Source organism: Pseudomonas oryziphila, from assembly GCF_003940825.1.
GTDB classification, from domain to species: Bacteria; Pseudomonadota; Gammaproteobacteria; order Pseudomonadales; family Pseudomonadaceae; genus Aquipseudomonas; species Aquipseudomonas sichuanensis.
Window position 1 is genome coordinate 2,659,247 of sequence record NZ_CP034338.1, and the last position, 227,823, is coordinate 2,887,069.

General features: G+C 64.6%; 197 protein-coding genes and 5 pseudogenes (1 of these 202 running past the window's edge). 102 read left to right on the forward strand and 100 right to left on the reverse strand.

The annotated features are described in order from the left end of the window. Positions 1-1,111: the 3' portion of a cyanate transporter gene (locus EJA05_RS12425; protein WP_125858447.1), read on the forward strand. The gene continues 83 nt to the left of window position 1, outside the view; the window shows 1,111 of its 1,194 coding nt (coding positions 84-1,194); the start codon falls outside the window, past its left edge; its stop codon occupies positions 1,109-1,111. On the opposite strand, the gene pdxR is transcribed toward EJA05_RS12425, so the two are convergent. Then, entirely contained in the window at positions 1,104-2,537 is a 1,434-nt protein-coding gene (gene pdxR, locus EJA05_RS12430; RefSeq protein WP_125858448.1) for a MocR-like pyridoxine biosynthesis transcription factor PdxR, read from the reverse strand. The genes EJA05_RS12425 and pdxR overlap by 8 nt on opposite strands. A 93-nt stretch (positions 2,538-2,630) precedes the next feature. Continuing rightward, positions 2,631-2,969, reverse strand: coding sequence for a hypothetical protein (locus tag EJA05_RS12435; RefSeq protein ID WP_125466192.1), 339 nt, complete (start codon positions 2,967-2,969; stop codon positions 2,631-2,633). 235 nt (positions 2,970-3,204) lie between these two features. On the opposite strand from EJA05_RS12435, the gene EJA05_RS12440 reads away from it, so the two are divergent. Then, positions 3,205-3,786, forward strand: coding sequence for a flavin reductase family protein (locus EJA05_RS12440; protein ID WP_125858449.1), 582 nt, complete (start codon positions 3,205-3,207; stop codon positions 3,784-3,786). Between the two features lie 10 nt (positions 3,787-3,796). Here the strand turns inward: EJA05_RS12440 and EJA05_RS12445 are convergent, their stop codons facing one another. Together EJA05_RS12445 and EJA05_RS12450 are read right to left on the reverse strand one after the other, a co-directional pair. After that, positions 3,797-4,525: a DUF899 domain-containing protein gene (locus EJA05_RS12445; RefSeq protein ID WP_125858450.1), complete on the reverse strand. Its 729-nt coding sequence runs from the start codon at positions 4,523-4,525 to the stop codon at positions 3,797-3,799. A 526-nt stretch (positions 4,526-5,051) separates the two neighbouring features. Continuing rightward, positions 5,052-5,711: an HAD family hydrolase gene (locus tag EJA05_RS12450; RefSeq protein ID WP_125858451.1), complete on the reverse strand. Its 660-nt coding sequence runs from the start codon at positions 5,709-5,711 to the stop codon at positions 5,052-5,054. A gap of 102 nt (positions 5,712-5,813) precedes the next feature. Here EJA05_RS12450 and lexA point away from each other — a divergent pair, with 102 nt between their 5' ends. The 4 genes from lexA to EJA05_RS12470 are packed head-to-tail and all read left to right on the forward strand — an operon-like array spanning position 5,814 to position 11,535. Next, positions 5,814-6,422: a transcriptional repressor LexA gene (gene lexA, locus EJA05_RS12455; RefSeq protein ID WP_125858452.1), complete on the forward strand. Its 609-nt coding sequence runs from the start codon at positions 5,814-5,816 to the stop codon at positions 6,420-6,422. Continuing rightward, on the forward strand, positions 6,422-7,033 hold the full coding sequence (imuA, locus tag EJA05_RS12460) for a translesion DNA synthesis-associated protein ImuA (protein WP_125858453.1): 612 nt from the start codon (positions 6,422-6,424) through the stop codon (positions 7,031-7,033). Before lexA ends, imuA begins: the two co-directional genes overlap by 1 nt. A 6-nt stretch (positions 7,034-7,039) precedes the next feature. Continuing rightward, positions 7,040-8,458, forward strand: a complete 1,419-nt coding sequence (locus EJA05_RS12465) for a Y-family DNA polymerase (RefSeq protein WP_125858454.1) — start codon at positions 7,040-7,042, stop codon at positions 8,456-8,458. Continuing rightward, positions 8,434-11,535 carry an error-prone DNA polymerase gene (locus EJA05_RS12470; protein ID WP_223811916.1) on the forward strand — a complete coding sequence of 1,034 codons (3,102 nt, stop codon included), beginning with the start codon at positions 8,434-8,436 and terminating at the stop codon, positions 11,533-11,535. The genes EJA05_RS12465 and EJA05_RS12470 overlap by 25 nt, the downstream gene beginning before the upstream one ends. A gap of 77 nt (positions 11,536-11,612) precedes the next feature. On the opposite strand, the gene EJA05_RS12475 is transcribed toward EJA05_RS12470, so the two are convergent. Beyond that, positions 11,613-12,434 carry an aldo/keto reductase gene (locus tag EJA05_RS12475; protein ID WP_125858456.1) on the reverse strand — a complete coding sequence of 274 codons (822 nt, stop codon included), beginning with the start codon at positions 12,432-12,434 and terminating at the stop codon, positions 11,613-11,615. Next, positions 12,422-13,327 carry a LysR family transcriptional regulator gene (locus EJA05_RS12480; RefSeq protein ID WP_125858457.1) on the reverse strand — a complete coding sequence of 302 codons (906 nt, stop codon included), beginning with the start codon at positions 13,325-13,327 and terminating at the stop codon, positions 12,422-12,424. The genes EJA05_RS12475 and EJA05_RS12480 overlap by 13 nt, the downstream gene beginning before the upstream one ends. A gap of 120 nt (positions 13,328-13,447) precedes the next feature. On the opposite strand from EJA05_RS12480, the gene EJA05_RS12485 reads away from it, so the two are divergent. From EJA05_RS12485 to EJA05_RS12505, 5 genes are all read left to right on the forward strand, one after another. Continuing rightward, positions 13,448-14,146: a CoA transferase subunit A gene (locus EJA05_RS12485; RefSeq protein WP_125463892.1), complete on the forward strand. Its 699-nt coding sequence runs from the start codon at positions 13,448-13,450 to the stop codon at positions 14,144-14,146. Between the two features lie 35 nt (positions 14,147-14,181). Further along, complete coding sequence (locus tag EJA05_RS12490) at positions 14,182-14,838, forward strand: CoA transferase subunit B (RefSeq protein WP_110995784.1); 657 nt, start codon at positions 14,182-14,184, stop codon at positions 14,836-14,838. Between the two features lie 191 nt (positions 14,839-15,029). After that, complete coding sequence (locus EJA05_RS12495) at positions 15,030-16,448, forward strand: short-chain fatty acid transporter (protein ID WP_125858458.1); 1,419 nt, start codon at positions 15,030-15,032, stop codon at positions 16,446-16,448. Positions 16,449-16,606: 158 nt separating this feature from the next. Beyond that, positions 16,607-18,829: a TonB-dependent siderophore receptor gene (locus EJA05_RS12500; RefSeq protein ID WP_125858459.1), complete on the forward strand. Its 2,223-nt coding sequence runs from the start codon at positions 16,607-16,609 to the stop codon at positions 18,827-18,829. Positions 18,830-18,977: 148 nt separating this feature from the next. Continuing rightward, positions 18,978-19,619 carry a hypothetical protein gene (locus tag EJA05_RS12505; protein WP_125858460.1) on the forward strand — a complete coding sequence of 214 codons (642 nt, stop codon included), beginning with the start codon at positions 18,978-18,980 and terminating at the stop codon, positions 19,617-19,619. Positions 19,620-19,691: 72 nt separating this feature from the next. On the opposite strand, the gene EJA05_RS12510 is transcribed toward EJA05_RS12505, so the two are convergent. Together EJA05_RS12510 and EJA05_RS12515 are read right to left on the reverse strand one after the other, a co-directional pair. Next, positions 19,692-20,585 (reverse strand): dihydrodipicolinate synthase family protein, encoded by an 894-nt coding sequence (locus EJA05_RS12510; RefSeq protein WP_125858461.1) that lies wholly within the window; start codon positions 20,583-20,585, stop codon positions 19,692-19,694. 33 nt (positions 20,586-20,618) lie between these two features. Continuing rightward, positions 20,619-21,401 (reverse strand): aldolase, encoded by a 783-nt coding sequence (locus EJA05_RS12515; RefSeq protein WP_125858462.1) that lies wholly within the window; start codon positions 21,399-21,401, stop codon positions 20,619-20,621. 154 nt (positions 21,402-21,555) lie between these two features. On the opposite strand from EJA05_RS12515, the gene EJA05_RS12520 reads away from it, so the two are divergent. Then, positions 21,556-22,098: a helix-turn-helix domain-containing protein gene (locus EJA05_RS12520; RefSeq protein WP_125858463.1), complete on the forward strand. Its 543-nt coding sequence runs from the start codon at positions 21,556-21,558 to the stop codon at positions 22,096-22,098. A gap of 10 nt (positions 22,099-22,108) precedes the next feature. Next, positions 22,109-22,888, forward strand: a complete 780-nt coding sequence (locus EJA05_RS12525) for an AraC family transcriptional regulator (protein ID WP_125858464.1) — start codon at positions 22,109-22,111, stop codon at positions 22,886-22,888. Positions 22,889-22,931: 43 nt separating this feature from the next. Here EJA05_RS12525 and EJA05_RS12530 read toward each other — a convergent pair whose 3' ends face one another. After that, complete coding sequence (locus EJA05_RS12530; protein WP_125463900.1) at positions 22,932-23,516, reverse strand: LysE family translocator; 585 nt, start codon at positions 23,514-23,516, stop codon at positions 22,932-22,934. Positions 23,517-23,776: 260 nt separating this feature from the next. On the opposite strand from EJA05_RS12530, the gene EJA05_RS12535 reads away from it, so the two are divergent. Then, positions 23,777-25,348, forward strand: a complete 1,572-nt coding sequence (locus EJA05_RS12535; protein ID WP_125858465.1) for a TerC family protein — start codon at positions 23,777-23,779, stop codon at positions 25,346-25,348. On the opposite strand, the gene rarD is transcribed toward EJA05_RS12535, so the two are convergent. Next, positions 25,311-26,198, reverse strand: a complete 888-nt coding sequence (gene rarD / locus EJA05_RS12540; RefSeq protein ID WP_125463902.1) for an EamA family transporter RarD — start codon at positions 26,196-26,198, stop codon at positions 25,311-25,313. The two genes, EJA05_RS12535 and rarD, sit on opposite strands and share 38 nt — an antisense overlap. A gap of 36 nt (positions 26,199-26,234) precedes the next feature. Further along, positions 26,235-27,821, reverse strand: a complete 1,587-nt coding sequence (locus EJA05_RS12545; RefSeq protein WP_125463903.1) for an EAL domain-containing protein — start codon at positions 27,819-27,821, stop codon at positions 26,235-26,237. Positions 27,822-28,136: 315 nt separating this feature from the next. Here EJA05_RS12545 and hppD point away from each other — a divergent pair, with 315 nt between their 5' ends. Then, positions 28,137-29,213 (forward strand): 4-hydroxyphenylpyruvate dioxygenase, encoded by a 1,077-nt coding sequence (hppD, locus tag EJA05_RS12550; protein ID WP_125463904.1) that lies wholly within the window; start codon positions 28,137-28,139, stop codon positions 29,211-29,213. A 69-nt stretch (positions 29,214-29,282) separates the two neighbouring features. Here hppD and EJA05_RS12555 read toward each other — a convergent pair whose 3' ends face one another. After that, a complete protein-coding gene (locus EJA05_RS12555) occupies positions 29,283-29,978 on the reverse strand; it encodes a type 1 glutamine amidotransferase domain-containing protein (RefSeq protein WP_125463905.1) in 696 nt (231 codons plus the stop codon). Positions 29,979-30,121: 143 nt separating this feature from the next. On the opposite strand from EJA05_RS12555, the gene EJA05_RS12560 reads away from it, so the two are divergent. Both EJA05_RS12560 and EJA05_RS12565 read left to right on the forward strand, forming a co-directional pair. Beyond that, the gene (locus tag EJA05_RS12560) at positions 30,122-30,565 is read left to right on the forward strand and encodes a nucleoside deaminase (RefSeq protein ID WP_125858466.1); all 444 of its coding nucleotides are present in this window, start codon (positions 30,122-30,124) and stop codon (positions 30,563-30,565) included. 25 nt (positions 30,566-30,590) lie between these two features. Beyond that, the gene (locus EJA05_RS12565) at positions 30,591-32,606 is read left to right on the forward strand and encodes an ATP-binding protein (protein WP_125858467.1); all 2,016 of its coding nucleotides are present in this window, start codon (positions 30,591-30,593) and stop codon (positions 32,604-32,606) included. Between the two features lie 6 nt (positions 32,607-32,612). Here the strand turns inward: EJA05_RS12565 and EJA05_RS12570 are convergent, their stop codons facing one another. Both EJA05_RS12570 and EJA05_RS12575 read right to left on the reverse strand, forming a co-directional pair. Further along, entirely contained in the window at positions 32,613-34,193 is a 1,581-nt protein-coding gene (locus EJA05_RS12570; protein ID WP_125858468.1) for a response regulator, read from the reverse strand. 108 nt (positions 34,194-34,301) lie between these two features. Further along, on the reverse strand, positions 34,302-35,357 hold the full coding sequence (locus EJA05_RS12575; protein WP_125463909.1) for a HEAT repeat domain-containing protein: 1,056 nt from the start codon (positions 35,355-35,357) through the stop codon (positions 34,302-34,304). Positions 35,358-35,469: 112 nt separating this feature from the next. Here EJA05_RS12575 and hisN point away from each other — a divergent pair, with 112 nt between their 5' ends. From hisN to EJA05_RS12590, 3 genes are all read left to right on the forward strand, one after another. Further along, the gene (hisN, locus tag EJA05_RS12580; protein WP_125858469.1) at positions 35,470-36,261 is read left to right on the forward strand and encodes a histidinol-phosphatase; all 792 of its coding nucleotides are present in this window, start codon (positions 35,470-35,472) and stop codon (positions 36,259-36,261) included. 96 nt (positions 36,262-36,357) lie between these two features. Further along, positions 36,358-37,092 carry a hypothetical protein gene (locus EJA05_RS12585; protein ID WP_125463911.1) on the forward strand — a complete coding sequence of 245 codons (735 nt, stop codon included), beginning with the start codon at positions 36,358-36,360 and terminating at the stop codon, positions 37,090-37,092. 238 nt (positions 37,093-37,330) lie between these two features. Next, positions 37,331-38,287, forward strand: a complete 957-nt coding sequence (locus EJA05_RS12590) for an AraC family transcriptional regulator (protein ID WP_125463912.1) — start codon at positions 37,331-37,333, stop codon at positions 38,285-38,287. A 46-nt stretch (positions 38,288-38,333) separates the two neighbouring features. On the opposite strand, the gene EJA05_RS12595 is transcribed toward EJA05_RS12590, so the two are convergent. Continuing rightward, positions 38,334-39,032: a pirin family protein gene (locus EJA05_RS12595; RefSeq protein ID WP_125463913.1), complete on the reverse strand. Its 699-nt coding sequence runs from the start codon at positions 39,030-39,032 to the stop codon at positions 38,334-38,336. 187 nt (positions 39,033-39,219) lie between these two features. On the opposite strand from EJA05_RS12595, the gene EJA05_RS12600 reads away from it, so the two are divergent. Beyond that, on the forward strand, positions 39,220-41,724 hold the full coding sequence (locus EJA05_RS12600) for a UvrD-helicase domain-containing protein (RefSeq protein ID WP_125858470.1): 2,505 nt from the start codon (positions 39,220-39,222) through the stop codon (positions 41,722-41,724). A 4-nt stretch (positions 41,725-41,728) separates the two neighbouring features. Here the strand turns inward: EJA05_RS12600 and EJA05_RS12605 are convergent, their stop codons facing one another. Then, complete coding sequence (locus tag EJA05_RS12605) at positions 41,729-46,666, reverse strand: dermonecrotic toxin domain-containing protein (protein WP_190306060.1); 4,938 nt, start codon at positions 46,664-46,666, stop codon at positions 41,729-41,731. Between the two features lie 241 nt (positions 46,667-46,907). On the opposite strand from EJA05_RS12605, the gene EJA05_RS12610 reads away from it, so the two are divergent. The 4 genes from EJA05_RS12610 (at position 46,908) to EJA05_RS12625 (ending at position 51,084) form a co-directional block, all read left to right on the forward strand. Then, positions 46,908-47,834: an alpha/beta fold hydrolase gene (locus tag EJA05_RS12610; RefSeq protein WP_125858472.1), complete on the forward strand. Its 927-nt coding sequence runs from the start codon at positions 46,908-46,910 to the stop codon at positions 47,832-47,834. A 48-nt stretch (positions 47,835-47,882) separates the two neighbouring features. Continuing rightward, positions 47,883-48,305, forward strand: coding sequence for a VOC family protein (locus EJA05_RS12615; RefSeq protein ID WP_125858473.1), 423 nt, complete (start codon positions 47,883-47,885; stop codon positions 48,303-48,305). Positions 48,306-48,396: 91 nt separating this feature from the next. Continuing rightward, the gene (locus tag EJA05_RS12620; protein ID WP_125463918.1) at positions 48,397-49,176 is read left to right on the forward strand and encodes an alpha/beta fold hydrolase; all 780 of its coding nucleotides are present in this window, start codon (positions 48,397-48,399) and stop codon (positions 49,174-49,176) included. 228 nt (positions 49,177-49,404) lie between these two features. Further along, a complete protein-coding gene (locus EJA05_RS12625) occupies positions 49,405-51,084 on the forward strand; it encodes an MFS transporter (protein ID WP_125858474.1) in 1,680 nt (559 codons plus the stop codon). Positions 51,085-51,214: 130 nt separating this feature from the next. Here EJA05_RS12625 and EJA05_RS12630 read toward each other — a convergent pair whose 3' ends face one another. From EJA05_RS12630 to EJA05_RS12675, 10 genes are all read right to left on the reverse strand, one after another. Continuing rightward, on the reverse strand, positions 51,215-51,784 hold the full coding sequence (locus EJA05_RS12630) for a hypothetical protein (RefSeq protein WP_125858475.1): 570 nt from the start codon (positions 51,782-51,784) through the stop codon (positions 51,215-51,217). Positions 51,785-51,880: 96 nt separating this feature from the next. Further along, positions 51,881-52,267 (reverse strand): VOC family protein, encoded by a 387-nt coding sequence (locus tag EJA05_RS12635; protein ID WP_125858476.1) that lies wholly within the window; start codon positions 52,265-52,267, stop codon positions 51,881-51,883. A gap of 79 nt (positions 52,268-52,346) precedes the next feature. Continuing rightward, positions 52,347-52,991, reverse strand: coding sequence for a DNA oxidative demethylase AlkB (gene alkB, locus EJA05_RS12640; RefSeq protein ID WP_125861306.1), 645 nt, complete (start codon positions 52,989-52,991; stop codon positions 52,347-52,349). Positions 52,992-53,106: 115 nt separating this feature from the next. Beyond that, positions 53,107-54,552: a curlin gene (locus EJA05_RS12645; RefSeq protein ID WP_125858477.1), complete on the reverse strand. Its 1,446-nt coding sequence runs from the start codon at positions 54,550-54,552 to the stop codon at positions 53,107-53,109. Between the two features lie 28 nt (positions 54,553-54,580). Next, positions 54,581-55,051: a curlin gene (locus tag EJA05_RS12650; protein WP_125858478.1), complete on the reverse strand. Its 471-nt coding sequence runs from the start codon at positions 55,049-55,051 to the stop codon at positions 54,581-54,583. 16 nt (positions 55,052-55,067) lie between these two features. Continuing rightward, on the reverse strand, positions 55,068-57,308 hold the full coding sequence (locus EJA05_RS12655; RefSeq protein ID WP_125858479.1) for an Ig-like domain-containing protein: 2,241 nt from the start codon (positions 57,306-57,308) through the stop codon (positions 55,068-55,070). Between the two features lie 20 nt (positions 57,309-57,328). Beyond that, complete coding sequence (locus tag EJA05_RS12660) at positions 57,329-58,660, reverse strand: hypothetical protein (protein WP_125858480.1); 1,332 nt, start codon at positions 58,658-58,660, stop codon at positions 57,329-57,331. Between the two features lie 631 nt (positions 58,661-59,291). Then, a complete protein-coding gene (locus EJA05_RS12665) occupies positions 59,292-60,488 on the reverse strand; it encodes a hypothetical protein (protein WP_125858481.1) in 1,197 nt (398 codons plus the stop codon). Positions 60,489-60,575: 87 nt separating this feature from the next. Continuing rightward, positions 60,576-61,043 (reverse strand): VOC family protein, encoded by a 468-nt coding sequence (locus tag EJA05_RS12670; RefSeq protein ID WP_125463928.1) that lies wholly within the window; start codon positions 61,041-61,043, stop codon positions 60,576-60,578. A gap of 161 nt (positions 61,044-61,204) precedes the next feature. Continuing rightward, entirely contained in the window at positions 61,205-62,824 is a 1,620-nt protein-coding gene (locus tag EJA05_RS12675) for an NADP-dependent glyceraldehyde-3-phosphate dehydrogenase (RefSeq protein ID WP_125858482.1), read from the reverse strand. Positions 62,825-62,963: 139 nt separating this feature from the next. Here EJA05_RS12675 and EJA05_RS12680 point away from each other — a divergent pair, with 139 nt between their 5' ends. Further along, positions 62,964-65,207 (forward strand): putative bifunctional diguanylate cyclase/phosphodiesterase, encoded by a 2,244-nt coding sequence (locus EJA05_RS12680; protein ID WP_125858483.1) that lies wholly within the window; start codon positions 62,964-62,966, stop codon positions 65,205-65,207. Between the two features lie 21 nt (positions 65,208-65,228). Here the strand turns inward: EJA05_RS12680 and EJA05_RS12685 are convergent, their stop codons facing one another. Continuing rightward, entirely contained in the window at positions 65,229-69,074 is a 3,846-nt protein-coding gene (locus EJA05_RS12685; protein ID WP_125858484.1) for a dermonecrotic toxin domain-containing protein, read from the reverse strand. 324 nt (positions 69,075-69,398) lie between these two features. On the opposite strand from EJA05_RS12685, the gene EJA05_RS12690 reads away from it, so the two are divergent. The 7 genes from EJA05_RS12690 to EJA05_RS12715 all read left to right on the forward strand — a co-directional run bounded on the left by EJA05_RS12690 (position 69,399) and on the right by EJA05_RS12715 (position 76,726). Then, a complete protein-coding gene (locus EJA05_RS12690) occupies positions 69,399-70,553 on the forward strand; it encodes a GNAT family protein (RefSeq protein WP_125858485.1) in 1,155 nt (384 codons plus the stop codon). 65 nt (positions 70,554-70,618) lie between these two features. After that, complete coding sequence (locus EJA05_RS12695) at positions 70,619-71,734, forward strand: glycosyltransferase 61 family protein (RefSeq protein ID WP_125858486.1); 1,116 nt, start codon at positions 70,619-70,621, stop codon at positions 71,732-71,734. A 396-nt stretch (positions 71,735-72,130) separates the two neighbouring features. Continuing rightward, a complete protein-coding gene (eppA, locus tag EJA05_RS28225) occupies positions 72,131-72,307 on the forward strand; it encodes an EPS-associated small membrane protein EppA (RefSeq protein ID WP_178125794.1) in 177 nt (58 codons plus the stop codon). A gap of 322 nt (positions 72,308-72,629) precedes the next feature. After that, positions 72,630-73,187, forward strand: coding sequence for a polysaccharide biosynthesis/export family protein (locus EJA05_RS12700; RefSeq protein ID WP_125858487.1), 558 nt, complete (start codon positions 72,630-72,632; stop codon positions 73,185-73,187). A gap of 74 nt (positions 73,188-73,261) precedes the next feature. Beyond that, positions 73,262-74,332, forward strand: a complete 1,071-nt coding sequence (locus tag EJA05_RS12705) for a hypothetical protein (protein ID WP_390969337.1) — start codon at positions 73,262-73,264, stop codon at positions 74,330-74,332. Between the two features lie 19 nt (positions 74,333-74,351). Further along, positions 74,352-75,917, forward strand: a complete 1,566-nt coding sequence (locus EJA05_RS12710) for a GumC family protein (protein WP_125463936.1) — start codon at positions 74,352-74,354, stop codon at positions 75,915-75,917. An 11-nt stretch (positions 75,918-75,928) separates the two neighbouring features. Continuing rightward, the gene (locus EJA05_RS12715) at positions 75,929-76,726 is read left to right on the forward strand and encodes a CpsD/CapB family tyrosine-protein kinase (RefSeq protein WP_110992631.1); all 798 of its coding nucleotides are present in this window, start codon (positions 75,929-75,931) and stop codon (positions 76,724-76,726) included. Between the two features lie 27 nt (positions 76,727-76,753). On the opposite strand, the gene galE is transcribed toward EJA05_RS12715, so the two are convergent. From galE to EJA05_RS12730, 3 genes are all read right to left on the reverse strand, one after another. Next, the gene (galE, locus tag EJA05_RS12720) at positions 76,754-77,716 is read right to left on the reverse strand and encodes a UDP-glucose 4-epimerase GalE (protein ID WP_125858489.1); all 963 of its coding nucleotides are present in this window, start codon (positions 77,714-77,716) and stop codon (positions 76,754-76,756) included. A 94-nt stretch (positions 77,717-77,810) separates the two neighbouring features. Then, entirely contained in the window at positions 77,811-80,411 is a 2,601-nt protein-coding gene (locus tag EJA05_RS12725) for a glycoside hydrolase 5 family protein (protein ID WP_125858490.1), read from the reverse strand. Positions 80,412-80,416: 5 nt separating this feature from the next. Further along, positions 80,417-81,943: an O-antigen ligase family protein gene (locus EJA05_RS12730; protein WP_125858491.1), complete on the reverse strand. Its 1,527-nt coding sequence runs from the start codon at positions 81,941-81,943 to the stop codon at positions 80,417-80,419. Positions 81,944-82,038: 95 nt separating this feature from the next. Between EJA05_RS12730 and EJA05_RS12735 the strand changes: the two genes are divergently transcribed. The 14 genes and pseudogenes from EJA05_RS12735 (at position 82,039) to EJA05_RS12795 (ending at position 97,411) form a co-directional block, all read left to right on the forward strand. After that, positions 82,039-83,415, forward strand: a complete 1,377-nt coding sequence (locus tag EJA05_RS12735) for an oligosaccharide flippase family protein (protein ID WP_125463940.1) — start codon at positions 82,039-82,041, stop codon at positions 83,413-83,415. Continuing rightward, positions 83,381-83,719, forward strand: a complete 339-nt coding sequence (locus tag EJA05_RS28385; protein WP_223277204.1) for a hypothetical protein — start codon at positions 83,381-83,383, stop codon at positions 83,717-83,719. Before EJA05_RS12735 ends, EJA05_RS28385 begins: the two co-directional genes overlap by 35 nt. Next, a complete protein-coding gene (locus tag EJA05_RS12745) occupies positions 83,716-85,182 on the forward strand; it encodes an FAD-dependent oxidoreductase (RefSeq protein ID WP_125858492.1) in 1,467 nt (488 codons plus the stop codon). The genes EJA05_RS28385 and EJA05_RS12745 overlap by 4 nt, the downstream gene beginning before the upstream one ends. 132 nt (positions 85,183-85,314) lie before the next feature. Next, entirely contained in the window at positions 85,315-85,932 is a 618-nt protein-coding gene (locus EJA05_RS12750; protein WP_125858493.1) for an acyltransferase, read from the forward strand. Then, positions 85,925-86,881 carry a glycosyltransferase family 2 protein gene (locus EJA05_RS12755; protein WP_125858494.1) on the forward strand — a complete coding sequence of 319 codons (957 nt, stop codon included), beginning with the start codon at positions 85,925-85,927 and terminating at the stop codon, positions 86,879-86,881. The genes EJA05_RS12750 and EJA05_RS12755 overlap by 8 nt, the downstream gene beginning before the upstream one ends. 8 nt (positions 86,882-86,889) lie before the next feature. Continuing rightward, positions 86,890-87,414 carry a serine O-acetyltransferase gene (locus tag EJA05_RS12760; protein WP_125858495.1) on the forward strand — a complete coding sequence of 175 codons (525 nt, stop codon included), beginning with the start codon at positions 86,890-86,892 and terminating at the stop codon, positions 87,412-87,414. Between the two features lie 37 nt (positions 87,415-87,451). Further along, positions 87,452-88,429: a glycosyltransferase family 2 protein gene (locus EJA05_RS12765; RefSeq protein WP_125858496.1), complete on the forward strand. Its 978-nt coding sequence runs from the start codon at positions 87,452-87,454 to the stop codon at positions 88,427-88,429. Between the two features lie 7 nt (positions 88,430-88,436). Then, a pseudogene (locus tag EJA05_RS28655) lies at positions 88,437-89,336 on the forward strand (DUF535 family protein); the annotation flags it as partial. Between the two features lie 729 nt (positions 89,337-90,065). Then, entirely contained in the window at positions 90,066-91,409 is a 1,344-nt protein-coding gene (locus EJA05_RS28660) for a glycosyltransferase family 4 protein (RefSeq protein ID WP_309475595.1), read from the forward strand. Between the two features lie 63 nt (positions 91,410-91,472). Next, complete coding sequence (locus tag EJA05_RS12775; RefSeq protein WP_125858498.1) at positions 91,473-92,675, forward strand: glycosyltransferase; 1,203 nt, start codon at positions 91,473-91,475, stop codon at positions 92,673-92,675. Continuing rightward, positions 92,672-93,859, forward strand: a complete 1,188-nt coding sequence (locus EJA05_RS12780; RefSeq protein ID WP_125858499.1) for a glycosyltransferase family 2 protein — start codon at positions 92,672-92,674, stop codon at positions 93,857-93,859. Before EJA05_RS12775 ends, EJA05_RS12780 begins: the two co-directional genes overlap by 4 nt. Further along, positions 93,859-94,632, forward strand: coding sequence for a WecB/TagA/CpsF family glycosyltransferase (locus EJA05_RS12785; protein ID WP_125858500.1), 774 nt, complete (start codon positions 93,859-93,861; stop codon positions 94,630-94,632). The genes EJA05_RS12780 and EJA05_RS12785 overlap by 1 nt, the downstream gene beginning before the upstream one ends. A 398-nt stretch (positions 94,633-95,030) precedes the next feature. Next, positions 95,031-96,449 (forward strand): undecaprenyl-phosphate glucose phosphotransferase, encoded by a 1,419-nt coding sequence (locus EJA05_RS12790; protein ID WP_125858501.1) that lies wholly within the window; start codon positions 95,031-95,033, stop codon positions 96,447-96,449. Between the two features lie 179 nt (positions 96,450-96,628). Continuing rightward, the gene (locus tag EJA05_RS12795) at positions 96,629-97,411 is read left to right on the forward strand and encodes a hypothetical protein (RefSeq protein ID WP_223277205.1); all 783 of its coding nucleotides are present in this window, start codon (positions 96,629-96,631) and stop codon (positions 97,409-97,411) included. Positions 97,412-97,442: 31 nt separating this feature from the next. On the opposite strand, the gene EJA05_RS12800 is transcribed toward EJA05_RS12795, so the two are convergent. The 3 genes from EJA05_RS12800 to EJA05_RS12810 all read right to left on the reverse strand — a co-directional run bounded on the left by EJA05_RS12800 (position 97,443) and on the right by EJA05_RS12810 (position 99,912). Further along, entirely contained in the window at positions 97,443-98,198 is a 756-nt protein-coding gene (locus tag EJA05_RS12800) for a hypothetical protein (protein ID WP_110992647.1), read from the reverse strand. A gap of 370 nt (positions 98,199-98,568) precedes the next feature. Then, entirely contained in the window at positions 98,569-98,814 is a 246-nt protein-coding gene (locus EJA05_RS12805; protein ID WP_125858502.1) for a hypothetical protein, read from the reverse strand. Positions 98,815-98,964: 150 nt separating this feature from the next. Beyond that, positions 98,965-99,912 (reverse strand): LysR substrate-binding domain-containing protein, encoded by a 948-nt coding sequence (locus EJA05_RS12810; protein WP_125463953.1) that lies wholly within the window; start codon positions 99,910-99,912, stop codon positions 98,965-98,967. 146 nt (positions 99,913-100,058) lie between these two features. Here EJA05_RS12810 and EJA05_RS12815 point away from each other — a divergent pair, with 146 nt between their 5' ends. After that, the gene (locus EJA05_RS12815) at positions 100,059-101,435 is read left to right on the forward strand and encodes an L-serine ammonia-lyase (RefSeq protein ID WP_125463954.1); all 1,377 of its coding nucleotides are present in this window, start codon (positions 100,059-100,061) and stop codon (positions 101,433-101,435) included. Between the two features lie 235 nt (positions 101,436-101,670). Further along, on the forward strand, positions 101,671-102,978 hold the full coding sequence (locus tag EJA05_RS12820) for a serine/threonine transporter (protein ID WP_125858503.1): 1,308 nt from the start codon (positions 101,671-101,673) through the stop codon (positions 102,976-102,978). Positions 102,979-103,054: 76 nt separating this feature from the next. Here the strand turns inward: EJA05_RS12820 and EJA05_RS12825 are convergent, their stop codons facing one another. Continuing rightward, entirely contained in the window at positions 103,055-103,732 is a 678-nt protein-coding gene (locus EJA05_RS12825) for a DUF3313 domain-containing protein (RefSeq protein ID WP_125858504.1), read from the reverse strand. Positions 103,733-103,912: 180 nt separating this feature from the next. On the opposite strand from EJA05_RS12825, the gene EJA05_RS12830 reads away from it, so the two are divergent. Both EJA05_RS12830 and EJA05_RS12835 read left to right on the forward strand, forming a co-directional pair. Further along, entirely contained in the window at positions 103,913-104,296 is a 384-nt protein-coding gene (locus EJA05_RS12830) for a type II toxin-antitoxin system RelE/ParE family toxin (protein WP_125858505.1), read from the forward strand. Further along, the gene (locus EJA05_RS12835) at positions 104,277-104,582 is read left to right on the forward strand and encodes a helix-turn-helix domain-containing protein (protein WP_125858506.1); all 306 of its coding nucleotides are present in this window, start codon (positions 104,277-104,279) and stop codon (positions 104,580-104,582) included. Before EJA05_RS12830 ends, EJA05_RS12835 begins: the two co-directional genes overlap by 20 nt. A 10-nt stretch (positions 104,583-104,592) precedes the next feature. Here the strand turns inward: EJA05_RS12835 and EJA05_RS12840 are convergent, their stop codons facing one another. The 3 genes from EJA05_RS12840 to EJA05_RS12850 all read right to left on the reverse strand — a co-directional run bounded on the left by EJA05_RS12840 (position 104,593) and on the right by EJA05_RS12850 (position 108,504). Then, positions 104,593-105,888: an NAD(P)/FAD-dependent oxidoreductase gene (locus tag EJA05_RS12840; protein WP_125858507.1), complete on the reverse strand. Its 1,296-nt coding sequence runs from the start codon at positions 105,886-105,888 to the stop codon at positions 104,593-104,595. Between the two features lie 13 nt (positions 105,889-105,901). After that, entirely contained in the window at positions 105,902-106,990 is a 1,089-nt protein-coding gene (locus EJA05_RS12845) for a polyamine ABC transporter substrate-binding protein (protein WP_125858508.1), read from the reverse strand. Positions 106,991-107,145: 155 nt separating this feature from the next. Continuing rightward, entirely contained in the window at positions 107,146-108,504 is a 1,359-nt protein-coding gene (locus EJA05_RS12850; RefSeq protein ID WP_125463961.1) for a glutamine synthetase family protein, read from the reverse strand. A gap of 163 nt (positions 108,505-108,667) precedes the next feature. Here EJA05_RS12850 and EJA05_RS12855 point away from each other — a divergent pair, with 163 nt between their 5' ends. Together EJA05_RS12855 and EJA05_RS12865 are read left to right on the forward strand one after the other, a co-directional pair. Next, positions 108,668-109,567, forward strand: coding sequence for a helix-turn-helix domain-containing protein (locus EJA05_RS12855; protein WP_125858509.1), 900 nt, complete (start codon positions 108,668-108,670; stop codon positions 109,565-109,567). A gap of 304 nt (positions 109,568-109,871) precedes the next feature. Continuing rightward, positions 109,872-111,269, forward strand: a complete 1,398-nt coding sequence (locus EJA05_RS12865; RefSeq protein WP_125858511.1) for an aminotransferase class I/II-fold pyridoxal phosphate-dependent enzyme — start codon at positions 109,872-109,874, stop codon at positions 111,267-111,269. Here EJA05_RS12865 and panB read toward each other — a convergent pair. Together panB and EJA05_RS12875 are read right to left on the reverse strand one after the other, a co-directional pair. Beyond that, positions 111,257-112,072 (reverse strand): 3-methyl-2-oxobutanoate hydroxymethyltransferase, encoded by an 816-nt coding sequence (panB, locus tag EJA05_RS12870; RefSeq protein WP_125858512.1) that lies wholly within the window; start codon positions 112,070-112,072, stop codon positions 111,257-111,259. The genes EJA05_RS12865 and panB overlap by 13 nt on opposite strands. Positions 112,073-112,227: 155 nt before the next feature. Next, complete coding sequence (locus tag EJA05_RS12875; RefSeq protein WP_125858513.1) at positions 112,228-113,613, reverse strand: aldehyde dehydrogenase family protein; 1,386 nt, start codon at positions 113,611-113,613, stop codon at positions 112,228-112,230. Between the two features lie 106 nt (positions 113,614-113,719). On the opposite strand from EJA05_RS12875, the gene ptrR reads away from it, so the two are divergent. The 4 genes from ptrR (at position 113,720) to EJA05_RS12895 (ending at position 116,749) form a co-directional block, all read left to right on the forward strand. After that, a complete protein-coding gene (gene ptrR, locus EJA05_RS12880; RefSeq protein WP_125463967.1) occupies positions 113,720-114,598 on the forward strand; it encodes a putrescine utilization regulator PtrR in 879 nt (292 codons plus the stop codon). A gap of 208 nt (positions 114,599-114,806) precedes the next feature. Beyond that, entirely contained in the window at positions 114,807-115,250 is a 444-nt protein-coding gene (locus tag EJA05_RS12885; protein WP_125858514.1) for a carboxypeptidase regulatory-like domain-containing protein, read from the forward strand. Positions 115,251-115,295: 45 nt separating this feature from the next. Continuing rightward, the gene (locus EJA05_RS12890) at positions 115,296-116,027 is read left to right on the forward strand and encodes a phytanoyl-CoA dioxygenase family protein (RefSeq protein ID WP_125858515.1); all 732 of its coding nucleotides are present in this window, start codon (positions 115,296-115,298) and stop codon (positions 116,025-116,027) included. A gap of 200 nt (positions 116,028-116,227) precedes the next feature. Continuing rightward, positions 116,228-116,749: an acyloxyacyl hydrolase gene (locus tag EJA05_RS12895; RefSeq protein WP_125463970.1), complete on the forward strand. Its 522-nt coding sequence runs from the start codon at positions 116,228-116,230 to the stop codon at positions 116,747-116,749. Between the two features lie 31 nt (positions 116,750-116,780). Here EJA05_RS12895 and EJA05_RS12900 read toward each other — a convergent pair whose 3' ends face one another. From EJA05_RS12900 to EJA05_RS12915, 4 genes are all read right to left on the reverse strand, one after another. Continuing rightward, a complete protein-coding gene (locus EJA05_RS12900) occupies positions 116,781-117,671 on the reverse strand; it encodes a universal stress protein (protein ID WP_125858516.1) in 891 nt (296 codons plus the stop codon). 274 nt (positions 117,672-117,945) lie between these two features. Beyond that, on the reverse strand, positions 117,946-119,097 hold the full coding sequence (locus EJA05_RS12905) for an acyl-CoA dehydrogenase family protein (protein WP_125858517.1): 1,152 nt from the start codon (positions 119,095-119,097) through the stop codon (positions 117,946-117,948). A gap of 16 nt (positions 119,098-119,113) precedes the next feature. Next, entirely contained in the window at positions 119,114-120,184 is a 1,071-nt protein-coding gene (locus EJA05_RS12910) for an enoyl-CoA hydratase/isomerase family protein (RefSeq protein ID WP_125858518.1), read from the reverse strand. A 179-nt stretch (positions 120,185-120,363) separates the two neighbouring features. Continuing rightward, positions 120,364-121,155 carry a helix-turn-helix transcriptional regulator gene (locus tag EJA05_RS12915; RefSeq protein WP_125858519.1) on the reverse strand — a complete coding sequence of 264 codons (792 nt, stop codon included), beginning with the start codon at positions 121,153-121,155 and terminating at the stop codon, positions 120,364-120,366. Positions 121,156-121,353: 198 nt separating this feature from the next. On the opposite strand from EJA05_RS12915, the gene EJA05_RS12920 reads away from it, so the two are divergent. Both EJA05_RS12920 and EJA05_RS12925 read left to right on the forward strand, forming a co-directional pair. Then, on the forward strand, positions 121,354-122,718 hold the full coding sequence (locus EJA05_RS12920; RefSeq protein WP_125858520.1) for an APC family permease: 1,365 nt from the start codon (positions 121,354-121,356) through the stop codon (positions 122,716-122,718). Between the two features lie 17 nt (positions 122,719-122,735). Further along, positions 122,736-123,851 (forward strand): DmpA family aminopeptidase, encoded by a 1,116-nt coding sequence (locus EJA05_RS12925; protein ID WP_125858521.1) that lies wholly within the window; start codon positions 122,736-122,738, stop codon positions 123,849-123,851. 156 nt (positions 123,852-124,007) lie between these two features. Here the strand turns inward: EJA05_RS12925 and EJA05_RS12930 are convergent, their stop codons facing one another. Next, on the reverse strand, positions 124,008-125,336 hold the full coding sequence (locus tag EJA05_RS12930) for an MFS transporter (RefSeq protein ID WP_125858522.1): 1,329 nt from the start codon (positions 125,334-125,336) through the stop codon (positions 124,008-124,010). A gap of 163 nt (positions 125,337-125,499) precedes the next feature. Between EJA05_RS12930 and EJA05_RS12935 the strand changes: the two genes are divergently transcribed. The 6 genes from EJA05_RS12935 to EJA05_RS12960 all read left to right on the forward strand — a co-directional run bounded on the left by EJA05_RS12935 (position 125,500) and on the right by EJA05_RS12960 (position 130,510). Continuing rightward, entirely contained in the window at positions 125,500-126,597 is a 1,098-nt protein-coding gene (locus EJA05_RS12935) for a sugar diacid recognition domain-containing protein (protein WP_125858523.1), read from the forward strand. Between the two features lie 32 nt (positions 126,598-126,629). Further along, positions 126,630-127,715 carry a metal-dependent hydrolase gene (locus EJA05_RS12940; RefSeq protein ID WP_125858524.1) on the forward strand — a complete coding sequence of 362 codons (1,086 nt, stop codon included), beginning with the start codon at positions 126,630-126,632 and terminating at the stop codon, positions 127,713-127,715. A gap of 67 nt (positions 127,716-127,782) precedes the next feature. Then, positions 127,783-128,694: a LysR family transcriptional regulator gene (locus EJA05_RS12945; RefSeq protein WP_125858525.1), complete on the forward strand. Its 912-nt coding sequence runs from the start codon at positions 127,783-127,785 to the stop codon at positions 128,692-128,694. A 211-nt stretch (positions 128,695-128,905) separates the two neighbouring features. Continuing rightward, the gene (locus tag EJA05_RS12950) at positions 128,906-129,886 is read left to right on the forward strand and encodes an LLM class flavin-dependent oxidoreductase (protein ID WP_125858526.1); all 981 of its coding nucleotides are present in this window, start codon (positions 128,906-128,908) and stop codon (positions 129,884-129,886) included. 136 nt (positions 129,887-130,022) lie between these two features. Next, complete coding sequence (locus EJA05_RS12955; protein WP_125858527.1) at positions 130,023-130,235, forward strand: cold-shock protein; 213 nt, start codon at positions 130,023-130,025, stop codon at positions 130,233-130,235. Between the two features lie 50 nt (positions 130,236-130,285). Then, a complete protein-coding gene (locus EJA05_RS12960; protein ID WP_125858528.1) occupies positions 130,286-130,510 on the forward strand; it encodes a cold shock domain-containing protein in 225 nt (74 codons plus the stop codon). A gap of 129 nt (positions 130,511-130,639) precedes the next feature. Here EJA05_RS12960 and nemA read toward each other — a convergent pair whose 3' ends face one another. The 3 genes from nemA to EJA05_RS12975 all read right to left on the reverse strand — a co-directional run bounded on the left by nemA (position 130,640) and on the right by EJA05_RS12975 (position 135,031). Continuing rightward, entirely contained in the window at positions 130,640-131,737 is a 1,098-nt protein-coding gene (gene nemA, locus EJA05_RS12965) for an alkene reductase (RefSeq protein ID WP_125858529.1), read from the reverse strand. A 109-nt stretch (positions 131,738-131,846) separates the two neighbouring features. After that, positions 131,847-132,719: a phosphate/phosphite/phosphonate ABC transporter substrate-binding protein gene (locus EJA05_RS12970; RefSeq protein ID WP_125858530.1), complete on the reverse strand. Its 873-nt coding sequence runs from the start codon at positions 132,717-132,719 to the stop codon at positions 131,847-131,849. Further along, complete coding sequence (locus EJA05_RS12975; RefSeq protein WP_125858531.1) at positions 132,707-135,031, reverse strand: putative bifunctional diguanylate cyclase/phosphodiesterase; 2,325 nt, start codon at positions 135,029-135,031, stop codon at positions 132,707-132,709. The genes EJA05_RS12970 and EJA05_RS12975 overlap by 13 nt, the downstream gene beginning before the upstream one ends. A 393-nt stretch (positions 135,032-135,424) precedes the next feature. Between EJA05_RS12975 and EJA05_RS12980 the strand changes: the two genes are divergently transcribed. The 6 genes from EJA05_RS12980 (at position 135,425) to hchA (ending at position 142,541) form a co-directional block, all read left to right on the forward strand. Next, positions 135,425-138,256: a xanthine dehydrogenase family protein molybdopterin-binding subunit gene (locus EJA05_RS12980; RefSeq protein ID WP_125858532.1), complete on the forward strand. Its 2,832-nt coding sequence runs from the start codon at positions 135,425-135,427 to the stop codon at positions 138,254-138,256. After that, entirely contained in the window at positions 138,249-138,788 is a 540-nt protein-coding gene (locus EJA05_RS12985; protein WP_110992682.1) for a (2Fe-2S)-binding protein, read from the forward strand. Before EJA05_RS12980 ends, EJA05_RS12985 begins: the two co-directional genes overlap by 8 nt. Before the next feature lie 2 nt (positions 138,789-138,790). Further along, positions 138,791-140,002, forward strand: a complete 1,212-nt coding sequence (locus tag EJA05_RS12990; protein WP_125858533.1) for a cytochrome c — start codon at positions 138,791-138,793, stop codon at positions 140,000-140,002. 1 nt (position 140,003) lies between these two features. Further along, complete coding sequence (locus tag EJA05_RS12995) at positions 140,004-140,975, forward strand: XdhC family protein (protein ID WP_125858534.1); 972 nt, start codon at positions 140,004-140,006, stop codon at positions 140,973-140,975. Beyond that, positions 140,972-141,535 carry a nucleotidyltransferase family protein gene (locus EJA05_RS13000; protein ID WP_125858535.1) on the forward strand — a complete coding sequence of 188 codons (564 nt, stop codon included), beginning with the start codon at positions 140,972-140,974 and terminating at the stop codon, positions 141,533-141,535. Before EJA05_RS12995 ends, EJA05_RS13000 begins: the two co-directional genes overlap by 4 nt. Before the next feature lie 160 nt (positions 141,536-141,695). Next, entirely contained in the window at positions 141,696-142,541 is an 846-nt protein-coding gene (gene hchA / locus EJA05_RS13005; RefSeq protein WP_125858536.1) for a glyoxalase III HchA, read from the forward strand. A gap of 37 nt (positions 142,542-142,578) precedes the next feature. On the opposite strand, the gene EJA05_RS13010 is transcribed toward hchA, so the two are convergent. Continuing rightward, positions 142,579-143,571, reverse strand: coding sequence for an NAD(P)H-quinone oxidoreductase (locus tag EJA05_RS13010; protein WP_125861308.1), 993 nt, complete (start codon positions 143,569-143,571; stop codon positions 142,579-142,581). A gap of 22 nt (positions 143,572-143,593) precedes the next feature. Between EJA05_RS13010 and EJA05_RS28560 the strand changes: the two genes are divergently transcribed. Then, positions 143,594-143,722, forward strand: a complete 129-nt coding sequence (locus EJA05_RS28560) for a hypothetical protein (protein WP_258646458.1) — start codon at positions 143,594-143,596, stop codon at positions 143,720-143,722. Further along, positions 143,709-144,587 carry a LysR family transcriptional regulator gene (locus EJA05_RS13015; protein ID WP_125858537.1) on the forward strand — a complete coding sequence of 293 codons (879 nt, stop codon included), beginning with the start codon at positions 143,709-143,711 and terminating at the stop codon, positions 144,585-144,587. The genes EJA05_RS28560 and EJA05_RS13015 overlap by 14 nt, the downstream gene beginning before the upstream one ends. 13 nt (positions 144,588-144,600) lie before the next feature. Here EJA05_RS13015 and EJA05_RS13020 read toward each other — a convergent pair whose 3' ends face one another. After that, a complete protein-coding gene (locus EJA05_RS13020) occupies positions 144,601-145,431 on the reverse strand; it encodes an alpha/beta fold hydrolase (RefSeq protein WP_125858538.1) in 831 nt (276 codons plus the stop codon). 177 nt (positions 145,432-145,608) lie between these two features. Here EJA05_RS13020 and EJA05_RS13025 point away from each other — a divergent pair, with 177 nt between their 5' ends. After that, positions 145,609-146,445 carry a DNA-binding protein gene (locus EJA05_RS13025; protein ID WP_125858539.1) on the forward strand — a complete coding sequence of 279 codons (837 nt, stop codon included), beginning with the start codon at positions 145,609-145,611 and terminating at the stop codon, positions 146,443-146,445. A gap of 58 nt (positions 146,446-146,503) precedes the next feature. After that, a complete protein-coding gene (locus EJA05_RS13030) occupies positions 146,504-148,072 on the forward strand; it encodes a sensor domain-containing diguanylate cyclase (RefSeq protein ID WP_125858540.1) in 1,569 nt (522 codons plus the stop codon). A gap of 4 nt (positions 148,073-148,076) precedes the next feature. On the opposite strand, the gene EJA05_RS13035 is transcribed toward EJA05_RS13030, so the two are convergent. Next, on the reverse strand, positions 148,077-148,580 hold the full coding sequence (locus tag EJA05_RS13035) for a GNAT family N-acetyltransferase (protein WP_125858541.1): 504 nt from the start codon (positions 148,578-148,580) through the stop codon (positions 148,077-148,079). A gap of 265 nt (positions 148,581-148,845) precedes the next feature. Here EJA05_RS13035 and EJA05_RS13040 point away from each other — a divergent pair, with 265 nt between their 5' ends. From EJA05_RS13040 to dksA, 3 genes are all read left to right on the forward strand, one after another. Beyond that, on the forward strand, positions 148,846-149,406 hold the full coding sequence (locus EJA05_RS13040; protein WP_125858542.1) for a gamma carbonic anhydrase family protein: 561 nt from the start codon (positions 148,846-148,848) through the stop codon (positions 149,404-149,406). Between the two features lie 2 nt (positions 149,407-149,408). Continuing rightward, the gene (locus EJA05_RS13045) at positions 149,409-150,746 is read left to right on the forward strand and encodes a dihydroorotase (protein WP_125858543.1); all 1,338 of its coding nucleotides are present in this window, start codon (positions 149,409-149,411) and stop codon (positions 150,744-150,746) included. 89 nt (positions 150,747-150,835) lie between these two features. After that, positions 150,836-151,243 (forward strand): RNA polymerase-binding protein DksA, encoded by a 408-nt coding sequence (dksA, locus tag EJA05_RS13050; protein ID WP_125858544.1) that lies wholly within the window; start codon positions 150,836-150,838, stop codon positions 151,241-151,243. Here dksA and EJA05_RS13055 read toward each other — a convergent pair. Continuing rightward, complete coding sequence (locus EJA05_RS13055; RefSeq protein ID WP_125464000.1) at positions 151,240-151,953, reverse strand: MgtC/SapB family protein; 714 nt, start codon at positions 151,951-151,953, stop codon at positions 151,240-151,242. The two genes, dksA and EJA05_RS13055, sit on opposite strands and share 4 nt — an antisense overlap. Positions 151,954-152,393: 440 nt before the next feature. Between EJA05_RS13055 and EJA05_RS13060 the strand changes: the two genes are divergently transcribed. Continuing rightward, on the forward strand, positions 152,394-152,855 hold the full coding sequence (locus EJA05_RS13060; protein ID WP_125858545.1) for a sterol desaturase family protein: 462 nt from the start codon (positions 152,394-152,396) through the stop codon (positions 152,853-152,855). Positions 152,856-152,932: 77 nt separating this feature from the next. Here the strand turns inward: EJA05_RS13060 and EJA05_RS13065 are convergent, their stop codons facing one another. After that, positions 152,933-153,826 (reverse strand): bile acid:sodium symporter family protein, encoded by an 894-nt coding sequence (locus EJA05_RS13065; protein ID WP_125858546.1) that lies wholly within the window; start codon positions 153,824-153,826, stop codon positions 152,933-152,935. 182 nt (positions 153,827-154,008) lie between these two features. On the opposite strand from EJA05_RS13065, the gene EJA05_RS13070 reads away from it, so the two are divergent. Beyond that, entirely contained in the window at positions 154,009-154,887 is an 879-nt protein-coding gene (locus EJA05_RS13070) for a Dyp-type peroxidase (RefSeq protein ID WP_125858547.1), read from the forward strand. Between the two features lie 976 nt (positions 154,888-155,863). On the opposite strand, the gene EJA05_RS13075 is transcribed toward EJA05_RS13070, so the two are convergent. From EJA05_RS13075 to EJA05_RS13100, 6 genes are all read right to left on the reverse strand, one after another. Continuing rightward, a complete protein-coding gene (locus EJA05_RS13075; protein ID WP_125858548.1) occupies positions 155,864-157,177 on the reverse strand; it encodes an alginate export family protein in 1,314 nt (437 codons plus the stop codon). A gap of 150 nt (positions 157,178-157,327) precedes the next feature. Further along, a complete protein-coding gene (locus tag EJA05_RS13080) occupies positions 157,328-158,095 on the reverse strand; it encodes an SDR family oxidoreductase (protein WP_125858549.1) in 768 nt (255 codons plus the stop codon). Then, positions 158,092-158,883 (reverse strand): SDR family NAD(P)-dependent oxidoreductase, encoded by a 792-nt coding sequence (locus tag EJA05_RS13085; RefSeq protein ID WP_125858550.1) that lies wholly within the window; start codon positions 158,881-158,883, stop codon positions 158,092-158,094. The genes EJA05_RS13080 and EJA05_RS13085 overlap by 4 nt, the downstream gene beginning before the upstream one ends. Then, positions 158,880-159,698 (reverse strand): molybdenum cofactor biosynthesis F family protein, encoded by an 819-nt coding sequence (locus EJA05_RS13090; protein ID WP_125858551.1) that lies wholly within the window; start codon positions 159,696-159,698, stop codon positions 158,880-158,882. Before EJA05_RS13090 ends, EJA05_RS13085 begins: the two co-directional genes overlap by 4 nt. Before the next feature lie 76 nt (positions 159,699-159,774). Further along, the gene (locus EJA05_RS13095) at positions 159,775-160,431 is read right to left on the reverse strand and encodes a helix-turn-helix transcriptional regulator (RefSeq protein ID WP_125858552.1); all 657 of its coding nucleotides are present in this window, start codon (positions 160,429-160,431) and stop codon (positions 159,775-159,777) included. Continuing rightward, the gene (locus EJA05_RS13100; RefSeq protein WP_125858553.1) at positions 160,428-161,915 is read right to left on the reverse strand and encodes an aldehyde dehydrogenase family protein; all 1,488 of its coding nucleotides are present in this window, start codon (positions 161,913-161,915) and stop codon (positions 160,428-160,430) included. The genes EJA05_RS13095 and EJA05_RS13100 overlap by 4 nt, the downstream gene beginning before the upstream one ends. 339 nt (positions 161,916-162,254) lie before the next feature. Here EJA05_RS13100 and EJA05_RS13105 point away from each other — a divergent pair, with 339 nt between their 5' ends. The 7 genes and pseudogenes from EJA05_RS13105 (at position 162,255) to feaR (ending at position 168,985) form a co-directional block, all read left to right on the forward strand. Beyond that, positions 162,255-163,424, forward strand: coding sequence for a p-hydroxyphenylacetate 3-hydroxylase oxygenase component (locus EJA05_RS13105; RefSeq protein ID WP_125858554.1), 1,170 nt, complete (start codon positions 162,255-162,257; stop codon positions 163,422-163,424). A 118-nt stretch (positions 163,425-163,542) separates the two neighbouring features. Next, a complete protein-coding gene (locus EJA05_RS13110) occupies positions 163,543-164,469 on the forward strand; it encodes a p-hydroxyphenylacetate 3-hydroxylase reductase component (RefSeq protein ID WP_125858555.1) in 927 nt (308 codons plus the stop codon). A gap of 555 nt (positions 164,470-165,024) precedes the next feature. Next, positions 165,025-165,240 (forward strand): annotated as a pseudogene (locus EJA05_RS28565) (PAS domain-containing protein); the annotation flags it as partial. A gap of 54 nt (positions 165,241-165,294) precedes the next feature. After that, positions 165,295-165,528, forward strand: a pseudogene (locus tag EJA05_RS28570) (methyl-accepting chemotaxis protein); the annotation flags it as partial. A gap of 267 nt (positions 165,529-165,795) precedes the next feature. Next, positions 165,796-167,295, forward strand: a complete 1,500-nt coding sequence (locus EJA05_RS13120; RefSeq protein WP_110993868.1) for an APC family permease — start codon at positions 165,796-165,798, stop codon at positions 167,293-167,295. Next, positions 167,276-167,857, forward strand: a complete 582-nt coding sequence (locus EJA05_RS13125) for a DUF3156 family protein (RefSeq protein WP_125858557.1) — start codon at positions 167,276-167,278, stop codon at positions 167,855-167,857. The genes EJA05_RS13120 and EJA05_RS13125 overlap by 20 nt, the downstream gene beginning before the upstream one ends. A gap of 162 nt (positions 167,858-168,019) precedes the next feature. Further along, positions 168,020-168,985 carry a transcriptional regulator FeaR gene (gene feaR, locus EJA05_RS13130; protein WP_125858558.1) on the forward strand — a complete coding sequence of 322 codons (966 nt, stop codon included), beginning with the start codon at positions 168,020-168,022 and terminating at the stop codon, positions 168,983-168,985. A 95-nt stretch (positions 168,986-169,080) separates the two neighbouring features. Here the strand turns inward: feaR and EJA05_RS13135 are convergent, their stop codons facing one another. The 9 genes from EJA05_RS13135 to EJA05_RS13175 all read right to left on the reverse strand — a co-directional run bounded on the left by EJA05_RS13135 (position 169,081) and on the right by EJA05_RS13175 (position 177,088). Beyond that, positions 169,081-169,446, reverse strand: coding sequence for a cupin domain-containing protein (locus tag EJA05_RS13135; protein WP_011534256.1), 366 nt, complete (start codon positions 169,444-169,446; stop codon positions 169,081-169,083). Between the two features lie 29 nt (positions 169,447-169,475). Further along, the gene (locus tag EJA05_RS13140) at positions 169,476-170,774 is read right to left on the reverse strand and encodes an NAD(P)/FAD-dependent oxidoreductase (protein ID WP_110993864.1); all 1,299 of its coding nucleotides are present in this window, start codon (positions 170,772-170,774) and stop codon (positions 169,476-169,478) included. A 285-nt stretch (positions 170,775-171,059) separates the two neighbouring features. Further along, positions 171,060-171,863: a 4-hydroxy-2-oxoheptanedioate aldolase gene (hpaI, locus tag EJA05_RS13145; RefSeq protein WP_125858559.1), complete on the reverse strand. Its 804-nt coding sequence runs from the start codon at positions 171,861-171,863 to the stop codon at positions 171,060-171,062. Positions 171,864-171,872: 9 nt separating this feature from the next. Next, positions 171,873-172,676: a 2-oxo-hept-4-ene-1,7-dioate hydratase gene (gene hpaH, locus EJA05_RS13150; protein WP_125858560.1), complete on the reverse strand. Its 804-nt coding sequence runs from the start codon at positions 172,674-172,676 to the stop codon at positions 171,873-171,875. Between the two features lie 8 nt (positions 172,677-172,684). After that, positions 172,685-173,095: a 5-carboxymethyl-2-hydroxymuconate Delta-isomerase gene (locus EJA05_RS13155; protein WP_125858561.1), complete on the reverse strand. Its 411-nt coding sequence runs from the start codon at positions 173,093-173,095 to the stop codon at positions 172,685-172,687. 10 nt (positions 173,096-173,105) lie between these two features. Next, on the reverse strand, positions 173,106-174,029 hold the full coding sequence (gene hpaD, locus EJA05_RS13160) for a 3,4-dihydroxyphenylacetate 2,3-dioxygenase (protein ID WP_125858562.1): 924 nt from the start codon (positions 174,027-174,029) through the stop codon (positions 173,106-173,108). A 154-nt stretch (positions 174,030-174,183) separates the two neighbouring features. Next, on the reverse strand, positions 174,184-175,644 hold the full coding sequence (gene hpaE, locus EJA05_RS13165) for a 5-carboxymethyl-2-hydroxymuconate semialdehyde dehydrogenase (RefSeq protein ID WP_125464020.1): 1,461 nt from the start codon (positions 175,642-175,644) through the stop codon (positions 174,184-174,186). Between the two features lie 2 nt (positions 175,645-175,646). Continuing rightward, on the reverse strand, positions 175,647-176,417 hold the full coding sequence (locus tag EJA05_RS13170) for a fumarylacetoacetate hydrolase family protein (RefSeq protein ID WP_125858563.1): 771 nt from the start codon (positions 176,415-176,417) through the stop codon (positions 175,647-175,649). Continuing rightward, complete coding sequence (locus EJA05_RS13175; protein WP_125858564.1) at positions 176,414-177,088, reverse strand: fumarylacetoacetate hydrolase family protein; 675 nt, start codon at positions 177,086-177,088, stop codon at positions 176,414-176,416. Before EJA05_RS13175 ends, EJA05_RS13170 begins: the two co-directional genes overlap by 4 nt. A gap of 163 nt (positions 177,089-177,251) precedes the next feature. Between EJA05_RS13175 and hpaA the strand changes: the two genes are divergently transcribed. Together hpaA and hpaR are read left to right on the forward strand one after the other, a co-directional pair. Beyond that, positions 177,252-178,154, forward strand: coding sequence for a 4-hydroxyphenylacetate catabolism regulatory protein HpaA (hpaA, locus tag EJA05_RS13180; RefSeq protein ID WP_125858565.1), 903 nt, complete (start codon positions 177,252-177,254; stop codon positions 178,152-178,154). Between the two features lie 175 nt (positions 178,155-178,329). After that, positions 178,330-178,752 carry a homoprotocatechuate degradation operon regulator HpaR gene (hpaR, locus tag EJA05_RS13185; RefSeq protein WP_125858566.1) on the forward strand — a complete coding sequence of 141 codons (423 nt, stop codon included), beginning with the start codon at positions 178,330-178,332 and terminating at the stop codon, positions 178,750-178,752. A gap of 383 nt (positions 178,753-179,135) precedes the next feature. On the opposite strand, the gene EJA05_RS13190 is transcribed toward hpaR, so the two are convergent. Together EJA05_RS13190 and EJA05_RS13195 are read right to left on the reverse strand one after the other, a co-directional pair. Then, entirely contained in the window at positions 179,136-179,729 is a 594-nt protein-coding gene (locus tag EJA05_RS13190; RefSeq protein WP_190306061.1) for a TetR/AcrR family transcriptional regulator, read from the reverse strand. A 5-nt stretch (positions 179,730-179,734) separates the two neighbouring features. Beyond that, complete coding sequence (locus tag EJA05_RS13195) at positions 179,735-180,934, reverse strand: multidrug effflux MFS transporter (protein ID WP_125858568.1); 1,200 nt, start codon at positions 180,932-180,934, stop codon at positions 179,735-179,737. Between the two features lie 319 nt (positions 180,935-181,253). On the opposite strand from EJA05_RS13195, the gene EJA05_RS13200 reads away from it, so the two are divergent. Then, positions 181,254-181,445: a con-10 family general stress protein gene (locus EJA05_RS13200; RefSeq protein ID WP_125858569.1), complete on the forward strand. Its 192-nt coding sequence runs from the start codon at positions 181,254-181,256 to the stop codon at positions 181,443-181,445. Positions 181,446-181,528: 83 nt separating this feature from the next. Here EJA05_RS13200 and EJA05_RS13205 read toward each other — a convergent pair whose 3' ends face one another. The 5 genes and pseudogenes from EJA05_RS13205 to EJA05_RS13225 all read right to left on the reverse strand — a co-directional run. After that, complete coding sequence (locus EJA05_RS13205) at positions 181,529-183,901, reverse strand: RHS repeat-associated core domain-containing protein (protein ID WP_190306062.1); 2,373 nt, start codon at positions 183,899-183,901, stop codon at positions 181,529-181,531. Next, on the reverse strand, positions 183,898-184,470 hold the full coding sequence (locus tag EJA05_RS13210) for a hypothetical protein (RefSeq protein ID WP_125858571.1): 573 nt from the start codon (positions 184,468-184,470) through the stop codon (positions 183,898-183,900). The genes EJA05_RS13205 and EJA05_RS13210 overlap by 4 nt, the downstream gene beginning before the upstream one ends. A 20-nt stretch (positions 184,471-184,490) precedes the next feature. Beyond that, complete coding sequence (locus tag EJA05_RS13215; protein WP_125858572.1) at positions 184,491-186,602, reverse strand: hypothetical protein; 2,112 nt, start codon at positions 186,600-186,602, stop codon at positions 184,491-184,493. 466 nt (positions 186,603-187,068) lie between these two features. Beyond that, positions 187,069-188,994 (reverse strand): hypothetical protein, encoded by a 1,926-nt coding sequence (locus EJA05_RS13220; RefSeq protein WP_125858573.1) that lies wholly within the window; start codon positions 188,992-188,994, stop codon positions 187,069-187,071. 418 nt (positions 188,995-189,412) lie between these two features. Continuing rightward, positions 189,413-190,144, reverse strand: a pseudogene (locus EJA05_RS13225) (UPF0104 family protein); the annotation flags it as partial. A gap of 221 nt (positions 190,145-190,365) precedes the next feature. On the opposite strand from EJA05_RS13225, the gene EJA05_RS13230 reads away from it, so the two are divergent. Further along, the gene (locus EJA05_RS13230) at positions 190,366-190,917 is read left to right on the forward strand and encodes an ATP-dependent Clp protease proteolytic subunit (protein ID WP_125858574.1); all 552 of its coding nucleotides are present in this window, start codon (positions 190,366-190,368) and stop codon (positions 190,915-190,917) included. 142 nt (positions 190,918-191,059) lie between these two features. Here the strand turns inward: EJA05_RS13230 and paaZ are convergent, their stop codons facing one another. The 15 genes and pseudogenes from paaZ to paaF all read right to left on the reverse strand — a co-directional run bounded on the left by paaZ (position 191,060) and on the right by paaF (position 206,613). Continuing rightward, complete coding sequence (gene paaZ / locus EJA05_RS13235) at positions 191,060-193,114, reverse strand: phenylacetic acid degradation bifunctional protein PaaZ (RefSeq protein WP_125858575.1); 2,055 nt, start codon at positions 193,112-193,114, stop codon at positions 191,060-191,062. Positions 193,115-193,151: 37 nt separating this feature from the next. Continuing rightward, positions 193,152-194,384, reverse strand: a complete 1,233-nt coding sequence (locus tag EJA05_RS13240; RefSeq protein WP_125858576.1) for an OprD family porin — start codon at positions 194,382-194,384, stop codon at positions 193,152-193,154. A 36-nt stretch (positions 194,385-194,420) separates the two neighbouring features. Then, positions 194,421-195,989: pseudogene (locus tag EJA05_RS13245) on the reverse strand (cation acetate symporter); the annotation flags it as partial. Beyond that, the gene (locus EJA05_RS13250; protein WP_125858577.1) at positions 195,980-196,288 is read right to left on the reverse strand and encodes a DUF485 domain-containing protein; all 309 of its coding nucleotides are present in this window, start codon (positions 196,286-196,288) and stop codon (positions 195,980-195,982) included. The gene EJA05_RS13250 and the pseudogene EJA05_RS13245, both read right to left, overlap by 10 nt. A 200-nt stretch (positions 196,289-196,488) precedes the next feature. After that, complete coding sequence (gene paaE / locus EJA05_RS13255; RefSeq protein WP_125858578.1) at positions 196,489-197,565, reverse strand: 1,2-phenylacetyl-CoA epoxidase subunit PaaE; 1,077 nt, start codon at positions 197,563-197,565, stop codon at positions 196,489-196,491. A gap of 15 nt (positions 197,566-197,580) precedes the next feature. After that, complete coding sequence (paaD, locus tag EJA05_RS13260) at positions 197,581-198,105, reverse strand: 1,2-phenylacetyl-CoA epoxidase subunit PaaD (protein WP_125858579.1); 525 nt, start codon at positions 198,103-198,105, stop codon at positions 197,581-197,583. Then, positions 198,092-198,850: a 1,2-phenylacetyl-CoA epoxidase subunit PaaC gene (gene paaC / locus EJA05_RS13265; RefSeq protein WP_125858580.1), complete on the reverse strand. Its 759-nt coding sequence runs from the start codon at positions 198,848-198,850 to the stop codon at positions 198,092-198,094. Before paaC ends, paaD begins: the two co-directional genes overlap by 14 nt. 8 nt (positions 198,851-198,858) lie before the next feature. Then, complete coding sequence (gene paaB, locus EJA05_RS13270) at positions 198,859-199,140, reverse strand: 1,2-phenylacetyl-CoA epoxidase subunit PaaB (protein ID WP_023631078.1); 282 nt, start codon at positions 199,138-199,140, stop codon at positions 198,859-198,861. A 26-nt stretch (positions 199,141-199,166) separates the two neighbouring features. Further along, on the reverse strand, positions 199,167-200,156 hold the full coding sequence (gene paaA, locus EJA05_RS13275) for a 1,2-phenylacetyl-CoA epoxidase subunit PaaA (RefSeq protein WP_125858581.1): 990 nt from the start codon (positions 200,154-200,156) through the stop codon (positions 199,167-199,169). A 267-nt stretch (positions 200,157-200,423) separates the two neighbouring features. Then, positions 200,424-201,743: a phenylacetate--CoA ligase PaaK gene (gene paaK / locus EJA05_RS13280; protein WP_110993880.1), complete on the reverse strand. Its 1,320-nt coding sequence runs from the start codon at positions 201,741-201,743 to the stop codon at positions 200,424-200,426. A 94-nt stretch (positions 201,744-201,837) separates the two neighbouring features. Next, positions 201,838-203,058: a 3-oxoadipyl-CoA thiolase gene (gene pcaF, locus EJA05_RS13285; protein ID WP_125858582.1), complete on the reverse strand. Its 1,221-nt coding sequence runs from the start codon at positions 203,056-203,058 to the stop codon at positions 201,838-201,840. Then, positions 203,051-203,500, reverse strand: coding sequence for a hydroxyphenylacetyl-CoA thioesterase PaaI (gene paaI, locus EJA05_RS13290; RefSeq protein WP_394366655.1), 450 nt, complete (start codon positions 203,498-203,500; stop codon positions 203,051-203,053). Before paaI ends, pcaF begins: the two co-directional genes overlap by 8 nt. Then, a complete protein-coding gene (gene paaH, locus EJA05_RS13295) occupies positions 203,493-205,010 on the reverse strand; it encodes a 3-hydroxyacyl-CoA dehydrogenase PaaH (protein WP_125858583.1) in 1,518 nt (505 codons plus the stop codon). The genes paaI and paaH overlap by 8 nt, the downstream gene beginning before the upstream one ends. A 2-nt stretch (positions 205,011-205,012) precedes the next feature. After that, complete coding sequence (paaG, locus tag EJA05_RS13300) at positions 205,013-205,807, reverse strand: 2-(1,2-epoxy-1,2-dihydrophenyl)acetyl-CoA isomerase PaaG (RefSeq protein WP_110993838.1); 795 nt, start codon at positions 205,805-205,807, stop codon at positions 205,013-205,015. A gap of 32 nt (positions 205,808-205,839) precedes the next feature. Continuing rightward, complete coding sequence (gene paaF, locus EJA05_RS13305; RefSeq protein WP_125858584.1) at positions 205,840-206,613, reverse strand: 2,3-dehydroadipyl-CoA hydratase PaaF; 774 nt, start codon at positions 206,611-206,613, stop codon at positions 205,840-205,842. Between the two features lie 344 nt (positions 206,614-206,957). Here paaF and paaY point away from each other — a divergent pair, with 344 nt between their 5' ends. Then, positions 206,958-207,557, forward strand: coding sequence for a phenylacetic acid degradation protein PaaY (paaY, locus tag EJA05_RS13310; protein WP_125858585.1), 600 nt, complete (start codon positions 206,958-206,960; stop codon positions 207,555-207,557). A gap of 59 nt (positions 207,558-207,616) precedes the next feature. After that, positions 207,617-208,540, forward strand: coding sequence for a phenylacetic acid degradation operon negative regulatory protein PaaX (paaX, locus tag EJA05_RS13315; protein WP_110993835.1), 924 nt, complete (start codon positions 207,617-207,619; stop codon positions 208,538-208,540). On the opposite strand, the gene EJA05_RS13320 is transcribed toward paaX, so the two are convergent. Beyond that, on the reverse strand, positions 208,541-209,038 hold the full coding sequence (locus EJA05_RS13320; RefSeq protein ID WP_125858586.1) for a DUF4019 domain-containing protein: 498 nt from the start codon (positions 209,036-209,038) through the stop codon (positions 208,541-208,543). It lies immediately after the preceding gene. A 201-nt stretch (positions 209,039-209,239) separates the two neighbouring features. On the opposite strand from EJA05_RS13320, the gene EJA05_RS13325 reads away from it, so the two are divergent. The 4 genes from EJA05_RS13325 (at position 209,240) to EJA05_RS13340 (ending at position 212,648) form a co-directional block, all read left to right on the forward strand. Further along, positions 209,240-210,250 carry an aldo/keto reductase gene (locus tag EJA05_RS13325; RefSeq protein WP_125858587.1) on the forward strand — a complete coding sequence of 337 codons (1,011 nt, stop codon included), beginning with the start codon at positions 209,240-209,242 and terminating at the stop codon, positions 210,248-210,250. 72 nt (positions 210,251-210,322) lie between these two features. Then, positions 210,323-210,733: an SRPBCC family protein gene (locus EJA05_RS13330; RefSeq protein ID WP_125858588.1), complete on the forward strand. Its 411-nt coding sequence runs from the start codon at positions 210,323-210,325 to the stop codon at positions 210,731-210,733. 90 nt (positions 210,734-210,823) lie between these two features. Beyond that, the gene (locus tag EJA05_RS13335; RefSeq protein WP_125858589.1) at positions 210,824-211,720 is read left to right on the forward strand and encodes a LysR family transcriptional regulator; all 897 of its coding nucleotides are present in this window, start codon (positions 210,824-210,826) and stop codon (positions 211,718-211,720) included. A 7-nt stretch (positions 211,721-211,727) separates the two neighbouring features. Beyond that, a complete protein-coding gene (locus tag EJA05_RS13340; RefSeq protein WP_125858590.1) occupies positions 211,728-212,648 on the forward strand; it encodes a LysR family transcriptional regulator in 921 nt (306 codons plus the stop codon). Between the two features lie 34 nt (positions 212,649-212,682). Here EJA05_RS13340 and EJA05_RS13345 read toward each other — a convergent pair whose 3' ends face one another. Continuing rightward, positions 212,683-213,984 (reverse strand): MFS transporter, encoded by a 1,302-nt coding sequence (locus EJA05_RS13345; RefSeq protein ID WP_125858591.1) that lies wholly within the window; start codon positions 213,982-213,984, stop codon positions 212,683-212,685. Between the two features lie 280 nt (positions 213,985-214,264). On the opposite strand from EJA05_RS13345, the gene EJA05_RS13350 reads away from it, so the two are divergent. The 4 genes from EJA05_RS13350 to EJA05_RS13365 all read left to right on the forward strand — a co-directional run bounded on the left by EJA05_RS13350 (position 214,265) and on the right by EJA05_RS13365 (position 218,251). After that, positions 214,265-215,428, forward strand: coding sequence for an iron-containing alcohol dehydrogenase (locus EJA05_RS13350; RefSeq protein WP_125858592.1), 1,164 nt, complete (start codon positions 214,265-214,267; stop codon positions 215,426-215,428). Between the two features lie 37 nt (positions 215,429-215,465). After that, positions 215,466-215,780, forward strand: coding sequence for an NIPSNAP family protein (locus tag EJA05_RS13355; protein ID WP_125858593.1), 315 nt, complete (start codon positions 215,466-215,468; stop codon positions 215,778-215,780). A gap of 28 nt (positions 215,781-215,808) precedes the next feature. Further along, complete coding sequence (locus tag EJA05_RS13360; protein ID WP_125858594.1) at positions 215,809-217,383, forward strand: aldehyde dehydrogenase (NADP(+)); 1,575 nt, start codon at positions 215,809-215,811, stop codon at positions 217,381-217,383. Positions 217,384-217,465: 82 nt separating this feature from the next. After that, entirely contained in the window at positions 217,466-218,251 is a 786-nt protein-coding gene (locus EJA05_RS13365) for an SDR family oxidoreductase (RefSeq protein ID WP_125858595.1), read from the forward strand. 29 nt (positions 218,252-218,280) lie between these two features. On the opposite strand, the gene EJA05_RS13370 is transcribed toward EJA05_RS13365, so the two are convergent. The 7 genes from EJA05_RS13370 to EJA05_RS13395 all read right to left on the reverse strand — a co-directional run bounded on the left by EJA05_RS13370 (position 218,281) and on the right by EJA05_RS13395 (position 224,990). Beyond that, positions 218,281-219,267, reverse strand: coding sequence for a zinc-binding dehydrogenase (locus EJA05_RS13370; RefSeq protein WP_125858596.1), 987 nt, complete (start codon positions 219,265-219,267; stop codon positions 218,281-218,283). Positions 219,268-219,354: 87 nt separating this feature from the next. After that, positions 219,355-220,152, reverse strand: coding sequence for an SDR family NAD(P)-dependent oxidoreductase (locus EJA05_RS13375; RefSeq protein WP_125858597.1), 798 nt, complete (start codon positions 220,150-220,152; stop codon positions 219,355-219,357). 85 nt (positions 220,153-220,237) lie between these two features. Continuing rightward, positions 220,238-221,149 carry a LysR substrate-binding domain-containing protein gene (locus EJA05_RS13380; RefSeq protein WP_125858598.1) on the reverse strand — a complete coding sequence of 304 codons (912 nt, stop codon included), beginning with the start codon at positions 221,147-221,149 and terminating at the stop codon, positions 220,238-220,240. Between the two features lie 76 nt (positions 221,150-221,225). Next, positions 221,226-222,398: an MFS transporter gene (locus tag EJA05_RS13385; RefSeq protein ID WP_125858599.1), complete on the reverse strand. Its 1,173-nt coding sequence runs from the start codon at positions 222,396-222,398 to the stop codon at positions 221,226-221,228. Next, entirely contained in the window at positions 222,395-222,520 is a 126-nt protein-coding gene (locus tag EJA05_RS28575; RefSeq protein WP_258646519.1) for a hypothetical protein, read from the reverse strand. Before EJA05_RS28575 ends, EJA05_RS13385 begins: the two co-directional genes overlap by 4 nt. 177 nt (positions 222,521-222,697) lie before the next feature. Further along, positions 222,698-223,636 carry a cyclase family protein gene (locus EJA05_RS13390; protein WP_125861309.1) on the reverse strand — a complete coding sequence of 313 codons (939 nt, stop codon included), beginning with the start codon at positions 223,634-223,636 and terminating at the stop codon, positions 222,698-222,700. A gap of 448 nt (positions 223,637-224,084) precedes the next feature. Then, on the reverse strand, positions 224,085-224,990 hold the full coding sequence (locus EJA05_RS13395) for a LysR substrate-binding domain-containing protein (protein WP_125858600.1): 906 nt from the start codon (positions 224,988-224,990) through the stop codon (positions 224,085-224,087). A 117-nt stretch (positions 224,991-225,107) separates the two neighbouring features. On the opposite strand from EJA05_RS13395, the gene EJA05_RS13400 reads away from it, so the two are divergent. After that, positions 225,108-226,433 (forward strand): serine hydrolase domain-containing protein, encoded by a 1,326-nt coding sequence (locus EJA05_RS13400; protein ID WP_125858601.1) that lies wholly within the window; start codon positions 225,108-225,110, stop codon positions 226,431-226,433. A 530-nt stretch (positions 226,434-226,963) separates the two neighbouring features. Here EJA05_RS13400 and EJA05_RS13405 read toward each other — a convergent pair. Together EJA05_RS13405 and EJA05_RS13410 are read right to left on the reverse strand one after the other, a co-directional pair. After that, a complete protein-coding gene (locus EJA05_RS13405; protein ID WP_125861310.1) occupies positions 226,964-227,326 on the reverse strand; it encodes a DDE-type integrase/transposase/recombinase in 363 nt (120 codons plus the stop codon). A gap of 172 nt (positions 227,327-227,498) precedes the next feature. Then, complete coding sequence (locus tag EJA05_RS13410; RefSeq protein ID WP_125858602.1) at positions 227,499-227,723, reverse strand: hypothetical protein; 225 nt, start codon at positions 227,721-227,723, stop codon at positions 227,499-227,501. Positions 227,724-227,823 lie beyond the last annotated feature (100 nt).

The window sequence follows — 227,823 nt, forward strand, 5'->3', positions numbered from 1 at the left end:
CGAGCCCATGCGCCAGAGCACCGGCCTGGGTTACCAGCAGGCGGCATTGCTGACGGCGCTGCCGGTGCTGTGCATGGGGCTGGTGCCGCTGTTGCAGCCGTGGCTGCGGCGTTGGCTGAGCGAGCATGGCGGCATGCTCGCCGGGTTGGCGGCGATTGCCCTGGCCTGCCTGTGGCGACTGCAACTGGACAGCGCCTGGGCACTGATCGCCAGTGCGGTGGTCGCCGGGCTGGGGGTGGCGCTGGTGCAGGGCATGATGCCGGGGCTGGTCAACCGCTGGTTCCCCACGCGGCTGGCGGCGACCATGGGCTTGTATTCGGCAGCCCTGATGACCGGTGGCGGCCTTGCAGCGGTGCTGGGCCCCTCGATCACCGCGCACTTTGGCCATTGGCAGGCGGGGCTGGGCGTCTGGGCCTTGCCCGCGTTGCTGGCCGTGGTCGCCTGGATTGCCCTGCGGCCACGCCAGGCCACCCCCGCTTTGGCAGGCACGGCTGGCGGGCACTGGTTCGGCAATCGCCGCGCCTGGTTGCTGGCGCTGTACTTCGGCCTGATCAATGGCGGCTACACCAGCATGGTCGCCTGGCTACCGGCCTATCACCTGGAGCATGGCGGCACGGCCCAGGGCGGTGGTGAGCTGGTGGGGTTGATGACCATCTTCCAGGTGACCGGCGCCCTCGGCTTGCCGCTGTTGCTGCGCCGCCTGGTAGATCGTCGGCCTGGCTTGTGGTTGGCGCTGCTGATCCAGCTGGGCGGCTTCCTTGGCCTGCTGCTGGCGCCGGCCAGCGCCATGGGCCTGTGGGTGGCGATGATCGGCCTGGGCCTGGGCGCGTGCTTCAGCCTCAGCCTGACACTGACCCTCGAACACCTGCGCACACCGGCTGAAGCCGGCAGCCTGGCGGCCTTCGTCCAGGGCGTGGGGTTCATCGTCACCGGTATCGTGCCGTACATTACCGGCTGGCTGCGCGATGTCAGCGGCGACTTCCAGGCGTCCTGGACGCTGCTGACCTGCACCGTACTGGCCATGCTGCTGGTCACCGCGTGCTTCGCCCCGGGTGGCTATGCCCGGGCCATCGCCCGGCCAGGGCAGGCAGGCGCTGCTGCGCTCAGCTGAGACGCTGCAGGGTATCGCGGACCCGGTCCAGCGCCGGGTCGATATCCAGCAGTTCGATGGCGCCGAAGCCCAGCAGCAACCCCGGGCGTACCGGGGCCTCGCTGAAGAACGGCGCCAACGAATAGAGCCCCACCTCGACTTTGCGCGCCAGGTTGATCAGCAGCTCTACATCGACCCTCGGCTTGGCCAGGGCGCTCAGGTGGAAGCCGGCACTGGCCGGCACCGCCTCGAACCAGGGCGCCAGGTCGCCGCCCAGGCGCGCCAGGATCCGTTCGCGGCGGGCGCTGTATACCTCGTGGCAGCGACGGATGTGCTTGCTCAGATGGCCTTCGCCAATGAAGCGCGCCAGGGCCCATTGCTGCAGGCTCGGGCTGTGCCAGTCGGTCAGGTGCTTGGCCACGCAGGCGGCCTGCAGCACCGCCGGTGGCAGCACCGCATAGCCCAGGCGCAACTCGGGCAGCAAGGTCTTGGAGAACGTGCCGACATAGGCCACCAGCCCGTGGCGGTCCAGGCGCTGCAAGGCCTCGGCGGCCGGCCCCTGGTAGCGGAATTCGCAGTCGTAGTCGTCCTCGATGATCAGCGCACCCAGCGCGGCGGCCCGGGCCAGCAACGCCTGGCGCCGCCGTGTGCCCATGGGCATGCCCAGCGGGAACTGGTGCGAGGGGGTTACGTAGATCAGCCGGGTGCCGGCCTCGATCTGTTCCACGCACAGCCCCTCATCGTCCACGGGCACCGACTGCACCTGTGCGCCGAGGGCCAGGAACAGCTGCCGCGCCGGTGGGTAGCCGGGGTCCTCCATGGCCACCTTGCAGCCCGGCTCGACCAGCACCCGGGCGATCAGGTCCAGGGCCTGCTGGGCACCATTGCACACCAGCACATCGGCGGCGCTGCAGTGCACGCCCCGGGCGAACGCGATGTGGTGGGCGATGGCTTCGCGCAACTCAGGCAAGCCCTGCGGCGAGAACTGCCGATCGGTGTGCCGCTGGCTGCGCCGCAGGGCGTATTGCAGGCAGCTGCGCCACTGGTCGTAGGGGAACTGCGCCTTACTTGAGGCGCCGCCGATGAAGTCATAGCGCGAGGGGGCATCCAGCGCGCGGCGCCCCAGCACCGTGGCGCGCAGGCGCCAGCGCTCGAGGGCGTCGGCAGCGGCCAGCGGGATGGCCTCGGCGGCGTCGGCTTGTATGGGTTGGCGAGTAGTGATGAAGGTGCCGCGGCCGACCACGCCGCTGAGCAGGTTGTCGTAGGTCAGGCGCGAGTAGGCTTCGGCCACGGTCTTGCGCGATACGCCCAGTTGCTCGGCCAGCAGGCGCGTTGGCGGCAGCTGGGTGCCGGCAGCCAGGTGGCCGCTGTCGATGCCGGCGCGCAATTGCTGGTAGAGCTGGTCGGCAAGGCCTTTGCGGCCTTCGAGGCGGATGTGCAGTTCCATCGAGGGCTGTGTCCGAAGTGCAAGGGTGTCAAAGCTTCGGGGTTCGCGCGGCAAGCTGCAAGAGGGCCGAACGGGCGGCCCTTGCTCAACGCATCAAAGGCGGGCGGTGCTGATGGTTATGTAACCTTTGTCGGGCAGGGCGATGCGGATCACTGTTTCGTCCTGCGGTGCCTTGCGTTTCTGCCGGATGCTGATGCCATCGACGGCCGCAGCCTGCATGTGCGCCGGGATGGCGCGCCCCTGTTTGTCGAAGAAGGCTTCGCTGGCCAGCAGCTCGACGCGCTCGATCAGTTGGCGGGTGTGCTCGTCGGTGGCGCAGAAAAAGCGCACGCCGGACAGGTGCGGGTTGTCATCGGGGTTGCTGACCTCATGGGCCAGCAGCTGGCGCAGGGTGTGTTGCAGGGCTTCGGTGTGGCGGGTGTGCTCGGGCATGGTGGGGCCTCGTCGGGTGGGCTGGCCGCGCAGGGCGGGCATGACGACATCCAGGTCCGATCATGTTTTTGCAGGCGTAAGACGGAAAGCGGGCTGCTTCCGACTGAATTGTAGGAAGAGTCATAAATTATGCGAGTACCCCGCGCCTTGCCTTGATCAGGATCATCGCTGTCGCCGGTATGCCCGCTGCGGCACAATGGCCGACCTGTCCCCCTGCGTAGCACCGAGGTTTGCCATGCACAGCCACTTCCAGCCCGTCGACCTGACCAAGGCCTATCGCCTGCTTAACCACGGCCCCACCGTGCTGGTCTCGGCCAGCCATGCCGGGGTCGACAATGTGATGGCTGCCGCTTGGGCCTGTGCCCTGGACTTCGACCCGCCCAAGGTGACCGTGGTCCTCGACAAGAGCGCCCGTACCCGCCAGTTGGTGGAGGGCAGTGGCTGGTTCGTGCTGCAGGTGCCCAACGCCGCCCAGGCACGGCTTACCCACCAGGTGGGCAACCAGAGCCTGTTCGACCAGCCCGACAAGCTGGCGCGTATCGGTGTCGAGCTGGCCCGCGTCGCCGGGTTCGAGGCGCCGCTGGTCAACGGCTGTTCGGCCTGGCTGATGTGCCGGGTGATCGACGAGCCGCACAACCAGCAAACCTACGACCTGTTCATCGGCGAAGTGGTCGCGGCCTGGGCCGATGACCGGGTGTTCCGCGACGGGCACTGGGCCTATGAGCATGCCGACCCCGACTGGCGCAGCCTGCATTACGTGGCGGGCGGGCACTTCTATGCCATTGGCGAGCCGCTGGTGATCGACCAGGGCGAATGAACCGAGCCCGTCATTCCCCGCAGCAGTGCGGCTTGCCAGGGGCGCTTTCATAGCGGTCGTGGTGGCGCACCCAGTCCATCGTCCCGCCCTCGTTGCGCCCCAGCGGGGCCAGGTCGAGGAAGTTGTAGGTATTGACCAGGATGTCCAGCCCGCGAGCGTAGGTGGAGTAGGTGTGATAGATGCTGCCGTCGCGGTCGCGAATGAACGCGCTCAAGCCCGGAAGCTCCGCCTCGTTGCCGGAGTAGGGCGCGTAGTTGTACTCGGCGCTGCCATCGGTGGCCACGCTCACGCCAAAGTCCTGGTTGAAACGGCTGCCGTGGGAGGAATACCAGGGAAAGCGCCAGCCCATGCGCTGGCGGAACGCCTGGAATTCGCCATAGGCTGCCCGTGACACCGCCACCAGCGACACGTCGTGGTGAGCCAGGTGCAGGTTGGCGCCGTCGAAATGGTCGGCGAGGAAGGAGCAGCCTGGGCAGCCTTCGTTCCAGCCCTCGGCGAACATGAAGTGGTAGACCAGCAGCTGGCTGCGCCCGGCGAACAGGTCGGCCAGGGCCAGCTCGCCGTCGGGGCCGTGGAAGCGGTAGTTTTCCTCGACCCGTACCCAGGGCAGGGCACGGCGGGCGGCGGCGAGTTCGTCGCGCTGGTGGGTGAGGGCTTTTTCATGCAGCCAGAGTTGCCGGCGGGCGGCGAGCCATTGGCTGCGGGTTACCACGGGGTGATTGTTGTCGGGCGTGTTCATGAGGCGCGCTCCGCGCTGGGGGGATTCATTGAGTGGTCGAATGGGCGTTCGGGGAATCGACGGGGAGCGGGTGGGGGCGACGAGTGGTGGGGTGGGGGGGTTATGGCTTGGGAAAGTGTGTGGGCTGGTAGGTGCCTGCCGGAGGATTTGCAGCGCTTATGAGGCCACCAGGAGTTCGCCGATGATTTTGCAGCGCCTATGAGATCGAGCGCCGCCCGCGCGGCGCTTCGCGGGTAAATCGCAGCGGCGAACCGCCGCTCCCACAGTTTGTTTCGGGCCAGTCTCTCCTGCGCCATCACCTGGTCCGCCTTGTTGGTACGACGCGGTTTCAGTGTGGGCGTTGCCGCCGCCCCACATGACTCAAGGCATGCACCAAGGCAGGCGCCGGTACTTTCACAGAAATAATTGGCCCGAAACAAACTGTGGGAGCGGGTTTACCCGCGAAGCGCCGCGCGGGCGGCGCTCGATCTCATAGGCGCTGGAGATATTAAGGCGAACACCTGCAAGCCCACATACAATCTCAACCCTATCCCTGCATCCGCTCAATCAAAGCCCACAGCCGCGGGTCATTGAAATCGTCGATCACCAGCCGCGCCCCAGCCTCATGCAGGCGCTCGGCCGTCTGCGTGGTAGCCAGACCCACCGTATAGATACCGGCATCGCTGGCCGCCTTGACCCCCGGCAACGAATCCTCAAAAGCCAGCGCCTGCCCGGCTTCAGCCTGCAAGCGCTGCAGCCCGGTCAGGTAGGGCAGCGGGTCCGGCTTGGGCCTGGCCAGCTCATCGGCCACCAGCACATGTTCGAAACGCCCATTCAGCCCCATGGCCGCGAGCATGTGCTCGGCGTTCAGGCGTGGCGCATTGGTCACTACACACACGCCCACCGCATGTTGCTGGGCATGGTCGAGCAGGCGCAGCAGACCGGGCAGGGGTTCGAGGCTCGGTGACAGTTCGCGGAACAGCGCCTCCTTGCGCTCGGCCAGGGCCTGGCGCTGGGCCGCATCGGCCTGAGGGAACAGGTCGGCGAACAGCAAACCGTTGGAGCGGCCGCTCACCTGCAGGTCGAATTGCTCCTGGGTCAGTTCGCGGCCATCGTAATCGTGCAGGAGCTGGCGGAAGGCCTGCAGGTGCAGGGTGTCGGTGTCGGTGAGCGTCCCATCGAGGTCGAACAGCAAGGCGGTGAGCATCGGGCATCCTGGCGTTGAAGAATCAATTCAGCAGCATCATAGCCAAAGCCGACGACGAAGGGGGCTGTTCAGTGTTTCACAAAAAGAGTACAAATGTGCTCCATGGACAATCTGACCCCCAAACGCCGCGCCATTCTCGACTTCATTCGTGAGCGCATCACCGAACATGGCCAGCCGCCCTCGCTGGCCGATATCGCCGAGCGCTTCGGGTTTGCCTCGCGCAGCGTTGCGCGCAAGCACATCACCGCCCTTTGCCAGGGCGGCTTCATCGACGTCACCCCCAACCAGGCGCGTGGTATCCGCCTGGCCGAGCCGCTGCGCCGGCCGGAGATTCTCGAACTGCCGGTGCTCGGCCAGGTCGCCGCAGGCGCGCCTATCGGCCCCGATCTCGACATTCATGAGCAACTGCTGCTCGACCCCAGCCTGTTCCGCCGTACCCCCGACTACCTGCTCAAGGTGCGTGGCGACTCGATGGTCGACGACGGCATCTTCGATGGCGACCTGGTCGGCATCCGCCAGCAGGGCGAGGCGCGCGACGGCCAGATCGTGGTCGCCCGGCTCGACGGCGAGGTCACCATCAAACGCCTGCAACACACCCGCGACGGCTACCGCCTGTTGCCACGCAACCCGCACTACCAACCCATCGACGTAGGCCCCGAACACCAGTTCTTCATCGAAGGCGTGTTCTGCGGCTTGCTGAGGCGTGACTGATGGGCGCGGTGGTCGACCTCGACCGGCTGCTCGACCAGCGCCAGGTGTGGCGCGGCCGGCAGGCCCAGGCCCGGCCGATTGGCTTGCAGCCCAGCGGGCATGCCGCGCTCGATGCACGCCTGCCAGAGGGCGGCTGGCCGGCGGCGGCATTGAGCGAATTGTTACTGGCCAGCCCGGGCGTGGGTGAGCTGCAGTTGCTCTGGCCGACGCTGGCACGGCTGACCGCCGCCAGTGAGCGGGTCGTGCTGGTGGCCCCACCCTTTATTCCCTATGCCCCGGCCTGGCAGGCAGCGGGTGTCGACCTGCGCTGGCTGGTGCAGGTCGACAGCGAACGTGACGATGCCCTGTGGGCCGCCGAGCAATGCCTGCGCTCGGGCAGTTGCGCGGCGGTGCTGTGCTGGCCGGAGCGCGCCGATGACAAGGCCTTGCGTCGCCTGCAGGTGGCGGCGGAAACCGGTAACGCACTGGCGTTCGCCTGCCGCCCGCAGCAGGCCGCGCTTAACCCGTCGCCCGCCGCGCTGCGGATCGCCATCGACACCCGCCCACCCCAGTGGCGGGTGCTCAAGTGCCGGGGCGGCCTGCCCCCCGCCAGCCCTATTGCTCGGGGCTGAAGCATCATGCTCTGGGCCTGCATCCTGTTCCCGCAGTTGGCGCTGGACAGCGTCCTGCGCCAACGCGACGACCCTGACACTCCTCTGGTGCTGCTGGGTGGGCCTGGCCAGCGCCGTGTGCTGCAAGCGGTCAGCCCGGCCGCCGCCAGGCTGGGGTTGCGCGCCGGGCAGCCGCTGACCGCTGCCCGCGCCCTGGCCGATGGTTTCACCTGCGTTGAAGTCGAGCCCGCGTGCATCGAGCAGTTGCAACAGCTGCTGGCCACCTGGGCCTACCGCTTCAGCGCCCAGGTCAGCCTGCATTATCCGCGTGCGCTGCTGCTGGAGGTGGGGTCGAGCCTGCAACTGTTCGGGCCCTGGCCCCTGTTCGAGGCGCGCCTGCGTGAAGAGCTGGCCGGGCTGGGCCTGCGCCAGCGCATTGTGCTGGCCAGCAACCCGGTGGCGGCGCGGATGCTCGCCAATGCTCACGATGGGCTGGCGGTGACCAGCCCCGACCAGACCCGGGCAGCCTTGCTCGACCTGCCCATCGAACGGGCCGGCCTGCCACCTGAGGCCAGCTTGGCCTTCGCACGCATGGGCCTGCACCGGCTGGGCCAGGTCGTGGCGCTGCCCCGTGATGCCCTGGCCCGGCGCTTCAGCAGCCAGGTGCAATTGCACCTGGATCAACTGTTCGGCCAGCGCTCGCTGGGGCTGGCGTTCTACCAACCGCCCGAGCGCTTCGAAGCACGGCTGGAGCTGAACTTCGATGTCGAGTCGCACCAGGCCCTGTTGTTTCCCTTGCGCCGGCTGCTCAACGACCTGGCGGCGTTCCTCGCCGGGCGCGATTGCGGCGTGCAGCGGTTCGAGCTGTTCCTGGAGCACGCCGAGGGCCCGGATACCGTGCTCAAGGTTGGCCTGCTGGCTGCCGAGCGTGATGGTGCAATGCTCTTCGAGCTGGCGCGAGGGCGCCTGGAGCCGCTGCGCATTCCGGCTCCGGTGCGCAACCTGCGCCTGGTGGCGGCCGATCTGCCGCCGTTCGTGCCCCAGCACCAGGCATTGTTCGACCCACGCGCCCAGCAGGCACAACCCTGGGAGCAACTGCGCGAACGCCTGCGGGCACGCCTTGGCGATGAAGCCGTCAAGGGCCTGCGCGCCGAAGCCGATCATCGTCCCGAATGTGCCTGGCAGGGCGCGGAGCAGGGCGCGCCGGGGCAGTTGGTCATGGCGCCGGGCAGCCGCCCCGGCTGGCTGCTGCCTGAACCCCAAGCGCTGTCCGAGGCTGGCGTGCAACTGCTGGGGCACGCCGAACGCATCGAGTCCGGTTGGTGGGACGGCGGTGATGTGCGGCGTGATTACTACCGTATCGAAACCCGCGATGGCCTGCGCGGTTGGGCCTTCCGTGACCTCGCGGCCCCCGGACCGCTTTGGTTGCAGGGCTGGTTCGCGTGAACTGCCAGGGCTACGCAGAGCTGCATTGCCTGTCGAACTTCAGCTTCCAGCGCGGCGCCTCCAGTGCCGACGAACTGTTTCGCCGTGCCCGTGAGCAGGGCTACCAGGCCCTGGCGATCACTGACGAGTGCACCCTGGCGGGCATCGTCCGGGCCTGGCAGGCCGCCCGTGAGCATGGCCTCAAGCTGATCGTTGGCAGTGAAGTGCGGGTGGAGCAGGGGCCCAAACTGGTGCTGCTGGTGCAGGACCTTGGCTGTTACCAGAACCTGTGTGCGCTGATCACACTGGCACGGCGCCGGGCGCCAAAGGGCAGCTATCGGCTGCTGGCCGAGGACCTTGCGGCCCATCATCAGGGGTTGCTGGCGTTGTGGGTGCCCGAGGCCGATGCGCCTGTCAGTGTCGGGCAGCAACTGCATGCACTGTTCGGTGAGCGCCTGTGGCTCGCCGTGCATCAGCATCGCGCAGCCGACGATGGTGCGCGGCTGGCACAGTTGCACGCCTTGGGCGCACAACTGGCCGTGCCGCTGGTGGCCTGCGGCGATGTGCACATGCACGTGCGCGGGCGTCGCGCACTGCAGGACTGCATCACCGCGATCCGCGCCCATTGCCCGGTGGCCGAGGCGGGGCGTTACCTGTTCGCCAATGGCGAGCGTCATCTGCGCCCGCTCGATCAGCTGCACGAACTCTATCCACCGCACCTGCTGGCCGAAACCCTGGTTATCGCCGAGCGCTGCAGCTTCGATCTTTCGGCGCTCAAATATCAGTACCCGCGCGAGCTGGTCCCTGAGGCTCATACGCCCGCCAGCTGGTTGCGCCAACTGTGCGAGCAGGGTCTGCCCAGGCGTTGGCCCAACGGGGTAACCGACAAGGTACGCGGCCTGCTGGACAAGGAGCTCGCGCTGATCGAGGAATTGGGCTACGACAGTTACTTCCTCACCGTGCACGACATCGTCGCCTTCGCCCGCAGCCAGCACATCCTCTGCCAGGGTCGTGGTTCGGCGGCCAACTCGGTGGTGTGCTATGTGCTGGGCATCACCGAGCTCGACCCCACGGTGCACCGCCTGTTGTTCGAGCGCTTTCTGTCACGCGAGCGCAACGAACCGCCTGATATCGACGTGGACTTCGAGCACGACCGCCGCGAAGAAGTGATCCAGTATGTGTTCCGCCGCTATGGCCGGCACCGGGCCGCGCTCACCGCAGTGGTCAGCAGTTACCACGCCGCTGGGGCGGTACGCGATGTGGCACGTGCGCTGGGGTTGCCAGCCGATCAGGTGGATGCCCTGGCCAAATGTTGCGGGCGCTGGAGCGACCGCATTCCCGATGCCGAACGCCTGGCCGAGGCCGGTTTCGATGCACAGAGCCCCTCGCTGCGGCGCATCCTGGTACTGGCCGGCGAGTTGATCGGCTTCCCCCGGCACCTGTCGCAGCATCCTGGCGGTTTCGTCATTTCCCAGCAGCCGCTGCACGAACTGGTGTCGGTGGAAAACACGGCGATGGAAGAGCGCACGGTGATCCAGTGGGACAAGGACGACCTCGACATGGTCGGTCTGCTCAAGGTCGATGTACTGGCGCTGGGCATGCTCAGCGCGCTGCGCCGCTGCTTCGACCTGATTGCCCTGCACCGTGGGCGTGAGCTGACCCTGGCCAGCATCCCCGGAGAAGACCCGGCCACCTACGCCATGATCAGCCGTGCCGAAACCATGGGCGTGTTCCAGATCGAATCGCGGGCGCAGATGGCCATGTTGCCCAGGCTCAAACCCAATACCTTCTACGACCTGGTGATCGAAGTGGCGATCGTGCGGCCGGGGCCGATCCAGGGCGATATGGTCCACCCATACCTGCGCCGCCGGCTGGGCCAGGAACCGGTCAGCTACCCCTCGGAAAAACTGCGCGAAGTGTTCCACCGTACCTTGGGCGTGCCCCTGTTCCAGGAGCAGGTGATGGAGCTGGCCATGGTCGCTGCCGACTACAGCCCCGGCGAGGCCGACCAGCTGCGCCGCAGCATGGCGGCGTGGAAGCGCCACGGCGGCCTTGAACCCCACCGGGTCAGGCTGATCGAGGGCATGCTGCGCAATGGTTACGAGCTGTCTTTTGCCGAGCGCATCTTCGAGCAGATCAAGGGATTCGGCAGCTATGGTTTTCCCGAGTCCCACGCCGCCAGTTTCGCCCTGCTGTGCTACGCCAGCAGTTGGCTCAAATGCCACGAACCGGCGATCTTCACCTGTGCCTTGATCAATAGCTGGCCCATGGGTTTCTACAGCCCCGACCAGCTGTTGCAGGAAGCGCGTCGGCAGGGCATTGCGGTTCGCCCGGTGGATGTCGAGCACAGCCAATGGGACTGCACCCTGGAGCCGGAGGGCGAGGGCGCGTTGGCCATCCGCCTGGGCTTGCGGCAGATCCGCGGCTTTGGCGAAGGCGATGCCCGGCGCCTGGAGCAGGCGCGGGCACAACGGCCCTGGCGCGATGTTGAGGACCTGTGCCTGCGCGCCGGGCTCGACAGCCGCGCCTGTGCCCGGCTCGCCGATGCCGGTGCGCTGCGGGCGCTGGCCCGCGACCGGCACCAGGCGCGCTGGCAGATGGCGGCAGTGCAGGCGCAGCTACCGCTGTTCGCCCAGGTCGAGGCAGCGCCAGAAACCCCGGTTGAGCTGCCCGTACCCAGCGTGGCCGAGGATCTGCTGGCCGATTACGACACCCTCGGCACCACGCTCGGCCCGCATCCGCTGGCCTTGCTGCGCCCGCGCCTGCGCGCCTTGGGCTGTCGCAGTTCAGCGCAGCTGGCCGAAGTCGAGCAGGGTGACAGCATTGCCGTGGCCGGCCTGGTGGTTGGGCGCCAGCGCCCGCAAACGGCCAGCGGCGTGACCTTCGTCACCCTTGAGGACGAGCATGGCATGGTCAATGTGGTGGTCTGGCGGGCGCTGGCCGAACGGCAGCGACAGGCGCTGGTGGGCGCGCGGTTGCTCAAGGTGAGCGGGAGGCTGGAACACGAGAAGGGCGTGCGCCATCTGATCGCCCGGCGGTTGGAGGACATCAGCCCCTTGCTGCTGGGGCTGGATGTGCGTAGCCGCGACTTTCATTGAGCGCCATCGCGGGGCAAGCCCGCTCCCACGCCGGACCATGCATACCTCGTGGGAGCGGGCTTGCCCCGCGATAGGGCCTACACCATCGCCAATCGCTGCTTGCGCGTCGGCGCAGCAAACGCCTGGTCAATCGCCTGCAAGTCCGCCTCGGTCAGCACCAGGTCCTGCACCGCTGCATTCAAGCGCACATGCGCCGGGCTCACGGCCTTGGGAATCGCAATCACCCCTTCGCCACGCGTGACCCATGCCAGGCTCACCTGCGCCGGCGTCGCAGCATGGCGCGCAGCAATTTCAGCCAGTACCGGGTGATGCAGCAGTCGCCCGGCCTGGGCCAGTGGGCAGTAAGCCATGATCGGAAGCTGCTGCTGGCGGCTCCAAGGCAGCAAGTCGAACTCGATGCCACGCTCGGCCGGGTTGTACAGCACCTGGTTGGTGGCGCAGGCCGGGTTGTCCAGTTCCTGCAGGTCATCCAGGTCGAAGTTGGACACACCCCAGCGGCGGATCTTGCCCTGTTCGATCAAGCGTTCGAAGGCCTCGACGGTCTCCTCGAGCGGGTACTGCCCGCGCCAATGCAGCAGGTACAGGTCGATGCACTCGGTACCCAGCCGCTTGAGGCTGCGTTCGCACGCCGTCGGCAAGCCGCGCCGGCTGGCGTTGTGCGGGTAGACCTTGCTGACCAGGAACACCTGGTCGCGACGCCCGGCGATAGCCTGGCCGACCACCTGTTCGGCGCCGCCCTCGGCGTACATTTCGGCGGTATCGATCAGGCTCAGGCCCAGGTCGATGCCTTGTTGCAGCGCCGCCACTTCGGCCGCCTTGCTCCCTGGGTCTTCGCCCATGTACCAGGTGCCCTGGCCAATAGTCGGCACGCGGGTTCCCGCCAGATTCACGTAACGCATGTCACCTCCTGTGGATGGGTATGGGTCAGCAGCACGTCGAGCAGCGCCTCGGCGGCCCGTGACAGTTTGTGGTCGGCCAGGGCGATCACGCCGATGCGGCGCTCCACGGTGGGTTCGACCAGCGGTACGCAGCGTGCGCCGAGCTCTTGCATCTGGCCGATGCACAGGGCCGGCACGGCGCTCACGCCCAGGCCGCTGGCGACCATGCGGCCGATGGTCGACAACTGGTGGCTCTCGAACGCCACTGTCAGCTTGCCGTGCCCGGCCACCAGGTGCTGTTCGAGTAACAGGCGCACTGCCGACGGCCGTTGCAGGGCGATGAAGTCTTCTGCCAACAGTTCCTGCCAGCGCACCTGGGGTTGGCGGGCGAGGGGCGAGTCGGCGGGCACCACGGCGACGAAACGGTCCATGTACAGCGGGTGGAAGCGTAGCGCCTCGCTGCCGTCGGGCTCGAAACCGATGCCCAGCTCGACGCGGCGGTGGCGCACCAGTTCCAGCACCTGTTCGTTGATCACGTCGTGCACGGTGACGTTCACTTTCGGGTAGCGCTGGCGGAACACTTTCAGCGACTGCGGCAGCAAGTTGCCGGCGAAGGACGGCATGGCCGCCACCGACACCCTGCCCAGTTGCAGGGTGAAGCGCTGGCGCAGCATCTCTTCGGTGTCGTCCCAGTCGGCCAGCAGGCGCCGGGCCAGGGGCAGCAGCACCTCGCCCTCGGGGGTGAGGCTGACGCTGCGGGTGGTGCGGGTGAGCAGGGCGCCGCCGAGGTTGTCCTCCAGCGCCTTGATGGTCAGGCTCAGGGCCGGTTGCGACACATGCAGGTGCTCGCCGGCCTGGGCGAAGCTCTGGTACTTGGCCACGGTGACGAAGGCGCGCAGTTGCTTGACGTTCATGGCTGGCTTGCCCTTTGTTTTGCAAAAGTTATCAATCGATGACGAAAACAAAATTAACAAATCAGTCGACTACAGTGAAGATGACCGCACGGTTCCAACAACTACAAAAGGCGACTGAGCATGGCCGGACTGGACAAGCGTGTAGCAACCTACGAAGAGGCCCTGGCAGGCCTGACCGACAACATGACGGTACTGGCCGGCGGCTTCGGCCTGTGCGGCATCCCGGAAAACCTGATCGCCCAGATCAAGCGCCTGGGCGTCAAGGGCCTGACGGTGGTCTCCAACAACTGCGGCGTTGATGGCTTCGGCCTGGGCGTGCTGCTGGAAGACCGGCAGATCCGCAAGATGATCGCCTCCTACGTGGGCGAGAACGCCGAATTCGAACGCCAGCTGCTCAGCGGCGAACTGGAAGTGGAACTCACCCCGCAAGGCACCCTGGCCGAGAAAATGCGCGCAGGTGGCGCCGGCATTCCCGCCTTCTATACCGCCACCGGCTACGGCACCCCGGTTGCCGACGGCAAGGAAGTCCGCGAGTTCAAAGGCCGCAAGTACATCCTCGAAGAGTCGATCACCGGCGACTTCGCCATCGTCAAGGGCTGGAAAGCCGACCACTACGGCAACGTGGTGTATCGCAACACCGCGCAGAACTTCAACCCGCTGGCCGCCACCGCCGGCAAGATCACCGTGGTCGAGGTCGAAGAGATCGTCGAGCCCGGCGTGCTGCTGCCCAGCGAGATCCACACCCCGGGCATCTACGTCGACCGGGTCATCGTCGGCACCTTCGAGAAGCGCATCGAAAAGCGCACCGTCAAGGCCTGAGCGCCATCCTCAAGAACAACAAAGAGATCCTGACCATGGCACTGACCCGCGAACAAATGGCCCAACGCGTCGCCCGTGAACTCAAAGACGGCTACTACGTCAACCTCGGTATCGGCATCCCCACCCTGGTGGCCAACTACGTGCCTGCCGACATGGACGTGATGCTGCAGTCGGAAAACGGCTTGCTGGGCATGGGCGAATTCCCCACCGAAGCCACCCTCGACGCCGACATGATCAACGCCGGCAAGCAGACCGTTACCGCCCGCCGCGGCGCGTCGATCTTCGACTCGGCGCAATCCTTCGCCATGATCCGTGGCGGCCACGTCGACCTCACCGTGCTCGGCGCCTTTGAAGTGGACGTGGAAGGCAACATCGCCTCGTGGATGATCCCCGGCAAGCTGGTCAAGGGCATGGGCGGCGCCATGGACCTGGTGGCCGGTGCCGACAACATCATCGTCACCATGACCCATGCCTCCAAGGATGGCGAGTCCAAGCTGCTGCCCAAGTGCAGCCTGCCGCTGACCGGCGCCGGTTGCATCCGCAAGGTGCTGACCGACCTGGCCTACCTGGAAATCGAAAACGGTGCCTTCATCCTGCGCGAGACTGCGCCAGGGGTGAGCGTCGAAGAGATCATCGAGAAAACCGCCGGCAAGCTGATCGTGCCGGACGATGTGAAGGAAATGACTTTCTAATCAAGCATCACCCGCCCTGTGGGTGCGGACCCGTGGGAGCGGGCTTGCCCCGCGATAGCGTCAGACCAGGTGCCACGATCGCCTGGTAGGGCGCTATCGCGGGGCAAGCCCGCTCCCACGACTTCGCTCCCACAGGGCTTTTGCGTTGTTTCAGTGTTGAAAATCAAAAAAACAAATAAAAGGAAAACCCCGTGGCCGCTGATATCCAAGACAGCCGCTCCGCCCGCTTTGCCCTGCGCTGCTCCAACTGGGCTGAACGCTGGTTCCCCGACTCCTGGGTGTTCGCCGCCCTGGCCGTGATGCTGGTGTGCCTGGGCGCGCTGGTGATGGGCGGCAAGCCCACCGACACCGCCAAGGCCTTCGGCGATGGCTTCTGGAGCCTGATCCCGTTCACCATGCAGATGGCCTTCGTGGTCATCGGCGGTTATGTGGTGGCCAGCTCGCCACCCGCCGCACGGCTGATCGACCGCCTGGCGCGCCTGCCGAAGAACGGCCGTTCGGCCGTCTGCTGGGTGGCGCTGATCTCGATGCTCGCCTCGTTGCTCAACTGGGGCCTGTCGCTGGTGTTTGGCGGCCTGCTGGTGCGCGCCCTGGCCCGTCGCACCGATTTGAAGATGGATTATCGCGCCGCCGGTGCCGCTGCCTACCTGGGGCTCGGCGCGGTATGGGCACTGGGGCTGTCGTCGTCGGCGGCGCAGTTGCAGGCCAACCCGGCCAGCCTGCCGCCGTCGATCCTGTCCATCACTGGGGTGATCCCGTTCACCGAGACCATCTTCCTCTGGCAGTCCGGGGTCATGCTGGCGGCGCTGGTGATCGTCTCGCTGGTGATCGCCTATGCCACCGCTCCGGGGCCGAACAGCGCGCGCAGTGCGCAAGACTGCGGCGTTGACCCCAGCTTCAGCGCGCCGCCCGCGCCGCAGCGCACGCGCCCGGGCGAGTGGCTGGAGTACAGCCCGATCCTGATCCTGCTGCTGGTGGCCCTGGCCGGCGGCTGGCTGTACCAGGAGTTCGCCACCAAGCCTGCGATCACCGCGATCTCCGGGCTGAACACCTACAACCTGCTGTTCATCATGCTCGGCGCCTTGCTGCACTGGCGCCCGCGCAGCTTCCTCGATGCCGTGGCCCGCGCGGTGCCGACCACCACCGGGGTGCTGATCCAGTTCCCGCTGTACGGTTCGATCGCCGCCATCCTCACCCAGGTCAAGGGTGTCGACGGTGCGACCCTGGCCCACCACATCTCGGTGTTCTTCACCCAGATCGCCACCCATGACAGCTACGCGCTGTTGATGGGGGTGTACTCGGCGGTGCTGGGCTTCTTCATCCCGTCCGGCGGTGGCAAGTGGATCATCGAGGCGCCCTACGTGATGCTGGTGGCCAACGACCTGCAGTACCACCTGGGCTGGGCGGTGCAGATCTACAACGCCGCCGAGGCGCTGCCGAACCTGATCAACCCGTTCTACATGCTGCCGCTGCTGGGCGTGCTGGGCCTGAAAGCGCGCGATCTGATCGGCTTTTCGTTCGTCCAGCTGCTGGTGCATGTGCCGCTGGTGCTGGTGCTGCTGTGGGCGCTGGGTACGACCTTGCAGTACGTGCCGCCCGTGATGCCGTAAGGCTCGGGTAGTGCCAGGGAAGGGCGGTCAGGTACCGCCCTTTTTTACGTTTCGATGACATATCGATAACGATTCGCATGTGAGATTCGTTTTCATGTGAATGCCGTCCGGTCGGCAGCCAAGGACTTTCATCGAAATGAACAAGGAGACAGGCAGCGATGTTCGCGCCCATCAGCCGTTCCATGGCCCTTACCCTGGGCCTGTGTGCCACCGCCGTCAGCCCGTTTGCGCAGGCACAAGAGACCGAACCGCGGTCCGACGACAAGGTGCTGGAACTCGGCGCCACCGAGATCCTCGCCCAGGGCCTGGGCAGCACCACCGAGCACAGCGGCTCCTACACCACCGGCAGCATGAGCGCAGCGACGCGCCTGAACCTGTCGATCAAGGAAACCCCGCAATCGGTCTCGGTGCTGACCCGTCAGCAGCTCGACGACTTCCAGCTAAATACGCTCTCCGAGGCCATGGCCCATGTCACCGGCGTCACCGTGCAGCGCAACGACTCCGAGCGGCCGACGTATTATTCGCGGGGCTATTCGATCAACAACTTCCAGATCGATGGGATGCTCAACACCTTCTCGAGCCTCAAGTCCGATTCGGACACCATCATCTACGACCGTATCGAGGTGGTGCGTGGCGCCACCGGCCTGACCACCGGAGCGGGCGACCCGTCCGGGACCATCGCCATGGTGCGCAAGCGCCCGACCTCGCAGTTGGCGATCAGCACTGGCGCCAGTGCCGGCAGCTACGACAACTACCACGGCTACCTCGACGTTGGCGGCCCATTGGGCCTGGAAGGGCGCCTGCGCGGGCGCACTGTGCTGGCCTACCGTGACAGCCAGTCGTTCATGGACAAATACGCCAGCCAGCGTGAGGTGGCCTACGGCATCCTAGAGGCCGACCTGACTGACAGCACCGTGCTTGCAGTGGGCTACGACTACCAGAACAAGCACGTACAAGGGGCCTCCTGGGGCACCGTGCCGTACTGGAGCGCCACTGGCGACAAGGCCGACCTGCCGCGCTCGACCAACCTGGCCGCGCCCTGGTCGTCCTGGCCGCTGAAAGACCAGACAGTGTTCGCCACCCTCGACCAACGCCTGGCCAACGACTGGCTGCTCAAGCTCGCCTATACCCATCGCGAGTCCGACAGCGATGGCAAGGTGTACTACGGCGGCAACGGTTTCCCCGCCGCCGACCGCAGCGGCATGAATGCCTGGTATCAGCATTTCAGCGGCGAAGAGCAGATGGACGCCATCGACTTCAACCTGGCAGGCCCTTACCAGCTGTTCGGGCGCAGCCACGACTTCATGGTCGGTTATGGTGAATCCGAGCGGCGCAACACGTCGCCCTACTTCATCAGAGGGCCACTGCCCGACGGTTACCAGAAGATCCCGGACTGGAAGTACATGAGCAACATCGCCAAGTTCCAGGACATCGATACCGGGCTCGATGAATCGCGTGACTCCACCAAACAGAAGGCCGGCTACATCGCCACCCGGCTCAACCCCACTGACCGCCTGCACTTCGTGCTCGGCAGCCGCTATGGCAGTTGGCAGACAGAAAGCCGCGAATGGGCGTACGACGAGGCGCAGAATGGCACCGAACTGACGCCCAGCAAGCAGACCCAGAACGACCAGTGGACGCCCTATGCCGGGGTGCTCTACGACCTCACCGAGCAGTACACCGTCTATGCCAGCTACACCGACATCTTCAACCCGCAGTCGGTACGCGACAAAAACCGCCAGTACCTCGAACCCATCGTCGGCAAGGTCTACGAAGTGGGCGTCAAAGGCAGCCTGATGGACGACCGACTCAACCTCAGCAGCGCGGTGTACCGCAGCAAACAGGACAACGTCGCCGAGCAGGACGATTCGGTGCCGCCCAACGGCAACGAGGTGTTTTACAAATCCGGCGGCAAGGGCAACGTCGTCGAAGGCTTCGAGGCCGAGATTGCCGGCGAAGTGCGCCCCGACTGGCAAATGAGCCTGGGCTACAGCTACACCCACGCGGCCAACGCCGACAAGCAGCGCAAGAACCCCGAGCAGCCCCTGAACCTGGTGCGCTTCTCGACCACCTACAAGCTGACGCCGGCGTTGACCGTGGGCGGCACCCTGGACTGGCAGAGCGATACCCACAAGCAGGCAAACCGGCCCGTGGGGCGGGCGGCGAACGGTTCGATCATTACAGTGCGCGACGAGATCAGCCAGAAGGCCTTCTCGGTGGTGGGGCTGATGGCGCGGTATCAGTTCGACGAACACCTGTCGGCGTCGGTGAACGTGAAGAACCTGTTCGACGAGCACTATTACAACAACCTGGGCTTCTACAACGGGGTGTATCACGGCGAGCCACGGACGATGATGGTCAGCCTGGAGTGGAAGCTCTAGTACGTGGGCTTTGCCTTGCGTGTCAGCTTTCTATTGATGCGAGGGTGATCCGGCATGTTGAATTTCCAGCATTGAGCGCTTTGACCTTCTACTATTTGCTCACCGAGCAACCGGCCCGCTGGTGGGATTCGGCCATGAAGGAGCTTCAATGAACAAGGTTTCGGCGTGCCTGAGCTCTCTGCTCGTGTTCTTGTTGGCGGGCTGCTCCGGCATCCCTTCGCAGCCCTATCAGGAACCGTCGGGTTTGGTGCCTACCGCACGCATGCGGGTGATCAGCAACTCGGATGTCTACGGTGACAGCGTCACCGACCGCTGTGCACCCAACTTGCGCCACCAGATGGTCCAGGCCGGGCGCTTCTCGGCGGGGCGAGCACTGGAAAACTATCCGCAGTTTCCTGAGGCTCCGGCCCAGTTGGGTATGCCCAAACGGCTATCGCCGCCGTTGCTCAGCCTGACGCCGACCGTGCGCATGGCCGAAGGCCGGCTTGAAGAAGTGGTGGCCGAGTACCGGGTGCCAACCTCGGCGCCGTTCCAGCTTGCGACCTTGGGGGCCGGTGCGGGTACGCCGTTGGGCAGGGGGATCTACTGTGACGAAGAAGCCAGGGTCTACAACCTGCAGGCGGGGCGCGACTACGAGGTGACCATCGGCATGGGCACCATCGGCCAGGGCGACAATGCCCGCCTGGCCTGCCGCTTCGATGTGCGCGAGCTGACCTCGATCGGCCAGGGTGAAATGATGATGCCGGTGCCGCTGACGGGCAGCGCCCCGCCGAGAAAACTGTGCGACTGAAGCCTGCGTCGAGCTGATGCTCGCAGGAGCGGGGTACGCTTCACCGCATGGGTGGAGCGCACCCGGCCACGATCATTTCAGCTGTCGCAACTCATCCAGCAACCCTTGCAGTTTCACCCGATTCGCTTCATCCAGCCCAAACACCGGCCTCCGTGGCTCGCCCACCGGCAGCCCGGTCATGCCCAGCCCGGCCTTGATGGTCGCCGGCAAGCCACCCTTGAGGATGAAATCCAGCAACGGCAACTGGCGGTAGAACAGCGCCTGCGCCTGGGCAAGGTCGCCCGCCAGCACCGCCTGGTACAGCTGCTGGTTCAGCGCGGGGATCAGGTTGGCCGCCGCCGTGCACCAGCCCTTGGCCCCGGCAACGAAGGCCTCCAGCGCCAACGGATTGCAGCCGTTGTAGAACGGCACCTGGCCCTCGCCGAGCAGCTGCAGCTTGTGCATGCGCTGGATGTCGCCGGTGCTCTCCTTGACCATGGTGACGTTGTCCACCTCGCGCACGATGCGCAGGATCAGTTCCACCGGCATGTCGGTGCCGCTGGTGGCGGGGTTGTTGTAGAGCATGATCGGGATATCGATGGCCGCGCCGATGGCGCGGTAGTGCTGGAGGATCTCGGCTTCGCTGAGCTTCCAGTACGCCGCCGGCAGCACCATCACCGCATCGGCGCCGTGTTGCTGGGCGAAGCGCGCACGGCGCACGGCACCGGCGGTGGTCAGGTCAGAGACGCTGACGATGCTCGGCACGCGCTTGCCGATGCGCTCCAGGCTGTACTGTGCAACTTGCTGCCATTCGCTGTCGCTGAGGTAGGCACCTTCACCGGTGCTGCCCAGCGGTGCGATCACTTGTACGCCGCCGTCGATCAAGCGGTCGATGGATTGGCCCAGGGCGGGCAGGTCGAGCTGCTCGCCGTCGTGACTGAAGGGGGTGATGGTGTAGCCGATGATGCCGTGGAATTGAGTGGTCATTCTGAAGGGCTCCGCATGCAAGGCAATCTAGGGTCAGGCAAGGCAATCGGCGTGCTGGCGCAGGGCCTGCCGGGCGTAGTAGTTGAACGCGGCGCCATGGCGCTTGGGCCGGTCGATCCAGTCGTGGGCGTCGCGGCCAAGCTCGGGGGCGATCGGTTTGATGGTGCTGGCGGCCATGGCCAGCAGTTGCAGGCGCGCGGCGCGTTCGATCAGCTGGGCGTAGACACAGGCCTGCTCGATGCTGGCGCCGGTGGACAACTGGCCGTGGTGCGAGAGCAGGATGGCGCGCTTGTCGCCCAGGGCGGCGCTGATGATTTCGCCTTCTTCGTTGCCCACCGGCACGCCGGGCCAGGCTTCGAGGAACGCGCAGTCTTCGTAAAGCGGGCACAGGTCCATGTGCGACACCACCAACGGCACTTCGAGCATCGACAGCGCGGCGACATGGGTGGGGTGGGTGTGGATGATGCAGTTCACATCCGGGCGGGCGCGGTACACCCAGCTGTGGAAGCGATTCGCCGGGTTGGGCATGCCCTGGCCTTCCAGCACGTCCAGGTCTTCGTTGACCAGCAGCAGGTTGCTGGCGGTGATCTCGTCGAAGCCCAGACCCAACTGCTGGGTGTAGAAGGTTCCCGGTTGCGGGCCGCGGGCGCTGATCTGCCCGGCCAGGCCCGAGTCGTGGCCATTGTCGAACAGAATTCGGCAGGTCAGGGCCAGCTTTTCGCGCACAGTCCACGTATTATCCGCGAGCGAGCCTTGCATCTGCGTCAGTGCCTTTTGCACCAGTTGGTCTTTGCTGTGTGTCAGGGTGTTGGCCATGGGGAGTGATCCTCTGTGGCGTGATGGTGGATGTCTCGGCTGGCCCGCCCCCTTGCTTTCGACGGTGGAGGGGCGGTCCATCAGATGACACAAATAATCCTATATGACACAAAGTGTCATTAGCAAGTGCGTTTGTCCGGGAAAGCCGCTTCACATGTCTATCCGACTGAAATTGCTGCGCAAGAAACTGGGGATCACCCTTGAGGTGCTGGCTGAAAAATCCGGCATGACCAAGAGCTACCTGTCCAAGGTCGAGCGTGGCCTGAATACGCCGTCGATCGCCGCCGCGCTGAAACTGGCGCGGGCGCTGAACGTCAATGTCGAGGAGTTGTTCGACGGCGAGCATGAAGGCCAGGCGCGCTATAGCCTGGTACGTCGCGGCGAACGCCAGGCGCTGGTCGGCAACGGCCAGGGGCCGGGTTACGCGGTGCTCACCTCCCAGGTTGGCCAGCGCAGCCTGTTGCCGTTCTTGATCCAGCCCCCCACCGAGTTCACTGATCCGACCTTCAAGGAGCACGAGGGCGAGGAGTTCCTGTTCGTCCATGAGGGCCAGGTGGAGGTGGACTTCATGAGCGAGCGGGTGCTGCTGGAGGCGGGCGACGCCCTGCATTTCAACGCCCAGACCCCACACCGCCTGCGCTCCGTGGGCGAACGCCAGGCCCAGTTGTTGGTGGTGGTGCAGGGCGGGGAAGGATGAGGGCAGGGCGATGATCGAGGCCTCGCGGTTTTGGCGTGACCCTGCCTTGCCGTTTGTCGAGGCCCGGCGCGTGGGGGATGGACGCCAGGTGTGCTATGCCGCGCATTCCCATGAGAGCTTTTCGATCGGTGTGATCACAGGCGGGCGCAGTAGTTATCTCACGGGGGATGCCCGGCATGAGATCAGCGCTGGCAGCACCGTGTTGATGAACCCTGGCGTGGTTCATACCTGCAACCCGATCCAGGGGGAGCCCTGGTCGTACCTGATGCTGTTCGTCGACCTGCCGTGGTTGCAGCAGCATGGCTTTGCCCTGCCGGAGGTGACGCTCAGCACCTCGTCGGGGTTATACGGTCGGTTGCTCGAGCTATTTGCGGGCCTGTTCGACGATCAACCGGCCTCTGCCAAGGAGGCGCTGCTGGTTGCATTCTTCGCAGCGCTGCCTGGCTATTGCGATGAGCGAACGGGCCAGCGCAGGGCGGAGCATCCGCGGCTGGAAATGGCTGCCGCGTTCATCCGCGCCCACCGTCTGGATCCGCTGACCCTCGAAGACATCTGCAGCGCGGCGGGGCTTTCCCGTGCCTACCTGATTCGCGCTTTCGGCAAGCGTTTCGGGCTGACACCCCACGGCTATTTGCTTGACCAGCGGGTGCAGCACGCCCGCGCCCAACTGCGCCTGGGCCGGCCGATTGCCGAGGTGGCGCTGGAGGCCGGGTTCGCCGACCAGGCGCATCTGCAACGGGCGTTCAAGCGGCACCTGGCGGCGACGCCGGGGCATTATCGGGCAGGGTGAGGCAGGGCGCTCAATGGCAACCCAATCGCGGGGTGACGGGTATTCAACCCGCCAGCAGATACCCCGCACTCGCCACCAACAACAGCGCCAACCCGCGATTGAACAAGCGCAACCGCCTTGGCTCCCCCAGATACTGCCGAATCACACTCCCGGCCCACGCCCAACTGGCCACCGAGACAAAACAGATTGGCCCATAGATCCAGGTGAACAGCCACAACAGTTGCTGCTCGCCAGCGGTATAGGCACCCACCCCGGCCACCGCTGCCAACCAGGCCTTGGGGCTCAGCCACTGCATGGCCGCGCCGTGCCAGGCAGTGGGCGCCCGTTGTTCGGCGTCGGCCTGCAATTGGCCATCGTCACTGGCCAGTTTCCAGGCCATGTACAGCAAAAACAGCACGCCACCCCACAGCAACAGGTGCTGCAGCCACGGCCAGCGCAGCAGTAGCTCATGCAGGCCCAGGCCGGTGAGCACCAGCAGCAGGCAGAAACCCAGGGTGGCGCCGGCGGCGTGCCCGAGGCTGGCGCGCAGGCCGTGACGGGCGCCGCTGCCCAGCGCCACGATATTGACCGGGCCTGGGGAGATGGAGGCCGCCAAGGCGAAGGCGGCCATCGACAGGGACAAGCTCATGCGCAGATTCCTTGCAATGATGGAGTGCCGTCATGGTCGACGACAGGTCCGGCGCAGGTATTGAACAAAAATGCTCAAGGCCGCTGTTACAGATTTTGTAATAGTTTCGCGCTGTGGGAAAAAGCTGCTTCGATTGTAGGATCGTCATCCCTTTTTCTGATCAAGGTCTATATGAGCACCTTCGCGGAGCCCCCCAGTTTCTGGCCGTCCCGGCCATCCTTCCTCCGTCCTCGTGACGCCGCCCTTGTGAGTACCCGCTAATGGAATGGCTAGCCGACCCCACGGCCTGGCTGGGCCTGCTGACGCTTATCGTCCTCGAGCTGGTGCTGGGTATCGACAACCTGGTGTTCATCGCCATCCTCGCCGACAAATTGCCGCCCCATCAGCGCGACCGTGCGCGGGTGATCGGCCTGTCGTTGGCGCTGATCATGCGCCTTGGCCTTCTGGCCAGCATCTCGTGGATGGTCACCCTGACCGCCCCGCTGATCGAGGTGTTCGGCAAGACCTTCTCCGGCCGTGACCTGATCATGCTGTTCGGTGGTGTGTTCCTGTTGTTCAAGGCCACCATGGAGCTGCACGAAAGGCTGGAGGGCCATGTCGCCCAGTCGGGTGGCGTGACGCGGCATGCGGCGTTCTGGCCGATCGTCGCGCAGATCGTGGTGCTCGATGCGGTGTTCTCGCTGGATGCGGTGATTACCGCGGTGGGCATGGTCGAGCATCTGTCGGTGATGATGATCGCGGTGATCTTCTCGATCGGCATCATGATCGTCGCCAGCAAGCCGCTGACCCGCTTCGTCAACGCCCACCCGACAGTGATCATGCTGTGCCTGGGCTTTTTGATGATGATCGGCTTCAGCCTGACCGCCGAAGGCCTGGGCTTCCATATCCCCAAAGGCTACCTGTACGCGGCCATTGGTTTCTCGCTGCTGATCGAGCTGTTCAACCAGCTGGCCCGCGCCCGCCGCAAGCGCAGCGTGCAACAGCACCGACCGCTGCGTGAGCGTACCGCCCATGCCGTGCTGCGCCTGATGGGCGGACGCCGGGTGGAAGCTGACGAGGTGGGTGAGGAGATCGCCGACCTGGTTGAGGACGGTAGCGAGCAAGTGGTCTTCGACCGTCGCGAGCGGGTGATGATCAGCGGCGTGCTGAACCTGGCCGAGCGGCCGATCCGCACGGTGATGACGGTGCGCGCCAAGGTCGATGCCATCGACCTGGCGCAACCGGCCGAGGTGATCACCCAGGCGTTGATCAACTCCTCGTACTCGCGCCTGCCGCTGATCCGCGGCGGTCGCATCGAGGAACCGCTGGGCTTCGTGCACAAGAAGGAACTGCTCAAGGAGCTGCTGGCCGGCAACCAGCCAGACCTCGAGGCCCTGGCCCGGGCGCCGCTGAACCTGCTGGAGAGCTTCAGCATCCTCAACGCCCTGGAGCAGATGCGTGGGCAGTCGACGCACATTGCCTTCGTGGTCAACGAGTTCGGTGATTTCACCGGTGTGCTGACCATGACCGACATCCTCGAATCGATCGCCGGCGAGCTGCCGGACGCCAGCGAGGTCGAAGGGCCCGGTGTGGTGGAAGAGGCGGGTGGCTTCGTCGTCAGCGGCGCCCTGAACCTGGCCCAGGTGCAGGCGCGTACCGGCTTCGTGGCCCGTGCCACCGAGGACTACCAGACCCTTGCGGGCCTGGTGATGAGCTTGCTCGACCGCCTGCCGGTGGTCGGTGACCGCCTGCAGTGGAACGGTTGGAGCATGACCGTGGTGGCGGTGGAGGAGCGGCGCGTGCGCCAGGTGCGCCTTATACCGAGCGCCGACGCTGACGCAGCAGGTGCTTGATGCCTTCGAGCACCAGCACCAGCACCGCGGCCCAGATCGGCAGGTAGGTCAGCCACTGGTCCGGGCCGATGGTTTCGCCCAGCAGCAGGGCGACGCCCACCAGCAGCACCGGCTCGACGTAGCTGAGCAGGCCGAACAGGCTGAACGGCAGCATGCGGCTGGCCAGCACGTAGGCGATCAGGGCGCTGGCGCTGATCGCCCCGAGCAGCGGGATCAGCCAGTAGAGGTTCTGGTGTTGCGCCAGGTCCTCGGCTGACAACGGGCCTTGGACCACGAAGTACAGGGCCCACGGCAGCAGCAGGCACATGTCGCACCACAGGCCGCCCAGGTGGTCGGTGCGGCAGCGACGGCGCAAGACGAAATAGATCGGGTAGCCGATCGTCACCAGCAGCGTCTCCCAGGCGAAGCTGCCGTTCTGGTACAGCTCGTGGCCCACGCCCAGGGCTGCGCAGCTGACCGCTACCTTTTGCAGGCGCGACAGGCGCTCGCCGTAGACCAGGCGGCCGGTCAGCACCATCGCCAGTGGCAGCAGGAAATAGCCCATCGACACCTCCAGGCTGCGCCCATGCAGCGGCGCCCAGAGGAACAGCCACAATTGCACCCCCATCAGCCATGAGGTGCCGACCATGCCCAGTAGCAGCAGGGGCGTGCGGCGCACCCGCGCCAACAGTTCGCCTACCCGCTTCCAGTCCTTGGAAATCAACATGAACAGCGTCAGGCAGGGCAGCGTCAGCAGGGTGCGCCAACCGAAGATTTCCTCGCCGTCGAGCGGTGCGAGGAGGGAGGTATAGAAATACATCACGGCGAACAGACAGGACGCCATGACCGATGAAACGATGCCTTTTGACACGAATGCCTCGAAGAACGGGAAGGGTGAGCGGGCGGATCAGCCGCGCATGATCTCAGGGGGCGCGCCTTGCGGCAACCGCAGCCTGCCCGGGCGCGTGGCCAATGCCATGAGCAGCTCGCTGGCGGGCATTGGCCGTGCGTACAGATAACCTTGCTGGAAGTCCACCCCGTGGCGCTCCAGATAGTCGCGCTGCACCGCGGTCTCGACCCCTTCGGCGACGATGCCCAGCCCAAGCTTGGCCGAGAGTTCGATGATGGTGTCGAGGATATGCTGCGAAAGCGCATCGCCACCGATCATGGCGACGAAGCTCTGGTCGATTTTCAGGTAGTCGATCTTGAACTGACGCAGGTAGTTGAGGCTGGACTGGCCCGTTCCGAAGTCGTCGAGGGCGATCATGACCCCCATCTCGTGCAGTTTTTCGAACAGCTCCAGGGTCACCGGGGTGGGTTCGATCAGTTTGCGTTCGGTCAGCTCGAGGGTGAGTACCACACGCCCGGGCGGGAAGTGCTGGAGGAAGGTGCGGCAATCGTCGAGCAGGCCAAGGTTGCGGCAATGATCGGCGGTGATGTTGATCCCGACGTGAAAGCCATCGTCCAACAGCGCTACATGGGGTGCCAGGGTTTGTGCGGTGTTGAGCATAAGGGCACGGGTCATGGCGACGATCTGCCCGCTGTGTTCGGCGTAGGGGATGAACAGGTCCGGGCGTACCAGGCCCTCGCGCGGATGCTGCCAGCGCATCAGCACTTCGACCCCGGCCCAGTGATAGTCGCCTCTGCGCACCACGGGCTGGAAGTACGGCAGGAACTCGCCGGCTTCGAGCGCACGGTCGAGTTCGGCGCGGGGAGAGGTAGCGCGGCGTATCTGCCACCGGCAGACGCTACCGGCCACCACGCCGAGTACCAGCAGCAGGCTGAGCAGGGCCGGGTAGCGCGAGCGCATCAACTCGCCCAGCTTGCCCGCGGCGTAGCCGCCCTGCACGCTGAACGGGTAGCGTGTCGAGGAGACGCTGGCGGGGGCGCTGGCCGCGACTGGCGGTGTGCCTTGGTGCACCAGGCCTTGCTGGCCCATCCAGTGGTTGCCCACCCGCACCAGCAGCTCATCATCCTGGGCGATCAGGCGCAGGGCCGTCAGCAGGTGGCTGCCGTCCACCGTGGCGATTGCCCCGCGATCACCCTCGCTGACCCGGTAAACCAGCAGTGGATGGCCCGGCGTGACGGAGTTGCCGTCCATCAGCCAGAGCTGCCCGTCGGTGTAGTCGCGCGCATCCACCGGCTCGTCGAAATTGCCGAACAGCGAAGTGCAATACAGGTTGTCGCGGTCGAACAGGCTGGTGGAGCGCACGAACGCATTGCGCGTGACTTCTATGCGCAGTGCCAACTGCACGTCTTCGCAGGGCTGGCCGGCCTTGGGCAGCAGGTGGTTCGCGGCGCTGGACAGGCTGTCTAGAATCATCTCGATGTGCCCGACCACTTCGCGTGCGGTGGCCTGGCTGTTGGCCTGCAGTTCGCGCTCGGTCTGCCAGCGGGTCACGGCCAGCCCGCAGACCAGCGGCAGCACCCCGACGGCCCAGGGCAGCAAGGTGCGCCAGCTCCAGCGGGCAGGGCGTTTGGTGGTCAGGGGCATGCGTAGGTGTATCCAATGGCGGACGGGTGTGTCAGCGGCAAGGATAGCCGTTTGTCGGTGAAGCCTACGAACTAAAACGCGACAAACAAATTTACGCAATGTAGAATTGCGTTACGAATACAACAATAAGGTTCTCCGCCAACCGGAGAATCAAGCCCGCCGAGAATGGGTCCCCATGAAAAACCCTGCATTCAAGCTGATCATTGGTGCCTATCTGGCCCGCAGCGTGCGCGGCATCCCCTGTTCGCCTCCTGTTCCGTTCGCCATCGCAAGCCAGTAATCCAACCGTTTTTTGCTGCAGATGAGGACACGAACATGGCAGATATCTTCGAAAACCCGATGGGCCTTGAAGGCTTTGAATTCATCGAGCTCGCCTCGCCGACCCCTGGCGTGCTGGAGCCGGTCTTCCAGATCCTCGGTTTCACCAAGGTGGCGACCCACCGCTCCAAGAATGTGCACCTGTACCGCCAGGGTGGCATCAACCTGATCCTCAACAACGAACCGAAAAGCGCCGCCTCGTACTTCGCCGCCGAGCACGGCCCGTCGGTGTGCGGCATGGCCTTCCGCGTGCGCAACGCCCATGAAGCCTATGCCCGCGCCCTGGAGCTGGGTGCCCAGCCGGTGGAAATCGAGACCGGCCCGATGGAGCTGCGTCTGCCGGCGATCAAAGGTATCGGTGGCGCGCCGCTGTACCTGATCGACCGTTACGAAGAAGGCAGCTCGATTTACGACATCGACTTCAAGTTCATCGACGGTGTCGACCGCAACCCGGTCGGCGCTGGCCTGAAGATCATCGACCACCTCACCCATAACGTCTATCGCGGGCGCATGGCCTACTGGGCCGGCTTCTACGAGAAGCTGTTCAACTTCCGCGAGATCCGCTACTTCGACATCAAGGGCGAGTACACCGGGCTGACCTCCAAGGCCATGACTGCGCCAGATGGCATGATCCGCATTCCGCTCAACGAAGAGTCGTCCAAGGGCGCGGGGCAGATCGAGGAGTTCCTGATGCAGTTCAATGGCGAGGGCATCCAGCACGTGGCCTTCCTCACCGACGACCTGCTCAAGACCTGGGATGCCCTCAAAGGCTTCGGCATGCGTTTCATGACCGCGCCACCGCAGACCTACTACGAAATGCTCGAAGAGCGTCTGCCGGGTCACGGCGAGCCGGTCGACCAGCTGCAGTCGCGTGGCATTCTGCTGGACGGTGCTTCCGAGGCGGGCGACAAGCGCCTGCTGCTGCAGATCTTCTCGGAAACCCTGCTGGGCCCGGTGTTCTTCGAGTTCATCCAGCGCAAGGGTGACGATGGCTTTGGTGAAGGCAACTTCAAGGCACTGTTCGAGTCGATCGAGCGTGACCAGGTTCGTCGTGGCGTGTTGAACGTCGAGTAATCGACTCAACGCTATCCATCGCGGGGCAAGTCGCATCGGTGCGCCGATGTGACTTGCCCCGCGATGCTTTCAGCCAATCTTTGCCTTGGCCAGGAACTTGAGCGTCGCCTGAGCCACGCCGGCAGTGGACGCCGGGTTCTGCCCGGTGATCAGGCCTTTGTCTTGAACCACGAAGGGTGCCCACGGGTCCTCCGCTTTCTGGTACTCACCACCCCGTGCGCCGAGTTCGTTCTCGGTCAGGAAAGGCACTTCCTTGTCCAGCTCTGCCAGTTTCTCTTCGATATTGGAGAAACCGGTCACCGCCCGACCTCTGAGCAACAGGGTGTTGTCGCTGAGTTTCACATTCAGCAGCCCCACGGCACCGTGGCAGACCGATGCCACAACCCCGCCACGTTCGTGAATGCGCCGCGCCAAGTCCTGCAGTGGCTGGTTGTCGGGGAAGTCCCACATCACGCCATGGCCACCTGTGTAATAAATGGCGCTGTACTGCTCGGCCTTGACCTCGCCGGGGCTGAGGGTGGCGCCCAGGCGCTTCATGAAGGCCTTGTCGTCATACCACTGCCAGTCCAAGTCCGGGGCCATCTGCAGGCTGTGCGGGTCGATCGGTACGTAGCCGCCCGCCGGGCTCACATAGTCGACCGTGAAGCCCGCCTGCTGCACGGGGTCGACGAAATGCACGGCTTCACCCAGCCACAGGCCTGTGGCGCGTTTGATGTTGGGGTACTTGGCGGTATTGGTCAGCACGACCAGGATCTTCTTGTTCATGTGCGCATGCCCATCCAACCCAAGGGGGCCGGTTGCCCGGCGGAGGGAAAAACCCTCTGAGCATAGCCGTCGCTGGGCGTGGCGCCATGACCGGCTGGCGTTGTGCTAGTCTCGAGCCAATCATGTGCAGCCAGGAAGTCACCATGACAACGGACAAGTTCATGCAAGCGGCCATCGACGAAGCCCGCAAGGGGCTGGCGGAAGGCGGCATTCCAATCGGCTCGGTGCTGGTGCACGACGGCAAGATCATTGGCCGTGGCCACAACCGCCGGGTACAGCAAGGCAGCGCCATCCTGCATGGTGAAATGGATGCCCTGGAAAACGCCGGTCGACAGCCTGCCAGTGTCTATAAGGAAGCCACGCTCTATACCACCCTGTCGCCCTGTGCCATGTGCAGCGGCGCGATTCTGCTATATGGCATAAAAAAGGTGATCATCGGCGAAAACACCACGTTCCTTGGTGAAGAACAGTTGCTGGCCAGCCGGGGCGTAGGCCTTGACGTGCGCCACGACGAGGACTGCAAGAAGATGATGCGTGATTTCATCGAGGCCAAGCCGCAACTGTGGAATGAAGACATTGGCCGCTGACCACTCAGTGCCAGGGGCCGCGCAGATGATTCACCTGGCGCCCATTTCGAGCGCCGAGACCGTGGGAAGCGCCCGGATCAGTAGCTTCAACTGGGGCGCAACGCCATTGGGGCCCCTGACACGATGGCCGCCAGCCTTGCGCATCGCCGTCGACATGTTGCTGCTTTCCGCTTACCCCTGCGCCCTGGTCTGGGGCCCGGCGCTGACGGTGATTCACAACGAGGCCTATCCCGTCCCCCTGGGCGAGCGCTCCCATGCCCAGGGCGACAGTTTCGACGCGCTCTGGGCAACGGCCTGGGACGACATGGGGGCTGCTGTTTTCCAGGCGCTGGAAGGGCAGGGCAGCCTGGCCGAGAACAGCCTGCTGACGATCAACCGCGACGGGCGCCTCGTCCAAGCCTGGTTCACCTGCAGCTATTCGCCTATCCGCGACGACCAAGGGGCGGTGGTGGGCTTCCTGCACGCGCTGATCGAAACCACCGCCAGCGTCGAGCGCACCCGCGAGTGGCGCGAGCTGGCGCAATCTTTCGAGGCACAACTCTCGCGCTACATGGCCGAGAGTGAGCATACCTGGCAGTTGTCGCCCGACGTGATGTTGATGCTCGACACCGAGTTGCATGTGCGCCTGGCCAATCCGGCCTGGCATCGATTGTCGGGTTGCACGGATGAGCAGCAAGCGTCGGTCCCGCTGCTGGAACTGATCCACCCCGCCGAGCGTACCGAGACCAGGCTGGCCCTGATGGCGCTGATGCAGGGGCATGACACCCCGGCCTTCGAGGCCCGCGTGCGCCAAGTTGAAGGGCATTATTGCTGGCTGCGCTGGCATGCTGTGGCGGGCCAGGCGTTGCCGATCCTGATCGGCCGCAACATCACCGAGGAGCGCCAGTCCGTCCAACGCATGGCCGAAGCAGCGGTGCGCGAAAGCCAGCGCATGGAGTCGGTGATCAAAGTGGCGGGCGGCCTGGCCCATGAAATGAACAACGTCCTGTCCGGGGTCGGCAGCAGCCTGGAGCTGCTTGAGCGGCGCCTGACCCAGGGGCGCCTTGAGCGCTTGGACAGCTACGTGCAGGTGGCCCGCGAATGCGCCCAGCGGGCCATCGGCCTGACCCAGAACTTGCTGGCGTTCGCCCGCAGCCAGCCGCTGTCGCCCAATCCACTGGACATCAACCAGCTGATACGCGAGGCGCAACCAATGCTCGAGCAGTGCGCCGGCGCCGAGATGCAGCTGCACTGGGAGCTGGACATCGCCCCCTGGCCCGTCCAGCTCGACCCCGACCAACTGCGCAACGCCTTGCTGCACCTGTGTGCCAACGCCCGCGACGCCTGCCTTGGCCGGGGCAGCCTGTCGATCCGTACCGGCAATGAGCGCCTGGCCGGCGCGACCGCCGGACTGCCGGCGGGCGACTATGTGATGGTCCAGGTCGAGGACGATGGCCATGGCATGTCAGCTGAAGATGTGGCGCGTGCATTCGAGCCGTTTTTCACCACCAAGCCCCTCGGGCAGGGCTCGGGCCTGGGGTTGCCCATGGTGCATGGCTTCGTGCGCCTGTCCGGCGGCCAGGTGTGGATAGAGTCGAGGTTGCAGCACGGCACTAAGATTGTGCTGATGTTTCCTCGTTATTCGGGCAGCCAGCCGATACCCGAACCCCCGACGATCACAAGGGAGGCAAGGCTGGGCGAGCGTGTGCTGCTGATCGATGACGAGCTCAACCTGCGCGGGTTGATCAAGGAGATACTGATCGACCGCGGTTTTGAAGTGTGCGATGTGACCGATGCCAACACCGCGCTGGGGCAGTACCGCCATGCCGGCCCATTCGATCTGGTGATTACCGACATCGGCTTGCCGGGCGGCTTCAGCGGGCGTCAGGTGGCCAGGGCGATGCGCATGATCAATCCCGAACAGAAAATCCTGTTCATCACCGGCTACACCGAGGATCCGGTGGAGCAGCAACTGCTCGACGAACCCGGTACTGCCTTGCTGCTCAAACCGTTCTCGCTGGAGAGCCTGGTCATCCAAGTCGACCGCATGCTGCTGGCCTGATCCTGCTCAGGGCGCCACCAGCATCCGCGCGACCTGGTTGCGTAACTGTTCCAGGGCGAAAGGCTTGCGCAACAACTGCATCCCTGTGGCCAGAAACGCATCGCGAGCCATCGCGGTTTGCGCAAAACCGGTGATGAACAGCACTGGCAGCCCGGGGCGCAGGCGACGGGCGATTTCCGCCAGTTGCCGGCCGTTCATGCCCGGTAGCCCGACGTCGCTGATCAGCAAGCCGAACGGCTGCGGCGAATGCAGCCAGCGCAGCGCCTCACTGGCATTTTGCGCCGCACGACAGGGGTAGCCCTCTTCGAGCAGGGTCCGTTCGACCAGTTCGCGCACATCCGGGTCATCTTCCACCAGCAGGATGTCCTGGCAATCACCGGCAGCTTTCACTGCAGCGGCTTTGAGCGGTGGCGGGCTGTCAATATGGCGTGGCAAATACAGGCGCACCCGGGTCCCTTTGCCGATCTGGCTGTCGAGCGCCAGGTAACCCCGTGACTGCCTGCAGAAGCCGTAGACCATCGACAGCCCGAGCCCGACACCCTGGCCAGTCGGCTTGGTGGTGAAGAACGGCTCGATGGCATGCTCCAGGGTGGCTTGCGACATCCCCTGGCCACTGTCGCGAATGCTCAGGCACAGATAGTCACCGTGGGCCAGGCCGACGTTGGCGAACTGCCCGTTGGTGACCTGGACGTTGTCCGCCTCGACGTTCAGCAATCCGCCGCTGGGCATGGCCTCACAAGCGTTGAGCAAGAGGTTGTCCAGGGCCGCCTGCAGTTGCTCGCCATCGGCGCTGGCTTGCCACAGTTGTGTGGCCAGGCGCACTTGCAGCTCGATGCCTGTACCCAGCTTGGCGGCCAGGGCATCGGGTGCCAGCAGCGGGCGCAGGTCGATTGCCTGGCACTGCAATGACTGGCGAGCGGAGAACGCCAACAGACGATGGGTCAGCAGGGCAGCGCGGGCCACGGCTTGCTGGCCCAGGCGCAAGGGTGGTTCCAGGCCCTCGCTGCGGCCTTGACGCAGGCGTTTGTCGATCAGCTCCAGGCTGCCACCGATGCTGGTCAGCAGATTGTTGAAGTCATGGGCCACTCCTCCGGCCAGTTGGCCGATGGCTTCCATCTTGCGTGTTTGCTGCAGTGCCTGGTCGTCGGCCTGTTGTTGCTGCGCCAGGGCTTCGAGCTGTTCGCACAGGTCGCGTGCCTGATATTGCCGGCGGCGAGCCCGCAGCGCCCACAGGGCCAGGCTCAGCAGTTGCTCGTCAGGGTAGGGTGGGGCAAGCGGCAGCAGGTTGCCTGGCACTGCGCTGGTGTCGGCCTCGGCGCGGCTGGTGAGCAGCACCACAGGCAGGTCGGACCAGCCAGGCTGCTGTTCGAGGTAGCGGTGCAGGGGGGATCGCTGGTTGCGCGGCAGCGCCTGCTCGATCACCACGAGCAGCCCGGCACCCTCACTGAGCCAGCGGCCAAGGCGCCGCACATCGGCGGTGCGCCGGCTATGGATACCGGCTTGCCGGAGTAATCGGCAGGTGCTTGACCCCACCTGGGCAGGCGCCAGGACCAGGGCGCGTTCTTCCACAGCCAGGCATGCGGCCAAGAGTGCTCTCCTGTGACGATGGGCACGCCGTGATGGCGTTACCGCCTTCCTTCTCCTATCACTGGACCTTCGTCGCGGGCCAGGGGTTCAACCGGATTGTGGAAGGTGTCACAGGCCTTGTTGCAGCAACGGGTCGTCCGGGTTCTGCCGCTCGAGCTCGGCCAGCAGTACCTGGACGTTTTGCAACTGCCCGGTCTCCTTCCAGTACTCGATCAGCAACACCCGCGCCCGGCGGTTGGCGGGCTGGCGGCTGAGCAGCGTCTGCAGTTGTTGCTGCGCGGCCTGAACCTGCTCCAACTGGTGCAGGGTGACGGCAAGGGTGTAGCGGTAGTCGCTGTTCTCCGGCTCCAGCTCGACCGCGCGCGACAGTGCCAGCAGGGCGTATTCGTGCTGGTCGTGGCGGGTCAGCCACAAACCCAGCTGGTACTGCAGGAAGGCCGAATCCGGGCTGAGCGCCAAGGCCTTGCGCAGCACCTCGCGAGAGGTGTCGTGGTGGCCCTGGTGTTCCAGCAGGCGCACCTGGGTCGCCAGGGCGTCGAGGTTTTCGGGGGCCAGCGCCAGGGCGCGGGCGAGCGCCGCGCCCGCGGCGTCATAGGCCTGCTCGTGCATGTACAGGCGCGCCAGGTGAACCTGTGCGTCGGCGTCCTCGGGTTGTTGTTCGAGGGTTTGTTGGTACTGCTCCAGCGCTTGCTGCAGCGGGCCGAAATACAGGCCGATGGCGTCCGGGTCGAGGCCGAGCAACGCATCCACCGCGGCAAAGCGCACGCTCTGCTCGTCATCGTCAAGCAATGGCCCCAGCACAAGGCTGCGTTGGGCGGCCGGCAACAGCCGGCGGATGCTGGCGATGGCGGCGCGACGCACCAGAGGGTCGCTCTGTTCCAGATCCTGCTTTGCCAGTTTCAGCGCCTGGGGTGACGGATAGTTGGGCAGCTCGGCGTACAGGGCGGCGCGGCGGATCGCCGGCAGGTCGTTACGCTGCAGTTGCTGGTACAGCACCCGCGCGGCGCCCGGCTGGCCTTCATGGGCCTGGCGCAGGGCCTTGGCATAACTGTGCGGCGGCAGCGTCGGCGGGGCCGATTGCGGGGCCCGCCACAGGTAAGCGAGCACGCCTGGCACCAGGATCAGCAGCAACAGGGCGATCAGGATAAGCGGGCGGCGTGGCATCGGGCAGTCCGTGGCGGCGGGAAGGCCAGAGCTTGGGACAGCCGGCCAGTAAATGCAACGGGCGAGGAGTCGGGTATGATGCGTGCCTTTCCCAAGCATTGAGGCCTGACCCATGTCCCTGAGCGCTGAACAGACCGGCGAATTTCGCGCCTTCGCCGAGCAGCTGGCCGATGCCGCGGCCGTGGCGATCCAGCCGTACTTTCGTGCCAGCCTTGACGTCGAAGACAAGGGCGGGCGCCTGTACGACCCGGTGACCGTGGCCGACAAGGCCGCCGAAGATGCCATGCGTGAGCTGATCCAGGCGCGATACCCGGCACATGGCATCCTCGGCGAGGAGCATGGCGCAGCCGTTGGCAGCAGCCCGCTGACCTGGGTACTCGACCCGATCGACGGCACCCGCGCCTTCATCACCGGCCTACCGCTGTGGGGCACGCTGATTGCGCTCAACGATGGCACTCGCCCGGTCATCGGGGTGATGAACCAGCCGTTCACCGGTGAGCGTTTCGTCGGCACCCCCGAAGGTGCATGGCGCAGCGGTACGCCCCTGAAAACCCGGGCCTGCGCCGACCTTTCGGCGGCTACGCTGATGTGTACCACACCAGACATGTTCGACAGCGCCGCGCGCAAGGCCGCCTTCGAGCACGTGGCCGGCCAGGCCAGGCTGATGCGTTATGGCGGCGACTGCTACGCCTACTGCATGCTCGCTTCGGGGTTTGTCGACGTGATCGTCGAGGCCAGCCTGCAACCCTACGATGTGCAGGCGCTGATGCCGATCATCGAAGGCGCCGGCGGGGTGATCACAGCCTGGGATGGCAGTACCGCACAGCACGGCGGCTGCGTGGTGGCCTGTGGCGACCCGGCGCTGCATGCGCAGGTGGTGGAGATGCTGCGCCACGCCATGTGACGGGCACTGGCCATCGCACTTTTTTGCTTTTGCGGGCTCTATGCTTGGCCAGGCTACGCCGACCCCCGGTGCGGCCATTGACCAACCCCGGTGCCGATGGCCGCAAAACGACTCGATATTCTCCCGCGCGGCCTGCTGCTGGCAGGCGCCCTGATCTGCCTGGGGGCCTGCACCCAGCAGCAGGGCCGCGACATGCTCAAGCAGATCGGCAACGGCAAGCCCGACGAGCTGTTCCAGACCAGTGTCGACCGCATGGCCACGCTGTCCATGCGCGACAACCTGCAAAGCCTGTACCTGCTGATGGACAAGCTGTACCTGCGCAATCCCAGCCAGTGGAAGCAGTCTGGCTATCTCGACGCCACCACCGCCGCCCGGCAGATCCGCATCGCCATCGAGCAGCGCCAGCCCTTGGCGCAACTCGGTGAGCGGCGTGACCTGGCAGCCCTCAGCCATGCCCTGAGCCCGGAGTTCAGGGGAGATCGGGTCGGTGCCTTCATCTACGCCATCGGCAGCATGCTGGTCACCGCCCACGGCGGACGCACCGAGTTCTACATGACCGACACCCTCGACCCGCTGTTCATCAACAACGCCGCGCGCAATATCGAGAAAGCCACCTGGATGCTCAGCCAGCGCCAGGATGCCAACGGCGTGCTGCTGCTGTTCTCTAACGAGATCTCCGAGCAGGGCAGCAACCTGAGCTTTGCCGTGGAGTTCGGCAAGGTGGTCGCGCGCCTCGACCTGCTGGCGCAGATGCTCGACGAGCGCTACCGGCGCATCGGGCTCAACTATGCGCAGAGCCTGCTGCTGTTGAACTTCCTCCCGGTGCAGTGAGTTGTGCGGTAATCGAACGCCGGGCCTGTGCCAGTGTCCGCTGTCCGCCCGCCGTTTGCCTTGGTCGCATTGCCCTCGATCCTGCTTTTTGCTTAGTGTGACGCTCAGCATCCGACCGTCGCCTGCCCCAGTACCCCGATGACGGTTGGTTAGAATGACCGTGAACGACCGCAGCCACATGCCCACAAGGCGGTAGGCCGCGGCGCCCATAACAATAATGATGGCGAGTGCCTTGCCCATGGAAAGCCGCCTGTTGAGCGAGCAAAGCTGCGTGTTCCACCGCGCTGACCCTTACGCGGTGTCCGACTACGTCAACCAGCATGTGGGCCAGCACCACATTGGCCTGTCCCGCACCACCCATCCCCAGGCCAGCTTGAGCCATCGCAAGTTCGCCGAACTGGACCTGTGCCGCATCAGCTATGGCGGCAGTGTGCGGGTTACCTCGCCGGCGCTGGAAACCATCTTCCACCTGCAGGTGCTGCTCAACGGCAATTGCCTGTGGCGCGGTCACCAGCGTGAGCACCATCTGGTGCCGGGCGAATTGCTGCTGATCAACCCGGATGACCCGGTCGATCTCACCTATTCCGATGACTGCGAGAAGTTCATTCTCAAGGTGCCGGTGCACCTGCTCGACTCGATCTGCGATGAGCAGCGCTGGCAGCGTCCCAGCGGCGGCGTGCGCTTTGTACGCAACCACTACCGGCTGGAGGAACTGGACGGTTTCCTGAGTCTGCTGGGGATGGTCTGCAACGAAGCCGAGGTCAGCGATTCGCTGCCCAGGGTGCAGGGTCACTACAGCCAGATCGTCGCCAGCAAGCTGCTGACGCTGATGAATACCAATGTGCGCAAGGACACCCTGGGTGGCACGCAGGCCAGCCTGGAGCGAATCCTTGAACATATCGAGGGCAACCTGAAACTTGAGTTGGCAGCTGAAACCCTGGCCGAGCAGGCCAACATGAGCCTGCGTTCGTTGTACGGCCTGTTCGACCGACAGCTGGGTACCACGCCCAAGCAGTACATCCGCCAGCGCAAGCTGGAGCGGGTCAACGCCTGCCTGAGCGATCCACGCTGCACGGTACGCAGCGTGACCGAACTGGCACTGGATTACGGTTTCCTGCACCTGGGGCGGTTTGCCGAGAGTTACCGGCAGCGGTTTGGCGAGCTGCCGTCGGAGACCTTCAGGCGCCGGGCGTGATCCGAACAGGCAAAGGGCTGCACAGCAGCCCCTTGCGATCTTCAGTTCACGCCACGTCAACCAGGACGATTTCGCTGTCCTCCAGCGCCGTCACCGTCAGCACCGTTTCCTCTTCGATGGCCACGCCATCCCGGGCCTTGGCCTGCAATCCGTTGACCTCGACCCGGCCCTTGGCCGGCACCAGGTAGCCGCGCCGACCTTGGTCGAAACGGTACTCGGCGCTTTCTCCGGCGCGCAGGGTGGCCGCCACCAGGCGGGCGTCGGTGCGGATCTGCAGGCTGTCGCCATCGCCTTCGCGGCCACTGGCCAGGGTCACGAAACCTTCGCCACGTTCACCCTTGGGGAACGGGCGGGTGCCCCAGGACGGCGCGTCACCGACTTTTTCCGGAATGATCCAGATCTGGAAGATCCGCGTATCGACCTTCTCCTGGTTGTATTCGCTGTGCACGATGCCGCTGCCGGCACTCATTACCTGCACGTCGCCCGCTTCGGTGCGGCCCTTGTTGCCCAGGCTGTCCTGGTGGGTGATCGCGCCTTCGCGGACATAGGTGATGATTTCCATGTCACGGTGCGGGTGCGAGGGGAAGCCGCTGCCGGCGGCGATCAGGTCGTCGTTCCAGACCCGCAGGTTGCCCCAGTGCATTCGCGCCGGGTCGTAGTACTCGGCGAACGAGAAGTGGTGGTGGGCGTCGAGCCAGCCGTGATTGGCGTGGCCAAGGCTTTCGAAGGGTCGCAGTTGCAGCATGATGGTGCTCCTCTGAATTCGCTGGAATGGGGCCATGATCTGCGTTTTAAATATCGAAAAAAAGCGTAAATATCGGCTAATTAAGATCAGTTAAATAGATGTTTATTTTGCGATACAACATGCGATTCATCGCCTAATCCACTGATACAAAAGCATTCGCTGGCGCTTTTTGGCGGATGAGGCGAACATGCCCGCTGTTTCGATTTTCAATGGAGTGACCGTGCCCCACGAGCAGCCCCAGGCCCCGGCCAACCTGACCCCGCCCGCCCAATTGCCCTGGCTGCGCCGCCTGGCCGCGCGCCTGCTTGGCCGTGGTCTAAGCCGTCTGCAGGCGCAGCACCGCGATTCGTGGTTCCTTGGCCATGCCATCGGCCAGCGCAACGGCCATGCCGACGGTTTGCGTGACGGGTACGAACGTGGGCGCTCGGACGGCTACGAAGCAGGGCGTCAGGTCCTGGTGATTCGTGATACGCGTCCGGACACCGCCGCAGTGCCTGGCCAGGACGACAAGCTGTTCGACGACTGGCGCCTGCCGCTGAGTGCCGAGCTGAAGAAGCGCTTCAAGGCCGACGTCGCCCAGCGTCTGCCGGCCGAGGCACAGCCCAGCGCCGCGCAGTGGAAGCTGATCCTCAGCGACACACCGTCGACCTGCGTGGTCGCCGGTGCCGGCGCCGGCAAGTCGACCTCGCTGGTGCTGCGCATCCTGTTGCTGCGCCACTACCTGGGCTTCGAGCTCGATGCCATGACCGTGGTGACCTTCACCCGCGAGTCACGCAAGGACTTCATCCAGCGCCTGCTGCAGGTGTTCGCGTTGTGGCAGGTCCCGCTGTCGCCGGCACAGGGCCGTGAGCTGGTACGCACCTTCCATTCGCGCATCCTGCCGCTGGTTCGCAGCCTGCCGGGTTTCGCTCAGGTGCGTGCCTTCGAAACCCTCGGCAACGAGATGCCTGCGGGCTTTGAAGCGAATGCCGACAGCAACCCCTTCGACCTGCGCCTGAATGACGCCCAGCGTCAGCAGTTGAACCTGGCCTACCGGGACCTGCTGGCAGAGAGCCCGCGTTTCGCCGCCTTGATCGGCCAGCTGCGGCAGGAGGCGCTGTTGCTCAAGCCACTGGACCCGGATCACCCGGATGTACAGAAGCGTGTGCAGGTCACCCAGCTGGCCGCGCAGCGCGACGAAGAACTGTGCGACGTGATCGAGGACCTGTGGTTCGCGGCGGGTGCCTGGCCGATCAAAGGCATCGAGCCGTGCCGCGACACGGTGCAGATCCGTGGCAGCCGTTTCCATGTGCACGGTCGCCTCGAGGGGCTGGATGCCTGGGTGGTACTGGGCTTTGACCCCAACGAGAGCGCCCAGTACCAGCGCCCTGGAGCAAAGCTTGCGGTGCGCGCGGAATGGGCGGTCAAGCGCACGCTGTTCCAGGCGTTCAGCGACAAACCGGTGATCTGGCTGGACAACTACGCCTCGGCCAGGCGCCTGGCGGCCTCGCTGGCAGGGGATGCCGTGGCCGGGCCCGGCTTCGAATACAAGGTCAAGGGTGAACTGGCCCCGGCGCCGCTGCTCGACGCCTTTGTCACCGCGGCCAGTTTCATCGAAAACCTGGGCCTCGACGTGAATGCCGCAGTGGCCGCCATGAGCTTCCCGCCGGGTGACAGCGATGGGCCGTTCTTCGAGGCGCTGGCCCTGTACTGGAAAGCTTTTGAAGCCCACCTGATGGCCCAGTCACCGCCGGTGATGACCTACAACCGCATGTTCGCCCTGTTCGGCGAGAACAACCCGGAAAACCTGCAACTGTTGCCCGACCCCTTGTTGCGGCCGCTGGCACACCTGATGATCGACGAGTTCCAGGACGTCTCACCGCAGATCGTCAGCTGGCTGCGCGCCTGCCTTGCGGAAATTCGCCGACGTGGGCCAGCGATGAACCATGGCCGGGTGGCGCAGCATTCGTCGTTGATGTGCGTGGGTGACGATTGGCAGTCGATCTACGGCTGGCGCGGCAGTTCGCCCAAGTACTTCATGGAGTTCACCAAGGTGTTCCCGTCACCCGCCAACACCCGGGTGATGCTGGTGGAAAACTACCGCAGCCAGCAGTCCATCATCGACGCCGCCGAGCATCTGGTAAAAGGGACGCCGACCATCAGCGGCAAGAAAGCCAAGGCCAGCGGGCAGGCGGCCGCACTGCCATTGGCACCTGTACGGGTGTTCGAGCGTGACGAGGCAGCGCTGGCGCAGACCTTGATCGAGCACTATGAACAGGGTGAAACAGTGATGATGTTGTTTCGAAAAAGTATCGATAAGCTATTGATGGAACAGCATTTATTGCCAGTACTTAAAGCTGATTCTAGCTTGCCTTCCGGGCAGCGCCGGCTCAAGCAACTGACCTACCACAGCGCCAAAGGCCTGCAAGCCGACGCGGTGTTCATGCTCGGTGACTGCCAATACTTGACCAGCTCGCCGTACAAAAACCAGGTGTACCGCCTGGCCGGGCTGGGCAAACCGGGCGACGCTCAGGCGTTCGATACGGCGCAGCAGGAAGAAGTGCAGCGCCTGGCCTACGTGGCTGTCACGCGGGCCATCAGCCACTGCTACTGGCATGTGGAAAAGCCCAACGGCGAGGCTGTGAATCAGCCTCGCGCGTCGAGCCAGGTGCAGGGGCGGCAGGCCTTCTTCGAGGACCTGCGCGGTCAGTGAGGGGTCAGTTGCCTTTGTCCAGGGGGGTGGTCAGCTCGAGGTACAGGCCGTCCTCGTCGTTCTCCAAGCCCAGGGCCATGCGCTGCATGCCCGTTACATACTGGCCTTCGTCGATCGCCAGGCGCCTGGGCTGCTCTTGCGCATCGAGCGGGCTCTCGCCCAGGGCGCTGGTCAGCGCCTCGACCACTGGTTGCTCCAGAGTGCCTTGCAGGTCGCTGTTGTCCAAGCACGATTCGAGGTAATCCAAACCTGCGTCCCAGCGCTCTCGCAACCCATCGAAACGTGCCTGATACTGTGCGCGCAGCAGCCTGCGCCAACTGGAGTGGCGCGATACTGCCTGACGGCGACCTTGTAGGTCGGCGTCGCGCTCGCGGACGGTTTCTTCCACCCTGATGGACAAGGGGCCATCGATTTTCGCTATGTCGCGGTACAGCATTTTCGGCTGCAGCTCAGGGAAGTCGAGTTCCTTTGCCAGTTCGCTGCGCAAGGTCAGCCGGATCTCGATCAGGTCCAGGCCAATCCCGAGCTCATCCAGCAGCATGGCATCGGTGATGGTGTCGGAGCGATACAGTGCGGGCAGGGTCGGCGCCTTGCCGCGCTCGGCAGCTGGCTGTGCCTCCCAGTGACGTCGCTCAAGCAGGCCGGTGCGCCTGTTCTCCCGCGCGTTGCGGATGTCCATGGCCAGTTCGTTGACCTGGTCCCGTCGGTAGAGGCTACGGAAGAAGTCGAACAGTTTTGGGGTCGCATTCGGTTGGCCGTCGGCCCGGTCGTAGGCCATGACTTCGATCTGCAAGGTACCGAAGGCATCGGCGCCGGCATCGCCACAGGTGACCGGAAAGGTCCCGGCAACCTCATTCAGGCGCTCGCGCAGTTGCGTATCTTCGGCTGCACGCGCCAGCAGTTGCCAGATCTGTTCGGCAAGCGCCGAGGTGTTCTCCTGCGCAGCACGGGACATGCCCACCAGTTCGATGGCCTGGCGCAAGTCGGGGTATTGGTCATCGCCGAACAGGTTGTCCCAAGTTTCCTGCTCCTGCGCGCTGGCGGTTTCCCGCCAATTAACCTGTTGCGCGTCGGCCTGCTCCAGATCTGCCTCTGCCGCAACGCCAACCCTGGTCAAGCGCTCTCGCAACCGAGTGTTCAGCGGGTTGTAGTTGAGCAGCAGTTGTTGACCCTCCAGGTGGAAACGCAGGTTGCGCATGAAGTGCGTGCGCAGCAGCGCATCTGGATCGGGGACAGTCGCGATCCGGTTGTTGCTCAGGTTTACCTGGCGCAACACGCCGATTTCGTTTTCCATCAAGTTGTTCAGCCCGGTCGGCCAGGCGCTCAGTTCGCAGTGTTCCAGGTTCAGAGTCTGCAAGCTGATCATTCTCGACAGGTCAGGGCTGAGCCGCAGCGGATTGCCACCCAGGTTCAGCTCGCGCAACCGCCGTATGTCAGCGAAGAGGGGCGCCCTCGCGGCATCCAGGGTGATGTCGTTGCGGTAAAGGTCCAGTTTGGAGAGCTTCGGCAGCTTGGCCAATGCCAGCAGATCTGCGACGCTCAGGGTCAGCTCGTTGCGCCTTAGCGAAAGCGCTTCGAGCTCGGTGAGCTCTGGCAACACCTCTCGCGCGGAGCCTGGCAGTTCCAATAGCAGGCAGCCTTCAACATGCAGCTCGCGAAGCTTCGGGGCATGTTGCAGGGCCTCGAATAGCGACGAGGCTTGCAGGTTTGGACTGCTTTGGATATGCAACCGCTCGAGCGAGGGGAACGACTGTAGTAAGTCTCGGGGAATATTGGCGAGGTTGACGTTGTCCAGGCTGAACGTGGTGATATGGTCAAAGCGAGCGGACATGGCGGGCAGCTCGATGATAGCGGCGTCCAGGTTGGCCAGCTCGAGCGTATTGCCATCGAGGCGATGCCAGCAACGAATCAGTTCGTGGGCTATTTGCTGGGTATTTCGCTGCCCGTTTTCAGCAGTTTGCTCCACCCATTGCGCCAGTTGCGTGCGCAGCGTGGTGATTTCCTGAGCCATGGCTTTTATCTGGCTGGGGACGTCCCCTCGGCTGCGCAGGGTGGCCAGCAGCTCGCCCATTTGCCTATCGTTCAGCGCCGGAAAAAGCCCTTTGAGTTCGCTTTTCAGCTTGGAGCCCGAGCCCCACGGGCTCAGCGGGTAACCCAGGCGTCCGTCGCTCAGGCGCATGGGCGGGCGGAAATTCGCCCGGATGGCCTGCTGGCCAAGCAATCGCGACATGCCGGAGCGGTCGGCCAGCGCAGCTTTGAGCACCTGCTTGGCGGTCCACTCGGGATGCTGGGTCAGCAGGCTTTTGCGGATTAGCCTGCTATCGGCATTCTCCAGGGTTGGCCGATGGAGGCCCAGCAGCGCACGGTCCATGCGTACGCGCGCCTGCAGGCCGCGTGCCTGTTCAGCGACTCGCAGCGGCACTCGTTCGGCGAGCAAGCGGGCGCGTTCTGTGCTGCGGGTTGCACCGACGATATCCTCGAGGGTGTTCTGCGGCAGCGTTGGGAATTGCTTGCCCAATACCTGGGCTGCCGGGCTCAGTGGCGAACGCAGGCCAAGGTAGAGGCTGTCGAACAGATGTTGACGCTGGGCAAGGAGGTGATCGGCCAACAGGTCCTGTAGCGCCTGCTGGCGTTGCCCGGCTGTCGTGCCCTCGGGCAGCAGCCTGGCAAGGCTGGCCTCGTCGAGGTGGTCGAGGACAATGCGCGCCAGGTCGCCCCTGTCCAGATCGGAGCGGGTCAACGGAATTTCCCGGTCACCCAACCGGTCACGCCCATATCGGGTGACGTTGCCCCAGGGTTCGGGGCCATCGTACACCTTGATCAGAACGTCTTCGGGCCAACCAGCCAGGCTGCTGAGGGCGGATGCGGCAAAGCTCTTGTAGGCGGCCAATGGCCGACCGTCCCGAGTGCGGGCGATGATGTCGTCGGCCTCAAAATCCTTGCTCAGGCGCAACAAGGCATCTTCAAGGAGTGTCGGTAGCGGCTCACCGTCGGCGAGCACGGACTCCAGTGTTCCACGGTCGAGGCCTGTACAGTCGAGCACGGCGAGCAGGTCGGCGTCGCTCAACAGGTCGGTGGAGGGCCCCAGGCGACGCAGCAATTTCGGCGTTGGCCAGTCCGTAACGCGCTCGTGCGCCAGGCGCCAGGCACCCTTGCCATTGCCGTGCAGGGCTGGCCGGTAGGCGGTCGGGTCTTGCGGGTGGAGCAATTCCCAATGCCCATTCGTGTTCTTTTGCACTTCGAAGGTTTCACCGTCGAGACGGACGAAGTCCTGGTCGTCGAGCTTGTACAAGCCTTGATCGTTCGGCTTCAGTTCGGCAGGTATCACCACCTGGCTACGGTAGGCGGTCAGTTGCGGGTGCCACAACTTCTCCTTGCCCTCGATAGTGATTGTTTCCAGCCAGTCGACGAAGCCGGAGGATTTGATCAGCTTGGCGGCGGTTCCGATCACCACGGCGCTGGCCGCGGTGAGGGCCAATGACTCGACCTGTGCCACTGCCTCGGCGTAGTCGCCCTCTTGCCAGGCCTCGAAGGCATGAAAGATGTTCCCCATCAGCTGTACGGCAAACACACCCAGCATGACGACATCGAGCCCCGGCACGAACAGGGCGGCGACATTGAGCACGTTCATCCCAAGTTCTTCCCACGAATCCAGGAGCGCCTGGCGGGCCTTGGCGTCGGCATCGGCGGTGGGTACCGCGATTGCCCGGGCATTGTCCTTGAGAGCGAGAACATGAGCGTCGTACAGATTGTCCCAGTACGGGGCGGTGATTTGCCGCTCGCGAATACCCAAGTCCGGTGGGTTCACGGGGCGAATGCCGGTAGGCAAGCGTCCCGGCGGCGGCGAAACCACGACGGCAGTTTTGAGCAACGCCTTGTCGAGCTCAACGCCCATTTTGGGGCGATCACCTTGCCCTATGTGTTCCAGAAACCGCTGGCGATAGTCTTTGTTGCGCAGACGATCGATCAAGTGGTTGGTCAGTTTCTCCAGGCTGGTGAACTCCTGGAGCGGGCAGTCATCGTCGAAAGGCAGGTAGGCGATCACGTTCTGATCGGTCGAGGTGGCCGGCCCGAGCAGCATTGCGTCGTTGACCTGCATCCCGAGCACCTTGAGGCTACGTACGGTGATGGGATGCCTGCCATAGCGGGGCGTCGCGCCTTCGGTACAGAAGTAGCGCAGCGCCTCGTAGCCCAACTGCGTGACGCGGTTGCGGATGAGCGCGATCAGTGCCTGTACGGTCAGCTCGGCGCGCTGTGCGTTGACCCATGCTGCTCGCACCTGCCCCTTGCGCGTGCCGTCGAACACGCTCTCCAGATGCGTCTGGTAGCGCTTGCCCAGGTCTAGCTTGCGGCAGCGCGTGACGAAACTGGTGACGCTCAGGCCGGGTACGCTGGCAGGGTCGCGGGGGCTGACTTGCAAGGTACTGAACGGGCCGACTTCGCTCATGCCTTCGAAATTGTGCATGGCTGCTTCGAGCAGGCTGCGCGTGACCGGGGTGCCGACTGGTTCGGCGATCCACTGCGGTTGGTAGGCGCCTCCTGGCAGACCCAGCTCTTCCAATCCCGGCACGTTCTCCAGGTCGCCTGTGCGAACCATCTCGAATGGCTGGTAGCAATACTGCGCCTCGGTCAGCGGCACATTGATGTGCAGCGCATTCTTGAGCAGGGGGTCGCAGAACTGCGGCAATGTCTGCAGTTCGCTCAGCGCTTGCGCCAGGCGCTTACGACTGACGGTGCGCTGGCGGATGGCCTCGCGCAGTTGCAATTGATGGTCCGCTGATGCCGTGCTGAACCATGGGGTGGGTTGCCCGTTTTCCTGGATGTGCTCGTTGTGAGCGTGGCGCATCAGGCGGTTGATGTGCTTTGGGTGCAGTTGACGGGTCCAGTCCGGTATGCCGTTCAGGATTTGTTGCTGGTGATAAGGGGTGGCTGGGGTTTCCATGTTCATTCCTGAAGTTTTTTTGGGGGTTCCATCCAACACCGCATGGCTGCAAGCCAGGCGGTACATAGTTCACACGGTCGGTATGTCGTTACCGGGCAGATACGGTCGTTGGCGCGCACGTCACGGTCGTCAGCAGGCCAATCCTGAGCTTCGGTGTGCGCGAAGGTGGGCGTGGGGCACCCTGCGGTGCCGGAGGATCTGGCCCTGGGCATGGCCCCGGGCCCTGCCAGGGAGCGAAGTGATGGGGACGTCCGCCAATGCCAAGGATCATCTGCTCGATCTCGACGGTATCGAGGTTGCGGTGCGCATCTGGGGGCCGGAGGACGGTATCCCGGTATTGGCCGTGCATGGCTGGCTGGACAATGCCGCTTCGTTCGAGCGCCTGGCGCCGTTGCTCGACGGCTGCTTCGTGGTGGCGCCCGACCTGGTTGGGCATGGTCGCAGCGACCACCGTCGCGACGACAGCGGCTACTACCTGTGGGAGCACGCCGAAGACCTGCTGGCAGTGGTCGACAGCCTGGGGCTGTCGCGTTTCCATGTGCTGGCGCATGGCATGGGCACGGGGATCGCCTCGATTCTCGCGGCGCTGACCAGCGCCATCGCCAGCATGCAGTTTCTCGACGGCATGGGCGCACCGTTCACCGTGGCCGAAGGCGAGCGAGTCGAGCACATGGCGCGCGCCATGCGGCTCAAGCGTCTGCTGTTGCGCAGTCGCCAGCAGGGTTTTGCCGCCTCGCGGCCGCAGCTTTTCGACAACCTTGAGCAGGCCCTGGGGCAATGCCGCAGCAACTGGCAGGGGGGGCTTTGCGCGTCGGCCGCTCGGCTGATGGCGCAACGCGACCTGTTGCAGGTGGGTGACGGCTATTGTTGGCGCCACGATCCGCGCCTGGACCTGCCCGAGCCCATGCCGCTGACCGAGCGCGAGGCTTGCGAGCTTCTGCAGCAGATCCGTTGCCCGTTGTATCTGCTGTTGGGGCAGCAGGGCGCTTTCGCGGGCGATGGCTTCGACCGGCGCCGGGCGGCGCTGCCTGGGCAGGCGCGGGTGACCTGGCACCCAGGGGGGCACCACTTCCATCTGCAGGCGCCGGGCCAGGCGCTGGCGCAGCAGATCCTGCGCACCCTGGCGCGGCACGAAAAAGGCGGATTGCTGCGCTTGGTCAACGAATGAGTGCTGGCCCTGCTAAGGTGCACAGACGCCCTTTCATGGAGTGCCGCCATGTTGCCTTCGCGCATCCTGCATATCGACCACATCGTGCTGCGTGTCAGCGACCTGCCGCGCAGCCTGGCCTTCTATCGTGACGTGCTTGGCTGCCCGGTCAGTCGTGAGCGCGAGTCGCTGGGGATGATCCACCTGGCCGCCGGCAGCAGCATGATCGACCTGGTGGCGGTCGATGGCCCTCTGGGGCTCAAGGGCGGCCCGGCACCTGGCCGTCAAGGGCACAATCTGGACCACCTGTGCCTGCGGGTCGAACCTTTCGATGAACAGGCGCTCAGTGATTACCTGCAGGGGGCAGGGGTGCGCGTTGAAGCGGCCGAAAAACGTTATGGCGCCGAAGGCGAAGGGTTGTCGTTGTACTGTTTCGACCCCGACGGCAACCGGGTCGAGCTCAAGGGCCCGTGCGTGGCCGCGACGGCCTGAATGGCCCGGCGTTCAGCCGATTTCGCCCTCGCGCCACGCCGAGACCTGGCTTAGCATGCTCAGCTTCGCTGAACAGCCTGGCACCTGGACGATGACGGACATCACTCACACCCAACATTCGATCGACACGCCTGCGGGCACGCTGCATGCCGAAAGCTGGTTGCCTGCGACTGCGCAGGGCGTGCCTATCGTGCTGCTGCATGACTCGTTGGGCTGCGTAGCGCTCTGGCGCGATTTCCCCGCGCAGCTGGCGCAGGCCAGCGGGCACCGGGTGATCGCCTATGACCGCCTGGGCTTCGGGCGTTCCGCCGCGCACCCCGGTCAGTTGCGCCGGGGTTTCGTCGAGGCCGAGGCGCACGAGGGTTTTGCTGCGCTGCGCAGGCAACTGGCCATCGACGACTTCATCGTCTTCGGCCACAGCGTCGGCGGTGGCATGGCGGTCGGCTGCGCTGCGGCCTTCGCCGAGCATTGCCGGGGGCTGGTGACCGAATCGGCCCAGGCCTTCGTTGAAGCCCGTACCCTCGATGGTATCCGCGCCGCCGATCGCCAGTTCGCCGAACCAGGGCAGCTCGAACGCCTGGCGCGTTACCACGGCGACAAGGCCGAATGGGTGCTGCGTGCCTGGGTCGACAACTGGTTGTCGGCCGACTTCGCCGACTGGCACCTCGACGGCTTGCTCGCGCAGCTGCGTTGCCCGCTGCTCAGCCTGCACGGCGACAACGACGAGTTCGGTAGCCTGGCCCACCCCGAACGTTTTACACGCCTGGCAGGCGGCCCGAGCCGAATGCGGGTGCTGGCTGATTGCGGGCATGTGCCCCATCGCGAGCAGGCCGACCAGGTGCTCAAGGAAGTGCTGCGTTTTCTCGGCTGAACCTCGTCACCCAAGCGCAATGCTTATCCGTCTGCGTGGCCCGTTCAGCCACGCACCCTGCAGGCGAATGGATATCCCGGCAAAGCCGATTATGCTTTTGATTACCTTGCCGCGATCCGGGGCAACGCCCCGTCGTGCTTCGCCGCAACCTGTAAGCCCTATGGCCTGGGTGCGCGCGTTGCAACCTGTTGAGCAACCTGGCCTACCTGATCTTCACGGAGGCGACCCATGGCGGTCCTCGACAGCGCATCCACGGGCAGTAGCGCGCCCCAACGTGGCATCACCCGGGAAGAGCGCAAGGTCATCTTCGCCTCTTCGCTGGGCACCGTGTTCGAATGGTACGACTTCTACCTCTATGGCTCGCTGGCGGCGATCATTGCCAAGCACTTCTTTGCCGGGGTAAACGAAACCACTGCGTTCATCTTCGCCTTGCTGGCGTTCGCTGCCGGCTTTGCCGTGCGGCCGTTCGGCGCGATCGTATTCGGCCGGCTGGGTGACATGATCGGGCGCAAGCACACGTTCCTCATCACCATCGTGATCATGGGGCTGTCCACCGCGATCGTCGGTTTGCTGCCCAACTACGCCACCATCGGCGTGGCGGCGCCGGTCATCCTGATCACCCTGCGCCTGCTGCAGGGATTGGCGCTGGGCGGTGAGTACGGCGGCGCGGCCACCTATGTGGCGGAACATGCACCGAAAGGACGGCGCGGCTTCTTCACCGCGTGGATTCAGACCACCGCCACCCTCGGGCTGTTCCTGTCGCTGCTGGTGATCCTCAGCTGCCGCACACTCATGGGCAGCGAGGTGTTCGAGGACTGGGGCTGGCGAGTGCCGTTCCTGTTGTCGATCCTGCTGCTGGCGATTTCGGTGTATATCCGCCTGCAGCTCAACGAGTCACCGGTGTTCCTCAAGATCAAGGCCGAAGGCAAGGCGAGCAAGGCGCCGCTGACCGAGTCGTTCGCCCGTTGGGACAATCTCAAGGTGGTGATCATGTCGCTGCTCGGCGGTACCGCCGGGCAGGCGGTGGTGTGGTACACCGGGCAGTTCTACGCGCTGTTCTTCTTGCTGCAGATGCTCAAGATCGACCCGCAGACCGCCAACCTGCTGATCGCAGGGTCGCTGTTGATCGGCACGCCGTTCTTCATCCTGTTCGGCAGCCTGTCCGATCGCATCGGCCGCAAGCCGATCATCATGGCGGGCTGCATCCTGGCCGCATTGACTTACTTCCCGATCTTCAAAGGCCTGACCGAGTACGGCAATCCGGACGTGTTCGTCGCCCAGGAGCAGAACCCGGTGGTGGTGGTTGCCGACCCTGCGCAGTGTTCGTTCCAGTTCGACCCAGTGGGCAAGGCCCGTTTCACCAGCTCGTGCGACATCGCCAAGAGCCTGTTGGCCAAGCGCGCCATCCCCTACGAAAACCAGGCCGCCGAGCCCGGCAGCGTGGCTCAGGTGCGCATTGGCGAGCGGGTGTTGCCCAGCTTCGATGGCCGCAGCCTGGCGACGGCGGACTTCAAGGCGCAGAACGACGCCTTCACCGGCACCTTGGGCGCGGCGTTGAAAGAGGCCGGTTACCCGGAAAAAGCCGACCCTGCGAAGATCCACTACCCGATGGTGTTGCTGCTACTGACCATCCTGGTGATCTACGTGACCATGGTCTACGGGCCGATCGCCGCCTGGCTGGTGGAGCTGTTCCCGGCGCACATCCGCTACACCTCGATGTCGCTGCCGTACCACATCGGCAATGGCTGGTTCGGCGGCTTCCTGCCGACCGTGGCCTTCGCCATGGTGGCGGCCACCGGGGATATCTACTACGGGCTTTGGTACCCGATCGTGATTGCGGTGATGACGGCGGTGCTGGGCACCTTCTTCCTGCCGGAAACCAAGGACCGGGATATCACCCACACGTGATGGGCCAACATCATCGCGGGGCAAGTCGCATCGGCGCACCGCCGCTCCCACGTTGCGGACTTCCCGCAAGTCCGGATAAAACGTGGGAGCGGCGGTGCGCCGATGCGACTTGCCCCGCGATGGCATCCACTCAGTCGAAATACCCGCGCAGGCTGTAGCGATAGCCGGTATCGACCTCGGCGTTGCCGGCGTGGCTGTAAGTCTTCTTCAATACGAACTCGAACGCCGGCTCGTACAGCCCATCGCGCACCAGCGCCCCCGCCAGCACCTCCACTTCATACAAGCCGTTGGCCAGCTCGATGATCGGTCGCCCTGGCTCCTGGTAGCGGGCCAGCAGGTCACCGAGGGTCTTGTTGGTGAAATGCTGCAGCACGCGCCAGGTGAACAGCATCAGTGCGCGGTTCTCCACCCGCAGCACATGGCCGCTACGGCGGTGCTTGAGGCGGCTGCCCGGTTCGAGCAGGGCCGGGGTGCCCTGGTCGAGGGTGAACAGGATGCGGTAAGGCAGGTTGTCGATACCGGCCAAAGGCAGGATCACGCCCTCGTGCACCGCCAGGTCGCCACTGTCTCCGGTGGTGAAGGCGCGCGCCAGGTCATCGGGCAGATCGTGTTCGTGCTTGAAGTGCTCCAGCAGTTGAATGTCGCCGAGCAGGAAATAGTCGACCAGGTCGTTGAGGACCTCGCTGAATTCATAGCGCATGGTTTTTCCTTGTTGTGGCTGCGCTGAGCGGGATCGAGCAATGTAGCGGAGCGAGCAAGGGCGACGCCACCGCGGCGTTGCCCGATAGCGTCGGGGTCAGTGACGTTGCGCGATCTGGATGAGGTTGCCGCAGGTATCGTCGAATACCGCCACAGTCACCGGCCCCACATCCGTGGGTGGCTGGGTGAACTGCACGCCGGCCTTGCACAGCCGGGTGTATTCGCTCTGGATATCGCGTACGCCGAACGAGGTGGCCGGGATTCCATCCTGCTTCAGCGCGGTCTTGTAGGCCTTGGCTGCCGGATGGGCATCGGGTTCGAGCAGCAGCTCGACACCGTTGGGGTCGTTGGGGGAGGTGAGGGTGATCCAGCGATGCTTGCCCATGGGGACATCGTGTTTGGGCTCGAAGCCGAGCACGTAGTGGTAGAACGACAAGGCCTTGGCCTGGTCGTCGACGAGGATGCTGGTGACCACGATCTTCATAGGCGCACACCGATGTGGGTGGGTGTTACAGCAAGTAAAGACGGTCGCTGCGCTTTGACCAGCGCGGGCCGTAAAGTCCTTACCCGGCCTTGCGCAAAGTCAGGTTGATGCGCCGCTCCCCCAGTCGAGGATGCACGCCGGGCTTGATCGGCAGCACGCCGTGAAAGCGCAGGCGGTCCTCGCCGCCCCAGACCAGCACGTCACCATGGTTCAGCGCGATTCGCTGCGCGCGGTCGGCGCGTTGCAGCCCGCCGAACAGGAACACCGCGGGCAACCCCAGTGAAATCGACACGATCGGCTGGCCGAAGTCGCGCTCGTCACGGTCCTGATGCAGGCTCAGCCGGGTGCCGGGCAGGTAGTGGTTGATCAGGCAGGCGTCCGGCACGAAGCCGTCGAACCCGGCCAGCGCGGCAGCGCGCCCGGCCAGTGCCAGCAATACCGCTGGCAGGGCCGGCCAGGGCTGGCCGCTTAAGGGATCGAGCGGGCTGTAGCGGTAGCCGCGCTCATCACTGACCCAGCCCAGCGCCCCGCAGTTGCTCAGCGCCACCGCCATGCGCTGGCCGCCGGGGGTGTGCATGTGGCGCCAGGGTGCGGCGCGCAGCACCGGGCGCAAGGCATCGAGCAGGGCTTCGACCTCGCCCAGGGCGAAGTCGGGCAGCAGCACGGTATGGCTGGCCAGGCGTTGTGGCTGGGAGCCGAACAGGTCGAGGTCGGACTGGATCATCAGGTGGCGGCCGAGCAGGCAGGACAGGCGGCCAGTGTAGCGCTGTTGCCAGGTGAGGGAAAAAGGAACCGCGGCGCCAGGGAGAGCGGACACCGCAGTTCAAAGGGGGAGCGGGTCAGTGCTGGGTGACGGTGGCCATGTTGGTGTTGCCGTACTGGGTGATGCTGGCGGTCTGGCTGGCACCGGCTTGGTCGACGAAGGCCTGGTTGCCGTTGCCGCCCTGGGTCACGTAGGCGACGTTGACGCCGTCGGTCTGTTTGATGGTGGCCTGGTTGCCGCTGCCGTACAGCTGGTAGGTGTAGCTCTGGTTACCGCTGCCGGACTGGTCGATGTTGACGATGCCACCGTTGCCGGCGGAAATGCCTTCGGCGTAGTTGGCGGTACCGCGCTGGTCGGCAATCAGCAGGTTGTCGCTGCCGTTCTGCTCGAAATACAGCTCGTTGTTGGTATCGGCCTGTTTGGTCTCCATGGTGTTGCGGTTGCCGTTCTGGCTCAGCTTGGCGAACTGGCCGGTGTCCTTCTGGTTGAGGTTGACGCTGTTCTGATTGCCCACCTGGCGAATCTCGGCGCGCTGGTCGTTGCCGAACTGCCCACCGGATTTCTCGCCCTTCCAGTTGCTGGCCAGGATCTTGTTGCCGTTGCCCTGGGTGGTGATGGTCAGGCTGTGGTTGTCACCGGTCTGGTAGGTGAAGTGCAGGTTGTTGTTGCCGGTCTGCGTGATGCTGGTCACCGACTGGTTGGTCTCGAACTGGTCCGACCAGCTGGCGTTGGCGCGGCCGTTCTGGCTCAGGGTGGCACTGTTGCCCTCGCCGAAACTCTGGTCGATGTAGCCTTCGTTGAGCTGGCCGGTCTGGTAGACGCTGGCCTGGCTGGCGGTCTGGTTGTCCTGCCACACCTCCACGGAATGGCCGGTGCCGTACTGGTCGATGCCGATGGTGCCGCCGAAGCCGTTGCGCTGGTCACCGTAGGCCCAGTTTTCCCGGCCCTGCTGGTAGATGGCGATGTCGCCGTCCTGGTGGGTGAGGTGCTCGGCGGCGGCCTGGTTGTCGTTGCCGCTCTGGTTGATCAGGCTGCGGTTGTTGCTGCCGCCGAACAGTTGCTCGATGGTGGCGTCGTTGCGCTGCCCCGATTGCTGGGTGGTGGCCTGGCTGCCGAGTTGGGTGTCCTGCCAGATCACCGAGCGGTTGCCGGTGCCTTCCTGCATCTGCAGAGCCTGGTTGTTCTCGCCCACTGACTGGCTGGCGAAGGCGTCGTTGAGGGTGCCGCCGGACATCTGGGTGATCTGGCTGCCGTTTTCGAACAGCTGCTCGGCGTAGCCGGCGTTGAGCGAACCGGTGGCGATCTGCTGGATATCGCTGGTGCTGTTGTCCTGCACGGCCATGTGGTTGTGGTCGCGGCCGGTCTGGCTCTGGCTGGCCGAGGCGTACGAGGCCTGGGTCTGTTTCACTTCGGCGATGTTCTTGTTGCCTTGCTGGGACTGGGTGGAAGTGCTGTCGTCGGCCATGACCTGGCCGGCCAGCGCCAGGACAATGGCGGCGCTCAGGGGGGCGAGCTTGTACATGGTGAAGCCTCCTGCGGTTTCGATGGCGTTAACGGTATTGGGTGATGTGCACTTGCTGGCCATTGCCGGCCTGGGTCACGGCGCTGGTCAGCCCCGTGCCGCTCTGCTCGATGGTGGCGGTGTTGTGGTTGCCGATCTGCTCGATGGCGGCCGTGTTGCCGCTGCCGTTCTGGCGGATCGACGCGTTGTTGCCGTAGCCCTGTTGGTTGATCGAGGCCATCAGGTCACTGCCTTGCTGCAGGATGTACGCCTCCTGCGCGCCCCCGGCCTGGACGATCTGGCCCAGCAGGGCCACACCGTTCTGGTCGAGGGCGGCACGGTTGCCGTTGCCCTGCTGCTCGATCACCGCCACCTGGCCGGCAGCGCTGGGCAGCAGCCGCAGCACCAGCGGCTCGCCCAGGTCGTTGCCGGCCGCGAGGTCGGCGTTGTCCATCAGATCGTCGGCCCAGGCCTGGCCACTCAGGGCCAGGCACAGCAGCAGCGGGGACAGGCGTTTCATGGCGCGCTCCTTTGGCTTACTGCACCACCACGTTGACGGTGCGCGTGGTGCCCTGGCTGCTGGTCACGGTTGCCGTAGGCGCCGCCGTCGGTACCGCCGTGGTGCTGTTGCTGACGGCCAGGCGCCAGCGGCCGGTGACCGGCACGGTGGTGGTACCCAGGGTCTGCACGCCGGTGGTGGTGGTCACCCGTACGGTGATGGTGTTGCCGGTGGTCACCGATGAGGTGCCGCTGATGTCCCAGTTGTAGCGGTTGTTGGAGCGGGCCGTGACCGTTGCCGCGGTGACCGCGAAGGTCTCCTGGGGTGGCCGTGGCGACACCTGCACGGTGACCGTGCCAGGGGTGGACAGGGCGCCGATCGAGTCACGCGCGATGTAGGTGAAGGTGGTGCTGAACGCTGCGGTGACCGTGGCCGGGGGCGTGTAGGTGATGGTGCTGCCGTTGGTGCTCACCGTGCCGCGCCCGGCCGGGATCGGCTGGGTGACGCTGGCGATGGTCAGCGGCAGGTTGCCCTCCGGGTCGGTGTCATTGGCCAGGGCGTCGATGGTCAGGGGAACGCCCAGGGTGGCGACACTGTCGGCCACTGCCGTGGGTGCCCGGTTGGGCGCGACGTTGACGGTTACCGTGGCCGGGTCCGACTTCAGCCCCTTGGCATCCATGGCGCGGTAGCTGAAGGTCGCCACCAGCGGGCTGGTTGCGCCGGCCGGTGGTGTGTAGGTAACGGAAGTGGTGCCGTTCATCACCACGCCGCCCAGGCCGGTGCCGGGTTGGGTGAGGTCGCTGATGGTCAATGGCAGGTTGCCGTCCGGGTCGCTGTCGTTGGCCAGCAGGTTGAGGGTGACCGGGACGCCGACACTGGTGCTGCCGCTGTCGGCCTGGGCCAGCGGCGGCTGGTTGCCGGCCGAGATCGGCGCGTTGCCGACCACCACCACCGGCTCGACGTCGCTGCCGCCATGGGCGGACTTGACGGTGATGCTGGCGGGTGGCTGGTTCAGATCGTTGACCGTCAGGCTTTGCAGCACGCCGGCCTTGGACATGCGCCCGTAGCCCTGCACCACCAGGTCTGGCACTGCCACCTCGTCGCTGGAGCGGGCCTCGACCAGCAGGCGCTTGGTGACCCAGTCGTAGCGGGCGTTGGTGACCCGTACCACGTCGCTGAGCTTGCTCGACACGGCGGTGGGTTTGGTGGTGCCGCCGCTGCTGCTGGCGGTGACCACCACCACCGGCGGTGGCGCGGCCTGGCTCAACTGCTGGCTGAAGAACAGCCCGTTGTTGTCTGGCAGCAGGTTGAACTGGCAGGGCGAGGGTGGCGAGCCGACCAGCGCCAGGCCATTGCGCATGCATACGCTGGCGGTGTTCGGGGCCTTGGCGAAGACTTCGACGCGGGTGCCGACGCCGCTACGTGAATAGGTGGCGCGCTCGAGGGTGACCGGGGTCTGGGCGCGTTGGTCGAGGACCTTGCCGGAGACCGTGAAGACGTTGGTCTGGATCGTGCCCGCCGGGCCTTGGATGCGCACGAAGTTGGTGTTGTTCGGGCTGCCGGTCACCGCTTCGGTGGTGTTGGGGTCGCCGACGAAGGTTTCGGTGGCGCCGGTGTCCGGATTGACTTCGGTGTACGGGCCGCCGACACCGCGCAGGAACGGGCCGATGTTGCCGTTTAGCGCACCACTGAAGTTGCCTGGGGCACCGATGCCGATGTCGCGGGTGATGTTGACCGCGCGGCGGCCCACCTGGTTGGCGGCGACGGTGACGGTTTCCACGCCGTAGGGGTGGGTGATGGTGTAGGTGCCTGCGGTGGGTATCGAGGCGCGGATGCGGATGCGGGCGAAGCTCTGCTGGTCGCCGTCGACCGGGTTTTCGGCGGCGAAGGCCGCCTCTACGCCGGCCACATAGACTTCCAGCTCGTAGCCACTGTTGCCTACTGCAGGGATCGAGGTCTCGGCGAGGAACCAGAACATCTCGGGCGGCCAGTTGTCGGGGAACACCAGCGGCAAGGTGTCGTCATAGACCCCAGGCTCCGGCAGCAGGGTGCACATGTAGGCCGGGGCGCCTGGCGCACCGGGGAAGCGGGTACTGGTGGCACGCGACTGGCACAGCTCCAGCGACAGGTTGGTGGCGTCCTTGTACCACATGGGGTAGCCCCCGGTGGCGAAGGTGTAGGGGCCCGGGTCGACCTCGGTCAGCACGGCCCAGGCCGCGCTGCTCACGCTGAGGCTGAAACCGGCGGCGCACAGCGCCCGGCGTGACCAAGTATTCATGCTGCCTCCTGGAAGTCTGTTCATGGCACCAGCACCACGGGTTCGCTGTCGCTGCCGCCATGGCTACTGCTGACTTGCACCGTGGCCGGTGGTATCGGCGTCAGCCCGGTGGTCAGGGATTTCACCGCGCCGCTGCCGCTGAGGTTGCCGATCAGCGCGCCGTTGCCGGTATGCGCGGTCAGGGCTGGAGGGCTGGTCTCGTCGCTGCTGCTGGCCACCAGGGTCAGCTGGCCGCTGCCCAGGCTGTATTCGGCGCGGCTGATCACCACCAGGTCGGTCAAGGGCATCGGCGTGGTGGTCGGAGTGCTGGTGGCGATAGCCAGGCTGTTGTCGGCGGTGACCTGCAGGGTCACTGGCAGGGTGGGGTTGAGCACGGACTGGGCATACCAGCTGCCGGTGCCGTTGGCTTCGCCCAAGGCCAGTGCCGGGGTCTGGCTGCTGAGGGTGACGGTGGCCGGCGCCGGCGGCGCCATGACGAACACATCCTGCTGGGCGCGCAGGTTGCCGTTTTCGGTATGCCGGGAGTAGGTGCTGCGCTGCGGGATCAGCGGGGTTGGCCGGTTGACCTCGGACAGCTTGCCGGACACGCTGAAGACCGTGGTGCGCAGGTCGATGCCGTTGGGGCCTTCGATGCGCACGAAGTTGGTGTTGAAGGGGCTGCCAGTGACCGGCTCGTCCAGGTTGGGGTCGCCGATGAAGCGTTCGTTGCCTTCGGTATACGGGCCGTTGACGCTACGCAGGAACGGCCCGACATCGCCCTTGAGTGCGCCACTGAAGTCGCCCGCACCGGCGATACCGATGTCGCGGGTCATGTTGATTGCCCGGCGCCCGCCAGCCGGCACGTCGAACACTTCGACGCCATAGGGGTGGGTGACGGTATAGGTGCCTGCCACCGGGACATCGACGCGAATGCGCACCCGGGCGAAGCTGACCTGGTCGCCGGCGATCGGCTCTTCGGCGGCGAATGCCGCTTCGATGGCCGTGCCAAAGCTCAGGTCGATACCGCGGGCGGCGTCGACGATCGCGGCATCGGCGGTGAACCAGAAGGCTTCGTCGGGGAAATTGGTGGGGAACACTATGGGTTGGGTGTCATCGAACACGCCGGGGGTGGGCAACAGCGTGCACATGTAGGCTGGCGCGCCGGGCGCACCGGCAACCCGAGAACTCACGGCCTTGGTCAGGCACAGGTCGAGGGTGCGGCCATGGCTGTCCTGATACCAGGCTGGGAAGCCGCTTGCGGGCGCGGGTGGGTAGGGACCGGGGTCGACCGCATACAACGCAGCCTGGGCCGGTAGCTGGAGCAGGCCGGCGACGATCGCGATGGCCAGCGGACGGGGTGTCGGTCGGTGCATGAGTCGATTCCTCCTGCAAACGGGCCCATGGGTTGGGGCGTCTGGGGAGGAGTCGGCAAGTGTTGTGCCAGGTTGATCGAGATGCTCTGCAAGCCTTTAACGGCAGGGCCTGCAGCCTGTATGGCCATCAACATGCTGGGAAACTCGGGTGGGCAGCTGGCCCCAGCTTTGGGGAATCGGGGCGTGCACTGGCGATGCTTCACAGGTCTTCAGACATGCACCAAGGCGGGCGCCGCCTCTTTCACAGGACTACATCGCCCGAAACAGATGTGGGAGCTGGCTTGCCAGCGATGCGCCGCGCGGGCGGCGCTCGATCTTGAGGGCGCTGCAAGAGTGTCGCCATGCACCTGGTGGCCCACATCTGATCCCAGGGGGCGCTGGGCGCCACACTGTTGGCCCTGAAAATTAGTATTCGGTGATGACCACTAAGTGCTTGTCGGGATATCGCTTGATGGCTGCCAAGTGCTCGCAGGTATTTTTGCAGCGCCTATGAAATCGAGCGCCGCCCGCGCGGCGCATCGCTGGCAAGCCAGCTCCCACATTTGTTTCGGGCCAGTTACTTCTGTGGCTTCATCGCTGTCCGCCTTGTTGGCATGGCGCTACATCGAGGTGGGCGCTGTTACTGCGCCTTTCAGCGCTCGCGCATGAAGAACCCGGCCACGTACTTGCGGAAGGTCTCCAGGCTCTTGAAGTCGGCGTAGCGCTTGAAATGCTCGGTGTCCGGCTCCGGGCCGACCGGCTGCTCCAGCAACGACACCGACAACACACGGTCATGGTCCGAGGTGAGCACCAGTTCATCCATTACCTGGCCGCCGATTACCGGGCGACGCATCAGCACCTTCACGCCTTTGCCGGCCATCCAGTCGATCAGCGACACCAGCGCCTTGAGCGGTTCGCGCTCCTCGTCGCGGTACACCGGGAACAGCTGTGCGCGCGACAGCACCGGCACGCTGGCCACGTGGATCATTTCGTAGAAGTGGCTGCCGGCAGTGGCCGGCGAATACAGCGCCAGGGCCAGCAGTGGGCCGCTGGTGCGGCTGCCACCCCAGTACTGGTGGTGGCCCTGGAAGTCGAAGCCGTCCTCGCTGCGCGCATTGATCACCTTGCGCCCCTTGATCTGGTCCACGCAGTCGAGCAGCAGGCCATGGCGGCGGTGGTTGCCGAACACCGTGGCCTCGCGCAGGCGGGCTTTGAGCATCATCATGTGCTTCATGTCCAGCCGCGTTTCCAGGTAGTTGCTGGCCGGCACCCGCTCCAGCAACGGGTAGCGAGCGGCCACGCCACGCAGCTCGGCGAACTGGGCGGTGAGGTCCTTCTTCAGGTGGGTGGCGTAGACGTTCAGGCCGCTGGCCTCGATCCAGGTCAGCAGCAGCGACAGCAGGCGCTGCTGTTCACGGCGCTCGCCGGGTGTGCGCGGGCTGGCTTGGCTCGCTTCGCGCTCATCGGCACGGCGGTAGTCGCCGATCAGCCGCAAGGGCGTATCCGGGGCCAACCAGGCGGCAGGTTGGTTGGCTTCCTCGCTACGCTCGGCGGCTTCGCGTTCATCCTTGCTGAACGGGCAGCCGGGGGCGTGCTCGGGGGTGTCGGGGTTGTTGCGCAGGAACAGCGTGCCGGTGCTGCCGTTCAACGAGATGTTGAGCACCGGCAAGGCGTCCTTGCGGCAGTCGCAGGCCAGCCACTGGTTGGCGCCGCGCACTTTCATCAGCCACTGGTTGGCCTGCAGCAGTCGGGGGCCGGCGAGGGTGCCGTTGACGAAGCCGACCAGCAGCTCTTCTTCGGCGGCGGTCAGGCTGCGCACTTGCGCGGCGGATTTTTCGATGATTCGCATTGAGGGGCAGCTCCAAGCTACGAGCTGCAAGCTTCAAGCAAAGCCGCGTGGGATTCAACTTGAAGCGTGCAGCTTGAGGCTTGCAGCTCAATTGCCGCCGAACATTTTCGCCGCGCGGGCGCGGATTTCCTCGACGCTCAGGTCTTCCTTGTGGGTAGAGACGAACCACATGTTGTTGAACGGATCCTTCAAGGTGCCGCTGCGGTCGCCGTAGAACTGGTCCTTCACCTCGCTCAGCTGCTGGGCGCCAGCGGCGATCGCCTGGGCGAAGACCTTGTCGCAGTCCTCGACGTACAGGTGCAGGCCGACGGCGGGATGTTCGATGGTCTGGCTCGGCTTGAGGGTGTTCGGCATGTCACAGGGGTCGCCGAGCATCAGCGAGGAATCGCCGATTTTCAGTTCGGCATGGCCGACGCGGCCTTGGGGGTCTTCAAGGCGGAACATCTCGACCGCGCCGAAGGCCTTCTTGTAGAACTCGATGGCCTTGGCGGCGTCCTTGATGCCGAGGTAGGGGGTGATGCTGTGCTGGCCTTCGGGGATGGGCTTGACTGCCATTTGCGTACTCTCCTTTCACCTGGGTGGGCCATGTGCGCGTTGCGCCACGGTGGTGACTTAGAGTCGTACAGGCGGGCAGGAAATCGACCTGAGGTTTAGATCGATTGCCTATAAAAAACGCGCCGCCCCCGCGTTATGCAAACGCGGGGGCGGGGCGTCGATCAGAAGATGTAGTCGGTGGTGAGGAAACTCGACTGCCGATTGCGGATGATCTCGCTGATCAGTTCCTTGTTCGCCTCCTGGAACCGGGTCGCCACCAGCGTGCGGATGGAGAACACCCGCAGCGCGTCATGCACCGACAGCGTGCCCTCGGCGCTGTTCTTGCGGCCATTGAACGGGTAGGTGTCCGGCCCGCGCTGGCACTGGGCATTGATATTGATGCGGCCAACCTGGTTGGCGAAGGTGTCGACCAGCGCGCCGATGGTGGCGGGGTCGTTGCCGAACAGGCTCAGTTGCTGGCCGTAGTCCGAATCGAGCACGTAGTCGATCACGGTCTGCAGGTCACGATAGGGCACCACCGGCACCAGCGGGCCGAACTGCTCCTCGTGGTAGACACGCATGTCCTGGCTGACCGGGTAGAGCAGGGCGGGGTAGAAGAACGAACCACGGCTGAGGCCACCGCCTTCATTGAGCACCCGCGCGCCTTTGCCGGTGGCATCGGCCACCAGGCCGTCGAGGTAGTCGAGCTTGCCCGGCTCGGGCAGTGGCGTCAGCGCCACGCCCGGCTCCCAGGGCATGCCGGGCTTGAGCGCGGCGAGCTTGCGCTGGAACTTGTCGAGGAACGGCTCGACCACGTCTTCATGAACGAACAGGATCTTCAGCGCGGTGCAGCGCTGGCCGTTGAACGACAGCGCGCCGGTGACCGCCTCTTCGACGGCATTGTCCAGATCGACCTGGGGCAGCACGATGCCGGGGTTCTTGGCATCCAGGCCCAGCGCTGCGCGCAGGCGGTGCGGGCGTGGGTGCAGCTTTTTCAGGTCGGCGGCAGCCTTGTGGGTGCCGATGAAGGCGAATACGTCGATCTTGCCGCTGGCCATCAGGGCGCTGACGGTTTCGCGGCCACGGCCATAGATAACGTTGATCACCCCGGCCGGGAAGCTGTCGCGGAAGGCTTCGAGCAGCGGGCGGATCAGCAGCACGCCGAACTTGGCTGGCTTGAACACCACGGTGTTGCCCATGATCAATGCCGGGATGAGGGTGGTGAAGGTTTCGTTGAGCGGGTAGTTGTAGGGGCCCATGCACAGCGCCACGCCCAATGGCGCGCGGCGGATCTGGCCGAGGGTGCCTTGTTCCAGCTCGAAGCGGCTGGAGCGGCGGTCGAGGTCTTTCAGGGCGTTGATGGTGTCGACGATGTAGTCGCAGGTGCGGTCGAACTCTTTCTCGGAGTCCTTGAGGTTCTTGCCGATCTCCCACATCAGCAGCTTGACCACTGCCGTGCGCTGTTCGCGCATGCGCGCCAGGAAGGTTTCGACATGCTGGATGCGCTCGGCCACGCGCATCGTCGGCCAGGCGCCGCGGCCCTTGTCATAGGCCTGGACCGCGGCGTCCAGGGCAGTGAGGGCGGTGTCGGCGTCGAGCAGCGGGGCGCTGCCAAGGATCACCTGGCGCTCGCCGTCACTGTGCTTGAGCCACACCGGGCTGTGCACCGTGGCCAGCGGGCCGTCCCAGTGCCTGAGTTCACCGGCCACCAGGTAGTCGCGTTGCACCAGAGGCTCGCCCAGGCGCCATTGCGCGGGGATGTCGTCAGGGGTGGGAAACAGCGAGTCGAGCAGACGTTCCATGGGGCTAGCACCTCTTGTATTTGGCTGGGTGAAACGCTTCAGCATCCGAGCATGCACCCCGCGCAGGAAAAAAACCAGTCTGGCTCAACATTGCCCGGGGTGCGCCGATACAGGATGAATCGACTCCGATGTCAGGCCTATGACCAGCAACAATCGCCCCGCACTCGATGACCCCTTGCCCGAACAGGGCGCCCTGCGCCGCACCCTCAATCGCATGCTACCGGTAGGTTTCGCCGTGGTCGGGATCGGCCTGTCCATGGTGCTCGGCCACCTTGATGCCCAGCGCGAGCAGGCCGAGCAGGTGGCCAACCTTGCCGCGCGCCTGTCCGGTGTGCGCGGGGCGCTGGAGGCGCAGTTGCGCGCGGCGTTCAGCGAGGCCGAGGGCATCGCCCAACTGATCAGCGCCGACGGCAGCATCAGTGTCGAACATTTTCACGGCATGGCCCGGGATGCCGTGGCTTCGGTGCCTTACATGCGCCATATCGCCCTGGCACCGGGGGATGTGGTGAGCGATGTCTACCCGCTGGAGGGCAACGAGCGGCTGCTTGGCCTCGATTACCGGCTTTTGCCGCTGCAGTTTCCGCTGCTGGTGTCGGCGCGTGACCGGCAGGCTCCGGTGCTGGCAGGCCCGCTGCAACTGCTGCAGGGTGGCCGGGGGCTGATCTACCGGCGGCCGATCTTCGTCACCGGCAAGCGCGGGGTGAAGTTGTACTGGGGCAACCTCTCGGTCGTCGCCGACATCGATCGCCTGCTGCTCACCGCCGGCCTGCGCCCGGAGGCGGGCTTCGAACTGGCAGTGCGTGGCAGTGATGGCAAGGGCGCCGATGGCGAGGTGATCTGGGGGGATGCGCAGTTGTTCGAGGCGCCCCAGGTTAAGATCAGCGTGGACGTGCCGGGCGGCCTCTGGCAACTGGTGGCCGCGCCGCGTGGCGGCTGGTCGGCGCTCAATCTGTTTGCCTCGCCGCTGTTCCTGTTTGCCTTGACCACCACCGGCCTGTTCAGCCTGTTCGTCGCCCAGCTCAACCGCAAGCAGCGCCTGCTGGCGCTGCGTAACCGCGAGCTGCGTCAATACCAGGCCCAGCTGGAGCGGCTGGCCCACTACGACACCATCACTGGGCTGCCCAACCGCGTGCTGTTCCTGCAGCAGTTGAGTGCGGCCATCGAGCAGGGCCATGGCCTGGCCGTGCTGATGCTCGATATCGACGGTTTCAAGCAGGTGAACGACAGCCTCGGCCACCCCATGGGCGACCTGTTGCTGCAGCAGGCCACCGCGCGTTTCCTGCAGGAACTGGACACGCAGGACCGGGTTTGCCGGCTGGGCGGCGACGAGTTCGTGTTCATGCTGCAGGGCACTCAGGGCCAGGTCAGCCACCAGATCCGCGCCGTGCTGCGTTGCCTGCAGCGCCCGTTCGACCTCAACGGCAATGCCAGCCTGGTCACTGGCAGTATTGGCCTGGCCTGGTCCCCGCAGCATGGCGAGGACGCCGACAGCCTGCTGCGCCACGCCGACACCGCCATGTATGCGGCCAAGGAGAGCGGCCGCAACGCCTGGCGTCCGTACCACCCGGACATGACCGAGCGCCTGCAGCAGCGCCTGGAGCTGGAGCGCAACCTGCGCCGGGCCCTGGAATACAACGAGTTCGAGCTGTGGTACCAGCCCAAGCTCGACCTGTTCAGTGGTGGCCTGGAAGGGGTCGAGGCGTTGTTGCGCTGGCGCGACCCGCAACACGGTCTGGTGTCTCCGGGTGAATTCATTCCGTTGGCCGAGCGCACCGGGTTGATCATTCCGCTGGGCGAGCGGGTACTGGAACTGGCCTGCGCGCAGTTGGCGCAGTGGCGAGCGCAGGACCTGCTGCCCGGGCCGTTGGCGATCAACGTGGCGGCACTGCAGATCGAGCGCAGCGACTATGTCAGCGCCCTGGCCTGTGCCCTGGAGCTGCACGGGCTGCCGGCCAACCTGCTGGAAGTGGAGATCACCGAGAGCCTGCTGATGGAGAGCCAGCAGCAGGCCTGCGCGGTGCTGGCGCAGTTGCAGGCGATGGGCGTGGCCACTGCGGTGGACGACTTCGGCACGGGTTATTCGTCGCTGGCCTACCTGCGCGCGCTGCCGATCGACCATTTGAAGATCGACCGCGCCTTCATCAAGGACCTGCCTGGCGACGACGACGCGGTGGCTATCGCCCGGGCGATCATCGACCTGGGGCATGCCCTGGGTTTCAGGATAACCGCCGAAGGGATCGAGACTCAGGAGCAGTACGACTTTCTGCGCAACGCCGGCTGCGACCAGGGGCAGGGCTTCTTGCTTGGCCGGCCGATGCCGGCGCCGGCCTTGCAGCACTGGCTGGCCGAGCACCGCGACCGGCGGCGCCCGGCCAGGGAGTGAGGGACGCCGCTGCAGGTTGCGCTACATGGGTAGCTCAAGAATTCGCCAGGCGGCCTGGCTCATCGCGTAGTCATGCATCACCGGCTCGGCGTCGATGCGCTGCAGGCGCCGCCAGAGTTCCTGTCGTGCAGTATCCGGGTCATTCATGTAGGTATCGTTGACAAGAACGGCGCGCAGCCCGCGTCGGTAGGCAATGGGCAGCCGCTGCCAGATCGCCTGTTGGGCGGCATTGGTGCCCTCAAGAAGTTCTTCGTACTGGTAGTCGGCCACCAGCAGATCGATGCCATGCGCCTGATAGTACGCATCGATCTGGCCCTGCACTGTCGGCGTCAGCCAATCGCTTTCCAGCTCCATCGCACGGGCGACGTGCTCCGGGAACACCACCCCCTGCGGCAGGGCCGTGAACTGGTTGTCGGAGAGGTCCAGCACTGACAGGCCGATGCCGCCGTTTTCTTCGGTAGGCGTTGACAGGTTGTCCAGCCCCTGTGGCAATTGGGTGAGGCTGGCATTGTCCAGGCTCACCACTTGCAGGCCACGCAGGTTGCCGATGTCGGGTGCGCGCAGCAGCGGGTTCTCGGAGAGGTCCAGGTGCAGCAGGTTGGGCGAGCGCTCCAGGCGCGCCTGGGCCAGGTCGTCCCAGGTGATGCGGTTGCCTTGCATGTCGAGCGAAATTAGCCGCAGTGGCACGGCCAGCTCCGGCAAGGCCGCGAATCGGTTGTCCCGCAGGTGCAGGCGCTCCAGCAGTGGGAAGCGCTCGAGGAACTCCGGGTGCAGCCAGCTCAACTGCGGGTTGCCACTGAGCTCGAGCTCCTCGACGTGCCTGAAGTCATCCGGTAGCGCGAGGCTGGCGATATCCTCGTTGGTCAGTTCGAGGCCCGCCAGGTCGAGCGCCTGGATGCCCAACTGCGGGGCGATCGGGCTGGGTGAGTCGCGGTGCCAGGCGTCGATGATCAGGCGCACGGCCCGCTGGCGCCGGGGTGAGCCGGCCGACCATTCGGCCAGGTCGTCGCGCAGCCGTTGCAGGCGCGCTTCCAGCCTGCCTAGCGCGATTTCCGGGGTAATGCCCTGGCGGTGCCAGCGCGACAGGTCGGCATGGAACTGTTGGTCATCGCTGCTGGGGTACAGACGCCGGTAGCGTCCACGGGTGGCGCCACGCAGCAACGGCGGCGAGTAGCCGCCGCCTGCATCGCCGCCGCGCAGCCCGCCCTGTCGCCACCGCGCGGGAGCGCCGCCCCAGAGCCTTCTGGCCAGGCCCTGCCGATCATCCTGGGCCAGCGCCAGCACCTGCTCGCGCAAACCTTCGGCGCCCTTGATGCGCAGCCCCAACGCCTGTAACCGGGCGCTGGAAAAAACCTCGACCAGTGCGCGGCACAGGTCTTGATCGATCGTACCGGCTACCGGGCGCTCGCCGCGGTAAGCCTCATACCCTTCGGCGGACTTGATCAGGGTGTAGCGTTCGCTTGCCTGGCTGTCGCCGATGGTGCGCAGTACTGGTCCTTGGGGGCTGCCAGCGCGCAGTTCCAGGCGCAGCGTCGAGCGGCCGGCCATCCGCTCGACGCACATGAACAACAGGCGCTCGCTGTCGGTTGAAGCCAGGCGTGGTAACCACACGCCTTCCAGGGCACGGGTGAGGGGCAAGGCGCTTGCCACCTGGCGGGCGGCATTGTCGAGCCAGGCCGGCAGTTGGCCGGTGCTGCGCTCGCTGGCCGCCAGCCTGGCGACCAGGCGTATGGCCAGCGGCCGGGTCAGGCGTGGATGGTCGATCAGCAGTCGATCGACCAGCGGGTCAGCTGGGCTGGTTGGGTTGTAGTAACCCTCGAACAGTGGCGCGTGGGTGAGGGTGGCGTCCTGCGCCATCCGGACCACGGCCTGTTGCTCGGCACGCAGGCGTGCAAGGGTATCGGCCAGCAGCGGCGGGGCGGGCCTGGAACGCAGGTGAACCTGGCTCAGGGCGTCTTCACTCAGGCCGCATACCTGGGTGGCCCGGCGCAGCTCATCATCAGTGAACCCGGTGAACTCCGGCCCCAGGCGCCGTATCAGGTAGACCAGGTCCCAGTCCTGGGGCTGTTCGTGCTCGGCATGCCAGGCGCCTTCGCCATTGTGCTCAAGCAGCGGCTGATAGGCGTCGTTGCGCTCCGGGTGGACAATGCGCCAGCGCTTGAGCTGTGGGTCGAGGCGCTGTTCATACAGATGCCCGTCGATGCGGATGAAATACCTGCCGCCATGTTCGAACTGCCCGCTGGCGTTGGCTTGCAGCGTTTCAGGCAAGGCCATCGGGCTGCGGTAGGGGGCAAGCTCCGGGCGCCACAGCCGTCGGCTGCCGTCGGCCACTCGCACCTGATCGAGGCTTTCCATCAGCGGGCTGTTGAACAGCTTCGGCAACACCTTGCCGGCCACATGCAGGCCACCGATCAAGGCCAGGTTGAGCCCGACGGCCTCAAGGTGACGCATGGCCAGCTGGCGATCGCCGATGTTCCATGCCTCATAACCCTCGTAGGCCTCGTCCAGCAGTTGGCAGGCGATGACGGCAAGCATCAGGGTGCCGACCCCGGGGACAAAAAAGCCGGCAACGGTCAGTACATCCATGCCAAGGCTCAGCCACTCGTCGAGACGGCGCTTGCGCGCCTGCGCGTCGGCATCGGCGGTCGGGACTGCCAGCAGGCGGGCTTCGGCCTTGAGCCGGGCCAGGTGCCGATCCTGAAGGAAACCGAATACTTCGGCAGACACCGCAGTGAGGGTCAGGTACAGGTGTGTCGGATTGGCAGTGACCCAGGCCTGGTCACCGAGGCCGAGGCCGCTGGCGTCGAGATTCTGGCGCAGCAGGTCGAGGAACTGGGCGTGCTGGTCAAGTGACAGGTAGGCCAGGAAGCGCCGGCGGGCTTGTGGCTCGATCAATAGTTGCGCCAGCGCGGCCTCCACTGCTTGCTGATCCTTGCATGGTTGCAATGCCGGGCTGTGCCCCGGCAGGTATAGCAGCAGGCCGGCCTTGCCAGTGTCGATCAGCAGCACCTCATGCAAGGGGATGCCAAACAGCGTGAGCGTCCAGCAGTTGCCGGGGTCACCGTTGAGCAGGCGCTCCACTTCATCGCGGGCGTTGCCGCTGAGAGCCTGGCGCAAGTAGCCGACATCAGCCGCCACCCGCAGACGGTCGCGTTGCACTGTCATGGCCAGGGAGCGCAACCGTGCCTGGTTGCTGCCATCGAAGATGTGTTGCAGGTGCTCCTGGTAACGTTGGCCCAGGTCAAGTTGCCTGCAGCTGCTGGCAAAGGCCTGGGGCGTGAGGGGCAGGGCGTTGATCTGATAGGCCTCGGATGTCATCTGAAACGCAGCACCTGGGGTATCGAAACCGATTGGCGCGAAGCCTTCGACGGTGATCGGCTGCACGCTGATGTCGGCTGGGGCAGCAATGGCACTGTGGCTGTCGAACGACTCATCGCCGGCAAAGTTGAGCAATGCCGCCTGCAGCAGGCTGTGCCGTTCACTGCTGTACAGGAAGCGGCTGCCGAGCCAGGACCACTGGCGTTGCACATGCAGCAGCTGGGTGTCACGTACGGGTGCGAACATGCCGTCTTGCGCAAGTTGTGCCTGCAGCAGCGGCTCGCAGAATTCGCTTATTTGCTGCAGCCCCTTGAGAGCGCGGGACAAGGCCTGTTGCGAGCGTGTCAGGCGGCTCTGGCTGGCCAGCAGGGTTTCGCGCAGGTCGGGGGCGGCATTGTTGAACCAGTCGGCCTCGGCCCCGGGTAGGCCTTGGGCGGGTTCCAGTGCGCCGCGCAGGGTTTGCCAATGTTCGGCTGGTAGCGGTTGGGTCCAGCCAGGAAGCTGTTGTTCGAGTAGCTGTTGATGCGGGTTGATATCCGGGTAGGGCATGCGCTGACTCCTGTTCGATCGAGCGAACAGCAGGCACCGAAAAGAATCAGCGTAAGCGGTAAATAGCTAATGACGGGGGCGATAGGCAGGCGGACCTGAAGACACTGTGCTTGGATATTAAATTGGCGCCAAGGAATACCTGGCCTTGATATCAATGTGCCGCTTGCAAAGTGATTTTCTTGCACCTTTAATTGTTTCTGAATGTGAGTGCAGTTAATGACTTTATAAGTGTTGAATATCAGATAGTTAGGTTGGCGCTTCAAGCACTTAAGCGATTCTCTTCAGGTGTGTCCATCCGACAACAGCAAAGGACGTTGACGCGCGATGAAACAGTACTTGGCGGCTGTTGCCCGTAAATTCATATCGCCCTCCATGCGCTATGAACTCAGGAATGTATCAAACAAGTTACGCGATTTTCTCGGGCGCGCCTGTTTCTGGCGCTGGGAAATAGCCAGGTTCCGCCTGCAACAGGAAAGCCCTTACGAAATTCTGTACATCGGACGCAAGCAGCGCCGGGAGATGGCCAAATTGCTCATTGGCGGCAAGGGGCAGGGCAATGCGCCCGCCGCCAACGAGCCAGTGCAGCCTGCAGCCTCGGGGCACGTGGTGGTGGTGAGCGAGATGCCGACCACAGGCGCCTTGAACGTACCGCATTACCTGAGCGCCGTGGTGCCTTTGGGGCGCCCGCTGGAGGAGATCACCGCGCGTTACGACAGTGAGCTGCGCCGCAGCATCCGCAAGAACCGGCCGCTCTATCAGATGCGCCAGACCCTGGACGATGACGAAATCGCCATGGCCGATCGCGATCTGCTGCGCCCTTACGCCTCGGCACGGCAGGGTATTCATGCCGCGCAGTTTCCCACCGACGATGTGTTTCGCCTGGCCAAGGGCGTCGGCCGGCTCGACCTGATCACGCTGGAGGGCGAGGTGGTTGCCTGCCACCTGGGGTGCGAGATCACCCGTGGCGGCAAACGTTACTGGAGCACCCTGCGCTTCGGATATTGCGAAGCAGTGTTCGCGGACGCGAAACGCCTGCGTGAGGTCAACTCGATCACCACCTACATGGCCCTCGAATGGGCCCTGGAGCAGGGCTACGACTATTACGACATCGGCCTATGCGTGGCGCGGCCGGATGACGGGCTGCTGAAATGGAAAAGACGGCGCGGTGGGGATATCGATGGCCTGAACAACCACGCGTACATGTTTGTCCGGCTGCCCAAGGCGGGGGTTGCCCAGTTTCTCTGGGACACACCTTTGTTTGCCGTTGAGGGCAAAAAGCTGACGCTGCACCTGGGTGTGCCTGACGGGCCAAGCGATGAGGAAGTTGCCAGTCGATACCATGAAATGGTGTTCGGCGGCCTGCACAAGATCTACCTGTATGGCGCAAAAGGCGCGGGTGAGCAGTTTCTGGAAAACCTGCGCAGCCGTTACGCCAGCGTGCAGACACCGCCGACCATGGAGCGGGTCGTGTCCAGTTAAGTTTCAGGGTTCCACGCGCATGTTGCGCCAAGCCAGTGACGCTGTGCTCAAGCAGGGGGGACATCATGGGAAGTGGTATTTCTAATTTCAGCGCACCGCCCACCCGACATAACACCTGGACGTTGGCTGCGTACAAGAACATGGCCAGGAAGCGCCTTGGGCGCAAGCCGGACATCGACCTTAAAAGTATTGCGGACAAAAGCTGGGATATTGCCCCCGGGGAGTCCACGGTTTCGCCAGCGGCCTTCTATCTGCCAGGCCAGCTGGAGCGGGTGACCGGCTGGGAGGGCAAGCGTTTCTATCCTTACGTCCATCCCGCACAGACCATGGAGGGCGGGGTGTGCATCGAGCAGGGCGCAACCCGTGGCTACCTGATCAAAGACGCCTGGCTGGTCGACGGTGCGCTCTACAAGGGCAATGCCAGCCATTGGTTGTCGCGAAAACCCAGCACCTTTCCACGGATCAGCGTGGACCACGAGATCGAGCGTGGCGCCGTTTATTGCACGCAGAACGGCAATTCGTGGTTTGGTACCTGGCTGATGGAAGACTGCGTGACTTATGCCCTGGCCTGTGACGAGGGGGTGCCGGTGACCACCGCGCCGTCGGCGCGATTCCCGCTGTTCACCCAGGCCCCGGCCTATGAAGACTGGCTGGATATGCGACCGCTGCGCCTGCACAGTGCGTTTTTCCGCGAACTGGTTTTGTTCGACGACCACTGCAACAACCGCAGCCGGCATGCCCGCTACCGCGCGATGGGCGAGAAACTGCTGGCACATGTGGATGCAGCGCCCCACCCAGGGGTGTTCATCCTGCGTGGCGGCGATGGCGATTTGCGCTTGTTGCGCAATGAAATCGCGGTTGCCGAGCACCTGGCCAAGACCCGAGGCTTTCGCATCATCGACCCGCTGCGTGCCGATGTGCCGAGTATTGTCGCCGCCTGCGCGGGGGCGCAGGTGGTGATCGGCGTCGAGGGCAGCCAGCTGGTGCATGGCGTCAACGTGCTGCAACCAGGTGGCTGCGTGCTGACCTTGCAGCCGCCGAACCGGTTTGTCAGTTACTACAAGTACCTGACTGACCGCGATCACCAGCATTTCGGTTTTGTGGTCGGGTTGCCAGAGGGTGATGGCTTTCGGATCGATGTGGCAGAAGTGGAGCGCACGTTGGACTTGATGCCATTGTGAGCATGGCCCTGCGCTGATGCCGGTGGCTATGCAAGCGGGGGCGTTGATGTTTTGACTGTAAGCCGAACCATTAGCATTAGGCTTCTCATCGATGAAACACCTTAGCCGCTACCTGGTCGCTTCAGGGACTTGATGGGCCCTTCAAGCACTTTTGTGGTAATCCGAAAATAGCCGAAGTTAAACACCTTTCGCAGCCATTCGCTTGGACTGTATCAATGCCAAATCTCTGCATATTTCATCTGGCGAGAAATTGACATGAACAGAGGTCTTCGATTGAGATTTATTATGGTGTCGGATCGTTGACGTAATATCAATGTGCCCATAAGCTCAAATTCAACAGCGATACAGTCTTTGTTCCCCAACAATAACGTTCATCCTCTTGTGCAGGAGGGGATTATGCGCTCGACACTCTTCATTAAATCGATTTTTCTGTTGGTCCTTTTGAGCGGCGCCGCACGGGCAGCCGATTCCTATATGAGCCATGCCAGCGTTATTCCTTTGGCGACGGCGGGTTGGCTGTTTGCTTTTGCGGTGATCGGTTTTGTTGCTGTTGCCAACAGAAGTAAAATTTGAAATGTGTCAATGAGTTGCGTGTGCCCTCTGTAGTTGTTTTAAAAGTTGCAATGCTTTTTGGTAATAAGCCAGTAAATTGACAGGTGAAATCTGTTGTTGGCGGCCCTGGCATCCTACAGAAGCTTGTCAATTTTCCTACCATTGCTATATTCCAGTAGCCGGCGAGCCGGACGCTGAGGTGTCAGCGTTCAGGCGCAAGACGGTACTGGCTTCCAGGATGATCGGGGCCATCGCGGCGGTGGTTGTCGCCGCGACCAGAGCGAGATGTAGTGCGTTGTTCTCAATCAGTGCTCTTTGCAGGCCATCAGGCCGGAGGGACCCCATGGTACGTCTAATGTCTGCTGTGCTGTGCGTGCTGATGCTGTGGTCTGGTGCCGGCCGTGCTGACCCATCCGCTACCCCCTATCTGCTGAGCCCTGGCGACCGGGTGATGATCTCGGTCTGGCAGGAAGAAACCCTGCGCCAGGAAACCACTGTCCTGCCTGATGGCAGCATCACCTTCCCGTTGGCGGGGCGGGTCAATGTGGCCGGGCTCGACCCGACCGCTGCCGCGCAAAAGATCAGCGCCGGTTTAAAGGCATACCTCGCCGAGCCTAATGTCAGCGTCGTGGTGACCGGTACTGCCGGCAATCTCGTCTATGTGCAGGGCAAGGTGATCAAGCCCGGCCCAGTGCCCATGGCAGGCCCCACCGCCGTGTTGCAGGCGCTGAGCATGTCGGGTGGCCTGGACAAATTCGCCGACGAAAGCGCCATCAAGGTCATTCGCGGTACGGGCGCGACACAAAAGGTTCTGCCGGTGCGTTACAAGGATCTGGTTTCCGGGCGTGACCTGTCCACCAACTTCCAACTCCAGGCGGGCGACACACTGGTCGTTCCCTGATCTGTCTGACTCAATATTAAGACCGCATAGTGCCAATTATTCGAACAACAAGCGTTGCAACGGCAATCATGATGATGCCGTTTTCCGGCCTGGTACAGGCCGCCAACTGGCAGTCTTCGGTCGTGGTTCCCACGACCGTCGAGTACGACAGCAACCCGCTGTTGCTGACGTCTGACGAGAAGGGTGTTATGCGCACACTCATCGAGCCCACTTACAACCTTGTCGGCACTTACGGCCGCGACCAGGTGAACCTGGGGCTCGGCGTGCATGTGCTGCGCTCGTCCGACACCAATGTGATGGGCAACCGTGAAGACCCCGATGTCAGCCTTGGCTGGCAACGCGATACCGACAAGGGGCGGTTCGGGCTCAAGGCGCAGTATGTCGAAAGCTCGACGCTGTCCGGCAGTGTCCTGGACACCGGTGTGGTGACCACCGACGGCACCCAGAAGATGACCCTGCTGACGGGCACCTGGACCCACGCTCTCACCGATCGCACCACCCTGGACAACCAGACCACCTACTCCCACGCCCGTTATGACATCACCACGCTGACGGGCTACGACGAGTATGCCAACGCCACTACCCTGACCTACGCCTGGAACGCCCGCACCGATGTGTTCACCGGCCTGCTGGTGCGCCGCTACGAACCCGAGCAGACCGACACGGCGCGGGCCACCAACAGCTATACCCCGACAGTCGGCGTGAAGTACCAGCTTACCGACCGGCTTGAAGGTACCGTGCACGCTGGCGTCAACCAGGTTTCCGGATCCGGGGGCGGGCGCCGTGGCGAGGGCGGGGTGTCGCTCAACTACAACGGTGAGCGTGCCGATGCCAGCTTCAGCGCCGAGCGCAGTACCGTCGCCAGCGCCGAGGGTGGTTTCGCCGAACTCGACATGGTGCGCGGGCTGTGGAGCTATGCCGTGAGCGAAACCAACCGTGTGGGCCTTGAAGCGTCCTGGCAGGACAGCAAGGGCCAGACGCCGAACACCCTGCAGACCTACAGCGCCTGGGCCAGCCATGAGTTCTCGCCGTTCTGGGACCTGCGTCTGTCGATGATGTACAAGGAACGTCAGCAGGACAAAGTGCCGGATGCAGTAGCTACGATCATCGGATTGACCCTGACCTACAGACTCCCTGACCTTTGACTTTCAGCGTGGGCCCGCCATGAAGACTGAATACGAGATGTCCGTCAAAGATTACCTCGCCATCATCAAGGACCGGGCCCTGCTGCTGGGGTTGAGCATGATCGTCATCCTGGCGGTGACGGTCGGGATTGCCCTGACGGTGCCGCCCACCTTTCAGTCGACCGGCACCATCCTGGTGGAGTCGCAGCAGATCTCGCCAGAGCTGGTTTCGGCGAACAACAACAGCTTTGCCGATGAGCGCATCGAGGTCATTCGCCAGCGCGTGATGACCCGCGAGAACCTGCTGCAGATCATGGACAAGTACGGCTTGTTCAACGACAAGGGCCACCAGCTCAGCGAGTCGGACAAGATCGACCAGATGCGCAACGCGATCCTCGTCACCACCCTCAGCACCTTCGTCAAGGGGCGCGGCGAGACCACGGTGGCGTTCAACGTCTCGTTCGAGCACAAGCGCCCGGAAGTGGCCAAGGAAGTTGCCACTGAACTGGTCACCTTGTTCCTCAACGAGAACATGAAGCAACGCACCGAGCGGGCCAGTGAAACCACCGAGTTCCTCACCCAGGAAGCCAACAAGCTCGGCGCCGAGCTGGCCACCCTGGAGAACCAGCTCGCCGATTTCAAACAAGCCAACGCCAATGCCTTGCCCGAGAACCAGGCATTGCGCATGAGCATGCTGTCGCGCTCGGAGCTTGAGTACCGCGAAGTCGATCGCGACTACAAGAGCGCCCAGGAAGAGCTGCGTTACATGGAGCTGGAGCTGTCGGCGGCGAATGCGGGGCTTGCGACCAAGACCGATGGCGCACGTTCGAGTGCCCCCGACCAGATGCAGGACCTGCCCAGTCTCAAGGCAGAGTACGCCCGGCTGCTGACCCGCTACACGCCAGCGCACCCGGATGTGCTGGCGATCAAGCGCAAGATCGATGCGCTGCAGGCCAGCGGCAGCAAAGCCAACGCCGCCTCGGGCGTGAGCCTCGACGTTGCCCGGGCCCGGGCCAAGCTGGTAGCGGCCCAGGACCGGATTGCCTCGCTGGCCGAGCAGAAGCGCCAGCTGGGCAGCAAGATCGAAGGTTACGAAGCGGAGATTCTCCAGGCCCCGCAAGTCGAGCGCGGCCTGGTCACCCTGATGCGTGACCATGACAACGCGCGCAAGAAATACGAAGAGATCCGCGCCAAGGAAATGGGCGCGAAGATCACCGAAAGCCTGGAGCAGGAAAACAAGGCCGAGCGCTTCGTGTTGCTTGAGCCACCGCTGATGCCGGAGAAACCGGTAAAGCCCAACCGCAAGAAAATCGTCGCACTGGGCCTGGTGCTCGCACCTGCAGGTGGCGGGGCGTTGGTGATGCTGCTTGAGTTGCTCAATCAGCGGGTGCGTGGTGTCGGCGCCCTGGAGAGCGTGCTTGGCCGGCGCGTGCTGGTGGCCGTTCCATTCATCTCTACCCAGGCTGAACAGGCGAGACGCAAGAAGTTGCGAGTGTGGGGGATCATTGGCGCGTTGGTGATGGCGTTGGTCCTGCTGCTGCTTGTGCATCTGTTCTATATGCCGCTGGATCTACTACTGTTTAAAACTATGGCGCGGTTTGGCTAGGGAGCGCAGCAATGGACAGGAATACGCCAGCAATAGGCAAAGGCCTTCATCAGGTTCCACCTACCGAAAAACTGCCGGCACCGCTGGTTCAGCGAACCGACGTGCTTGGCCCGTTCGACTATGTGCAAACCAAGGTGGTGCCGCTGCGCGCGGAGCACCTTGAGCGCCATCGGATCGTGGCCTACAACAAGAACTCGAACATGAACTGGGCGTTCGACCTGCTGCGCACCCAGGTGCTGCAGACCATGGAAGAGAACGGCTGGCGCACCCTGGCAATCACCTCGCCGACGCCCGCGGCGGGCAAGACGGTGCTGGCGATCAACCTGGCCATGAGCATCGCCCACCACACCAACAAGACTGCACTGCTGGTCGATTTCGACCTGCGCCGGCCACGGGTCGGCAGCACCCTTGGCCTGCCTATGGATCGGGCGCTCAATGACCTGCTGGCCGACAAGGCGGGGCTTGAGGAGGTGCTGGTCAACCCGACGTTGCCACGTTTCGTGGTGTTGCCGACCCGGGAACCGATCCCGATGTCCACCGAGATGTTGTCCTCGGCCAAGGTGGGTAACCTGATCAACGACCTGCGCGATCGCTACGAGTCGCGCATCTGCATCTTCGACCTGCCGCCTTTGCTCAGCTCGGATGACGCGATCACCGTGCTGCCCAAGATCGACTGTGTGCTGCTGGTGGTCGCCAATGGCGTGAACAGCAAGAAGGATATCGAAGACTGCCTGTACCACCTGGCTACCGCCAACATGATCGGTGCCGTGTTGAACAAGGCCGAGCCCGAGACCCGCGACTATTACTGAGCAAAAGGGTGAAACGTACCCCTGGGGTCAAACCCAGGGGTATTTTTTTTCCCAGTTCCAGGCGTGACGCACGATGGCCTCAAGCGAGCTGTAGACCGGTTGCCAGCCGAGCAGCTGCCTGGCCTTGCCGGCATCGGCCACCAGCCGCGGCGGGTCGCCTGGGCGGCGCGGCGCGTCCTCGACGCGGACCTCGCGCCCCGTCACATCGCGCACGGTGTCGATCACCTGCTGCACGGAGAAGCCGAGACCGTTACCCAGGTTGAGCGCGGTGCTGGCGCCACCGGCAACCAGGTAGTCCACTGCCCGCGCATGGGCCGAGGCCAGGTCGGCCACGTGGATATAGTCGCGAATGCAGGTACCGTCCGGCGTGTCGTAGTCGCGACCGAACACGGTGATGGCGGGGCGACGCCCCGAGGCCGCTTGCAGGATCAAAGGGATCAGGTGGGTTTCCGGCTCGTGGCGTTCGCCACATTCACCCTCGGGGTCCGCCCCGGCGGCATTGAAGTAACGCAGGCACACCGAGCGCAACCCGTAGGCGCGGTCGAAGTCCTGGAGCACCTGTTCCACCATCCACTTGCTGCAGCCATAGGGGTTGATCGGCGCCTTGGGGTGTTGCTCGTCGATCGGGACATACTGCGGGTTGCCATAAACGGCGGCGGTGGAAGAGAAGATCAGCCGCCTTACCCCGGCGCGAACCATGGCCTGCAACAGCACCAGGGTCGCCGCCACATTGTTCTGGTAATACCTGCCAGGCTCTGTGACCGACTCGCCCACCTGGATGAACGAGGCGAAATGGAACACCGCATCGAAGCTGTATTCGGCGAACAGGGCATCCAGTGCAGGCGCATCGGCGATGTCGAGTTCCACCCACTTGATCTGGGGCCGTGTGGGTGCAAGATCAGCCACTACCACCTCATGCCCCTCGGCCAGCAAGTGCTTGACCATGTGCGAACCGATGTAGCCTGCACCACCGACCACCAAGAACTTCATGCAAACCTCCTGGAAGCTGCTGCCCGTACGGACGTCCCTTTACGGCAACCGGGCGCGCCGGTTGCCGCAACAGGCCTTTGCAGACTCTAGATGGCTATTTGAGGAACAGCCAATTGGACATGCGCTGGCCATCGAAGCGGATGTTGTAGCGCCCATTTTCGTAGTCCGCCGGCAACTGCGTTTCTTCCCCATCGGCATTGCGCGCGAACAGTTTCAAGCCCGGCAAAGCCTTGACGCTGAGGGTGCCGGCGAGGGGTTCGACATGGAAGGGTGTCTTGTCATCCTCGCGGGGTACAGCGCGGGTGCCCAGCGAGATCAGCAACGCCCGCGACTGACTCAATGGCCTGGCATCGAGGCTTTGCACCGCAACGCTGGCATAGGGGGTCTGTAACTGGGCCTGGATGTTGCTCAGTTGGATCGACTGGCCACCCAGCCAACCGGTGGCGACCTGGGTCAGGGTGGTATCGATGGTGTATAGCCCTTTTTGCCAGTTGCGCCTGAGCTCGCCGGTGTCGCTGCTGGACTCGCTGGCGGTGGCGAGCAACAGCGACTGGTCTGGGTCATGCAGCACTTTCGCATCAGCCGGGATCACACTGGGCTGCAACCACGGCAGTTGGGGTGTGGCTGGCATGGCGATCTGCAGCCGGCCTTTCTCCCAGGCCGTGCGCAGCAGGGCCGAGTTGTTTGGGCTGATGGCACGGTTATAGAGAGTCTCGGGCGTGGGTGCGAACACGTAGCGGGTGGTGGCCTTGCGCACATCCCCGCGTCGGTAGAGCAGGGCAGCGGCGGGGAGGGTGGCAAGTAGCGCCGGGTCGTTGTAGGCGTGCCAGTTGTCGGCGGTGCGCCAACCTTCGATGAATTTCTGCTGGCTGTAGGCGTACTGCATCAGCCCGTCCCAGCCCTGGTGGCTGGCGGTGCCGGCGATGTACAGCGGCAATGAGTGGCGATCGGGGGTGGGGAAGGGTTCGGCGTTCCATTCGGTCACCGTCATGGGCTTGCCGACCACCTGGGCCGCCGCAAGCCAGTCGACCATGCCGTCGCTGGTCAACGGGTTGCGCTCCAGTTGCCCGCCGCCGCCATAGCTGTGGGCGTCGATCACATCACCCGTGGTCAGCGCCGGCAGCGCGCTCAGGCCATTGCCACCCCAGGTGCTGGTGGTGACGATCGGCACCTTTACGCCAAGCCCGCGCAGGTGCTGGATCATGTCGAGGTCGAAGCGGTGTTCCAGGTCGTTGAGGAACAGCTTCGATGGGCCTGGCAGCCAGGTCATCTGGATTTCGTCGACATTCAGGTGTTGGCGCTGAGCGAAGGCCTTGGCCTGGTCCTCGAACAACTTGTAGTGCCTGGGCACGTTCTTGTCTTTCAACAGGGCATTGCCGAAGTGCTGGGTGATGTCGTTCTCGTTGGTGATCAGCACCGCGGCGACCGCCGGGTCGTCCTTGTAGGCCAGGCCGGTATACGGGTTGACATGGGTCAGGTACTGCTCGGCGAAACCTTTCATGGCCTGCTGCAGGGTGATGTTGACATAGGCGTAGCCCTTGAGCCCTGCGGCGCCGTGGGTCTTGGGCAGCTCATCGAAGCCATAGATGTCATCCGCCGGGGTGATCGGGCGCTCCACGTGCAGGTCCAGCCACACATAAATCCCTTGGTCTTTCAGGCTCTTGATCCACAGGTCAAGCTTGCGCAGCGACTCGGCATTGAGCTGGCGCGTGTCGCGCAGGGTGGTCATGTCGCCGAAGATGTTCGGGCTGACCCAGGGCGAGTCGTGATGATGCAGGCGCACCAGGTTGAAGCCCAGGGCCGAGAGGCGCTCGGCCTGCACCTTGATCTCCTCGTCCGGGGTGCCGAACAAGGCGTAGGCCGTCAGGTTGGTGCCCCAGAAGCGTGCCGGCGTGCCATCGGCAAACTGCAACTGCTCGCCTACAGCCTTGACGAAGCCACGCTTGCCCGCCGGTATTTCCGGCGCGTTGAGAAACGACAAGTCGACCGGTGACTTGCGCCAGTCGAGTTGGTCGTCGGGCCAGCTGGCAGGGTCGACCATGCCGAAGCGCTCGGTGGGTGTCGGGCCGATGGCGATGTCGCCACTCACCTGCAGTTGCGCCTTGACCTGCTGGCGACCGGGCTCGATCGCCTCGCTGTAGAAGAACGCCCGGACTTCGCTGGGATTGCCGCGTTCGAAATACACCCTGGCCAACGCCGGCTCGAAGCGCATCTCCAGCCGACGCCCCTGCGCATCATTGCCCCATGACCAGCCGCGATTGCCGGGCAGCAATTGCGGGGCGCCCATCTCTCCGGCGACCAGTGCCGGGTCGAAATGGAAGACCATGCCACCGCCCATCACCTTGGTCTTTCGGCTATGGGCATCCAGGTCGAAGTTCCAGGCCAGGGTGCGTTCGCCGGGCCGGCTGATATCCGCCCTGAGGTCGAAGTCCAGGTCCTTGTTCTTGCCCTCCAGGGTGTAGTGGTAGGGCGCGTTGACCTTGAGCGCGGCATAGAACCCGGTCCAGTCCCAGTCAGCGCCCCAGAAATCGAACTTGGCGATCATCGCCGGCCCGCCGCCGCGGGTCACGGTCGGCAAGCCGTTCTGTTCCTCCACCTTCACAGTCCAGGCCGCAGCCTGTGCTGCAAACGGCAGAATCATCAGGCCAGCAAGGAGCGAAACCCGCAGCAACGGGCGCAGTGCAGATGACTTCATTGTCGTTACCTGGGTTGGAGGCCGCGTTGGGCAATGGTTGCGGGTTGGGCCGCACGAAGCCTGCGGACCATCTGCATGTAGGCCACGCTCAGCCCGGCAACGGACCAGTACACCACGGGGATCACCGTGATGCTGCTGACCGTGAAGATGATCACCAGGATGCCCACCAGGGTGGCCAGCAGCGCCCGCCCCAGTTGGCGTTGTTCGTCATCCTTGTCCGGGAATGCCAGCATGGCCTTGCGAACCCCCCGCAGCACGCAGACGAAGAAGGCCACGAACAGTCCCAGGCCCACCAGGCCAACCCTCAGCGCAAGGTTGAGGTAGGTGTTGACGATGTCGATGATGCCGTCGCCCTGGATCATCGACTGCATTTCCGGGGTATTGCGAAAATCGAACGAGCCGAACAGCGGGTTGCGCTGGATGACGATCCACGAGTTGTCCAGCAGGCGCTCGCGGTAGGTGATGTTCTCTTTTTCCAGGTTGCCGATGAACGGCAGCATGTCGAGCACCTTCTCGCCCCCCGGCACCACGGTCAGCAGCGGGATGGCCAGCACGCCGGCGACGGCCAGCAGGCTGAGGCGCTTGACCGCGCCCTTGCCGGTGGCGATGAACACGGCGACGATGATCGCCGCGCCGATCCACGGGCCGCGCGACAGGGGGGCGACCAGCCCGGCCGCCAGCAACAGCGCGCCCATGGCACGCTGCAAGGGGCTACGTACATAGCCTTGGACGAACAGGAACAGGCCGATCGCAACGCTGATGACATAGCCCAGGGCGATGGCCTGGCCGGTGGTGACGCTGGCGCGCAGCGAGCCGCCGCGGCTCAGGTAGCTGGCCATGCTCCACTGCACGCCCATGGCCTCGAGCAGGGCGTTGTACAGCAGCCAATGGCGGACGAACTCGGCCACGCCGATCAGCGCCAGGACGAAGCCGGCCAGCACGAAGGCCAGCATGGCGTCCTTGAAGTCGCTGAGCTGGCGCAGGGCACGGCTGGCCACGTAATACGGCAGGAATACGTCGATATACAGGTAAAGCGCCTGGCGCAAGGTGTCGGTAAGGGTGGTTTCGCGCAGGTACAGCGCGCCTATCAGGACAATGCTGGCGGCCAGCAGGCGGTCGGGCCAGAGGCGCCCGAAGCCAGGTGTGTCGGCCTGCCTGCGCAGGGCCAGGGCTGCGGGCAGCAACACGCACAGGGTCAGCAGGCGGACGTGGTTCAGGTCGAACAGGTAGTTGATCACCCCGAAACCAGGTATCGGCACCGTGGCGGGGGGCATCACGAACAGCAGCATGAAGAACAGCGCCATGATGTTGCGCTCGCGCCTTCCTGCCAGGTACATGATGACCGCCGCAGCCCCGGCGTATACCCAGAAGCTGTACGAGACGAAGGCCAGCAGCGTCAGGGCGAACCACAAGTTGCGCCGCCGCTTGAAATCGCGCTCGGGAATAAGGTCGCTGGCGGGGCCGCGTGCGAGCACGAACACCACGGTGGCGAGGAACAGAATGACGATCAGTGCACGAAAATGTTCAGGCATTGGCAACGGCACCTATCCGCTGGTAGAGGACAGCTAGCATCATGGCTAATTGAAACTATAGTGACTTCTTAGACATCCAGTCAGGGATTGAGGCCATGCCGTCTGTTGAAGTGTCTGCATCGGTGAGTCTTCGCAAGCGTGCATTAGGGGCCGGGGCCTGGAACCTGGTGTCGTTGATCGCGTCGCAGGTGATGCGCCTGGGCGGCAACCTGATCATGGCCCGTTTGCTGTTACCGGAAATGTTCGGGGTGATGGTCATCGCCACCACCGTTTCGGTACTCCTGCACTTGCTCTCCGATGTCGGCCTGCGGCAGAACATCATCCAGAGCCACCGTGGCGACGACCCGCTGTTTCTCAATACCGCCTGGAGCGTGCAGATCGTCCGTGGTTTCGTGCTCTTCGCGCTGACCCTGCTGCTGGCCCTGGCGTCCTGGTTGGCCCAGTTGGGCAACCTGTGGCCGGCAGACTCCACCTATGCTGCGCCCGAGCTGCCAGTGGTGCTGGCGGTGACCGGTATTTCGGCGGTGATCTACGGCTTCCAGTCAACCAACATAGATGTGGCGGTGCGTACTTTCCAGCAGAAGCGCGTGGTACTGGTGGAGCTGGCATCGCAGATCGTCGGGCTGGTCGTGATGCTGGTGATCGGCTACTTCACCCGCTCCATCTGGTCGCTGGTGATTGCCGGCCTGGCGGGCGCCCTGACCGGTACGTTGCTGGGCCACCTGGTGTTCCAGGGCCCGAAGAACCGCCTGCAATGGGACCGCAGCGCACTGAACGAACTGGTGGTGTTCGGCCGCTGGATCCTGTTGTCCTCGATCGTAGGCGTGCTGGCCATGTACGGCGACCGTATGTGGTTCGGCGCCAGCATGAGCGCTGCCGAGCTTGGGGTGTACTCGATCGCCGTGCTGATTCTGGGCTCGCTGCAGACCGGCCTGTTGAAACTGGTCGGCACGGTGGCGCTGCCGGCGTTCAGCGAGGCCGCCAGGGCCGGTGACCATGAGCGGCTCAAAGCGCTGTATTACCGTTTCAGGTTGCTGGTGGACCTGGCCATGCTGTTCACCTGTGGCGTGTTCATCACCGCCAGCCCACTGCTGATCGGCTGGATGTACGACGAGCGCTATGCTGGCGCAGGCACTATGCTCAGCATTCTGTCGCTGTCGTTCTTTACGCTGCGCTACACCCTGGCGCATCAGATCTGGATCGCCCAGGGGCTGACCAAGTACCAGGCCATGGACAACATCATCCGCCTCGTTGCGCTGTGGCTGGGGTTGCCGCTGTTGCTGGCCATCGGTGGCGTGCAATGGGCTATCTGGGGGGTTGCCCTGCACACGTTCCCGACCTTGGTACTGATTGTGTATGTCAATCTCAAGCTCGGTATCTTCAGTATCAGGCGCGAGCTCATGGTGTTACCGATGATCGCCGTCGGTGCGCTGTTCGGTGAGTTGGCAACGCGTTTCTTCAACTGGCTTTGAACCCCTTGCAACAACGCGCGGTGCCCAGGCGTCGGCGACAGCGGTTTACCTGGTTTTGGCACAACAATGGTGGGGGCTGGGGATCATGGGCAAGCTTGTGTTTTTCACGCAGCTGTCGGGGCGCAGGGTGTTCCTGCGCAACTGTGCCGTGCTGGGTATCGGCGCAGTGGTGTTCGGCAAGACGGTGGCCGAAGGGCCTGTCACCCCTCCCGCTGATCCTGTCGGCAACGGTGCCCCGGGCGGGTTCGTGGTCATCAACGGCTGGGTCCTGCCTTCGGGCTATTTTCGGGACGGGCAGGCATGATCCGCGACTACCAGGCGCAGAAGACCCTGCGCGAGGACTATGACGTCTGCATCATCGGTGCCGGGCCCGCCGGCATCACGCTGGCGCTGCGCCTGGCGCAGTCTGGCTGGAAAGTGGTGCTGGCCGAGGGGGGCGGGCACGACTATTCGCCGCGCTCGCAGGCCCTGTACCAGTGCACCTCGACCGGCCTTGAGCTGTACCCCCATGAAACCCGCCTGCGCTACCTTGGCGGCACGTCCAATCACTGGGCAGGCCGTTGCCGTCCGTTCACGCCCTCCGATTTCGCGGTCCCGCCCCCAGGCGATCTCCCTGGCTGGCCCATCGCCTATGCCGAGGTGGAGCCATACCTGGCAGCGGCCATGGAGATTGTCGACCTGCCGCAAGGCGCACAATTCCAGGCAGAGAACGCTGGGCTCAAGGGCGGCGACTTCGAGCCGGACAAGTTCCTGCTCAGCCCGCCGACGCGCTTTGCGCAGAAATACGCCGCGGCGCTCAACGATACCGCCGGGCTGGACGTCTTCATCAACTGCAACTGCGTCGACCTCGAGTTCGAGCAGGCCACGGGACGCCTGGCGGCAGCGGTGGTGTCCGACTATGACCTGCAGCGCCAGCGGCTGGTGGCCAAGCACTTCATCCTGGCGACGGGGGCACTGGAGAACGCCCGGCAACTGCTCAACAGCACGTCCCTGCGCAAGGCCGGCGTGGTCACCCAGGATGGCCTGGTGGGGCGCTGCCTGATGGAGCACCTCAACGTCGAGATGGGCACTTTCATCCTCGAGGACGGCCAGACCGGCGAGCCGCGCCAGTACTACACCAGCGATGCCTTCGTCAGCGAATACAAGGCCGGCAAGGGCAATGTCTCGGCCACGGTGCTCGATGAAGTGCGCACCTTCGGCCGGACCGCCGAGGTCAAGCACTTCCTGGAAAACCTGCTCTGTGAGATGAACCTTGCCCACAAGGTCAACTTCATCGCCAATTTCAGCTGCCCGGGCGAAGGGGTGCTCAGCACCATGATCGAACAGTACCCCAATGCGCAAAGCCGGCTCTCGCTGCTCGAAGAGAAGGACGAACTGGGTGTGTCCAAGGCCAACGTCAACTGGGTGCTTACCGCAAACGACCGCCACACCATCCAGTGCATCGGCAGCGAGCTGGCCAAACAGTTCGTCGACACAGGCCTTGGTTTCGTCAGGCTGAACGAGTACGTGTACGACGCCGCGATACCGCTGAAGATGGAGCCTCACGCGCACCATATGGGCACCACACGGATGGCTGCCTCGGCGCAGTACGGTGTGGTCGACCGCGACTGCAAGGTATTCGGCACCGACAATCTTTATGTCGCCGGCAGCAGCATCTTCGCCACCGGCGGCGCCTCCAACCCGACCATGCCGCTGTTGCAGTTCGCCCTGCGGTTGGCGGATCACCTCGATGAAAGGCTGAAATCGGCGCGCGGTGCGCTCACCTGAGCAGTCGGCGCGGTGTCAGGGCAACAGCAGGGTGGGTAAGGGAGTGAGCGCGGGGCGGTCAGCATCAACAAGAACGAGACCGTATTCGCCTCAGGGACAGTCCAGGATCGCTTCACTTGCGAGGCTAGCAGCATGTATGGATGGATACGCAAAGCATTGGCCAACTACGCCAACTCGACCGGGCGCGCCGGCGCGACCTACAAGAAGTTCTGCAATCCGAATGCCCGCGACTGGGGCGCTTACCTGACCCGCTGGGGCCAGTTCTATTCCGTCGGCAGCAACGTCCATATCAACCCCGGGTGCAACGTCACCGACCCACGCCTGGTGCGCCTCGGCAGCAACGTCGGGTTATCGGACTGCACGTTGATCGGCCACGACGGCGTGGTCGCGCTGATCGAGATCTGTTACGGCAAGCAACTCGATTCAGTCGGTTTCATCGACATCCGCGACAACTGTTTCATCGGCCACGGCGCAATCGTGATGCCGCGTGTGACCATCGGCCCGGACTCGGTGGTTGCCGCCGGGGCCGTGGTCACCAAGGATGTGCCGCCCGGTACCGTGGTCGGTGGCAATCCGGCGAAGTTCATCTGCACCACCGAGGCGTTGATCCGGCGCGTCGAGGAACGCTGCGCCGCCTACCCCTGGATAGACCTGGTCAAGCAGCGCCAGGGTGCCTATGACCCGGCATTGGAGCCGGCCCTCGCCGCTGCGCGGGGCCAGTACTTCTTTGGGGATGGCAGCAATGGCTAGCAAACCTGTCGATGTGATGGTGGTCAACTTCAATACCGCCGGCTTGCTCCAGCCGATGTTCGACGCCCTGCGCCAGGCCGACGGCGACAAGTTGGCGAGTTACCTGGTGGTGGACAACGCCTCGGTCGACGATTCGGTCGAGCGCCTGGCCAAGGTCTGCCCCGAGGCCGTAGTGGTCAGCAACCAGAAGAACGTCGGTTTCGGCCGGGCCAACAACCAACTGCTGGCGCACCTGAACGGCAAGTACGCGTTGCTGCTCAATACCGATGCGTTCGTCGCCAGGGACTCCCTGGACAAGACCCTCGAGTACATGGACGCGCACCCGGAATGCGGGGTGCTGGGCGTACGCCTGGTGGGGCGCGACGGTGACCTGCAACCCAGTTGTCGCTACTTCCCGACCCCCTTGAACGTGTTCGTGGCACGCACCGGGCTCGGGCGCTTCTTCCCGGGGTTGAAGATGGTCGACGAGATGAACTGGGACCACGGCTCGGTGCGCGAGTGCGACTGGTTGCCTGGCTGCTTCTACCTGGTGCGGCGCGAGGTGCTCGACCAGGTGGGCCTGTTCGACCCGCGCTACTTCCTTTACTACGAGGAAGTCGACCACTGCAAACGGGTCAAACAGGCCGGCTGGAAGGTGGTGTTCTATCCCCACACCACGGTGGTGCACATCGGCGGGGAAAGCTCCAAGTCGGTCGCTGAGCTTGAGGCGGCCAGCCGCCAGATATCGGCCTACCAGATCGAAAGCGAACTGCTGTATTTCCGCAAGCACCATGGGTTGGCAGGGTTGGCCCTGCATATGGCGCTGGTGACCCTCGGTGATCTGGTGCTGGCCCTTAAGGCTTTGTTGAAAGGGCGGGGGCGGGCAGCCATCACGGCTTGCTGGCGGCATTGTCGGGCCACCTGGGCACTGTTGTTCGATACCCGTTTCGCAAGCCAACCCACAAGGTAGGTGATGCCATGTTCGAGAATATTCGTGCCGATCTGCGGGCCCATGGGGGCGACTGGGGCGCCCAGGGCTTCTGGGTGTTGCTGGTCTATCGTTTCGGGCGCTGGCGCTACGGGGTGCGCCCGGCGTTGCTGCGCAAGCCGCTGTCGCTGGTCTACAAAGTGCTGTTCAAGTGGGTGCAGATACTGACCGGCGTCGAGCTGCCCTGTGAGGTGCAGATCGGCCGCAACTTCGTCATCGACCACTTCGGCGGCATCATCATCAGCGGCTATGCGCGTTTCGGCGACGATTGCCGGATCCGCAACGGCGTGGTGGTGGGGTTGAAGAATGTCAGCGAGCCGACCGCGCCGGTATTCGGCAACAACGTCGATATCGGCGCCGGCGCCAAGGTGCTGGGCAACATCCGCATTGGCAACAACGTAGTGATCGGCTCCAACGCCGTGGTGCTGGTGGACGTGCCGGACGACTGCCTGGCGGTCGGGGTGCCTGCGACCGTCAAGGCGCGCAAGCCCGCCGAAGCAGAGCCGTGCTCATGAGGCAGGCAACACTGCCCAGCGCCAGCAGGAGGGCGCCATGCTGACAGGGATTGGCGTTGTAGTGATCGGCCGCAACGAAGGCCAGCGCCTGCAGCGCTGCCTGGCGTCACTGGCCGGTTGCGCGCAGCAGGTGGTGTATGTCGACTCGGGCTCGACCGACGGCTCGCAGGCCTTGGCCCAAGGCCTGGGCGTCGAGGTGCTGGCGCTGGACATGACCCGGCCCTTTACCGCCGCACGGGCACGTAACGAAGGCTTCGCCTGCCTGCAATCTTTGTTGCCGACACTAGGCTACGTGCAGTTCGTCGATGGTGATTGCGAAGTCATGGACGGCTGGCTGCAGCAGGCCTGCGAATTTCTCGATGCACGGCCGGAAGTGGCGGTGGTGTGCGGTCGGCGCCGCGAGCGCTTCCCGCAGCATTCGGTCTACAACCTGCTGTGTGATCTGGAATGGGACACCCCGGTGGGCGAGGCCCGTGCCTGTGGCGGGGATGCGTTGATGCGTGCCGAGGCGTTCAGGGCCGTGGGCGGCTTTCGCGCGGGGCTGATCGCCGGGGAAGAGCCCGAACTCTGTATTCGCCTGCGCGGTCGCGGCTGGAAGATCTGGCGCCTGCCCGCCGAAATGACCTTGCACGATGCCGCCATGACCCGTTTCAGCCAGTGGTGGCGGCGCAGCCTGCGCGCAGGCTATGCGTTCGCCGAGGGCGCCTTCCTGCATGGCGCGCCTCCTGAGCGGCATTGGCAGCGTGAGTCGCGTCGTGCCTGGCTGTGGGGGCTGGGCATACCGCTGGCGATCGTGGCTGCGTGTGCACTACTGGGCGGTTGGGGGCTGCTGCTGTTGCTGCTCTACCCGCTGCAGGCCGTGCGCCTGGCGCGCCGTGGTGGCCGCTCGGTTCGCGAGAACTGGCTGCAGGCGGTGTTCCTGGTGCTGGGAAAGTTCCCGGAGATGTTCGGGCAGGTGCGGTTTCTGTTGAACCGGTTCACTGCCGGCAAGACGGTGTTGATCGAGTACAAGTGAGAGGCCCATGGCGTTCAGATCGTTACTCAAGAGTGTGCTCACTTTGCAACCCGGCTATTCATTGCGGGCGTTGAACAACAAGTTCAAATTGCTGGTGCTGATCATCACCCAGTGGACCGACCTGCGGCCGTTCCTGCGGCACATGGAAGCTGCGCTGGGCAAGGAAGGCTTCGACAAGCTCGGTGTCGATTGCATCGGCATGGTGCAGTGGCCCTATGTCAGCAAGTGCTGGTCGGTGCGGGAACGCCTCGACGCCGTGGCTTCGCACTACCAGGTGGTGACGGCGCAGTTCCCGACCCTGTTGCTGCTGGGCCGGGACGAGCGGCGGACACTGTGCGATCTGTCAGGCATTTCTGCCGACTGCACCCTGGTGCTGGACCGGCCGATCTGGTTCAAGCGCGAAGGCGAATTGGTGCTGAACCTGTTCCAGGGCGACCTGCGCGTGGCGTCACTGGCCTTCACCCTGCAGCGCACGGCGGCGGGCCTTTGCTTGTTCATCGGCGCGGTGCAGGGCATCCACAAGGGTATCGACAGCGAGCGCTCGCTGGCCATTTACCGCGACCTGACCAAGGACTTCGAAGGGCTGCGCCCGCGCAGCCTGCTGCTCGAGGCGCTCAAATGCCTGGCCAGGGCGGTCGGGGCTGACGGCCTGTATGCGGTGGGCGACGCCTATCGGCACCATCGCCATCCCTACTTTGGCGCCGAAAAGTCCCAGGACCTGGCCGCCAACTACGACGCCATCTGGCTGGAGCATGGCGCAGTACCCAGCGAGCGCGAAGACTTCTTCAGCCTCCCGCTGGCGGCGGCGCAACGTGCGGCGGAGGACATAGCGCCGAAGAAACGCGCCATGTACCGCAGGCGCCAGGCCTTGCTCGAGGCGTTGTTCGCGCAACTCGAAGCGGCGCTGGCGGCCGGCGCGGACCCGCTGCAGGTACATCGGCAACGGCTGGGCTATGCCCTGGTGTTGCAGGAGGCCAGTGCGCCGACAGCCGCGCATTCGTGGTTGGCAAAGGCTGCGGGGTTGTTCCGTCAGGCCCTGCGCGAACCCCGGGCCGACCAGCGTTTTGTGGCGTACATACGCAAGGCCGGGCTGTATCCGACCCTGAGAAAGACCTGGCGGGAGCTGTTGCACCATGGCCCGGCGCTGCTCTGGAAACCACCCGCCGAGCAGCGTCACGACCTGCCCCTGGACGCCCCTGGCGTGGCGGCCAGCACGCTGTTCCCCGGGCACGTCCTGATGATTTGCGAGAGCGACCCAGTACAAGCGCTCGATGGCCGCCCAGCGCAACTGCGGCAAATGCTGGTCGAGCTCGGCTACACCTGCACGGTGGCGGATTGGCGCAATCCGCAAGACTGCCTGAATGCCCTGCAAACCTGTGCGGCGGTCATCCTGCACCGTTTGCCTTACTGCGCGCAGTTGTCGAGGCTGCTCGAAGAAGCCCGCCGCCTCAAGGTCACCTCTTGCTGGGATACAGACGAGTTGATCTTCGACCCGCAGGCGTATCGCCAGGGTAACGACCTGAACGGCTTGCGTGACACCGACGTGGGCAAGCTGATGGCGGCCGTGGCCCTGCACCGGCAGGCACTATTGGCGTGCGAGTGCGCGATAGCGTCGAGTGCGGTGCTGGCGGCGGCGATGCAAGAGGCGGGGGCCCGGCAAGTCACGGTGGTCGAGTGCAGCCAGCAGTTGGGCCAGGTCTTCCCGGCCTTATCCGGCGTTCGCCCACGCAGGCTGCTGTCGGCGAACATCTTCTTCGCCCCCAGGAGTTTCGGTGGCGCCACGGTCGTCGCCGAGCAGATGGCGCGGTTGCTGGCGGCCACTTCGCCCTGGCAGCAATTCGTGTTCACATCGCTACCGACGACCGACACGCCCGCCTACAGCCTGTTCCGGTACCAGGCGCAGCAGGCTGCGGTGCTTGGCATCGGCCTGCCTGACCAGCGTTCGGCCCTTGAGGACTTCGAAAACCGCGCAACCCTGCCGCTGTTCGACGCCGTGCTCGAGCGCGTCGCCCCGGACCTTGTGCACCTGCACTCGATCCAGGGGCTGGGTGCGCTGCTGGCCGAAAGCTGTGCGCGGGCGGGCATACCCTTCGTGGTGACCTTGCATGATGCGTGGTGGATCTGCGGGCGCCAGTTCATGATCAACGGCCAGGGGCAATACTGCGGGCAAACGCGTATTCGCGCCGAAGTGTGTGCCGCCTGTGTCGAGGATGCGCCGCTGAACGCCTACCGTCAGCAGGCCTTGGCTACCACCCTGCGCAAGGCCAGCCTGCTGCTGGCGCCAAGCCACTTCGCCCGCGACCTGTACGTGGCCAATGGCTTCGATGCGGCGAAGATCCGCATCAACCGCAACGGCATCCTCGCCCCCGGTGCGGGCTACCACAAGCAGCCGGGGGCATTGCTGCGCTTCGGTTTCGTCGGGGGCAACACCGCGATCAAGGGCATCAATCTGATCACCCAGGCGTTTGCCGGGCTACCCCGCTCGGACTACGAACTCAAGGTGGTCGACAACCTGCTGCACCTGGGTTTCCGCTCGTTCAACCGGCACAGCGTGAAGATTCCGGGCAGCGTCAGCATCATCCCCGGCTACACCCAGGACGACATCGACGCGTTCTTTTCCGGCATCGACGTGTTGCTGTTCCCGACCCAGTGGAAAGAGACCTTCGGCCTTGCCGTGCGCGAAGCGCTGGTGCGCGACGTCTGGGTGATCAGCACCGACGCGGGGGGCACGGTCGAGGACATCGTCGATGGGGTCAACGGCACCATCATCCCGTTGAGCTCCGACCCACGGTATCTGCGCGAGGCTCTGGCCGATGCGCTTGAGCACCCGGAACGCTTTGCGCACCCACACAACGCTTTCAAAGGCAGCATCACGCTGTGCAGCGACCAGGCCCTGGAGCTCCAGGGCATCTATGCGGACGTCATCGCGGGCACTGCCACGGCAGACCCTGCGCCGTCAGCCATGAAAAGCCTGAAGTAGAGGGCCGGGTGCCGCCGGGGGCGGCCCAGCTCATTCATCACGCGGGTATGGACTCGGATTCCTATGCGCATTGCTTATTTCATCAATCAGTACCCCAAGGTCAGCCACAGTTTCATTCGCCGTGAAATCCTCGCGTTGGAGCGCCAGGGTTTCGAGATTCAGCGCATTGCCTTGCGTGGCTGGGATGCCGAACTGCAGGACGACGAGGATGTGCGCGAGCAGGGCAAGACCCAGTACGTACTGCAAGGCGGCGTGAAAGCCCTGCTCAAGCCCGCGCTGCAGGTGTTGCGCCAGCAACCCGGGCGCTTTTTCGCAAGCCTGTGGCTGGCCCTGCGCCTGGGCCGGCGAGCTGACCGGGCATGGCCCTACCACTTGATCTATCTGGCCGAGGCATGCCGTGTGCTGCAGTGGCTGCAGGCGTCGGGCGCGGTGCATGTACATGCGCATTTCGGCACCAACTCGACCGAGGTGGTGATGCTGGCCCGCGCCTTGGGGGGGCCGGCCTATAGCTTTACCGTGCATGGCCCCGAGGAGTTCGACAAGCCGCAGTTCCTGCATATGGGCGAGAAGGTGCGGCGCGCCGCATTCGTCGCTGCGGTCAGCTCTTACGGGCGCAGCCAGCTGTTCCGCTGGGTGGCGCACGAGCACTGGGGCAAGGTCAAGGTGGTGCACTGTGGCCTGGAGCGCAGCTTCCATGATGTGCCCGCCGTGGCTGTACCCAGCGCGCCGCGGCTAGTGTGTGTTGGTCGGTTGTGCGAGCAGAAAGGCCAGTTGCTGTTGCTAGAGGCCGCACGGCTGCTGGCGGCGCAGGCGGTGGAATTCGAGCTGGTGCTGGCTGGGGATGGCGAGATGCGCGAGCAGCTGGAAGCCCTGATCGCCCGGCACCGCCTGCAGTCGCAGGTGCGTATTACCGGCTGGATCAGCAGCGCACAGGTACGCGAGGAGATCCTCGCCGCCCGTGCGCTGGTCTTGCCAAGCTTCGCCGAGGGCTTGCCGGTGGTGATCATGGAAGCCATGGCCTTGCGCCGCCCGGTGCTGACCACCTATGTGGCGGGTATCCCCGAGCTGGTAACCCCAGGCGAGAACGGCTGGCTGTTCCCGGCGGGGGCCGTGGAGGAACTGGCCACGGCCATGGCCGATTGCCTGGCGCAACCTGCGCAAGTGCTGCAGCGGATGGGGGAGGCGGCGTATCAGCGCGTGCTGCAACGTCATGACATCGATACCGAAGCGGCCCGGCTGGCCAGCTACTTCAAGGCATCCGCATGATCATCCTACTGAGCTGGCTGTTGGGCGCCGTGGCGCTGCTGATCCTGTTACCGGTACTGGTACTTTTCGTCCAGGTGGTGCTGGGCTGCCTGCCCGCCCGGCCGTTGCCCATGGCCACCGGCAAGCGGGCACGGGTAGCGGTGCTGGTGCCGGCGCACGACGAGGCGTCGGTCATTGCTGCCACCCTCGCCAGCATCACTCCGCAACTGGCCGCAGGTGACCGCCTGTTGGTGGTGGCGGACAACTGCAGCGATGACACCGCCACGCTTGCCCGGCAGGCGGGCGCGCAAGTGGTCGAGCGCCAGGATGATCGATTGCGGGGCAAGGGCTACGCACTGGATTTCGGTGTGCGCTACCTGGCGGACGACCCACCGCAGGTGCTTATCGTCATCGACGCCGACTGCCTGGCGGACGCGGGCGCTATCGAGCGATTGACGCGTTGCTGCAGCGAGACTGCGCGGCCCGTGCAAGCCCTCTACCTGATGCATGCGCCAGCAGGTGCCGGGCTGAAGGTACAGATCGCCGAGTTCGCCTGGCGGGTGAAGAACCTGGTGCGCCCGCGCGGTTGGGCGTGGTTGGGCCTGCCTTGCCAACTGATGGGCTCGGGCATGGCGTTGCCATGGCGCGACCTTGTACTGATCGACCTGGCGCACGGCCACCTCGTTGAAGACCTGAAGATGGGGCTGGACCTGTGTCGCAACGGCAAACCACCGCTGTTCTGCCCGCAAGCGCAGGTCTACAGCCAGTTTCCGAGCAGTGACGAAGGCCTGGCAATACAGCGTACTCGCTGGGAACACGGCCACCTCGGCGTACTGCTCGCTGACGCCCCCCGGCTGCTGCTGAGCGCGTTGACTCGACGCAACGGGCGCCTGTTGGCCATGGCCATCGACCTGATGGTGCCGCCGCTGGCCCTGCTGGTGCTGACATTGATGGCATTGCTGGGCCTCACGTGGTTGGCGTATGCGCTGTTCGGCATGTTGTTGCCGGCATTGCTGGCCACGCTGGCCATGGTTCTGCTGGGTAGCGCGGTGCTGCTGGCCTGGCTGCGCTTCTGCCGTGAGCAGATGCCCTTTTCGGTGTTGCTGTATGCCCCTTGTTACGCGGCGAAGAAGATCCCGTTGTACCTGGGGTTTCTGGTGCGACGCCAGGTGGAATGGGTACGTTCGAAACGGGATGACAGCTGATGACGGATCGTACATGGCAACGGCGCTGGGCCACTGTCGTCGACAAACTGCAGGTGGTGGCTGACGCAGCTGATGAGCAACGGCTGCTCGACACCTTGTTGGCCCCGCAAGCACCCACTGTGCTGGGATTCGTCAATGCCCACGCCATGAACCTGATGGCGGGCAACGGTGAATTCTACAAGGCGCTGGTGGCCGCCGATGTGTTGCTGCGCGACGGTTCGGGCATGGGGCTGCTGTACCGCCGGCTGGGCCTTGCGCCAGGGGTGAACATGAACGGTACCGATTTCATCCCCCGTGTGCTGGCGGCCTGCAAAGGCCGACGGGTTGCCCTGTGGGGCACCCGGGAGCCTGCCCTGGCCCAGGCGGCGCAGCACTGCGAAGCCCGCTTCGGGGTGCGGCCGGTGTCGGTGCACGATGGCTTCGCCGACGTGGAGACCTATCTGAGCCTTGCCCGCGAACTGCAACCCGAGGTAATCGTGCTGGGCATGGGCATGCCCAGGCAGGAGCTGGTTGCAGCCCGGCTGGTGGCCGTTGCCGGGCCATGCCTGGTCGTGTGCGGCGGGGCGATCCTGGACTTTCTGGGGGGAGGGGTGGAGCGGGCCCCAGCCTGGGTGCGACGGCTGGGCATGGAGTGGCTGTACCGCTTATTGAAGGAACCCAGGCGCTTGTTTGGCCGTTATGTACTGGGTAACCCCTTGTTTGTTTTGCGCACCCTGGCCTGCAGCAAGGCGCGTGGCACAGCCGGTTCCAGTGTGCCGGGCAGTGAGCCCTGATCCGTCTTAATGGTGGCGCGCCGCAGCGATGGCGCAGTACTGCTACAGTGATATCAATCGCCGCCAGACAGCAAAAACAATAAACAGGCGAAGCATCAGCCCCTGAATGAACGCCATCCTGGTGGCCGGACGCTCAGGCGGGCTCTTGAATCAGGGGGGCTTGCCGCATGCAGGGATCGATAATGCGCGCTCATGTTTACGCCATCCGTGGCACCTCAATCACAGCAGTGAAATACAACGTCGGCAGGCTTGCCGGGGTGCGACCGCTATCGCCTGTGGCCATGCCGCTGCCCAGGGTTGCCTGGGCAAAGACGGCCGTTGATTTTGTATCGTGTTCAGCCTGATGCAAGGGTGTTCGCCACGCTCACATTGATCGCTCACATTGATGAGGCCTGACAATGGTTTTGGAACCCAGAAGCAGTCGTCCCGTACTCCAGCGCAGAAGCAACGTCAGCAACGCGGTGCAGGCGGGCCTTGACGGTATTGCGGTGACCGGTGTCGCCTGGTACCTGATCTACGAACAGTTTGGCTACATCACCTCCGACTACGTGATCATGCTGCTGTTGCTGATCGGCGCGTTGGCGGTCATCTACGACCACTACGCCATCTACCGCACCAACGTCGGTTTGACGGTCAAGGCATTCAGGCTGTTCAAGGCCTGGTCGGCGACGTTCTGCTTCCTGGTGGTGATGGCGTTCCTTACCAAACAGAGCGAATCCTATTCGCGGCTGCTGGTCGGGGAGCTGTTCGTCATCGGCTATTTCGTGCAGTTGTTCCTGCACATTGCCGTGCGCGAAGTGCAGAAGCGCTTCATGGCCCATGCGTACCGCATGGAAAACGCGCTGATCATCGGCAACGGTGAACTGGCCGATTTCCTTTATCGCAAGATCAGCAACAACCCCTGGTTCGGCGAGCGGGTGGTGGGTTGCGTGTTGTTCGACGAAGCCGACGCAGCGCAGCGGGTGGACGGGCAGCCTGGCCCGCCGGTCCTCGGGCATATTTCCAAGCTCGACGAGATCGTTGCGCAGCACGCCATACGTACGGTGTACCTGGTGACGCCGCTCGGCGGCTCCGAAGTGATCAACGATATTTATCTGAAGCTGCTGGAAAAATGCATCGCCGTGAACTGGGTGCCGGATATCTTTTCGCTGCGCCTGATCAACCACAGCGTTCGCGAAATCGCCGGGATTCCGGTATTGACCTTGTCCGAGACACCTTTGACCGGCATGAGCCTGTTCCTCAAGAATGTCGAGGACCGGGTGCTGGCGGCGCTGATCCTGCTGTGCATTTCGCCGGTACTGCTGGTTGTCGCCCTGGTCATCAAGCTCGATAGCCCTGGGCCTGTGTTCTTCCGCCAGGAGCGTATGGGCTGGACCGGCGAATCGTTCCGTATCTGGAAGTTCAGGAGCATGCATGTGCACCAGCCTGAAGCCGGTGTGCTCCAGCAGGCCCAGAAGAACGACCCGCGGTTGACCCGGGTGGGCGCCTTCATCCGCCGTACCAGCCTGGATGAGCTGCCCCAGCTGTTCAACGTGCTGACCGGGGAGATGTCGCTGGTGGGCCCGCGCCCCCATGCGCTGCAGCACGACACCCAGTACTCCCAGGACATCGTCGACTACTTTGCCCGCCACAACATCAAGCCCGGCATGACTGGCCTGGCCCAGGTACGTGGCTTCAGGGGCGAAACCAAGGACATCGCGCAGATGGTCCAGCGCGTCAATTCCGATATCGAATACATCAACAACTGGTCGCTGTGGCTCGACTTCGTGATTCTGGTGCGCACGCTCAATGCCTTCACCGGCAAACACGCCTACTGAGAAGTGTCGAGCTGACCGGCGGGCCGACGGCCGGTCACACATCCCGGCATGCAGCACTACACTTGCCCGGTGATGGCGACCTGCCTGCATCGGCCTGGTCGCCCCTTCAAGGATGAAAGACCCAGTCACTGTCGGTCCGCAGCGCGGACCGGCGGTGTCCTGCAAGGAGACGCAGGTCGATGGTCATCAAGCGAACGAGCAAGGTTCGCGTGCCAGCAATGGCCCGTGAGCCGTCGAAAAGTGGCAATGAACTCCAGGGAGCGGTCGAAGGGTTGCTGGCAAGCCCGCTGTTCGTCAAGTCGCGGCGCCTGGGCAGCCTGCTCAGTTACCTCGCCCAGCGCAGCCAGCAGGGCGGCGAGGGCATCCCCAGCGAATACGATATCGGCATCGCGGTGTTTCGCCGGGATCCTGCGGTGTACTGCACGGGCGACGACCCGGTGGTACGGGTGCAGATCGGTCGCCTGCGGCGCAAGCTTGCGGACTATTACGCCACGCATGGGGCTCATGAGCCGTTGCGCCTGAGCGTGCCTGCCGGAGGTTATCGGCTGTGCTGCGAACGGTGGGGCGCGCCGTTGGCCGATGGTCGGCCGGCGGTACTGTGCGTGCGGCCGTTCAGTTGCCTGACCAGCCTGGGTGGGGCGTTCGCGCGGGGGTTGGGCGAGGAGTTGTGCGACTTGCTGTTCCATGGTTTCGAGCGTGCCTCGGTGCGCGTGCGCTTACCACGAGGGGCTCCGACGCCAGGCGAACTCACCCATGAGCATGCCTACCTGCTTGAGGGCAGTGTGCGGGCCGAAGCCAACCGTGTGCGGGTGGCGGTGCGTCTGCTCGACGTGGGGGCGGGCAGCCTGCTCTGGTCGGCCCGCTTCGACCGAGGCGGACCATTGCTTATCGCAACCGAGCAGGAGCTGGCCGAGGCCATCTGCCACTGCGTGATCGGTCAGTTCGTCCGGCACGCAGGGTGATACCGCCGGGGCGAACCCCGGCGGCCAAGGCTCAGGAAGGGATGATCCACTTCTGGTCGGAGTACATGTAGGTGGCGCTGTTGGCGAAGGTCAGGTCGATCTCCTGGGCATTGGAGCGTGAGCTGCTGAACATGGTGCTGGTCTGCACGTCCTGTTGGAACCACACCAGGATGCTTTCCTTCGGCGTGAGGCTGGTGCTGCCCTGTACGACCGCACTGGTGGCCACGTAGATCGGTGTGCTCACCTGCTTGCCGTCGATGCCGGTGGACAGCTGGTTGACGCCCGGATGGATCGAACCGTATTTGTTGATCAAGGTGACCGCCGTTTCCGGTCCACCGGTGGACGGCGCCCCGAGTATGCCTGCATCGTCTAGGATCGATTGTTGCCCGAGGCCGATGGTGACGATATTGGTGGCCGTGGTCACCGTGACATTGTCCTGGAAGGTGTTGGTGCCAAACAGCTGGTACTGGGGCGTCCAGCTGAAAGTGTTGTTCATCAGGTACTTGTCGTAGGACTGCCAGACCACGTTGTACGCAGCGTCTCCGACCTTCTTGGCGAAGCACAGCTTGTACTTCCCGTCCTTGAGCGTACGCAGGTCATCGGCGGCAATCTGGATGTTCACCGATTTGGTAACGGCATCGGTGATGGTGCGGAACAGATTGGCGTAGTGGCTCTGCTCCAGGGGCTGGGTTCGGCCAAGCAGGGCCTTGACCGCTTGTTGCACCTGTTCCTGGCGCTGCTGGGCGACGGCGAGCTGTTGTTTGCTTGCGGCATTCGAATTGCTCATGATGTCCCTCTGTCCTTGTTGAGTGATGATTGCCGAATTCCGGCCTGTGCCGGCGTGTCGACCAGGCCACTCTAGGCGGGGCAGGAGGGCCGGCGAAGTATCACGGTGTTACAAGGCAGCGGCGGTCATGCCGCCCACTCAAATGAACAAGGGCCGCGATGCGGCCCTTGTTGCTAGGTTATGTACGAAAAGTATGGTCATCCTGCGTTGTGGGAGCGGGCTTGCCCCGCGATCTGCCGCAACGCGGCAGCCTACGGCATCTCTGACACCATTTGATATCGGGTAAAGGAGCGCTTCGCACTCCATCGCGGGTCAAGCCCGCTCCCACAAACTTTTCGCACAGAGCCAAGAGCAGATGCGCAAGCAAGGCTCAGGCAGTGCTCTTCACGTTGGCGTCGGCCCAGGTGAAGTTCCAACTGGTGCGCTTGCCCTTGGCCACTTCGATGAGCTTGTTTTCGTAGGTCGTGTGGCTGATCTCGCCGGTGAACGTCAATGTGCGTGCGCTGTTGTTGCCTGTGACTTCGCCCGGCGTGCCATTGCTCAGGATCATCGCTTTCTTGAGGTCTTCCGCGGATGGCGCGCTGGCCTGGTTTTTCTCTACGGTTACGAAATGCATGGTTACACCTCCTGTGTGGTTTGAACCTCGGCACGGCGCGGCGCGCCGGCCGAGGGGCACACTGTAGGCGCGTGGTGGGCAGGGGCTTAAGTTACAAGGCAGGCGTCGAAGTAACAGGGCGTAACTCCGTGGTGGATACCCCGGGTGGCCTTACGCACCAGGCAGTGACAACGGGTGCAACGCCCTGAATCCCTGCGCCTCTTCCACCAGCCAGTCATGCACTGCCCGGGCGCCGGGCTGGGTCAGCCCGCCGGGCGGGTAGTGCAGCACGTAGCGCTTGTGGTTGGCGATCGGTACGCCGAACGGCACGATCAGCGCACCGCGCTCAAGCTCATCGTTGAGCAGGGTGCGCCGGGCGATGGCCACGCCGACACCGGCAATCGCCGCCTCGATGGTCAGGTGGTTGCGGTTGAAGGTGTGACCACGACGCACGTCCAGCCCGCCGGCGCCGATACCGTCCAGGTAAAACTCCCATTCGGCATATTCCGAGCTGCCGCGCCAGGCGGTGATGTCGTGCAGCAGCGGATAGTGCACAAGGTCCGTCGGCCCGTGCAGCGGCGGGCGGCCGCGCAGCAGTGCAGGGGAGCAGACCGGGAAGATCTGTTCGTCCAGCAACGGGGTGGACAGCATGCCCGGGTAGCTGCCGTCGTTGAGGTCGATGGCCAGGTCGAAGTCATCCGGGTGCAGGGCCTGGTTGCTGTCCTCGGCCACCAGGCGCAGCTCGATGTCGGGGTAGCGCTGTTGGAAGCGCGGCAGGCGCGGCGTGAGCCATTTGGCCAGGAACGACGGGATCGAGCGCAGGCGCAAGGTGCCACGGATCTCGCCGGCATCCAGGCGCAGCAGCTCGGCCTCGATGCTGCCATAGGCCTCGGCCACGGTCTGCGCCAGGCGCTGCCCCTCGGCCGACAGCTCGACGCCGCGGGCGCGCCGCAGGAACAGGCGATAGCCCAGGCGCTCTTCCAGTTGGCGCATCTGCTGGCTGACGGCGCCGGGGGTGATGTGCAGCTCTTCTGCACAGCGGGTGAATGACAGGTGCCGCGCCGCGCAGGCAAACACATGCAGCCACACGTACACCTGGCCGTTGAGTGGACCTTTCATTGTTTAGTCCTGCTAAAGGCTTGTGTAGGAAGTTTCGTTGGTCATGCCGACCTGGGCGCGTCAGTATCGCCCAACTTTGTAATACCGTTCAATTTTTCCAGAGATCCGTGGTGTGCGTTGTACGGCTGCCACGGTCAGGCATTAGCATGGCTATCAGTGTTTTCGACCTTTTCAAGATTGGCATCGGCCCATCGAGCTCCCACACCGTCGGCCCCATGCGCGCCGCGGCAACCTTCGCCCTGGCCCTGCGCGAGCGCGGCCTGCTGGCCCAGGTGAGCCGGGTCGAGGTCCGTCTGTACGGCTCGCTGTCGGCCACCGGGGTTGGCCATGCCACCGACCGTGCCTGCCTGTTGGGCCTGATGGGCCAATGGCCGGATCGCATCGACCCGCACAGCATCGAGCCACGCATCGACCAGTTGATGCAGGAGCAGTGCCTGATGCTCGATGCCAGCCATCCGATCGAGTTCCAGTACAGCCGTGACATGCGCCTGCTCGACGAGAGCCTGGCCTATCACCCCAACGCCATGACCTTGGAAAGCTTCGGCGCCCAGGGCAGCCTGTTCAGCCAGACCTACTATTCGGTGGGTGGCGGCTTCATCGTCGAGCAAAGCGAAATCGACGCACCCCAGGTTGGCGGCGCCGAGGTCGAGCTGCCTTATGAGTTCTCCAGCGCAGAAGAGCTGCTGGCGCTGTGCAAGCAACATGGGCTGAGTGTCAGCCAGCTGATGCTGGCCAACGAGCGCGCTTGGCGCTCGGAAAGCGAGATACGCGAAGGCCTGCTGAACATCTGGGCCGCCATGCGCGAGTGCGTGGTCAACGGCCTGCGCAATGAAGGCATCCTGCCCGGCGGGCTCAAGGTCAAACGTCGCGCCGCGCGCCTGCACCGCAGCCTGCAGGAGCTGGGCAAGCCCAACGTGATCGGTTCGACCCTCAGCGCCATGGAGTGGGTCAACCTGTTCGCCCTGGCGGTCAACGAAGAGAACGCCGCTGGCGGACGCATGGTCACCGCGCCCACCAACGGTGCGGCGGGGATCATCCCGGCGGTTCTGCACTACTACATGAAATTCAACCCCGGCGCCTGCGACGACGACGTGGTGACTTTCCTCCTGGCGGCGGCCGCGGTGGGCATCCTGTGCAAGAAGAACGCCTCGATTTCCGGCGCCGAAGTGGGCTGCCAGGGCGAGGTCGGTTCGGCCTGCTCGATGGCTGCCGCCGGCTTGGCCGAGGTGTTGGGCGCCACGCCGCCGCAGCTGGAAAACGCCGCCGAGATTGCCCTGGAACATAACCTCGGGCTGACCTGCGACCCGGTCGGTGGGCTGGTCCAGGTACCGTGCATCGAGCGCAACGCCATTGCGGCGGTCAAGGCGATCAATGCCGTGCAGATGGCCTTGCGTGGCGATGGTGAGCATTTCATTTCCCTCGACCAGGTGATCCGCACCATGCGCGATACCGGTGCCGACATGCACGCCAACTACAAGGAAACCTCACGCGGCGGCCTGGCCGTGGCGTTCGTCGAGTGCTGACAGCACGCCAGGCATGCACTTGACCGCTGTAGGAGCAACTGTCTCGCTCAACTGCTAAAGCCAGCGCGATCCCTGTGGGAGCGGGCTTGCCCCGCGAACACGGGCGAAGCCCGTGCCACCCCGCGCGGCACAAGGCCGCTCCTACAGAAGCCATGCAACCCATGAGGCCGGCAAGCCGACCCCACCCTGCAACACCCGCTGTACCTGCGACAAAAACAACTACAAGGCGATACCCATGACTGATGTACAAAGCACCACGACCCTTCGTGCGGATTCGGCTGCCCCGGCTACGGCTTCGGGCTCGACCACCTGGAACCGCCACGACACCACCTGGGCCCTGGGCCTGTATGGCACCGCCATTGGTGCCGGCACCCTGTTCCTGCCGATCAACGCTGGCGTCGGCGGCTTCTGGCCGCTGCTGATCCTGGCGCTGCTGGCGTTCCCCATGACCTTCTTCGCCCACCGCGCGCTGACCCGCTTCGTGCTATCCGGGCGCAAGGGCGGCAGCGAAGACATCACCGAGGTGGTGGAAGAGCACTTCGGCGTTGGCGCCGGCAAGCTGATCACCCTCCTGTATTTCTTCGCCATCTTTCCGATCCTGCTGGTGTACAGCGTGGCGCTGACCAACACCCTCACCAGCTTCTTCGAACACCAGTTGCACCTGAACGCGCCGCCCCGTGCACTGCTGGCGCTGCTGCTGATCTGTGGCCTGATGATCATCGTGCGCTGCGGCCAGCAGCTCATCGTCAAGGCCATGAGCCTGCTGGTCTACCCCTTCGTCGCTTCGCTGCTGTTGCTGGCACTGAGCCTGATCCCCAACTGGAACGGTGCGTTCTTCGCCCAGGCCAATGAGGGCCTCAGCGCCTCGAACCTGATGCTCACCCTGTGGTTGGCGATCCCGGTGATGGTGTTCTCGTTCAACCACTCACCGATCATCTCGGCCTTTGCCGTCGACCAGAAACATCGCTACGGCGTTGACGCCGACCGCAAGAGCGGCCGCACCCTGGCCACTGCCCACGTGATGATGGTGCTGACGGTGATGTTCTTCTGCTTCAGTTGCGTGCTGGCCCTGAGCCCTGAGAACCTGGCTGAGGCCAAGGCGCAGAACATCTCGATCCTGTCGTACCTGGCCAACCACTTCCAGACCCCGGTGATCGCCTTCGTTGCGCCGCTGATCGCGCTGGTGGCGATCACCAAATCGTTCCTGGGCCACTACATCGGCGCCAGCGAAGGCTTCCAGGGCATGATCGTCAAGAGCCTGCGCGGGCGTGGCAAAACCTGGCCGGCCAAACGCCTGGAACGTGCCACGGCGCTGTTCATGGTGGTGACCTGCTGGGCGGTGGCCACACTCAACCCGAGCATCCTTGGCCTGATTGAAGGCCTGGGTGGCCCGGTGATCGCCTGCCTGCTGTTCCTGATGCCGATGTACGCAGTGCACAAGGTGCCGGCGCTGCGTCAGTACTCGGGCAAACTGTCGAATGTGTTCGTCGTGCTGATTGGCTTGATCACGCTGTCGGCGATCGTCTACAGCTTCGTCGCCTGATTTACCCTCGCCAGATGCAACAAGGCCGCTGTTCCTGCCGGGCAGCGGCCTTGTCGCATCTGGCGACGGCAGCGGGCTACTTGGTCTTGTGCTGCAGCGCCACGAAACTACGGCGCATGTCGCTGGCCCAGCCATCGAGTACCGGCTTGACGTCGGCCAGGGTGAGTTTCTGCGTGTCGTTTTCCAGCTCCTTGCCACTGCCTTTGCGCACCACCTGGGCCAGCACTTTCTGGCTGGCGCCATCGAGGAAGGCCGCCTCTACCGCGATGTCCACATCCTGGTCACGCCCACCGGCGGCGGTGTTGACCGCTGCTGCCACCAGGGCGATGGGGATGACTTCGTAGGGCTTGAGGCCTTCGTTGCTGGTGGCCACGGCGGTGATCGCCGGGCGCACCACGATGGTGTTAGGCCCAGGCTCCTTGACCAGCGTCAGCACACTGCCCAGCTCGCGGCGCATGGCTTCGTTGAAGTAGCGGGTGATCTCCTGCAGGGTCTGCGCCGAGATCACGTTGGTCGGTTGTGGTTTGGGGTAGAACTGGCTCGGCTCGATGAACACCTTGGTGTACTGGCTGGCTTTCAGGTTTGGGTCGACCCAGCGCATCACCGGCGCGCCAGAGACGCTTTCAGCCGGCTTCAGGCGGCTGTAGTCCTTGAGAAAGCCAGAGTAATCCTTAGGGTCGACGCGGTTGCTGGAGCAGGCAACCAGGGCAAGCAGGGCTGCGCACAACAGGGTGGTGCGAGGCAGTTGCATCATGATGGCGGTGTCCATGAGTGAATTGGCCAGAACAACGCTAGCAGGTGCTTGGCGGAAGGCCAGCATCCCGCTCGATTCTCATAGCCGTTTCGCACGTCCCCCCCCGAAGCAGCCGACTTTTCATTGAATACGGAAGCTGGAAAAGTATGCCCTTTACGGGTATGGTTTGGAGCGTTGGATATGGATGTCTATAAAAGAAGGGCGTTCGCTCGCTGGCAACTCAGCGAGAACCTCCCGGATTGTGTGCTGTGCAAGGCTGTCGAGGAAATGCAGTGCGGCCTGGTGGATGCCAGCCTCGGCGGGCTGCTGTTCAAAAAGCGCGTCGCCGGACACGGTGCCGGAAAGCGAGGTAGCTACCGCACGTTGCTGTCAGCCCGCATCGGCAGCCGCTATGTGTTTCTGCATGGCTTCAAAAAGAACGACCAGGTGAATGTAACGCCCGACGAGCAGAAAGCGTTGCAGTTCTCCGGCAAGGTATTCCTGGATTTATCACCGCAGGCGTTGGCCAAGGCCTTGGGCTGCGGTGTACTGATGGAGGTCCACTGTGACCAGCAAACTCATTGAATCATTGCGTGATGACCTGTGTGCCCTGGAGCGGGCGGGCGCGGTCGGCAAAGTCACGCTGCGGGATTTCGAAGCAATTTGCCCGGCGCCCGTGCGGGCATTCACCGCTCAAGACATCAAGCAATTGCGTGAAGCCCTCAATTTCAGCCAGCCGGTGTTCGCCCTGCACCTGCATACCAGCGCCTCCACGGTGCGCAAGTGGGAGCAGGGCGAAACACGTCCGGCGGGGCCTGCGTTGAAACTGCTCAATGTCATCGCTGACAAAGGCCTGCAAGCCATCCTTTGAGCAAAACCCGTCAGCCTAACGCCTCGCGCAGTCGGTACCACAACATCCCCAGTGCCAGCAGCGGCGAGCGCAATGCCTTGCCGCCGGGGAAGGTCAGGTGGGGCACCGAGCTGAACACGTCGAACCCGTAACTGGCCTGGGTGGCGATGGCCTCGGCCAGCAGTTTCGCCGTCCAGTGCGTAGTGTTCAGGCCGTGCCCGGAATAGCCCTGGGCATAGAACACATTGGGGTGCTGGCTGAGCCTGCCGACCTGCGGGAAGCGGTTGGCGGTGATGCCGATCATGCCGCCCCATTGGTAGTCCAGGCGCACATCGGCCAACTGCGGGAACACCTTGAGCACCTTGGGCCGCATGTAGGCGCCGATGTCCTTCGGGTCGCGTCCGGAGTAGTGGCAGGCGCCGCCGAACAGCAGCCGGTTGTCGGCAGTGAGGCGGTAATAGTCCAGGCCGACTTTCTGGTCGCACAGCGCCATGTTCTGCGGGATCAGCGCCCGGGCAACGTGCTCGGGCAGCGGTTCGCTGGCTACTACATAGCTGCCGGCAGGCAACACTTTGCCGCTCAGGCGCGGTTCCAGTTCGTCGAGGTGAGCGTTGCAGCCCAGCACCAGGCTCTGGGCGCGGACCTTGCCGCGCGCGGTGTGTAGGGTCACGGTGCTGCCATGTTCGATGCGCAGCACCGGGCTCTGCTCGAAGATCTTCACGCCCAGGCCATGGGCGGCGCGGGCTTCGCCCTGGACCAGGTCGAGCGGGTGCAGGTGGCCCGAGCCCATGTCCACCAGGCCACCGGCATACTGGTCGCTGGCGACGATCTCATGCATACGGTCGGCGCCAACCAGCCGGGTCTGGTGACGGTAGCCGAGCTCGGCAAGTTCGCGTTGCTCGTCTGCGAAGGCGGCGAACTGCGCCGGGGTGTTGGCCAGCTCGCAGAAGCCCCAGCGCAGGTCGCAGTCGATGCCGTACTGCTCGATACGCCGGGCCACCAGCGCGACTGAGTCGATGCCGGCCTGCTTGAGGTAGCGCACGCCGTCCTGGCCGACGTGCCGGGCAAAGCCCGAAACGTCATGGCCGATGCCGCGGATCAGCTGGCCGCCGTTGCGCCCGCTGGCGCCCCAGCCGATGCGCCGGGCCTCCAGCAGGATCACCGTGAGCCCGCGTTCGGCCAGCTCCAGGGCGGCGTTGACCCCGGTCAGGCCGCCGCCGATCACGCACACGTCGGCTTGCAGGTCCTGGTCGAGCACAGGGTAGGGGGCTGCCTTGCGCGCCGTGGCGGCGTAGTAGGAAGCGGTGTGTTCAGTCATGTGAGGCATGGGTGTGCTCGACTCAGCGGTTGGACTTGATCTTGCTCCAGGAGCGGGTCATCTGCCGCAGGATCGGCGGGCTGGGCATGGTTGAGACATACAGTTTGTCCAGCACCTCCTGGGGCGGGTAGATCTCGGGGTTGTTCACCAGCGCCGGGTCCATGTCGGCCTTGGCATCCGGGTTGGCGTTGGCATAGCCGACCGTGGCGCTGACCTTGGCGATCACCTTGGGGTCGAGCAGGTAGTTGATGAACGCCAGGGCTTGTTCGGGGTTCTTGGCATCCTTGGGGATGGCCAGCAGGTCGAACCACAGGTTGCTGCCTTCCTTGGGGATGCTGTAGGCGACCTTGACGCCGTTGCCGGCCTCCTCGGCACGGTGGGCGGCCTGGAACACATCGCCTGAGTAACCGAAGGCCACGCAGACATCGCCGTTGGCCAGGTCGGACACGTACTTGGAGGAGTGGAAGTAGGTGATATAGGGGCGCAGCTCCAGCAGGCGTGCCTCGGCCTTTTTATAGTCGTCGGCCTTCTCGCTGCGCGGGTTCATGCCCATGTAGTTGAGGATGGCCGGGAACAGTTCGTCGGGCGAATCCATGAACGCCACGCCGCATTGCTTGAGCTTCTTCAGGTTCTCTGGCTCGAACAGCACGGCCCAGGAGTCGATCCTGTCGATGCCCAGCACCGCCTTCACTTTATCGACGTTGTAGCCAATGCCGTTGGTGCCCCACAGGTAAGGCACGGCGTACTGGTTGCCCGGGTCGTTCTGTTCAAGCTGCTTGAGCAGTTTCGGGTCCAGGTGCTGCCAGTTCGGCAGCTTGCTGCGGTCCAGCGGCAGGAACGCGCCGGCCTGGGCCTGGCGGGCGAGGAAATGGTTGGACGGCACTACCACGTCGTAGCCGGTGCGCCCGGCCAGCAGCTTGCCTTCCAGGGTTTCGTTGGAGTCGAACACGTCATAGACCACCTTGATCCCGCTGCTGGCCTGAAAGTCCGCCAGGGTGGTATCACCGATGTAATCGGTCCAGTTGTACACGCTCACCGTCGGCTGGGCCTGGACGGCAGCGCCGAACAGCAGGGCAAAGGTTGCGGGGATCAGGGCTTGCGGATGACGCATGTCGACACCTCGTTGGTCTTGTTCTTCGAATTCGGTGGTGTAGGGGCTGCTGCGCAGCCCATCGCCGGCAAGCCGGCTCCCACAATGGAAACAAACGCAATCACTGTGGGAGCCGGCTTGCCGGCGAAAAGGGGCGCGCAGCGCCCCGGGGCGGATCACACGCTCAACAACAGGAACTCACGCTCCCACGAACTGATCACCCGCTTGAAGTTCTCGTGCTCGGCGCGCTTGACCGCCACGTAGCCCTGGACGAACTGCTGGCCCAGGTACTGCTGCACCACTTCACAATCTTCCATGTGCTGCAACGCGTCCTCGATGGTGATCGGCAGGCGCAGGTTGCGCCTTTCGTAAGCGCGGCCCTGCACCGGCGCACTCGGCTCGAGTTTTTCGACCATGCCGATATAGCCGCACAGCAGGCTCGCGGCGATGGCCAGGTACGGGTTGGCATCGGCACCCGGCAGGCGGTTTTCCACGCGCATCGCCTCAGGGCTGGAGGTTGGCACGCGCAGGCCGGCGGTACGGTTTTCTTCACCCCACTCGACATTCACCGGCGCCGAAGTGTCGGGCAGGAAGCGGCGGAACGAGTTGACGTTGGGCGCGAACATCGGCAGCAGCTTGGGGATGTATTTCTGCAGGCCGCCGATATGGTGCAGGAACAGCTCGCTCATGCTGCCGTCTTCGTTGGCGAAGATCGGCTTGCCGGTGGCGATGTCGACCACGCTCTGGTGCAGGTGCATGGCACTGCCCGGCTCGTCGGTGATCGGCTTGGCCATGAAGGTGGCGGTGACGTTGTGCTTGAGCGCCGCCTCGCGCATGGTGCGTTTGAACACGGTGATCTGGTCGGCCAGGTCCAGTGCGTCGCCATGGCGGAAGTTGATCTCCATCTGCGCCGGGCCGTCTTCGTGGATCAGTGTGTCCAGGTCCAGGCCTTGCAGTTCGCACCAGTCGTAGACGTCCTCGAACAGCGGGTCGAATTCGTTGGCGGCGTCGATGGAGAACGACTGCCGGCCACTTTCGGCGCGGCCCGAGCGGCCCAGCGGCACCTGCAGTGGCAGGTCCGGGTCTTCACAGCGCTGCGTGAGGTAGAACTCCATCTCTGGCGCGACGATTGGTTGCCAGCCCTTGTCGGCGTAAAGCTTGAGCACCTTTTTCAGCACGTTGCGCGGCGACAGCTCGATGGGGTTGCCCTGCTTGTCGAAGGTGTCGTGAATCACGATCGCGGTGGGTTCGATGGCCCACGGGATCTGGTACACCGCGGTGGGGTCGGGGCGGCAGACCATGTCGATGTCGGCTGCGTCGAGCAGGCTGTAGTAGATGTCATCGTCGACGTAGTCGCCGGTCACGGTCTGCAGCAGCACGCTCTCGGGCAGGCGCATGCCGCGCTCGTGGAGGAACTTGGCGGTGGGGGCGATCTTGCCGCGGGCGATGCCGGTCAGGTCGCTGATCACGCATTCGACTTCGGTGATCCGGTGTTCTTTCAGCCAGGTGGACAGCTGATCGAAGGGGGCGTTCATACAAACCTCTTGGTTGGGTAGTTGTGGTGGGAAGCATGGCGTTCATCGCGTAGGGCACTTCCCACAGGTGACGCTGAGGACTATCTTGGGCGCAGCCCCCTGGGCTGATCTATCCACTTTCTTCGTCAATGAATGCACCAAAAGAGTGCAACTAGGACAGCGCGTGACAACGCCAATCGCCTTGCAGGTTCAGGATTTCCGCACCACCGATGTGACCGAACAGACCCGCGTCACCCCCGGCTGGCAGCAGCAGTACCGGCAGATGTCCCCCGGGCATTTCAACGGCCAGTTGCGTTGGCTGGGGCTCGAGGGCGTGGAGGTTTACGAGGAGCGCCTGAACACCCGTGTCGAACAGTTCTTCCGTGCCCCCAGCGGCGCCCTGGCGTTCTGTTTCGACCGCAGCGAGAACAGCCTGTACCTGCTCAATGAAGACAGCCGCAACATCTGGATCACCCCAGAGAACTATCAGGAGGTGGCGGTGGTGTTCGAGCAGCCGTTCCTGGCCAGCCACGGGTTGGATGTGGAGCGCTTGCGCGGGCTGTTCATGGTGCCGCTGAGCTGTCAGCAGAATGCCTTGTTCGGCAACTGGCTGAGCGCCACCCTGACCCGCCTGGGCCAGGCCGATTGCCCGCTGGAGGGCAGGGCGCTGGCGGAGCAGTTGCTGGAGGACTGCCTGTTCATCCTCGACAACGCCGGGCAGCGTCTGCAAGGCGATGCCCTGGGTCGGCGCGACGAGGAACGGGCGATCATGCGCCGGGTCAGTGAATGGGCGGCCGATTGCCCCGACGAGACCCTCAACCTGGTGCAGTTGGCCAAGGTTGCCGGTGTTTCCGTGCGTCAGTTGCAGCAGGCGTTCAAGGGTTTTACCAACCTGCCGCCGGCGCACTGGTTGCGCCTGCGCCGCTTGAACGGGGCGCGGCGGGACCTTCTGGCGGGGGATGCGACCGTGGCCGAGGTGGCTATGCGCTGGTCGTTCTGGCACCTGGGGCGATTCTCCGAAAGCTATCGGCAGTTGTTCCGCGAATTGCCGAGCGAAACGCTAAAGCGCGCGCGCGGCGCCTAGCGCCTGGAGCTGTAGGAGCGGCTTTAGCCGCGAACACCGGCGAAGCCGGTGCCATGCACGGTGTCGTCTGCTTCGCGGCTAAAGCCGCTCCCACAGGGGCCGTGCATTGCCCAGGATTGCACAGTACCTGTGGGAGCGGCTTTAGCCGCGAAGATGACACCTCGGTGCCCGGCACGGGCTATGCCCGTGTTCGCGGGCGAACCGCCGCTCCCCCAGGGGGTACTGTCCTGTGCCGCAGCCAGATGATCTTCCACGACAGTAAAAACTGCTAGGGTGCCCACCGCAGCCCTTGTCCAGGTCAGGTATGGATACCGAACAAGCCCCACGCTTCACCTACCAGAAAGTCCACCGCTACCTCAGCCGCTGGCTCGATGCGCGAGCACCGGGGCAAGCGCACCGCTTGCCATCACTGCGCGAGGTCGCCCGGCAATTGCAGGTGTCGCTGTCCAGCTGCAAGCAAGGCTTCGCCCTGCTCGAGTCCCAGGGCCGCATCCAGGCGCGGCCCAAGGTCGGCTATTTCAGCGTCGTCCAGGCGTCCACGGTACCGCTGCCAGCCACGGCCAACCTGCTCGATCGGGTCTTCGCCAGCGCCCGGCAGCCGGGGATGCTGGCCTTGAGCAGCGATGCCCCGGCCATGCTGGGAGCCCTCGATGGCCCGCTGCTGTTGCTCGAGCGCGAGTTGCAGCGCCGCACACCAGCGGCTGAACTGCCGCCGTTCCAGCCGCTGGGCGAGCCGCAGCTGCGGGCGGCGCTGGCACGCGATTACAGCCAGGCCTCATCCGAGCCGTGGCAGGCCGACCAGGTGTTCATCGGCCCGGACCTGCGCAGCGTGTTCGATCTCGCCCTGCAAGCGTTGATCCCGGCAGGTTCTGTGGCGCTGGTGGAGTCGCCGTGCTCCTGGTTGATACTGGGCCGGCTGCGTGCGGCGGGCCTGCAGGTCATCGAGGCGCCGCTGGACGGGGAGGGCCGGATGGACCTCGATGCCGTGGCCCAGATGCTGGAGACCACGCCCGTGCGCGTGGCGGTGCTGTCATCCCGGGTCAACACCCCACAGGGCAACGCGATGCCGGCAGCCGACAAACGACGCCTGTGCGACTTGCTGGCCCGGCGTCGGGTATGGCTGTTCGAGAATGACAGCTACGGAGGCTTGTGCGCCGACCTTCCGGCGTACCGGGAACACGCCGACCCGCAGCGGCTGCTGGTGTTCGCCAGCTTCGACAAATGCATCGGCGCCGAGGCCCCATTCGCCTACCTGTTATGCCGCAGCGCGACGGCGCCCCTGGCCGAGGCGTTCTTCGCCCGTGGCTTTCGCCTGCCAACCTGTCGCCAGCGGGCCATCGCCGGGCTGTACGGCTCCGCACGCATCGACCGACAACGGACGTTACTGGGTCGACAACTTGCCGCCAGCGCGGCGCGCATGGCCGCGCTATTGAAGCAACATGCCGGTGACTGCCTGCAAGGCGCCATGCCCCAGGCCGGAGCCACATTCTGGCTGCGCGCCACGCGCCCGGTGGACATGGACGCGGTGTGCGAAAAACTGCTGGCCGAGGGCATTGTCATCGCCCCCGGCTCGCTGTTCAGCCAGGCCGGCCATTGGCGCGACCACCTGCGCCTGAGCGTTACCGTCGATTGGCGCCAGGATATCGAAGGCGCACTGGTGCGCCTGGCCCAGGCCGTTCGCCAGGCGCCTCAGCTGCCGTAGCAGTGCGCAAGCTCTGGGAATTCGCCCTGGCGCACTTCGTTGGCGTAGCGCGCGCAGGCCACCCGAATCACCGCAGCCAGGTCGGCGTACTGCTTGACGAAGCGCGGCTTGCGTGGTCCGCCCAGGCCCAGCAGGTCTTCGGTGACCAGGATCTGCCCGTCGCAGACGGGGGAGGCGCCGATGCCGATACAGGGCTGCGCGCTCTGTTCGCTAATCCGCCGTGCCAGCGGCTCGGCCACACCTTCGAGCAAAAGGCCAAAGGCGCCAGCGGCGAAGTTGGCGCGGGCGTCTTCGATGATCGTTGCTGCGCTGGTCTCGGTCAGCCCCTGGGCCTTGTAGCCGCCCATGACATTGACGAACTGCGGCATCAAGCCAACGTGGGCCATCACCGGGATCCCGCGTTCTACCAGGAACGCCACGGTCGGCGCCAGGGCAAGGTTGCTCTCCAGTTTCACCGCGTCGCACCCGGTCTCGGCCAGCACTTGGGCGCAGTTGCGAAAGGCCTGTTCAGGTGAGGCCTGATAGCTGCCAAAGGGCATGTCGGCGATCACGCAGGCGTGTTCGGTGCTGTTCATCACGGCGCGGGTGTGGCTGATGGTCTCCTCCAGGCGCATGGCCAGGGTGGAGCGGCGGCCGTAGGCGACCATGGCGGTTGAGTCGCCGACCAGGATGAAATCCACCAAGGGATCGATCAGGCGGGCGATAGGCGCGCTGTAGGCGGTCAGGGCGACGATCTTCTGTCGGCCTTTCAGGGCGGTCAGGTCGGGGATGGTCAAGCGGTGGGTGGGGATATGCGTGCTCATCGTTTACCTCCGGGGTGGTCGGGAGGTCATCGATTATTCACCCGATGCAGGCTGATTCAAGGCACAGGATCGGGCGATTTTGCAGCCCAGAAGGTATTCGCCGGCAAGGTCGGCCCCAAAAGGAGCCTGCCTTGCCGGCGAACAGCGCGGTCAGGTCAGTTGCGATCCAGCCACACGGTCTGGGCATTGGTGAACTCACGCACACCAAAGTGCGACAGCTCGCGGCCGAAACCACTCTTCTTCACGCCGCCGAAAGCCACACGGGGGTCGGAGGCGCAGTAGCCGTTGATGAACACGCCACCGGTGTCCAGCGCGCTGGTCATGCGCTCGGCCAGGGCGTAGTCGGCGGTGTAGATGGTCGCCGCCAGGCCAAAGTCGCTGTCGTTGGCCAGTTCCACCGCATGCTCGGCGTCACGGGCAGTGATGATTGCCGCTACCGGGCCGAACAGCTCCTGCTTGAACGCGGTCATGTCCGGGGTGACGTTGGCGAACACGGTCGGGGCGTAGAAGTTGGCCGCGCCTTCGACCTTGTGGCCGCCCAGCAGCAAGGTGGCGCCTTCGGCCAGCGTGGCCTGCACTTGGCCGTCGAGCTCGTCGCGCAGGTCATAGCGGGCCATCGGGCCGATGTAGGTTGCGTCGTCCAGCGGGTTGCCAACGGCCAGGGCACGGGTGGCCTCGACGAACTTGGCGGTGAATGCCTCGACGATGCTTTCTTCGACAATCAGGCGCTTGGCCGCGGCGCAGACCTGGCCGGTGTTCTGGTAGCGACCGATCACGGCAGCCTTCACGGCGGCGTCCAGGTCGGCGTCGGCCAGCACGATGAACGGGTCCGAGCCGCCCAGCTCCAGCACGCACTTCTTCAGCGCGGCACCGGCCTGTGCGCCGATGGCCATGCCGGCGCGTACGCTACCGGTGAGGGTGACGGCGGCGATGCGCGGGTCGTTGATGGCGCGGGTGACGCCCTCGGGGGTGACGTTGAGCACTTCGAACACGCCTTCCGGCAGGCCGGCGCGCTTGAACAGGTCGGCCAGCAGGTAGGCGCTGCCCATTACGTTGGGGGCGTGCTTGAGCACGTAGGTGTTGCCGGCCAGCAGGGCGGGCACGGCGCCACGCAGCACCTGCCAGATCGGGAAGTTCCACGGCATCACGGCGAGGATCGGGCCCAACGGGCGGTATTCGATACGGGCTTTCTCGATCTGCGTAGGCTCGGCGGCGAGCATGGCCGGGCCGTGTTCGGCGTACCACTGGCACAGGCCGACGCACTTGGCGACTTCGCCACGGGCCTGGCTGATCGGCTTGCCGATTTCGCGGGCGATCATCTGGGCGAAGGCTTCGGCGTTGGCCTGCAGGGCGTTGGCCAGGGCGATCAGGTATTCGCTGCGCTGACCCAGCGACACCTTGCGCCACTGGTTGTAGCCAACCTTGGCGCGTTGCAGCGCCGCTTCCAGTGCGGCGTCGGTGTCGAAGGCATAGTGGCCGATCTGCTCGCCGGTGTAGGGGTCGACGGAGATGGCGTGGGTCAGGCTGCTGATCTCGCTCATGGCAGGACTCTCATTGTTTTGAAGGGGTGAGCCCAGACTAGTGGTGGCGCGCTTTAATGAAAACTGAATAATAATGAGCGAAACATTCACGTTTGGAGAATGACCTGTGGACCTGGTGCAACTGGAGATCTTCAAGGCGGTGGCCGAGCACGGCAGCATCAGCGCTGCCGCCCAGCATATCCACCGGGTGCCGTCGAACCTGACCACCCGTATCAAGCAGCTCGAAGAAGACCTCGGCGTCGAACTGTTCATCCGCGAGAAGAGCCGCCTGCGCCTGTCGCCGGCCGGCTGGAACTTCCTCGAATACACCCGGCGCATCCTCGACCTGGTGCACGAAGCGCGGCTGACCGTGGCGGGGGAGGACCCGCAAGGCACCTTCGCCCTGGGCTCGCTGGAGAGTACCGCGGCGGTGCGCATCCCGGCGTTGCTGGCGGCCTACAACCAGCGCTATCCCAAGGTGGACCTCGACCTGTCCACCGGCCCGTCGGGGACCATGCTCGAAGGCGTGCTGTCCGGGCGCCTGGTGGCCGCCTTCGTCGATGGCCCGGTGCTGCACCCCACGCTGGAAGGCATGCCGGTGTTCGAGGAGGAGATGATGGTCATCGCACCGCTGCACCATGCGCCGGTCACCCGCGCTCGCGATGTCAACGGTGCGAGCATCTACGCGTTCCGCGCCAACTGCTCGTACCGCCATCATTTCGAGAGCTGGTTCGTTCACGACCAGGCCGTGCCGGGCAAGATCCACGAAATGGAGTCCTACCACGGCATGCTCGCCTGCGTCAGCGCAGGTGCAGGCCTGGCGATGATGCCGCGCAGCATGCTCGACAACATGCCCGGTTGCAGCACGGTCAGCGCCTGGCCGATGGCCGAGGACTTCCGTTACCTCAAGACCTGGCTGGTGTGGCGCCGGGGCACGGTGTCGCGCAGCCTGAGCATGTTCATCAAATTGCTCGAGGAGCGCCGGGCCGAGTCGCTGGCGGGTTGAGTGCATGCCTGTGCTGGCCTCATCGCCGCGGTTCGTCGCCACGACAAGCCGGCTCCCACATGTACTGCACGACATCTGTAGCAGCGGCGTTATACCTGTGGGAGCGGGCGCAGCCCATACCCAGACTAACGGTCTGAAACCTCGCGAACGCGCGCTGCAGCCAGGCATCAAAACTGTGTAGACCATCCCTCCAAGGGAGGAATGCACCATGCGTACTCATCACTACGGGCTTTGCGCGGCACTGCTGGTAACCCTGGCCATGCCCTGGACCTTGGCCGCCGCCGCCGACCTCAACGCCCCCATCGACCCACAAGCCGTGCACCTGCAGCCGCAGGAGCAGAACGGCATCCGCTACCTGCAGGGCGGCATTGGCCAGGATGAGGCCAACGCCTTGCGCCGTACTCCCGGCTACGACCTGCACATCACCCTGTCGACCGGTGCCGAAGGCAAGTTTCAGAGTGGCGCGGCGCTGGACATCCAGTCTGCCCAAGGCAAGTCGGTGCTGGCCTTGCAAGACGTCGGACCACTGATCTTCGTGCAGCTGCCACCTGGGCAATACCGTGTGACGGGCAATGCCGAAGGCCAGAGCGTGCAGCAGCAGGTCAATGTCGACGGCAAGTCGCCGGCACGGGTGGACCTGAACTGGCGCTGAGCAATCAAGAGTACCAATGTGCTCATGGCCCGTGGAGGGACACTGATGAACCCGCTTGAGTCCCTCCACGAGCAGGGCTTCGCCCTGATACCCAGCGTGCTCGACCCCGCGCGCGTCGCTTTGCTGCGCAGTGCCATCGACGCCCTGCAACCGCTGCATTGGGACTACCAGGGCCTGCTCGAACACTACAAGTGTGTGTTCAACCGCGACCCGCTGTGGCTGCCGTTTCTCGACCTGCCACCTTTGATCGAACTGGCCGAAGCGGTGCTGGGCAGCGACTGCCACATCATCGGCCAGACCGCCTGGCGCAGCCACCCGGGCTACCCGGGCATGGGCCTGCACCTGGACCATCTGCCCATGGCATTGCCGGCCGAGCTGCGCGGTCGCTTGCGCCTGCCCGCGCAGATTCTCACCGCGCAGCTGTATCTGTGCGATATCGACCTGCAAGTGGGGCCGACCCTGATCATCCCCGGTAGCCACAGCGCAGGTCGCGCCCCCCAGCCGGGCGAGGACAACTGGCAAGGGCAGGGCCTGCGCCCGGTGCTGTGCCAGGCGGGGGACGCGCTGGTGATGCGCAGTGATGTCTGGCACAGCGGCGGCGCCAATCGCAGTGCCGAGCGGGTGCGCGACATGCTGCAGGTGCATTACGGCCGCCGCATGGTGGCGCAGAAGTTCTCGCCCTATCTCACCTGGCGTTTCAACCCCGAGGTGCTCGCTGCGGCCACGCCGCGCCAGCGGCGGTTGCTGGGCGAGCATGAAGAATCGGTCTATGACTGAACGAGGCGTTGGCCAGTAGTGGCAAAGTACTTCCAACCTGTGGCGTGTTCAGACAATAATCGCGAAAACTATTACCACTTGTGACCTGGTTGGATGCGCCAGCTCACGGGTGCATAACGAGGGGCCCAAGCCCCCATTTGCCGCAGGCCTGCGCACGTCAGGCCGGGCCTGTTCGTGAAGACCCTCAGGAGTAGTCATTGATGAACACCCGTCTTGCCAGTTCCCTGGCCGCTTTCGTGCTGGCGTTCGCCGGCGCCAACCTGGCCCAGGCCGCACAGCTGTCCGGTGCAGTCGGCGCCACCAGCCAGGGCGACATGACCTACCGTCTCGGTGCGTCGTTCGACTGGGACAAGCGTTGGTTGGAAAGCAGTGCGGGCCACCTGACGGGTTATTGGGATGCGGCCTACACCTACTGGGAAGGTGGCGACTACAGCGGCGCCCATTCGCTGTCATTCAGCCCGGTGTTCGTTTATGAGTTCAGCGGCTTCACCTATACCCCGTTCATCGAGGCCGGCATCGGCCTGGCGGCGTTTTCCAAGACCGAGGTCGGTGACCAGCGTTTGGGCTCTGCGGTCAACTTCGAGGACCGCATCGGCTTTGGCCTGAAACTGCCGGCTGATCAGAAGATCGGCATCCGCGCCATGCATTACTCCAACGCCGGCATCAAACAGCCCAACGACGGCATCGAGTCGTACTCGCTGTTCTACAGCAAGGGCTTCTGAGCCACCGCGGGGCAAGCCAATTTGCCCCCGCTCAGCGCACCGCCTTGATCGCCAGCACGTTGCACAGCGGGTGCTCCAGCACGTGCGACGTCGTCCCGCCGAGGAAGGTGTGCAGCGCATCATGCCGGTGAGTGCCCATGACGATCACGTCGATGCGGCTGTGGCTGACGTACTGGGCGATCGCCTTGATCGCCGGCCCTTCGAGGAAATGCCTGCGCTCCAGGGCGATTTCATAGTGATCGCCCAGGCGGTTGAACGCCGCGCGCTGGGCGGCGCGTACGCTGCCCTCGAAGCCGGGCATGGTCACGGTGCCGGCGCCGAAGTCGGCGATATGGGTTTTTGTCGCGTCGCACACGTGCAGCAGGTGCAGTTCGGCGTTGCACTGCAGGGCCAGGGCGTGGGCGCTGCGGAACACCTGGTCGTCCAGGTGCTCGCCGGCGCCATGCAGGTTGAGGTCGACCGCTGCGGCGATCTGGCGGGGCAGGGGCAGGCGGACATCGCTGACCAGGTGCACGGCCACGGGGCTGTCCTTGAGCAGCTGCCAGTCCAGTGGCGTGACCAGCAGGCGCTTGAGCACCGGTTCGTGCTGCACGTCCTTGACCAGCAGGTCGCAGCCCAGGCGTTCGATCTGTTCGATGGCACTGCCCAGCGGGTCGCGGGTCAGCAGTAGTTCGGTCGACACATCCAGCCCGTTGTCGGCCAGTTGCTCCTTCGCATCCGCCAGCCATTGCCGGTTATCGGCGAGCAGCCGTTCGCGCTCGCGGCCATCGCTCATCAGCCCGAAGGTATCGACGTCGTCGACGAATACATTGATGTCCAGCAGGGCCCCGCTGGACTCGGCCAGTGCCGCGGCCCGTTGCAGGGCAGGGCTGTAGCGCATCTGCGGGCCGAGCATGACGAACAAACGCTTGAACTGGCTCATCGCACACCTCCACGTGTGGTAGCCCCCCGTTCAGGTTTGGCCCGGACCGTGCGCTGCGGTGCGGGTGTAGTGCGTTTAGTCTAGCCGTTGTGTTGATGAGCAGGTGGGAGCAACTGCCTGGCACTGTTTGTATCGGCCTCATCGCCGGCAAGCCGGCTCCCACAGTGACAGCGATGAACTCAAGGAATGCGCTGTACCTGTGGGAGCCGGCTTGCCGGCGATGAGGCCAGAACAAGCAACACAAGGCAGTGACTTCAACCTGGATGCAATGGCATCAAATCGGGTAGTGCTTCAACTCCCGCGCAATAAGCATGCGCTGGATCTCGCTCGACCCTTCGTAGATCTGGGTAATCCGCGCATCGCGGTAGTACTTCTCTACCGGGTAGTCTTCCAGGTAACCGTACCCGCCATGCACCTGGATCGCCATCGAGCACACCCGCTCAGCCATTTCCGAGGCGAACAACTTGGCCTGGGAGGCCTCCGACAAACACGGCTTGCCGGCCGTGCGCAGCCGCGCGGCATGCAGGATCAGCAAGCGCGCAGCGTTGATCTGCACCTGCATGTCGGCCAGCAGGTTGGCGATGCTCTGATGCTCGTTGATCGGCTTGCCGAACTGGATGCGGTCACGGGAATACAGCAGCGCCGCCTCGAACGCCGCACGGGCGATGCCCAGGGCCTGGGCGGCGATGCCGATGCGCCCACCTTCGAGGTTGGAGAGGGCGATCGCCAGCCCCTTGCCACGCTCACCCAGCAGGTTGGCGGCAGGGATACGGCAGTTGTCCAGGGTGACCGCGCAGGTGTCGGAGGCGCGGATGCCCATCTTGTGTTCGCTGCGGTCGACCTTGAACCCCGGGTTGTCGGTGGGCACCAGGAACGCCGACAGGCCTTTCTTGCCCAGCTCCGGGTCGGTCACCGCGAACACGATGGCCAGCTTGGCGCGGCGGGCGTTGCTGACGAACTGCTTGGCCCCGTTGATCACCCACTGGCCATCGACCAGCTCGGCGCGGGTGCGCAGGTTGTGGGCTTCGGAACCCGCCTGGGGTTCGGTCAGGCAGAAGCAGCCGATCACTTCACCGCTGGCCAGCTTCGGCAGCCAGGCCTGTTGTTGCTCAGGGTTGCCGTAGGCCAGCAGCGGGCCGCAGCCCACCGAGTTGTGAATGCTCATCAGCGCCCCGATGGCGCCGTCACCGGCCGAGATTTCCTCCACCGCCAGGGCGTAGGCCACGTAGTCGGTGTAGCTGCCGCCGAACTGCTCTGGTGCGACCATGCCGAGCAGGCCCAGCTCGCCCATCTTGCGCACCACCTCGTCATCGATCCAGCCGGCCTTTTCCCAGGCCTGGGCGTGGGGCGCGATCTCGCCACGGGCGAAATCCCGCGCCATGTCGCGGATCATGATCTGTTCTTCGCTCAGTTCCAGGTCTTGCATCTGCGTACTCCCGGCCTTACAGGCCTTCGAAGAATTGGTCGACCCGCTGGGCATTGAGCGCCACCAGGGTCGGCGGGTTCCAGCGCGGTTGCTTGTCCTTGTCGATGATCAGGGCGCGCACGCCCTCGATGAGGTCGCCATGGTCGAACCACTGGCGGTCGATGTGCAGCTCCATGGCGAAGCAGTCTTCCAGCGCCAGGTGGCGGCCGCGGCGCAACAGCTCCAGGGTCACGGCCATGGCCAGCGGCGAGCGGGTCTGTAGCAGGTCGGCGGTGTCCAGCGCCCATTGGTGGCTGTCACCGATGCTCACCGCGCGCAACTGCTCGATGATGCTGGGCAGGTCGGGCAGGGCGAAGAAGTGGTCGATCACCGGGCGCAGTTTGGCCAGCGGTGCATCGCCCAGGGTCTGGGTGCCGAGCCGTGCGAGCAGGCCTTGCAGGTCCTTGAGCGGGTGGTCGCCGAATGCCAGGTGGTCGAGCCCCTCATCCAGCGCGGCCAGTTTGCCGCTGTCCAGGTACCAGTCGGCGAGGCCGCAGTACAGGGCGTCGGCGGCCTTGACCTGGGTGCCGCTGACGCCCAGGTAGATACCCAGCTCGCCGGGCACGCGCGGCAGGAAGTAGCTGCCGCCGACATCGGGGAAGTAGCCGATGCCCACTTCGGGCATCCCCAGGCGGCTGCGCTCGGTGACGATACGCAGGTCGCAGCCCTGGGCCAGGCCCATGCCACCGCCCAGGGTGAAGCCGTCCATCAGCACCATGACCGGCTTGCGGTAACGGTGGATGCACAGGTCAAGGGCGTATTCCTCTTCGAAGAAGTCCAGGTGCAGGCGCTGGCCGGCCTTGTAGCTGTCATGCAGCGAGCGGATATCGCCACCGGCGCAGAAGCCCTTCGGCCCTTCGCCGCGCAGCACCACGGCCTGCACGTCGGCGTCCTGGGCCCAGCGATGCAGGTGTTTTTGCAGGCTGCGGACCATGTCGAGGGTGAGGGCATTGAGGCCGGCGGGGCGGTTGAGGGTGAGGTGGCCGATATGGTTACGGACCTCGGCCAGTACATGATCCGTTGCCGAGGTGTGAGCGTGCGCGGTCATCGCGTTCTCCCTGCTTTGTTATTGATTTTCCAAGTGAAGCCTGGAATGCGCGGGCGGGTCGCAGGATCCTGTCATGCGAATTTGCCTTGCACAATTGGCAAATCTGCAGGGTGAGGCTGCATTTTTACCTTGGGTGCGCGCTTTCTGGCCGGGCTGGTTTCACTTTAACCCGTTGGCCCTCACGGATCCTGCGGATCATGCCCCAACGACTGCAGGAACAACGAAAACAACTCCGACTGCGAGGAAATATCCAGCTTGGCGTACAGGTGCCGCCGATGCACCTTGACCGTCTCCGGCGAGATCGCCAGCCGTTCGGCCATGGCTTTTGACGAGTACCCGCGCAACACCAGCCGGGCGATCTCCAGCTCGCGCTCCGACAGCACCTTGGCGCCGAACAGGCTCATGGCATCGCGCACCTGGCTGGCCATCGCCGGCGCCGGGCGCTGGCTTTGCTGTTGCCAGTGCTGGCCGAGCAGCGCCAGCACCCACGGGCAGACCATCACCAGCAAGCCATGCTGCGCCGTCTCGAAACGCTGGCGGCTGCCCAGCGACAGCGACAGGGCGCCGCTGTCGCCCAGTTGCACGATGAACTGCATTTCGTCTTCCAGCACATGGTCATGGAAGTAGGTGAGGTAGTACTCGCTCTGGCGGAACTGGTCCGGCGCCACTTCTTCCAGGCGATGCAGGCCATCGCCGATGCCCTCCTGGCAGGCCTGGTAGAAGGGGTCGAGCTGGTACAGCCCGCTCAGATACAGGGCCATGGCCTCGGGGTTGCCCTCGCCGCGGGCATCGAAGATCTCCAGCGCCCGCGGCAGGCCGGCGCGCGGGTAGAACATCGCCAGGGCATTGTCGAACGGCACCCAGTGCTGCAACAGCAGCATCAACTGGCGCCAGAAGCGTGGCTGGCCTAGCTGCTCGACGGTACGGGCCAGGCCCGCGTGGGCGCTGGCTTCGGTGAACAGGTTGTGCATGCGAGGGCTCTTGTGGGAGCGGGTTCACCCGCGAAAAGGGCCACGCAGTCTTGGAATTTTTCTGTCATCCAGTCAAGGGGCGTACCCCCATAGGGTAATTGGCGCCCAGCGCCCACCCGCCTACAGTCCAGCCAGGTCCAGCGGCCGCACGACCCCGGTTTTGCCCTCACTACCAATAACAATCAGAGGAAAAACGCCATGAGCTCCAGCGAAGTGCCCGCGAGCGCACTCAAGCAGCGCCTGGGTATGCCCGATGTGGTCGCCATCACCGTTTCGGCGGTCACCCCTGCCAGTTCCGTGTTCGTCATCGCCCCGTTCGCCATCCAGCAAGCCGGCAGCGGCGCGTTCCTGTCCTTTCTCATGGCGGCGCTGCTGGCACTGATGTTCGCCTGGTGCTACGCCGAGCTGGGCCGTGCCCACAGCACCGCCGGCGGTGAGTACGTGTACGCCAAGCGGGTGTTCGGCGGGCTGGCAGGCTATGCCACCTTCCTCACCGTGCTGGCCTCGATGCTGTTCATCCCGCCGGTGCTGGCGGCCGGTGCCGCCACCTACCTCAATAACGCCTTGGGCACAGGCTTCGATACCCAGAGCGTGGCCCTGGTGATCGTGGTCGCCAGCTATGCCCTGGGCATTCTCAATATCCGCCTCAATGCCTGGATCACCGGGCTGTTCCTGATCTGCGAGGTGGCCGCCTTGCTGGTGATCGTCACCCTGGGCTTTGGCAATGCCAGCCAACCGGCGGCCAGCCTGCTGCAGCCGCAGGTGCTGGAGCAAGGGGCCCTGGTGGCTGCCCCCTGGGCGCTGGTGCTGGGCGCGGTAGGCATGGCGTTGTTCGCCTTCAACGGCTACGGCGGCGCGGTGCTGCTGGCCGAAGACATGAAGGACGGTGGGCGCACCGTGCACCGGGCGGTGTTGTGGTCGCTGGTCGTGGTGGTGGCCATCGAAGTCATCCCGCTGGCTGCACTGCTGATCGGTGCGCCGTCGCTTGAGGCGATGCTGGCCAGCGGCGACCCGATCGGCTACCTGCTGACCACCCATGGCAACGAAACCCTCGCACGGCTGGTCAGCGCCGGGATCTTCCTGTCGGTGTTCAATGCCATCGTCGCCATCGTCATCCAGGTTGGCCGGGTGGTGTACAGCAGCGGCCGCGATGCCATCTGGACACCGGCCCTCAACCGCGCCTTCACCGTGATCCACCCGCGCTGGGAATCGCCGTGGCTGGCCACGCTGTTCCTGGCCATCCCCTCGGCCTTGCTGAGCCTGTCCGGCAGCCTCGAAGAACTGACCTCGTTCACCGTGCTGTTGCTGCTGCTGATCTACCTGGTGGTGGCCGCTTGCGCCCTGTGCAGCCGGGTACTGCGCCGCGACCGCGAACACCCGTACCGCATGCCGCTGTGGCCCTTGCCGGCGCTGCTGGCCGTGAGCGGCGCCGGCTGGCTGCTGGTGACCCTGCTGCAACAGGCCTCGCTGCGCGACCTGCTGATCCTGTTCGGGCTGCTGGCGGTGTCGGTCATCCTCTACAGCACCCACGGCCGGCTCAGCCCGACCTTCCAGAAATTGTGAGCATCCAAGGAGTAGACATGCGTGCGCGTCAATTGGGCATTACCCTCGGCCACGGCACCCCGGGCCCGTTCAATGCCATCACCGATGTGCCGGGCGTGCGGGTTGGCCACAGCACCCTGCTGGATGAACAACGCCCGGCGCCGATCCGCACCGGGGTGACCGTGATCGAGCCGCGCCCCGGTGCCGCGCGCCTGGCGCCGTGCTTTGCCGGCTGTCATGTGCTCAACGGCAATGGCGATGCCACCGGCCTTGAGTGGATCCGCGAGGCGGGCCTTTTGACCACGCCGATCGCCATTACCAACACCCACAGCGTTGGCGTGGTGCGCGATGCACTGATCGCTGCCGAGCGTGAGCGCCTGGCGGATGACGCCGTGTACTGGTGCATGCCGGTGGTGATGGAAACCTACGACGGGCTGCTCAACGATATCTGGGGCCAGCACGTGACTCCGTTGCAGGTGCGCCAGGCGCTGGACAACGCTGCCCCCGGCGCGGTTACCGAAGGCCCGGTGGGCGGCGGCACCGGGATGATCTGCCACGAGTTCAAGGGCGGTATCGGCACTGCCTCGCGGCAGTTGCCAGCGCAGCAGGGCGGCTGGACGGTGGGGGCGTTGGTGCAGGCCAACCACGGCCAGCGCCAGGAGTTGCGCATCGATGGCTACCCGGTGGGCCGCCAGCTCGGGCACCTGCCGTCGCCCTTCGCCGAGCGTGAACAGGGCACCCCGGGCATGGGCTCGATCGTGGTGGTGATCGCCACCGACGCACCGTTGCTGCCGCACCAATGCCAGCGCCTGGCGCAACGGGCGTCGATCGGGATTGCCCGCACCGGTGGCGGTACCGAGGACTCCAGTGGCGATATCTTCCTGGCGTTCTCCACCGGTAATCAGGGCTTGCCGCCGGCCGACTACGGGCGCAAGGAGCTGGCCCAGTGCACGCAGGTGCGCATGCTCAACAACGACCATATCTCGGCGCTGTTCATGGCGGCGGCGGAGGCGGTGGAGGAGGCGATTGTCAATGCGCTGCTGGCGGGGAGGGCGATGGTCGGTAAGGGCGGGGCGGTGGTGCCGGGGCTCGATGGCGACACATTGCTGACTGCCTTGCATGAGGCAGGGTGGAGAGCCCAGTCCCAGCATTGAAAGCATCGCGGGGCAAGCCCGCTCCCACGCTGGAGTCCTAGAGTCCAGGATTCCAGGATTCCAGGATTCCAGGATTCCAGGATTCCAGGATTCCAGGACTCCAGGATTCTTGGACTCCTGGAGCGTGGGAGCGGGCTTGCCCCGCGATCGGGTCTGCTAGCGAGCGCGGGCGAAGGCGGGATTACCCGAGCGCGAAACTCTCAGCGCCACCAGGCTACCCAGTACGATCAATCCCGCCAGGGCATACAGCGCCGCATCGGTCGACCCGGTCTGGTCCTTGATGAACCCCACCAGGTACGGGCTGAGGAAGCCCGCCATCTGCCCGACCGAGTTGATCACCGCCAACCCCGCCACGGCGGTACCGGCGCTAAGCAGCGCGGTCGGCATCGGCCAGAACATCGGCAGGCCGGTCAGCGCACCCATGGTGGCGATCGACAGGCCGAGGATGGCAATGGTCGGCTGGGCGGCGAAGTTGACCGCGATCAGCAGGCCCAGGGCGCCCATCAGCATCGGCACGACCAAATGCCAGCGCCGCTCGTTACGCAGGTCTGCCGAGCGGCCCACCAGAATCATGAACACCCCGGCCAGCAGGTACGGAATGGCGCTCAGCCAGCCGATCAGCAGCGGGTTGTCGAAGCCCATGTTCTTGATGATCGACGGCAGCCAGAAGTTGATGGCATACACGCCGCTCTGGATGCAGAAGTAGACGAAGCCGAAGGTCCAGATCAACGGGTTGGTCAGCACGGCGAGCACGCCGTCACCGCTGGTGGCCGGTTTGCTCGCGGCATCGGCCGTCAGGTCTGCCTCGATCAGCTGGCGTTCTGCCGGGCTCAGCCAAGGGGCTTTCTGGTAGCCGTCGCTAAGCAGCACGATGGCCAGCGCACCCAGAGCCACGGTCGGCAGGCCCTGGATCAGGAACATCCACTGCCAACCGGCCAGGCCACCCTGGCCTGCCGCGAAGTGCTGCAGGATCCAGCCGGAGAACGGCCCGCCCAGCAGGCCGGACACCGGGATCGCCGACATGAACAGGGCCATGATCCGGCCACGGCGCGCCGCCGGGAACCAGCGCGAAAGGTACAGCACCACGCCGGGGAAGAAGCCCGCCTCGGCGGCGCCGGTGAGCAGGCGCAAGGCATAGAACTCGGTGGGGGTGGTGACGAACAGCAGGCAGGTACTCAGGCTGCCCCAGGCGATCATCATCAGCGCGATCCAGCGGCGCGGGCCGAAGCGGTTGAGCGCCAGGTTGCTGGGCAGGCCGCACAGCACGTAGCCGATGAAGAAGATACCGGCGCCAAGGCCGTACACGGTTTCGCTGAATTTGAGCGCGTCGAGCATCTGCAGCTTGGCGAAGCCGACGTTGACGCGGTCCAGGTAGTTGAACAGGTAGCAGATGAAAATGAACGGAATCAGCCGCAGGGTGATGCGCCGGTACAGCGCGTTGCGGGTGACGTCGTTGCCTTGGTCAGGGGCGGGGCTGTGTGCCATGATCGGGTTCTCTTTTGTTATGGTTGTCACCGCGTCGCCTGTCTCGGCGCTCGCCCTGACGAGTCTCGGGGAGTGTAGCGCCACTGTCTTTGTGCTTTTGCACAGCCCCAGCCAAAGCCTGCTGTGCCGCCGACCAACCCCAGGCAACCTTAAGGACCTGCTCATGTTCGAACTGGACCACGACCTGGCCCAGGACATCGTCGACCGGGCGATGGCCATCCTGCCGTGCAACGTCAACGTGATGGACAGCCAGGGGCTGATCCTCGGCAGCGGCGAGCCGGAGCGTATCAACACCCGCCACGAAGGCGCCCAGCTGGTACTGGCCAACGGGCGGATCGTCGAGCTCGACGTGGACGCCGCGAAGTGCCTGAAGGGTGTGCAGCCCGGGGTCAACCTGCCGCTGATGCTCGATGACCGGCTGATCGGCGTGCTCGGCCTGACCGGCGACCCGCAGCAACTGCGCACCTACGGCGAGCTGGTGCGCATGACCGCCGAAATGCTCCTGGCCCAGCGCCATTTGCAGGTGGAGCAGCAATGGCGCCGCCAGCGTTGCGACGACCTGCTGGCCCTGCTGCTCGGCGGCAGCGGTGAATCCCCCCGGCTGGTCGATGAGGCCCAGCAGCTCGGGCTCAAACCCAACCTGCCACGCATTCCCTGCCTGTTCGAGCTGCAGGCCGGCCCCCCGGCCGAAGCCTTGTCGGCCTGGCTGATGAGCCGCTACCCCGACAGTTGGTGTGTAAGCCCCGCGCGCCAATCGCTGCTATGGTGCCGCCCGGCCAACGTGGCGTTGGACGAACCGCGCTTGCTGGAGCGCCTGCAACGCCATGGCTGGGTGGCCGAACGCCTGGCCCTGGGCAGCCCGGCGCAAAGCCTGGAGCAACTGCGCCGCGGCTACCGGCGGGTGCGCGACCTGTTGGCCTACGGGCGCGAAGTGCTGCCAGGCGAGCGCCTGCTGTCGCTGGCCCGCTACCGCCTGCCGGCGCTGCTCTGGCGCCACCGCAACGACGATGCCCTGGACGAGCTGCTCGAACCCTTGCTGCGCGTGCGCGCCAAGGATGCCAGCGGCCAGCTGCTGGCCACGCTGCGCGCCTGGTGCTCCCATGACGGGCAGAGCCAGGCCTGCGCCGATGCCTTGGGGATTCACCGCAACAGCCTGCGCTATCGGCTTGAACGCATCGCCGAGCTGGGCGAAGTCGATCCGCTGCGTCTGGAAGGCATGCTCAGCCTGTACCTGGGCTTGCAATTGTTACCCGCAGACTGAATGCTGCGCCGCGTTTTTCATGGAGATGTGCATTGGATTCACTGACGCAAGCTGTACTCGGCGCCGCCCTGCAAGGCGCTGTGCTGGGCCGTATTCAAGGTCGCCGTTCACTGTTTTACGGCGCCGCCCTGGCCACCTTGCCGGACCTCGACGTGCTGATCCGCTACGCCGACCCGGTGTCGCAGATGACCTTCCACCGAGGCTTTTCCCATTCGCTGTTCGTCCTTACCGGGCTTGCACTGTTGATGGCCTGGACGGTCGCCTGGCTGGGGCAGCGCTACTGGCCGCACAAGGGCTACCGCTGGCCGCGGTTGTTCCTGGCGTTCTGGCTGGTGCTGGTCACCCACCCGCTGCTCGATGCGTTCACGGTGTATGGCACCCAGTTGCTCTGGCCCTTGCAGCCCACGCCGCAAAGCTGGGCAGCGGTGTTCATCATCGACCCGGTGTACACCGTGCCGTTGCTGCTGGCGGTGCTGTATGCAGCGTTCAAGGGGCTGCAGGGCAGGGCGGTCGGCGTGCTGTCCCTGGCGTTGGCGTTCAGCACGGTTTACCTGGGCTTTGGCCTGGCCGGGCGCATGGCCGCCGAGCAGCGCTTCAGCCAGGCATTGGCGCAGCAGGGCATCGTTGCCAGCGAGGTACGCGCCGTGCCGATGGCCTTCAACAGCCTGGTCTGGCGGATGTTGGCGAAAACCCCGGATGGCGATTACTACGAGGGCGTCAGTAGCCTGTTCGACCGCGAGCCGCCCGAGATGCTGCGCCAGCCGCGCAACCTCGAGGCCGGCAAGGTGCTGGCCAGCGTGCCGCTGCACGAACGCCTGCGCTGGTTCACTGGCGACTGGCTGCGTTACGACGTGGTCGGCGACGCGCTGGTGGTCACCGATCTGCGCATGGGGGTGCCGGGCAACTACAGTTTCCGCTTCCAGATGGCCCAGCGTGACGCTGCCGGCCAATGGCAGGTGATTCAGCCCAGGGGCTGGATCGGCGGCGGCGCGGCTTCGCTGTTCGATGGCGCCAAGCTGAGCCTGATCTGGCGGCGCATCCTCGACCAGCAGCCACCCTTGCCGCTGGCGGCCTGGGCCAGCCAATCGCTGGGGCATGCCGCCGAGGCCGGGCGCTGAGGGCGGCGGCCTTGCAATCTGCGGTTGCGCACCCATTTAGCTGGCTTGTCTTGTTCGGGAATACAGCATGGAACCCAACCGCTTCGGCGATATCGCCGCCTTCGTCAGCGCCGTGAAGGCCGGCAGTTTCACCGCTGCCGCCGCCAGCCTGGGCCTGACTCGTTCGGCGGTGGGCAAGAGCATCGCCCGGCTGGAAGCACGCATGGCGGTGCGGCTGCTCAACCGCACCACGCGCAAGCTGAGCCTGACCGACGAGGGGCTGGTGGCCTTCGAGCGCTGGCGGCAGATCCTCGACGACCTCGATGAAGTCGAGTCGACCATGGCCCAGCGCCGGGGCCAGCCCACCGGCACCTTGCGCCTGACTGCGCCGTTGTCGTTCGGCCAGCGCCATGTGCTGCCGATTCTCGACCGCTACCTCAAGCTGTGGCCCGAGCTGCGCGCCGATATCCGCTTTACCGACCGCTTCGTCGACCTGGTCGAGGAGGGCGTCGACGTGGCGGTGCGCATCGGCGCGCCGAAAGAGGACTCGCAGCTGCTGACGCGCACCGTGGCCTGGCAGCAGTTCGTCACCTGTGCCTCGCCCGACTACCTGCAGCGCCACGGCACGCCGCAGGTGCCGGCTGATTTGTACGGGCATGACAAGATCGCCTTCCTGGCCGGTGAAAAGTCCAGCCCGTGGCGTTTTCGCACCGACGCCGGGCTGCACCTGTGCGAGGAGCCGGGGCGGCTGAACATCGACAGCTCCGAGGCGATGCTCGATGGCGCGCGAGCCGGGTTCGGGCTGATTCACCTGCCCACTTACATCACCGGCGATGACCTGCGCACCGGGACGCTGGTCGAAGTGCTGCACGACTATCGCCCGCCGGCCGACCCGATCCGCATCGTCTACCCCAGCAAGCGGCACCTGTCGCCGCGGGTGCGCGGCTTCATCGACCTGCTGGTCGAAAGCTGGCAGGCCGGGGTGCCCTGGGAGACCTGATCTGGGCCACTGGCCTCATCGCTGGCAAGCCAGCTCCCACAACAAGGATCATTGTTTCCCTGTGGGAGCTGGCTTGCCAGCGATGAGGCCCCTCAAGCAAACCCTGCCTTTTGGGGAATCCAAGGCCCCAGTCCCGGGCCGGCCACCGGGTTTATCTCCCCGCACCCACCCCGGACACTCTGCTGTCACGCAAAATCCCACTGGAGCTCCCATGACAGCCCTGTCCGTACTGGACCTGGTCATGATCGGCGAAGGCAAGACCTACGCCGACGCGATCGAAGAAACCCGCCAGCTTGCCCGCCACGTCGAACAGCACGGCTACCGCCGCTACTGGATCGCCGAACACCACGACATGCCCGGCATCGGTTCTGCCGCCACGTCGCTGGTGATCAACGAAGTTGCCAACGCCACCCGGCAGATCCGCGTCGGTGCCGGCGGCATCATGCTGCCCAACCATGCGCCGCTGGTAGTGGCCGAGCAGTTCGGCACCCTCGATACCCTGCACCCCGGGCGCATCGACCTGGGCCTGGGCCGTGCGCCCGGTACCTCCGGCCCGACCATACGCGCCTTACGCGGCGCGGCGCCCGAGCGCGACTTTGAAACCGATATCGGCGAGCTGCGCGACTACCTCGCCGACAACGGCCAGCGCCCGGTGCGCGGTGTGCCCGGGCAGCATGACGTACCGATCTGGATCCTCGGCTCCAGCCTGTTCGGCGCCGATCTTGCGGCCAGGCTCGGCTTGCCCTACGCCTTCGCCTCGCACTTCGCGCCGCGCTACCTGCTGCAGGCCGTCGCCCATTACCGCGCCAACTTCAAACCCTCGGCGCAACTGGCCAGGCCCTATGTGATGGTGGGTGTGAATATCTTCGCCGCTGGTAGCGATGCCGAAGCCGACTACCTGGCCAGCTCGCACCGCAAGTGGATGCTTGACCTGCATGTGGGGCGTTACGGGCTGTTGCCCAAACCTCAGGAGGGGTATGTCGAAGGCCTGCCTGGCCATGAGCGGGCCGTGCTGGAGCAGGTGATGGCCTGCACCATTGCCGGTGGGCCGGAGCGGGTGAGGGAAGGGTTGCGCTCGCTGATCGAGCAGACCGGGGCGGATGAATTGATGATCGATTGCCGTATTCATGATCCGCTGGCGCGGCAGCGCTCGCATGCCCTTGCCGCCAGCGCGTTGGCGTCTTTGCAATAGTGCAAGGCCCGGCTATCGGGCCTTTGACACCTGATAGAAATGTCAGTAGCGATTTTGCTTTGTGGCGCCCATGATCAGTCTCGACTTGGTGCTCTGTGCGCACCAGGCATGAACGCAGTCATCAAAGGTGAACAACATGTCCAACAGACAAAACGGGACTGTTAAGTGGTTCAACGACGAGAAAGGATATGGATTCATTACCCCAGCCGGCGGGGGGGACGATCTGTTCGTGCATTTCAAGGCAATCGAGTCGGATGGATTCAAATCCCTGAAAGAAGGGCAGCCAGTCACCTTTGTTGCCGAGAGGGGGCAAAAGGGCATGCAGGCGGCACAAGTGAGGCCTGAGTAACTCGCCAATGTATGGCTCTGCGCAACCAGCTGCGATGGGAGGTGAAGATCATGGCAACAAAAGCTGTGCATTCTGGCCCCACTACCGTTGCAAAAGTGGATACGGGCCAAGTTGTGCCAAGTGAAAGCGAGGTTATTTTCTTGCAAAGTGCGGTGGGCGATGGCACCGCGATAATCCGTGAAGGCCAGCTGGTCAGCTACGATCTGGCCCAGGGGCCGGATGGCCTTTGGTATGCCGTCAACATCGTTATCGAAGATGAGCCGTACTTGAACTAGCACCGCGTCTGCTCCAGGCGCTGCACAACCGGCCAAACGTATCGCGGGGCAAGCCCGCTCCCACGAAGTTTGGAGGCAATCCAAACGCTGCGTGGGAGCAGGCTTGCCCCGCGATTTGGCCCGAACAGGCTATGCCTGGCGCAGGAACGGATAGTCCGTATACCCCTCAGCCCCATTGGCATAGTCGAACTGCGCCCGGTGCGCATTCAGCGGCGCCTGCTGCTGCAGCCGTTCGACCAAATCCGGGTTGGCAATGAACGCCCGGCCAAAGGCCACCGCATCGATCAACCCGCGTGCAAGCAAGTCTTCTGCCTTCTCGGCGGTGTAGGCGCCCGCAGCGACGATCACCCCGGGATAGGCAGCGCGGATCGCCTCTCGGAACTCATCGCGCAGCGGCTTGCCACCGGCCCAGTCCGGCTCGGACAGGTGCAGGTAGGCCAGGTTGCGCTTGGCCAGTTCGCCGATCAGGTAAAGACCGGCGGCCTCCTGGTCTTCACCATTGTCGATGCCATTGAAACCACCGAGCGGGAAGACGCGGATACCCACGCGCTCGGCGCTCCACTGGGCAATCGCGGCATCGACCGCTTCGAGCACGATGCGCGCACGGTTTTCCACGCTGCCGCCGTAACGGTCGTCGCGGGTGTTGGCGCTGGGGGTCAGGAACTGGTGCAGCAGGTAACCGTGGGCCGCATGCAGCTCAATGAAATCGAAGCCGGCTTCGCGGGCATTGGCCGCTGCCTGGCCAAAGTCGGCGACGATGCCGGCGATCTCGGCTTCGCTCAAGGCGCGTGGGGTTGAGGTGTCGACGCGGATGAGCTGGCTTTTCTCGTCCCGCAGCGTGGTGCGCGCATTGGCCGGCAAGGCAGAAGGCGCCACCGGCGCTTCGCCACCTGGTTGCAGCGAGGTGTGCGACACCCGCCCGGTGTGCCACACCTGCACTGCGCTGTGCCCGCCGCGCTGGTGGATGGCCTCGTTGACCTGGCGCCAGCCGGCGATCTGCTCGGCGGTGTGGATGCCGGGCGAACCGGAATAGCCCTTGGCCTGGAACGAGATCTGCGTGGCTTCGCTGATGATCAGCCCGGCGCTGGCCCGCTGGCCGTAGTACTCGGCCATCATCGCGGTCGGCACGTCGCCCGGCTCCAGGCTGCGCAGGCGGGTGAGAGGGGCCATGAAGACCCGGTTGGGCAGGGTCAGAGGGCCGAGTTTGAGAGGTTCGAACAGTTTCATTGAGGGCTCCATCGGAAGTGCTAGACGATGGCGCGCACGATACCGAGGTGATTGGGGAAAGGGGCTCCCGATACCCCGGCGTAACGCTCCCCAATGCATTGCAAAGGCATCAAGGATGCAGTGTCGGCGCCATCATTCGTTCAAGCCCCGCGTAATCCTTGTGCCCCACCGGCACCAGCCCGGTGGCGTCCTGGGACGCCACGAACCCGGCCAGTGCCTTGGGGTCATCGAGCATCGCCCGGCGCAGGCGCTGCTTCAGCGCCGGGCACAGGCTGGCGCTGAACACGTAGGGGTCGTAGTGGATTGGCGCCGAGCGCCACAGCACGCGCAGCTTTGCCGGGTCGACAGCGTGGCTGGCCAGGTAGGCGTCGGCCCGCTCGCTGGCGACAAAGGCGGCATCGACCCGCCCTTCGAGCAGCGCATCGAGCGCCTTGTCATGGTTGCCGGCGTACACCAGCGCCGCGAAGTAACGCGGCAGTGGAGTGCTGACCAGGGCGGCGAACTCGACGCTGGGCACCAGGCTGCCCGAAGTGCTGGCCGGGTCACTCAGCGCAACCCGCGTGCCGCGCACGGCGTTGAGGCTGGTCGGGCCGTCGGCGCGGGTCAGCAGCAGCGCCTGGTAATGGTTGCCCGCCGGGGTATAGGTGCCAGCGGCGAGGGTGTAGGTGGCGAACGGCTCGATGCGCCGGTCACGCTGGCGGGCGAGGATATAGGAGGCCGGCCCCAGCCGGGCGATGTCGGCGCCGCCGGAGACGATGGCATCCACCACGCTTTCGTAGGAGGCACTGATCACCAGTTCCACCGGCACGCCGACGGCCTTGCTCAGGCGTTCGACCAGGGGCTGGTGCTCGCGGGTCATGGCTTCGACGTTTTTGATCGGGATCACCGCCAGGCGCAGGCTGTGGGGCATGCAGTTGGCCAGCGCGGGGCCCGCCAGCAACTGCGCCAGCGCCAGGGCGCCGAGGGATTTCAGTACACGCATGCCTTGTCCTCGTTGCCGATGAAGGGGGGGTATTCGTGCAACTGGGCCGGCGACAGCGGCCGGCTGAAATGGTAGCCCTGGGCGATGTCGCAGCCGGCGAGCTTCAGGCACACCACCTGTTCGCGGGTCTCGACGCCTTCGGCCACCACCTCCAGGCCCAGGCGTTTGGCCAGGATGATGGTCGAAGACACGATCGGGCTGTCGTCGTAGCTGTTGCACAGCGGCGCGATCAGCGAGCGGTCGATCTTCAGCCTGGACAGCGGCAGCGCCTGCAGATGGGCAAACCCTGCATAGCCGCGGCCGAAGTCGTCCAGGCTGATACCGATGCCGGCGGCGCGCAGGCGGTGCAGGTGCTCCACCGCAGTGCCCTGGGGTTCGAGCACGGTGGTTTCGGTGATCTCCAGCTCCAGGCGCTGGGGGGTGATGCCGTAGTAATCGAGCTCGGCCAACAGCCGGTCACTGAAGTCGCCCTGGCGCAGTTGCAGCGCCGACACATTGACCGCCAGGTGCGCGGTCTGATCGCGCGCAGCCCAGCGTGCCAGCTCCTCGCAGGCCAGGCGCAGGACCTCCCAGCCCAGTTCGACGATGAACCCGCTGCGCTCGGCCAGGCCGATGAAACGGTCGGGGTAGAGCAGGCCGAACTGCGGATGATCCCAGCGCACCAGCGCTTCGTAGCCCAGCACCTGCAAGGTGTCGAGGCGGATCTGCGGCTGAAAGTGCAGGACGAACTGGCGCTCGCCCAAGGCGCTGCCAAAGGCCTGCTCGAGGGTGAACGCCTGGATGTCGGAGAGATTCAGCGACGGGTCGAAGAAGCGGTACTGGGCACGCCCGGCCTGCTTGGCCGAGTACATGGCGGCGTCGGCGCAGCGGATCAGCGCGTCGATGTCCTGGCCGTCGCGGGGGCAGATGCTCACGCCCACGCTGGGGCTGGTGTTGACCTCCTGGCCGTCGAGGGCGTAGGTGGCCGAGAGTTTCTCCACCAGGGCACGCACCCAGCCGTCGATCTGCTCCTCGCTGCGCTCGCCGGCCAGCAGCACCACGAACTCGTCGCCGCCAAAGCGCGAGGCCTCGTCGCCGGGCTCCAGCAGGCGCTGGATACGCCCGGCCACGGCCTGCAGCAGCAGGTCGCCGATCTTGTGCCCGAGGGAGTCGTTGATCGACTTGAAGCGGTCCATGTCGATGAACAGGATGGCCAGCAACCGGCGCTTGCCGCGCTGGCGAGTGAGCGCCTGGGCGGCCACCTCGACGAACTGGCGGCGATTGTGCAGGCCGCTCAAGTGGTCGGTGGCGGCGGCATGGCTGCTGCGCCGGTGCTCGTCTTCCAGGCGGCCGATCAGTTGCTGGTTGACCTGCTGCGCGTACTCGAGCTCGGTGAAGGCCTCCTGGCGCTTGTGCAGCAGGCGCAGGCCCCAGGCCAGGCTGGTGAGGATCAGCAGGGTCATGCTCAGGTTCAGCCAGAACTGGCGATTGGTGGTGCGGCTGGCGGGGGCGAGGATTTCATCCTGGCGCTGGCTGACCATCACGCTGAAACCGCGCTCGGGCATGCGCCGGTACAGGCTCTGGAAGGCGCCGTCGAGGCTGTACTGGGTGAGCTGGCCGGCGTCTTCGCCGCTGCCCGGCAGCCCGGGTACCAAGGTCTGACCGGCCACCACCACGCCGCTGCTGTCGATGCGCAGACGTTCCTGGCCGTCGTCCTGCAGCAGGCGCACCAGGCCGCTGCGGCCCAGGTCGATGTGCTGGAACAGTACCGCCAGGTAGCCGATGTCCAGCTGCACCACGAGGATGTTGTCGATCTCGCGGCCCGGCAGGTCGGTCAGCGGCAGCAGGAACGGCAGGCGCCAGTTGGGCAGGGTACTGTTGCCCGTCGGCAGGGCGCGGGGCAGGAAGGCCTTGAAGCCGTACTGCCCGACATGGCGCTTGAGCTGGTCGAGCCAGGCCTCGGGCAGTTGCTGTGGCTCGTCGGCATGGCTGGAGGAGAGCAGCCGGCCATGGCGGTCGTACAGGCTCATGCGCTTGAACACCGGGTCTTCGGCCAGCAGCCGGGCCAGGCTCAGGTTGCCCTGGCGCAGGCGCTTCATGTCGTCCTGGGTAACGCGGCCCACGGCCTGGGCACGGTCCACCAGCTGACGCAGGTTTTCGCCGACGATGCTTGCCAGGTTCAGGTGTTCGGCAGCTTTTGCTGACAGTGCATCCTGGCGCGTGGCGGCCTTCTGGTTGATGTGCAGCCCCCAGAGGAAGGTCAGGGTGACGGCGCACAGCATCAACAGCAGCAGCGGCAACAGCCCTGCGGATGAGAGAGAACGGCGGATCACTGCTGGTTTTCCCCTGCCCTGGGTGAGCGCTGAAAAATACGACAGAAAGATGACAGGCTAATGACTGGTGGCACATTGCCTCATGGCAACCACGGGGCCCTGTAGGAGCGGCCTTGTGTCGCGAAAGGGGTGCGCAGCGCCCCCAGGATCGTAGATTTACCTCAAGTTTGCTGGGGCTGCTGCGCAGCCCTTTCGCGACACAAGGCCGCTCCTACACACACACAAACTGCGGGCCCTGGGCGTGCCGCGACAAGTTGTCTGCTTGACTTCAATCGATGTAACAAGAGTTGTATCTTGACTTGATAGTCAATTTTTGTGATCGTGCGCGCCCTTCGCGCTTCACAAGCACCAGAACAAAGCATGGGCAGCGCCTGACTGCCCAGAGGATCAACCATGTCCAACCGTGAAATTTCCCGGCGTTCGTTCCTGCAAGGCGGGCTGATCGCCGGTGTCGGCGTGACCATGGCGCCGCTTGGCAGCCAGGCTTTCGCCGCCCTGATGGAAGACCGCGTCACCACTTCGCCGCAAAAGTGGATGAACCACGACGGCAAGGCGCGTTTTCGTAACGACGCGCTGTCCAAGGTGTGCGGCAACAAGGTGTTCGCCCGTGACATCCGCGCCAAGGACATGCCCGGCTGGCCGCAGCAACAGGGCCACGCCATGCTGCTCAAGGCCACCAAGGCCGACCGCATCTACGCAGGCTACGACCTGTCGCTGCTGGGCGCCGAGCTGCAGCCGGACCGCATCGTCACCGCCGACGACCTGAAGAAGGACGGTATCGCCTGGCCCGAAGCCCACTCGCCGGACCCGCTGCTGCCCCCCGGCCAGGTGCCGATGTTCATCGGCCACCCGGTGGCGATCCTCATCTGGAACGACTTCGAGCGCTTTCGCAAGGCCAAGCTCAAGCTGCAGTTCAACGACCAGGCCATCCGCTACGGCGCCCAGGCCCCGCTGTACCAGCGCGACCCTTACGGCAGCTTCCGCTTCGTGCGCGTGGGCGGCAATACGCCGTTCGACGAGGACGAATACTCGAGCCTGAAGAACACCATGCTGTTCCCCACCATCCTCGCCCGCAAACCGGTGTGGACCGCCGAGCCCAAGCAGCACGGCAACCTCACCGAGCAGGGGATGTTCTACGCCCAGCGCATCGACGAGCAGCTCAAGCAGCCGCCGGAAAACTGGCTGCTGTTCGACGAGCGCTACAAGACCCCGTCGATCGAGCCGGCGGCGCTGGAGCCGGACAACGGCAACGGCTGGTACGACCCGGCCACCGGCACCCTGCATTTCGTCGTGGCCACCCAGTGCCCGTTCGAAGTGGCGCAGGAATGCGTGCACATGATCAAGCCGTCGCGCTTCGGCCTGAAGAACCTGAACATGCACCCCGGCTACACCGTGGGCTACGGCTCCAAGGACAACAACATCTTCGTGTTCTACGCCGCCGTCGCTGCCTTGTACGGCGCGGGCGTGCCGATCCGCCTGGCCAACGACCGCTATGAGCAGTTCCAGAGCGGCATCAAGCGCCATCCGTTCGACATCCGCTACCAACTGGCGGTGGACAAGAACGACCTGAGCTTCAAGATCTTCCGCGCCGACATGAGCGTCGACGGCGGCGGGCGCATCAACTACAGCCCGTCGGTGGCGGCGGTGGGTGCTACCGCGGCGCAGTCGATCTACTACATGCCGCAGAACGACCTGTCCGTCACTGCCTACCACTCCCGTGGTGTCGAGGCTGGTTCCATGCGCGGCTACGGCACCCTGCAGAGCATGGCCGCCACCGAGATGATGGTCGATGAGATTGCCGACCGCCTGGGTGTCGATGCCATTGAGCTGCGGCGCAAGAACGCGCTCAAGTCGGGCATGAAGAACACCCAGGGCGCGGTCCCGGCCGGTGCCCTGCGCCTGCACGAGATCCTCGACAAGGCCAGCGCCCATGAGTGGTGGAAAAACCGCCATGAGCGCAAGCGAGCCATGGACGCCAAGGACCACGACAACTGGTATGGCGTGGGCTTTGCCATCACCCAGAAAGACTTTGGCACCGGCTCGGAAGCGCCGATGGCGGCGGTGGAGTTCACGGCCGACGGCCAGATCACCCTGCGCCACATCGGTACCGAGCTGGGCACCGGCATGTCGACCTCCCAGGCCCTGGTGGTCAGCGACTTCCTCGGCCGCGTTGCCGACCAGGTGCAGACCGCCCAGACCGAATGGCCTGAGCTGCAGCTGAGCACCAGCGGCAACCCCTACCTGATCAGCCAGGCCGAGCAGGACGCTGCGCTGCGCAACCCGCGCTGGGTCGGCAAGCTGGCTTCGCCGTCGTCGGCGACCAACTCGGCGTTCTACTTCAGCCACGCCACCCGCGAAGCGGCCCGCGTACTGTTCAACCACGGCCTGTGGCCGGCGGCCATGGCCCTGTGGCGCCAGGGCCCTTATGGCGGCCAGGCCAACCCGCTGGTGGTGCGCCGCGAGAACGCGGTGTGGGTCAACGGTGAGCTGACCGGTAACGGCCTGGCACCGATTCCGTTCGCCACGCTGGCCAAGAAGGCCCATGAAATGGGCCTGGTCACCGGCGTCAGCGTGCACGGCTTCAACCGTTGGAGCTGGGCCGAGGCCGACTTCGTCATCGACGGCGTGCGCGAGCGCCTGCCGCTCGATGCCCTGGCGGTCAAGTACGGCGACGGCGCGGTGAACGCCAAGAAGGCGCAGATGAACAGCGCCGGTTTCCACCTGCTCGACCGGCAGAACGCCGCGTACCCGGCCACCCAACTGAACAACGCCATGGTCACCTACTACAGCCCGGTGGCGACCATCGTCGAGGTGAAGGTGAACAAGGGCAGTGGCGAAGTGAGCGTGCTCAACCACCACAGCTGGGTCGAGTGCGGCCGGGTGCTGGTGCCCGAGCTGGTCAAGGGCCAGCTCGAAGGCGGCATCGCCATGGGTATCGGCCACGCATTGCTGGAAGAAATGCCCTTGTACGAGGGTGGCCCGGGCGAGGGCGACTGGAACTTCAACCGCTACCGCCTGCCGATGGCCAAGCATGTGGCGGTGTGGCAGCAGACCTCGGAAATCCTGCCGCCGTTGTCGCCCACCGACCCGTCCAAGGGCATCGCCGAAGTGGTGATGATCCCGGTGGTCGGCGCCATCGGCAACGCCGTGGCCCATGCCATCGGCAAGCGTGTCCGCGACCTGCCCATCACCCCCGCCCGCGTCAAGGAGGCCCTCAATGGCTGACCGCAAGCTGCAACTGACCCTCAACGGTCAACCTGTCGTCACCGAAGTGGTCCCCGATGACCTGGCGATGCTCGACTATCTGCACGAATACCAGAACCTCACAGGCTCCCGCCTGGGCTGCGGCCAGGGCATCTGCCATGCCTGCGTGGTGATCGTCGACAACCCCGACGGCACCAGCGAGGAAGTGCGCACCTGCATCACCGGCGCGCATTACTTCGAGGGCAAGAAGGTGCGCACCATCGAAGGCCACGCCAAGCGTGACGAGGCCGGCAACCTCACCGAGCTGAACCCGATCCAGCAGAAGTTCGTCGACCGCTTCGCCTTCCAGTGCAGCTACTGCGCCCCGGGCTTCGTCAACGCCGCCACCGTGCTGGTGGAGAAGGCCCAGCGCAAGCCGCTGAAAAAGAGCGAGCTGGAAGACGCCATCGAAGCCAGCCTCGGCCACCATGTGTGCCGCTGCACCGGCTACGTGCGCTACTACGAGGCGACCCGCGATGTGCTGGGCGACCTCGGCCTGGTCAAGGAGGGCTGAGCATGTCCCGTGTTTTCAATGGCCTGGCCCTGGCTGTCGGCCTGGTGCTGGCGTGCGGCGCGCAGGCGGCGGATGAGCAACTGGTCAAGCGCGGCGAATACCTCGCCCGCGCGGCGGACTGCATGGCCTGCCACACGGCCGAAGGCGGCGCGCCCTATGCCGGCGGCCTGCCAATCCATTCGCCGTTCGGTACCATCTACGGCACCAACATCACCCCGGACAAGCAGTACGGCATCGGCAACTACAGCACCGACGAATTCTTCGCCGCCCTGACCGAGGGCAAGCGCAAGGATGGCGCCAACCTGTACCCGGCCATGCCCTACACCTCGTACCACCTGGTCAAGCGTGAGGACTCGGACGCCATCCACGCTTACCTGATGACCGTGGCACCGATCAATCGCCCGGCACCGCAAACCAGCCTGAGCTTCCCGTTCAACGTGCGCACCGGCCTGATGGGCTGGAACATGCTCTATGGCAAGAGCGTGCAACTGGAAGAGGGCAAGGGCAACAGCGAAGCCTGGAAACGCGGCCAGTACATGGTCGAAGTGCTCGGCCACTGTGGCGAATGCCATACCCCGCGCAACCCGATTGGCGCGCTGCAGCAGGACAAGCGCCTGACCGGCGGCCTGCTGCTGGGCTACCTGGCGCCGAGCCTGCTGGCCAAGGACCTGGCCGAACGCGGCTGGAACCAGGCGGACCTGGCCACCTTCCTCAAGCACGGCATGAGTGCCCAGGGCAGCATGTTCAACGAGATGTACCCGGTGGTGCACCACAGCACCCAGCACCTGGAAGACAGCGACCTGTCGGCCATGGCCACCTACCTGCTGGGCGACCAGCCGCCGGCGGCCAAGGTGGTGCAGGCGGTGGCCCATGAAACCCTGGGCGAAAGCGCCAAGCGCGGTCGCCAGCAGTACCTCAACGTCTGCGCCGGCTGTCACGGCGTCGATGGCGAGGGCAAGCCACACATCGCCGTGGCCATGCAGGGCAACACCGTGCTGCGCCAGGCCGACTCGCGAAACCTGGTCAAGGCCATCGTCGACGGTATTCGCGAACAGCAGTTCACCGGCTTCGAGCGCATGCAGCCGATGCCGGGTTTCGCCGACAAGCTCGACGACCAGCAACTGACCGACATGGTCAACTACCTGCGTGAAGCCTGGGGCGGTTTGCCGGGCGACCTGAGCACCCAACAGCTGGCCCAGCTGAAGGCGGACTGACGTGCAGCATCTCGACCTGCAGGTGGTGCAACAGGCGGCGCAGTGGTCGCGTGACGGCTTGCGCGTATGGCTGTGCACCGTGCTCTGCACCTATGGCTCGGCGCCTCGTGCGCCGGGCTCGCTGCTGGCCGTGAGCGAGGGCGGGCACTGGGTGGGGTCGCTGTCCGGCGGTTGCGTCGAGGAGGACTTCCTCGAACGCGTCGCCGCCGGCGAGTTCGTCGATGCCGTCAGCGTGGTGCGCTATGGCGACGGCAGCGACACGCGTTCGAACATCCGCCTGCCCTGTGGCGGCATCCTCGATGTGCTGGTCGAGCACCTGCCGGGCGATTGCGACACCCAGGCTCACCTGGCGCAACTGGAGTCGGCGCTGCTGGGCCGGCGCCGGTTGTTGCGCGAGGTGAACCTGCGCAGCGGTACGCGGCAACTGCACGATGATCTAAGCCAGGGGCCGCGGGTGGAGCAGGGCGAAGCCAGCGTGCGCCTGCGCGTTGGCGCCGCCCAGCGCCTGCTGCTGGCGGGGTATTCGAGCGTCGCGCACTTCTGCGCCGAGTTCGGCAAGGGCCTGGGCTTTGAGGTAGTGCTGTGTGATCCGCGTGACGAGGTGATGGACAACGTGGTGCTCGACGGGATAGAAATCCGCCGGGAACTGCCCTCGCTGTTCATCGCCAACGGTGGCTGCCACCGCGACACGGCGGTGGTGGCGCTCACCCACGACCCGAAGATCGACGACCTGGCCATGCTCGAAGCCGTACAGACCGAAGCTTTCTATATAGGCGTGATGGGCTCACGCGCCACCTCGGAAAAACGCCGTGAACGCCTGCGCCGCATCGGCGGCCTCGGCGATGCCGAGATGGCCCGCATCCATGCGCCCATCGGCCTCAACCTGGGCAGCAAGACCCCGGCGGAAATCGCCCTGGCGGTGCTCGCCGATATCCTGCGTACCCGCAGCGGCATTGGCCGCGAGGCACTGTGACGGTCGTCGCGCTGGTACTGGCGGCGGGGCAGGGCTCGCGCTTTGGCGCCGACAAGCGCCGCGCCGTGCTCGCTGATGGCCGCAGCTTGTTGCAGCAGAGCGTCGAGCGGGCCCTGGCGGTGTTCGACGAGGTGCGGGTGGTACTTCGCGACGGCGAGAGTGCCGACGTGCTGGGGTTGCCTGCCACTTGTTGCATCGTCCCTAGCCCCGATGCGGGGTTGGGCATGGGGCACAGCCTGGCGGCCGGTGCGGCTTCGTTGAGTGACTGCGATGCTCAGGCGGTGGCCATCGTGCTGGGGGACATGCCCTGGATCTTGCCGCAAACCTACCGTCGCCTGGTCGAGGCGGCGGATCCGGGAGCTATCGTGGTGCCGCGCTACCAGGGCCAGAACGGCCATCCGGTGCTGTTCGGCCATGATTATTGGCCTGAGCTGGCCAAGCTGTGCGGTGATGAAGGGGCGCGCTCGGTGCTGCAACGGCACCGTGATCGTGTAAGGGTGCTGGACGTGGACGACAGTGGGGTGTTGCGCGACGTCGATACACCTGCCGCGCTCGACTAGACTGCTTCGGGTCGTTCAAGGCCCATCGCGGGGCAAGCCCGCTCCCACGCAGCGGGCTTGCCCCGCGATGGCTGTTAAGCAGCATCGTTCACCGACGCCACCTTTGCGGTGGCCTCCTAGCAGGGACCCAATTACCCACCCCAGGCACAGGAGCACAGCAATGACTACCTCACCTGACGACAAACGCCCACAGCCAGACCCGGCCGAAGACAACGCCTTCTTCCCCTCGCCGTATTCCCTCAGCCAGTTCACGTCCAGCAAGTCCGACCTCAGCGACGCCGACTACCCAGCCCCTTATAAAGGCGGGCGCTGGAAAATCCTGCTGATCGGTGCCGATGAGCGCTACCTGCTCACCGACAACGGCACGCTGTTCTCCACCGGTAACCACCCGGTGGAAACCCTGCTGCCCATGTACCACCTGGACAAGGCCGGCTTCGCCTTCGACGTGGCCACCCTGTCGGGCAACCCGGTCAAGTTCGAATACTGGGCCATGCCCGGTGAAGACCAAGAGGTGCTGGGCCTGTTCGAGCGCTACCGCAAGGCGTTCAAGCAGCCACGCAAGCTGGCCGAGGTACTCGAAGGTTCGCTGGCCGACTACATAGGTGTGTTCATCCCCGGTGGCCACGGTGCGCTGATCGGCCTGCCGCACAGCAAGGAAGTCGGGCAAGTGCTGCAATGGGCCGCCGATAACGACAAATTCGTCATCAGCCTGTGCCACGGCCCGGCCGCGTTGCTGGCCGCCGGGCACCTCTACAAGGGCTACAAGATGTGTGCCTTCCCCGATGACCTGGATGCCAAGACCCCGGACATCGGCTACATGCCCGGCCACCTGACCTGGAAGTTCGGCGAGCGCCTCAAGGCCTGTGGCGTTGAAATCATCAACGACGGTATTTCCGGCGCCGTTCACCAGGACCGCAAGCTGCTCACCGGCGACAGCCCGCTGGCGGGCAATGCGCTGGGCAAATTGGCCGCCGCGGCGCTGCTCAAGGCTGGCAACGGCGGGTGATCGGCACGCTTGCTACCACAGTGGCGCTCTGGGCGGTTCAGCCCTCGTGCGCCACGCTCAACACCACCTTGCCGATATGCCGGCCCGACTCCATCAATGCATGGGCCTGGCTGGCCGCCGCCAGCGGCAGGGTGGCGTGGATCAGCGGCTTGACCGCGCCACTGTGCACGTGGTGCCAGACCTGAGCCTGCAGCTCGGCGAGAATTGCCGCCTTGTCGTCGGCACTGCGCGCGCGTAGGGTCGAGCCGATATGGGTCAGGCGCTTGGTCAGCATGGGGAACAGGTTCACCTCGCTGGCCGGCCCCTTGATCACGCCGATCTGCACGATGCGCCCGTCCATGGCGGCGGCCTGGAAGTTCCGCGCCACGTAGTCGCCGGCAATGATATCGACGATCACATTTACGCCCTTGCCCTCGGTGTGCAGCATCACCTGCTCGACGAAGTCTTCGCGGGTGTAGTCGATGGCCACATCGGCGCCCAGTTCAAGGCTGGCGGCCTGCTGGGCTGCGTCCTTGACCGTGGTGAAGATTTGCCTTGCGCCAAAGGCCTTGGCCAGTTGGGTGGCGGTGGTGCCGATGCCCGAGGCGCCGCCGTGGATCAGGATGCTGTCGCCGGCCTTGAAACCGCCGCGCTGGAACAGGTTGACCCATACGGTCATGAAGGTTTCCGGCAGCGCCGCCGCTTCGATCATGCTCAGCCCCTGGGGCAGGTGCGCGGTGGTGCGCTCATCGGCCACGGCGTATTCGGCATAGCCGCCACCGGTTACCAGGGCCAGCACGGCATCGCCGAGGGCGAAGCGACTGACCTGTTCGCCCAGTGCCACCACCTTACCTGCGATTTCCAGGCCGGGAATGTCCGAGGCACCCGCGGGCGGATCGTACAGGCCCTTGCGTTGCAGCAGGTCCGGGCCGTTGACGCCGGCGGCGTGGACCTCGATCAGAACTTCGCGCGGGCCAGGCCGTGGCGTGTCGCGGGTGGTCGGCTGCAGCACCTGCGGGCCGCCGGGCTGGGTAATCTCGATGGCAGTCATGTGGCGGGGGAGGATGTGACGCATGGTGACCTCTGTCATTCTGAACAACGTGCCGCACAGGGTAGGCAACAACCTCCCGGCGGTCGCGCGGCGTTTTTGCGGCGCACCGTTGCAGATTTTCTTCGAGGAACGCGCTGATGAATTGGGATGACGCACGCATGCTGCTGGCACTGAGCCGCGAACGCACCTTGCGCCGGGCGGCCCGGGTGCTGCGGGTCGATCAGGCCACGGTGGGGCGGCGGGTGGCGGCGCTGGAGGCCGACCTGGGCTCGACGCTGTTCCTGCGTACGCCCGCGGGCTATCAATTGACCGCCAGCGGCGAGCTGGCGGCGGAACTGGCGCAGCAGATGGAACGCGCGGCGCTGGAATTGGCCGCACGGCTGCAGGGCACCGACAACGAGTTGGCCGGTGAGGTGCGGATAGCAACCACCGATTCGCTGGCCTGCGACTTTGTCTTGCCGGCACTGGCGCAATTGCAGCAGAGCCATCCGCAGATCCGGGTGATCCTTGCCAGTGGCTCGGAGCTGGTCAACCTGTCCCAGCGCGAAACCGATATCGCCATCCGCAACCTGCGCCCCGACAACCCGGACCTGGTCCTGCGCAAGCTGGCCAGCTGGTCGCTGGGCCTGTTCGCCAGCGACAGCTATGTGCAGCGCTGTGGCGAGCCGGGCGAGGGCGAGGGTTTCAGCGGTCATGAGCTGGTGGTCTACGAGCCGTACTGGCGCGGCAACCCGTCACCGACTTTGGTGGATGAGCCGATAGGCCAGGCGCGGGTGGCGCTGGCGGTCGGCTCGAACCTGATGTTGCGGCGGGCGATCGCCAGCGGCTTGGGCGTCGGCGAAATCCCCATCGAGCTCGGCGAGCGCGACGGCCTGCGCCGGCTGTGGCCGACCCGTGCGCGACGCAAGCCCTATGAGGTGTGGTTGGTCACCCATCAGGACTTGCGCCACACCGCACGGGTGCGGGTGGTGATCGAGGCGCTGGTGCGTGCCTTCGCCATGCCTTCGGCTGGCTGACGAAAGCACCCGTTCAGCTGCGCACGAACGCCAGCAGATCGGCGTTGATGGTCTCGGCATGAGTGGTCGGCATGCCATGGGGGTAGCCCTGGTAGAGCTTGAGCGTGCCGTTGCGCAGCAACTCGGCCGAGCGCACCCCGGCGTTTTCATAGGGCACGATCTGGTCGTCATCGCCATGCATCACCAGTACCGGGATGTCGATACGCTTGAGGTCTTCGCTGAAGTCGGTCTGGGAGAAGGCGACGATGCCATCGTGGTGCGCCTTGGCGCTGCCCATCATGCCCTGGCGCCACCAGTTCAGGACCACCCCTTCGTCCGCTTTCGCCCCGGGCCGGTTGTAGCCGTAGAACGGCCCGGCGGGCACGTCGTGGAAGAACTGCGCGCGGTTGGCCGCGACCTGGGCCTGGAAATCATCGAACACCGATTTCGGCAGGCCGCCGGGGTTGCTCTCGGTCTGGACCATCAGCGGTGGCACGGCGCTGATCAGCACGGCCTTGGGCACCTTGTCCTGGGGATGGCGGGTGAGGTAGCGGACCACCTCGCCACCGCCGGTGGAATGGCCGACATGCACGGCGCCCTGGCTACCGAGGTGGTTGACCACGGCTGCCACATCGTCGGCGTAGTGGTCCATGTCGTGGCCATCCCACACTTGGCTTGAGCGGCCATGGCCACGGCGGTCATGGGCGATCACTCGGTAGCCCCGTGCCAGGAAGTAGAGCAGTTGGGCATCCCAGTCGTCGGCGCTGAGCGGCCAGCCGTGGTGGAAGTGAATGGCCTTGGCGTCCCGTGGCCCCCAGTCTTTGTAGAAGATTTCCACGCCGTCTTTCGTCGTGACGTAGCCCATGATCGCTTCTCCTATGTGATGAGCCTGCGCAGGCAGCCTGAGTTGTCAGGCCGTCGAACAACTGTAGGAGCAAACGGCGTTTGCCTATGACCTTTCGTCTTGTAATGAACCCCGCGCGGGTGCAGAATTCACGCCAATTACGTAATACGTACCACGCTACGAAGTATCGGAGACAGCATGGCCCGGGCCGGCATCAGCAAAGCGCAAGTTCAGCAGGCTCAGCAATCGCTGATCGCCAGGGGCGAGCATCCCACCATCGATGCAATACGTATCGAGCTCGGCAATACCGGCTCTAAAACCACCATTCACCGGCACCTCAAATCCCTTGAGCAGCAGCCCGTCGGGCTGGCTGATAGCAGCAGCCTGAGCGAGCCGCTGACGCGGCTGGTCGCGCAACTGGCGGCGCAACTGCAAAAAGAAGGGCAGGCGCGCATCGACGCGGCCGAGGCGCAGCACAACGAACAGTGCGCGCAGTTGCAGCTGCAACTGCAACTGAGCCAGCGCGCATTGGCCGCTGCCCATCAGCAGCACCAGGTTCAGGCCAGTGCCTTGCAGGCCGCGTCGGACAAACTGGCCACCACCCAGGCCAGCCTGCAGGCGGAACTGTTGCGCAGCGCCAGTCTTGATCAGGCGCTCGGTGAGCTGCAGTTGCGCCTGGCCGACAAGGACGCGCAAATTCGCTCGCTTGAAGACCAGCAGCGGCGTGTCGACACCCAGGTGCGGCAGTTGCAGGGCCAGTTGCAAACCCTGCAGCAGGGTGGCATCGCCCGTCAGGAAGAGCTGACCCGCCTGCACCGCGACAACGAACGCCTGCTGGCCGAGCAGCGCCAGGCGGTTGCGCAATGCACGCTGCTTGACGGCCAGCTGGAGCAACGCGATGCCCAGGTGCAGGGCTTGCGCGCGATCCTTGCTCAGGCCCAGGGTGCCGGCGAAGAGTTGCGCCGTCAGTGCGCCGAGCGTGACCAGCAACTGGCCCAGCTGCGCGCCATCCAGCAGGGGGCTGCGCCCCCCTGAGCTGCCACCGGGCAGGCTATAGTCATTGCCGTCGAGAGTTGGATGACAAGGGATCCAGATGTGCGCAGCCAGGAAGCAGACTGAGGAGGGCGCCTTTGCCGTGACCGGCGAGGGCCGTGCCGTGGCGTTGTTCCGCCTGGTGCTGGGTTTCATGGCCGTGGTGATGTTGGCCTTCATGCTGATCGAGGGCTGGCGGATCTGGCGCGATTACCGCCAGGCCTTTTTCAACGCCGAGAACGCGGTGACCAACCTGGCCCGGGCCACCGCCCAGCACGCCGAGGATGCCATCCGCCAGGTCGACGCCATTACCGCGGCGCTGGCCGAGCGCCTGGAAGGCGATGGCTTCGAGCACATCGACCGGCCGCGCCTGCATGCGCTGCTCAAGCAGCAGGTGCAGATCATGCCGCAACTGCACGGGTTGTTCGTCTACGCGCCGGACGGCAGCTGGGTGGTCACCGACCAGGACGTGGTGCCGGCCAATGCCAACAACGCCGACCGTGACTATTTCATCTACCACCGCACCCACGCCGACCGCCAGGTACGCATCGGCGAGGTGGTGCGCAGCCGCTCCACGAATGACCTGATCATCCCCATCTCGCGCCGCCTGGACTACCCTGACGGCCGCTTTGCCGGGGTGCTGCTGGGCACCATCAAGGTCGATTGGTTCGTGCGCTATTACGGCGACTTCAAGATCGACGAGCGCGGCGCCCTGGTGCTGGCCAAGCGCGATGGCACCATCCTCGTGCGCCGGCCATTCGTCGAGCAGGTGATCGGCCGCAGCCTGGCGGGCAGCGATATCTTCCGCAAATACCTGCCCTATGCCAGCGAGGGCGTGGCCGAGGCGGTGGCGGTGGTCGATGGCACGCCACGCTTGTATGGATTTCGCGCGTTGTCGAGCTACCCGCTCGTGGTGGAGGCGGGGTTGTCCCGCGAGTCGATCATCGCGCCGTGGCGCCACGACATGCTCAAGTCGCTGGTGGTGCTGGTTTTGCTGTTGGTCGGGGTGGCCGGCTTTGGCTGGGTGGTGCTGCGTCAGTTACGCGAACGCATCGTCATCGAGCGGGCGTTACACCAGGCCCACCAGACGCTCAAGGCGCTGGCCCTCACCGACAGTTTGACCGGGCTGGGCAACCGCCGGCGGCTGGACGCGGTGCTGGAGCCGGAGCTGCGTCGGGCGCGTCGGCAGGGCTATGCGGTGGCGCTGGTGATGCTCGACCTCGACTATTTCAAAGCCTACAACGACCGCTATGGGCACCTGGCCGGCGATGAGTGCCTGCGCCGTTTTGGCGGGCTGTTGAAGCAAGTGCTCAAGCGCCCGGGCGACCTGGCGGTGCGCTATGGCGGCGAGGAGTTCACCCTGTTGCTGCCCAATACCGATGCCCAGGGCGCCAGCCAGATCGTCCAGGAAGTCCTGCAACTGCTACGCCGCCAGGCCATCGAACACGCTGGCAGCCCGCTGGGACAGGTGTCGGTCAGCGCCGGCATCGCCGTGGGGGCGCCCACCCTGGAGGCGGTGACACCAGAAAACCTGATGGCTGCGGCGGATGCGGCGCTGTATCAGGCCAAGCACCAGGGCAGGGACCGGTTTTGCCTGGCGGGCAGTGTGGAAGTCGGTGTGCAGCCCTGAGCGTCTAAACGGCTAGCCGCATGGCACAACGATCTTCAAGCCCATGCGCCCGTTCGCCTGCCAATATCGATTTGAGGCGCTGATCCAGCGCTTCATCCCCCAGCCGTTCGAACCCATAACGCTGGTAGAACGGCCCATTCCACGGCACTTCGCCAAAGGTGGTCAGGGTCACTGCCTGCAGCCCGAGCTGGCGCGCCGCTGTTACCGCCCGATCCAGTAACTGCCGGCCAAGGCCTTGGCCCTGGGCGTCCTGGCGGACCGACAGCTCATCGATGTGCAGCACCGCGCCGACACGGTTGGCACACAGGAAACCCAATGGCCGGTCCTGCGCATTCACCGCCACCCAGCTGGTGCCCGCCAGGAAAAATTCGGCATGCGCTGCTTCAGCCATGGCCTCGCTGTCGGCCAGCCAGGCCAATGTCGGGTACTGCCTGAACGCCTGGGCGGCGGAGCGTTCGATGGCGGGCAGCAGGGGGAGGTCGGTGGCGAGGGTAGGGCGAACGGTCATGGCAGGGGCTCGAGGTGGGTAGTGGGATTGTGCCCTAAAGCCAGAGGTGATCAAGATCGATGCTGGCCTGGGCCGGCCTCATCGCTGGCAAGCCAGCTCCCACAGGGTTATGCGATCGAGGTAGGAGCAGCTGTATTTGTAGGAGCGGCCGTGCAAGTTCGTTGTGTGGGAGCTGGCTTGCCAGCGATGAGGCCTGTCGAGAGTGCTTGCATTGTAATTGTTATAACGTAACATTTACTACTCTCACCGACCAAGGTCTCCCTCCGTGATCCGCAGAAACCCCTCCGGCCATCTCCCCGAAATCGCCGCCTCGGCCTACATCGACCACACCGCGATCATCTGCGGCAAGGTGATCATCCACGACAACGTGTTCGTCGGCCCCTACGCGGTGATCCGCGCCGACGAGGTGGATGCCAGCGGCGACATGCAGCCCATCGTCATCGGCGCCAACTCCAATATCCAGGATGGCGTGGTGATCCACTCCAAGTCCGGCGCCGGCGTGCGTATCGGCGAGTTCAGCTCCATTGCCCACCGCTCCATCGTGCACGGCCCGTGCGAGGTCGGCGACCGGGTGTTCATCGGCTTCAACAGCGTGCTGTTCAACTGCAAGGTGGGTGACGGCAGCGTGGTGCGGCACAACTCGGTGGTAGATGGCCGCGACTTGCCGGCGCGTTTCTACGTACCGCCCACCGAACACATCGGCCCGCACACCGACCTTGCCAGCTACCCGCCGGTGAGCGTTTCGGCCTCGGAGTTCTCCGAGGACGTGGCGCGCACCAACATCGACCTGGTGCAGGGCTACAAGGCCCTGCACAACGAGTTCTGAGCATGGACAGGCTGCTGGTACGCAATGCCCGGCTGGTCAACGAGGGGCGTGAGTTCGACGCCGACTTGCTGGTGCGCCGCGGTCGCATCGAGCGGATCGACGCAAGCATCGATAACGTGCGCGCAGATCGGGAGATCGACGCCAAGGGCGCCTTCCTGCTGCCGGGGATGATCGACGACCAGGTGCATTTCCGCGAGCCGGGCGCGCCGCACAAAGGCAGCATCGCCAGTGAGTCGCGGGCGGCGGTGGCCGGGGGCATCACCAGTTTCATGGACATGCCCAACACCAGCCCGCCGACCCTGACCCGCGAGGCCCTGGCCGACAAGCGGCGCTGGGCGGCGGCGGGGTCGCAGGCCAACTATGGCTTTCACTTCGGCGTCAGCCGCGACAACCTCGACACCATTGCCGCCCTCGACCCACGCGAGGTGGCCGGGATCAAGGTGTTCATGGGGGCGTCCACCGGCAACCTGCTGGTGGACGACCCGCAGGTGCTGGAAAAACTGTTCGTCTATGCGCCGACCATCGTGCTTGCCCATTGCGAACACACGCCCAGCATCCTCGACAACGAGGCCTGGTGGCGTGACCGACACGGCGAATTCATCCCGCCGGCCGCGCATCCGCTGATTCGCGATGCCGAGGCCTGCTATCGCTCGTCCAGCCTGGCCGTCGAGCTGGCCAGGCGCTTTGGCACCCGGCTGCACGTGCTGCACCTCACCACCGCGCGGGAGCTGGCGTTGTTCGAGCCCGGCCCGCTGGCCGGCAAGCGCATCACCGCCGAGGTGTGCCTGCACCACCTGCATTTCGACGACAGCGACTACGCCAGCCTCGGCCACCTGATCAAGTGCAACCCGGCGATCAAGACCGCCAGCGACCGCGAGGCGCTGCGCCGGGCGCTGGCCGAGGACCGCATCGACGTGATCGGCACCGACCATGCGCCGCACACGCTGGAGGAAAAGCGCCGCACCTACAGCCGCGCGCCGGCCGGCTTGCCGCTGGTGCAGCACGCGCTCCCGGCGGCGCTGGAGCTGGTCAGTGAGGGGGCCTTGAGTTTGCCGCAGGTGGTGCGCAAGACCAGCCACGCAGTGGCCGAGCTGTTCGCCATTCGTGAGCGGGGCTTCTTGCGTGAAGGGTATTGGGCCGACTTTGCCCTGGTAGAGCGCCTGGCTGCACCGCGCCCGGTGGCGGCCGATCCGGTGCTGGCCCATTGCGGCTGGACGCCGTTTGCGCAGCGCAGTTTTCACCATGTGGTGCGCAGCACGGTGGTCTCCGGGCAATTGGCTTGGCATGAAGGGCAGGTGCAGGACGGCTGCCAGGGGCTGCCATTGATGTTCGAGCGCTAGCCCAACCGCCGGCGGCGCGGTCGGTGTGGGAGCTGGCTTGCCAGCGATTGGGGCGCAAAGCGCCCCCCAAATTTCACAGGAGTACACCAATGACCGAAGACGAACTGCTGCGCCAGCCTGTCAGCGCTTACATGAACGAACCCCAACGCCAATACTTCCGCAACCTGCTGCTGGCCGAACGCGACGCGCTGCAGGCCCGCATCGACCAGGAATTCCGCGCCCTGCGCGAGCAGGAGGTGCACAGCGACCCGGCCGATATCGGCAGTGCCGAGGAAGAACGCCATTGGCAGCTGCGCTCGCTGGAACGCGAAAAGAAGCTGCTGGACAAGATCGACCAGGCGCTGGAGCGCCTGGCCCGTGGCGAGTACGGCTGGTGCGAGGAAACCGGCGAGCCGATCGGCCTGCGCCGCCTGCTGCTGCGGCCCACCGCCAGCCTGAGCATCGAAGCCAAGGAGCGCCAGGAGCTGAGGGAGCGGCATCTGCGCCACGACGCTTAATCGCTGTTCAGCGCCAGGGCCTGCAGCTGCCAGCGCACCGAGCTCACGCCTTTCTCCAGGCTCACCCGGCTGACCAGGCGTTCCAGCGTGGCGGGTGCCTGCGGGTTGCCCAGCAGTTCGGCACGCACTTCCAGGCGCGCCGGGTCAGCCAGGTCCTCACTGTGCAGCGACTGCAGGCGCAGGCCTGGGTCGCTGAGGCTGTGCAGCATCAAGCTGCGCACCTGGATCTCGTCCTCGGCGCGGCAGACGATGCGCACTTCGAAACGCTGCTCGACCTCGCTGGCCGGCACCACCTCCTGGCGGTCCAGCCGTTGGGCGATGTCACGCAGCAGGATATTGGCGCACAGCACCACCAGGCTGCCCAACGCGGCCTCCAGCAACAGGCCAAGGCTGCACAGCACCCCGACCGCGGCGGTGCACCAGAGGGTGGCTGCGGTGTTCAGGCCGCGTACGTTGAAGCCGTCGCGCATGATCACGCCACCGCCCAGAAAGCCGATGCCCGACACCACATAGGCGGCGATGCGCGAGGCATCGCTGGGGCTCATGCCCGGCACGGCCTGGGTCATCAGCACGAACAGGCAGGCGCCAGTGCTGACCAACGCGTTGGTGCGCAGGCCGGTCAGGCGCTGACGCAGTTGCCGCTCGGCGCCGATCAGCGCGCCGAGTACCAGGGCCACGCTCACGCGCAGCAGAAAGATTTTCCAATCCATAGCGAACCTCGTTCCACAGGCCTTGGCCCATGCAGGCGCCGCTTGCACGGCGGCGCGGTTGAAAACGGTGAATGCGCAGGACCACGGGCCGGCACGCCAACGAAGTGGCGGGGCGGGGAAGAGGAGGAAGGGTAGGTCGTCAAAGACCTGAGGAAACCACCGTCTACCGAGTGCGGCGAGACAGTGGCAGGGACACTGCCGGACTAGCTCGCCATGTGGGCCTGTCGCAAGCGACTGGGGCTACTGTCCAATGCAGGGGTCTCCTGTGCGGGGGATGCTTGAATGCGCGGCGGACCTTACGCCTTGAACCTGGCAGGGTCAAGGCTGGGAGCATGACAATTGTGTTACGGCGGGCGCGTGCAGGTGGGCGGCCTTCATGGAACATCGGCGCTGGGCAATGGTACCCTTGCGCTTTTCGTTGCCAACCCCCGGACCGTCCCATGCTGTTCAATCTCGCCGTGCTGTTCGGCACCCTGGTGGCCATGGAGGGCGTCGGCACGCTGGCCCACAAGTACGTCATGCATGGCTGGGGCTGGTGGCTGCACCGCTCGCACCATGAACCGCAGCTGGGCATGCTGGAAACCAATGACCTGTATCTTGTCGCCCTGGGCTTGATCGCCACGGCGCTGGTGGCACTGGGCAAGGCCGGGCACGCGCCTTTGCAGTGGGTGGGCGGCGGCGTGGCGGGGTATGGCGTGGCCTACGTGCTGGCCCATGACGGCTTTTTTCACCGGCATTGGCCACGGGCGCCGAAGCCGGTCAACCGTTACCTCAAGCGCCTGCATCGGGCGCACCAGTTGCACCATGCGGTGAAAGGCCGCCAGGGCAGTGTGTCGTTCGGGTTCTTCTATGCGCCGCCGTTGCGGGTTTTGAAACAGCAGCTCAAACGGCGTCGGGGCTGACTTATCGCGGGGCAAGCCCGCTCCCACGTTGCAGCCACTGAACTTGAGCGTGGGAGCGGGCTTGCCCCGCGATGGGCTCAGTTCGCAGGTTGGCCAGCTGCCTTCTCCACCCCATGGCCCCGGCTCACCCACCAGCCAAAGGCCCCTGCGGTAAAGAACATGATCAGGCTGTAGATCGCCGCTGGCACTGCCATGGTCGCGTTGTTCAACAGCGAAGGGCTCAGTGCCAGGGCAATGGCCAGGGTGCCGTTGTGGATGCCGATCTCCATGCCGATGGCGATCGCCTGGCGTTTCGGGATGCTCAGCAGCCGTGGCAGCCAGTAACCCACCCCCAGGCTGAGCACGTTGAACAGCAGCGCGGCACCACCCACGATTGGTGCGTACTCGACCACCGTCTGCCAGTCCTTGGCCAGCGCCAGGACGATGGTGAAGGCCAGGAACAACGCCGCCACCAGCTTCATCGGTTTTTCCATGCGCGCGGCAAAGCGCGGTGCCCAGTGGCGGATCAGCATGCCCAGCGCCACCGGCAGCAGGACAATGGCGAACACCTGCATTACCTTGGCGAATTGCAGCGGGATGGCTTGGTCCGACTCCATGAACCAGATCAGCGACAGGTTGACCAGCAGCGGCATGGTGAGGATGGCGATCAGCGAGTTCACGGCCGTGAGGGTGATGTTCAGGGCCACGTCGCCATGGGCCAGGTGGCTGAACAGGTTGGCGGTGGTACCGCCAGGGGAGGCGGCCAGCAGCATCAGGCCCACTGCGAGCGCCGACTCCAGGCCAAAGCCGTTGGCGATCAGGAAGCACACCAGGGGTAGCAGCAGGATCTGGCAGGCCAGGCCGATGACCACGGGTTTGGGGTATTTCACCACCCGGGCAAAATCGGCCAGGGTCAGCGACAGCCCTAGGCCGAGCATGATGATGCCCAGGGCCAGGGGCAGGATTGCGGTGAGCAGCGGCGAGGCAGTCATGGGTGGTCTCTCGGGCGAAGGATCCCGAGCAGTCTAGGTGGCGGCTGAACGATAGCTAATCGCAAAGGGCCATACTTGGTAACCATTTATTACCAAAGCCACGGGCACAGCGGCCCTGCGTCGCGTTGCGATGCTGCGCCTGGCGCAGTAGCATCTGCGTTTTGCCGAAGGATTAGCCTGTCATGCCGTTCCAGCAAGGTCTGCTTGCCACCCCGGTGCCGGCCCATGCCCGCCACCTGTTCTTCGCCCTCGATTGCCATGAGGCCTTGCCATCCGTGCTCGACCAGCTGATCGCCGAAGTCGATGGGCAGAGCCTGATCCTGTGCGTCGGCGCGCCGCTGGCCAAGGCCCTGGGCCGCGAAGTGCCGGGCCTGCGCAGCTTCCCGCAACTGGACGCCGTGGTGGAGAACCCGGCGACCCAGCACGCGCTGTGGTTGTGGCTGCGTGGCGAGGAGCGTGGTGAGCTGTTCCTGCGTGCCCAGGCGCTGCAAGCGATGCTGGCGCCGGCGCTGCACCTGGTCGATAGCGTTGATGGTTTCCTGCACCGCGGCGGGCATGACCTGACGGGGTACGAGGACGGTACGGAAAACCCGGTGGACCAGGACGCGGTCGATGCCGCCATCGTTCCAGGTGACGCACCTGGCCTGGCGGGCTCCAGCTTTGCCGCGTTCCAGTTGTGGAAGCATGACCTGAACTATTTCAAGGCGCTGCCGCAGGAAGAGCAGGACAACATCATCGGGCGGCGCCTTAGCGACAACGAGGAGCTCGATGACGCGCCGGAGTCGGCGCACGTCAAGCGTACGGCCCAGGAGAGCTTCGAACCCGAGGCGTTTGTCGTGCGGCGTTCGGTGGCTTGGGCCGATGAGCGTGGGGCGGGGCTGGCGTTTGTTGCGCTGGGCTATTCGCTGGATGCGTTCGAGGTGCAACTGCGGCGTATGAGCGGGTTGGAGGATGGGGTGGTTGATGGGCTTTACCGCTTCAGTCGGCCTTTGAGTGGGGGGTATTACTGGTGTCCGCCAATGGGTGAGGCGGGGGCTGATTTGCGGGTTTTGTTGGGGTGATTCTGGTTGCCATTTGCCATTTGCCATTAGCCATTAGCCATTAGCCATTAGCCATTGGTTTGTTGGTTTTGAAAGTTGTATGCGCATTCATTTGCGATGTCGACGCGTAGTCACCTTTCCGCCCTTACGGCGGCCTACTTTGGTCTTGGCCAAAGTAGGCAAAGCCGCTCGCTCCCATCATACGGCCCCTACGCTGCGCTTCGGGGTCCCTTCGCTCCGGCGTCCTCCGGGCCCGCGCGGCCTCCGACTTGCTGCGCAAGTCTACATCTCGCGCCTTCGGCTACGCCGAAGGGTGCTGCGCACCAGGGCCCTCCAGACGCCTACGCTCAGCCTCCTTAAGTCGCGAAGTTAGGGGCGGCGCCTGGGCTGGCGTTAGCTGTCGCTAGTTGGATGGGTTGGGAGCTCAGGATTGCAATCGCTGGCAAGCCAGCTCCCACAGGTTAGTGCGAACTTTTAAACTTGCGCTGTACCTGTGGGAGCCGGCTTGCCGGCGATAGGGCCCGAATAAACAACACATAAACAACAGCCAAACCTAGATAGCCGCATTACTGCTCTTGATCTGCTCTTGATCTGCTCTTGATCTGCTCTTGATTTTGCTTCTAAGCGCGCGATAGTCCAGGCAACACAAATTGCGACTTCAGGAGGCCGAGTGGAGGTGACTGGAGGGCCCTGGTGCGCAGCACCCTTCGGCGTAAGCCGAAGGCGCGAGATGTAGACTTGCGCAGCAAGTCGTAGGCCGCGCGGGCCCGGAAGGCACCGGAGCGAGGGGACCCCGGAGCGCAGCGCAGGGGCCGTATGATGGGAGCAGGCGGTTTTGCCTACTTTTTCCAAGAAAAAAGTAGGCCGCCGTAAGGGCGGAAAGGTGACTAAAAGTCGCCATCGCCGCTGAATGCGCATACATCTATCAAAACAAGCACTCTGAAAGCCGAAGCCGAAGCCGAAGCCGAAGCCGAAGCCGAAGCACCCACCTACACCCTCAAAACGGCACCGCCACCGTCAACTGGCTATAAACATTGGTCCCACTCCCCACCTGATTCCCCCCATTGCTCTCATCCCTGCGCGGCTTGAACAACCCCACCAGCGGCGTAACGATCAGGTGCTCATTCACCGCCCACTCCACATACAGATCCAGCTCCTGGGCATCGAGATCGAGCGTGTCCCGCGTACGCACCGTATTGAAGTCAAAGAACAACGCCCCGACCGTGACGTTGTCCCGTGGCGTGGCCTTGAGCCCGATATGGTGAATCCCGCTATTGGTATTGAACGGCCCGGCATAGTTGCCCGCCACTTCACCCTGTATCCAGGTGCCATAACCACTGGAAAGCCCGGTAAACAGCAAATCCCAGCCTGCTGAATAACGCGTGTAGCGGTAGGTCAGTTGCGGCGCCCAGGGCGCCTCGGCGAAGGTGTAGCCCGCCTCGGCGTACCAGGCCGTTTCGTGGCCGCCACGCTTGTCCTGCCAGGCGTACTCAAAGGCAAGCCGGGTGTTCTCAAGCCCGGCACTGCCTTCGCCACGCAAGCTGTAAACGTCCATGCCTTCGCGGGCCTTCTGGAACTCGCTGGCCCACTGGTCGGCAACGTCGATCCCGTGGATGTAGGTCAAACCCAGGGTGCCGAGCTCATTGGTGTAGTCCAGGGTCCCGGCAGCCAACTCGGTCTCGGCCTGCGCTCGGTTATCGGACTTCAACCACAACACACTGCCGTGCAGCCCCTCGTTACCGCCCAGGCGCAACATGGCCGTGCGATCGAACGCGTGACGGGCACCCAGGTAGAAGCCACCACCGCGGTTCAGCTGGCCATCGGCCGGGCCCTTGCCGAGGTTGGGGCCGTCATCGTTGATCAGGAAACCGTTGCCCAGCTTGATCACCTGGCGGCCGCCGGAGACATCCACGCCATCCTTGCCCAACAGCGGGAACAGGTCGCCCGAGCGCCAGCCCAGGTAGGCATCCTCGATCTTGGTGGTGCGTTCGCTGCCATCCTGGTTGCCGCCGGCATCGCCATCGCCCCAGGCACCGGAACTGACCCAGTTCAGCGCGCCATACAGGCTGCCATTGCCGGCCAGGCCCTGGTCGCCGCTCATGCCGTACTTGATGAACCCTTCGCGCCAGGTCGAGCCGCCGGGGGTGCCGTCGTAGTTGTGGCGGCTGTTGAACATGCCCCACACCGCCAGCATGTCGGCGTTCAGGTGGGTGTCGTCGTCGGCATACAGTTCGTAGGCCGAGCTGGCCTGGCCGTTGACCAGCAGCGCCAGGGCGGTGGCCAGCGCGGTGCGACGTGGAGTGAGACGCATGGATCGTTCCTCGTTTGTTGTGTGCGGTCTTGAGTGCCGCGTTGTTGTGGAGGCAGAGGTGTCTGAAGCGACGGGCCATTAGCGCGTGGAACGCCGGGGCGGGTCTTGCCCGTGGCTGCCAGCCCACTTGCACGTCGCCGCCAGGGCAGCTCAGGGGCTGGCCAGGGTTTCGGGCAGGGTGGCGCCGCCATCGACGATCAGGGTCTGGCCGGTGATGTAGGCCGCCGCGTCCGAGGCGAGGAACAGCATCGCCGCCGCGATATCGCTGGGTTCGCCCAGGCGCCCGAGCGGCACCCCGGCCGCGATCCGCGCATTGAGGGCCGGGTCGCCGAGGTTGCCCATGGCCGGGGTGCGCACCATGCCCGGTTCGACGCCGTTGACCCGCACGTTCAGGGGGGCCAGCTCCAGCGCGGCATTGCGGATGAAACCATTGACCCCGGCCTTGGACGCGGCGTAATGGCTCAGGCCTGGGTAGGCCACCCGCGGGCCGGTCACCGATGAGGTGGCCAGCACGCAGCCGCTGCCCTGTCGACGGAACAACGGCAACGCCGCCTGGGTCAGCCAGAACAGCGCGCCCAGGTTGACCGCCAGCGTGCGTTGCAGCAGAGCCGGGGTGATGTCGGCGAAGGGTGTGAGCGGAAAATACGCCGCGTTGTGTACCAGCACGTCCAGGCGTTCCAGCCCGGCCAGCAGGGTTGCGATTGCCTGCTCGTCAGCGAGGTCCACGGCCAGCCCCTCGACCTCATGGCCCAGGGCGAGCTGCACCTTGACCACCTGGCGCAGTGCCGCCGGGTCGAGGTCCACTGCAATCACCCGCGCTCCAGCATGGGCAAACCCCTCGACGATGGCCTGGCCGATGCCACCCGCAGCACCGGTCACCAGCACCGTGCGCCCTTGAAAATCGAAGCGGGCGCTCATGGCTGTGGCGCCAGGCGGGTGTAAGGCAGGGTGGGCACATCGACCACGGTCGCGCCGCCGTCGGCGGTGAGTACCGCGCCGGTGACGATGCTCGCCGCCGGGCTGACCAGGAACTCGCACACGGCGGCGATCTCGTCGCTGCTGGCCGGGCGACGCAGCGGCACGTCGGCCGTGACCCTGCGATAGGCCGCGTCGAGGTCTTCCTGGTGATGGGCCATCAGCACCTGCATTTCCTCATCGGCCATGGGCGTGCGCACCCAGCCTGGGCATACACAGTTCACCCGTACGCCGGCCGGGCCGTAGTCGCGGGCCAGCGAACGGCTCAGGCCGACCAGTGCGTGCTTGGCCGTGGTGTAGCCGCACACTTCGGGCCCGGCTGCCAAGGACGCGATGGAACCCAGCAGCACCAGGCTGCCGCGCCGCCGCATCAGCAGCGGCAGGCAGGCGCGAGCAGTTTGGAAGGCGCTGTCGAGGTTGCTGCGCAGTGCCGCCTGCCAGGCTTCATCACTGGTCTCGGTGGCCCGACCCAGGCCATGGCCGCCGGCGCAGGCGATCACGGCGTCCAGCCCGCCGAAACGCGCATCCACCTGTTCGATGAAGCCGCGCCAGGTGGCGCTGTCGGCCGCATCACCCGCCAACACCAGGCCTGCGGTGGCCTGGGCGACACGCTCCAGCGCCTCGCGGCGACGGCCCACCAGCGCCACCTGCCAGCCCTGGGCTGCCAGGCGCAGGGCGCAGGCTTCACCGATGCCGCTGCCGGCCCCGGTGATCAGTACGCTGCGGCTCACTGCGGGTACTCCGTGCGGTTGACCACCCGGCAATACGACGACACGGGGAAGTTGGCCAGGGCATCGAAGCTGCCGCCCTCGTAGCCGAAGATCTTGCCGTCGCTGCGGTGCTGCTGCAGGTCGATCATCACCAGGCCCAGGGTCGGCACGATCTTCTCGCACCAGACGAACAGGTACAGCTGCTCGGCAATCTTGTAGTAATGAGCACGGTCGGTGTCGCACAGCCCCTGCTCGACACCCTTCAGGCACTGCCAGCTGTAGTAGTCGGGGTTGAGGTAGATGTGTTCGTACTCCTCGGTCGGGCTGTAGCGGTAGTGATTGCGCAGGCCTACCAGCTCGCGGGTCGGCGCGTGCGGGCAGGCACCGTCCTGCCAGGGGCGGTCGAGGGTGCCGTGCAGGAACCTGGCCTCGACGCCGGTCAGTGCCTCGCCGGCCAGGGCCAGGTCGTACAGGCCACGCTGGCTGCGGGCCTGGCCCGGCAAGCGGCCAAGCACGGCAGTGAAGGATTGGCTGAGGGTGTCGAGCACCAGCGACACCGACCAGGCCTGGCCGCCTTCGTGCTTGATGAAATCCACCAGGTAGATGCCGTCGCGCACCGAGGTGGCGCGGTAGCTGGCCGTGCCCTGGCTATGGCCGTCGGCGGCGTGCCAGTGCAGTTGATCAGTGTCGAAACGGTGCTCGATCAGCCAGCCATTGGCGAAGTGCAGGGTGAGGCTGCGCCCGCTCAGGTCGGCGCGTTGCGGCAGGATGAAGGCTTGCGGGGCGAAGCCCTCGGCAAGGGCGCCTACGGTGATCCAGTCGGAGGGTTTGGACATGTGCGTGACTCCTGGGGTTTAGGTGCCCACAGGGTGCAACGCGGCGCGGCGGCCCGGTATCAACCGGAAGGTTGAGTCACAGGAACAGCAACGCCACCAGCTCGGTGCGGTTGCTCACCCCGAGCTTGCGGAACAGGTTGATCAGGTGAGTCTTGACGGTGGGCAGGCCGACCTCCAGCGCCCGGGCGATCAGCTTGTTGCTGTGGCCTTGGCGCAGCAGTTCGGCGATCTGCCGTTCGCGGGGGGTGAGTTCGACCGCTGCCGGCCTTGGCGCCATGGGCTGGCTGGCCACCGCCAGTTGCATCAGCCCGTGCAAGGGCAGCAGGCGCTGCAGCTCGTCAGGGCGAAACTCGCCCTGGCTTGCGCAACGCAACAGCGACACCCCGGCCAGCGGCTGGCCGCCGACCTGGGCAATGATCTCCACCACATCCACCACCTGGTGTCGGGCCAGGAAGCCCCGGTAGGTGTTGCCCTGGGCTTCGGGCAGGTGGGCCAGGCCCTGGCGCAGCGATACCACCGGCGTGCCGATGGCCAGGCAGCGCGCCGGTTGCAGTGGGTCGTAGGCGCGGTAGTGCTGCAAGTAGCGCGCATGCATGGGCGCCTGCAGGTCCTGCAACAGGAAATCGCAGGCCTGCTGCCTGGCATCGATGCGGTAGAACGCCGCCAGCGCCGCCGGCACCTGCTGGCTGAACGCCTGCAGGCAGTATCGGCCCAGGTTGTCGTGCAGGTTCAATAGCGGATCATCACGGACTTGAGCTCGGTGAAGTCGTCGATGAACGCCGAGCCGAACTCACGTCCGATGCCGGAGGCCTTGATGCCGCCGAAGGGCACCGCCGGGTCGAGCAGGGTGTGCATGTTCACCCATAGCGTGCCGGCCTGGATCTCCGGGATCAGGCGCATGGCCTTGCCCAGGTCGTTGCTCCACAGGCTGGCGGACAGGCCGTAGGGCGTGGCGTTCATCAGGTGCAGCAGTTGCTCTTCGTCGTCGTACGGCAGGAAGGTCGCCACCGGGCCGAAGGTTTCCTGGTTGAGCAGGGTGTCGGCGGCACTGTTGGCGAGGATCACCGTAGGCTCGACAAAGCAGCCTGGGCCGTCGCCGATACGCCCGCCGTGGATGACCTGGCTGCCTTCGGCGCGGGCGGTGGCGAACAGCTCGGCCAGTTTGAGCTGGTGTGGCTTGTTGGCGACCGGGCCGAACTGGGTGCTCTCATCCAGCGGCGAGCCGGTTTTCAGCTGCCCCAAACGGTGCGACAGCGCTTCGAGCATTGGCTCGATCCGCGAGCGATGGACAAAGAAGCGCTCGCCGGCTGCGCAGATCTGCCCGGAATGCAGGAAGCCCGCCTCGATGATGCCGTCCACCGTCTTGTCGATGCCGACATCGGGCAGGAACGCCACCGAATTCTTGCCACCCAGCTCCAGGGTTGCGCGGGTCAGCTTGGCGCCCATGGCTGCCTGGCCGACGGCGATGCCGGTGGGCACGGAACCGGTGAACGACACCTTGTCGGTGCCCGGGTGCTCGACCAGCGCCTTGCCCACCAGGCCACCGCCGGTCAGCACGTTGAGCGCGCCTGCTGGCAGGCCGGCATCGGTGGCCAGTTCAGCGATACGCAGCAGGGTCAGCGGGGTGAACTCGCTGGGCTTGAGCACGATGCTGCAGCCGGTGGTCAGGGCCGAGGCGAGCTTCCAGATGGCGATCATGGTGGCGAAGTTCCACGGCACGATCCCCACCACCACGCCGACCGGCTCTCGCAGGGTGAAGGCGCTGTAGCGCTCGCCAGCGAACGAAGGCAGCGACGGGGTGATGGTCTGGCCGGTGATCTTGGTCGCCCAGCCGGCGTAGTAGCGCAAGAAGTGCGCGGCCTGTTCCACCTCGAAGGCACGGGCGATGTTGATCAGCTTGCCGGATTGCAGGGTTTCCAGCTGGGCCAGCTCTTCGCGGTTGGCTTCGAGCAGATCAGCCAGCTTGAACAGCACCGCGGCGCGGGCGGCGGGGCTGGTGCGCGACCAGGCGTTGAAGCCTTGGCGGGCGGAGTCGACTGCCAGCTCGACATCGGCCTGGCAGGCGTCGGCCACTCCGGCGATGGCCTCGCCATTGGCCGGGTTGACCACCTTGATCCTGGCGCTGGACTGGCTGGCGATGGCCTGGCCGTGGATGTACAGGCCGTGGTGGCGTGCGAGGAACGCAGTAACTCTGGGGAGGAGGGGGATTTCGCTCATGCTTTGGGCTCCGCAAGACAGTGTTCAATCGCGGGGCAAGCCCGCTCCCACACAGCTTGGATTGCAACCTGAGCAGATGGCGTGGGAGCGGGCTTGCCCCGCGATGGGGACGTATTCATATCCCGAGCCTAACGCCAGCGTTCTCAGTGTTCTTGCCTACCCCTGCCACCCCCATGACCCTGCCTGCCAGCCACAAAGCCGCCCCATGAAAAATACAATCCGAGGTGCGGAAGTTGCATTTTCCAGTCCACCCCAGGCTCCCATACTGACCCGGCATTCATCAGCGAGCCGCCATCACCAGGCAGCGCTCGCCAGGGTCCAATAACAATGAGCCAGACCATGAAAAAGCCAAACTCCCTGCTCGAAGACCTCAAGCCCCTGCTGCCGGCCATCGCCGCCCGCGCCGATCAGGCCGAGCGTGAGCGTACCGTGCCCGCCGAAAACATTGCCCTGCTCAAAGGCATCGGCCTGCACCAGGCCTTCCTGCCCAAGCCCTACGGCGGCCTGGAAATCAGCTTGCCGCAGTTCGCCGAATGCATCGCCGCCCTGGCCGGCGCCTGCGCCAGCACCGCCTGGGCCATGAGCCTGCTGTGCACCCACAGCCACCAACTGGCGATGTTCCCCAAGCAACTGCAGGACGAAGTCTGGGGCGACAACCCGCACGCCACCGCCAGCAGCAGCATCGCCCCGTTCGGCCGCACCGAAGAGGTCGAGGGCGGCGTGCTGTTCAGCGGCGAGATGGGCTGGAGCAGCGGCTGTGATCATGCCGAGTGGGCGATCATGGGCTTTCGCCGCGCCAACCCGCAGGGCGGCCAGGACTACTGCTTCGCCGTGCTGCCGCGCGGCGACTACCAGATCCGCGACGACTGGTTTGCCGCCGGCATGCGTGCCAGTGGCAGCCGCACGCTGGTGGTCGAGCGCGCCTTCGTGCCCGAGCACCGCATCCAGAAGGCCAAGGACATGATGGAGGGCACTTCGGCGGGCTTTGGCCTGTACCCGGATAGCGCGATCTACTTCAACCCGTACCGCCCGTACTTCGCCAGTGGCTTCTCCACCGTCAGCCTGGGCATCGCCGAGCGCATGCTCGAAGCGTTCAAGGACAAGACCCGCAACCGCGTGCGGGCCTACACCGGCGCGGCGGTTGGCGCGGCCACCCCGGCGCTGATGCGCCTGGCCGAGTCCACCCACCAGGTCGCCGCGGCCCGTGCGCTGCTGGAGAAGAGCTGGGAGCAGATCGCCGACTTCAGCGCACGCCACCAATACCCGACCCGGACCGAGCTGGCCTACTGGCGCACCAACCAGGGCTATGCGGTCAAGCTGTGCATCCAGGCTGTGGACAGGCTGATGGAAGCTGCCGGTGGCGGCGCCTGGTTCGACAGCAGCGAGATGCAGCGGCTGTTCCGCGATGCGCACATGACCGGTGCCCATGCCTACACCGACTACGACGTCTGCGCGCAGATCCTCGGCCGCGAGCTGATGGGGCTGGAGCCGGATCCGGCGATGACCTGATCGACCGCGTCGCCCCCATCGCCGGCAAGCCGGCTCCCACAGAGTTGCGCTGTAGCTTGTGGGAGCTGGCTTGCCAGCGATGAGGCCCTCAGCCGAATAACAAGAACTGGAGCCTTGCATGTCCACCCCCTTCGATACCCGTGCCTTCCGCCGCGCCCTGGGCAACTTCGCCACCGGCGTCACCGTGATCACCGCCGCCGACGCCTCCGGCAACAAGGTCGGCGTCACTGCCAACAGCTTCAACTCGGTGTCCCTCGACCCGCCGCTGATTCTCTGGAGCATCGACAAACGCTCCAGCAGCCACGCCGTGTTCGACGCCGCCGAGCACTTCGCCGTCAACGTGCTGGCCGCTGACCAGATCGACCTGTCCAATACCTTCGCCCGCCCCAGTGACGACCGCTTTGCCGGTATCGATTACCAGGCAGGCGAGGGCGGTGCGCCCTTGCTGCCCGACTGCGCGGCACGCTTTCGCTGCCAGAAGTTCCAGCAGCTGGATGGCGGCGACCACTGGATCCTGGTCGGCAAGGTGCTGGCCTTCGACGACCTCGGCCGCTCGCCGCTGCTGTACCACCAGGGCGCCTATTCCATGGTCCTGCCGCACACGCGGATGACCCGCCGCGCAGAAGGCGCGCCGGCCAGCAGCCACTTCCAGGGCCGTTTGCAGCACAACCTGTACTACCTGATGACCCAGGCCCTGCGCGCCTACCAGGCCCGCTACCAGCCGCGCCAGCTGGCCACCGGCCTGCGCACCAGCGAGGCACGCATGCTGATGGTGCTGGAACACGACGCCGGGCTGGCCCAGGCCGAACTGCTGGGCGAAGTGGCGATGCCCGAACGCGAGGTGAGCGAGGCCATCGCCAACCTGACCCGCAAGGGGCTGGTCACCGACGACAACGGCCGGGTGTGCCTGACCGAGGCCGGGCGCATCGAGACCGAAGGGCTGTGGAGCATTGCCAAGGCCCAGCAGGATCAGGTGTTCGGCCAGTTCAGCGAGGAACAGCTGCAGACCTTCAAGACCGTGCTCAAGGCAATCATCAGCCGCTGAGCCCTGGCAGCCAAGGTCAAGCCAGCGGCAGGCCGGCGCAAGACGGCGGCCGCCGACTTGGGTTGAACTCGCGCTTTTGTTCGATGGTTCAAGGGGGCGTGAATGCTGTTTCGCAATGAACGTTGGGTGGCCACGCTGGCCGAGGCGCTGACCCGCTTTGGCCGTGGCGAGATTGCCGAAAGCCTGGTGCAGGTGCGCCGCCACCCGCCCTTGTTGCAGGCCCTGCAAACGCTGGAGCAGCAGCGCCAAGGCCAGGCGCGGGAGCTGCAAGCGCAGGCACAAGAGCTGCAGTTGTTGGGCGAAACGCTGGCCAGCCAGCAACGGCTGCACGCGCAGCAGCAAGCGGCACAGCAGCAGTTGCAGGGCGAATGCGCGCTGCTGCGTGAACAACTGGATCAACAGCTGCAGGCCAGCGAAGGGCACCAGCGCCAGGCGCATTTCTGGAGCCTGCTGCAAACCACCTTGACCGAGGGCACCTGGGATATCGAGGTCGCCCAGGGTGACGTGCACCATCCGCACAGCCGCATGCGCCTGTCCGATGCCTTCCGCGCGGTGATGGGTTACGGCCCGAAGGAGCTGGCCGATGGCTGGGATGCCCAGGTTGGCATTACCCACCCTGACGACCTGGCGCAGATCATGACCATCTTCGAGCGCGAGATCCTGGGCGTGCATGCCAGCGGCGAATACGTGTTCGAGTACCGCATGCGCCACAAGCAGCGCGGCTACATCTGGTGCCGCGAGCGCGGCCGTGCGGTGCGGGACTCGCAAGGGGTGCTGGTACGCGTGCTGGGCGCTGTGCGCGATATCAGCGACGAGCGCAATGCCCAGGCCAGCCACCAGCAGTTGCAGGCGCACAACGAGGCCACCTATGCCCGGATCGCCACCGCCGTGGGGGTGATCCGCAGTATTGCCGAACAGACCAACCTGCTGGCCCTGAACGCGGCCATCGAGGCCGCCAGGGCCGGAGAGGTGGGGCGTGGTTTCTCGGTAGTGGCCGACGAGGTGAAGAAACTCGCCGAAAGTACTCGCCAGGCCACCCAGCAGATCCAGGCGATGTTGCAGGGCTGAACTGGCAGCCAGCAACAAGCAGGGCGGCAGGCAGTGGCAAGACCGCTGTGGCGGGGAAAGTCAAAGTGATCGCGCTAGAACAGCAACATGGTGTTGCCTGCATCGCTGGCAAGCCAGCTCCCACAGGTGTTTTGCATGACCTCTGTGGGAGCCGGCTTGCCGGCGATGTGGTCGCAAGCCTTGCACCGCCGGATCGCCAGCACTTGCGGCGCGCCCGGCAAGCCGTCATCTTTCCCTCGTCCAGCCAGGGCCCACCCCATGACAATCAACAATAAGCTCACCGAGCACCTCAACCGCGGCAGCGTCGGTTTCCCCACCGCGCTGGCCAGCACCGTCGGCCTGATCATGGCAAGCCCCGTGATCCTCACCGCCACCATGGGCTTCGGCATCGGCGGCAGCGCCTTCGCCGTGGCCATGGTGATTGCGGCCGTGATGATGCTCGCGCAGTCGACCACCTTCGCCGAAGCGGCGGCGATCCTGCCGACCACCGGCTCCGTTTACGACTACATCAACTGCGGCCTGGGCCGCTTCTTCGCCATCACCGGCACCTTGTCGGCCTACCTGATCGTGCATGTGTTCGCCGGCACCGCCGAGACCATCCTTTCGGGGGTGATGGCGCTGGTGAACTTCGAGCACCTCAATACCCTCGCCGAATCCGCCGGCGGCTCCTGGCTGCTGGGGGTGGGCTTCGTCCTGGCGTTCGGCGTGCTCAACGCCTTTGGCGTGAGCGCCTTCGGCCGCGCCGAGGTGGTGCTGACCTTCGGCATGTGGACCACGCTGATGGTGTTCGGCGTACTCGGCCTGCTGGCGGCGCCGGCGGTGCAGTTGGAAGGGCCGTTCGGCGTATCGATGGTCGGCACCGACCTGATGACCATCCTCTCGCTGGTGGGCATGGCCATGTTCATGTTCGTCGGCTGCGAGTTCGTCACGCCGTTGGCCCCGGAGCTGCGCCGTTCGGCCTGGGTGATGCCCAAGGCCATGGCCCTGGGCCTGTTCGGCGTGGCCAGTTGCATGTTCATCTACGGCGCAGCGATGAAGCGCCAGGTGGAGAACGTGCTGCTCGACGCCGCCAGCGGCGTGCACCTGCTGGACACCCCCATGGCCATCCCGCGCTTCGCCGAGCAGGTGATGGGCGATATCGGCCCGGTGTGGCTGGGCATCGGCTTCCTGTTCGCCGGCGCGGCCACCATCAACACACTGATGGCCGGGGTGCCGCGGATTCTCTACGGCATGGCCGTGGATGGGGCGCTGCCCAAGGTGTTCACCTACCTGCACCCGCGCTTCAAGACGCCGCTGCTGTGCATCCTGGTGGTGGCGCTGATCCCGTGCCTGCACGCCTGGTACCTGGGCGGCAACACCGACAACATCCTGCACCTGGTGCTGGCGGCGGTGTGCGCCTGGAGCACGGCCTACCTGCTGGTGACGCTGTCGGTGGTGATCCTGCGCATTCGCCGCCCGGACCTGCCGCGCGCCTATCGCTCGCCGCTGTTCCCGCTGCCGCAGATTGTCTCCAGCATCGGCATCTTGCTGGGCATGTGGTTCATCACCCCGCCGGGCATGAACCCCGCCGATGTGTATGTGCCGTTTGCCGTGATGCTGGGCGCTACGGCGGCCTACGCGTTGTTCTGGACCCTCTGCGTGCAGAAGGTCAACCCGTTCCAGCCGGCGCGGGTCGAGGATGTGCTGGAGAAAGAGTTCGGCGCCGAACCTGGCCACTTCCACAGCGAGCAGGTGCAGCATGTCGGCAAGCTGGCTTGAACGCCTGACTGGCCCCCGCGCCCCGGCCGGCTACCGGCCGGGGGCGACCCTGGCGCGGCTGCAGCGCAACCTCGGTTTGGCGGAGTTGCAATCCGGGGCAGCTCCGCTCACCTTTACCTACCGGCAGGATGGCCCGGTGGTCGAGGTGCGCGAACGCACCGAAAGCCACCTGCTGATGCACCTGGTGATGTGCGAGTTCCGCCTGCGCCTGCCTGCCTCGGGGCAGGGCACGGTGCAGCTGGACATGCATCACCGCGGGGCATTGCGCCGCACTGGCCTGGCCTGTCGGCAGCGAGGTGGTGACAAGGCGTTGTTCGACCTTATGCAGGCGCGTATCGGCGGCGATAGTGCCTTGCAGGCAGCACTGATGCCGCTGGACTTCAAGCGCCTTAGCATTGGCTGCGAGGGTGGCCAGTGGCAGGTCACCCTGGAGCATATGGGGGCCAGTGAAGTGGTCAACCGGGTGCCCGCGTTCCGCCGCTATATCCCGCTCAGCGCTGATCAGCGCGGGTATCTCTGGCAGGCCTTCGAGGCGCTGCAGCATATCCTTCGCGAGTTTTGAAAGTGGGGGCGCTACGCGCCCCTATCGCAACCCATGCGCAACCCCAGACCCCCTTGGCATAAAACCTGCTCTCTACACCGGCCAACAGATGACAGTTGTGCGTCAATGGATAACATGTTAACAATTGACCCATAACAACAATGCCCGCGTGTGGAGGTTGCCATGCCCCAGCCCGTTTCCCACTGCAGCACCCAGCCCGAAGCCGACGGCCTGGACCGTTGGACCGCCGCCATGCAGCAGGTGTGCGGCCGTTTTCAGACCGAACTTGCGTTCAACCGAGCGCTGTTCATCGGCGAAATCGCCACCTTCAATCGTGCAGGCCTGGCCCTGGCCAACCTGCGCACCAATGCCGGCAATATCCGCCGTTTCGGCGACAACCCCGACCGTGACGACGACCAGCACTGTTTCCTGGTCAGCCAGCGCATGGGCTATTCGCGGATCACCCAGGGCGGTGTGAGCTTGCAGTTGTCACCCGGCGATCTGCTGTTGATGGACTCGGTCGGCCCGTGCGAGATCACGCCGTTCGGGCTGATTGAGCACGTCTCGCTGTCACTGTCCCGCGAGCAGGTGCGCAAGCACGTGACCGGGCAAGGCGCCGCCTTCGGCAAGATCTCCTCGACCAACGCCTGCGGGCGCATGCTGCATTTGCTGATGGACCAGCTGTGCCGCGAAGAGGAAGACGCAGGCGGTGCGCAAGGCGATGCCCTGCAGTCGGCATTCATTTCCCTGCTGGAGCCCGGTTTCGAGCGTGGCGAGCACAATGCCGCCGCGTTGGGCGGCGTGAGTGGCAGCAACCTGCGCGGTTATGTGCAGAAGGTCATCGACGAGTCGCTGGGCCAGCCCGGCCTGACGCCGGCCAACCTGGCCGAGCGCCTGAGCATCTCGGTGCGGCATCTGTACCGGGTGTTCGAGGAGGAGGGCGACAGTGTCTGCCGCTATATCCAGCGTTCACGGCTCAAGCGTAGTGCCGATGACCTGTCCAACCCGTTCCTCAAGCGCGAGTCGATCACCTCGATCGCGTTCAAGTGGGGGTTCACCGATTCGGCGCATTTCAGCCGGGCGTTCAAGAAGCAGTTCGAGCAGTCGCCGAAGGACTTTCGGGCGATGGCCCTGATGGCGGGGCGCTAAAAGCATCGCCGGCAAGCCGGCTCCCACAGGGTTATGCGATTCCTGTGGGAGCCGGCTTGCCGGCGATTGGGCCGCAGGGCGGCCCCAAGGGTGGATCAGGCGACAGCGAGGTAATGCTTGACGAAGGTCTCGCTCAACACTTCCCACAACACCGGCGTGCCCTTGGTCACGAACCAGGCATCGCCTGCCTTGTAACGGGTCACCTGCCCGGTGGATTCATCAGTCAGCTGGATCTCCCCGGTCACGATCACGGCCTGTTCGCTGAACGGGTAGACCATGCGGAACTTGCCCTGGGTGGTACCGAAGTAAGCGCTGCTGACCGGGTCGGTCGGCGCGCCGTGGGTCATCTTGCCGTAGCACTTGACCTCGCCTTCGAGGATGGTCGAGCCCAGGTCGGCAACGGTGCCCCAGGCATCGAGTTCGGACAATTGCACACCCTGGCGGACGGCGGTAAGGGTCATGGTGGTTCTCCTGGTCAGTTCAAAAAGGCTCAACGGCGGCCGTTGAAGAAGCCCGACAGCTGATGCACGGTCTTGCCGGCGGTCAGCAGCAGTGGGCGAATGTGGTCCTTGCCGAGGATGCGCGCATGCTTGACCGAGCTGATCAGGTCGTAGCGGCTGGAGCCTTCGCTCATGCCTTCGGCGAGGATCTTGCAAATGATGTGGCTGGGGGTGACGCCAAAGCCCGAATAGCCCTGCACGTAGAAGGCGTTGGGGCGGTTGCTCAGGGTGCCGAGCTGCGGGAACAGGTTGGCGCTGGTGGCCATCGGGCCGCCCCAGGCGAGGTCGATGCGCACGTCCTTGAGGTACGGGAAGATCTTCAGCATCAGGTTGCGGTTCCACGCCTTGAGGTCTTTCGGGATGTGCTCCACGAAAGGCGTGGCGGCGCCGAACAGCAGGCGGTTCTCGCGAGTGACGCGGTAGTAGTCGATCACCGGGCGGATATCGCTGTAGGCGCCGCGGATCGGGCTGATTCGCTGGATCAGTTCATCCGACAGCGGTTCGGTCATCAGCTGGAAGGCGTAGGTGTTGACGGTGCGGGCGTGCAGCTCGGGTTCGAGCTTGTTGAGGAAGCTGTCGCAGGCCCACAGCAGTTTGCTGGCCTTGACCGAGCCACGGCCGGTGCGCACGGTGATGCGCTCACCGTAGTGCACTTCCAGCGCCGGGCTGTGCTCGAAGATCCGTGCGCCATGGCCCACCAGGGCCTGGGCTTCGCCGAGCAGCAGGTTGAGCGAATGCACGTGGCCGCCGCCCATGTGCAGCAGGGCGCTGCTGTAGGCGTCGGAGCCGATGATCTGCTTGACCTCGGAGCCGCCCAGGAAGCGGATCTCGTCCTTGCCGTTGATCGCCTTGAAGTCTTTCTCCCAGGCGCGCAGGGTCTTTTCCTGGCGGGCGTTGAAGCCCATGTAGCCGTAACCGTGGCAGAAGTCGGCGTCGATGGCGTAGCGGGCGATGCGGTCCTTGATGATGCCGGCGCCCAGCTCGCTGATCTCGAAGATCTCGCGCAGGCCCTGTTCGCCGACGCTGCTCTTGATCTTTTCCAGGTCGTGGCCGATGCCGGCCATGATCTGCCCGCCGTTGCGCCCGGTGCCGCCGAAGCCCAGGTAGCGGGCTTCGAGCACGACGACATTGGTGATGCCTTTTTCGGCCAGTTCCAGGGCCGTGTTGATGCCCGAGAAGCCGCCGCCGATCACTACCACATCGGCTTCGATGTCGGCTTCGAGGGTGGGGAAGCTGAGGTTGTATTTTTTGGTCGCGGTGTAATAGGTGGGCGTTTCGATGTTGATCATGGCGCAGCCTGGACAGTTGGAATTGTTAGGGAGCAGGGCTTGCACAAGCGCTGGCTGTGGCAGCTATTGGGCACCTAACGCGCGGTAGGTGTCTTGCCTGAGTGTGCCAGGGATTTGATTCTGTGTGACGGGGGGATGTGGCGGGCTTGAGACCGTATGTCGCCCGCAATGTGTATGCCGAAAGGGTTGCAGCGCTCTCAAGATCGAGCGCCGCGCGGGCGGCGCTCGATCTGATAGGCGCAGAACATCTATCGGCGAACCCTTTTGGGCTACCCCTTGCGAACGTCAGTAAACCCCGCCCTGAGAGGTCGTATTCACCACACCTTCCTTGAATGCCCCTGCCAACCGCTGCAACCCGCGCATCAGCACGGTGGTATCCACCCCTACAGCGACAAACGCGGCCCCCAGCTCGATATAGCGCCGCGCCAGTGTCTCGTCGGCACTGAGAATCCCCGCCGCCTTGCCGGCCCGGCCAATCCGCACGATGGCGTCTTCGATGGCCGCCTGCACTTCGGGATGCCCCGGATTGCCCCGGTGCCCCATGGCCGAGCTCAGGTCCGCCGGCCCGATGAACACCCCATCCACACCATCAACGGCGCAGATTTGGTCCAGGTTTGCCAACCCCTCGCGGTTCTCGATCTGCACCAGCAGGCACACCTGCTCGTCGGCCAGGTCCAGGTAACCGGGGATGCTGTTCCAGCGCGAAGCCCGGGCCAGCGCACTCCCCACACCCCGCACACCGTACGGCGGGTAGCGCACCGCACGCACCAGCTGGCGAGCCTGCTCGGCGCTTTCGACCATGGGTACCAGCAAGGTCTGGGCACCGATATCGAGCAACTGCTTGATCAGCGCGGTATCGCCGACCACCGGCCGCACCACCGGCTGGCCGGGGTAGGGCGCCACGGCCTGCAACTGGCCGAGCAGGCTGCGCAGGTCGTTGGGCGCGTGTTCGCCGTCGAGCAGCAGCCAGTCGAAACCGGCGTTGGCCGCCAGTTCCGCGCAATACGGGTCGGCCAGGCCGAGCCACAGGCCGATCTGCGCCTGGCCGCTGCGCAGGCGTTGCTTGAAGGTGTTGATGGGCATGTCCATGGGCGGTCCTCAGACGAAACGGCAGGCAATCGAGCCGAGCTGGTCGTAGTCGACATGGAAGGTGTCGCCGGGGCGGGCAGCCACCGGGCGGGTGAAGGAGCCACCAAGGATGATCTGCCCGGCCTCAAGGCCCACGTCATAGGCGGCCAGTTTGTTGGCCAGCCAGGCTACGCCCTTGGCCGGATGGTTGAGTACGGCGGCAGACACCCCGGATTCCTCGATCACGCCATTGCGATAGAGCACCGCCGGCACCTTGCGCAGGTCGATGTCGCCGGGCCGCACGGCGCGCCCGCCCATGACCACACCGGCATTGGCGGCGTTGTCGGAGATGGTGTCGAACACCTTGCGGGTGGCGCCACTGTGCGGGTCGACCTGCTGGATGCGTGCGTCGATGATTTCCAGTGCCGGGATCACCCACTCGGTGGCGTCGAGCACATCGAACAGGCTGACGTTGGGGCCCTTGAGCGGCTTGCCGAGGATGAAGGCCAGCTCCACCTCGACCCGCGGCACGATGAAGCGCTCGAAGGGGATGTCGCTGCCTTCGTCGAACAGCATGTCATCGAGCAGCGCGCCGAAATCCGGTTCGGTGATGTTCGAGGAGACCTGCATGGCCCGTGAGGTCAGGCCGATCTTGTGGCCGACCAGCTTGCGACCGCTGGCGATCTTTTGCGCGACCCAGGCGCGCTGGATGGCGTAGGCGTCCTCGATGCTGATCGAGGGGTGCTCCAGGGAAAACTGACCGACCTGTTCGCGGCTGCGTTCAGCCTGGTCGAGGCGGGCGGCGGCTTGCTGGATGATGTGGGCGTCGAGCATTGAAGACCTCAGGAATTCCGGTTGAACAGGGGGTGCAGGCTGCTGTGCTTGGCGTCGTACACCTGGGCCTGGCTTTCGTCGATCTGCAGGGTCACGCCGACCGGGCGTTTTGCCAGCAGCGGGTCGAGGTGGTGGCGCAGCACGGCCAGCAGGTTGTCGCCGACCTGCTGGTGCACCGTGGCGCTGCGCCCGCTGCCCATGCGCAGGTTGGCGTAGACGAAGCCGTAGCTACCCTGGCCATCGGCGATCGCCGCGTGGGCGGCGGGGTAGGCCAGCACCCGGGTGCCGCCGGTGGGGAACACCTGGCGGGCGTTTTCGTCGCGTTGTTCGAGCATGCAGTCGGCCAGGGCGCGGCACAGCCCGGGCATGTCGGCGTCGGCTTCAATGTCCGGGCTGTAGAGCAGGACCAGATGGGGCATGGCGCGCTCCTTACAGGCGGCTGGTAGAGGTGACGGCGGCCGGGTTGGAGGCCTGGGCGGCGGGGATGGTGCTGCCATCCTGCGGGGTGACCGGGAAGATCGCGTTGATCTGGCCGGTGCCGGACGAGCCGAAGTAGGGCGTGACCACTTCGGCTTTACCGTCGTACTTCGACCAGCCCAGGGCGCCGAGCAGCATGGCGGTGTCGTGCATGAAGCCTTCGCCGTGGCCCTTGACCGCGTACTCCGGCAGCATCGCGCAGAAGTCGGCCCAGTCGCCGTCCTGCCACATCTGCACCACGCGATGGTCGAGGGTTTCCAGGAACGGGCTCCACACCTTGGTGGCAAAGTCCGGGGCCTGGCCGTTCTGGGCGAAACGGTGGGACAGCGAGCCGCTGGCGAGGAAGGCCACGGTGCCGTCGTAGTGGTCCTCGACCGCCTTGCGCATGGCCCAGCCCAGGCGGGCGCTGTCGTTGAGGTAATGCGAGGTGCACAGCGCCGAGACCGAGACCACCTTGAAGTGCTGGTCGGTGTTCATGTAGCGCATCGGCACCAGGGTGCCGTACTCCGGGGCGAGCGTGGTGGCGTCGTGGGCCATGGTTTCCACGCCCAGGCGGTTGCACTCCTCGGCCAGGATGCGCCCGAGTTCCGGGTTGCCGGGGAAGCCGTAGTTCATGTTGGCGATGAAGTGCGGCAGCTCGTTGCTGGTGTACAGGCCTTCGAAGTGCGCTGCGCAGTTGATGTGGTAGTTGGCGTTGACCAGCCAGTGGGTGTCGAACACTACCAGGGTGTCGACGCCCAGTGCCCGGCAGCGCCGGCCGATTTCCAGGTGACCGTCGATGGCCGCCTGACGAAAGCCTTGGCGCGGGCCGGGCAGTTCAGACAGGTACATCGAGGGTACGTGGGTGATCTTGGCGGCGAGAGCGAGTTTGCCCATGGGAATCTCCTGCTGAAGGTTGTTGTTCTAGGTGTCCATGGCGAGGGCTGTGCCCTCGATTCGCGGGTAAACCCGCTCCCACAGGTCCAGCGCTGTGCCTGTGGGAGCGGGTTTACCCGCGAAGGGCTGCAAGGCAGCCCAGCGCTTTAAAGCGTTACACCCCCCAGCGCGGAATGTGGTGGCTGCCCATGGAAATACACACGTTCTTGATCTCGGCAAACACCTCGAAGCTGTACTGTCCCCCTTCGCGGCCAGTCCCGGAACCCTTCACCCCACCAAACGGCTGACGCAGGTCGCGCACGTTCTGGCTGTTGATGAACACCATCCCGGCCTCGATGCCCCGGGCCAGACGATGTGCCTTGCCGATGTCCTGGGTCCAGATATACGAGGCCAGACCGTATTCGGTGTCGTTGGCCAGCTGCAGCGCCTCGGCCTCGTCCTTGAACGGGATCAGGCAGGCCACCGGGCCGAAGATCTCCTCCTGGGCGATGCGCATGCGGTTGTTCACATCGGCGAACACCGTGGGCTGGATGAACTGCCCTTTGGCCAGGTGCGTCGGCAGGCCTGCAGGGCGTTCCAGGCCACCGGCCACCAGGCGCGCACCTTCCTCGATGCCGATGCGAATGTAGCCGGTGACCTTGTCGTAGTGCTGCTGGGTGATCATCGAGCCGACCTGGGTTTTCGGGTCGGTCGGGTCGCCGACGATCAGGCGCCGGGCACGGGCAGCGAACTCGCTGACAAAGCGCGGGTACACGCTCTCCTGGATGAAGATGCGGCTGCCGGCGGTGCAGCGCTCGCCGTTGAGCGAAAAGATGGTGAACAGCGCGGCGTCCAGGGCACGGTCCAGATCGGCGTCTTCAAAGATCAGCACCGGCGACTTGCCGCCCAGTTCCATCGAGTACTTTTTAAGCCCCGCGGTCTGCATGATCTTCTTGCCGGTGGCGGTGCCCCCGGTGAAGGAGATGGCGCGCACGTCCGGGTGGCGCACCAGGGCATCGCCGGCGGTGGCGCCGTAGCCCTGGATCACGTTGAGCACACCGTTGGGGATACCGGCCTCGACTGCCAGGCGGCCCAGCTCGTTGGCGGTCAGCGGCGAAAGCTCGCTCATCTTCAACACCGCCGTGTTGCCCAGCGCCAGGCATGGCGCTGTCTTCCAGGTGGCGGTCATGAACGGCACATTCCACGGCGACACCAGCCCGCACACGCCTACCGGCTGGTACAGGGTGTAGTTGAGCATCTGGTCGTCGACCGGGTAGCTGTGGCCGTCCATGCGCGTGCACACTTCGGCGAAGAAGTCGAAGTTGTGCGAGGCGCGGGGGATCAGCACATTGCGGGTCTGGTGGATCGGCAGGCCGGTGTCGAGGGTTTCCAGCTCGGCCAGTTGCGGCACGTTCTGGTCGATCAGCTCGCCGAGCCGGCGCATCAGCCGGGCGCGCTCCTTGGCCGGGGTGTTGGCCCATTTCGGGAAGGCCTCTTTCGCCGCGGCCACGGCCTGGGCGACTTCCTCGGCGCCACCGCTGGCAACTTCGCCGATGGCTTCACCGGTGGCCGGGTTGTAGTTGATGAAGGTGTCACGGCTCTCGACTTCGCGGCCGTTGATCCAGTGCTTGATCATGTTCATGCCTCTTGGGTTTTACGGGCGAAGAACTCGGCTTCGCTGACGATACGGTTGACCAGGCGGCCGACGCCTTCCACTTCCACCACCACTTCATCGCCCGGCACCACGTCGGCCAGGCCTTCCGGCGTGCCGGTGGCGATCATGTCGCCGGGCTGCAGGGTCATGAAGCTGGAGAAGTATTCGATCAGGTAGGGGATGTCGAAGATCATGTCGGCGGTGCTGCCTTCCTGCTTCAGCTCGCCGTTGATCCAGGTGCGCAGCTTCAGGTTCGACGGGTCTGGCACATCGCTGGCATCGACGATCCACGGGCCGACCGGGGTGGTGGCGTCGCGGTTCTTCACCCGCAGGTTGGGCCGGTAGTAGTTCTCCAGGTAGTCGCGGATGGCGTAGTCGTTGCACACCGTATAGCCGGCCAGGTAGGCGAGGGCGTCCTCGCGCTTGACGTTGCGCGCCGGCTTGCCGATCACCGCCACCAGCTCGCACTCGTAGTGCATGTACTTGACGTTGTCCGGGCGCCAGGTGACCTGGTCGTGGCCGGTGTAGGTGCCGGGCGACTTGATGAACGCCAGCGGCTCGGTGGGCGGGGTGAAGGCCAGCTCGGCGGCGTGGTCGGCGTAGTTCAGGCCCAGGGCGAACATGCTGCCGGTGGCCGGTGGCAGCCAGGTCACCTGGTCTTGATGCACCAGGCGGCCATCGGCCAGGCGCAGGTGGTCGTCTTCGACCGTGACGGCGTGGACCTGGTCGTCGAACTGGATACGGGCGTGCTTCATGGGGCGAGTCCTTGTTCGGCGACGATGGGGTTGGTCAGCTGGCCGAGGCCGTCGATCTCGACGCTTACGCGGTCACCGGGCAGCACGTCGACGCGGCCTTCCGGGGTGCCGGTAATCAGTACGTCGCCGGCATGCAGGGTCATGAACTCGCTGATTTCAGCGATCAGCCGGGCCACGCTGCGCACGCAGTTGGCGGTGTTGTTGTGCTGGCGCAGTTCGCCGTTGACCCACAGGCGGATGCCCAGCGCGTCGGGGTTGCCCACCTGCGCCGCCGGTACCAGTTCCGGCCCCAGCGGGCAGAAGCCGTCACGGCACTTGGCCTTGACGGCGGGGCGGTAATAGCTGTCTTCGGGCAGGCTGAACTCGTTGACGATGGTGTAGCCGGCCACGTGCTCGAGGGCGTTCTCGACGGTTACCCGGCTGGCATCCTTGCCGATTACCACGCCCAGCGCCGGGCCGGGCTGCAGGCGTTCGACTCCCGCAGGGTAGGTAACTGCCTGGGCATGGCCATTACGGGTGTTGGGGGTCTTGATGAACAGCACCGGCTTGACCGGCGGCTGCTGGTACGGCGCTTTATGGAAGGACGCCAGGTGCTGCAGCAGCAGGCCCTGGTAGTTCAGGGCGACGCCGAACAGGCTGCCGGTGGCGACCTCGTGCAAGGCACGGCTCATGCTTTTCTCCTGCGGAAGGCGAAGCGCCCGGGGACGCTTCTTTGCGTTTTTGTTAATGTGTTAACGTTATAATTAAGATGTTAACGATCGTCAAGGCATTCCCCGCTCGCCGGGCAGTGCTACGATGCATCGCCCGGCCTGTTCCACCGGTACGAGAACAACAATGAAAGAACGACAGCCGATCCCCAACATCAACATCGGTCAGGTCTACGACCAGCGCTACAGCGACAGCGAGGTGCACTACGACCGGCTCGGTAACCTGGCCGGCTTTTTCGGTCGCAACATGCCGGTGCACCGCCATGACCGCTTCTTCCAGGTGCACTACGTGAAGACCGGCAGCGTGCGGGTGTACCTCGATGAACAGCGCTATCACGAGGCCGGGCCGATGTTCTTCCTCACCCCGCCGACCATCCCCCATGCCTTTGTCACCGAGGCCGACGCCGATGGCCATGTGCTGACCGTGCGCCAACAGCTTGTGTGGCAACTGCTGGAGGCCGAGCCCGGGCTGATCAGCGCGCCGCGCCTGCAACCTGCGTGCGTTGCCCTGGGGCATTTGCAAGGGCAGGCGCGCGAAGAGGCGCATCGGCTGGAGCAATTGTTCGACCTGCTCGGCAGCGAGGTCGGCCAGGGCCAGGCGGGGCAGGGCACCGCCCTGCAGGACCTGGCGCGGCTGGTGATGATCAGCCTGCTGCGGCTGTGTGCCAACTCGCTGGAGGCGATGCCGGCGCGGCACGAGGACTTGCAGCTGTTTCACCGCTTCAACGAACTGATCGAGCGCCATTACCTGGAGCATTGGGCGTTGCCGGCTTACGCCACGGCGCTGGGCGTGACCGAAGCGCGCCTGAATGACGTGTGCCGGCGCATCGCCGACCTGCCGTCCAAGCGCCTGGTGTTCGAGCGCCTGATGCAGGAGGCGCGGCGCCTGTTGCTGTATACGGGCGGTTCGGCCAACGAGATCTGCTACCAGTTGGGCTTCAAGGACCCGGCGTATTTCAGCCGGTTCTTCCAGCGCCATGCGCAGATGACGCCGGGGGAGTACCGCCAGCGGCAAATGGCGTTGCGGTGATAGGTGCATCGAATGACCTGCTCCATGCCTTGAGCGTCAAGCCAATCGTGCAATGACCCAGTTGCAGCGAGAATGGGCATTAGCCAGGAGCGCTGGTACTTTTCACAGGGACTGGACAGGCCGGGTGCAAATGTATTTCACTTCATTAATATCTTAATAAAACCAGCCGAGCCCGATGACCATCCCAAGACCCTCCCTGACCTTGACCCTGCTGCAGGCCCGTGAAGCGACCATGGCGTTCTTCCGCCCGGCCCTCAATGCCCATGACCTGACCGAACAGCAATGGCGAGTGATCCGCATCCTGCGCCAGCAGGGCGAGCTGGAGAGCCACCAGTTGGCGGACCTGGCGTGCATTCTCAAACCGAGCATGAGCGGCGTGCTCAAGCGCCTGGAGCGTGATGGGCTGGTGGGGCGGCGCAAGTCGCCGGAGGATCAGCGGCGGATCTTCATCAGCCTGACCGTGCGCGGGCAGCAGGCGTTCCTGGCGATGAGCGAGGAAATGGAGCGCAATTACCAGGAGATCCAGCGCCAGTTCGGGGCGGACAAGCTGGAGCAATTGATGGGGTTGCTCAATGAGTTGAAGAAGATTGAGCCTTGAGGTGGCGGGGGCGTTGGTGGGGCATGGTTTGAGTTTGTATGTGGGCCACCAGGTGCCCGCCACAACCCTTGCAGCGCCTATGAGATCGAGCGCCGCCCGCGCGGCGCTTCGCGGGTAAACCCGCTCCCACAGTCTGTTTCGGGCCAGTCTCTCCTGTGCCATCACCAGGTCCGCCTTGTTAGCACGACGCGGTTTCAGCGTGTGCGTTGCCGCCGCCCCACATGGCTCAAGACATGCACCAAGGCAGGCGCCGGTACTTTCACAGGAATAATTGGCCCGAAATAAACTGTGGGAGCGGGTTTACCCGCGAAGCGCCGCGCGGGCGGCGCTCGATCTCATAGGCGCTGCAAGGGTTGTGGCAGGCGCCTGGCGGCCCTCACCCCTCACCCCGCCAACCCCAACGAATCATCCAGAATCTTCAACAACGACGCCGCCCGCCGCGCATACACCGCCGGGTTCGCATACAGCAGCTCCACATGCAGGCTGTCGATGATCCCCAGATAAGCATCCCCATACAGCTCCAGCTTGTTGCCATCGCTGCGCGCCCAGGCATGCCGCTCGCGCAGGGCCTGGCAGAAGCCCAGGCGAATCTGCTCCAGATATGCCTCGAACCCGGTGGTCACGATCGAGCGTATCGGCGCCGGCGGCAGGAACGCACTGCGCAGCACGAAGCGCAAATTGGCCGAGCCGGCATACCTCTCGGCCAGGTGCAGCGGATGCCAGTGCCCCGGCGCCTCGCGGCCGGCGGCCTCATGGCCGAACCCGGCTTCGACATAGGCGGTCTCCTCGGCCAGGGCACGCTCGAACGCACACACGAACAACGCATCCTTGTTGGCGAAATGCGCATACAGCGAGGCTTTGCGCATGCCCGCCTGGGCCGCGATTTCGTTCAGCGACGAGCCGTCGTAGCCATGTTCGGCAAAATGCAGGACGGCGTGGTCGCAAATGCGCGCGGCGGAAGGGGTCAGGGCTTTCAAGGCGGTCACTCCGGGTTGACGCTGCAGTTCGAGGCGCTGATTGTCTTTGCCAGGGCGGCGCGGGTCAAACCCAGTATGACCACGGCGGCTGCGGCCAACAGCCAGGCCCAGGCCTGCGGGCCGAGGGTCGCCAGGTGCCCGGCCAAGGGTGTGGCGCTGGACGAGATCACCAGTTGCAGGGCACCGAGCAGCGCGGCGGTGGAGCCGACATCGCGGTGCTGCGAGGACATCGCCAGGGCCATCAGCGTGGCCTCGCAGATGCCCAGGCCGAACAGCGCCAGCACCACGCCGCCCAGCAGCACCGGCAAGCCGCCACCCACCACCGTCAGCAGTGCACCCGCACCCATGCACAGCGCGCCCCACCAGGCCACCCGGGCCACGCCGTGGCGCTTCACCCACAGGCCGGACCCTGCAGCGCCCAGCAGAATGGCTACGCCACAGGCGCCGAACAGCATGCCGAACTGCGTGCTGGTGAGGCCGAAATGCTGCTGGTACACGTAGGCAGAGCCGGCGATGTAGGCGAACAGGAAAAAGAACACCGCCGACAGTGCCAGTGCCGGGCGCAGGAAAGCACCGTCACGAGCGATGCGCGCATAAGTACGCATCACGCTACGCGGCGCCAGGCGCACACGCTGTGCCACGGGCAAGGTTTCACCCAGCACAAGGGCCGAGTTGAGCAGGGTCAACAGGCCGAGCCCAGCGAGCACCAGCATGATCGCCCGCCAGCCCCAGGCGGCATCCACCACGCCGCCCAGCGCCGGGGCGAGGATCGGTGCCAGGCCTTCGATGGTCATCAGCAGGGCGAAGATCTGTGCCGCCCGTGCACCCTCGGCGACGTCGCGCACCATGCTCATGATCACCACCAGGGTCAGCGCGCTGGCCAGGCCCTGGATCAGTCGTGCCAGCAGCAGCGCCTCCAGTGAGTTGGCCGCCGCCGCAGCCAGCGAGGTGACCGTGAACACCAGCAACCCCACCAGTAACGGCCGGCGCCGGCCCAGCGCATCCACCAGCGGGCCGAACAGCAGCTGGCCGGCGCCCATGGCCAACAGGAACACGGTCAGGGTCAGTTGCACCTGGGGATAGCCGGTGGCGAAGTCGCGTGCCATCTCCGGGAGGCTGGCCAGGTACATGTCGATGGCCGAAGGGCCGAGGGCGCCGATCAAGGCGAGGGAGGCGGCAAAGCGCAGGTTTGAGTGGGTGGGCATGACAGCGAAATCCATTGGACAAAAATAAACCTACCGACCGGTAGGTTGCGCAAAGATTAAGCATATTCATGGGAGGGGTCAACACATGTCTCGCGAGGCACGCTTTCCCTCGCTCTAGGCTCTGCACGAAAAGTTTTGTGGGAGCGGGCTTGCCCCGCGATTGGCTGAAACTGCTTGTGCACCAAATACACCGCCGTCGCTTGTTTAGCGCCACCGGTCCGATGAATCCGCAATAAACCGAATCCGCCGTTATTGCCGTACTCCCACACCATGTACGGCACGCAACCGTGCATCCCCAAGCCAAACGAGGTTGATGACCATGGCTAACAAAGACAATGACCGGATGGGCAAGGACAGCGACAAGATGGGCCACCAGGGTGGCAGCAAGAACCCTGGGAATTTCGCCAATGACCGCGACAAAGCCGCCGAAGCCGGGCGTAAAGGTGGGCAAAGCACCGGTGGAGATAACCGTCAAAGCCCTGAGTCCGGGCGCAAAGGTGGCCGCTCGTAAGTGAGGCCTAGCAGTGCCAGGGAGACCTGGCACTGCATCTTGAGCGTTACCTAGCTGCTCAAATCTAGTGATGAGCTGCTTCGTCAGTGCTGTCGACGAGCATTTTGTTGGGCAGTATCACTCTTTTGAGCATGACGCTTATCTTCGATTGAGCCCTTGAAAGTGTCACGCACGGTATGCGAAGTACCCATTTGTGGGTCGTGGATGACTGGCAGTGCGACACGCTCGGATTGACTGCTGCGAGGCCCTATCTCACTACCTTCTACTGCACCCGAGATAGCGCGTATGCTGTCAAAGGACCTACGAGTACGATCCTCCATGCCCGTCGTTGCGGTCGGCTGACGCGTACCATTGGCTTTGTAGGTATCGGACAAGCCTGCTGCGCCGCTGTCGGCCAACGGAGCAGGTGAAGTGCCCGGGATGGGTGACTCGGGCATACTCTTGATGCTGTGTCCGCCCTTGGCAACGCCCACTATCGAAGCTGCGATGCTTGAGTAGAACTGTATCTCGCCAAGAATCTTCCCAGCTTTCGAGTCAGGGTCCTTTGTCAGCAGTGAATAGGAGACTACTCCCGTCGCAAGGCTGATCGTGCTGAGGACTGCCCCTGTAACGGCGAGCGCGCCGCTGATTGTACTCACGGATGCGAGCGTGGCGGTGGCAGCAGCTGTAGCTCCGGCTACAATGCCGGCTGCGAGCCCGGTGCTAGCCGCGGTGGTAGCAGCTGTAGTTCCGGCTATCATGCCGGCTGTGAGCCCGGCGCCAAACGCGGTGGAGAAGCCGGCCATCAGGCCTGCACTGATGATAGGCCCTGCGATGGGGACAATGGTCGCCACCAACGCCAGCGCGGCAAGCCCGAACCCCAGCCATTTCTTCCAATCATGCCCATCCGGATCGAAGCGGTTGACCGGGTCCCCACCGCAATAACCATAGGGGTTGAGACCGCCCCGCCCGAAGGGGCTGGCGCTATCAGGCGCAAGGAAAGTCATCAGCACCGGGTCATAGGGCCGGTAACCTGCCGCGATGTACCAGCCAGTCAGTGGCTCACGGCGCTCACCTGCAAACCCGAACGAGCTGGCGGAACTCTGCGATGGGCCCGCATCGGCCCCGTGGGCTGTGTAATGGTACTGGCGCAGTTCCTCATCGGCTTCCAGCCGCACACTGCCCTGGGCATCGCAGCCGAGCAGAGTGGCCCGGTGAACACCGGCGGCCAATCGGTCGACCGCGAACAGCTGGCCAGCATCGCCGATCAGGCGCAATTGTTCTTCCCCGCGCAGTTCGTGGGTGAGGCTGTTGGCGCTGTGGAAGCTGCGGCTAAGCTGGCCATCGACCCTGCGGTCGCACAAATTGCCAGCCGGGTCATAACCATAAGTGCAAGTCTGGCCCTGGTAGCTGACGCTCTGCAGGCGGTCCTGCCCATCCCAGGTCAGCACGCGGCCCAGGCTGTCACGCTCGAGGCGGCCGCGAGCGTCATAGGCCAGGTCGATCTGCCTCGGCCAGCTGGCATGGGTATGAGCAATGCGGGTGACCTGGGTTGGGTCGCTGCTGTTTTCGTACTCGAAGGTCGCGGTATCGCTGCTGTTGTCGGCGAAGGTCGAGACCACGTCGATATAGCAATCCAGTGCATCCAGGCGGAACACCTGCTTGACCACCAGGTTACCGAAGGGATCCTTCGGCGCCACCGCGGGGTCGGCCTCGTAGGTGTTCAAGCGGCCGTGGCGATCATAGGTGAAGCGCTCCTCACCCTGTACCGAGCCGTCGTCCCAGCGGCGGCTCTTGAGCTGGTCGAGGTCGGTGTAGGTCAGCGTTTGTACCTTGCGGCTGGACTGGCCCTCGACCACGGCGTCATAAGTACGGGTATGCTCACGGCCAAGGCCATCATAGGTCAGGGTCTGGGTCAGGCGGGTACCGCTGACCGTGTCACGGGTGGTGTAGGTGTGCGGGCGGGAGAAGGCGTCGTAGCCGATCTCGCTGGTGACGCTGCCGACGATGATCCGTTGCAGACGGCCGGCGCTGTCGAACGCACGCTGGTGGTCCACACCGGCGGCGTCTTCGAAGCCAAGCTGCAGGCCGCCGAGGCTGTAGCGCCAGGTGGTGACATGTTCCTGGCCATCGACCGTCCAGGTGTCGGTCTGCGGCTTGCCGGCAGCGGTGAAGGTCATCTGCTGTACGCCAAGCGGGCCACTGGCCGAGTTGGTGGTACCCAGCTTGTGGTCATAGCTGAAGCCATGGGCGCTTTCACCCGCAGGGATAATCTGTTCGACCAGGTTCTCCAACGCTTTGAGATAACGGAAATCCACACGCTTGCCATCAGCCAGGATGTTGTGGGTGGGCGGCAGCTGGCCGGCGGCATAGTGATATTCAGTGGTGCGGCCACCGCATTCGATGTTCAGAGGGCGGCCGAGGCCATCGAACTGCTGGCGACCTACGGTCACGGGTTGTGCATAGTTGTTCATCATGGGTTCTCCACGGTTTGCAAGGCCACCGATGCAGGGTGCTCGCTGTTGCTGTGCGGGGCGTAGGTCCATAGGGTCTTGCGGGCCTGTGAGTCGCCGACTTCGAGGCGCTCGACGACACGAGAGAAAGCGTCGTAAGTGGTGTGGGTGCTGCTCCCCATGCCGACGGCGGGTACGACGCTCTGTTCGATGACACGGTCCAACCCATCGCGAAGTTGATAGATTGTCCGCACCAATCGCCGCTTGCCGGGGTCGCCATCACCGTCGTCAAAGAGTTCGGTCTTCACTGGGCTGCCGCTGAGGTTCTTGTGCACGACCTCCAGGCTGCCTGCCTTGCCCTGGGCGGATTGCCACCGTTGCTCGGTCTGGGCGATCGGGTCGTGCAGGGTATGCGTGGTCACACCATTGCCCGCAGTTACCTGCGCGACATTGCCCCAATGGTCGTAGGTGGTGGTGCTGGTCAGGCTGAGCAGCGGTTGGCCGTCGGTTGCCCAGTCTGTATCGCTGCGTGAAACCTCTCGCCCCAGGGCGTCATGCTCGATGCTGCTCATGCAGCGAAAAGGTGCAGCCACGTGATCGAGGTCTTCGAGCTCTACCCGTACCGTACGGCCGGCGCCGTCGAGCCAGCTGCGCTTGCGCTGACCTGTGGCGTCGCGTTCTTCAAGGCCGACGCTGGCCTTGAGAGAGACGCAGCCGTTGCTACCCGGTATGCGCGGGGCACATGCTGCATGACGAAAGTGTCGCTGAGGTGGTAGCTGGCGGTGCGGGTCACTTCATACTCGGTGCCGCTGGCGATAATGCTGCGTACCACACGTCCGAGCCTGTCGTAGGCGTGGTCGGTATGCACGCCAGCGGCACTGGTCTCGCGCAGGGTCTGGCCGCTGGTCAATGAACGGGCGGTGCTGGTGCGCATGTGCTGGGTTTGATCCGTCTCGTCACCTTCGATAACGGTGGTGGTCAGCAGCGTCGCCACGCCATTCACGGGCTCGATGCTGTAGCTATGGCGAGTGGTGATCGGCTGCCCCGCCACGGTCTTGGTGGCGCTGGCCAAGCGGGCGTAGTGCTGGCCAACCGTATCGATGTAGGTGTTGCAGGTGCTTTCGATCACGGTCCCGGCAGTTTCGTCTTCCAGTTGCTCGCGCTCGACCAGTTGCAAAGCAGGGTCGCCTGGTATCAACGAAGGCAACGCAGCATAGGTGTAGCGGGTGACCATGACCGGCGCAGCGCCGCGCGCCGATTTGGGTGGGGTAACCCTGCGCAGTTTCACGCGGCGCACCATGCCCAGGGCATCGTCAGGCGCGCTGCCGGGCTCGCCTTCGATCGGGTAGTACTCGTTGAACTCGATCACGCCATTGGCCTGGACCGACTCGAGCGGGTTGCCATAGCGGTCGAAGGTGGAAGTGGTGACCTCGCTGCGTTCACGTTTGACGGTATTGCCCTGCCATTCGATGAAGGTGGTGGTCACCTGGCGCGGCAACTGGCAGAACGCTGCTTGTTCTTCCCAGGATTTGTCGTAGTCGACGTGGTAGCTGGTGTCGACACGGGTTTCATGGTCGCCCGAGCGGCGGCGCTCGAGGGTTTGCAGGTGGTGGCGGTCCCAGTGACGCTGTACGGTCTGTTGGATCGAGCCGCTCGAGTTGGTCAGGGTTTCGGTGACGGAATACTCGTAGCGCTCACGCAGCCTGTAGAGGTTGTCGCGGCCCGACTCCCATTGGAAGCCCAGCTGGCTGCCATAGCCGAGGTAGTTGTAGACACCATTCCAGGTGTAGCTATACGACAACGTGCCTGCCGCCTCACTGTCGGTATGCTCCCAGCGCAGCACACGTGGCAGGAAACCGATCGGCGCGCCGTTGGGCAAGCGATGCGAGCTCGCAGCGGTTTTGCTCCAGAACAGCGTGTCGGTGGCTCCGAGCGGGCCGCTGACATTCTTGGGGAATAGCAGCGACTGGCCGTTGCCGACATCTATAGCCTCATAGCTGAAGGTAAAGGGCGCCGCGATTTCAGGCAGGTGCAAGCTCGCCAGGCGGTTGTTCGCTTGACCGAAGACGTATACCGCTTCATCGGCAGTACCCGGTGCAAGCAACAACTTAGGTGAAGTACCGCTGCGATCGATCCGAGCCAGTACGCATTGGTTGTCGTCGGTGATCTCCCTGAGGTGGTTGACACCGTTGGCCGAGCTCCACTTCAGGTGCAGCCGGCGGCCTGCATCGCTGCGCAGTTCATGCAGCACATAGGCACCGCTGTTATTGACCCGCTTGAGGATCTCGATACGGCCGTCCTTGTGAGCGATCCGATAACTGCCATCATCGGTACGCACTGCCCGCAGTGATTGCAGCTTGTAGTCGCGGAACGTCACCTCGCCGTCCACGACGGCTTGCACTGCGTACTGTTCGCCCGTGCCAAGGCGCAGAGCCTGGGCGCCTTGTGCCAGTGACAGTTCGCTGTACAGCAGCGACCAGCCCAGGCCAAAGCCCTGGTTGCGATGCGAACCCAGGCTGCTGAACGCCAGGGTGAAGGGCAGGGAAGGGCCGCCAAGGTCATTGGCAATGCCCAGCTCAATGTTGAAGACCAGGTTGAACTGGCCCGTTCGCGGGTCGACCGCTGATTGCATGGCCGAGAGGAAGTTGTTGGCCTGTGTGTGGATGCCGCCCGTGTTGAGGGGCACTTCAGCTATTTGGGACGTTTCATTGATGGGGTCAGACATTTGTTCTCTTCTGTAAAACAAAGGGTGTGAGCAATCGTTGCCGCTGGTGCGCCATGCGATCAGTCACCCCGTTATCAAAAGGTGGTAGGGTTGGGGCTTTGACAATGCCAGGGCCTCTACCATTAGTTAACGTAAATCAGGGCTTTTATTGCGTGTTGAGGGCTGCCTTGTTGTATTGGTTAGATGATTTTATGCGTACCTTGTACGCTGCCTTTGCGATGAGCTAAATGTTGCGGCCATTAACTCGTCGCTGCAGGTAAACAATATTTTATTCTGAGGTTTCGGCGCTGTGAGGATATTCTGGTGAACCCAGGAGAATAGTCATAGGTAGTGCAGATGCAACATCGGCGTCAAATGAGGTGGGCGCGACAAAACCAGATAGGGAGACACGACAAAGTGCAAGCCGCTCAGTGAGAGGGGCTTGCACTTTAATATGTCAGAAAGACGGGCGATACTTATTCCGTTGCTAGCCGAGTTCTATCGTGTTGCCGTTTTCGGCCCTGTTCGCGACCAGTGTGACACTGTGGGTGTTACCAAATTGGTCTATATAGTAGACCAATTTATCGCCAATGCGCGGGTTCGCAGGATGGCCCCTTACCGTTACACGCGCAGCGTAGGCAGTACCCTGCACTCTATTGATCGTAATGCGGCTCTCCTCCGGTTCTGGCCAGTTAGCGCCAAAGGGTGCAACTTTTACGGTTCGCTGAGGACCGACTGCGAAATACCAAAGCCCATTGGTTGAATAAAAATCGTGTCCTTTTGCAAGGGTGAACAGATTGTCGGAAGTGGGGGTTGAATGAACAATTCTATGTTGCGCCGAACGGAATCGAATCTGGTATTCATCAATATCTTTAGTGCCTGTGATGTCAAAGCGCGAAATATCAAAACCCGCGGCGCCGTTGTAGAAGTAATCCTGGGCACGTGGATCCAGCGTTACCGAACTGTTGGAGGCCCCACTGGTCACTGCTCCACCTGGCGGCAGGCTATTGTCACGGGTGTGATAAGTTTTGCTCTTGTGAGTCAGCCGTGCGGCAATCCTCACTCGGCCACCCGTGGTGGTTTTTATCCAGAATTTGGCTTTGTTTGGCTCGGCGTCATCTTCTGTATTGACTGCCTGGCCCTGCACTTGTGGATGTCGATCGAAGCGCTTGTCGTTGGCGCTACGCTCCTTGGACACGGTATAAGCTGTGCTGAGGGGTTCTCCGGTATCGTAGTTGTACAAGCTAATGGCGTTCTTGATGCTGTCGGTAATCACCACACGCTCGCCATTTTCATTCACAGGTTCCAGTAGCACACAGATATACGCCTGCTGGTAGCCGTTTTTGTAGAGCGGGCAAATGATGTTATCGGCTGGGTTTTCATACGCCTTGACCTGGAAACGCTTGAGGTCGGCAAAATCGCTCACTTCCCCCGCATGCCCAGACTGAACGATGACGCTCGGTGCCAGATGAGTTCTTCGCTTGAGCGCCGTGTCCTCGTCTTCCTTGAAGCTCATCCTGATCCTATGAACGTTGCCGTTGTTATCCAGTGCGCGCAGATGGCAAGGGCGGTCATAGAGCTGTGGGTTGCCGATGTACGGAATATTGTCATCGCCCTGCACCACCACCACAATTGAATCCATATTGGGGGTCACTACGTCCTTGACCCTACGTCCAGCGAACCCGGATTCTGGTTTATAGCTGGCGTGGTACTTCACCTGGCGATTACCCGGCAGGGCAAAACCGACATTGGAGGCATAGGGGTCCTGATCCACGCGGCGCTGCCAACGCAGCATGCCATCGGTGGACGCTGGAGTATCGTCGGCGGACATCAGAGAGGCTTCGACGAATCGCCCGGTGTTCAACGACAGGTTGTGTTCGTGGATAAATCGTGAGCCTTGCTCCCAATCACCCGACGCGAATGTGCGAGTGAACCCGTAATCCGCAGGGTAGGTGTAAGTGGGCCTGACCACGGAGCGCAAGGTAATGCTGGACTCGAAGCCATCTTCCGTGAAATAGGTCTGGCCATCACGGGTGATCTGAGCATGCAGTGTGATCGTGCTGCCACCCGTGGCGCGGGTGTGGATGTAGAAGACCTTGCTCAACGGGTTGCTGTTCTGCGCAGGGTACTGCCCACTCAAAAAATCGAAGCGTGCGTCATGTTCGTGATTCCAACCCCACGGCAGGGTATCGTCAAACCTGTCGAGTGCTTTGAATGTTCCATCGGCCTGCCGGACTGTCGGCAGCAGGCTTTTTAACTCTTCTTCTGTGACTATCTCTCCCTCTTTCGGCTCGACCATCAGAGTGATCATGATTTGCTGATTGCCATTGTTGTAGGCGCCTTCGCTACCCGAAGTCACTTCGATAATGAACTTACTCAGCCAATCGTCGATGCTCTCAAGTTGTATGCTCATGGACTGTCTCCATTGGTTTATGCGGTAAAGACAGGGTAAAGAATCCTACAAGAGAAAACAGTGGGTAACATTGCCCGGTGATCTGGCCTCACTACCCGGTGTTGCCGACACTGGCAAACGCCCCCCACAGGAACACAACTGCCAGCACCCCGTTCAATCTTGAAGGTACTGAGCCAATGAGCAGGCTCGTTGACAAGTGCACGCATGGCCAACTCCGGATGTAAACCAAGAGTGATCCGATCATAGGAGTCGATGCGTGGCGGCGCACCTGACAAAAATGACAGGTCGCCCACTCCGAAGGCATCTCAGCCGCGGGCAACCAGGCCTTTTACTGGCGTAAGCACTTCATACAAGAAACTTCAATGACGCCAGGGCAGAAAGATCCTTGGCGCAGTCCACGCTTGTTTTTCACCGCTGATCAAGGCTCTGGTTTTGCCGCATCGCCACTCGCCCGCAGTTGCCTGGCGCGTTTTTCCAGCACCAGGTAAGTGAGCACCGCTAGCAGCAAGGGAATCAGGTAGTACAGGGTGCGGTAGCCAAGTAGCGCCGCCACCAGGCTGCCCTGGCCGAGCTGGCCGTGTAGCAGGGTCAGGAACACCGTTTCCAGCACCCCGAGCCCGGCGGGCACATGCGCCACCACCCCGGCCACGCAACTGATCAGCAACACGCCGAGGACTGCCGGGTAAAACAAATGCCCAGGCAGCAACCAACGGATCAGCGCCGCCATCAATGCCCAGTTGGCCGCACCCAGTGCCACCTGGCACAGCGCCAGGCGCAGCGAGGGCAGAGTGATTTCGTGGCTGCGCGGGTGCCAGGTGCGGCGTTTGGCAAAAGCGCAGGCCAGCAGGTAGGCGAGGGCGACCGCCACCATCAGCACACCGATCATTCGCAGGCCGTCAGCACCTACCGCCCAGTTGCCTGGCAACTTGCCGAACCCCAGGGCAAACACGCTGCCGGCCAGCTGCAGGTAACCCACCCAGTTGGTCAGCAACCCCAGCGTCAGGATGCGGGTGATGGTCGGGTTATCCAGCCCCAGGCGGCCATACAGGCGGTAGCGCAGGGCCACGCCGCCGACCCAGGTGGTGAAGTTGAGGTTGAAGGCATAGCAGACGAAGGCCACCGGCAGCACCTGACGCGCCGGTAACCGGTGCGTGCGTGTCGATGCGGCTACCTGAGGAGGCCAGGGTCTTGTTCACGCGGCTTCCCATTGCAGTCATGTGCCTTCTGTAGCGACCGGCAGCTGACGCGAAGGGTTCAGCACGATTGACCAACGGGGCGATGGGGAACTTTGCCCTTGCCTTACGCCTCCACCGCTAGCGGGACATCACGCAGGATCAGCCACCCAGCAACCCGAACGACCGGGAGCCCCCTATGGCCAGGCACATCATCCATTACACCGGCCCCATCAACTCGTCCACCTGCGGCAACCTGATCAACACCTGCTCGCGCGCCCTGCAACAAGGCGCCGAGCTGCTGCAGTTGAACATCGCCACCATGGGTGGGGAGTGCAGTTATGGCTTCACCCTGTACAACTTCCTGCGCAGCCTGCCGGTGCCGGTGCATACCCACAACCTCGGCACGGTGGAGTCGATGGGCAACATCATCTTCCTTGCCGGCAGCCACCGTACCGCCTGTGCGCTGAGCAAGTTCCTGTTCCATCCGTTCCACTGGACCTTGCACGGCTCGGTGGATCATGCGCGCATGGCCGAGTACGCCATGAGCCTGGACTACGACCTGCGGCTGTATGAGCAGATTGTTGTCGAGCGCACCGAGGGCGCCAGCGAGGCACTGGATGTGCCGCGCTATCTGATGGCTTATCCACGCATCCTGGGGCCGGAAGAAGCATTGCGCTGCGGGCTGATCCAGGCCATCGACGACTTGCCGATGGCAGCGGACAGCACGCAGTGGAGTGTGCATGCGTGAGTTGGCGTCTGTCTGGATAAGGTGCATGGCGACAGGTTTGCAGCGCCCTCAAGATCGAGCGCCGCGCGGGCGGCGCTCGATCTGATAGGCGCTGCAAAACCACCGGCGAACACCTGGTGGCCTTCACCCAACCTCAAACCAATCAACCCACCCGCTTCACCACCAACGTCAAAATGTCATAGCTCGCCACCAGCTCCCCATCCTGGTTGGTCACCTCCACATCCCAAGCCACCACCCCTTGCGGTTGCCCCTGTGGGCTGGTCTTGCCCTGGTCAATCTTGCGCTTGCAGGTCAACCGCGCCTGGATGGTGTCGCCAATCCCCACCGGCGTAATGAAACGCAGGGTATCCAGGCCATAGTTGGCCAGCACCGGCCCTTCACCTGGCGAAACGAACAGCCCGGCCGCCGCCGACAGCACGAAATAGCCGTGGGCGATGCGCTTGCCGAACTGCGACTGCTTCGCCGCGATCTCGTCGAAGTGCATGTAGAAATGATCACCTGACAGGCAGCCGAAGTTGACCAGGTCGGCCTCGGTCACCGTGCGGCGGTGGGTAAGCAACGATTCACCGATGCGCAGGTCATCGAAGTGGCGGCGGAACGGGTGCACCTCGGTTTCGATCACCTCGGCGCCGCGTACGTATTCGCCGGTCACCGCCATCAGCATGCTCGGCGAACCCTGTACCGCGGCGCGTTGCAGGTAGTGCTTGACCGCGCGCAAGCCGCCCAGCTCTTCACCGCCGCCCGCGCGGCCCGGGCCGCCGTGCTTGAGCTGCGGCAGCGGCGAGCCGTGGCCGGTGGATTCCTTGGCCGCTTCGCTGTCGAGCACCAGCAGGCGCCCGTGCCAGGCAGCAGCGGCCGGGATGGCCTTGGCGGCCACCCTGCGATCGGCGGTTACCAGAGTCGCCACCAGGCTGCCCTTGCCACGGGCCGCCAGGGCCAGGGCTTCGTCGAGGTCGTCGTAGGCCATCAGCGTGCTGACCGGGCCGAACGCTTCGATATCGTGGGCGCCACCCTCGGCGTGCGGGGCGCGTGCCAGCAACAGGGTCGGAGCGAAGAACGCGCCTTCGGCCACGCCGTCACCCACCGGGGTGAAGCCATCGCTGGCGCCCAGCAGCTGGTCGCAGCTGTCCAGCAGCATGCGTACGCGCTCACCGACATCGCGCTGCTGCTCGTGGGAGGCCAGGGCACCCATGCGCACGCCCTCGACCGACGGATCACCGACCACCACTTTGCGCAGCCGTTCGCGCAGGCGAGTGGCCACGGCGTCGATGTGCCTGGCGGGGACGATGGCGCGGCGGATCGCCGTGCATTTCTGCCCGGCCTTGGTGGTCATCTCCCGCGCCACTTCCTTGATGAACAGCTCGAATTCTTCGCTGTCGGGGCTCACGTCCGGGCCGAGGATGGCGCAGTTGAGCGAGTCGGCTTCGGCGTTGAACGGCACCGAATGGCGCACCAGGTTCGGCGTGACGCGCAGCTTGGCGGCGGTGTCGGCGGAGCCGGTGAAGGTCACCAGGTCCTGGCCCTGCAGGCGTTCGAGCAGATCGCCGGTGCTGCCGATCACCAGTTGCAGGCTGCCGGCCGGCAGCAGCCCGGACTCGTTCATCAGGCGCACCACGGCTTCGGTCAGATAGCTGGTGGAGGTGGCCGGCTTGACGATGCACGGCATGCCGGCGAGGAAGGTCGGGGCGAACTTCTCCAGCATCCCCCAGATCGGGAAGTTGAAGGCGTTGATGTGCACGGCCACGCCGGTGCGTGGCACCAGGATGTGGCTGCCGGCGAAGTGGCCTTGCTTGCCCAGGGGGATCGCCGGGCCCTCATGCACCAGGTTGCCCGACGGCAGCTCGCGGCGGCCCATGCTCGAATAGGCGAACAGCGTTGCATTGCCGCCCTCGATATCGATCCAGCTGTCGGCGCGGGTGGCGCCTGAGTGGTGGGACAGGGCGTAGAGCTGTTCCTTGCGTTCGGCCAGGTACAGCGCCAGAGCTTTGAGGCGCGCGGCGCGTTGCTGGAAGTCCATGGCCAGCAGGGTTTGCAGGCCCTGGGCACGGGCGAAGTCGAGCGCTTCAGCGAAGTCCGGGCGTTCTTCGTGGCTGTAGGCCAGGACGTGGCCGTCGAGGGCGCTGCGCAGGGCCTGGGCGCCGTGCTGACCGATCCAGCGGCCGGCGATGAAGCTTTGCAGGGTAGGGGCGGCGGACATGCTGTTCTCCATGCTGTTCTGATAGACAGGGGCGCGCTTACCAGAGCGCCAGGGTGTAGCCGATGATCAGGCGGTTCTCGTCCACGGCATTGGTCAGGCCATTGCCGGAACGGAAGGTAACGTTGCGCCAGCGCAGGCTGACGTCCTTGAGCGGGCCGCTCTGGATGACGTAGGTGATGTCGGTGTCGCGTTCACGCTCGCGGCCATTGCTGACGGTGGCGGTCTCGGCATGGCGGCCGTCGGTGTAGCGGGTCATGAAGCTCAGCCCGGGGATGCCCATGGCCACGAAGTCGTAGTCGTAGCGCAACTGCCAGGAGTCGAGCCCGGCACGGGTGAAGGTGTTGTAGGTGACCAGGTTGACGGTGTACGGATCGCCGCCGTTGAGGAACGGGAACGCGCTGTCGCCGGACATCTGCTGCCAGGTGGCGGTGAATTTGTGGGCTTTCACGCCGAGGGTGAACATGGCGTTGAAGTTGCGGTTGTCGATGCGCCCGGCGCGCTCGGCGCCATCGCCGCGGCTGTCGAAGTAGCGCAGGTCGCTGCGCAGGCTCACACCCTCGGCCAGCGGTTGGGTGTGCAGCAGGCCGACATACTGCTGGCGGTAGATCTCTTCGAGCTTGGCGTAGTAGTAGCTGACGCTGGTCTGCGGGGTGAAGGCGTAGCTGCCGCCACCAAAGTCGAAGTGATCGCTGGTGGCGGCGCCATAGCCGATATCGTCGCGCCCGGAAGAATCACGCAGGTTGGCCTTGGTCAGGCGCCCGCCGTTGAAGGTCAGGCCGTCCAGCTCCTGGCTGGTCAGCAGGCCGCCCTGGAAAGTCGAGGCCAGCAGGCGGGTGTCGTTGTACACCACCACCGGCAGGATCGGCTGCAGGGTGCCCAGGCGCAGGGTGCTCTTGGACACCCGCAGCTTGCCGGTCAGGCCCAGCTCGCTGTAGTCGTCCACCGGTTCCTTGCTGTCGGGGCCGAACGGCAGCAGGCCGGTACCGCGCCGGTCGCGGCTGGAGTCGAGCTTGATGCCCAGTTGGCCCATGGCATCCACCCCGACGCCGACCGGGCCGTCGGTAAAGCCCGACTCGAAGCGAGCGGTAAAACCCTGGCCCCATTCCTCGGCCTTGTTCTGCGGCGCGTTGTCCTGGCGGAAGTCGCGGTTGATGTAGTGGTTGCGCAGCTCGACGCGCGCGTGGCTGTCGCCGATGAAGTCCGCCAGGGCCGGCAAGGGCAGGGCGAGTGTGGCCAGCCAGGCGGCCGAGGTGAGGCGTGTGCGGCTCATTGTTGTGGTCCCCGTCGTTCTTATTTTTATTTGTGGTCAGTGCTTGCTGGCGCCGGCGGCGCCGATACCGGTCATGGAGCGGATGAACTGCGCCAGGTAGCGGCCACGTTCGTCCTCGGCGCGTTGCGAGCTGTCGGTGACCGAGAAGGCCCAGGCGCCGAGGAACGCCAGCGACATGGAGAACAGCGCCGGGTTGCTGTAGGGGAACAGTGCGTGCTCGTTGTGCAGTACGTTGACCCACACCGCCGGGCCCAGCACCACCAGCACGATCGCCGAGACCAGCCCGGCCAGGCTGCCGCCCACCGCACCGCGGGTGGTCAGGCCTTTCCAGAACATCGACAGCAGCAGCACCGGGAAATTGACCGAGGCGGCCACCGCCAGTACCAGGCCGGAAAGGAAGGCGATGTTCTGCGATTCGAACATCAGGCCCAGCAGCACCGCGAACAGGCCGATCACCAGGGTGGCGATACGCGACACGCGCATTTCCTGCTGCTCGCTGGCCTGGCCTTTGCGCATGACGCAGGCATACAGGTCGTGGGACACCGCCGAGGCGCCCGACAATGCCAGGCCGGCAACCACGGCCAGGATGGTGGCGAAGGCCACTGCCGAGATGAAGCCGAGGAACAGGTTGCCGCCCACCGCCTGCGCCAGGTGCACCGCGACCATGTTGCCGCCGCCGATGATCGCGCCTGCGGCATCGCGGTAGGACGGTTCGGTGCCGACCATGACGATGGCGCCAAAGCCGATGACGATCAGCAGCAGGTAGAAGTAGCCGATGAAGCCGGTGGCGTAGAACACGCTCTTGCGCGCTTCCTTGGCGTCGCTGACGGTGAAGAAGCGCATCAGGATATGCGGCAGCCCGGCAGTGCCGAACATCATCCCCAGGCCCAGTGAAATCGCATCCACCGGATTGGACAACAGCGCCCCCGGCGCCATGATCGCCTGGCCCTTGGCATGCACGGCCACGGCGCTGGCGAACATCGCCTCGGTGCTGAAACCGAAGTGCTTGAGCACCATGAAGGCCATGAAGCTGGTGCCCGACAGCAGCATCACTGCCTTGATGATCTGCACCCAGGTGGTGGCGAGCATGCCGCCGAAGGTCACGTACAGCACCATCAGCACGCCCACCAGCATCACTGCGTACAGGTAGCTGATGCCGAACAGCAGCTCGATCAGCTTGCCGGCGCCGACCATCTGCGCCACCAGGTACAGCAGCGCCACGGTCAGGGTGCCGAACGCCGAGGTGATGCGCACCGGGCCCTGGGCCAGGCGGTAGGAGACCACGTCGGCGAAGGTGTACTTGCCCAGGTTGCGCAGGCGCTCGGCGATCAGGAACAGGATGATCGGCCAGCCGGCCAGTACGCCCAGGGCGTAGAGCAGGCCGTCGTAGCCGTTCATGAACATCATCGCCGAGATGCCCAGGAAGGACGCGGCGCTGATCATGTCGCCGGCGATCGCCAGGCCGTTCTGCATGCCGGTGAGGCCACCGCCGGCGGTGTAGAAGTCACTGGCCGAGCGGGTGCGCAGCGCCGCCCAGCGGGTGACCAGCAGGGTGAAGCAGACGAACACCAGGAACATCGAGATGGCGGTCCAGTTCATCGTGCGCACTCCTGCTTGACCTTGTCGTTGAGCGGGTCGAGCACGGTGTTGGCGCGATGGGTGTAGATCCCGGTGAGGGCGAATGACAGCAGCACCATCAGCACCCCGACCAGCATGCCGACGCTGGTCACCCCGCCGCTGAGGGACTGGCCGAGCACGCCGGGGGCGAAGGCCACCAGCAGGACGAAGCCGTAGTAGGCGGCGAGCATGGTCGAGGTGAGCGTGCCGTTGAGGCGGCGCTTGCGCTTGATCAACTGCTGGAAGTCGGGATGGTTGTTGATGCTCTCGAGATGTTCGGGTGTCATGGCTGGCGTTCTCTCTGGCTGTTGTAATTGTTTTTTCAGGTCACGCGGGGGTTGCGGGTATCGGTGTTGGGTTCTTCGCGGGTAAACCCGCTCCCACAGGTTTGTCGGTGCCTTCAGGTTCAGCACTGATCTTTCGGTGCCTTCGGGGTCAGCACGAATCCTGTGGGAGCGGGTTTACCCGCCAAGCAGGCAACGCGGTGTCAAAGCTGGTCGAAATCGAGCACCACCTTGTCGCTCAAGGGGTAGGTCTGGCACGACAGCACGTAGCCGGCGGCCACTTCGTAGTCTTCCAGGGCATGGTTGCTGTCCATCTCCACCTCGCCCTCGATCACCTTGCACTTGCAGGTCGAGCACACCCCGGCCTTGCACGAGTAGGGCAGCTCGGCGCCGATGGCGTTGCCGGCATCGAGCACGCTGCGGGTGTTGCGCGGCAGGTCGAAGGCCAGGGCGCGGCCATCGCTGATCACCGTCACATGGCTGACCGCCGAATCCAGCTCACGCGCCGCCTCGCGGGCTTCGCGACGGGCTTCGCTGCCGGCGGCGGCGAACAGTTCGTAGTGGATGCGCGCGTTGTCCATGCCGTTGGCCCGCAGGCTGTCGCGCACGGTCTCGGTCATGGCCTGGGGGCCGCAGATGAACGCGGCGTCGAGCTGCTTCACATCCAGCCAGCGGGAGAACAGCTGGCCGCACTTGTCGGCGTCGATGCGGCCGTTGTACAGGTCGACGTCCTGTTGCTCGCGGCTGAACACGAAGATCAGGTTGAGGCGGTCCAGGTATTGGTTCTTCAGGTCTTCCAGGCGGTCGCGGAACAGCGCGCTGTTGCTGGCGCGGTTGCCGTACAGCAGGGTGAAACGGCTGTGCGGCTCGCTGGCCAGCGTGGTGGCGACCAGCGAGAGGATCGGGGTGATGCCACTGCCGGCGGCGACGCCCAGGTAATGACCGTGGCGCGATGGGTCCAACGGCACGAAGAAGTTGCCCGATGGCGGCATCACCTCCAGTTGCTGGCCCGCCTTGAGCACTTCGTTGGCGAAAGCCGAGAAGCGCCCGCCGGGCACGCGCTTGACCGCCACGCGCAGCTCGCCATCCTGCACGGCGCTGCAGATTGAATAGGAGCGGCGCACTTCCTCGTCATCGAGATGGGTGCGCATGACCAGGTACTGGCCCTGGGTGAAACGGAACGCTTCCTGCAGATGTGCGGGCACGTCGAAGGCGATGGACACCGCGTCGCGGGTTTCCTGGCGCACTTGCTTGATGGTCAGGCTGTGAAACGGGCTCATGGCGTTCTCCACGGCTCAAAGGCATTTGAAATAGTCGAACGGCTCCAGGCACGCGCGGCAGCGGTACAGCGCCTTGCAGGCGGTGGAGCCGAACTGGCTGAGCAGTTCGGTATGGGCGCTGCCGCACTGCGGGCAGCACACGTTGGGCGTGCTGCCGCGCAGGCTGGCGCTGCCCGCGGGTGGGGCGATGCCATAGGCGCGCAGGCGCTCACGGCCTTGCGCACTGATCCAGTCGGTGCTCCAGGCCGGCATCAGCCGGCGCTCAAGTGCGGGCTCGGCGAAGCCGGCCTGCTCCAGGGCCTGGCGGATGTCGCCCTCGATCACCTCGGTGGCCGGGCAGCCGGAGTAGGTCGGGGTGACCACCAGGTGCAGGTGGCCGGCGCGCCAGTCGAGGTCGCGCACGATCCCCAAGTCGACCACGCTGACCACTGGCACTTCCGGGTCCATCACCTCGGCCAGCACCGCCCAGGCATGGGCCAGGTCACCGTGCTGCTGGGCCCGGGCGCCGCGATCGCCGGCGATCAGTTCACCAGGTTGCATCGGGGTAGGCTCGCGGCAGGAACTGCATTTCGGCCAGTAGCAGGCCGAGGTGTTCGGTGTGCAGGCCCTGGCGCCCGTCCAGGTAGAAGTGGCTGGCGGCCTTGGGCAGGGGCAGGTCGACCGAGGCGAAAATGGCCGTGACGGTGTTCAGCCAGTGCTGGGCGATGTGTGCCGGGTCGGCGGCGATACCGGCCTGGGCCAGCTGGACTTCGCCATCGTTGGCGACGCTCAATTCGACCGTGAAGCGCCACAGTGCCGGTATGGCTTCGAGCATGCGTCGGCGGCTCTCTTCAGTGCCGCCACCCAGGCGTTGCACCCATTCGCCGGAGCGGCGCAGGTGATAGGTGACTTCTTTCAGGGCCTTGGCGGCGATGCCAGCGATGCGTTCATCGCTGGAGGCCGTCAGCCCTTCAAGGGTGGCGTGGTGCCAGGCGTCGTAAAGGAACTGCTTGAGCATAGTGACGGCGTAGTCGCCGTTGGGTTGCTCGACCAGCAGCAGGTTGCGATAGGCGCGCTCGTCGCGGCGGTACGCCAGGGCATCGGCATCGCGGCCGTCATCGGCCAGTTCAGCGGCGTAGTCCAGCCAGTTGCGCGCCTGGCCCACCAGGTCGAGGCCGACGTTCATCAGCGCCAGTTCTTCTTCCAGCGCCGGGGCCTTGCCGCACCATTCGCACAGGCGCTGGCCCTGGACCAGGGCGCTGTCGCCGAGCAGCAGCAGGTATTGGATGAGTGCTTGCTTGTGCATGGCGGGCCTCACATGTGTCCGACTTCGGCGGGCAGCTCGTAGAAGCTGGCGTGGCGGTAGACCTTGTCGTCCGCCGGGGCGAACAGAGGGTCTTTCTCGTCGGGCGAGGAGGCGGTGATCAGCGCCGAGGGCACCACCCACAGGCTCACGCCCTCGCTGCGGCGGGTGTACAGCTCGCGGGCGTTCTCGATGGCCATGGCGGCGTCGGCGGCATGCACGCTGCCGACGTGCTTGTGGTTCAGGCCGTGCTTGCTGCGCACGAATACTTCGTAGAGGGTCCAGTCAGACATGCTCGATCTCCGCATCGATGGCCGCTTCAGGCGGCGTTCTTGTTCTGTTGTTTGCGTGCGTAGGCCACGGCGGCCTCGCGTACCCAGGCGCCGTCTTCGATGGCCTTGCGGCGGGTGGCGACGCGTTCCTGGTTGCACGGGCCGTTGCCCTTGATCACTTCGTAGAACTCGTCCCACTGGATTTCCCCGAAGTCGTAATGACCGCGTTCGGCGTTCCACTTGAGTTCAGGGTCGGGGGCGGTGCAGCCAAGCAGCTCCAGCTGCGGCACGGTCTGGTCGATGAAGCGCTGGCGCAGTTCGTCGTTGGTCTGGCGCTTGATCTTCCAGGCCATCGACTGGGCGCTGTTGGGCGAGTGTTCGTCGCTGGGGCCGAACATCATCAGTGCCGGCCACCACAAGCGTTTGATGGCGTCCTGGACCATGTCGCGCTGGGCCTGGGTGCCGTGGCGCATCATGGTCAGCAGCAGCTCGTAGCCCTGGCGCTGGTGGAAGCTCTCTTCCTTGCAGATGCGCACCATGGCGCGGGAGTAGGGGCCGTAGGAGGTGCGCTGCAGCACCACCTGGTTGACGATCGCGGCGCCGTCCACCAGCCAGCCCACCGCGCCCATGTCGGCCCAGCTGAGGGTGGGGTAGTTGAAGATGCTCGAGTATTTGGCCTTGCCGCTGTGCAGCTTGGCGATCTCTTCGTCGCGGTCGGCGCCGAGGGTTTCCATGGCGCTGTACAGGTACAGGCCGTGGCCGGCTTCGTCCTGGATCTTGGCCATCAACTGCAGCTTGCGCTTGAGCGACGGGGCGCGGGTGACCCAATTGCCCTCGGGGAGCATGCCGACGATCTCGGAGTGGGCGTGCTGGGAAATCTGGCGGATAAGGGTCTGGCGGTAGGCGTCGGGCATCCAGTTCTTGGCTTCGATCTTTATCTCGGCGTCGATCTTTTCCTGGAAGGCGCGCTCTTCAGGCGACATCTCTTCCAGCGACTTGAGGCGTTTGACGCCGGTTTCTACGAGCTGTGCGTACATGTTCGGGCTCCCGGTGGTGGGCGGCTTGGGGCGTGGGGTATTTATAAGCGATACAAAACACAACATCAAACAGTATTTGATGTATCAAATAAGATTTGTGTATCGCATTGGAATCAGATCGCGGGGCAAGCCCGCTCCCACGCCATGGATTGCCCCAAGAAGCTGGATGCCAATCCAAACCTGTGGGAGCGGGCTTGCCCCGCGATGGCGTTTTTATGGCGAAAAAAAGCCCCGGACCATGCCGGGGCTCTAGGGGCAGCTGCCGAGTCAGCTGGCCAAACGCTTGTCGTACACGTGGCAAGCCTTGCCCTCGGAACGCTTCAGCGCCCCGCACGGCTGCAGGTGCACCTGGGTGCTGATGCCGATATAGGTCTTGATCTGTTTCGCCAGCTCACCCACCACCTGCTTGCGCTGACCTTCATCCAGGTACTGGCTGTCAGCGCGCAATTCCACATGCACCTCGACGCTGTCGAGGTTGCCGTTGCGATACAGATGAATCTCATACAGCTCTGAAAGCTGTTTTATTTTCAGCACCTGCTCTTCGATCTGCGTGGGGAACACGTTGACCCCGCGGATGATCAGCATGTCGTCGCTGCGCCCGGTGATCTTGCCGATGCGCCGCATCGGCCGGGCGGTGCCAGGCAGCAGGCGGGTGAGGTCGCGGGTGCGGTAGCGCACCATCGGCAGCGCCTCCTTGCTCAACGAGGTGAACACCAGCTCGCCGAGCTGGCCGTCCGGCAGCACGGCGCCGGTCACCGGGTCGATGATCTCGGGGTAGAAGTGGTCTTCCCAGATGGTCGGGCCGTCCTTGGTCTCGATGCACTCCATGGCAACGCCCGGGCCCATGATTTCCGACAGGCCATAGATGTCCAGGGCGTCGATGCCCAGGCGCTGCTCGATGGAGCGGCGCAGTTCATCGGTCCAGGGCTCGGCGCCGAAGATGCCCAGGCGCAGCTTGAGGTCGTCGGGGGCAATGCCCTGGCGCTCGATCTCGTCGGCCAGGTTGAGCATGTACGACGGCGTGACCATGATGATGTCGGGCTGGAAGTCGCGGATCAGCTGCACCTGCTTTTCAGTCTGGCCACCAGACATGGGGATCACCGTGCAGCCCAGGCGCTCGGCGCCGTAGTGGGCGCCGAGGCCGCCGGTGAACAGGCCGTAGCCGTAGGAGACATGCACCTTGTCGCCCTTGCGCCCGCCAGCGGCGCGGATCGAGCGCGCCACCACGTTGGCCCAGGTGTCGATGTCGTTCTGGGTATAGCCGACCACGGTCGGCTTGCCGGTGGTGCCGCTGGACGCATGCAGGCGCACCACCTGGTCCTGGGGCACGGCGAACATGCCGTAGGGGTAGTTGTCGCGCAGGTCGTTCTTGCCGGTGAAGGGGAACTTGGCCAGGTCGTCCAGTGTGTGCAGGTCGTCCGGGTGGGCGCCGCAGGCGTCGAAACGCTGGCGGTACAAAGGAACGTTCTGGTAGGCGTGCAGCAGGCTCCAACGCAGGCGCTCCAGCTGGTGCTGGCGCAGCGCGTCGAGGCTGGCGGTTTCCATCGGGTCGAGCAGGGCGCGTTCGGCTTTGGCGTAGTGGTTCATGGTTTCACTCGAATTGTTCTTGTCGTGGGCCGGGGCCCTGAGTGTCATGGGGGCAGCATACTGCCCGCGTTGCATTGCGTCTCTGGGCGGCTGATCAGAGGCGCTCGATTACCAGGGCGATGCCTTGGCCCACGCCGATGCACATGGTGCACAGGGCGTAGCGGCCACCGCTGTGTTCAAGCTGGTGCAGAGCGGTGGTGACCAGCCGCGCACCGCTCATGCCCAGCGGGTGGCCCAGGGCGATGGCGCCGCCATTGGGGTTGACCCGAGGGTCGTCGTCGGCCAGGCCCAGTTCGCGCAACACGGCCAGGCCCTGGGCGGCGAAGGCTTCGTTGAGTTCGATGACGTCCATGTCGGCCAGCGCCAGCCCGGTCAGCTCCAGCACCTTGCGGGTCGCCGGCACTGGCCCGATGCCCATGATGCGCGGTTCGACCCCGGCCACCGCCAGCCCCAGTACCCGGCCGCGGGCCTTGAGGTTGTGCCGGCGGGCGGCCTCGGGGCTGGCCAGCAGCAGCGCGCAGGCGCCGTCGTTGACCCCGGAGGCATTGCCGGCGGTGACGCTGCCGCCCTCGCGGAACGGCGTACCCAGGCGCGCCAGTTGCTCAAGGGTGGTGTCGCCACGGGGGTGTTCGTCGTGCTCGATGGATTTGGCCGGGCCTTTGCGCTGAGGGATCTCGACCGGCACGATCTCCTCGGCCATGCGCCCGCTGGCCTGGGCGGCGGCGGCTTTGTGCTGGCTGCGCAGGGCAAAGGCGTCCTGGTCCGCACGGCTGATGCCGAACTGTTCGGCAACGTTCTCGGCGGTCTCGGGCATCGAGTAGATGCCGTATTGCGCTTGCATCAGTTTGTTGACGAATCGCCAGCCGATGGTGGTGTCGTACAGCTCGGCGCTACGGCCGAAGGCCTGCTCGGATTTGCCCATCACGAACGGCGCCCGCGACATCGACTCGACCCCGCCGGCCAGCATCAGCCCGGCTTCGCCGCAACGCAGGGCGCGGGCGGCATTGCCGATGGCGTCCAGGCCCGAGCCGCACAGGCGGTTGAGGGTGGTGCCGGGCACGCTGATCGGCAACCCGGCCAGCAGGCTGGCCATGCGCGCGACGTTGCGGTTGTCTTCGCCGGCCTGGTTGGCGCAGCCGAGGATCACATCGTCAACCTGGCTCCAGTCCAGTTCTGGGTGGCGCGCCATCAGCGCCTTGAGCGGTACCGCGGCCAGGTCATCGGGGCGCACGCCGGACAGGGCGCCGCCGTAGCGGCCAATGGGGGTGCGCACAGCATCGATGATCAGTGCGTAGGGCTGGCGGGTGTCAGTCATGGGTGTTCTCCGGTGCCAGCACGCTGCCGCGCACCTTGTAGGATTTGCCGTGGAACAGGGCGATCAGCTCGCCATGCTGGTTTTCGATGCGCACGTCGTAGTTGCCGGTGCGGCCTTTGCGGCTCAGTTCGGTCGCGCTGGCGACGAGCTGGTCGCCACGTTTGGCCGGCGCGATGTAGTCGATGCTGCAACCCAAGGCCACGGTGGCTTCGTCATGGCTGTTGCAGGCGAAGGCAAAGGCCGAGTCGGCAAGGGCAAACAGAAAGCCGCCATGGCAGGTGCCGTGGCCCTGGATCATGTCGGCGCGCACGCTCATGGCCAGGCGCGCACTGCCGGGGCCGGCGTCGAGCAGTTCGATGCCCAGGCCTTGGCTGGCCGCGTCGCGGGCGAACATGGCCTCGGCGCAGGCACGCGCCAGGGCTTGGGGGGACAGATCAGGCATGCAGGCGGCCTCCTTGGGCGTGGGTGCGGCGTAGCAGCAGAGAAGGGCGGTAGCGTTCCTCGCCGTAGCTGCGTTGCAGGTTGTCGAGCACGCGCAGGGTGTAGCCGACACCGAGGCTGTCGGCCCAGGCCAGCGGGCCACGGGGGTAATTGACCCCGGCGCGCATGGCCAGGTCGATGTCTTGCGGCGTGCCAACCCCTTGCAGCACGGCGTCGGCCGCTTCGTTGGCGAGCATGGCGACGGTGCGCAGCACCACCAGGCCGGGCAGGTCGGCAACGGCGCTGACCTCGAGCCCGGCGCTGCGCAGCAAGGCGATCGCCTGGTCGCGAGCCTCGGCGGTGCAGTTGGCGGCGTGACTGATGGCAAGGCGTGTAGCGCTGGCATAGTCCTGGGCCAGATCGAGCAGGACCAGGTTGCTCAGGCCGTCCTCGCGGGCACGCTGACTGGCCAGGCGACCGTCGGAAAGCGCCAGGGTGGCGTCGCCGACCCGCAGCAAGCCTGCGCCTGCGCGTTCGGTCACGCTGATACCTGCGCCGCGCAAGCGCTCCACCAGGGTGCGCAGCACGCCAAGGTCGCCCTCTGCCACGCAGCAATCCACATTCGCCTGGCTGGCCAGGGTGAGCGGTTGCGGCCTTTGGGCGCCCTCGGCATAGCTATAGAAGCCCTGCCCGGACTTGCGCCCCAGGCGCCCGGCATCCACCAGCGCCTTCTGCACCAGCGACGGCTGGAAGCGCAAGTCGCCATAGAAGGCCTCGAACACTGAGCAGGTCACGGCGTAGTTGACGTCATGCCCGATCAGGTCGGTGAGCTCGAAAGCGCCCATGCGAAAACCACCAGCCTCACGCAGCAGGGCGTCGAGAGTGGCACAGTCGGCGGCGCCCTCCTGCAGCAGGCGCAGGCTTTCGGCATAGAAAGGGCGTGCCACGCGATTGACGATGAAGCCCGGCGTAGATTGCGTGTGCACCGGCTCCTTGCCCCAGGCCTTGGCCGTTTCATACAAGGTGGCGGCGACGGCGGGATCGCTGGCCAGGCCTGAGACAATTTCCACCAGGGCCATCAACGGCGCCGGGTTGAAGAAGTGCATGCCGATCACTTGCTGTGGGCGCTTCAGGCCGGCGGCCAGGCTGGTGATCGACAGCGACGAGGTGTTGCTGGCGAGGATGCAGTCCTCGCCACACACGGCTTCGAGCTGGTGCAGCAGGCCTTGTTTGATCGACAGGTTCTCGACGATGGCTTCGATGACCAGGCGCGCTGGTGCGAGCGCATCGAGGGTTTCCACAGGCTGCAGGCGGGCGCTGATGGCTGCATGCTCGGCGGCTGGCAGCTTGCCTTTTTCCACCAGGCGGCCGAGCTGCCGGTCGATGCCTTCAACGGCTTGCGCGGCGGCGCCTGGGCGGTTGTCGTAGAGGCGAACCGGGTGGCCGGCCTGGGCGGCTACCTGGGCAATCCCGGCGCCCATGGCACCGGCACCAATGACTGCCACCAGCGTGTTGCGGTCGAGTGCAGCCATGATCAACGCCCCTTGAACGCGGGGGCGCGCTTGTTCATGAAGGCGCTGACGCCTTCGCGGTAGTCCTCGCTGCGCCCGGCCAGGCGCTGCAGGTCGCGCTCCAGCTCCAGCTGCTGGTCAAAACGGTTGTCGTAGCTCTGGTTCAGTGCGCGCTTGATCAGGGCCAGGCCGTAGGTGGGCTGGGTCGCCAGCTGGCGGGCCAGGGTCAGGGCCTCGTCACGCAGGGCGGCATCGTCGACCACCCGATAGATCAGCCCCCACTGTTCGGCCTGTTCGGCGCTCAGGCGCTCGCCGAGCAATGCCAGCGCCTTGGCCCGGGCCATGCCGACCAGGCGCGGCAGCAGCCAGGTGCCGCCGGAGTCGGGAACCAGGCCGATCTTGCAGAACGCCTGGATGAAGCTGGCCGAACGCGCTGCCAGCACCAGGTCGCAGGCCAGCGGCAGGTTGGCGCCGGCGCCGGCGGCCACGCCATTGACGGCACAGATCACCGGCAGCGGCAGGTCGCGCAGGCTGCGCACCAGGGGGTTGTAGAACTTTTCGATGGATTCGCCCAGGTCGGGCATCTCGGCGCCGGGGGCGACATTGCGATCGGACAGGTCCTGGCCTGCGCAGAAGCCGCGGCCTTCTCCGGTCAGCAGCAGTACCCGGGCGTGTTCGCTCTGGCGCACTTGCTTGAGGGCTTCGCGCACTTCCAGGTGCATGGCGCTGTTGAAGCTGTTCAGTTGCTCGGGCCGGTTGAGGCTGAGCAGGGCGACGCCGTCGTCGTCGATGGAAAACAGGATGTGCTGGAAAGGCATGCTGGAAGCGCTCCGTCGGTGGAGGGGAGGGGTCACTGGCCGAGGAAGCGGGCCGGGCGTTTTTCCTGGAAGGCGCGGATGCCTTCATTGCGGTCGGCAGTGCCGGCCAGCAGGGTGAAAGCGTGGCGCTCGAAGCGCAGGCCGGTGGCCAGGTCGGTGTCCTGGGCCTTGAGCAGCGCCTCCTTGGCCAGGCGCACGGCCAGCGGCGCCTTGGCGGCGATGGCGCGGGCCACCTGCAGGGCGCGCTCGACCGTCAGTTCAGGCTCGGTGACTTCGCTGGCCAGGCCGGCCTGCAAGGCGTGGCGGGCGTCGATGGCCTCGCCGCTGAGCACCATCTGCATGGCCAGCGGCTTGCCCACTGCGCGCAGCAGGCGCTGGGTACCGCCGGCGCCGGGGATGATGCCGAGGTTGATTTCGGGTTGGCCGAACCGTGCATCGCTGCCGGCAATGACGATATCGGCGCACATCACCAGTTCGCAGCCGCCACCCAGGGCGTAGCCGTTGACGGCGGCGATCAGTGGCTTGGCGAAGGCGGCGATGCGCTGCCAGTGGGATACGCGGGGGTCGTTGAGAATACCGACCAGGTCGCGCTCGGCCATTTCGTTGACATCGGCGCCGGCGGCGAAGGCCTTGCGGCTGCCGGTGACGATCACGGCGCGGGTGTGTTCGTCGCGTTCTGCGGCGTCGAGTTCGGCGGCTAGCTCGGCCAGCAGCTCGGTGTTCAAGGCGTTGAGGGCTTGTGGGCGGTGCAGCGTGATCAGACGGACGCCGTCCGCTGGGGGCTGCACAAGGAGGTTGCTTGGCATGGTGGTACCTCAGGCTGCACGTTCGGCGCCAGCTTGAGCTGGCTTTTTCTTGGAGTTGTTGGCGGTGCTGGGGCAAGTATAGATTCAAAGCGATACCGCAATGCAACATATAAATTGAATGTATGTATCTAATTATGTTCTTGGCCTCGCTCGCTCGGTGCATCGCCGACAAGCCGGCCCTCACAGAGAATAGAGCCTGAAAGCTGGTGATTAGGCCTTTTGGAAGCTGCTTTGCCGGCAATGAATCGCAGCCATCAAAGCGATACACGCCTGGATGAATTGACTGAACCAATTGAAGTGATACAAGATCAGCTTGCCATCCGAATCACATTGAGAAACAACCTATGCCCAGCTACCGCCTCGACGGCCTGACCCCTGTGGTTCATCCCAGTGCTTATGTCCATCCCAGCGCAGTCCTTATCGGTGACGTGATCATCGGCCCCGATTGCTATGTCGGCCCGCTGGCCTCATTGCGCGGCGATTTCGGGCGTATCGTCCTGGAGCATGGCGCCAATCTGCAGGACACCTGCGTGATGCATGGCTTCCCCGGGGGCGACACGGTGGTGGAGCGCAATGGCCACGTCGGCCACGGCGCGGTGTTGCACGGTTGCCGGGTGGGCGAGGATGCCTTGGTGGGGATGAATGCGGTGGTGATGGATGGGGCGCATATTGCGCCGCGCTGCATCGTCGCCGCCACGGCCTTCGTCAAGGCCGGCTTCCAGTGCCCGGAGCAGAGCCTGGTGGTGGGGGCGCCGGCCGAGGTCAAGCGCTCGCTCAGCGACCAAGAGCTGGCCTGGAAGCAACGCGGCACTGCCCAGTACCACGCCCTGACCCGACGCTGCATGGCCTCGATGGTGGAGTGCCCGCCATTGAGCGAAGCAGAGGCGCAGCGCCCGCGCATGGGTGATTCAGGTTTCCGGCCCAAGGCCGAGGGCGGCGCATGAACCTTGCACGGCCACGGCAGGCAGGTATAGTCGAGGCTTTAGTCGCGCCGCGTCCCCTCATGAGCAGCCTTGCCCCCCTGAATCACCTGATCACCCGCTTCCAGGAGCAGACGCCGATTCGCGCCAGCTCGCTGATCATTACGCTTTATGGCGATGCCATCGAACCCCATGGCGGCACGGTCTGGCTGGGTAGCCTGATCAACCTGCTGGAGCCGATGGGCATCAATGAGCGGCTGATCCGTACCTCGATCTTTCGCCTGACCAAGGAAGGCTGGCTGACCGCCGAGAAGGTGGGTCGGCGCAGCTACTACAGCCTGACCGGCACCGGCCGGCGGCGTTTCGAGAAAGCCTTCAAACGCGTCTACAGCGCCAACCTGCCGGCCTGGAACGGCGCGTGGACGCTGGTGCTGCTGTCGCAGCTCGATGCCGCCAAGCGCAAAGCCGTGCGTGAAGAGCTGGAGTGGCAAGGTTTCGGCGCCATGGGCCCGAACCTGCTGGGCTGCCCACGCAGCGACCGTGCCGACCTTGCGGCGACACTGCGTGAGCTGGACGCCGAGGATGACAGCATCGTGTTCGAGACCCATGCCCAGGAGGTGCTGGCCTCCAAGGCCCTGCGCGCCCAGGTGCGCGAGAGCTGGAACATCGATGAACTCGGGCAGCATTACAGCGAGTTCATTCGCTTGTTCCGCCCCTTGTGGCAGGCGATGAAAGAGCTGGAGGCGCCCGATGCCGCAGACTGCTTCCTGGCCCGCACCTTGCTCATCCACGAGTACCGCCGCCTGCTGCTGCGCGATCCGCAACTGCCGGATGAGTTGTTGCCGGGCGACTGGGAGGGCCGAGCGGCTCGGCAACTGTGCCGCAACCTGTATCGGCTGGTGCAGGGCAGGGCGGAGGAATACCTTGCCACGGCGCTGGAGACCGCGGACGGGCCGCTGCCGGATGCCAACAGCAGCTACTACCAAAGGTTCGGTGGGTTGAGCTGACTAGAACAGCCGAATCCCTGCGGAAACCTCGACGGCTTTGCTGATGTTGTAGCCGACAACGCGCCATTGATCAGCTTCTTCGCTGAGCAGCACGGCCTCGGTGACGGTCATGTTTGCAAAGGTTGATTGGGTCTGGACGGCCGCGTAATGACCAGGCGGCGCATCCGGCAGTTGTTTGGTGAACGCCACCTGGTATTGATTACGCTGCTGCAGCTCGCCAAGCCCCATGCGTAATCCGCTGATGCCTTTGACCCAGTTTGGCTCGGTGGTAGCTGCCTTGAGTACCGAGCCTGCCGACGTCCAGGTCATGTCGGCTCTTCCCGCGTCCAGCAACAGCAGGAACTCGTTCGCCGTATCCGCTATCTGTTTCTGCTGTTGCGCAGAGCCAGGCTGGGAGAGCACTACCGCCGACGTATTCGTTGCGGGAGCGTTTGTATTGATGGAGACATCACAGCCTGCAAGCAACAGCAAACCGACCAGTAAAACACCATGCTTCATGCAAAAACCTCGAGAGTAGAGGGGGTCAGCGGGCTATTAAACCGAAAAGCGGGCGCGTTGGACACCCGCAAGGCCATACACAGCACATTGCTCAAAAGGTCTCAAGTCTGTCGAATTATGACTTGGACGATCTTGGTAGGGGCGCAATAGGATTGCCGCCATCGGAGTTCATAACCAACTCCCCTAATCAGGAAAATCCAGATGAACCTCAAATCCCTTATCGCCAATCCGCTGGGCTTCGGCACCGCACCCCTGGGCAACATGTTCCGCAATGTGCCAGAGGCCGAGGTGCAAGCCACTGTCGACGCCGCCTGGAACAACGGTGTGCGCTACTTCGACACCGCGCCGTTCTACGGTGCCGGCCTCTCCGAATCGCGTCTGGGCAACGCCCTGGTCGGTCGTCCGCGTGACGAATACGTGCTTAGCACCAAGGTCGGCCGGATCATCCTCGACGAACTGGAAGACCCTACCAGCCGTGAGCTGGGCGAGAAGAGCGGCTTGTTCGAACACGGCAACCGCAACCGCATCGTCAACGACTACAGCGCCGACGCCACCCTGCGCTCCATCGAGGACAGCCTGCGTCGCCTGAAGACCGACCGCCTGGACATCGTCTGGATCCACGACATCGCCCAGGATTTCTATGGTGACGAGTGGCTGGAGCGTTTCGAAACCGCACGCAAAGGGGCCTTCCGAGTCCTCACCCGCCTGCGTGAAGAAGGCGTGATCAAGGCGTGGGGCCTGGGTGTGAACCGGGTCGAGCCGATCGAGCTGACCCTCGACCTGGACGAGCCGCGCCCAGACGGTTTCCTGCTCGCCGGTCGTTACTCGCTGCTGGATCACGATCGCGCCCTGCAACGTGTCATGCCGCAAGCCGTGGAGCAGGGCGTTGCCATCGTCGTCGGCGGGCCATACAGCTCTGGCGTCACTGCCGGTGGCGAGCACTTCGAATACCAGAAGGCCACCCAGGCGGTGCTGGAGAAGCTCGAACGCATTCGTGCGGTTGCCCGTGCCCATGGCGTCGACGTCAAGGCCGCCGCCCTGCAGTTCGCCCTGGCCCACCCGGCCGTGGTCGCAGCAATCCCGGGTTCGACCCGTCCGCTGCACGCCAACGAAGACCATGCAGCCCTGAGCGCTGTCATCCCCAGCGCGTTCTGGAATGACCTGCGTCAACAAGGCCTGATCAACGCCCTGGCGCCTGTTCCAACCGTTTGAACTGACTTTGCGGGGCCGCGTCGCGGCCCTGTTCTTAACGCATCATCGGGGTTGAACCCCAGGAGAAACATCATGGCTACTGCACAATCGTCCATCGACCTTGACATCAATGCCGACCGTGTCTGGCAACTGATCGGCGGCTTCGACGCACTGCCCGACTGGCTGCCGTTCATTCCACAAAGCACCCTGAGCGAAGGCGGCCGCGTGCGCACGCTCAAGAGCATCGACGGTGACACCATCATCGAGCGTCTGCTGGACTTCAACGAAGCCGGGCGCAGCTACAGCTACACCATCCTTCAAGGCCCGGCACCGGTTCGCGACTACCAGTCGACTCTGCGCGTGGTCTCGGTAGGCCAGGGGGCCCGTGTGGAATGGTCCGGCTCGTTCGTGCCGGTCGGTATCAGCGATGCCGAAGCGAGCGCGATGTTCGCCACTATCTACCAGGATGGCCTGGCTGCACTGAAGCAAGCACTGAAAGGTTGATGGATGGCTTGGGGCCGCAAGGCGGCCCCAAGCCTGAGCAGCCCGCCCCGAGCCGTGTTTCCACGGCCTTACTCGTTTTCGAAGACTCATATGCTGGACTTCAGACAACTCCGTTATTTCGTCGCCGTGGCTGAGTTGGAACACGTGGGCAAGGCGGCGGAGCAACTGCACATCTCTCAGTCGCCGCTCAGCCGGCAGATTGCCCAGCTTGAGGAGCGCCTGGGGCTGCAGCTGTTCGAACGCAGTCAGCAACGGCTGCGCATCACCTCCGACGGTCGCACCTTCCTGTACGAGGCCAAGGCCCTGCTCAAACACGCCGAACGCCTGGAGTCACTCGGCCGCCGATTGGGCCGGGGCGAGACGGGCGGGCTGTGCATCGGCTACGTCAGCCACGCCATCCATGCTGGGGTGTTGCCCAAGGCGTTGCGCCAGGTGCGTGAGGAACGGCCAGGCATCCATATCGCCCTGTACAACCTGACGGCTCAAGAGCAATTCGAGGGGTTGCGCCAGCGCAGCCTCGATATCGCCCTGGTGTGCGAGCCGATACCGGCGGGGGATCTGGACCTGCTGGCAATACCGGTATTCCAGGACCCGCTCTATCTCGCGCTACCCATTGGGCATCCACTGGCAGACAAGGCGCAGATCGACCCTGCCGACCTTCACGAGCAGGATTGGATCATGGTCGACGGGCACGCGACCCCCAACCGTCGCGAGCGCTTCATGGCCCGTTGCGTGGAGGCAGGCTTTACCCCGCAGATCCGGCTGGAGGCCGCCGAACCGCTGAGTGCGCTGGGGCTGGTGTCCGCGGGGTTAGGCTTGGCGCTGATACAGCAGAGCATTGGCGGTGGCAGCAACCCTGAGGTGGTGCTGCGCGAGTTGCCATGGTTACAGCAAAGCATCGGTCTCTGGGCAGCCTGGCACCGTGTTGACCTGCGACCGATAGTAGGCGAGTTTCGTCAGATCGTATTGGCTGGCGCAGAGTACTGAGGACCCTATGATTCCCTCCCTGGACAGTATTTTCGCCCGACTGCGTTTGCGTCAGTTGCGTCTGCTTATCGAGCTGGATCGCTGCGGCTCGCTGCACAAGGCCGCCGAGGCCATGGCCATCTCCCAGCCCGGTGCGACCAAGGCATTGCGTGAAGTCGAGGAGATCCTCGGCGTGCCGTTGTTCGTGCGCCAGCCCAGCGGCCTGATGGCCAACGACGCCGGGCGCTGCATGGTGCGCTATGCGCGGTTGATCCACAGCGACCTGGGGCATTTGCGCGACGAGATGCTGGGCATCGTGCAGGGGCAGGGCGGGCACCTGGCGGTGGGCAGCATCATGGGGGCCATGCCGATGCTGGTGGGGGCGCTGGGACGGTTGCGGCGCAAGCAGGCGCAGTTGTCGGTGGAAATCGCCGAGAACACCAGCGCCAACCTGCTCGAACAACTGGACGAAGGGCGCCTGGACCTGGCGATCTGCCGTCCCGGTGTTGGGCGTAATACGTCCGACTACGTGTTCATGGAGTTGGCGCAGGAGCCGCTGGCGGTGGTGGCCCACCCGCAGCACCCGTTGGCCAGTGCGCAGGCCCTGGAAATCGGCGACCTGAGCCACTACCGGTGGATCGTCTACCCGGCCAACATGCCCATGCGCCAGGCCCTGGAGCGCGAGTTGAACGAGGCTGGCGTGGAAGTGCCGCGCTATCCGCTGGAGACTTCGTCCACCTTCGCAACTTTCATGTTGCTGGAGGAAGACCCGAGCCTGGTGGCGGTGATTCCCAGCGCGGTGGCGGCCTTTGCCGAGCAGCGTGGCCTGCTGGTGTCGCTTGCGGTGCGCTTGCGGGCGTTGAGCGAGCCGTTCGGGGTGGTACACCGGGTGGGCTCGCCACTGTCCCATGCGGCGCAACTGCTGGTCGAAGAGTTGCTCGCGCCCTGAGTGCAGAGGGGCCGCAAAGCGGCCCCAGGCACCGTCAGAACTGCCGCTCGCGGTAGTCGATCAGGCTCGAGAACAGGGCAATCAGCAGCGCCGCGACCACGAAGAAGATCAAGGCGAAGAAGTACTCGCCGGTGAACTGCACGATCAGGCCGATGATGATCGGCACCAGCACGCCCGCCATGTTGCCGCAGAAGTTCATGGTCCCGCCCAGCACGCCGGTGCGCGACGGGCCGCCGATGATCGCCGGCAGGCACCAGTACATGCCGCACCAACGAATGAAGAACATCGCCACACACAGCAGGGTGATAACCGGGCCGGTGCTGGCGACGAAGGCCGCCGCGAGGATGCACGCCGCCGCGACCAGTGCCGAGCCGCTGAACATCGAGCGCATCACCAGGTTCGGCGAGGCGCCGCTGGCGCGCCACTTGTCACCGATCCAGCCGCCGACCAGCTCGCCGATGAAACCGCACATGAAGATCAGGAAGGTCGCTCCGCCCATGGCCGAGATGTCCAGGCCGTGGGCCTTGTGCAGGTAGCTGGGCATCCAGGTCAGCAGGCCGTAGAACACCGCGAGGATGCAGCTGTAGCCGGCGAACATGGCGAAGATCGAGCGGTCCTTGAGCAGCACGCGCAGGGGAATGCCGGCCTTGGCCACGGCATGGGCGCTGGCGTTGCCTTCGGTGATGTGGCGCAGTTCGGCTTCGTTGACGCCCGGGTGCTCGCTGGGGTGGTTGCGGATGTATTTCCAGGCCAGGATGCCGGCCAGGATGGTGCCCACCCCGGCGACCACGAAGGCCAGGCGCCAGGAGCCGAGCCAGGCGATCAGCCCGGAGATGAGAATCGCGCCCAGGGCGCTGCCCAGCGGAGCACCGCCATCGACCAGCACCGCGCCGCGGCCGCGCTCGTTCGGGGTGAGCCAGGAGCCGTTGAGCTTGGCGCCTGCGGGCATGATCGGCGATTCGGCCACACCCAGGCCGATACGCGTGAACAGCAGCACCAGCCAGTGATGCGAGACCGCGCCCAAGGCCTGGAAGGCGCCCCAGGCGATGGTCGCGGCGCCGATGATGCCGCGGGTGTGGAAGCGGTCCAGCAACAGGCCGCCAGGGATCTGCATCAGTGCATACGACCAGAAGAACGCGCTGAGCATCAGCCCCTCCATGGCCGGTGTCAGGTTGAACTCCGGCGCGATCAGCGGCAGGGCCACCGACAGCGAGGCGCGGTCGATGTAGTTGATCGCGGTGAGCAGCAACAGGATCAGGAAGATGCGCCAGCGCACCGTGGTCATGGGAGCGTTGGCGTCCAGCGCCAGGGCAGCCGGGGAGGAGGTCGTCTTCATCGCAGTGCTCATTCTTGTGATTATCGGGAGGCACATCCTGCGCACCCTGTGCGCAGGCCGTGTGCGCCCCGATTGTTGGAGCCGCTGGCAAGCCCTGGGTAATGAAAAGAGCTGATCCAGGGATAACGCCTGCTTATCGATAAGCGTTGGTTATCCCTGGATCAGCTCTTTTCATTATCTGGCGCGTTTGCATCGCCCCTAGATTGCCCAGGCACGGCTCGCCGCCACTCACGGCGGGTTCAACAAGAACAACGCGGCTCCACGTGCCTGAGGATCTTTCATGAGCAACTTCCAGTTCCATTTCCCCACCATCACCCAGTGCGGCGAAGGCTTGGCCAACCAGGCCGGCGCGCTGCTCAAATCCCATGTGCAGGGCGCCTTGCTGGTGGTGACCGACCAGGGCCTGATCGACGCTGGCATCCTGGGCGGTTTCTTCGCCTCCCTGGAGCAGGCCGGCATCGACTACCACCTGTTCTCGGCGGTGCAGGCCAACCCCAGCACCGACGTCCTCGACGCTGCCGTGCGCCTGTTGCGTGAGCATGATTGCAAGGCGGTGATCGGCGTGGGTGGCGGCAGCAGCATCGATACCGCCAAGGGCGTGGCGGCGATGGCCACCAACCCGGGCAGCATCCTCGACTACGAAGGCTACGACCGACTGGTCAACCCGCCGCTGCCGATCTTCGCCATCCCGACCACCGCTGGCACCGGCAGCGAGTGCACCGCCTCGACGGTATTCACCAACAAGCAGACGTTGTTCAAGACCGTGATCATCAGCCCGCGGCTGTTCCCGCGCCTGGCCATCCTGGACCCTGCACTGACGCTGAACCTGCCGGCTTCGATCACCGCCGCCACCGGCATGGACGCATTGACCCATGCCATCGAGTCCTACGTATCGCGCCAGGCCAACCCGATCAGCCAGGCCATGGCCTTGCAGGCGATCCGCATGATCGCGGGCAGCCTGGAGAAGTGCTACTTCGTCGGCACCGACATGGCCGCCCGGGAGCAGATGCTGCTGGGTTCGTTCCTGGCTGGCGTGGCGTTCTCCCAGTCCAAACTGGGCAACGTGCACGCCATCTCCCACACCTTTGGTGGCGTGTTCAACATCCCCCACGGTATCGCCAACGCGGCGCTGCTGCCCTATGTGATCAAGTTCAACCTGCCGGCCTGCCCGGAACGATTCCGTGATATCGCCATCGCCATGGGCGCCGACATCACCGGCCTGAGCCTGGAGCAGGCTGCGGCCTGCACGGTGGAGCGCGTGGTGGCACTGAACCGTGCCATCGGCATCCCCGCGACCATCCGTGAGCTGGGCGTGGACCTGGAGTTCCTGGCGCAGATGGTCAGCGACTCCATGCGCAGCGGCAATGTGCGGGTCAACCCGCGCCTGACCACGGCCCGCGATGTCGAGCAACTGATCACCGACGCCTACCACGGCAACCTCTGAACCCCATTACCTAACGCCTGCCCAGGAGTCCCTGTCCATGTTCTATGAAATGCGTACCTACACCCTGCACATCGGCAAGATGAAGGAGTACCTGGAACACTTCGAGAAAGAAGGTTTGCCGGTGATCTCGCGCTACGCGACGTTGGTTGGCTGGTGGTACACCGAGATCGGTGAGCTCAACCAGGTGGTGCACATCTGGGCCTATGAAAGCCTGGATGACCGCATCCGTCGCCGCGCCGCGCTCTACGAGGACCGTGACTGGCTCGAGCGCTTCATCCCCAAGGCCTTCCCCATGCTGATCCGCATGGAGTCCAAACTGCTGATGCCGGCGGCGTTCTCGCCGATCAAGTGATCCTGTTTTTCTTGCGAGCGAATTTTCCATGTCCGACGGATACAACTACATCGGCGGGCGCCGCAGCGGCCTGGGCGCGGTGTTGCTGAGCAGCATCGATGCCCACAGCGGCGAGCGCCTGCCCGGGTACTTCTACCAGGCCACTGACACGGAAGTGGATGCCGCAGCACAGGCTGCGGCCACGGCTTACCCGGTTTACCGCGCCCTGGCGCCGGAGCGGCGGGCGTGCTTCCTGGAGGCCATCGCCGACGAGCTGGACGCCCTGGGGAGTGACTTCATCGCCCTGGTCGGGCGCGAGACTGCCTTGCCGGCACCGCGTATCAATGGTGAGCGCGGGCGCACCAGCGGGCAGTTGCGCTTGTTCGCCCAGGTGCTGCGCCGGGGCGATTACCTGGGGGCGCGTATCGACCGCGCCTTGCCCCAGCGCCAGCCGCTGCCGCGCCCGGACCTGCGTCAGTGCCGCCTGGGCGTAGGCCCGGTGGCGGTGTTCGGGGCCAGTAATTTCCCGCTGGCGTTCTCCACCGCCGGCGGCGATACCGCCGCCGCGCTGGCTGCGGGTTGCCCGGTGGTGGTCAAGGCCCACAGCGGCCACATGGCCACGGCCCAGCATGTGGCCGATGCCATCGAGCGTGCGGCCCGTCGTACGCAGATGCCGGCGGGTGTGTTCAACATGATCTTCGGCAGTGGCGTGGGCGAGCGCCTGGTGCGCCATCCGGCGATCCAGGCAGTGGGTTTCACCGGTTCGCTCAAGGGCGGCCGGGCCTTGTGTGACCTGGCGGCGGCGCGGCCCCAGCCGATCCCGGTGTTTGCCGAAATGAGCAGCATCAACCCGGTGCTGGTGCTGCCCGAGGCGCTGCGTCGGCGAGGTGAGGCCATCGCCCGCGAGCTGAGCGCGTCGGTCGTGCAAGGGGCAGGGCAGTTCTGCACCAACCCTGGCCTTGTGATTGGCCTGCGCTCAGCCGAATTCAGCGCGTTCGTCGAGGCCTTGCGCCTGCAATTGGACGACCAGCCGGCGCAGACCATGCTCAACCCCGGCACCCTGGCCAGCTACGCGGCAGGCTTGCGCGCCCTGGCAGCGCACCCGCAGGTTCAGCGCTTGAGTGCCACCAGTCATGACGGCCCTCAGGCTTGCGCGCAATTGTTCAAGGCCGATGTGCAATTGCTGCTGGACGGTGACGAGCTGTTGCAGGAGGAGGTGTTCGGCCCCGCCACTGTAGTGGTGGAAGCAGCTGACCGTGAGGAACTGCACCGGGCCTTGGCCGGGCTGCGGGGGCAACTGACCGCCACCTTGATTGCCGAACCGGCCGAACTGCTCGAAGCCGGCGACCTGCTGGCACGGCTGGAGGAGAAGGTCGGACGGGTGCTGGTCAACGGTTACCCGACTGGGGTCGAGGTCAGTGATGCCATGGTTCATGGCGGCCCGTACCCGGCCACATCGGATGCCCGCGGCACCTCGGTGGGTACTCTGGCCATCGACCGCTTCCTGCGGCCGGTGTGCTACCAGAACTTGCCCGACGCACTGCTGCCCGATGCATTGAAGAATGCCAACCCATTGGGTATCAACCGCCTGGTGGATGGGGTGTTCAGCCGCGAGCTGTTGTAGCACCATCGGGGCAATTTCACTGGCCCTGTCCTTGTGACAGGGCCAGTGACCTATGCGCGATTCATTCACTAAGGAGCCGATCATGGATCTAGGTATCAAAGGCCGCTGGGCGATCGTCTGCGCCGCCAGCCAAGGGCTGGGCAAGGGCTGCGCCGAGGCCCTGGCGGGCGAAGGCGTCAACCTGGTGATCAATGCGCGTACCGCCACTACTCTGGAGCAGACGGCTGCCGAGCTGCGTAGCCGGTTCCCGGCAATCGAGGTGGGCACGGTCGTCGGTGACGTGGCCGAGCCTGCGGTCCGCCAGGCGCTGCTCAGTGCCTGCCCGCAGGTCGATATCCTGGTCAACAATGCAGGCGGCCCGCCGCCGGGGGATTTCCGTGACTGGGGCCGGGATGACTGGCTCAAGGCGCTGGACGCCAATATGCTAACGCCCATCGAACTGATCAAGGCCGTTGTGGATGGCATGGCAGAGCGTGGCTTTGGCCGGGTGGTGAACATCACCTCCGGCGCGGTCAAGGCGCCGATCGACATCCTGGGCCTGTCCAATGGCGCACGTAGCGGCCTGACCGGCTTCATCGCCGGGCTTGCCCGCCAGCAGCGCCTGGCCGGGCGCAATGTGACCTTGAACAACTTGTTGCCAGGCGCATTCGACACGGCACGCCTGCACAAGACCCTGCAGGCTGCGAGCCAGGCCAGCGGTGACCTGCAGGCGACGACTCAGGCACGCCGCCAGGCAATACCGGCGGCGCGGTTCGGCAATGCCGAAGAGTTTGGGGCGTATTGTGCGTTCCTCTGCAGTGCCCATGGGGGCTATATCACCGGGCAGAACCTGCTGATCGATGGCGGGGCCTATCCAGGGACCTTCTGAGCAACAGCATCCGGGTGCGCGGCAAGCGATCAATCCAGCCGCGTCACCCACTTGCCGGACGCGCTGCCGTCCTTGAGCTGGCGCAACGCCTGCGGCAGCGCTTCGAAGGCAAAGTCCCGGCGCTCCGGCGCCAGTAGCCGACCCTCGGCGACCATTTGCAGCAAACGCTCCCCAGCGACCTTCAATGCCTGGCGATCGAGCAACCGGCCATGGGCATGAATGCTGTTGAGGGCTACTTCATGCAGTGAGATTGCTGTGCTGAAGGCGGCCAGCGGCGCGGTTTCCTGGCGGTCCTGGATGCACACCAGGTGGCCGTTGTAACCCAACAGGTGGGCCAGGCTTGCGGCATGCACGCCGCTGACGGTGTCGAACAGCGCGTGCAGCGGGCGCTCGCCGAGGACAGCCTGCAAGCGTGCCTGCCAGTCGCCGGCGCGATAGTCAAATACCTCGATCACGCCAATTTGCTTGAGGCGGGCATGATGTTTTTCGCCAGCAGTGGCCCACACCCGCAGACCGCGCTGCACGGCGAGCTGGGCGAGGTAGAAGCCGACTGCGCCGCCCGCACCGACCACCAGTACATCGCCGGATGCACCGTTGGCGACCTTGGCCAGCGCTTGCCAGGCGGTCAGCGCGGGGCAAGGCACAGCGGCGGCGGTGGTGGCTTCGAGGTTGCCCGGAATGTGCATCACCAGATCGGCGTCGAGCAGGCAGTACTCGGCGAAGCTGCCATCGCGGGACAGCGACTGGTGATAGGCGAGGCGTGTCCCCAGTGGCAGGTCGACGCCTTCACCGACCGCGGCGACGATGCCGACGCCATCCACGCCCGGTACGGTGCCCTGGCGCCAGTCGGCATGGCCCCATTCACAGATTTTCCAGTCCACCGGGTTGAGGGCGATGGCGCGGTTGGCCACCAGCACTTGGCCTGGGCCGGGTTGCGGCAGGGGCTTATCGATGAGCTGCAAACCGTCCAGGCCGGCGTCCGGGGTCCAGCCCCAGGCTCGATAGGTGTTGCGCATAAGGAATCCTCGTAAAAGTAGGAGGGCAGGGGTAGCCATCAATGACAAAGGGCCGCTGTGCGGCCCTTGTGTTCAAGCAAGCTGGCTTCAAATTGCGAGGCTGTCGACCACACCGCCGTCGACCCGCAGGGCGGCGCCGGTAGTGGCGGAGGAGTAGGGGGACGCAAGGTAGACCACCAGGTGGGCGACTTCGTCGACCTCGGCGGCGCGCTGGATGATCGAGCTCGGACGGGCGCTGCGCACGAAATGGTCAGCCTCTTCGCGGATGCTGCGGCCGGAGGCCTTGGCGGCGTCGGCCACCAGGTTGGCGACGCCGTCGGTTAGGGTCGGCCCAGGCAGTACTGCGTTGACGGTGACGCCGGTACCTGCCAGACGCTTGGCCAGGCCGTGAGAGACGGCAAGGTTCGCGGCCTTTGTCACGCCGTAATTGATCATGTCGGCCGGGATGGCAATGCCGGACTCGGACGAGATGAACAGGATCCGCCCCCAGCCTTTTTCGACCATGGCCGGTGCGTAGTGGCGAGCCAGGCGCACACCGGACAGCACGTTGGTTTCGTAGAAGCGGGCCCACTCGCTGTCGGCTACCTCGAAGAAGTCGACGTCATCGTAGATGCCCAGGTTGTTGACCAGAATGTCGGCACTGGGATGGGCGTCGAACAGGGTCTGGGCGCCTTCGGCGGTGCCCAGGTCAGCAACGACACCGTGGACCTGACCACGCCCGCCTTGGGCGCGCAGTTCGGTGAGAGCGGCCTCCACCGATTTCTGGCTACGGCCGGCGATGACGACGTCGGCATGGGCACGGGCCAGGCCGCGAGCGATGGCCAGGCCAATACCGCCGGTCGAGCCGCTGATGATGGCGGTGCGTCCGCCGAGGTCGATGTTCATGGAATGGCTCCTGTGGGTGAGTTGCATCGATGAGGCCATGCTAGTGAGGCGCTAAAAGACTGTAAAAGACATAATCCGACTGGGTTCAGACCTTTTGGGTCTGTTCGGCCAGTGCCAACACCTGCTCGCGGAAAACTCCCACGATCGGCCGCAGGTCCACCTGGTGCCAGGCCGCCCACAGCCGCACGCAGGGCCTGAACCAGTCAAGCTGGCGCAACACCACGGTAGGGCCCGCGCTGGCCGCCAGGCTGCTCTGCACCATGGCCAGGCCCAGCCCTGCGGACACCAATCCGAGCACACTCAGCGGGTCGGTAGCCTCCAGCGACAGGCGTGGGGTGAAGCCGGCGTCGGCGCAGCGGGCGATGAAGTCATCGCGCTTGTTGACCTGGTCGGGCTGGCCGCCGGTGATGATCCACTCTTGTTCATGCAGGTCGTCGGGGCTGAGTTCGGCCTGGGTCGCCAGCGGGTGCTCGGCGGGAATCGCCAGCAGCATGGGGTCGTCCAGCACGGGCAGGGCAAGCAGATCGGGATCGTTGTCGGGCGCGGGCTCGCAGACCAGGGCGATGTCCAGGCTACGTTGACGCAGGCCTTCGAACTGCTCGCCCGGTGTCATGTTGTAGAGGGCGATGTGGATCCGCGGACGACTGCCACGAATGGCCCGCACAGCGCCGGGCAGCACGCCGGCATGGATGGCGTGGTTGACGTAGCCGATACACAGGCCGCCTTCCTCGCCACGGCCCAGGCGCTTACCCAGCGACTCCAGACGTTCTGCGTGCTTGAGCAGGCCACGGGCTTCGGCCAGGAAGGTGCGCCCGTCAGTGGTGAGGAACAGCCGTTGGTTGCGTCGCTCGAACAGGGCCAGGCCGAGGTGGTCTTCGAGCTGGGCGATCTGCCGGCTCAGCGGGCATTGGGAAATGTGTAGCTGCTCCGCCGCGCGGCCGACGTTTTCACATTCGGCGACAGCGACGAAGTAGCGCAACTGACGTAGATCTTGCATGGGACCTCCAGGGGACTGCTCCACGTTTTACGAGGGCGGTCCCGATTTGGCCAGCCTCAGTGCACGCCAGGTGATGTCAGGCAGCCTCGCCGATGGTGTTGGCAGTGGCCTTGCCGCGCCCGCCAAGCCACACCAGCATCAGCCCGCCCGCTGCCAGCAGGCCACCGGCTACCGGTATTGCAGCATAGCCAAGCTCCAGGCTGATGACGCCACCACCCAGCGCCGCGCCCACCGCGTTGCCGAGGTTGAACGCGCCGACGTTGATCGAAGAAGCAAGGCCCGGCGCCTCGGCAGCGGCGGTCATCACGCGCATCTGCAGTGGCGGCACCACGGCGAAGGTGAACACGCCCCATACCAGCAAGGCCAGGGCGGCGCCGAGGTGGCTGCCCAGTACCAGCGGCATCAGCAGCATGATCAAGGCCAGAGTGCCGAGGAAGATCCGTGCCGAGCCGTCCAGCGACCAGTCGGCCAGGCGACCGCCAAGGCTGTTGCCGAGCGTGAAACCTACGCCGATCAGCACAAGGCCGAGCGTGATGAAGCTGTCCGAGGCGCCGGTCAGTTCGGCCAGCACGGGGGCTACGTAGGTGTAGAGGGTAAACATCGCACCGGCGCCGAGCACGGTGGTGGCCATTGCCAGCAGCACCTTCGGCCGGGCGATCACGGCGAGTTCGCGGCGCACATCGGGCACGCTGCCACGCTCGCCCTTGGGCAAGGCATACCACAAGGCGGCCATGGCGAGGATGCCGAGCAGCGCGGTGCCGGCGAAGGCCAGGCGCCAGCCGACCTGCTGGCCGATCCAGGTGGCGGCGGGCACGCCACCGATGTTGGCGATGGTCAGGCCCATGAACATGGTGGCGATGGCGCTGGCCTGTTTCTCACGTGGCACCACGCTGGCAGCCACCACCGCACCCAGGCCGAAAAAGGCACCGTGGTTGAGGCTGGTGATCAGGCGCGAGGCGAGCAGGGTGGCGTAGCCCGGCGCCAGGGCCGAGAGCAGGTTGCCGAGGGTGAAGATGGCCATCAGTGCGATCAGCGCACCGCGCTTGCCGAAGCGGCTGAACAGCAGGGTCATGATCGGGGCGCCCAGCATCACGCCAATGGCAAAGGCCGTCACCAGCATGCCGGCGCTGGGGATGCTGACGTCCATGCCTTGGGCAATCACCGGCAGCAGGCCCATGGGGGTGAACTCGGTAGTGCCGATGCCGAAGGCGCCGATGGCCAGGGCGGTCAAGACGTGCCCGGGTTTCATTGCGCGGACTCCTGTGCGGCGAGCTTTATCAGCGGGCCTTGCATGCGGTGGCGGGTGAGGGCGGTGGCAGTGAAGAAGGTTTGGGAATGGGTGGGTAATGGGGACTGATCATGCAGGCTCATCGGATGGCCTCCGGCTGGCGTGTGGTGGGATCGCTTAGTGGGCGCAGTATCTCCACCTTGTGCGGATGGATTAAGTCATGACTGCGCCAATCACTTTTGACTTGATGTCACGGATCAAGGGAGGCAAGCCCGCAGCGAGAGAGTCCGCAGCGGGCAGGGATCTTGGTGGTAGAGCGATCAGTGAATCGCAACCGGATTGATGTTGACTTGAGTGGAGCCAACATAAAGCGGTTGGCCGAGCACAAACAGAAACTCCCAAACCTTGTCGTGCACCAGTGCACGGCTGTCGATCAGTTCCAGGTTGTAGATGCCGCGCTTGGTGAGCATGTACTGGTTGACCGGGAACTCGTCCTGGCCATGCGGGTTCGGATAAACCTCTGAGGCCCAGGTGTCGCCGCCGAAAGCGACGATTCCCTGGTCTGCCAGCCACTGCGCCGCTTCCATGCCGATGCCGGGTTCCACTTCCAGGAACTGCTTGTTGTCCTTGCCGATCAGTTCCAGCCAACCGGTGTTGAACAGCACCACATCGCCCTTGCGCAGGGTCAGGCCTTGCTTCTTCAACACAGCCTGGATGTCGGCCACGCTGAACTCGGTGCCACCGGGAACAATGGCCTTGTTGTAATAAGCGGCCATGTCCAGCACCACGCCACGGGTCACGATCGGCGGTACTTTCTCGACCCCGAGTTTGGTGACGCCATCGACAGTCACGAAGTCGGCCGCTTTGTTGCCGTTGTAATAAAGATTATCGATGCTGATGTGGCCGATCCCGTTGAGCTGGGTGCCAACGCCGGTCCAGGCGTTTACCAGTTCATCGTTGAAAGTGAACTTGTTCGGGCCCAGCGACTTGCCGGCTTGCTGCCCGACCTGCACGTTGTACAGACGGAAGCTGCGATGGCGGAATGCAGGAAGGTTCTTGTCCACGGGTACGGCCAATGGGTAGGTTTTGCCCGTCTTGACCAGACCGACCGCCTGCTTGACCACGTCTGGGGTCAACAAGTTGGCAGCGCCGATCTCATCGTTTGGGCCGTAGGCAGAAGGGTACCAATCGGCGGCGGAGGCGGCCTGCATGGCAAGTGGTAGCAAGGCCGCCAGGGCGAATTTTGAAAAGGTTTTCATCGTGGTTCTCCAGTTGACGAAGGCCGTCAAGGCAAGTGCGAACAGTGCAAGGGGAGGATGCGGTCCAGTGGACTAAGCAATGGTTCGCAGTTTGCGGCGTTTACATTTGCGAATTAAGCCCTGTAGAAGCCAAACTTATTTGCCTTGAAGTCAAGAATTAAGGCTGCGCTAGAGGAGATGCTCCAGACAGTAGTTATCAGCGGAGTATTTTCCTGGGGAGAGGGTAGGAGAGGGGTGCGATGCCTTAGGTCTGGACTTGTACAATTCTATATATAGTGATTTCGAGCACTGATTTCGCATCTTCGAGATTGTTCGCCGCCATCTGCCCACCGCAATAAATAATAATGAAAACTCAGGTCTGTTCGCTATCGAATACTGAGGTAGCAAGGCAACTTTCTTGAAAAGGAATATATATAACTCAACTAAATAAACATTTAGTTGAGTTATATTAAGTGGCGTTCGAAGCATCGGGGAAGGCGGCCTTCAAGTGGCTTTCCAGCCAGCCCATGAACCATTGCGCATCGGCCGACGGCGGCTGGCCAGGGGTCAGTAGCTGGTAGCTTTCAAGCGGTGCTGCCTGCGGCACGCAGCGTACCAGGCTGCCATCCTGCAGCTCACGGCCGACCAGCACCTCGGTGGCCAGTGCGATGCCTTGGCCACGCTGCGCCAGGTTGAGCACCACATCGTTGCTCACGTGCGAAGTGTCCGAGTGCACCCGCACACGCAGGCCGTTGGCAGCAAACCAGCTGTTCCACCAGGTACCGTCGTCGACATGGATCAACGGGCATGCGGGCAAGTTCGCGGCATCCAGGCCAGCTGGCAGGCGGGCCAGTAAACCTGGTGAGCAGACCGGAAAAACCTGGGGGCGAATCAGCACCTGGTGCACCCCGGACAACTCGCCAGGCAAGCCATAGGCAATTCCCAGGTCGGCCTGGCGAGCGTCCACCGAGGTGAAGCGGGCATTCGGCTCGATGGCGATTTTCACGCCTGGGCGCAAGCTGCGCAGCTCTTCGATACGGGGTGTGAGCCAGCGCGAGGCGAACGCCGGCACGCAAAGGATACGCAGCCAGCGCTCGTCGTCACGCCGGGCCAGGCGCGCACCGGCGTCGGCGAGTATCTGCAATGCTTCGGCTGCCGCCTGGTAGTAGTGCGCACCTTGCTGGGTAAGGCTCACGCCCCGTGGCGAACGCTCGAGCAAGCGCACGCCCAGCCAGCCCTCGAGGTTTTTCACGTGGCGGCCGATCGCTGGCTGGGTCACATGCAGTGCTTGCGAGGCAGCTACATAACTGCCCAGACGGGCCGCAGCCTCGAAGGCGCGCACGGCGTTGAGCGGGGGCAGGCGTTGCAGGGACATGGACACCTCGGGTGTTATTTTTTGTAATAGTGAAGGCAAATTTATTGTGCTTTTACCCCAGGCTCAAGTTGTAGACACTCAAAACCGCGTAATTCCGCGCTTTTGAAGGAGCCCCTGATGCGGCCAACAACAATAAAGAAGTCGTTCACCGGCCTGTCCGTACTGGCCCTGGCGTTGCTGGCAACTGCCGCGCAAGCAGCCGAAAGCAAGGGCCCATGTGGCGTGCAAGGCCTTGAGCGCTGCCCGCAGCCGTTCGACAAGGTGCTGCCTGCGCCCAAGGACATGCTGACCTGGGACCAGGCCACACGGGTGGTGGGCTTTCGCAATACCTACCGGCTGTACGCCGGCGATGTGTTCAGCAGCCATGGCGCCAAGCCATACCCGCTGGCCGAAGCCGAGCACAAACTGAGCGACATCCAGTACACACTCGAAGGCAAGCAGCACAACCTGGCCGATTACCTGGCCAACCAGAGCGTCACAGGTTTGTTGGTGCTCAAGGACGGTAAAGTCGCCTACGAGCATTACGCCCAGGGCAACACCGCGCAAACCTTGTGGACCTCGCGCTCGGTGGCCAAGTCGGTGGTTAGCGTGCTGGTGGGCGTGGCGCTGAAAGAAGGCAAGATCAAGTCCCTGGACGACAAAGTCAGCGCCTATGTGCCGGAACTCAAGGGCTCCGAGTGGCAGGACGTGACCCTGCATCAACTCATGCAGCACACCTCGGGCGTGCAGTGGGATGAAAACTACGCCTCCAAAGACTCCGACTTCTCCCACATGACCCAGTGCGAAGCCAGGCCAGCACCTTATGACTGCGTGCTGCAGCTGGTGCGTTCGGTCAAACGCAACCCGGGCGTCAAACCCGGTGAGGTATGGTCGTACAACACTGGCGGCGCCTGGCTGGTGGGCCGCGTGCTGGAAAATGCCACCGGCATGACCCTGGCCAAGTACCTGGAAAGCCGCATCTGGAGCCGTTACGCCATGCAGCAGGATGGCGTATGGCACGCACTGGTGCCCGGCAAGGTCGACATGGGCGGACATGGTTTCAACGCCACGCTGCGTGACTGGGGCCGCTTCGGCCAGTTCGTGCTGAGCGGCGGCCAGTTGCCCGACGGTGAGAAACTGCTCCCGGACGACTGGATTGCGCGCTCGACGCATTGGACCCAAGCCAAAGGCTCGGTAACCGCCGCAGCGCCCAACGGCCAGTACGGCTATCAATGGTGGTACAACGCGCCGGCAGCGAATGCCGACAGCGCACCGAAGCGCACGGCAACCAGCGGCAAGACGTTCTGGGCACTGGGAATCTTCGGGCAGACGATTGCGATCAATCCGGCCGAGAATCTGGTGGTGGTGCAATGGTCGACGTGGAAGAACGCAGAGACACCGAGTTCGCTGTATGACGAACAGGCGGTGTTCGTAAATGCGGTGAGCGAGGCGCTGGATCGGTAAAAAGCCTTGGGCGTGGTTTCGATTCTGGTGGGAACCGGGGCCACGCTGTAATGCCAAAATGCGCATAATGTATATTATGTTAAATTATGTATTTGTAATGCTGCTGGCCAACGGTTAACCGCTCCCTGAGTATCCGGAAGTGTTAATGCGAAACTGAAATCAGCCAACAGTGGCCTGGAACCCAGACTCTGCCTGGCCCCGCTCTTATCAACGGACTTCCGGGAGTGCCTGTCACTTTGGGCATACATCGACCAAGATCAGCGTTGAAAATACGAATAAGCGATGATCTGTCTCTTGGCGGGCAGACCAGTACTGGCTGATGGTATCCCCTCCACCTAATGCTTGAGGAGCGTCTTGCAGAATGCGCGCAATTCTAAAGGTGAGGAATCTTTTCCGCCGAGAGGCCATTTTCCTGTCCAAGGCACAATCCAGGGTCATGGCCAGCGGAAACTGGCTTACTTGGCCAAGAGCTAAATGCGCTGTTGCCGGCGTTGGCTGAGGGGCGCAGCGACGGCGCTCCTGACCGGTATTTAGTTTGCGATCGCCAGGTGCGCCTGCTGCTTGCTGGGGTAAACCCGGCAGGCCTCTTCTCGCTTCAACGTGGCAAAGAAGCTCTCAGCCATGGCGTTATCCCAACAATCTCCCTTCCGGCTCATGCTCTGCGTGAAGCCTTTCTTGGCCAGAGCGAAGCGAAATTTGCTGCTTGCATACTGACGCCCCTGATCGGAGTGGAAAACAACACCGTAGAGGCCAAGGCACGCGTTCCAAGCGTTGATGAAGGCTCGCTCAACCAAGTCGTCCGGCATCCGATCCGCCAAGCTGTAACCCAGCACTTGGCGCGTCTGAATGCTTAATACCACTGCCAGATACAACCATCCCTCTTTGGTGGCTATGTATTGCGGCTGGCCGCATAGGCCTTGTGCAAATCAACGCGAATCTGAGCGTCTCGATCTGGACGGCCCTGGCGATGCTGATAGTCGTAAAATCCCGAAACTGAGACACCCATCACCCGGCACAGCAATCGCACCGGGAATTGAGCCCGTTCACTAGCGACGAAGGCGTATCTCACCTGGACTCTTTGGCAAAGAATACCGCCGCCTTTTTTAGGATTTCGCGCTCCAGCTTGAGGTTACCTCCTCCCCTTTGCGCCGCCAGTATGTCCAATTTGCGGACGACGACAGTAATTGCTACCAGGTAGTCTTGTTCGATGGTCAACTGGCGCAGGTCGAAACGCTGACGCCCCCCAAATCCCTTGACCGGCACGAGTGGGAATACGCCGACTATCACCAAGCGCTGTGTCGTGGCCTGCTGGGAGGCGCAGCCGCCGCCGGCTGGATTGACGCCCCCGCTAGTGGCTGGGACGACCTGCTATTCATCTCCCCCGCCAACC

Coding starts and splice junctions, on each gene's coding strand:
- EJA05_RS12500 (WP_125858459.1), top strand. CDS start 16,607: ATGTTCGCGCCCATCAGCCGTTCCATGGCCCTTACCCTGGGCCTGTGT.
- EJA05_RS12710 (WP_125463936.1), top strand. CDS start 74,352: ATGAAGACTGAATACGAGATGTCCGTCAAAGATTACCTCGCCATCATC.
- EJA05_RS12645 (WP_125858477.1), bottom strand. CDS start 54,552: ATGTACAAGCTCGCCCCCCTGAGCGCCGCCATTGTCCTGGCGCTGGCC.
- eppA (WP_178125794.1), top strand. CDS start 72,131: ATGCGCTCGACACTCTTCATTAAATCGATTTTTCTGTTGGTCCTTTTG.
- EJA05_RS12795 (WP_223277205.1), top strand. CDS start 96,629: ATGGTCATCAAGCGAACGAGCAAGGTTCGCGTGCCAGCAATGGCCCGT.
- EJA05_RS12980 (WP_125858532.1), top strand. CDS start 135,425: ATGTCCAACCGTGAAATTTCCCGGCGTTCGTTCCTGCAAGGCGGGCTG.
- EJA05_RS12535 (WP_125858465.1), top strand. CDS start 23,777: ATGGAATGGCTAGCCGACCCCACGGCCTGGCTGGGCCTGCTGACGCTT.
- EJA05_RS12960 (WP_125858528.1), top strand. CDS start 130,286: ATGGCAACAAAAGCTGTGCATTCTGGCCCCACTACCGTTGCAAAAGTG.
- hchA (WP_125858536.1), top strand. CDS start 141,696: ATGACTACCTCACCTGACGACAAACGCCCACAGCCAGACCCGGCCGAA.
- EJA05_RS12480 (WP_125858457.1), bottom strand. CDS start 13,327: ATGAACGTCAAGCAACTGCGCGCCTTCGTCACCGTGGCCAAGTACCAG.
- EJA05_RS13375 (WP_125858597.1), bottom strand. CDS start 220,152: ATGAACATCGACCTCGGCGGACGCACCGCCATCATCAGCGGCTCGACC.
- EJA05_RS12985 (WP_110992682.1), top strand. CDS start 138,249: ATGGCTGACCGCAAGCTGCAACTGACCCTCAACGGTCAACCTGTCGTC.
- paaC (WP_125858580.1), bottom strand. CDS start 198,850: ATGCACAAGCAAGCACTCATCCAATACCTGCTGCTGCTCGGCGACAGC.
- hpaD (WP_125858562.1), bottom strand. CDS start 174,029: ATGGGCAAACTCGCTCTCGCCGCCAAGATCACCCACGTACCCTCGATG.
- EJA05_RS12680 (WP_125858483.1), top strand. CDS start 62,964: ATGACCAGCAACAATCGCCCCGCACTCGATGACCCCTTGCCCGAACAG.
- EJA05_RS12715 (WP_110992631.1), top strand. CDS start 75,929: ATGGACAGGAATACGCCAGCAATAGGCAAAGGCCTTCATCAGGTTCCA.
- EJA05_RS12690 (WP_125858485.1), top strand. CDS start 69,399: ATGAAACAGTACTTGGCGGCTGTTGCCCGTAAATTCATATCGCCCTCC.
- EJA05_RS12610 (WP_125858472.1), top strand. CDS start 46,908: ATGGGGACGTCCGCCAATGCCAAGGATCATCTGCTCGATCTCGACGGT.
- EJA05_RS12925 (WP_125858521.1), top strand. CDS start 122,736: ATGCGTGCGCGTCAATTGGGCATTACCCTCGGCCACGGCACCCCGGGC.
- EJA05_RS13120 (WP_110993868.1), top strand. CDS start 165,796: ATGACAATCAACAATAAGCTCACCGAGCACCTCAACCGCGGCAGCGTC.
- paaE (WP_125858578.1), bottom strand. CDS start 197,565: ATGAGCCCGTTTCACAGCCTGACCATCAAGCAAGTGCGCCAGGAAACC.
- EJA05_RS12625 (WP_125858474.1), top strand. CDS start 49,405: ATGGCGGTCCTCGACAGCGCATCCACGGGCAGTAGCGCGCCCCAACGT.
- EJA05_RS12865 (WP_125858511.1), top strand. CDS start 109,872: ATGGATACCGAACAAGCCCCACGCTTCACCTACCAGAAAGTCCACCGC.
- hisN (WP_125858469.1), top strand. CDS start 35,470: ATGTCCCTGAGCGCTGAACAGACCGGCGAATTTCGCGCCTTCGCCGAG.
- EJA05_RS13200 (WP_125858569.1), top strand. CDS start 181,254: ATGGCTAACAAAGACAATGACCGGATGGGCAAGGACAGCGACAAGATG.
- EJA05_RS13060 (WP_125858545.1), top strand. CDS start 152,394: ATGCTGTTCAATCTCGCCGTGCTGTTCGGCACCCTGGTGGCCATGGAG.
- hpaE (WP_125464020.1), bottom strand. CDS start 175,644: ATGATCAAGCACTGGATCAACGGCCGCGAAGTCGAGAGCCGTGACACC.
- EJA05_RS13380 (WP_125858598.1), bottom strand. CDS start 221,149: ATGCAAGATCTACGTCAGTTGCGCTACTTCGTCGCTGTCGCCGAATGT.
- EJA05_RS13370 (WP_125858596.1), bottom strand. CDS start 219,267: ATGCGCAACACCTATCGAGCCTGGGGCTGGACCCCGGACGCCGGCCTG.
- EJA05_RS13015 (WP_125858537.1), top strand. CDS start 143,709: ATGAATTGGGATGACGCACGCATGCTGCTGGCACTGAGCCGCGAACGC.
- EJA05_RS12445 (WP_125858450.1), bottom strand. CDS start 4,525: ATGAACACGCCCGACAACAATCACCCCGTGGTAACCCGCAGCCAATGG.
- EJA05_RS13035 (WP_125858541.1), bottom strand. CDS start 148,580: ATGACCGTTCGCCCTACCCTCGCCACCGACCTCCCCCTGCTGCCCGCC.
- EJA05_RS13010 (WP_125861308.1), bottom strand. CDS start 143,571: ATGACTGCCATCGAGATTACCCAGCCCGGCGGCCCGCAGGTGCTGCAG.
- EJA05_RS13105 (WP_125858554.1), top strand. CDS start 162,255: ATGAAAAAGCCAAACTCCCTGCTCGAAGACCTCAAGCCCCTGCTGCCG.
- EJA05_RS12780 (WP_125858499.1), top strand. CDS start 92,672: ATGATCATCCTACTGAGCTGGCTGTTGGGCGCCGTGGCGCTGCTGATC.
- EJA05_RS12900 (WP_125858516.1), bottom strand. CDS start 117,671: ATGAGCCAGTTCAAGCGTTTGTTCGTCATGCTCGGCCCGCAGATGCGC.
- EJA05_RS13390 (WP_125861309.1), bottom strand. CDS start 223,636: ATGAAAACCTTTTCAAAATTCGCCCTGGCGGCCTTGCTACCACTTGCC.
- EJA05_RS12525 (WP_125858464.1), top strand. CDS start 22,109: ATGATCGAGGCCTCGCGGTTTTGGCGTGACCCTGCCTTGCCGTTTGTC.
- EJA05_RS12895 (WP_125463970.1), top strand. CDS start 116,228: ATGAACACCCGTCTTGCCAGTTCCCTGGCCGCTTTCGTGCTGGCGTTC.
- EJA05_RS13065 (WP_125858546.1), bottom strand. CDS start 153,826: ATGACTGCCTCGCCGCTGCTCACCGCAATCCTGCCCCTGGCCCTGGGC.
- EJA05_RS12760 (WP_125858495.1), top strand. CDS start 86,890: ATGTTCGAGAATATTCGTGCCGATCTGCGGGCCCATGGGGGCGACTGG.
- EJA05_RS12665 (WP_125858481.1), bottom strand. CDS start 60,488: ATGCGAATCATCGAAAAATCCGCCGCGCAAGTGCGCAGCCTGACCGCC.
- EJA05_RS13125 (WP_125858557.1), top strand. CDS start 167,276: ATGTCGGCAAGCTGGCTTGAACGCCTGACTGGCCCCCGCGCCCCGGCC.
- paaK (WP_110993880.1), bottom strand. CDS start 201,743: ATGAACCACTACGCCAAAGCCGAACGCGCCCTGCTCGACCCGATGGAA.
- feaR (WP_125858558.1), top strand. CDS start 168,020: ATGCCCCAGCCCGTTTCCCACTGCAGCACCCAGCCCGAAGCCGACGGC.
- EJA05_RS13215 (WP_125858572.1), bottom strand. CDS start 186,602: ATGTCTGACCCCATCAATGAAACGTCCCAAATAGCTGAAGTGCCCCTC.
- EJA05_RS12890 (WP_125858515.1), top strand. CDS start 115,296: ATGAACCCGCTTGAGTCCCTCCACGAGCAGGGCTTCGCCCTGATACCC.
- paaX (WP_110993835.1), top strand. CDS start 207,617: ATGAGCAGCCTTGCCCCCCTGAATCACCTGATCACCCGCTTCCAGGAG.
- EJA05_RS12660 (WP_125858480.1), bottom strand. CDS start 58,660: ATGCACCGACCGACACCCCGTCCGCTGGCCATCGCGATCGTCGCCGGC.
- paaH (WP_125858583.1), bottom strand. CDS start 205,010: ATGGCTGCACTCGACCGCAACACGCTGGTGGCAGTCATTGGTGCCGGT.
- EJA05_RS13080 (WP_125858549.1), bottom strand. CDS start 158,095: ATGAGCGCCCGCTTCGATTTTCAAGGGCGCACGGTGCTGGTGACCGGT.
- galE (WP_125858489.1), bottom strand. CDS start 77,716: ATGAAGTTCTTGGTGGTCGGTGGTGCAGGCTACATCGGTTCGCACATG.
- EJA05_RS13350 (WP_125858592.1), top strand. CDS start 214,265: ATGAGCAACTTCCAGTTCCATTTCCCCACCATCACCCAGTGCGGCGAA.
- pcaF (WP_125858582.1), bottom strand. CDS start 203,058: ATGACTGACACCCGCCAGCCCTACGCACTGATCATCGATGCTGTGCGC.
- EJA05_RS12790 (WP_125858501.1), top strand. CDS start 95,031: ATGGTTTTGGAACCCAGAAGCAGTCGTCCCGTACTCCAGCGCAGAAGC.
- EJA05_RS12735 (WP_125463940.1), top strand. CDS start 82,039: ATGCCGTCTGTTGAAGTGTCTGCATCGGTGAGTCTTCGCAAGCGTGCA.
- EJA05_RS13075 (WP_125858548.1), bottom strand. CDS start 157,177: ATGCGTCTCACTCCACGTCGCACCGCGCTGGCCACCGCCCTGGCGCTG.
- dksA (WP_125858544.1), top strand. CDS start 150,836: ATGACCGAAGACGAACTGCTGCGCCAGCCTGTCAGCGCTTACATGAAC.
- EJA05_RS12745 (WP_125858492.1), top strand. CDS start 83,716: ATGATCCGCGACTACCAGGCGCAGAAGACCCTGCGCGAGGACTATGAC.
- EJA05_RS13325 (WP_125858587.1), top strand. CDS start 209,240: ATGAACCTCAAATCCCTTATCGCCAATCCGCTGGGCTTCGGCACCGCA.
- EJA05_RS12820 (WP_125858503.1), top strand. CDS start 101,671: ATGACTGATGTACAAAGCACCACGACCCTTCGTGCGGATTCGGCTGCC.
- EJA05_RS13135 (WP_011534256.1), bottom strand. CDS start 169,446: ATGACCCTTACCGCCGTCCGCCAGGGTGTGCAATTGTCCGAACTCGAT.
- EJA05_RS12970 (WP_125858530.1), bottom strand. CDS start 132,719: ATGCGTGTACTGAAATCCCTCGGCGCCCTGGCGCTGGCGCAGTTGCTG.
- EJA05_RS13400 (WP_125858601.1), top strand. CDS start 225,108: ATGCGGCCAACAACAATAAAGAAGTCGTTCACCGGCCTGTCCGTACTG.
- EJA05_RS12700 (WP_125858487.1), top strand. CDS start 72,630: ATGGTACGTCTAATGTCTGCTGTGCTGTGCGTGCTGATGCTGTGGTCT.
- EJA05_RS12945 (WP_125858525.1), top strand. CDS start 127,783: ATGGAACCCAACCGCTTCGGCGATATCGCCGCCTTCGTCAGCGCCGTG.
- EJA05_RS12845 (WP_125858508.1), bottom strand. CDS start 106,990: ATGCGTCATCCGCAAGCCCTGATCCCCGCAACCTTTGCCCTGCTGTTC.
- EJA05_RS13110 (WP_125858555.1), top strand. CDS start 163,543: ATGTCCACCCCCTTCGATACCCGTGCCTTCCGCCGCGCCCTGGGCAAC.
- EJA05_RS12655 (WP_125858479.1), bottom strand. CDS start 57,308: ATGAATACTTGGTCACGCCGGGCGCTGTGCGCCGCCGGTTTCAGCCTC.
- EJA05_RS13360 (WP_125858594.1), top strand. CDS start 215,809: ATGTCCGACGGATACAACTACATCGGCGGGCGCCGCAGCGGCCTGGGC.
- EJA05_RS12670 (WP_125463928.1), bottom strand. CDS start 61,043: ATGGCAGTCAAGCCCATCCCCGAAGGCCAGCACAGCATCACCCCCTAC.
- EJA05_RS13330 (WP_125858588.1), top strand. CDS start 210,323: ATGGCTACTGCACAATCGTCCATCGACCTTGACATCAATGCCGACCGT.
- EJA05_RS12530 (WP_125463900.1), bottom strand. CDS start 23,516: ATGAGCTTGTCCCTGTCGATGGCCGCCTTCGCCTTGGCGGCCTCCATC.
- EJA05_RS12650 (WP_125858478.1), bottom strand. CDS start 55,051: ATGAAACGCCTGTCCCCGCTGCTGCTGTGCCTGGCCCTGAGTGGCCAG.
- paaI (WP_394366655.1), bottom strand. CDS start 203,500: ATGCCTGATCTGTCCCCCCAAGCCCTGGCGCGTGCCTGCGCCGAGGCC.
- EJA05_RS12545 (WP_125463903.1), bottom strand. CDS start 27,821: ATGCCCCTGACCACCAAACGCCCTGCCCGCTGGAGCTGGCGCACCTTG.
- EJA05_RS13155 (WP_125858561.1), bottom strand. CDS start 173,095: ATGCCCCATCTGGTCCTGCTCTACAGCCCGGACATTGAAGCCGACGCC.
- EJA05_RS12565 (WP_125858467.1), top strand. CDS start 30,591: ATGATTCACCTGGCGCCCATTTCGAGCGCCGAGACCGTGGGAAGCGCC.
- EJA05_RS12615 (WP_125858473.1), top strand. CDS start 47,883: ATGTTGCCTTCGCGCATCCTGCATATCGACCACATCGTGCTGCGTGTC.
- lexA (WP_125858452.1), top strand. CDS start 5,814: ATGGACAATCTGACCCCCAAACGCCGCGCCATTCTCGACTTCATTCGT.
- EJA05_RS28560 (WP_258646458.1), top strand. CDS start 143,594: ATGGTGACCTCTGTCATTCTGAACAACGTGCCGCACAGGGTAGGCAAC.
- EJA05_RS12520 (WP_125858463.1), top strand. CDS start 21,556: ATGTCTATCCGACTGAAATTGCTGCGCAAGAAACTGGGGATCACCCTT.
- EJA05_RS12450 (WP_125858451.1), bottom strand. CDS start 5,711: ATGCTCACCGCCTTGCTGTTCGACCTCGATGGGACGCTCACCGACACC.
- EJA05_RS13395 (WP_125858600.1), bottom strand. CDS start 224,990: ATGTCCCTGCAACGCCTGCCCCCGCTCAACGCCGTGCGCGCCTTCGAG.
- hpaH (WP_125858560.1), bottom strand. CDS start 172,676: ATGCTCGACGCCCACATCATCCAGCAAGCCGCCGCCCGCCTCGACCAG.
- EJA05_RS13100 (WP_125858553.1), bottom strand. CDS start 161,915: ATGAGCGAAATCCCCCTCCTCCCCAGAGTTACTGCGTTCCTCGCACGC.
- panB (WP_125858512.1), bottom strand. CDS start 112,072: ATGAGCACGCATATCCCCACCCACCGCTTGACCATCCCCGACCTGACC.
- EJA05_RS13205 (WP_190306062.1), bottom strand. CDS start 183,901: ATGATGAACAACTATGCACAACCCGTGACCGTAGGTCGCCAGCAGTTC.
- EJA05_RS12815 (WP_125463954.1), top strand. CDS start 100,059: ATGGCTATCAGTGTTTTCGACCTTTTCAAGATTGGCATCGGCCCATCG.
- EJA05_RS12920 (WP_125858520.1), top strand. CDS start 121,354: ATGAGCTCCAGCGAAGTGCCCGCGAGCGCACTCAAGCAGCGCCTGGGT.
- EJA05_RS13240 (WP_125858576.1), bottom strand. CDS start 194,384: ATGAGCCGCACACGCCTCACCTCGGCCGCCTGGCTGGCCACACTCGCC.
- EJA05_RS12750 (WP_125858493.1), top strand. CDS start 85,315: ATGTATGGATGGATACGCAAAGCATTGGCCAACTACGCCAACTCGACC.
- EJA05_RS13090 (WP_125858551.1), bottom strand. CDS start 159,698: ATGTCCAAACCCTCCGACTGGATCACCGTAGGCGCCCTTGCCGAGGGC.
- EJA05_RS12800 (WP_110992647.1), bottom strand. CDS start 98,198: ATGAGCAATTCGAATGCCGCAAGCAAACAACAGCTCGCCGTCGCCCAG.
- EJA05_RS12905 (WP_125858517.1), bottom strand. CDS start 119,097: ATGCAAGACCTGGAACTGAGCGAAGAACAGATCATGATCCGCGACATG.
- EJA05_RS13250 (WP_125858577.1), bottom strand. CDS start 196,288: ATGACACCCGAACATCTCGAGAGCATCAACAACCATCCCGACTTCCAG.
- EJA05_RS12600 (WP_125858470.1), top strand. CDS start 39,220: ATGCCCGCTGTTTCGATTTTCAATGGAGTGACCGTGCCCCACGAGCAG.
- EJA05_RS13220 (WP_125858573.1), bottom strand. CDS start 188,994: ATGAGCATACAACTTGAGAGCATCGACGATTGGCTGAGTAAGTTCATT.
- EJA05_RS12605 (WP_190306060.1), bottom strand. CDS start 46,666: ATGGAAACCCCAGCCACCCCTTATCACCAGCAACAAATCCTGAACGGC.
- EJA05_RS12705 (WP_390969337.1), top strand. CDS start 73,262: ATGCCGTTTTCCGGCCTGGTACAGGCCGCCAACTGGCAGTCTTCGGTC.
- EJA05_RS13175 (WP_125858564.1), bottom strand. CDS start 177,088: ATGAGCCGTGCCTTGCACGAGGTCGCCACCGGCAGCCTGTTCGGCGTC.
- EJA05_RS12825 (WP_125858504.1), bottom strand. CDS start 103,732: ATGATGCAACTGCCTCGCACCACCCTGTTGTGCGCAGCCCTGCTTGCC.
- EJA05_RS13020 (WP_125858538.1), bottom strand. CDS start 145,431: ATGGGCTACGTCACGACGAAAGACGGCGTGGAAATCTTCTACAAAGAC.
- EJA05_RS13030 (WP_125858540.1), top strand. CDS start 146,504: ATGTGCGCAGCCAGGAAGCAGACTGAGGAGGGCGCCTTTGCCGTGACC.
- EJA05_RS13385 (WP_125858599.1), bottom strand. CDS start 222,398: ATGAAACCCGGGCACGTCTTGACCGCCCTGGCCATCGGCGCCTTCGGC.
- EJA05_RS12840 (WP_125858507.1), bottom strand. CDS start 105,888: ATGCCTCACATGACTGAACACACCGCTTCCTACTACGCCGCCACGGCG.
- EJA05_RS12875 (WP_125858513.1), bottom strand. CDS start 113,613: ATGAGCGAGATCAGCAGCCTGACCCACGCCATCTCCGTCGACCCCTAC.
- EJA05_RS12685 (WP_125858484.1), bottom strand. CDS start 69,074: ATGCCCTACCCGGATATCAACCCGCATCAACAGCTACTCGAACAACAG.
- EJA05_RS13055 (WP_125464000.1), bottom strand. CDS start 151,953: ATGGATTGGAAAATCTTTCTGCTGCGCGTGAGCGTGGCCCTGGTACTC.
- EJA05_RS12910 (WP_125858518.1), bottom strand. CDS start 120,184: ATGACCGCGCACGCTCACACCTCGGCAACGGATCATGTACTGGCCGAG.
- EJA05_RS13355 (WP_125858593.1), top strand. CDS start 215,466: ATGTTCTATGAAATGCGTACCTACACCCTGCACATCGGCAAGATGAAG.
- EJA05_RS12955 (WP_125858527.1), top strand. CDS start 130,023: ATGTCCAACAGACAAAACGGGACTGTTAAGTGGTTCAACGACGAGAAA.
- EJA05_RS12990 (WP_125858533.1), top strand. CDS start 138,791: ATGTCCCGTGTTTTCAATGGCCTGGCCCTGGCTGTCGGCCTGGTGCTG.
- EJA05_RS13170 (WP_125858563.1), bottom strand. CDS start 176,417: ATGAAGCACGCCCGTATCCAGTTCGACGACCAGGTCCACGCCGTCACG.
- EJA05_RS12630 (WP_125858475.1), bottom strand. CDS start 51,784: ATGCGCTATGAATTCAGCGAGGTCCTCAACGACCTGGTCGACTATTTC.
- EJA05_RS12785 (WP_125858500.1), top strand. CDS start 93,859: ATGACGGATCGTACATGGCAACGGCGCTGGGCCACTGTCGTCGACAAA.
- EJA05_RS12585 (WP_125463911.1), top strand. CDS start 36,358: ATGGCCGCAAAACGACTCGATATTCTCCCGCGCGGCCTGCTGCTGGCA.
- EJA05_RS12485 (WP_125463892.1), top strand. CDS start 13,448: ATGGCCGGACTGGACAAGCGTGTAGCAACCTACGAAGAGGCCCTGGCA.
- EJA05_RS13195 (WP_125858568.1), bottom strand. CDS start 180,934: ATGCCCACCCACTCAAACCTGCGCTTTGCCGCCTCCCTCGCCTTGATC.
- EJA05_RS12885 (WP_125858514.1), top strand. CDS start 114,807: ATGCGTACTCATCACTACGGGCTTTGCGCGGCACTGCTGGTAACCCTG.
- nemA (WP_125858529.1), bottom strand. CDS start 131,737: ATGAAACTGTTCGAACCTCTCAAACTCGGCCCTCTGACCCTGCCCAAC.
- EJA05_RS12805 (WP_125858502.1), bottom strand. CDS start 98,814: ATGCATTTCGTAACCGTAGAGAAAAACCAGGCCAGCGCGCCATCCGCG.
- imuA (WP_125858453.1), top strand. CDS start 6,422: ATGGGCGCGGTGGTCGACCTCGACCGGCTGCTCGACCAGCGCCAGGTG.
- EJA05_RS12775 (WP_125858498.1), top strand. CDS start 91,473: ATGCGCATTGCTTATTTCATCAATCAGTACCCCAAGGTCAGCCACAGT.
- EJA05_RS12695 (WP_125858486.1), top strand. CDS start 70,619: ATGGGAAGTGGTATTTCTAATTTCAGCGCACCGCCCACCCGACATAAC.
- EJA05_RS12950 (WP_125858526.1), top strand. CDS start 128,906: ATGACAGCCCTGTCCGTACTGGACCTGGTCATGATCGGCGAAGGCAAG.
- EJA05_RS12915 (WP_125858519.1), bottom strand. CDS start 121,155: ATGCACAACCTGTTCACCGAAGCCAGCGCCCACGCGGGCCTGGCCCGT.
- pdxR (WP_125858448.1), bottom strand. CDS start 2,537: ATGGAACTGCACATCCGCCTCGAAGGCCGCAAAGGCCTTGCCGACCAG.
- EJA05_RS12465 (WP_125858454.1), top strand. CDS start 7,040: ATGCTCTGGGCCTGCATCCTGTTCCCGCAGTTGGCGCTGGACAGCGTC.
- EJA05_RS12505 (WP_125858460.1), top strand. CDS start 18,978: ATGAACAAGGTTTCGGCGTGCCTGAGCTCTCTGCTCGTGTTCTTGTTG.
- EJA05_RS13140 (WP_110993864.1), bottom strand. CDS start 170,774: ATGATCAACATCGAAACGCCCACCTATTACACCGCGACCAAAAAATAC.
- EJA05_RS13070 (WP_125858547.1), top strand. CDS start 154,009: ATGCCGTTCCAGCAAGGTCTGCTTGCCACCCCGGTGCCGGCCCATGCC.
- hppD (WP_125463904.1), top strand. CDS start 28,137: ATGGCAGATATCTTCGAAAACCCGATGGGCCTTGAAGGCTTTGAATTC.
- EJA05_RS12595 (WP_125463913.1), bottom strand. CDS start 39,032: ATGCTGCAACTGCGACCCTTCGAAAGCCTTGGCCACGCCAATCACGGC.
- paaF (WP_125858584.1), bottom strand. CDS start 206,613: ATGCCAAGCAACCTCCTTGTGCAGCCCCCAGCGGACGGCGTCCGTCTG.
- EJA05_RS28575 (WP_258646519.1), bottom strand. CDS start 222,520: ATGAGCCTGCATGATCAGTCCCCATTACCCACCCATTCCCAAACCTTC.
- EJA05_RS12510 (WP_125858461.1), bottom strand. CDS start 20,585: ATGACCACTCAATTCCACGGCATCATCGGCTACACCATCACCCCCTTC.
- EJA05_RS12830 (WP_125858505.1), top strand. CDS start 103,913: ATGGATGTCTATAAAAGAAGGGCGTTCGCTCGCTGGCAACTCAGCGAG.
- EJA05_RS12755 (WP_125858494.1), top strand. CDS start 85,925: ATGGCTAGCAAACCTGTCGATGTGATGGTGGTCAACTTCAATACCGCC.
- EJA05_RS12725 (WP_125858490.1), bottom strand. CDS start 80,411: ATGAAGTCATCTGCACTGCGCCCGTTGCTGCGGGTTTCGCTCCTTGCT.
- paaD (WP_125858579.1), bottom strand. CDS start 198,105: ATGCAACCTGGTGAACTGATCGCCGGCGATCGCGGCGCCCGGGCCCAG.
- EJA05_RS12515 (WP_125858462.1), bottom strand. CDS start 21,401: ATGGCCAACACCCTGACACACAGCAAAGACCAACTGGTGCAAAAGGCA.
- EJA05_RS13335 (WP_125858589.1), top strand. CDS start 210,824: ATGCTGGACTTCAGACAACTCCGTTATTTCGTCGCCGTGGCTGAGTTG.
- EJA05_RS12730 (WP_125858491.1), bottom strand. CDS start 81,943: ATGCCTGAACATTTTCGTGCACTGATCGTCATTCTGTTCCTCGCCACC.
- EJA05_RS12675 (WP_125858482.1), bottom strand. CDS start 62,824: ATGGAACGTCTGCTCGACTCGCTGTTTCCCACCCCTGACGACATCCCC.
- EJA05_RS12930 (WP_125858522.1), bottom strand. CDS start 125,336: ATGGCACACAGCCCCGCCCCTGACCAAGGCAACGACGTCACCCGCAAC.
- EJA05_RS12575 (WP_125463909.1), bottom strand. CDS start 35,357: ATGCCACGCCGCCCGCTTATCCTGATCGCCCTGTTGCTGCTGATCCTG.
- EJA05_RS12590 (WP_125463912.1), top strand. CDS start 37,331: ATGGAAAGCCGCCTGTTGAGCGAGCAAAGCTGCGTGTTCCACCGCGCT.
- paaA (WP_125858581.1), bottom strand. CDS start 200,156: ATGTACGCACAGCTCGTAGAAACCGGCGTCAAACGCCTCAAGTCGCTG.
- hpaI (WP_125858559.1), bottom strand. CDS start 171,863: ATGGACATGCCCATCAACACCTTCAAGCAACGCCTGCGCAGCGGCCAG.
- paaG (WP_110993838.1), bottom strand. CDS start 205,807: ATGCCTTTCCAGCACATCCTGTTTTCCATCGACGACGACGGCGTCGCC.
- alkB (WP_125861306.1), bottom strand. CDS start 52,991: ATGATCCAGTCCGACCTCGACCTGTTCGGCTCCCAGCCACAACGCCTG.
- EJA05_RS12765 (WP_125858496.1), top strand. CDS start 87,452: ATGCTGACAGGGATTGGCGTTGTAGTGATCGGCCGCAACGAAGGCCAG.
- EJA05_RS12435 (WP_125466192.1), bottom strand. CDS start 2,969: ATGCCCGAGCACACCCGCCACACCGAAGCCCTGCAACACACCCTGCGC.
- hpaA (WP_125858565.1), top strand. CDS start 177,252: ATGAAAGAACGACAGCCGATCCCCAACATCAACATCGGTCAGGTCTAC.
- EJA05_RS12555 (WP_125463905.1), bottom strand. CDS start 29,978: ATGAACAAGAAGATCCTGGTCGTGCTGACCAATACCGCCAAGTACCCC.
- EJA05_RS13230 (WP_125858574.1), top strand. CDS start 190,366: ATGGCCAGGCACATCATCCATTACACCGGCCCCATCAACTCGTCCACC.
- EJA05_RS12560 (WP_125858466.1), top strand. CDS start 30,122: ATGACAACGGACAAGTTCATGCAAGCGGCCATCGACGAAGCCCGCAAG.
- EJA05_RS12440 (WP_125858449.1), top strand. CDS start 3,205: ATGCACAGCCACTTCCAGCCCGTCGACCTGACCAAGGCCTATCGCCTG.
- EJA05_RS12635 (WP_125858476.1), bottom strand. CDS start 52,267: ATGAAGATCGTGGTCACCAGCATCCTCGTCGACGACCAGGCCAAGGCC.
- EJA05_RS13320 (WP_125858586.1), bottom strand. CDS start 209,038: ATGAAGCATGGTGTTTTACTGGTCGGTTTGCTGTTGCTTGCAGGCTGT.
- EJA05_RS13345 (WP_125858591.1), bottom strand. CDS start 213,984: ATGAAGACGACCTCCTCCCCGGCTGCCCTGGCGCTGGACGCCAACGCT.
- EJA05_RS12475 (WP_125858456.1), bottom strand. CDS start 12,434: ATGCGTTACGTGAATCTGGCGGGAACCCGCGTGCCGACTATTGGCCAG.
- EJA05_RS12490 (WP_110995784.1), top strand. CDS start 14,182: ATGGCACTGACCCGCGAACAAATGGCCCAACGCGTCGCCCGTGAACTC.
- EJA05_RS13340 (WP_125858590.1), top strand. CDS start 211,728: ATGATTCCCTCCCTGGACAGTATTTTCGCCCGACTGCGTTTGCGTCAG.
- EJA05_RS12935 (WP_125858523.1), top strand. CDS start 125,500: ATGTTCGAACTGGACCACGACCTGGCCCAGGACATCGTCGACCGGGCG.
- EJA05_RS12620 (WP_125463918.1), top strand. CDS start 48,397: ATGACGGACATCACTCACACCCAACATTCGATCGACACGCCTGCGGGC.
- EJA05_RS13045 (WP_125858543.1), top strand. CDS start 149,409: ATGGACAGGCTGCTGGTACGCAATGCCCGGCTGGTCAACGAGGGGCGT.
- EJA05_RS12850 (WP_125463961.1), bottom strand. CDS start 108,504: ATGAACGCCCCCTTCGATCAGCTGTCCACCTGGCTGAAAGAACACCGG.
- hpaR (WP_125858566.1), top strand. CDS start 178,330: ATGACCATCCCAAGACCCTCCCTGACCTTGACCCTGCTGCAGGCCCGT.
- EJA05_RS28660 (WP_309475595.1), top strand. CDS start 90,066: ATGCAAGAGGCGGGGGCCCGGCAAGTCACGGTGGTCGAGTGCAGCCAG.
- paaB (WP_023631078.1), bottom strand. CDS start 199,140: ATGTCTGACTGGACCCTCTACGAAGTATTCGTGCGCAGCAAGCACGGC.
- paaY (WP_125858585.1), top strand. CDS start 206,958: ATGCCCAGCTACCGCCTCGACGGCCTGACCCCTGTGGTTCATCCCAGT.
- EJA05_RS13025 (WP_125858539.1), top strand. CDS start 145,609: ATGGCCCGGGCCGGCATCAGCAAAGCGCAAGTTCAGCAGGCTCAGCAA.
- EJA05_RS13365 (WP_125858595.1), top strand. CDS start 217,466: ATGGATCTAGGTATCAAAGGCCGCTGGGCGATCGTCTGCGCCGCCAGC.
- paaZ (WP_125858575.1), bottom strand. CDS start 193,114: ATGTCCGCCGCCCCTACCCTGCAAAGCTTCATCGCCGGCCGCTGGATC.
- EJA05_RS12810 (WP_125463953.1), bottom strand. CDS start 99,912: ATGAAAGGTCCACTCAACGGCCAGGTGTACGTGTGGCTGCATGTGTTT.